Source organism: Bombella mellum, from assembly GCF_014048465.1.
In the GTDB taxonomy this organism is placed as follows: Bacteria; Pseudomonadota; Alphaproteobacteria; order Acetobacterales; family Acetobacteraceae; genus Bombella; species Bombella mellum.
The window spans coordinates 56,373-287,058 of record NZ_PDLY01000004.1 but is presented as its reverse complement, the minus strand read 5'-3'; the positions used below and the strand labels follow the sequence as shown (position 1 = coordinate 287,058).

199 protein-coding genes, 5 tRNA genes, 1 CRISPR repeat array and 1 riboswitch (2 of these 206 only partly in view) are annotated in these 230,686 nt (G+C 60.8%); of the genes, 104 read left to right on the top strand and 100 right to left on the bottom strand.

Translation table 11 applies throughout. The annotated features are described in order from the left end of the window. Positions 1-8 (top strand) — tRNA-Gln (locus CPA56_RS07850); it begins 67 nt to the left of the window's first position. Between the two features lie 126 nt (positions 9-134). On the opposite strand, the gene CPA56_RS07845 is transcribed toward CPA56_RS07850, so the two are convergent. The 6 genes from CPA56_RS07845 to mlaD form a co-directional block, all read right to left on the bottom strand. Continuing rightward, positions 135-1,001 (bottom strand): hypothetical protein, encoded by an 867-nt coding sequence (locus CPA56_RS07845; RefSeq protein WP_182041427.1) that lies wholly within the window; start codon positions 999-1,001, stop codon positions 135-137. A gap of 390 nt (positions 1,002-1,391) precedes the next feature. Continuing rightward, the gene (locus CPA56_RS07840; protein WP_182041426.1) at positions 1,392-3,422 is read right to left on the bottom strand and encodes an NAD(+) synthase; all 2,031 of its coding nucleotides are present in this window, start codon (positions 3,420-3,422) and stop codon (positions 1,392-1,394) included. Between the two features lie 59 nt (positions 3,423-3,481). Continuing rightward, on the bottom strand, positions 3,482-4,015 hold the full coding sequence (locus CPA56_RS07835; RefSeq protein ID WP_182041425.1) for a disulfide bond formation protein B: 534 nt from the start codon (positions 4,013-4,015) through the stop codon (positions 3,482-3,484). A 36-nt stretch (positions 4,016-4,051) separates the two neighbouring features. Next, complete coding sequence (locus CPA56_RS07830) at positions 4,052-4,684, bottom strand: DUF2155 domain-containing protein (RefSeq protein WP_182041424.1); 633 nt, start codon at positions 4,682-4,684, stop codon at positions 4,052-4,054. 11 nt (positions 4,685-4,695) lie between these two features. Next, positions 4,696-4,947 (bottom strand): hypothetical protein, encoded by a 252-nt coding sequence (locus CPA56_RS07825; RefSeq protein WP_326831316.1) that lies wholly within the window; start codon positions 4,945-4,947, stop codon positions 4,696-4,698. Then, complete coding sequence (gene mlaD, locus CPA56_RS07820; RefSeq protein ID WP_407645670.1) at positions 4,944-5,576, bottom strand: outer membrane lipid asymmetry maintenance protein MlaD; 633 nt, start codon at positions 5,574-5,576, stop codon at positions 4,944-4,946. Before mlaD ends, CPA56_RS07825 begins: the two co-directional genes overlap by 4 nt. A 259-nt stretch (positions 5,577-5,835) precedes the next feature. On the opposite strand from mlaD, the gene CPA56_RS07815 reads away from it, so the two are divergent. From CPA56_RS07815 to CPA56_RS07760, 12 genes are all read left to right on the top strand, one after another. Continuing rightward, positions 5,836-7,335, top strand: a complete 1,500-nt coding sequence (locus tag CPA56_RS07815) for a TSCPD domain-containing protein (protein WP_229707525.1) — start codon at positions 5,836-5,838, stop codon at positions 7,333-7,335. A gap of 87 nt (positions 7,336-7,422) precedes the next feature. Further along, on the top strand, positions 7,423-7,824 hold the full coding sequence (locus CPA56_RS07810) for an AtpZ/AtpI family protein (RefSeq protein WP_326831315.1): 402 nt from the start codon (positions 7,423-7,425) through the stop codon (positions 7,822-7,824). Continuing rightward, positions 7,802-8,554, top strand: a complete 753-nt coding sequence (locus tag CPA56_RS07805) for a F0F1 ATP synthase subunit A (RefSeq protein WP_182041422.1) — start codon at positions 7,802-7,804, stop codon at positions 8,552-8,554. The genes CPA56_RS07810 and CPA56_RS07805 overlap by 23 nt, the downstream gene beginning before the upstream one ends. A gap of 55 nt (positions 8,555-8,609) precedes the next feature. Continuing rightward, positions 8,610-8,837, top strand: a complete 228-nt coding sequence (locus CPA56_RS07800; protein WP_018979931.1) for an ATP synthase subunit C family protein — start codon at positions 8,610-8,612, stop codon at positions 8,835-8,837. A 10-nt stretch (positions 8,838-8,847) separates the two neighbouring features. Next, positions 8,848-9,432, top strand: a complete 585-nt coding sequence (locus CPA56_RS07795; RefSeq protein ID WP_182041421.1) for a F0F1 ATP synthase subunit B family protein — start codon at positions 8,848-8,850, stop codon at positions 9,430-9,432. Further along, positions 9,422-9,922 (top strand): F0F1 ATP synthase subunit B family protein, encoded by a 501-nt coding sequence (locus CPA56_RS07790; protein WP_182041420.1) that lies wholly within the window; start codon positions 9,422-9,424, stop codon positions 9,920-9,922. Before CPA56_RS07795 ends, CPA56_RS07790 begins: the two co-directional genes overlap by 11 nt. Before the next feature lie 6 nt (positions 9,923-9,928). After that, entirely contained in the window at positions 9,929-10,678 is a 750-nt protein-coding gene (locus CPA56_RS07785; protein ID WP_182041419.1) for a glycosyltransferase family 2 protein, read from the top strand. Positions 10,679-10,751: 73 nt separating this feature from the next. Continuing rightward, positions 10,752-12,425, top strand: coding sequence for an ArnT family glycosyltransferase (locus CPA56_RS07780; protein WP_182041418.1), 1,674 nt, complete (start codon positions 10,752-10,754; stop codon positions 12,423-12,425). 165 nt (positions 12,426-12,590) lie between these two features. Continuing rightward, on the top strand, positions 12,591-13,748 hold the full coding sequence (locus CPA56_RS07775) for an MlaE family ABC transporter permease (RefSeq protein ID WP_182041417.1): 1,158 nt from the start codon (positions 12,591-12,593) through the stop codon (positions 13,746-13,748). Next, positions 13,748-14,545 carry an ABC transporter ATP-binding protein gene (locus tag CPA56_RS07770; protein WP_182041416.1) on the top strand — a complete coding sequence of 266 codons (798 nt, stop codon included), beginning with the start codon at positions 13,748-13,750 and terminating at the stop codon, positions 14,543-14,545. The genes CPA56_RS07775 and CPA56_RS07770 overlap by 1 nt, the downstream gene beginning before the upstream one ends. Beyond that, positions 14,538-15,494, top strand: a complete 957-nt coding sequence (locus CPA56_RS07765; protein ID WP_182041415.1) for an MlaD family protein — start codon at positions 14,538-14,540, stop codon at positions 15,492-15,494. The genes CPA56_RS07770 and CPA56_RS07765 overlap by 8 nt, the downstream gene beginning before the upstream one ends. Further along, on the top strand, positions 15,491-16,087 hold the full coding sequence (locus CPA56_RS07760) for a PqiC family protein (protein ID WP_195805126.1): 597 nt from the start codon (positions 15,491-15,493) through the stop codon (positions 16,085-16,087). Before CPA56_RS07765 ends, CPA56_RS07760 begins: the two co-directional genes overlap by 4 nt. Positions 16,088-16,329: 242 nt before the next feature. Here the strand turns inward: CPA56_RS07760 and CPA56_RS09530 are convergent, their stop codons facing one another. Further along, positions 16,330-16,458, bottom strand: coding sequence for a hypothetical protein (locus CPA56_RS09530; protein WP_268235091.1), 129 nt, complete (start codon positions 16,456-16,458; stop codon positions 16,330-16,332). Positions 16,459-16,572: 114 nt separating this feature from the next. Between CPA56_RS09530 and CPA56_RS07755 the strand changes: the two genes are divergently transcribed. Continuing rightward, entirely contained in the window at positions 16,573-17,628 is a 1,056-nt protein-coding gene (locus tag CPA56_RS07755) for a hypothetical protein (protein WP_182041414.1), read from the top strand. Positions 17,629-17,658: 30 nt separating this feature from the next. On the opposite strand, the gene CPA56_RS07750 is transcribed toward CPA56_RS07755, so the two are convergent. After that, positions 17,659-17,734 (bottom strand) — tRNA-Ala (locus CPA56_RS07750). A gap of 146 nt (positions 17,735-17,880) precedes the next feature. On the opposite strand from CPA56_RS07750, the gene CPA56_RS07745 reads away from it, so the two are divergent. Then, a complete protein-coding gene (locus CPA56_RS07745) occupies positions 17,881-18,204 on the top strand; it encodes a YggT family protein (RefSeq protein ID WP_229707523.1) in 324 nt (107 codons plus the stop codon). A 62-nt stretch (positions 18,205-18,266) separates the two neighbouring features. Here CPA56_RS07745 and CPA56_RS07740 read toward each other — a convergent pair whose 3' ends face one another. Together CPA56_RS07740 and tldD are read right to left on the bottom strand one after the other, a co-directional pair. After that, the gene (locus CPA56_RS07740) at positions 18,267-19,388 is read right to left on the bottom strand and encodes a hypothetical protein (RefSeq protein WP_407645669.1); all 1,122 of its coding nucleotides are present in this window, start codon (positions 19,386-19,388) and stop codon (positions 18,267-18,269) included. A gap of 169 nt (positions 19,389-19,557) precedes the next feature. Continuing rightward, entirely contained in the window at positions 19,558-21,045 is a 1,488-nt protein-coding gene (tldD, locus tag CPA56_RS07735) for a metalloprotease TldD (protein ID WP_182041412.1), read from the bottom strand. Between the two features lie 161 nt (positions 21,046-21,206). On the opposite strand from tldD, the gene glnA reads away from it, so the two are divergent. Further along, the gene (gene glnA, locus CPA56_RS07730) at positions 21,207-22,667 is read left to right on the top strand and encodes a type I glutamate--ammonia ligase (RefSeq protein ID WP_182041411.1); all 1,461 of its coding nucleotides are present in this window, start codon (positions 21,207-21,209) and stop codon (positions 22,665-22,667) included. 170 nt (positions 22,668-22,837) lie between these two features. Here the strand turns inward: glnA and CPA56_RS07725 are convergent, their stop codons facing one another. The 9 genes from CPA56_RS07725 to miaA form a co-directional block, all read right to left on the bottom strand. Next, positions 22,838-23,800, bottom strand: a complete 963-nt coding sequence (locus tag CPA56_RS07725) for an ROK family protein (RefSeq protein WP_182041410.1) — start codon at positions 23,798-23,800, stop codon at positions 22,838-22,840. Between the two features lie 23 nt (positions 23,801-23,823). After that, positions 23,824-24,126 carry a putative quinol monooxygenase gene (locus CPA56_RS07720; RefSeq protein WP_182041409.1) on the bottom strand — a complete coding sequence of 101 codons (303 nt, stop codon included), beginning with the start codon at positions 24,124-24,126 and terminating at the stop codon, positions 23,824-23,826. 246 nt (positions 24,127-24,372) lie between these two features. After that, positions 24,373-25,515 carry a glycine cleavage T C-terminal barrel domain-containing protein gene (locus CPA56_RS07715; protein ID WP_182041408.1) on the bottom strand — a complete coding sequence of 381 codons (1,143 nt, stop codon included), beginning with the start codon at positions 25,513-25,515 and terminating at the stop codon, positions 24,373-24,375. 119 nt (positions 25,516-25,634) lie between these two features. Beyond that, positions 25,635-26,468 carry a 3-methyl-2-oxobutanoate hydroxymethyltransferase gene (gene panB, locus CPA56_RS07710; RefSeq protein WP_182041407.1) on the bottom strand — a complete coding sequence of 278 codons (834 nt, stop codon included), beginning with the start codon at positions 26,466-26,468 and terminating at the stop codon, positions 25,635-25,637. Between the two features lie 23 nt (positions 26,469-26,491). Further along, entirely contained in the window at positions 26,492-27,367 is an 876-nt protein-coding gene (speE, locus tag CPA56_RS07705; protein WP_182041406.1) for a polyamine aminopropyltransferase, read from the bottom strand. Between the two features lie 179 nt (positions 27,368-27,546). Then, complete coding sequence (gene speD, locus CPA56_RS07700) at positions 27,547-28,029, bottom strand: adenosylmethionine decarboxylase (RefSeq protein WP_182041405.1); 483 nt, start codon at positions 28,027-28,029, stop codon at positions 27,547-27,549. Between the two features lie 188 nt (positions 28,030-28,217). Next, positions 28,218-29,237, bottom strand: coding sequence for a ketol-acid reductoisomerase (gene ilvC / locus CPA56_RS07695; RefSeq protein ID WP_182041404.1), 1,020 nt, complete (start codon positions 29,235-29,237; stop codon positions 28,218-28,220). A 135-nt stretch (positions 29,238-29,372) separates the two neighbouring features. Then, entirely contained in the window at positions 29,373-31,151 is a 1,779-nt protein-coding gene (gene ilvB, locus CPA56_RS07690) for a biosynthetic-type acetolactate synthase large subunit (RefSeq protein ID WP_182041403.1), read from the bottom strand. 39 nt (positions 31,152-31,190) lie between these two features. Beyond that, positions 31,191-32,174, bottom strand: a complete 984-nt coding sequence (gene miaA, locus CPA56_RS07685; RefSeq protein WP_182041402.1) for a tRNA (adenosine(37)-N6)-dimethylallyltransferase MiaA — start codon at positions 32,172-32,174, stop codon at positions 31,191-31,193. A 44-nt stretch (positions 32,175-32,218) separates the two neighbouring features. On the opposite strand from miaA, the gene serB reads away from it, so the two are divergent. After that, on the top strand, positions 32,219-33,112 hold the full coding sequence (gene serB / locus CPA56_RS07680; RefSeq protein ID WP_182041401.1) for a phosphoserine phosphatase SerB: 894 nt from the start codon (positions 32,219-32,221) through the stop codon (positions 33,110-33,112). Between the two features lie 55 nt (positions 33,113-33,167). Here the strand turns inward: serB and CPA56_RS07675 are convergent, their stop codons facing one another. Then, positions 33,168-33,722 carry a DciA family protein gene (locus tag CPA56_RS07675; RefSeq protein ID WP_182041400.1) on the bottom strand — a complete coding sequence of 185 codons (555 nt, stop codon included), beginning with the start codon at positions 33,720-33,722 and terminating at the stop codon, positions 33,168-33,170. 124 nt (positions 33,723-33,846) lie between these two features. Here CPA56_RS07675 and CPA56_RS07670 point away from each other — a divergent pair, with 124 nt between their 5' ends. Then, positions 33,847-34,932 carry an A/G-specific adenine glycosylase gene (locus CPA56_RS07670; RefSeq protein WP_182041399.1) on the top strand — a complete coding sequence of 362 codons (1,086 nt, stop codon included), beginning with the start codon at positions 33,847-33,849 and terminating at the stop codon, positions 34,930-34,932. Positions 34,933-35,016: 84 nt separating this feature from the next. Here CPA56_RS07670 and wrbA read toward each other — a convergent pair whose 3' ends face one another. Together wrbA and CPA56_RS07660 are read right to left on the bottom strand one after the other, a co-directional pair. After that, positions 35,017-35,613, bottom strand: a complete 597-nt coding sequence (wrbA, locus tag CPA56_RS07665) for an NAD(P)H:quinone oxidoreductase (protein ID WP_182041398.1) — start codon at positions 35,611-35,613, stop codon at positions 35,017-35,019. Positions 35,614-35,741: 128 nt separating this feature from the next. Beyond that, on the bottom strand, positions 35,742-36,659 hold the full coding sequence (locus CPA56_RS07660) for a LysR family transcriptional regulator (protein WP_182041397.1): 918 nt from the start codon (positions 36,657-36,659) through the stop codon (positions 35,742-35,744). Between the two features lie 177 nt (positions 36,660-36,836). On the opposite strand from CPA56_RS07660, the gene CPA56_RS07655 reads away from it, so the two are divergent. Together CPA56_RS07655 and CPA56_RS07650 are read left to right on the top strand one after the other, a co-directional pair. Next, positions 36,837-37,541, top strand: coding sequence for a pirin family protein (locus tag CPA56_RS07655; RefSeq protein ID WP_182041396.1), 705 nt, complete (start codon positions 36,837-36,839; stop codon positions 37,539-37,541). A gap of 99 nt (positions 37,542-37,640) precedes the next feature. Beyond that, positions 37,641-38,282: a hypothetical protein gene (locus CPA56_RS07650; RefSeq protein ID WP_182041395.1), complete on the top strand. Its 642-nt coding sequence runs from the start codon at positions 37,641-37,643 to the stop codon at positions 38,280-38,282. Positions 38,283-38,398: 116 nt separating this feature from the next. On the opposite strand, the gene CPA56_RS07645 is transcribed toward CPA56_RS07650, so the two are convergent. Then, entirely contained in the window at positions 38,399-39,838 is a 1,440-nt protein-coding gene (locus CPA56_RS07645) for a catalase (RefSeq protein WP_182041394.1), read from the bottom strand. Between the two features lie 327 nt (positions 39,839-40,165). After that, entirely contained in the window at positions 40,166-41,251 is a 1,086-nt protein-coding gene (locus tag CPA56_RS07640) for a CorA family divalent cation transporter (protein WP_326831314.1), read from the bottom strand. A 291-nt stretch (positions 41,252-41,542) separates the two neighbouring features. Here CPA56_RS07640 and ahcY point away from each other — a divergent pair, with 291 nt between their 5' ends. Both ahcY and CPA56_RS07630 read left to right on the top strand, forming a co-directional pair. Next, the gene (ahcY, locus tag CPA56_RS07635; protein WP_182041393.1) at positions 41,543-42,841 is read left to right on the top strand and encodes an adenosylhomocysteinase; all 1,299 of its coding nucleotides are present in this window, start codon (positions 41,543-41,545) and stop codon (positions 42,839-42,841) included. A gap of 88 nt (positions 42,842-42,929) precedes the next feature. Further along, complete coding sequence (locus CPA56_RS07630) at positions 42,930-43,325, top strand: DUF3597 domain-containing protein (protein WP_182041392.1); 396 nt, start codon at positions 42,930-42,932, stop codon at positions 43,323-43,325. Positions 43,326-43,420: 95 nt separating this feature from the next. Here CPA56_RS07630 and sucB read toward each other — a convergent pair whose 3' ends face one another. Further along, complete coding sequence (sucB, locus tag CPA56_RS07625; RefSeq protein ID WP_182041391.1) at positions 43,421-44,536, bottom strand: dihydrolipoyllysine-residue succinyltransferase; 1,116 nt, start codon at positions 44,534-44,536, stop codon at positions 43,421-43,423. A 151-nt stretch (positions 44,537-44,687) separates the two neighbouring features. Between sucB and CPA56_RS07620 the strand changes: the two genes are divergently transcribed. The 3 genes from CPA56_RS07620 to rho all read left to right on the top strand — a co-directional run bounded on the left by CPA56_RS07620 (position 44,688) and on the right by rho (position 48,912). Then, positions 44,688-45,329 carry a gluconate 2-dehydrogenase subunit 3 family protein gene (locus CPA56_RS07620; RefSeq protein ID WP_182041390.1) on the top strand — a complete coding sequence of 214 codons (642 nt, stop codon included), beginning with the start codon at positions 44,688-44,690 and terminating at the stop codon, positions 45,327-45,329. Between the two features lie 432 nt (positions 45,330-45,761). Then, complete coding sequence (locus tag CPA56_RS07615) at positions 45,762-47,306, top strand: GMC family oxidoreductase (protein WP_229707521.1); 1,545 nt, start codon at positions 45,762-45,764, stop codon at positions 47,304-47,306. A 292-nt stretch (positions 47,307-47,598) separates the two neighbouring features. Continuing rightward, positions 47,599-48,912: a transcription termination factor Rho gene (rho, locus tag CPA56_RS07610; RefSeq protein ID WP_182041389.1), complete on the top strand. Its 1,314-nt coding sequence runs from the start codon at positions 47,599-47,601 to the stop codon at positions 48,910-48,912. 228 nt (positions 48,913-49,140) lie between these two features. Here rho and cydB read toward each other — a convergent pair whose 3' ends face one another. The 3 genes from cydB to CPA56_RS07595 all read right to left on the bottom strand — a co-directional run bounded on the left by cydB (position 49,141) and on the right by CPA56_RS07595 (position 52,278). Next, complete coding sequence (cydB, locus tag CPA56_RS07605) at positions 49,141-50,160, bottom strand: cytochrome d ubiquinol oxidase subunit II (protein ID WP_182041388.1); 1,020 nt, start codon at positions 50,158-50,160, stop codon at positions 49,141-49,143. A 1-nt stretch (position 50,161) separates the two neighbouring features. Further along, entirely contained in the window at positions 50,162-51,577 is a 1,416-nt protein-coding gene (locus CPA56_RS07600) for a cytochrome ubiquinol oxidase subunit I (protein WP_182041387.1), read from the bottom strand. A 239-nt stretch (positions 51,578-51,816) separates the two neighbouring features. Then, a complete protein-coding gene (locus tag CPA56_RS07595; protein ID WP_182041386.1) occupies positions 51,817-52,278 on the bottom strand; it encodes a methylated-DNA--[protein]-cysteine S-methyltransferase in 462 nt (153 codons plus the stop codon). An 88-nt stretch (positions 52,279-52,366) separates the two neighbouring features. On the opposite strand from CPA56_RS07595, the gene mnmE reads away from it, so the two are divergent. From mnmE to CPA56_RS09485, 9 genes are all read left to right on the top strand, one after another. Next, a complete protein-coding gene (mnmE, locus tag CPA56_RS07590) occupies positions 52,367-53,659 on the top strand; it encodes a tRNA uridine-5-carboxymethylaminomethyl(34) synthesis GTPase MnmE (protein WP_182041385.1) in 1,293 nt (430 codons plus the stop codon). Between the two features lie 10 nt (positions 53,660-53,669). Beyond that, positions 53,670-55,541: a tRNA uridine-5-carboxymethylaminomethyl(34) synthesis enzyme MnmG gene (mnmG, locus tag CPA56_RS07585; protein WP_182041384.1), complete on the top strand. Its 1,872-nt coding sequence runs from the start codon at positions 53,670-53,672 to the stop codon at positions 55,539-55,541. After that, positions 55,541-56,119 carry a 16S rRNA (guanine(527)-N(7))-methyltransferase RsmG gene (rsmG, locus tag CPA56_RS07580; protein WP_182041480.1) on the top strand — a complete coding sequence of 193 codons (579 nt, stop codon included), beginning with the start codon at positions 55,541-55,543 and terminating at the stop codon, positions 56,117-56,119. Before mnmG ends, rsmG begins: the two co-directional genes overlap by 1 nt. After that, positions 56,103-56,903 (top strand): ParA family protein, encoded by an 801-nt coding sequence (locus CPA56_RS07575; RefSeq protein WP_407645668.1) that lies wholly within the window; start codon positions 56,103-56,105, stop codon positions 56,901-56,903. Before rsmG ends, CPA56_RS07575 begins: the two co-directional genes overlap by 17 nt. 5 nt (positions 56,904-56,908) lie before the next feature. Continuing rightward, on the top strand, positions 56,909-57,808 hold the full coding sequence (locus CPA56_RS07570; protein WP_182041382.1) for a ParB/RepB/Spo0J family partition protein: 900 nt from the start codon (positions 56,909-56,911) through the stop codon (positions 57,806-57,808). 80 nt (positions 57,809-57,888) lie between these two features. Then, positions 57,889-57,964: transfer RNA gene (locus CPA56_RS07565), tRNA-Lys, on the top strand. A gap of 87 nt (positions 57,965-58,051) precedes the next feature. Beyond that, positions 58,052-58,402, top strand: a complete 351-nt coding sequence (locus tag CPA56_RS07560) for a DUF3147 family protein (protein WP_182041381.1) — start codon at positions 58,052-58,054, stop codon at positions 58,400-58,402. Positions 58,403-58,474: 72 nt separating this feature from the next. Next, positions 58,475-58,810, top strand: a complete 336-nt coding sequence (locus CPA56_RS07555) for a DUF805 domain-containing protein (RefSeq protein WP_182041380.1) — start codon at positions 58,475-58,477, stop codon at positions 58,808-58,810. A gap of 357 nt (positions 58,811-59,167) precedes the next feature. After that, a complete protein-coding gene (locus CPA56_RS09485; protein WP_229707519.1) occupies positions 59,168-60,622 on the top strand; it encodes a nucleoside/nucleotide kinase family protein in 1,455 nt (484 codons plus the stop codon). A 34-nt stretch (positions 60,623-60,656) separates the two neighbouring features. Here CPA56_RS09485 and CPA56_RS07545 read toward each other — a convergent pair whose 3' ends face one another. From CPA56_RS07545 to CPA56_RS07535, 3 genes are read right to left on the bottom strand one after another with little or no spacing between them, the layout of a single operon-like run. After that, positions 60,657-61,520 (bottom strand): hypothetical protein, encoded by an 864-nt coding sequence (locus tag CPA56_RS07545; RefSeq protein ID WP_182041379.1) that lies wholly within the window; start codon positions 61,518-61,520, stop codon positions 60,657-60,659. Positions 61,521-61,544: 24 nt separating this feature from the next. Continuing rightward, the gene (locus CPA56_RS07540) at positions 61,545-62,915 is read right to left on the bottom strand and encodes a lipopolysaccharide biosynthesis protein (RefSeq protein WP_182041378.1); all 1,371 of its coding nucleotides are present in this window, start codon (positions 62,913-62,915) and stop codon (positions 61,545-61,547) included. After that, complete coding sequence (locus CPA56_RS07535; RefSeq protein ID WP_182041377.1) at positions 62,912-63,589, bottom strand: histidine phosphatase family protein; 678 nt, start codon at positions 63,587-63,589, stop codon at positions 62,912-62,914. Before CPA56_RS07535 ends, CPA56_RS07540 begins: the two co-directional genes overlap by 4 nt. A gap of 218 nt (positions 63,590-63,807) precedes the next feature. Between CPA56_RS07535 and CPA56_RS07530 the strand changes: the two genes are divergently transcribed. Then, complete coding sequence (locus CPA56_RS07530) at positions 63,808-63,990, top strand: hypothetical protein (RefSeq protein WP_182041376.1); 183 nt, start codon at positions 63,808-63,810, stop codon at positions 63,988-63,990. A 14-nt stretch (positions 63,991-64,004) separates the two neighbouring features. On the opposite strand, the gene CPA56_RS07525 is transcribed toward CPA56_RS07530, so the two are convergent. The 3 genes from CPA56_RS07525 to CPA56_RS07515 are packed head-to-tail and all read right to left on the bottom strand — an operon-like array spanning position 64,005 to position 66,398. Further along, positions 64,005-64,820 (bottom strand): metal ABC transporter permease, encoded by an 816-nt coding sequence (locus CPA56_RS07525; protein ID WP_182041375.1) that lies wholly within the window; start codon positions 64,818-64,820, stop codon positions 64,005-64,007. Next, positions 64,813-65,472 (bottom strand): metal ABC transporter ATP-binding protein, encoded by a 660-nt coding sequence (locus tag CPA56_RS07520; RefSeq protein ID WP_182041374.1) that lies wholly within the window; start codon positions 65,470-65,472, stop codon positions 64,813-64,815. The genes CPA56_RS07525 and CPA56_RS07520 overlap by 8 nt, the downstream gene beginning before the upstream one ends. Next, positions 65,469-66,398: a metal ABC transporter solute-binding protein, Zn/Mn family gene (locus tag CPA56_RS07515; RefSeq protein WP_182041373.1), complete on the bottom strand. Its 930-nt coding sequence runs from the start codon at positions 66,396-66,398 to the stop codon at positions 65,469-65,471. Before CPA56_RS07515 ends, CPA56_RS07520 begins: the two co-directional genes overlap by 4 nt. 475 nt (positions 66,399-66,873) lie before the next feature. Between CPA56_RS07515 and CPA56_RS07510 the strand changes: the two genes are divergently transcribed. The 5 genes from CPA56_RS07510 to CPA56_RS07490 all read left to right on the top strand — a co-directional run bounded on the left by CPA56_RS07510 (position 66,874) and on the right by CPA56_RS07490 (position 73,486). Next, positions 66,874-67,506 (top strand): hypothetical protein, encoded by a 633-nt coding sequence (locus CPA56_RS07510; protein WP_182041372.1) that lies wholly within the window; start codon positions 66,874-66,876, stop codon positions 67,504-67,506. A 78-nt stretch (positions 67,507-67,584) separates the two neighbouring features. Further along, positions 67,585-69,282, top strand: coding sequence for a peptidoglycan-binding protein (locus CPA56_RS07505; RefSeq protein ID WP_182041371.1), 1,698 nt, complete (start codon positions 67,585-67,587; stop codon positions 69,280-69,282). Between the two features lie 509 nt (positions 69,283-69,791). After that, positions 69,792-70,421, top strand: coding sequence for a hypothetical protein (locus CPA56_RS07500; RefSeq protein WP_182041370.1), 630 nt, complete (start codon positions 69,792-69,794; stop codon positions 70,419-70,421). 58 nt (positions 70,422-70,479) lie between these two features. Further along, positions 70,480-72,180, top strand: a complete 1,701-nt coding sequence (locus tag CPA56_RS07495) for a peptidoglycan-binding protein (protein ID WP_229707541.1) — start codon at positions 70,480-70,482, stop codon at positions 72,178-72,180. Positions 72,181-72,385: 205 nt separating this feature from the next. Continuing rightward, the gene (locus CPA56_RS07490; RefSeq protein WP_182041368.1) at positions 72,386-73,486 is read left to right on the top strand and encodes an aromatic ring-hydroxylating oxygenase subunit alpha; all 1,101 of its coding nucleotides are present in this window, start codon (positions 72,386-72,388) and stop codon (positions 73,484-73,486) included. A gap of 45 nt (positions 73,487-73,531) precedes the next feature. On the opposite strand, the gene CPA56_RS07485 is transcribed toward CPA56_RS07490, so the two are convergent. The 5 genes from CPA56_RS07485 to CPA56_RS07465 form a co-directional block, all read right to left on the bottom strand. After that, the gene (locus tag CPA56_RS07485) at positions 73,532-74,482 is read right to left on the bottom strand and encodes an efflux RND transporter periplasmic adaptor subunit (protein ID WP_182041367.1); all 951 of its coding nucleotides are present in this window, start codon (positions 74,480-74,482) and stop codon (positions 73,532-73,534) included. Positions 74,483-74,516: 34 nt separating this feature from the next. Next, positions 74,517-74,720, bottom strand: a complete 204-nt coding sequence (locus CPA56_RS07480) for a DUF1656 domain-containing protein (protein WP_182041366.1) — start codon at positions 74,718-74,720, stop codon at positions 74,517-74,519. After that, entirely contained in the window at positions 74,714-76,765 is a 2,052-nt protein-coding gene (locus tag CPA56_RS07475) for an FUSC family protein (protein WP_182041365.1), read from the bottom strand. The genes CPA56_RS07480 and CPA56_RS07475 overlap by 7 nt, the downstream gene beginning before the upstream one ends. Before the next feature lie 70 nt (positions 76,766-76,835). Then, positions 76,836-76,911: transfer RNA gene (locus CPA56_RS07470), tRNA-Ala, on the bottom strand. 120 nt (positions 76,912-77,031) lie between these two features. Next, on the bottom strand, positions 77,032-77,622 hold the full coding sequence (locus CPA56_RS07465) for a Maf family protein (protein WP_182041364.1): 591 nt from the start codon (positions 77,620-77,622) through the stop codon (positions 77,032-77,034). Positions 77,623-77,849: 227 nt separating this feature from the next. Between CPA56_RS07465 and hemE the strand changes: the two genes are divergently transcribed. The 3 genes from hemE (at position 77,850) to hemJ (ending at position 80,100) form a co-directional block, all read left to right on the top strand. Further along, complete coding sequence (hemE, locus tag CPA56_RS07460; RefSeq protein ID WP_182041479.1) at positions 77,850-78,887, top strand: uroporphyrinogen decarboxylase; 1,038 nt, start codon at positions 77,850-77,852, stop codon at positions 78,885-78,887. Further along, entirely contained in the window at positions 78,884-79,573 is a 690-nt protein-coding gene (locus tag CPA56_RS07455) for an HAD family hydrolase (protein ID WP_182041363.1), read from the top strand. The genes hemE and CPA56_RS07455 overlap by 4 nt, the downstream gene beginning before the upstream one ends. An 80-nt stretch (positions 79,574-79,653) precedes the next feature. Then, the gene (gene hemJ / locus CPA56_RS07450; protein ID WP_182041362.1) at positions 79,654-80,100 is read left to right on the top strand and encodes a protoporphyrinogen oxidase HemJ; all 447 of its coding nucleotides are present in this window, start codon (positions 79,654-79,656) and stop codon (positions 80,098-80,100) included. A 35-nt stretch (positions 80,101-80,135) separates the two neighbouring features. Here hemJ and CPA56_RS07445 read toward each other — a convergent pair whose 3' ends face one another. Further along, on the bottom strand, positions 80,136-80,600 hold the full coding sequence (locus CPA56_RS07445) for a DUF805 domain-containing protein (RefSeq protein ID WP_182041361.1): 465 nt from the start codon (positions 80,598-80,600) through the stop codon (positions 80,136-80,138). A gap of 124 nt (positions 80,601-80,724) precedes the next feature. After that, on the bottom strand, positions 80,725-81,543 hold the full coding sequence (locus tag CPA56_RS07440) for a DedA family protein (protein ID WP_229707517.1): 819 nt from the start codon (positions 81,541-81,543) through the stop codon (positions 80,725-80,727). Here CPA56_RS07440 and CPA56_RS07435 point away from each other — a divergent pair. Then, entirely contained in the window at positions 81,542-83,488 is a 1,947-nt protein-coding gene (locus CPA56_RS07435; protein ID WP_182041360.1) for a S9 family peptidase, read from the top strand. The two genes, CPA56_RS07440 and CPA56_RS07435, sit on opposite strands and share 2 nt — an antisense overlap. Here the strand turns inward: CPA56_RS07435 and CPA56_RS07430 are convergent. Together CPA56_RS07430 and CPA56_RS07425 are read right to left on the bottom strand one after the other, a co-directional pair. After that, positions 83,485-84,798: an MATE family efflux transporter gene (locus CPA56_RS07430; RefSeq protein ID WP_182041477.1), complete on the bottom strand. Its 1,314-nt coding sequence runs from the start codon at positions 84,796-84,798 to the stop codon at positions 83,485-83,487. The two genes, CPA56_RS07435 and CPA56_RS07430, sit on opposite strands and share 4 nt — an antisense overlap. A gap of 208 nt (positions 84,799-85,006) precedes the next feature. Then, a complete protein-coding gene (locus CPA56_RS07425) occupies positions 85,007-86,383 on the bottom strand; it encodes a TolC family outer membrane protein (RefSeq protein ID WP_182041359.1) in 1,377 nt (458 codons plus the stop codon). A 175-nt stretch (positions 86,384-86,558) separates the two neighbouring features. Between CPA56_RS07425 and CPA56_RS07420 the strand changes: the two genes are divergently transcribed. Both CPA56_RS07420 and CPA56_RS07415 read left to right on the top strand, forming a co-directional pair. Further along, positions 86,559-87,950: an HlyD family efflux transporter periplasmic adaptor subunit gene (locus tag CPA56_RS07420; protein WP_182041358.1), complete on the top strand. Its 1,392-nt coding sequence runs from the start codon at positions 86,559-86,561 to the stop codon at positions 87,948-87,950. Continuing rightward, positions 87,947-90,133, top strand: coding sequence for a peptidase domain-containing ABC transporter (locus tag CPA56_RS07415; protein WP_182041357.1), 2,187 nt, complete (start codon positions 87,947-87,949; stop codon positions 90,131-90,133). Before CPA56_RS07420 ends, CPA56_RS07415 begins: the two co-directional genes overlap by 4 nt. A 184-nt stretch (positions 90,134-90,317) precedes the next feature. On the opposite strand, the gene CPA56_RS07410 is transcribed toward CPA56_RS07415, so the two are convergent. After that, positions 90,318-90,728: a hypothetical protein gene (locus tag CPA56_RS07410; RefSeq protein ID WP_182041356.1), complete on the bottom strand. Its 411-nt coding sequence runs from the start codon at positions 90,726-90,728 to the stop codon at positions 90,318-90,320. 225 nt (positions 90,729-90,953) lie between these two features. On the opposite strand from CPA56_RS07410, the gene CPA56_RS07405 reads away from it, so the two are divergent. Continuing rightward, positions 90,954-91,370: a hypothetical protein gene (locus CPA56_RS07405; RefSeq protein ID WP_182041355.1), complete on the top strand. Its 417-nt coding sequence runs from the start codon at positions 90,954-90,956 to the stop codon at positions 91,368-91,370. Positions 91,371-91,454: 84 nt separating this feature from the next. On the opposite strand, the gene CPA56_RS07400 is transcribed toward CPA56_RS07405, so the two are convergent. Next, complete coding sequence (locus CPA56_RS07400) at positions 91,455-91,664, bottom strand: heavy-metal-associated domain-containing protein (protein WP_182041354.1); 210 nt, start codon at positions 91,662-91,664, stop codon at positions 91,455-91,457. A 128-nt stretch (positions 91,665-91,792) separates the two neighbouring features. Between CPA56_RS07400 and CPA56_RS07395 the strand changes: the two genes are divergently transcribed. From CPA56_RS07395 to htpG, 6 genes are all read left to right on the top strand, one after another. After that, the gene (locus CPA56_RS07395; protein WP_182041353.1) at positions 91,793-92,179 is read left to right on the top strand and encodes a hypothetical protein; all 387 of its coding nucleotides are present in this window, start codon (positions 91,793-91,795) and stop codon (positions 92,177-92,179) included. Between the two features lie 63 nt (positions 92,180-92,242). Next, positions 92,243-93,955, top strand: a complete 1,713-nt coding sequence (locus tag CPA56_RS07390; RefSeq protein ID WP_182041352.1) for a copper resistance system multicopper oxidase — start codon at positions 92,243-92,245, stop codon at positions 93,953-93,955. Positions 93,956-94,140: 185 nt separating this feature from the next. Then, positions 94,141-94,905, top strand: coding sequence for a copper resistance protein B (locus CPA56_RS07385; protein ID WP_407645667.1), 765 nt, complete (start codon positions 94,141-94,143; stop codon positions 94,903-94,905). A 261-nt stretch (positions 94,906-95,166) separates the two neighbouring features. Next, positions 95,167-96,921, top strand: a complete 1,755-nt coding sequence (locus tag CPA56_RS07380; protein WP_182041351.1) for a Hint domain-containing protein — start codon at positions 95,167-95,169, stop codon at positions 96,919-96,921. A 109-nt stretch (positions 96,922-97,030) separates the two neighbouring features. After that, complete coding sequence (locus CPA56_RS07375) at positions 97,031-97,828, top strand: SDR family NAD(P)-dependent oxidoreductase (protein ID WP_182041350.1); 798 nt, start codon at positions 97,031-97,033, stop codon at positions 97,826-97,828. A gap of 173 nt (positions 97,829-98,001) precedes the next feature. Continuing rightward, on the top strand, positions 98,002-99,876 hold the full coding sequence (gene htpG / locus CPA56_RS07370; protein WP_182041349.1) for a molecular chaperone HtpG: 1,875 nt from the start codon (positions 98,002-98,004) through the stop codon (positions 99,874-99,876). A gap of 73 nt (positions 99,877-99,949) precedes the next feature. Here the strand turns inward: htpG and CPA56_RS07365 are convergent, their stop codons facing one another. Beyond that, positions 99,950-100,447: a DUF892 family protein gene (locus CPA56_RS07365; RefSeq protein ID WP_182041348.1), complete on the bottom strand. Its 498-nt coding sequence runs from the start codon at positions 100,445-100,447 to the stop codon at positions 99,950-99,952. 102 nt (positions 100,448-100,549) lie between these two features. After that, on the bottom strand, positions 100,550-101,542 hold the full coding sequence (locus tag CPA56_RS07360; protein ID WP_182041347.1) for a bile acid:sodium symporter family protein: 993 nt from the start codon (positions 101,540-101,542) through the stop codon (positions 100,550-100,552). A gap of 254 nt (positions 101,543-101,796) precedes the next feature. Here CPA56_RS07360 and CPA56_RS07355 point away from each other — a divergent pair, with 254 nt between their 5' ends. Then, positions 101,797-103,695, top strand: coding sequence for a glycoside hydrolase family 32 protein (locus CPA56_RS07355; protein ID WP_229707512.1), 1,899 nt, complete (start codon positions 101,797-101,799; stop codon positions 103,693-103,695). A gap of 33 nt (positions 103,696-103,728) precedes the next feature. Here CPA56_RS07355 and CPA56_RS07350 read toward each other — a convergent pair whose 3' ends face one another. The 7 genes from CPA56_RS07350 to CPA56_RS07320 form a co-directional block, all read right to left on the bottom strand. After that, positions 103,729-104,589 (bottom strand): aldo/keto reductase, encoded by an 861-nt coding sequence (locus CPA56_RS07350; RefSeq protein ID WP_229707510.1) that lies wholly within the window; start codon positions 104,587-104,589, stop codon positions 103,729-103,731. 166 nt (positions 104,590-104,755) lie between these two features. Beyond that, a tRNA-Phe gene (locus CPA56_RS07345) sits at positions 104,756-104,831 on the bottom strand. 131 nt (positions 104,832-104,962) lie between these two features. Beyond that, the gene (locus tag CPA56_RS07340) at positions 104,963-105,160 is read right to left on the bottom strand and encodes a DNA gyrase inhibitor YacG (RefSeq protein WP_182041346.1); all 198 of its coding nucleotides are present in this window, start codon (positions 105,158-105,160) and stop codon (positions 104,963-104,965) included. Next, positions 105,157-106,215, bottom strand: coding sequence for a ribonuclease E/G (locus CPA56_RS07335; protein WP_182041345.1), 1,059 nt, complete (start codon positions 106,213-106,215; stop codon positions 105,157-105,159). The genes CPA56_RS07340 and CPA56_RS07335 overlap by 4 nt, the downstream gene beginning before the upstream one ends. A gap of 6 nt (positions 106,216-106,221) precedes the next feature. After that, a complete protein-coding gene (locus tag CPA56_RS07330; RefSeq protein ID WP_182041344.1) occupies positions 106,222-106,842 on the bottom strand; it encodes a Maf family nucleotide pyrophosphatase in 621 nt (206 codons plus the stop codon). A gap of 31 nt (positions 106,843-106,873) precedes the next feature. Continuing rightward, positions 106,874-107,092: a translation initiation factor IF-1 gene (gene infA / locus CPA56_RS07325; protein ID WP_043559458.1), complete on the bottom strand. Its 219-nt coding sequence runs from the start codon at positions 107,090-107,092 to the stop codon at positions 106,874-106,876. Positions 107,093-107,208: 116 nt separating this feature from the next. Then, positions 107,209-107,889, bottom strand: a complete 681-nt coding sequence (locus tag CPA56_RS07320) for a DNA-3-methyladenine glycosylase family protein (RefSeq protein ID WP_229707508.1) — start codon at positions 107,887-107,889, stop codon at positions 107,209-107,211. Between the two features lie 149 nt (positions 107,890-108,038). Between CPA56_RS07320 and CPA56_RS07315 the strand changes: the two genes are divergently transcribed. The 5 genes from CPA56_RS07315 (at position 108,039) to CPA56_RS07295 (ending at position 113,706) form a co-directional block, all read left to right on the top strand. Further along, positions 108,039-109,037, top strand: coding sequence for an energy transducer TonB (locus CPA56_RS07315; protein WP_326831312.1), 999 nt, complete (start codon positions 108,039-108,041; stop codon positions 109,035-109,037). Between the two features lie 85 nt (positions 109,038-109,122). After that, entirely contained in the window at positions 109,123-110,145 is a 1,023-nt protein-coding gene (locus tag CPA56_RS07310; protein ID WP_182041343.1) for a hypothetical protein, read from the top strand. Positions 110,146-110,326: 181 nt separating this feature from the next. Next, on the top strand, positions 110,327-111,916 hold the full coding sequence (locus CPA56_RS07305; RefSeq protein ID WP_182041342.1) for a peptidoglycan-binding protein: 1,590 nt from the start codon (positions 110,327-110,329) through the stop codon (positions 111,914-111,916). Between the two features lie 160 nt (positions 111,917-112,076). Beyond that, a complete protein-coding gene (locus tag CPA56_RS07300) occupies positions 112,077-113,012 on the top strand; it encodes a ribose-phosphate pyrophosphokinase (RefSeq protein ID WP_182041341.1) in 936 nt (311 codons plus the stop codon). A 97-nt stretch (positions 113,013-113,109) separates the two neighbouring features. Further along, the gene (locus CPA56_RS07295) at positions 113,110-113,706 is read left to right on the top strand and encodes a histidine phosphatase family protein (RefSeq protein ID WP_182041340.1); all 597 of its coding nucleotides are present in this window, start codon (positions 113,110-113,112) and stop codon (positions 113,704-113,706) included. A gap of 84 nt (positions 113,707-113,790) precedes the next feature. Here CPA56_RS07295 and CPA56_RS07290 read toward each other — a convergent pair whose 3' ends face one another. The 4 genes from CPA56_RS07290 to CPA56_RS07275 all read right to left on the bottom strand — a co-directional run bounded on the left by CPA56_RS07290 (position 113,791) and on the right by CPA56_RS07275 (position 120,708). After that, positions 113,791-115,389 (bottom strand): efflux transporter outer membrane subunit, encoded by a 1,599-nt coding sequence (locus tag CPA56_RS07290; RefSeq protein ID WP_229707506.1) that lies wholly within the window; start codon positions 115,387-115,389, stop codon positions 113,791-113,793. A gap of 1 nt (position 115,390) precedes the next feature. Next, positions 115,391-118,483, bottom strand: a complete 3,093-nt coding sequence (locus CPA56_RS07285; protein WP_182041339.1) for an efflux RND transporter permease subunit — start codon at positions 118,481-118,483, stop codon at positions 115,391-115,393. A gap of 16 nt (positions 118,484-118,499) precedes the next feature. Continuing rightward, entirely contained in the window at positions 118,500-119,615 is a 1,116-nt protein-coding gene (locus CPA56_RS07280; protein WP_182041338.1) for an efflux RND transporter periplasmic adaptor subunit, read from the bottom strand. Between the two features lie 226 nt (positions 119,616-119,841). After that, positions 119,842-120,708, bottom strand: a complete 867-nt coding sequence (locus CPA56_RS07275) for an OmpW/AlkL family protein (RefSeq protein WP_229707504.1) — start codon at positions 120,706-120,708, stop codon at positions 119,842-119,844. A gap of 270 nt (positions 120,709-120,978) precedes the next feature. On the opposite strand from CPA56_RS07275, the gene CPA56_RS07270 reads away from it, so the two are divergent. The 8 genes from CPA56_RS07270 to CPA56_RS07235 all read left to right on the top strand — a co-directional run bounded on the left by CPA56_RS07270 (position 120,979) and on the right by CPA56_RS07235 (position 128,938). Continuing rightward, positions 120,979-121,725, top strand: a complete 747-nt coding sequence (locus CPA56_RS07270; protein ID WP_182041337.1) for a Crp/Fnr family transcriptional regulator — start codon at positions 120,979-120,981, stop codon at positions 121,723-121,725. 103 nt (positions 121,726-121,828) lie between these two features. Continuing rightward, on the top strand, positions 121,829-122,353 hold the full coding sequence (locus CPA56_RS07265; protein WP_182041336.1) for a hypothetical protein: 525 nt from the start codon (positions 121,829-121,831) through the stop codon (positions 122,351-122,353). 117 nt (positions 122,354-122,470) lie between these two features. Then, a riboswitch (FMN riboswitch) is annotated at positions 122,471-122,624 on the top strand. Between the two features lie 93 nt (positions 122,625-122,717). After that, entirely contained in the window at positions 122,718-123,779 is a 1,062-nt protein-coding gene (ribD, locus tag CPA56_RS07260) for a bifunctional diaminohydroxyphosphoribosylaminopyrimidine deaminase/5-amino-6-(5-phosphoribosylamino)uracil reductase RibD (protein ID WP_229707502.1), read from the top strand. A gap of 4 nt (positions 123,780-123,783) precedes the next feature. Continuing rightward, complete coding sequence (locus CPA56_RS07255; protein ID WP_182041335.1) at positions 123,784-124,434, top strand: riboflavin synthase; 651 nt, start codon at positions 123,784-123,786, stop codon at positions 124,432-124,434. Between the two features lie 5 nt (positions 124,435-124,439). Further along, entirely contained in the window at positions 124,440-125,681 is a 1,242-nt protein-coding gene (gene ribB, locus CPA56_RS07250) for a 3,4-dihydroxy-2-butanone-4-phosphate synthase (protein WP_182041468.1), read from the top strand. 3 nt (positions 125,682-125,684) lie between these two features. Further along, positions 125,685-126,155, top strand: coding sequence for a 6,7-dimethyl-8-ribityllumazine synthase (gene ribH, locus CPA56_RS07245; protein WP_182041334.1), 471 nt, complete (start codon positions 125,685-125,687; stop codon positions 126,153-126,155). 425 nt (positions 126,156-126,580) lie between these two features. After that, positions 126,581-127,507, top strand: coding sequence for a glycosyltransferase family 2 protein (locus tag CPA56_RS07240; RefSeq protein WP_182041467.1), 927 nt, complete (start codon positions 126,581-126,583; stop codon positions 127,505-127,507). A gap of 18 nt (positions 127,508-127,525) precedes the next feature. Further along, positions 127,526-128,938 (top strand): hypothetical protein, encoded by a 1,413-nt coding sequence (locus tag CPA56_RS07235; RefSeq protein ID WP_182041333.1) that lies wholly within the window; start codon positions 127,526-127,528, stop codon positions 128,936-128,938. Between the two features lie 90 nt (positions 128,939-129,028). Here the strand turns inward: CPA56_RS07235 and CPA56_RS07230 are convergent, their stop codons facing one another. Then, positions 129,029-130,444 (bottom strand): ArnT family glycosyltransferase, encoded by a 1,416-nt coding sequence (locus CPA56_RS07230; protein ID WP_182041332.1) that lies wholly within the window; start codon positions 130,442-130,444, stop codon positions 129,029-129,031. A gap of 365 nt (positions 130,445-130,809) precedes the next feature. Between CPA56_RS07230 and CPA56_RS07225 the strand changes: the two genes are divergently transcribed. Continuing rightward, on the top strand, positions 130,810-132,159 hold the full coding sequence (locus CPA56_RS07225; RefSeq protein WP_182041331.1) for a glycosyltransferase family 39 protein: 1,350 nt from the start codon (positions 130,810-130,812) through the stop codon (positions 132,157-132,159). On the opposite strand, the gene galE is transcribed toward CPA56_RS07225, so the two are convergent. Next, positions 132,147-133,157, bottom strand: a complete 1,011-nt coding sequence (gene galE / locus CPA56_RS07220) for a UDP-glucose 4-epimerase GalE (protein ID WP_182041330.1) — start codon at positions 133,155-133,157, stop codon at positions 132,147-132,149. The genes CPA56_RS07225 and galE overlap by 13 nt on opposite strands. A 239-nt stretch (positions 133,158-133,396) precedes the next feature. Here galE and CPA56_RS07215 point away from each other — a divergent pair, with 239 nt between their 5' ends. From CPA56_RS07215 to rfbD, 5 genes are all read left to right on the top strand, one after another. Continuing rightward, a complete protein-coding gene (locus CPA56_RS07215; protein WP_182041329.1) occupies positions 133,397-134,809 on the top strand; it encodes a mannose-1-phosphate guanylyltransferase/mannose-6-phosphate isomerase in 1,413 nt (470 codons plus the stop codon). 220 nt (positions 134,810-135,029) lie between these two features. Then, positions 135,030-136,085: a dTDP-glucose 4,6-dehydratase gene (rfbB, locus tag CPA56_RS07210; protein ID WP_182041466.1), complete on the top strand. Its 1,056-nt coding sequence runs from the start codon at positions 135,030-135,032 to the stop codon at positions 136,083-136,085. Between the two features lie 17 nt (positions 136,086-136,102). Continuing rightward, positions 136,103-137,005, top strand: coding sequence for a glucose-1-phosphate thymidylyltransferase RfbA (rfbA, locus tag CPA56_RS07205; protein WP_182041465.1), 903 nt, complete (start codon positions 136,103-136,105; stop codon positions 137,003-137,005). A 74-nt stretch (positions 137,006-137,079) separates the two neighbouring features. After that, positions 137,080-137,640 (top strand): dTDP-4-dehydrorhamnose 3,5-epimerase, encoded by a 561-nt coding sequence (gene rfbC / locus CPA56_RS07200; protein WP_182041328.1) that lies wholly within the window; start codon positions 137,080-137,082, stop codon positions 137,638-137,640. Between the two features lie 46 nt (positions 137,641-137,686). Further along, a complete protein-coding gene (gene rfbD, locus CPA56_RS07195) occupies positions 137,687-138,577 on the top strand; it encodes a dTDP-4-dehydrorhamnose reductase (protein WP_182041327.1) in 891 nt (296 codons plus the stop codon). 92 nt (positions 138,578-138,669) lie between these two features. Here the strand turns inward: rfbD and CPA56_RS07190 are convergent, their stop codons facing one another. The 6 genes from CPA56_RS07190 to pqqA all read right to left on the bottom strand — a co-directional run bounded on the left by CPA56_RS07190 (position 138,670) and on the right by pqqA (position 142,999). Continuing rightward, complete coding sequence (locus CPA56_RS07190) at positions 138,670-139,464, bottom strand: polyprenol monophosphomannose synthase (protein WP_182041326.1); 795 nt, start codon at positions 139,462-139,464, stop codon at positions 138,670-138,672. A gap of 164 nt (positions 139,465-139,628) precedes the next feature. Next, positions 139,629-140,735 (bottom strand): pyrroloquinoline quinone biosynthesis protein PqqE, encoded by a 1,107-nt coding sequence (gene pqqE / locus CPA56_RS07185; protein WP_182041464.1) that lies wholly within the window; start codon positions 140,733-140,735, stop codon positions 139,629-139,631. A 20-nt stretch (positions 140,736-140,755) separates the two neighbouring features. Further along, on the bottom strand, positions 140,756-141,058 hold the full coding sequence (pqqD, locus tag CPA56_RS07180) for a pyrroloquinoline quinone biosynthesis peptide chaperone PqqD (RefSeq protein ID WP_182041325.1): 303 nt from the start codon (positions 141,056-141,058) through the stop codon (positions 140,756-140,758). Between the two features lie 28 nt (positions 141,059-141,086). After that, positions 141,087-141,818 (bottom strand): pyrroloquinoline-quinone synthase PqqC, encoded by a 732-nt coding sequence (gene pqqC, locus CPA56_RS07175; RefSeq protein ID WP_195805124.1) that lies wholly within the window; start codon positions 141,816-141,818, stop codon positions 141,087-141,089. Continuing rightward, entirely contained in the window at positions 141,815-142,735 is a 921-nt protein-coding gene (gene pqqB / locus CPA56_RS07170; RefSeq protein ID WP_182041462.1) for a pyrroloquinoline quinone biosynthesis protein PqqB, read from the bottom strand. The genes pqqC and pqqB overlap by 4 nt, the downstream gene beginning before the upstream one ends. A gap of 183 nt (positions 142,736-142,918) precedes the next feature. After that, complete coding sequence (pqqA, locus tag CPA56_RS07165; RefSeq protein ID WP_043559425.1) at positions 142,919-142,999, bottom strand: pyrroloquinoline quinone precursor peptide PqqA; 81 nt, start codon at positions 142,997-142,999, stop codon at positions 142,919-142,921. Positions 143,000-143,254: 255 nt separating this feature from the next. Here pqqA and gmk point away from each other — a divergent pair, with 255 nt between their 5' ends. Genes gmk through hisD form a run of 3 tightly spaced genes read left to right on the top strand, consistent with a single transcriptional unit; the run spans position 143,255 to position 145,912 of the window. Then, positions 143,255-143,878 carry a guanylate kinase gene (gene gmk / locus CPA56_RS07160; RefSeq protein ID WP_182041324.1) on the top strand — a complete coding sequence of 208 codons (624 nt, stop codon included), beginning with the start codon at positions 143,255-143,257 and terminating at the stop codon, positions 143,876-143,878. 49 nt (positions 143,879-143,927) lie between these two features. Beyond that, complete coding sequence (gene hisG / locus CPA56_RS07155; protein WP_182041323.1) at positions 143,928-144,620, top strand: ATP phosphoribosyltransferase; 693 nt, start codon at positions 143,928-143,930, stop codon at positions 144,618-144,620. After that, positions 144,620-145,912, top strand: coding sequence for a histidinol dehydrogenase (gene hisD, locus CPA56_RS07150; RefSeq protein ID WP_182041322.1), 1,293 nt, complete (start codon positions 144,620-144,622; stop codon positions 145,910-145,912). Before hisG ends, hisD begins: the two co-directional genes overlap by 1 nt. 80 nt (positions 145,913-145,992) lie before the next feature. Here the strand turns inward: hisD and CPA56_RS07145 are convergent, their stop codons facing one another. Beyond that, positions 145,993-146,769, bottom strand: coding sequence for an alpha/beta fold hydrolase (locus CPA56_RS07145; protein ID WP_182041321.1), 777 nt, complete (start codon positions 146,767-146,769; stop codon positions 145,993-145,995). A 258-nt stretch (positions 146,770-147,027) separates the two neighbouring features. On the opposite strand from CPA56_RS07145, the gene CPA56_RS07140 reads away from it, so the two are divergent. From CPA56_RS07140 to CPA56_RS07125, 4 genes are all read left to right on the top strand, one after another. Next, on the top strand, positions 147,028-148,317 hold the full coding sequence (locus tag CPA56_RS07140) for an O-acetylhomoserine aminocarboxypropyltransferase/cysteine synthase family protein (RefSeq protein WP_182041320.1): 1,290 nt from the start codon (positions 147,028-147,030) through the stop codon (positions 148,315-148,317). A 99-nt stretch (positions 148,318-148,416) separates the two neighbouring features. Then, positions 148,417-148,887 carry a RidA family protein gene (locus CPA56_RS07135; protein ID WP_182041461.1) on the top strand — a complete coding sequence of 157 codons (471 nt, stop codon included), beginning with the start codon at positions 148,417-148,419 and terminating at the stop codon, positions 148,885-148,887. 178 nt (positions 148,888-149,065) lie between these two features. After that, entirely contained in the window at positions 149,066-149,314 is a 249-nt protein-coding gene (locus tag CPA56_RS07130) for a DUF3297 family protein (protein WP_182041319.1), read from the top strand. Between the two features lie 56 nt (positions 149,315-149,370). Continuing rightward, positions 149,371-150,660, top strand: a complete 1,290-nt coding sequence (locus tag CPA56_RS07125; protein WP_407645666.1) for an Nramp family divalent metal transporter — start codon at positions 149,371-149,373, stop codon at positions 150,658-150,660. Between the two features lie 7 nt (positions 150,661-150,667). Here CPA56_RS07125 and CPA56_RS07120 read toward each other — a convergent pair whose 3' ends face one another. From CPA56_RS07120 to CPA56_RS07110, 3 genes are all read right to left on the bottom strand, one after another. Continuing rightward, positions 150,668-151,162: a flavin reductase gene (locus CPA56_RS07120; protein WP_182041317.1), complete on the bottom strand. Its 495-nt coding sequence runs from the start codon at positions 151,160-151,162 to the stop codon at positions 150,668-150,670. A gap of 162 nt (positions 151,163-151,324) precedes the next feature. Beyond that, a complete protein-coding gene (locus CPA56_RS07115) occupies positions 151,325-153,058 on the bottom strand; it encodes an alginate export family protein (protein WP_182041316.1) in 1,734 nt (577 codons plus the stop codon). A 423-nt stretch (positions 153,059-153,481) separates the two neighbouring features. Further along, a complete protein-coding gene (locus tag CPA56_RS07110) occupies positions 153,482-156,076 on the bottom strand; it encodes an MMPL family transporter (protein WP_182041315.1) in 2,595 nt (864 codons plus the stop codon). A gap of 349 nt (positions 156,077-156,425) precedes the next feature. On the opposite strand from CPA56_RS07110, the gene CPA56_RS07105 reads away from it, so the two are divergent. Then, on the top strand, positions 156,426-157,034 hold the full coding sequence (locus CPA56_RS07105; protein ID WP_182041460.1) for an IMPACT family protein: 609 nt from the start codon (positions 156,426-156,428) through the stop codon (positions 157,032-157,034). Positions 157,035-157,059: 25 nt separating this feature from the next. Here CPA56_RS07105 and CPA56_RS07100 read toward each other — a convergent pair whose 3' ends face one another. The 6 genes from CPA56_RS07100 to CPA56_RS07075 all read right to left on the bottom strand — a co-directional run bounded on the left by CPA56_RS07100 (position 157,060) and on the right by CPA56_RS07075 (position 163,796). Then, positions 157,060-158,052 (bottom strand): MIP/aquaporin family protein, encoded by a 993-nt coding sequence (locus CPA56_RS07100; RefSeq protein ID WP_182041314.1) that lies wholly within the window; start codon positions 158,050-158,052, stop codon positions 157,060-157,062. Between the two features lie 82 nt (positions 158,053-158,134). Then, positions 158,135-159,541 (bottom strand): DNA repair protein RadA, encoded by a 1,407-nt coding sequence (gene radA / locus CPA56_RS07095; RefSeq protein ID WP_182041313.1) that lies wholly within the window; start codon positions 159,539-159,541, stop codon positions 158,135-158,137. Between the two features lies 1 nt (position 159,542). Continuing rightward, complete coding sequence (locus CPA56_RS07090; RefSeq protein ID WP_182041312.1) at positions 159,543-160,340, bottom strand: ABC transporter ATP-binding protein; 798 nt, start codon at positions 160,338-160,340, stop codon at positions 159,543-159,545. A gap of 32 nt (positions 160,341-160,372) precedes the next feature. Then, positions 160,373-161,158 (bottom strand): MlaE family ABC transporter permease, encoded by a 786-nt coding sequence (locus CPA56_RS07085; protein WP_182041311.1) that lies wholly within the window; start codon positions 161,156-161,158, stop codon positions 160,373-160,375. A 25-nt stretch (positions 161,159-161,183) separates the two neighbouring features. After that, a complete protein-coding gene (locus CPA56_RS07080; protein WP_182041310.1) occupies positions 161,184-162,305 on the bottom strand; it encodes a hypothetical protein in 1,122 nt (373 codons plus the stop codon). A 144-nt stretch (positions 162,306-162,449) separates the two neighbouring features. Beyond that, the gene (locus CPA56_RS07075; RefSeq protein WP_182041309.1) at positions 162,450-163,796 is read right to left on the bottom strand and encodes a UDP-glucose dehydrogenase family protein; all 1,347 of its coding nucleotides are present in this window, start codon (positions 163,794-163,796) and stop codon (positions 162,450-162,452) included. Positions 163,797-163,922: 126 nt separating this feature from the next. On the opposite strand from CPA56_RS07075, the gene CPA56_RS07070 reads away from it, so the two are divergent. Further along, positions 163,923-165,713 (top strand): DUF262 domain-containing protein, encoded by a 1,791-nt coding sequence (locus CPA56_RS07070; protein WP_182041308.1) that lies wholly within the window; start codon positions 163,923-163,925, stop codon positions 165,711-165,713. A gap of 11 nt (positions 165,714-165,724) precedes the next feature. On the opposite strand, the gene CPA56_RS07065 is transcribed toward CPA56_RS07070, so the two are convergent. After that, positions 165,725-167,455 carry a PspA/IM30 family protein gene (locus CPA56_RS07065; RefSeq protein ID WP_182041307.1) on the bottom strand — a complete coding sequence of 577 codons (1,731 nt, stop codon included), beginning with the start codon at positions 167,453-167,455 and terminating at the stop codon, positions 165,725-165,727. 260 nt (positions 167,456-167,715) lie between these two features. On the opposite strand from CPA56_RS07065, the gene pstS reads away from it, so the two are divergent. Continuing rightward, entirely contained in the window at positions 167,716-168,720 is a 1,005-nt protein-coding gene (gene pstS, locus CPA56_RS07060; RefSeq protein ID WP_229707500.1) for a phosphate ABC transporter substrate-binding protein PstS, read from the top strand. Here pstS and CPA56_RS07055 read toward each other — a convergent pair. Next, a complete protein-coding gene (locus CPA56_RS07055) occupies positions 168,671-169,219 on the bottom strand; it encodes a DUF2721 domain-containing protein (protein ID WP_182041305.1) in 549 nt (182 codons plus the stop codon). The two genes, pstS and CPA56_RS07055, sit on opposite strands and share 50 nt — an antisense overlap. A 197-nt stretch (positions 169,220-169,416) precedes the next feature. Here CPA56_RS07055 and CPA56_RS07050 point away from each other — a divergent pair, with 197 nt between their 5' ends. From CPA56_RS07050 to mdoH, 5 genes are all read left to right on the top strand, one after another. Beyond that, the gene (locus tag CPA56_RS07050) at positions 169,417-170,205 is read left to right on the top strand and encodes a creatininase family protein (protein ID WP_182041459.1); all 789 of its coding nucleotides are present in this window, start codon (positions 169,417-169,419) and stop codon (positions 170,203-170,205) included. Continuing rightward, positions 170,202-171,482, top strand: a complete 1,281-nt coding sequence (locus CPA56_RS07045) for a YncE family protein (protein WP_229707498.1) — start codon at positions 170,202-170,204, stop codon at positions 171,480-171,482. Before CPA56_RS07050 ends, CPA56_RS07045 begins: the two co-directional genes overlap by 4 nt. A gap of 214 nt (positions 171,483-171,696) precedes the next feature. Beyond that, positions 171,697-172,704 carry a hypothetical protein gene (locus CPA56_RS07040; RefSeq protein ID WP_182041304.1) on the top strand — a complete coding sequence of 336 codons (1,008 nt, stop codon included), beginning with the start codon at positions 171,697-171,699 and terminating at the stop codon, positions 172,702-172,704. 5 nt (positions 172,705-172,709) lie between these two features. Continuing rightward, positions 172,710-173,876, top strand: a complete 1,167-nt coding sequence (locus tag CPA56_RS07035) for a polysaccharide biosynthesis/export family protein (RefSeq protein WP_182041303.1) — start codon at positions 172,710-172,712, stop codon at positions 173,874-173,876. Next, a complete protein-coding gene (gene mdoH, locus CPA56_RS07030; RefSeq protein WP_182041302.1) occupies positions 173,873-176,158 on the top strand; it encodes a glucans biosynthesis glucosyltransferase MdoH in 2,286 nt (761 codons plus the stop codon). The genes CPA56_RS07035 and mdoH overlap by 4 nt, the downstream gene beginning before the upstream one ends. Here mdoH and CPA56_RS07025 read toward each other — a convergent pair. Beyond that, on the bottom strand, positions 176,153-176,812 hold the full coding sequence (locus CPA56_RS07025; protein ID WP_182041301.1) for an RDD family protein: 660 nt from the start codon (positions 176,810-176,812) through the stop codon (positions 176,153-176,155). The genes mdoH and CPA56_RS07025 overlap by 6 nt on opposite strands. A gap of 132 nt (positions 176,813-176,944) precedes the next feature. On the opposite strand from CPA56_RS07025, the gene CPA56_RS07020 reads away from it, so the two are divergent. From CPA56_RS07020 to trhO, 8 genes are all read left to right on the top strand, one after another. Next, a complete protein-coding gene (locus tag CPA56_RS07020; RefSeq protein WP_229707496.1) occupies positions 176,945-179,119 on the top strand; it encodes a protein-disulfide reductase DsbD family protein in 2,175 nt (724 codons plus the stop codon). Between the two features lie 192 nt (positions 179,120-179,311). Then, on the top strand, positions 179,312-180,205 hold the full coding sequence (locus CPA56_RS07015) for a glycosyltransferase (protein ID WP_182041300.1): 894 nt from the start codon (positions 179,312-179,314) through the stop codon (positions 180,203-180,205). A 158-nt stretch (positions 180,206-180,363) separates the two neighbouring features. Next, entirely contained in the window at positions 180,364-181,875 is a 1,512-nt protein-coding gene (locus CPA56_RS07010; RefSeq protein WP_182041299.1) for a class I adenylate-forming enzyme family protein, read from the top strand. Between the two features lie 69 nt (positions 181,876-181,944). After that, positions 181,945-188,487, top strand: a complete 6,543-nt coding sequence (locus tag CPA56_RS07005; protein WP_182041298.1) for a type I polyketide synthase — start codon at positions 181,945-181,947, stop codon at positions 188,485-188,487. Then, on the top strand, positions 188,484-190,310 hold the full coding sequence (locus tag CPA56_RS07000) for an AMP-binding protein (protein WP_182041297.1): 1,827 nt from the start codon (positions 188,484-188,486) through the stop codon (positions 190,308-190,310). Before CPA56_RS07005 ends, CPA56_RS07000 begins: the two co-directional genes overlap by 4 nt. 69 nt (positions 190,311-190,379) lie before the next feature. After that, entirely contained in the window at positions 190,380-191,549 is a 1,170-nt protein-coding gene (locus CPA56_RS06995; RefSeq protein ID WP_182041296.1) for an autotransporter strand-loop-strand O-heptosyltransferase, read from the top strand. Then, entirely contained in the window at positions 191,546-193,039 is a 1,494-nt protein-coding gene (locus CPA56_RS06990; RefSeq protein WP_182041295.1) for an autotransporter strand-loop-strand O-heptosyltransferase, read from the top strand. The genes CPA56_RS06995 and CPA56_RS06990 overlap by 4 nt, the downstream gene beginning before the upstream one ends. 112 nt (positions 193,040-193,151) lie before the next feature. After that, positions 193,152-194,096 carry an oxygen-dependent tRNA uridine(34) hydroxylase TrhO gene (gene trhO, locus CPA56_RS06985; protein ID WP_182041294.1) on the top strand — a complete coding sequence of 315 codons (945 nt, stop codon included), beginning with the start codon at positions 193,152-193,154 and terminating at the stop codon, positions 194,094-194,096. Between the two features lie 70 nt (positions 194,097-194,166). Here trhO and CPA56_RS06980 read toward each other — a convergent pair whose 3' ends face one another. The 4 genes from CPA56_RS06980 to uvrA all read right to left on the bottom strand — a co-directional run bounded on the left by CPA56_RS06980 (position 194,167) and on the right by uvrA (position 200,410). After that, a complete protein-coding gene (locus CPA56_RS06980) occupies positions 194,167-196,332 on the bottom strand; it encodes a TonB-dependent receptor (RefSeq protein ID WP_182041456.1) in 2,166 nt (721 codons plus the stop codon). A gap of 239 nt (positions 196,333-196,571) precedes the next feature. Then, positions 196,572-197,117: a DUF2946 family protein gene (locus tag CPA56_RS06975; protein ID WP_182041293.1), complete on the bottom strand. Its 546-nt coding sequence runs from the start codon at positions 197,115-197,117 to the stop codon at positions 196,572-196,574. Between the two features lie 3 nt (positions 197,118-197,120). After that, positions 197,121-197,459 (bottom strand): DMT family transporter, encoded by a 339-nt coding sequence (locus CPA56_RS06970; protein WP_043558985.1) that lies wholly within the window; start codon positions 197,457-197,459, stop codon positions 197,121-197,123. 14 nt (positions 197,460-197,473) lie between these two features. After that, the gene (uvrA, locus tag CPA56_RS06965) at positions 197,474-200,410 is read right to left on the bottom strand and encodes an excinuclease ABC subunit UvrA (RefSeq protein ID WP_182041292.1); all 2,937 of its coding nucleotides are present in this window, start codon (positions 200,408-200,410) and stop codon (positions 197,474-197,476) included. 138 nt (positions 200,411-200,548) lie between these two features. Here uvrA and ssb point away from each other — a divergent pair, with 138 nt between their 5' ends. Continuing rightward, positions 200,549-201,130, top strand: a complete 582-nt coding sequence (ssb, locus tag CPA56_RS06960; protein ID WP_182041291.1) for a single-stranded DNA-binding protein — start codon at positions 200,549-200,551, stop codon at positions 201,128-201,130. 86 nt (positions 201,131-201,216) lie between these two features. After that, positions 201,217-201,867: a transglycosylase SLT domain-containing protein gene (locus tag CPA56_RS06955; protein WP_229707494.1), complete on the top strand. Its 651-nt coding sequence runs from the start codon at positions 201,217-201,219 to the stop codon at positions 201,865-201,867. On the opposite strand, the gene CPA56_RS06950 is transcribed toward CPA56_RS06955, so the two are convergent. After that, the gene (locus CPA56_RS06950) at positions 201,868-202,650 is read right to left on the bottom strand and encodes a DUF421 domain-containing protein (protein ID WP_229707492.1); all 783 of its coding nucleotides are present in this window, start codon (positions 202,648-202,650) and stop codon (positions 201,868-201,870) included. A gap of 290 nt (positions 202,651-202,940) precedes the next feature. Here CPA56_RS06950 and CPA56_RS06945 point away from each other — a divergent pair, with 290 nt between their 5' ends. The 3 genes from CPA56_RS06945 to CPA56_RS06935 all read left to right on the top strand — a co-directional run bounded on the left by CPA56_RS06945 (position 202,941) and on the right by CPA56_RS06935 (position 208,385). After that, positions 202,941-203,612: an HAD family hydrolase gene (locus tag CPA56_RS06945; RefSeq protein WP_182041453.1), complete on the top strand. Its 672-nt coding sequence runs from the start codon at positions 202,941-202,943 to the stop codon at positions 203,610-203,612. 48 nt (positions 203,613-203,660) lie between these two features. Further along, positions 203,661-205,124 (top strand): mannitol dehydrogenase family protein, encoded by a 1,464-nt coding sequence (locus CPA56_RS06940; protein ID WP_182041290.1) that lies wholly within the window; start codon positions 203,661-203,663, stop codon positions 205,122-205,124. Between the two features lie 231 nt (positions 205,125-205,355). Continuing rightward, a CRISPR array of direct repeats spans positions 205,356-208,007; the repeat unit is 29 nt; unit sequence GTGTTCCCCGCCCCTGCGGGGATGAACCG. Positions 208,008-208,175: 168 nt separating this feature from the next. Then, the gene (locus tag CPA56_RS06935) at positions 208,176-208,385 is read left to right on the top strand and encodes a nuclease (RefSeq protein ID WP_182041289.1); all 210 of its coding nucleotides are present in this window, start codon (positions 208,176-208,178) and stop codon (positions 208,383-208,385) included. Positions 208,386-208,391: 6 nt separating this feature from the next. On the opposite strand, the gene CPA56_RS09610 is transcribed toward CPA56_RS06935, so the two are convergent. The 4 genes from CPA56_RS09610 to CPA56_RS06920 all read right to left on the bottom strand — a co-directional run bounded on the left by CPA56_RS09610 (position 208,392) and on the right by CPA56_RS06920 (position 211,591). Next, a complete protein-coding gene (locus CPA56_RS09610) occupies positions 208,392-208,532 on the bottom strand; it encodes a hypothetical protein (protein WP_407645659.1) in 141 nt (46 codons plus the stop codon). Then, positions 208,507-209,856, bottom strand: a complete 1,350-nt coding sequence (locus CPA56_RS06930) for an alpha/beta hydrolase (protein ID WP_229707490.1) — start codon at positions 209,854-209,856, stop codon at positions 208,507-208,509. Before CPA56_RS06930 ends, CPA56_RS09610 begins: the two co-directional genes overlap by 26 nt. Before the next feature lie 128 nt (positions 209,857-209,984). Continuing rightward, complete coding sequence (locus CPA56_RS06925; protein ID WP_182041288.1) at positions 209,985-210,887, bottom strand: dihydrodipicolinate synthase family protein; 903 nt, start codon at positions 210,885-210,887, stop codon at positions 209,985-209,987. 83 nt (positions 210,888-210,970) lie between these two features. Next, positions 210,971-211,591, bottom strand: coding sequence for a helix-turn-helix transcriptional regulator (locus CPA56_RS06920; protein WP_182041287.1), 621 nt, complete (start codon positions 211,589-211,591; stop codon positions 210,971-210,973). A gap of 232 nt (positions 211,592-211,823) precedes the next feature. On the opposite strand from CPA56_RS06920, the gene CPA56_RS06915 reads away from it, so the two are divergent. The 3 genes from CPA56_RS06915 to CPA56_RS06905 all read left to right on the top strand — a co-directional run bounded on the left by CPA56_RS06915 (position 211,824) and on the right by CPA56_RS06905 (position 215,223). Then, positions 211,824-212,417: a TetR/AcrR family transcriptional regulator gene (locus tag CPA56_RS06915; protein ID WP_182041286.1), complete on the top strand. Its 594-nt coding sequence runs from the start codon at positions 211,824-211,826 to the stop codon at positions 212,415-212,417. Positions 212,418-212,535: 118 nt separating this feature from the next. Next, entirely contained in the window at positions 212,536-213,696 is a 1,161-nt protein-coding gene (locus CPA56_RS06910; RefSeq protein ID WP_182041285.1) for an iron-containing alcohol dehydrogenase, read from the top strand. Positions 213,697-213,831: 135 nt separating this feature from the next. Continuing rightward, positions 213,832-215,223, top strand: a complete 1,392-nt coding sequence (locus tag CPA56_RS06905; RefSeq protein ID WP_182041284.1) for an NAD-dependent succinate-semialdehyde dehydrogenase — start codon at positions 213,832-213,834, stop codon at positions 215,221-215,223. Positions 215,224-215,303: 80 nt separating this feature from the next. Here the strand turns inward: CPA56_RS06905 and CPA56_RS06900 are convergent, their stop codons facing one another. The 12 genes from CPA56_RS06900 to argF all read right to left on the bottom strand — a co-directional run. Beyond that, on the bottom strand, positions 215,304-215,852 hold the full coding sequence (locus CPA56_RS06900; protein ID WP_182041283.1) for a cytochrome b: 549 nt from the start codon (positions 215,850-215,852) through the stop codon (positions 215,304-215,306). 3 nt (positions 215,853-215,855) lie between these two features. After that, positions 215,856-216,950, bottom strand: a complete 1,095-nt coding sequence (locus tag CPA56_RS06895; protein WP_182041282.1) for a catalase — start codon at positions 216,948-216,950, stop codon at positions 215,856-215,858. Positions 216,951-217,086: 136 nt separating this feature from the next. Continuing rightward, complete coding sequence (locus CPA56_RS06890; RefSeq protein ID WP_407645665.1) at positions 217,087-218,745, bottom strand: efflux transporter outer membrane subunit; 1,659 nt, start codon at positions 218,743-218,745, stop codon at positions 217,087-217,089. Positions 218,746-218,753: 8 nt separating this feature from the next. Then, on the bottom strand, positions 218,754-219,953 hold the full coding sequence (locus CPA56_RS06885; protein ID WP_182041281.1) for an efflux RND transporter periplasmic adaptor subunit: 1,200 nt from the start codon (positions 219,951-219,953) through the stop codon (positions 218,754-218,756). Further along, a complete protein-coding gene (locus CPA56_RS06880; RefSeq protein ID WP_182041280.1) occupies positions 219,953-223,219 on the bottom strand; it encodes an efflux RND transporter permease subunit in 3,267 nt (1,088 codons plus the stop codon). Before CPA56_RS06880 ends, CPA56_RS06885 begins: the two co-directional genes overlap by 1 nt. Before the next feature lie 273 nt (positions 223,220-223,492). Further along, positions 223,493-224,869 carry a c-type cytochrome gene (locus tag CPA56_RS06875; protein WP_182041279.1) on the bottom strand — a complete coding sequence of 459 codons (1,377 nt, stop codon included), beginning with the start codon at positions 224,867-224,869 and terminating at the stop codon, positions 223,493-223,495. After that, entirely contained in the window at positions 224,866-226,659 is a 1,794-nt protein-coding gene (locus tag CPA56_RS06870) for a GMC family oxidoreductase (protein WP_182041278.1), read from the bottom strand. Before CPA56_RS06870 ends, CPA56_RS06875 begins: the two co-directional genes overlap by 4 nt. Positions 226,660-226,665: 6 nt before the next feature. Next, a complete protein-coding gene (locus tag CPA56_RS06865; protein WP_182041277.1) occupies positions 226,666-227,442 on the bottom strand; it encodes a gluconate 2-dehydrogenase subunit 3 family protein in 777 nt (258 codons plus the stop codon). A 142-nt stretch (positions 227,443-227,584) separates the two neighbouring features. Next, positions 227,585-228,439 (bottom strand): hypothetical protein, encoded by an 855-nt coding sequence (locus CPA56_RS06860; protein ID WP_182041276.1) that lies wholly within the window; start codon positions 228,437-228,439, stop codon positions 227,585-227,587. Beyond that, positions 228,426-229,520 (bottom strand): hypothetical protein, encoded by a 1,095-nt coding sequence (locus CPA56_RS06855; RefSeq protein WP_182041275.1) that lies wholly within the window; start codon positions 229,518-229,520, stop codon positions 228,426-228,428. Before CPA56_RS06855 ends, CPA56_RS06860 begins: the two co-directional genes overlap by 14 nt. After that, positions 229,517-230,503 (bottom strand): Hsp33 family molecular chaperone HslO, encoded by a 987-nt coding sequence (gene hslO / locus CPA56_RS06850; RefSeq protein WP_182041274.1) that lies wholly within the window; start codon positions 230,501-230,503, stop codon positions 229,517-229,519. Before hslO ends, CPA56_RS06855 begins: the two co-directional genes overlap by 4 nt. Before the next feature lie 88 nt (positions 230,504-230,591). Beyond that, positions 230,592-230,686 carry the 3' end of an ornithine carbamoyltransferase gene (gene argF / locus CPA56_RS06845; protein WP_182041273.1) on the bottom strand. It continues 874 nt past the right edge of the window, so 95 of the gene's 969 nt are visible here — the last part of the coding sequence; the start codon falls outside the window, past its right edge; the stop codon is at positions 230,592-230,594.

Here is a 230,686-nt window from a genome sequence, read left to right as displayed (position 1 = left end):
CCCAGCCAGAATTTTCCCCTGAAAAATCTGCCCAACGGAAAAACGCCGCTCTGGTCGGGAAGCGGCGTTTTCGTGCGTGCTGTATAAGATGTTCATCTCTCCGCCCTCCCTTTTCAGGAAGGGCGGACAGGAAATCAGAACTTCTGGAAGTCCTTGGCCTGGAGATGCTGCTGGTCAAGGAAGGTGATCTGACCCTGACCGTTCGGCAGATCGATCGTGGTGTTGCCACCCTTGACCGTCTGGTGCTCAAGCATCTGGCCGATCTGCTCGTCAGTAGCCTTGAGGCCGACCTTGTTGCCGGCAGCCTTGCCGAAGTCGGTGATCGTGTAATGACCACCCTTGTTGTTGAGGAACTGGAACAGGTTGGCAGACCCGCTGCCACCGCTCAGCGTCGCACCAGCATCACTGCCACCATTGACGGTGTTGTGCACGGTGATGGTGTCGGAAGCCGTACCACCCTTGATGGTGTCACCGATTCCGGCAAAAGCCTGAAGAGACTGGTGGGACTTGGACGCATCGAACAGGATATGGTCCGGATTCTGCGCCGTGCTCTGGTGATCGGTCGTGAACACGCTCTTCCCGCCCACACCCGGACGGGTATAGTGGTAGACGCTGTTCGGCGTACCGTAGATGGTCGCATTGTTGCCGATGGAGCGGGTGTTGGACCCCACACCACCGAGGAAGCTCAGCGTACCACCGAGGGAAAGCTGCGTCGCATTGTTGCCGGCAGCGGAGATGGTGTCCTGACCGCCCAGCACCGTTGCCTGGGACCCGGTGACCGGCGTCTCGTCGGCCATGCGGAACTGGATCGGACTGCTGCTCGTCGTGTCGGATGAGGAAGACGTGGACGTGGTGGACGTGGTTCCGTCACCGGAACCGGAAGAGGCCACCAGAGAGGCGAAAGACGTCGTGAACAGCGAATTCAGATCCTCGGCTCCCTGGGTAGGGACACTGACGGGATACGAATGCTGCTGCCCTCCAGAAATAGTTACAATAGCCAAGAAACTTCACCTTACCACAGCGTTGACACACTCGACCGGCCCAGACAGGACAACCGCCTCCTTGCTTAAGCCAGCCTCCCCTACCCTTCCCTCGGGGCCATGAAAGATCGACATCCTTCATGGCCTCCTCAGGTCCAAATTGAGGAATATCTGTGACCGCCCATAGAGCCGTCCCAGAGACGAATCCAGAAAGAGTTAACGTAAGCTATACAAATTTCCTAACCAATGTAACCAGACCCATGCAGAATCACAACAACTTTATGCCTGTTCCACTAAAAGCAGACAATTCTGGACGACAGGACCTCCCAGTACCTCCTGTGATGAAAATCACACAGAAGATGCCAGAAGAGCACTCCTACAATGAAATGAAAATCTGCTGATCAGAAATACCTAGCGCAGATGTGCTTCCAGCTGCTCCAGTACGGAAAGCCAGAGCGTCGCCGTTCCGTCGGACGGTGCCCGCCAGTCCCCACGGGGCGACAGGCTGCCCCCGGCCACCACCTTCGGCCCGTTCGGCATGGCCGAACGCTTGAACTGGCTGGTGGCGAAAAACCGCTTCATGAAAAGACGCATCCAATGGATGATGGCTGGCAGGTCATAAGCCCGCCGGTCCTGTTCCGGATAATTCAGCGGCCAATGTCCCTGTCCAGCATCACGCCAGGCATGGAACTGGAGAAAAACGATCTTCTCTGGAGAGAATCCATGCCGCAGGACATGATAGAGCGTGAAATCCTGCAGGGGATACGGGCCGATCACCTGCTGGGTACTCTGGACACCCTGTCCCTGATCCGGCACCAGCTCCGGTGAGATTTCCGCCGAGACGATCTTTTCCAGCACGGTGCGGGCAGCATCGGAGACACTGTCATCCTGTGCAGCCGCCCAGCGTATGACATGCTGGATGAGCGTCTTAGGCAGACCGGCATTGACATTATAATGTGCCATCTGGTCCCCGACGCCATAGGTGCACCAGCCCAGGGCCAGCTCGGACATGTCCCCGGTCCCGATCACCAGTCCCTGATGATGGTTCGCCAGCCGGAACAGGAAGTCCGTCCGCAGCCCGGCCTGCACGTTCTCGAACGTCACGTCATAAACCGGCTCGCCCTGACCGTAGGGATGATCGATGGCTTCCAGCATGGCCTGGGCCGTGGGGCGTATGTCCAGCTCTCCCGCATTCACGCCAAGGCTGTCCATCAGTCCGTGCGCCAGAGCGAGGGAGGCACCGCCCGTGGCGAAGCCCGGCATGGTCCTGGCCAGGATGCGGCTCCGCTCCCATCCCAGACAGTCTGCCGCCTTCACGGCCACCAGCAGGGCGAGGGCACTGTCCAGCCCCCCCGACACACCGATGATCATGGTTCTGGCATGGGCCGCCTTCAGCCGCTGGCAGAGGGCCTGAACCTGAATGTTCCAGGCTTCCTGACAGTCCTGCTCACACCGTTCGGGACGGGCCGGGACGAAAGGAAAACGGGGGACATCACGTTTCAGCCCCCAGTCCCTCATCTCCGGTTTCAGGGCGAAGCCTATCCGGCGGAACGCTCCCTCATGGGCTGAACTGAAATGACCGCTCTGGAGTCGCTCCTGCCGCAGCCGGTCAAGATCGACATCCGCCACGACCATCTCACCCTCCCGGACAAACCGTTCCGAACTGGCAAGACAGTCCCCCGCCTCATAAACAAGAAGCTGCCCGTCCCATGACAGGTCCGTCGTGGATTCCCCCTCACTGGCCGCCGCATAGAGATAGGCACTGACCGTCCTCATGGACTGCGCTTGACAGAGCAGCACCCGCTGCTCCGACCGGCCGACCGTCACGGGGGAAGCCGAAAGATTTGCCAGCACCGTTGCCCCCGCCACGGCCAGTGCCCCGCTCGGTGGCTGGGGAACCCAGAGGTCCTCACAGATTTCCACCCCCAGAACCAGTCCGGGCACGTCCTCCGCCTCGAAGAGGAGGTCCGTCCCGAACGGGACCGCCTCCCCCCCCAGCATGATGGTTCCGGTGCAGCCCCGGCCACTGGTGAAATGGCGGGTCTCATAAAATTCCCGGTAACGGGGCAGCATCGTCTTGGGCACGATCCCCAGAATCCGTCCCCGATGGAAGATGGCGGCACAGTTGTAAAGGCTGTCCCCCCACCGCAGCGGCAGACCGACGATACCGACCGTCATCAGGTCGGCCGTCCGCTCCACGAGACGCAGCAGGGCATCCCTTGCTCCATCCAGCACCGCCTGCTGGAAAAAGAGGTCTTCCAGCGTGTAACCCGTCAGTCCCAGTTCCGGAAACACGGCAACAGCCACGCCCTGCGCATGGCAACATTCCAGCCTGTCCTGCACGACCTCCGCATTATGCTGCGGATCGCCCAGCATGATGGGCGTGGTACAAGCGGCGACACGGGCAAAGCCCTGGCGATACAGACACAGAAAATCAGACAAGGACACGACGGCTCTCCCTTTACCTTCCACGCCTCTTCACATCCGCCTCCGGGACCCGATTATGCCTCCAGCCGGTTCACCCGGACGAAACGGAACAGCCTGCGGGTCTCCATGACGGCCAGACCGAAAACCAGAACGGCATACAGGGCCGAAAGACTCGTCATGGAAACGGGCAGACCAAAAGGATAGTCTGGCAGATCACAGGGTTTTGCAGGACGGGACGGAAGATGGGCCATCCAGTCTGCGAAACCGTGCCCCTCCACAGGAGCGGCATGACATTCGGCAGCAGGACTGGGCCACAGCCCATGCTCCACCCCCACATGCATGACACCAAGACCGACACTGACCAGAAGACAGACAAGACCCGCCACAGCAGCCCAGCGGGCATAGCGGGGAGACAGCACCAAAGACAGCACGCCAATTCCCAGCAACACCCGCCACGGCTCACGCTCCCACAGACAAAGCTCACACGGAACCATGTGCAGGGCGGTCTCCGCCATAAAAACCGTCAGGAACACGAAAAGGGCGGACAGGATGAACAGCCCACCAATCCGCCAGACTGCCCGAATCTGCCGCTTGTCGGTAAACAGCATTCACCCTCTCCTTTTTCAGTCCTTGCCTGTCCCGCCTCAGTGCGGAGCAGCGGCTCCCTGCTGCGGCTGCTGAACAGGCTGCGCCGGTGGCAGCAGGGACGTCGGCCCTGAAGAGCTGCCCCCCTGGCCATTACCGTCCGGCCCTGACGGTGTCAGCACGACCGGTCCATGCTCCTCGTCGGCCTCCACATGAGGAGCCATGACGGCAGGCAGCTGCGGCGGAGCCGGTGCAGGAGGCGGCCCCACCATCGGCTCGACCTTGTTTCCATCACAGGAGACGAGCTGCACGTCATACAGGGCACCTGCATAGGCCCCCAGAGCCGGATCATCCGTGAACATCCAGCCTTCGAACGGCGGACTGCCCGAATCCTGATTCTCCTCGATCTTCAGCAGGGCCGTCATCTGGGCCGGAAGGCCGTCCGGCCTCTGGAGACAACGCTCCAGCCGGAGAGAGAGAGGGCCATAGGCCACGTCCTCACCGGAATGCAGCGGCACGAGCTCCACATGGGAATCCAGCCGCCGCATGATCCGCAGCACGGCTCCGCTACGCCCCTGCCACGTATTGGCCGGATAGGTCGCCGGAGGGGTCACGCCCCTGACCCCCTCAGCCTGGGCTGCTCCGGACACTCCTCCCGCCAGCCCTGCCAGACAGGGCAGAGCCAGAAACATCTTCCTGATCCTCATTCACCATCTCCCTTTCCGGCAGCATTCATCCCCCTGACACCCGCCATCACATTCTCCAGAAGCCACTCCATGCGCTGGCGCAGGGCCGCAGGCCCCACATCCATGAGCAGGGCATCCTCACAGGCATCCTTCATCACCTGCCGCAGCTCGGCTTCATTTTCCCTCAGGACACGGAGCTTGCCGGTGCAGCTTATGGGCTGACCGTTCCTGTCCAGCCACTCCAGCCCCTCCTCATGAGACGGGTTCACTGTGCCGTCGGCCCTGTCGCCGGTGCCTCGCCGGAGGCAGACTTTCCATCCGGCGCACCGGACACTCCACCCGGGGCAGGCTCCGCCACGGAAGAAGGCGGCGCAGGAGCCTCCACCTGCGGAGAGGGGGCAGCCTTCTTCTGAAGGGAGTCCGTCACGGAGAAGATGAACTTGCTCAGCAGCTGCTCGAGGCTGATGGCACCCTGCGTCTCGCTGATCGTACCGTCCGGCCTGAGCATGGCCGTATCACCACCGGGAGTCAGGGCCACATATTTCCCTCCCAGAAGGGAGTCCGACGTGATGACCGCCCCACTGTCCACGGGCAGCTGTATCTCTGGCGACACAGAAAAGATGATGTTGGCCTGGAAGGTATGCGGGTCCACCTGCATGTCCCGCACGTGTCCGACAGTCACGCCCGCCAGCCGGACATCAGACCCCACGCTCAGCCCGTCAATATGACCGAAGGCCGCATGAAGCTGATAGCCACGGTCCTGCGGGTGCTGCCGCCCGACAAGGGCCAGCACGATCAATACGGCCAGAACGGCAGCTGTCACCAGCCCGACCAGCAGTTCCATCCGGTCCCGCCCGGCCCGTCTCGCTGCGATATCCCCGGCATTGTCCGACGCCATGAACGCATCCTTCTTACGCTGTTGACCCATCATGCAGTCACGTCCCTACCGCTCTAGCGGACTCCGCACCTCACGTCCAACCTCCTGCATGACAACCGCCACTTTTTCTTGCCGTCCACATGGCGTGCAGTTATCCCCCATATCCCCATTTTCCTGCCTGCTTATGCCCGTTATCCCCCCCTGATCATGGTTCCATGACCACGGCTTCAGTACTAGACTCGACCTCATGAAAGCGCATCTTCACTGGAGTGGCGTTCACATGAGAACGCTTCAGACGAGCACAGACCCTGACAGCGCAGCCCTGCGCCCGGTCACCATTCCCTCTGTCTGGAGTGATGATGCCGCCCAGGCTCTCGCCCAGCTGTCCCCGACGGAAGGCGGTCCCGTCCGCCTTGCCAGCGAGGCCGCCCGCTGGGTGGAGGCGGTGGATTCAACCCCGCCGCTGCCCCATGCCCCGCAGGATGCTCCCCCGGTCGGGCGCAGCCTGTCCTGCCTTCTGCTCATGCAGCAGATGGCCCCCAATGCCGCCCTCTGGCGCAACGAGCCTGACGGCCAGCCGGGCTTCGTCGTCCGCCTCTCCGGTTTCGTACAGGACGGACTTTTCGCCACGGAACATTTTGCGGCGTGCCTGAAACTGGCCTGTGACAGCCTGCGCAGGCTGGAGGCTGCCCGCCGCCCCTACCGCAGCGGTGACCTGCCCCTCTTTGACGAGCCTGCCCCTTTCTGCACCAGTGACGGCCCTGCCGGCCTCATCCTGCTGACGGACCTGGATGCCTGCCTTGCCGCCCTGGGCATGGATTATGACAGTGACGAAGGGCGGCAGACCGCCGCCGCCATCGCCCGGCTCGTGCGGCTCGTGGCACGGGCGGGCACGGCCAGCCCGGAACCCGCCTTCAGCTGCCCGCAGGCACCTGACATCGAACAGGCGGCCGTTGCCATCAGTGCCGCCACCCGGTCCCTGACCGGCCTTGCCATGATCGAGACGGGCTTTTCCTCTCCGGGAGCCGTCGATGCCATTCTGGACGTGGAAGCCTGCGGTCTGGGGCCGATCTTCTCGCTGGTCAACGGGCATGGGGGACTGCGTGCCTCCACGCTGAACCGGCTGGCTCACAAGGGGCTGTCGCCAGAAGCCGCACTCGCCCTGGCTCTGGACGGCCAACCGCCGCTCCAGCCTGCCGGTGCCCGGGCACATGCCCTGATGCACGAGGCCGTCGCCCCCTTCTGCGATCATCTCCCGGCCCTGCCGGAACCCGAGACGGACGACCTGAAAGAAAAGCTGGGACGAGGCGTGCGCCGCCCTCTTCCCATGCGTCAGGAAGGCTTCAGCCAGCGGGCTTCCATCGGCGGGCACCGCCTCTTCATGCGGACCGGCGAGTTCGAGGACGGCACGCTGGCCTCCCTCTCGCTGGCTCCTCCCCGGGAAAGCCCGATGGCCCGTGGCCTGATGGACTGCTTCAGCCAGGCGGTCAGCATCGGCCTCCAGTTTGGCGTTCCTCTGGACGTGTTCGTCGAGCAGTTCGCCTATTCCCGTTTCGGAGCCTGCGGTACGGTGGAAGGTGACGACGTGGCCAGCTATGCGACCTCCATGCTGGACTACGCCTTCCGTGCCCTTTCGGATGCCTATCTGGGCCAGCGTCTGCCCGATGCTCCCGCCGAGGCTGGAGAGAAGCAGCAGGAAGCCCCTATGCTGCCTTTCGGCCCGGAGCGTGACGGGCCTTCCTCCCGTCCGAAAAACCGCAGGCTGCGCCTCGTCGGCTAGCCTCCGTTCACGGCATCCGGAGAAGTGTGCAGAAATCATTGACAGTACCCGGACGGCCTGTCTAGCTAGGTCCATCCAGCAAGGAGCGTGCCCCGTGGCCTGAAAACGGGGCCTGTGGGGTATTTCAGCGTGACCGATGACGACACGACCCGGCGTAGCCAGTTTGACCAGCGTCTCGCCCGGCTGGAGCAGAAGGTCGCCCCACGGACGCCCTCTCCCGGAAAGAAGAGACTGTCCGACCAGTCCTCCCTTGGCATGGCCTTCCGTATCGCCAGCGACATGATCGCCGGTATTGCCGTGGGACTGGGCATTGGCTATGAGCTTGACCGATGGACAGGACACAGGCCTCTGTTTATAATCGTGTTCGCCATGCTCGGCATGGGAGCCGGCCTGCGGAATGTCTGGCGTGTTGTGAATGTGATGGATGTCCCTGAGAACGGGGCACAGAAAGACGGGAGAAGCCAGCGTGGCCAGCGGATCGACGATTGACGCGCTCGGACAGTTCGAGCTGCATCCGATTTTTGGTTCCTTCGGCGAGGCCCTGAGATTATCCCAGGCCCCGCTGTTCATGGCGATCAGTTCAGCCGTCGTGCTGGCCTTCCTCTATTTCGGCATGAAACCGAAGGCCGTCGTTCCCGGCCGCCTGCAGGCGGCGGCAGAAGTGAGCTACGATTTCGTCCGCGGTCTCGCCGTGGACACGATCGGCGAGGAGAAAGGCACGGCTTTCTTCCCCTTCATCTTTGCCCTGTTCTTCTTCATCCTGGCAGGCAACTACATTGGTCTCCTGCCTTTCTCCTATACATTCACCAGCCACATCGCCGTGACCTTTGCCATGGCCATCACGGTGTTCATCATCTGCATCCTGACCTCCCTGCGTTTTCAGGGGCTGGGGTTCTTCAAGCACTTCATGCCGGAAGGTGCCCCCGTGGCCCTTTCCCCCATCCTGATTCCCATCGAGATCCTCTCCTACATCTCCCGTCCCATCAGCCTGTCCATCCGTCTGTTCGCCAACATGGTGGCCGGGCACGTGCTGCTGGAAGTTTTTGCAAGTTTCACGATCATGCTTGCCGGTCTCGGAGTTGTCGGCGATGTGCTGGCTGTCACTCCTCTTGTGCTCAACATCGCACTGACGGCACTTGAGCTGCTGGTAGGGCTGCTGCAGGCCTATGTCTTCGCCATCCTTACCTGCATTTACCTGCGTGAGGCTGTCGACCACTGAGTGGCCGCCGTCTCCACGTTTCTCTCCCTGCCCTTTTCTTAAAGGAACCTGAACCATGGATCTTCTTCATCCCGCTCGTGAGATTGGTGCCGGTCTTGCCGTGATTGCTCTCGCCGGTGTCGGTGCTGGTATCGGTAACATCTTTGCTGCCCTGGTGAACTCCATCGCCCGCAATCCCGCTTCCCGCCCGCATGTGTTCGGTCTGGGCATGCTCGGCTTCGCCCTGACGGAGGCCATTGCCCTTTTCGCCCTGCTGATCGCCTTCCTTATTCTCTTCGTCTGAGGGCAGGACCATGCGCCTTACGCCCCGTTTCCTCCTGTCTGCCGCCGCCCCTCTTGCGGCCTTGCCGGGCCGGGCCGTGGCGGAAGGCATGCCCCAGCTCCACTTCAAGGACCCGCTGCTACAGGGTCAGGTGGTCTGGGGTGCCCTCATCTTCATCATCTTCTACCTGCTTCTGAGCCGCTCCGCCCTGCCACGGGTGGCGGATGTCATCAAGGCACGTGAGACACGCATCCAGAGCGATCTGGACCTTGCCCGCCGTGCCCGCAAGGATGCCGACCAGGCACAGAAGGAACTCTGCGAGGCACGGGAGAAAGCTTCCGAGGACGCCAAGGCGACCATCCAGAGCATCCGTGAGACGACCAGGGAAGCCATCCGGGTTCAGGCAGAAGAAACGGCAGCCCGTCTGGAAGCTGAAATCAAGAGTGCCGAATCCCAGATCGCCCTCTCCCGCAACAATGCGCTGAGCAACATCAACGAGATCGCCTCCAGCACCGCCATGACACTGGCAGAACGTCTCATCGGCACGGCCGACGAGAAGGTCATTGCCGCTGCTGTCGAACAGGCCCATGCCGCAGGAGCCGAGCATGTTTCATGAACCCCGCGTCTGGACGGCAATCGCCTTCGTCCTGTTCTTCGTCATCTTCGGCCGCAAGATATGGGGCGTGATCGCCTCCAAGCTGGACGAACGGGCCAATGAGGTCCGCAAGAATCTGGATGAGGCCACACGGCTCCGTCGTGAGGCCGAGCAGATGCTTGAGGACTCCAAGCGTGACCACAAGCGTGCGCAGGAAGAGGCCCAGCAGCTCATCGCCAGGTCCAACGAGGCAGCCGAGCAGATGCGTGCCCAGGCCGAGCGTGATGCAGCCGACATCATCGCCCGCCATGAGAAGATGGCCCGTGAGCGCATCGAGGCCGCCGAAAAGATCGCCCTTCGTGACATCCGCCGTCAGGCAGCCGCACTGGCCTTGGCAGCCACGAAGGACGTGCTGGGCAAAAAACTGGAAGAAGACCCGGAACTTGCCAACCGGCTCATCAATGACGGGCTGAAGGCCCTTCCGCAGGCTTTTGGTGACAAAGCCGCTTGATACGCCATGACAGCCAGTAAGCAGCAGCATCCCTTACTGGCTGTTGTCGTGTCCGTCCTCAATGAGGGCGACAACATCCTGCCTGTCTGCACGGAAATCCGGGCGGCTCTGGCGACCCTCCCCCCGACCGAAGTCATCTTTGTGGATGATGGCAGTACGGACGGCACTCTCCAGAAATTGCAGGAAGCCCGCAGCTCCATTCTTCCCGAGCTGCGTATCCTCGTCCACCCGGAATGCCTGGGCAAGTCCACGGCCCTGCGTACGGCCATCCGGGCAGCCCGTGCCCCATGGATCGCCACGATGGATGGGGATGGTCAGGATGATCCGGCCTTCATCAGGACGATGTTAGACGCCGTCCAGCCATATGCAGGCTGTCCCGTCCAGCCGCTGGTCGTGGGCATCCGGCGCAAGCGCAGGGACAGGCTGTCCCGCAGGTTTGCCACACGTTTTGCCAACGGGCTGCGCCAGAAACTTCTGAAGGATGCCTGCCCGGATACGGGCGGCCCCCTCAAACTCTTCCAGCGGGACCTGTTCCTTTCCCTCCCGCAGTTCGAAGGGCTGCACCGTTTCATTCCTGCCCTGATGAAACATTATGGTGCCCCTCTGGTCTGCATCGAGACCCAACACCGCCCCCGGCTTCATGGGCAGTCCAAATACACCAACCTGCATCGGGCCCTCGTCGGTATCCGGGACATGCTGGGCGTCCTCTGGTTACAGAAGAGAACCCGTCAGCCTCCCTCACTGACCGAACTCTGAGACGGCCCGGCGTTTCCGCCCGAAACAGGGCCTCGCTGTCACATCCGCTCCTCCAGCCTGAAGCAGAGTATTCGTGACCCTTTCTCTCCGCCATTATGCCCTGCTCGCCATTCTGGCCTTCCTGCTGGCCCTGCCGGGACGCATCAGCCTGCCACCTCTTGACCGTGACGAACCCCGCTACATGCAGGCCACGGCCCAGATGCTGTCCTCGGGCAATTTCATCGACATCCGCTTTCAGGACCAGCCCCGCTATCTCCAGCCAGCGGGCATCTACTGGCTGGAAGCCGGAGCAGTGAAGGCCACGGAGGCCATCACCGGCAATCCCGGCCTCCGCCATGCAAGCTGGCCCTACCGTATTCCGAGCCTGATCGCCTCAACCCTCAGCATCCTTCTTACCGCCTGGATCGGTACCCGCCTCTTCAGCAGGAAAACGGGGCTGCTTTCAGCCTGCCTGCTGCTGGTCGCCCCGCTCTTTGCCGCAGAGAGCCGGATGGCAACCATTGACAGCGTCCTGCTGCTGGACGTTCTCTGCCTTCAGGCCCTGCTGCTTCTGCATTTTGAAGACATGCGGGCAGGCAGACCGACACCCTGCCGGTCAAGCCTCGCCTACTGGTGTGCCCTCGGGGCCGGGCTGATGCTGAAAGGCCCCATCATCCTCATACCTGCCCTGGGTACGCTTGCTGCCCTCTGCTGCTGCCAGCGGAGCATCGCCCTTCTGCGGCAGCTGCGGTCCGGCTGGGGGTGGCTGCTCAGCCTGGCCATCACGCTGCCCTGGTGCCTGGGCATTGCACTGGTCAGTCATGGCGACTTCTTCCGTCATGCCGTCGGGCATAATCTGCTGGGCAAGATTACCCACGCACAGGAAACACACGGTTTTCCCCCCGGCTATTACCTGATGCTCTTCCTGCCCGCCTTCTGGCCGGGTGCCCTTTCAGCCGTACGATCCCTGCCGACACTCTGGCAGAAGCGTATGGAGCCACAAATCCTCTTCCTGCTCTGCTGGATCGTTCCACACTGGTTTGTCTTTGAATGTCTCGCCACCAAGCTGCCCCACTATGTCCTACCAACCTACCCGGCCATCGCCATCCTGACGGCAGCCAGCCTGACCTGCTGGACCATCTCCCCGCTGAAATCTCTCTGGAGCCGACTGGCCATCAGCCTCTATGCCTTCCTCTGGGGACTGGCCGGTCTGACCTTCTGTCTGGCCGGTCCCATCCTGCTGTACCGGATGGAAGGACACGTCTCTGCTGATGCCCTCCTGCCAGCCTGCGGGAGTCTTCCACTGTTTCTGCTGGCAGGGTGGCTCGTCTGGAAGCGGAGATGGCGGGACAGCCTGTCCTGTTCCATCGGGGCAGCTCTCCTAACGGAGGCGGGGATTTTCCTCTGCGTCATTCCCCATCTGACCAGCATCCAGCTTTCACCCCGGATTGCCCACAGTTTCGAGCAGATGCGCCCCTGCCATGACAGCGTCCTGATCTCCCCCTCCTACAGGGAACCCAGCCTTGTCTTCCTCACGGGCGGAACGGCACGCCTGCTTCCCCCCCGACAGGCGGCCCACAGCCTGCACGACCATGCCAGATGCGATCTGGCCCTCGTGGACCAGAAAGATGACACCATCTTCCAGCAGGAACTGGCCCGGCTTGGCACCGGGAGCATCCTCTATGACCAGTTCGAAGGCCTGAATTATTCCAACGGCCATCGGCTGCATCTCCGGCTCTATGCCGTCAGTACGGAAAGCCTGCCATGACCTAATTTTTCATGCCCAAGCGTTATGGCTGCCCTGAAGAGAAGCGGCTCGCTTTCAGAAAAGAATTAACCTAGGATAACATGATAGACAGTCTGTAGGCGCGATGATGTTGCATGTTCCCTTCCGGCCCACGACAGGGGCCTACCGTACTCTGGCCTTCTGCCCATGACACAGGAACATGCCGCTCTCCAGCCCACCTCTTCTCCATCATGGTCCATCACGGACACGCCCGAGGGTCTCTGCCTGACACTCGGAGGCCGCTGGAAGGCACTTTCCGGCGAGGCCATGCGTCTGCCCGACAATGCTTTCTCCTCGGTCCGGACCGGAACGGGGCGGACGCTTTTCATAAAGACTGATGACCTTGGAGACTGGGATTCCAGCTTCATCACTTTCATCTGGAACGTCAAGCAGGCGGCGGGCAGGCTGTCCCTGCGGCTCGACTGTCAGGCCCTCCCGGCCTCGGCCCAGCGTCTGCTGGCCCTGCTGCCAGACAGGGCCACGCCACCCGCCCCCCATCAGGACAGTCGTGAAGGCCCCTTGGCCCGCCTGGGCGGAGCCACGCTGGACGTGTTCCATGAGATCGGCACCTGCACCACCCTGGTCGCAGAGGTAGGGCATGGAGTCATCCAGTGCCTCCGTGGCAGAAGCTCCATGCGGCTCAAGGATCTGCTGGTCGACATCTGGAACGCCGGTCCATCAGCCCTGCTCATCGTCAGCATCGTCAATTTCCTGATCGGGGCCATTCTCGCCTTCGTGGGACTGCTCGAGCTGCGGAAATTCGCCGCCGAAATCTATGTGACCAATCTGGTTGGCATCGCCTCCGCCCGTGAGATTTCCGCCATCATGACCGCCATCATCATGGCCGGGCGGACAGGGGGAGCCTATGCGGCCCGCATCTCCACCATGCAGGGCAATGAAGAGATCGACGCCCTCCAGGTGACCGGCATTTCCCTCGCCGGATACATCCTGCTGCCGTCCATCCTGTCCCTGGTCATCATGATGCCGCTGCTCTACCTGTATGGCACCATGGTTGCCATCTTTGGCGGTTTCGTCGTTTCCATGACCATGATGGACCTGTCCCCCATCGGGTACTGGCTGACCACCTTTGATGGCGTCGACCTGAACCAGTTCATCTTCGGTTTCGTGAAGGCCTTCTTCTTCGCCGGCTTCATTGCGCTGGCAGCCTGCCGGGTCGGACTGAAAGCCGGCCGCAGTGCCGCCGATGTCGGCATCGCCGCCACGCGGGCCGTCGTGATCGGCATTGTCGGTGTCATCGCACTGGACGCCATCTTTGCCGTACTCGCCAACGCCGTTGGAATCTGATGATGCCTGATAGAGACACCCTCATTGCCGTCCGTGACCTGCAGCTCTCTTTCGGCCCCAAGATCATCCAGAAGAATGTCTCGTTCGACCTGAAACGGGGATCCATTTTCGCCGTCATGGGCGGGTCCGGCTGTGGGAAGAGCACCCTGCTCAGGAGCATGATCGGCCTGCTGCGCCCCACGGCTGGCCGCATCATGATCGGAGGGGATGACTACTGGGGGCAGGATGAAGCCCGCCGTACCGCCATCAACCGTCGCTATGGCGTCCTGTTCCAGAGTGGTGCGCTGTGGAGTTCCATGACCGTCGGCGAGAACGTGGCCCTGCCTCTGGAAATGTTCACGGACCTGAAACCCGATGCCATCGAGCAGCTTGTCCGCCTGAAGCTTGGCCTCGTGGGCATGGAACATGCCATTGATCTCTTCCCCTTCGAGATATCAGGCGGCATGCGCAAGCGGGCCGGCCTTGCCCGGGCCATCGCCCTGGAGCCGGACATTCTCTTCTTTGACGAACCCTCCGCCGGACTGGACCCCATCACCTCCGCCCGGCTGGATGACCTGATCCTCACCCTCCGGGACGGGCTGGGAGCAACCATCGTCATCGTCAGCCATGAACTGCCCAGCCTGTTCACCATCGCCGATGACGGCATCTTTCTGGATGCCGTGACACACCAGCCCATCGCCCATGGCTCCCCCCGTGACCTGCATGACAGCTGTACTCTGCCAGAGGTGACAGCCTTCATGCACCGCTCTGCCTCCATCCCCTCCCAGACAGAACAGAAGGCCGAACAGCATGTCTGAAAACACCAGCAAAAAAACCCAGATAGGTGCCTTTGTCGTCATCGGGGGGGTACTGCTCCTGTTCATCGTCATGGCCTTCGGTCACCTGCGGCTCTTCTCGTCCTCCCGAGACGTCGTGGCCGTTTTCCAGAATTCCATTTCCGGGCTTTCCATCGGTGCTCCCGTCAATTTCCGTGGCGTGAAGGTGGGGTCTGTCAAAAGCATCACCCTGCATTTCGACCCCAAGGACCGGAAGGCCTACATTCCCGTCGTGATCACCCTGGAATCAGGCCAGATGCATGTCGTCCGTGACGCCACGGGGGGACCAAGGATCAGCCTTCAGGACATGATCAGCAACGGGCTGCGGGCGGGGCTGAACCTCCAGAGCCTCGTCACCGGCCAGTCGAACATCGAGCTGGACTTCGACAGGTCCGTTCCGGCCACGCTGCATCCCCGTGTCACCAGCCTTCCGGAAATTCCCGTCCGACTCTCCACCATGGAAAAGTTGAAGAACACGCTGGAACAGATCCCCCTCAAGGACATCAGCCAGCATGCAGACACGGCCCTGCTCTCCGTCACCTCCCTGAGCGACGAACTTCATCAGGAACTGCCAGCCCTGATCGCCAGCATGAAGCAGACCTCCGACCAGTCCCAGGCCGCAGTGACCGCCGCCACCGTCGCCATCCGGGACCTTCAGGCACGGCTGGACCAGACACTGGGCAAGATGAACAGGCTGCTGGACACGGGGACGGACCAGCTTGACCTCCGTGGCAGGGACATGCATGTGACGCTTGCTTCCGCCACGAAGACACTGGAATCCCTTCAGGACATCCTTTCATCCCGTTCCGTGGACCGTGCGAACCTTGATGCCGCCCTGCGTGACATTGCCGCAACGGCCTCCTCTCTCCGTGGTTTCGCCAGCGATGTGGAACGTAACCCGCAACTTCTGCTTATGGGACGCCGTCCATGATCTTTCCTTTCCGTCGTACCGTTCTGGCTCTTCTGGGGGGCTGTGGCCTGCTGGCAGGCTGTGCCTCACCCCCGCTGCACATCTACACGCTCGGCATTCCGGTCCATTCCGACACGAAATCCCTTCAGGTCTCCCCGCAGACCACCGTCGTGCAGGTCAGCAGGGTGGTCATGCCCGACTATCTGGACTGCCAGGACATCATCACCCGTCAGGGAGAAGAGATCCATCGCAGCCCCAATTCACGGTGGGCGTCCCGCCTCTCCCTTGGCATCACGGACCTGATCACCAACGAGGTGGCCGCCACGGCCTCGCATGACACCCTCTTCACGGATCAGCCGCTGGCCAAGGCGGCCGACATGCAGATCATGATTGCGATTTCCGAGTTTGACGTGGATGTCAATGGCCATGCCATCCTCAATGCCCATTGGGCCATCATCCCGCATGACCGCAACAAGCCGCTGCTGCGCAACATCGTCCATCTGGCGGCCAACGGGCCGGTCCATACGGATGCGGACACGGCGGCCCTGATGCGCAATCTTGTCGTGCAGCTGGCAACACAGATTGCCAAATCCATCCCGTCCAACATCCGGTAAGACCTGTCCAAGGCTTTCCCATGGTCCTTCTCCTCCGGCAGGACCATGGGAAACAGGGACACAGAATTTAATATAATATTAATCATTCATCAGGCCGTGTTAATTAAAAATTTGCGATGCAGTAATGCCTGAACTATCCTTGTAAAGAATGTCTTCACATTTCATCAGGCCTGTTCATGTATATTCTCGACTTCCGTTCGAAGGTTATCCATTGGAATGCGGAACGGGGTTTCTATGGCCGGTCACTGTTCAACATCAATCGGGCTGATGTCGTCAGTGTCTATGGCATACAGGACCATCTCACGAACGAAGAAGACATTTATTTTTTCCCGGAAACCCGGATCAAAAGTTTCCAGAAGACCATCAGGCATCTTGGTTCCGTCACCATAACTTACGAAAAAGACTGCTCAGGCTATTCCCTCAGAAATGAGCAGGGGCAGTACCTGTGCAGTGAAGCCCATACCTTCAGATTCTCCAGAGACGCCGTGTCTTCCTGGGAAACCTTCATCTTCATTGATGATGATTTCATCGAACGACTGGACCATCTCACAAGCAACCAGTGGATATCCAAACGGACAGGGGACATGCTGGACGTTGAACACATCCAGTATCTTGACGACTTCCTGATACGGATTGGCGGATTCATGATCGACATCCGCTCCCAGCAGGTGAACGATTTCGGGAAATACCGGACGATCCTATTTCATGAGAACTGGAAACCGGAAGTGTTCCTTCTCTATTCCCCCGTCATCTACATCACGGCCTTTTCCAGCGATGACGTCCTGAACCAGCTGAAACTCTGCGTCTCATCCATCCGCCGGTTCGGCAATTATACCGGCAAGATCATTGTCATGACGGACAGGAGCCTCGCCTACATCCAGGAGCTTTGCGGAGAATACGACACCGACTTCCTCGACACGGACACGCTGCATCCCTCTGATTTTGTCGGCTATGTCTGCTCAAAATATTACATTCTGGACAAGCCCATCTACAGAGGCCATCAGCCGCTTCTCTATCTTGACCCTGACATCATTTTCGACAACGACCTGAACGTGATACTGAAGGACGCCCTCCTTTCCGAGGAAATATGCGCTCCCTTTGAGAAACAGTCCCCCCTCAGGACACAGCCTTCCGTCGGGTCCAGCCTGATCCAGCTGGATGGCCTGTCCGTCGGCACCTATGCCGTAGGCCTGAATGGCGGCACCATCATATTTCCCAATACGGAAAATCCCGAAACGTACGATTTCATTAAGCTGGTCCGCAGGACCATACGGAATGTCGGCACGAAATATGGGCGAAACTTCTGCCACTGGGCCGATCAGGAAGTCTTCAACTACATGGCGGTCAAGCTTGGGCTGGTCAATTATACGATCCTGACCAGATATGCGAACTTCATCTCCAATGACCCGTTCGACCCTTATTCAAAGAAAGGCTTCGTCCATTTCTGGGGGAACAGCAACAAGGCTGAAGTCATGGAACGCTACATGAAGCAGCTTGAGGAGATAGAAAGAAGCAGGGCCCTCCACAGGGTGGCCGACTGACGCTTCTCCAGACAGGCTGACGAAAAATCATGGTGGAGCTAAGGGGAATCGAACCCCTGACCTCCTCATTGCGAACGAGGCGCTCTCCCAACTGAGCTATAGCCCCATGATCTATGCCACCCAGAACATCATGCCCGGCAGGGCCTGTCAAGATGACAGGCCGGGGATGCGATAAAACTCGCCAGCCGCATGGAAGATTGTTACATGTGTCGGTCTGCCTCTTCTCACGCCCTCAGGGAAGGATACCCGCCCATGCATGCAGCCCTTGTCTATCTCCAGATAACAAACCTTCTCATGGTCATTCTGGACATCTATACATGGATCATCCTCGCCTACTGTCTGATCACCATGGCCATCAGCTTTGGTGTCGTGAATCCCCAGTCCAACCGGTTCATACAGAGCCTTGCTGAAATCCTGGCCAGACTGGTGGAGCCTGTGCTCCAGCCAATCCGTAACATCCTGCCCCCCACGGGCATGATGGATTTTTCTCCCCTCATCCTTCTGCTGGCCATCCAGTATGGCATTCCCTTCATCCTGAAGAGCATTTTCAGGGCCTTTTTCCTCTCTCAGGGCTGAAACGAAAAAACCCCCGTCCGGCACACCAGACGGGGGTTTTTCCTGTACGGCAGGCAGCTCTGTCAGAACACGGCAAACACGGCGGCTTCCGGGGAAATGGACCGGGACGTGTTGTGACCGGCCACGGGCAGGATCACACCGACAATCCCGCCAACACTGGATGTCCAGTTATATTCGATGCCAGGCCCGACATTGAAGGCACCAGACCAGCCAGTGCGTGAATTGATGTATTTTCTGGAATAGACATTATAGCCATTGACCGAGCTGGACGTGGCCCAAGTATGGTACAGGTCCAGTGCGAACACCCACTTCTTGGTGATGCCCAGCTCGACCGAGCCACCCTCATTCCCGTAAGGGCCTGCATGACCACGCCCGGTGAAGCCTTTTTCCGTCCCGTAGCTGGTGATGTTGCGCAGCTTCGTGCTAGCAACCGGATGACGGACCTGTGCCCAGAGACGCACGCGCATCGCATGGCTGAAGAACGGCAGGGCAAACTGGCTGTGCACACCATAACGCAAGGCCCAGACACCCTGGCCGACACCTTCCGAAGCATTGGACAGGTTCTTGTAATCACCCGTCGGCGTGTTCACACCGAAATAAAGCGTGATGGACGGCGTATAATGCGGCGTCAGCCGGTACTGGAACTCCACCGGCAGGTCATTGAATTTCAGGCCGGAATGCTTGGTATGGTTGCCCCAGCTATAGCTGTATGTTGGCAGCAGGTAGATGGACAGATGGTCCGTGATGCCATACTTCGCCAGCGAGAACTGGGAGATGGAGTGCTGCCCGCCCGCCCCCTTGCGCGTGTTGAGATGACCGTTTGAGTCAAACGCCCCTGCTGGCAGTCCGGCAGCGACATACGGCTCCACGGCAATCATCCCGGGGGCAGGCAGGGCCGGTGATGGCGAATAAAGCGACCCCGTGTACCACTGCTCCGGCAGAGGCTTGGGAGCCGGCTTCTCCGCAATGGAGACGACCGGCTGCTGGACGGCAGCATCATGGGTGGCCGTACCGGCTACGGGGCGTGCCGTTCCTTCCACCGTCCCGGTGGACCCGGCACCTGTCTGTGACCCGGCGTTAGCAGCAACAGCGGCATCTGCGGCATAAAGTTTTGCAGAAGCACCATAATAAGTACCTGCAAAAAGGCTGGACAGAAGGGCTGCGTAACGCACGGACTTCTTCATCACGGTGAACCATCATCAATTGCTGCGATAAAAAATATTACGACAGCAAAAAGATATTTTGCAATAGCGAACCGCAAAATTATTTATATCTGAAACATATTCCATTTGTTTTATCTATCCGTGCCCGAAGACGGAAAAACAGAACAACCCTCTGTTTCTCAATGATTCTTCAGGAAGCCGTCCCACCGACCGTCAGGCCGCTGACCTTCAGCATAGGCTGGCCCACGCCCACCGGCACGCCCTGCCCGGCCTTGCCGCATGTCCCTATGCCGGGGTCCAGCTCCATGGTGGGACCAATCATGCTGATCTGCTCCATCACGGCCGCTCCGGTGCCGATCAAGGTGGCACCACGCACCGGTGCCGTGATCCTGCCATCCTCGATCAGATAGGCTTCCGAAGCGGCGAAGACGAACTTGCCGGACGTGATGTCGACCTGCCCGCCACCAAAATTGCGGGCATAGAGACCCTTCTTCGTGGAACGGATCATCTCCTCCTCCGACGAACTCCCCCCGGTCATGATGGTATTGGTCATGCGGGGCATCGGCGCATGGGCATAAGACTGACGGCGGCCATTCCCCGTCGGTGCCACCGCTGTCAGGCGGGCATTCAGCCGGTCCTGCATGTAGCCCTGCAATATCCCGTCCTCAATCAGCACGGTCCGACTGGTGGGTGTACCCTCATCATCCATGTTCAGGGACCCGCGACGCTCCGGCAGCGTCCCGTCATCCAGCACGGTCACACCCGGTGCAGCGATGCGCCTGCCAACACAGCCGGAAAAAACGGAAGTCCCCTTCCGGTTGAAGTCACCCTCCAGCCCATGACCGATGGCCTCATGCAGCAGAATGCCCGGCCAGCCAGCCCCCAGCACGACCGGCATGTCTCCCGCCGGGGCCGCCACGGCTTCCAGATTCACCAGAGCCTGCCGAAGAGCCTCCTGCGTCATGGCCTGCCAGCAGGCCGGGTCCAGAAGACGGGACAGGACATACCGTCCCCCCTGTCCGGCACGACCACTCTCCCTCCGCCCGTCATGTTCCACCACGACGGAGATGTCGAGCCGCACCAGCGGCCGCACGTCCACCAGCGGGCCGGCCTGTTCCTTCTGGAGGAAGGAGGGTCGCAGGATACGCACGACCTGCCATTCCGTATGGAGTGTCGCATTCACCTGCACGACCCGACGGTCCAGCCCCCGACCATAGGCATCAATTTCCCCCAGAAGGGCAGCCCGTCTGGCAAAGTCGCTGCCTTCCGACGGATGCATCGCACCATAAAGGGCGGCACGCCGGTCCGCCTCCCCGGCCTCGACCGGACGAGTTCGAGGTTTCTGATCGGGATCGAGAGCCGTACGCTCCACGCTGCCCAGCCCTTCGGCCGCCCGCCTCAGGGCATCCATGCCCAGAATGTCCGAATGGGCGAAAATGGTCTGGCTGCCCGTCACGCCCCGCAGGCCAAACCCTGAAGAACGGTTGAACCCGACATTCCGCAGCAGGCCATTCTCCAGCCCCAGCGTTTCCTCTTCCCGATATTCCAGGAACAGCTCGCCATCATCCAGGCCGGACAGGCTGAGAGAGAGCTGCCGGTTCACCTCATCGTGACTCCACGGCAGGGCCTCGTGAAAAAACAGGGAATCAGCGATTTTTGTCAGGGAGGACTCAGACATGACCACCAGAAGAGCTTTCCGTACGGTACAGATACCGGGAATTATAAGAAACCGGGGTGGCACTGTCTCATAAAATGAAGTTTATGAGCAAGCACTCGACAGACGGTCAATTGTCCCTTAATCGTTTTGGTATCAGTCCAAAAATTGCGAGGCACGCAGCCATGGCAAAAAAAGCAGTTTCCTCTCCTTCCGCACAACGCCCTTCTCCTCAGAAAGCCGCCATCCAGCGCGTTTTTGAGCTGATCGAAGAGCATGGCATCGAGTTCGTCGATCTCCGCTTCACCGACACGAAGGGCAAATGGCAGCACACCACGCAGACTGTCCGCACCATCGAGGAAGACACCTTCACCGAAGGTTTCATGTTTGACGGCTCCTCCATCCAGGGCTGGAAGGCCATCAACGAGTCCGACATGGTCCTCCTGCCGGACCCGGAAACGGCCGTGGTTGACCCCTTCTCCGCCCGCCCGCAGCTCATCCTGATCTGTGACATCATCGACCCCAGAACGGGTGGCTATTACAATCGTGACCCCCGTGCGACAGCCAAACAGGCCGAAGCCTACCTGAAGAAGAGCGGCCTGGGTGACACGGCCTTCTTCGGACCGGAAGCCGAATTCTTCATCTTCGACAGTGTCCGCTTCGGCACGGGTGAGAATTACGGCACCTACCACCTCGACAGCGTCGAAGGGCCGGAAGCGGCCATGAAGGACTACCCGGAAGGCAACATGGGCCACCGCCCTGCCCGCAAGGGAGGCTACTTCCCCGTGCCGCCAGTGGACAGCGAGCATGACCTCCGTGCCGAGATGCTGGCCACCATGGGCGAGATGGGCCTGCCGATCGAGAAGCATCACCACGAGGTGGCCCGCAGCCAGCATGAGCTGGGCACGGCCTTCGCCACGCTGGTGAAGTCAGCCGACTTCATGCAGATCTACAAATACTGCGTGCACAACGTCGCCCACTCCTACGGCAAGACGGCCACCTTCATGCCGAAGCCCATCTATGGGGACAACGGCACCGGCATGCATGTGCATCAGTCCGTCTGGAAGAATGGCAAGCCGCTCTTCGCCGGCAAACGCTATGCCGATCTCTCCGATGAGGCCCTGTACTACATCGGCGGCATCATCAAGCACGCCAAGGCCCTGAACGCCTTCACCAACCCTTCCACCAACTCCTACAAGCGGCTGATTCCGGGCTTTGAAGCCCCCGTGCTGCTGGCCTACTCCTCTGCCAACCGCTCGGCCTCCTGCCGCATTCCATACGCCACAAGCCCAAAAGCAAAGCGTGTCGAGGTCCGCTTCCCCGACCCGACGGCCAACCCCTACCTCGCCTTCAGTGCCATGCTGATGGCCGGTCTGGACGGCATCCGCAACAAGATCCATCCGGGCGAAGCCATGGACAAGGACCTGTACGAGCTGCCGCCGGAAGAGCTGAACATGATCCCGACCGTCTGCGGCTCCCTGCGTGAGGCTCTGGAATCCCTGAAGACCGACCATGCCTTCCTGCTGGAAGGGGATGTCTTCACCAAGGACCAGATCGAAAGCTACATCACGCTCAAGATGCAGGAAGTGCACCGCTTCGAACACACGCCGCATCCGGTCGAGTTCGAGATGTACTACTCCGTCTGATACCGTTCCGGGTCCTGCCTGCTCCCCGGAGCAGGCGGCCCCTGCCGGACAGGAAACCGCCCGTCTTGCATGAAAGACGGGTGGTTTTTTTCTGTCTGATGCAGCCATGAAAAAGGGCCTTTCCCTCAAACAGGAAAGGCCCTTTCATCACCGCAGGAAGAACGGTCTGCTCAGGCCTTCGAGGCCTTGGGAGCACCACTCTCCGCCACATCCCACAGCCATGCGGCACCACGCACGCCGGAGCTGTCGCCATGACGGTTCTGTACGATCGGTGTCGTGCAGGGGGAGGTGATCACATAGCGGGGCAGCAGCTTGGGCACACGCTCATAGATGCTGGGAAGATTGGACACACCGCCCCCAAGCACGATCACGTCAGGGTCAAGGAAGTTGACAGCCTGGGCACAGGCACGGGCAAAGCGGTCCATGTAGAGGTCCAGTGCACGGATGGCCGCCTCGTCCCCGTTGCGGGCAGCTTCCTCAATCCCGTTCGGAGAGCGGTTGCCTTCACCCTTCCACTCGGCAGCCAGAGCCGGACCACAGAGATACCGTTCCTGACAGCCTTCATTGCCGCAGAAACATTTCCGCATGGGCATGTCTTCCTGCTTTGCCCACGGCAGCGGAATATGCCCCCACTCACCGGCAATGTGATGATGACCGGAGAGCACCCGGGCATTGGCCACGATGCCACCGCCCATGCCTGTCCCGATGATCACACCGAGAACGGTCGAATAGCCCGCACCAGCCCCATCGGCCGCCTCGGACAGGGCGAAGCAGTTGGCGTCATTTTCGACACGCACGGGCCGCCCTAGGCTCTCCTCCACATCCCGCTTGAAGGGATTGTTGTTCAGCCATGTGGCGTTGGAGTTGCGGACAAGCCCCGTCTCGGGAGAGAGGGACCCCGGAATGCCGATGCCCAGCGTGGATGTCAGCTGTGTCCCCGTGATGCGATGGGCCGGCACGCAGCCGATCTGGTCCTCCGCCTTCAGGACGAGGTCCCGGATGGCCTCGATGGCCTTGTCATACACTCCCGGGTTGGGGATGCGCTCACGCAGCACCTCCCTGCCACCACGGTCCAGCGCAAGAATCTCTATCTTCGTGCCGCCAAAATCAATTCCCAGACGATAGTCAGCCATTGGTGATTCTCCCTAATTCCAGCTTACGAGGCAGGGTGCAGAGGCTGCTGGCGGATGACCTCCAGCACGGCATCATGTTCCTTGGCGTAGCTGGCCAGAGCGGCGAAATGGTCGCTGGCCAGATGCTCCTCGAAACCGGCCTGACTGGCCCATATCTCACTGACCGTGAAACGGCCCTTCTTCTCGGCATCACGGGAAATCTCGTAACGCTGACAGGCCTTCTCTTTCAGCGAATGTCCGGCACAGACCTGCACCATCTTCTCAAGCTCGGCTGCCCTGCTCTCTGAAATGGTAATCAGTGCCAGGATATGGATGGTCTCACTCATCTCGACTCTCCTCGAGTTCCCACGCTCAGCAGGTGTGAACACGCTGAGCAAAAAAACGGCTTTTGACAAGACACGTTCCCGTCACGCCTCCCGGCAGGGGAAGGTCACCGGACATGCCATGTCCAAGCTTCAATATGAGCATGAGCCTCGACAAAAAACAGGGCCATGTAAAGCCCTGTCTGGAAAACTGGCACCTGACCTGCACCCCCGTGGCAGATCAGGCTCCATTCATCATGAAACGCCGTCTCAGTGGCCCGTCTGGGGAACGAATGGCAGGGGCGTGACGACCACGGTACGGGGCTGTCCCTCGCCATCAACGGCAAAAAGCCGTGTACCTTCTGCCGCATGAGATGGCATGACATAGCCCATGCCGATCATGGCCCGCAGCGTCGGGCTGAAACAGCCGGACGTGATACGCCCCACCTGATCCGTCCTGGCCTCATCAGAGAACAGCTCCACCCCACTGGACAACAGGACAGCTTCCTCGGGGCGCAGACCGACACGCTGGCGGTAGACCCCGTGCTCCATCTGCCCCTCGATCGTCTCGGCACCGGGGTAACCACCGGCCCGTTCTCCTCCGGCACGACGGCAGGCAGCGATGCTGCCCACGAGAGCAGCCTCCACGGGAGACGTGGTCCTGTCGATGTCGACCCCATACAGGCACAGCCCGGCTTCCATCCTCAGGCTGTTCCGTGTCTCCAGCCCGGCCGGTTCAACCTCGGCCTCAGCGAGGAGACGGCGGGCGAAGACTTCCGCCTGTTCAGCCGCTATGGAGATGTCGAACCCTTCCATCCCCGTATAACCAAAGCGGGACACGATGATGACGCCGCCTTCCCATGACAGTTCGAGACTGTCCCGATACTTCATGCCCGTGATGGCGGCGGGGTCCAGAACACGGGCCAGCACCCCGGCCGAGGACGGCCCCTGAAGGGACAGCATGGCCCGGTCGAATTCCCGGATCAGCCTGCATTCCCCGCCAAGGGCATTCTCAAGATAATCCGCATTGTCTTCCCGGTTCTCACCATTCAGCATCAGCAGGAAATCGTCCCCCAGCCGGGAAATGGCGAGATCATCACGGATGCCCCCATGATCGGTCGTCAGGAGGCCATACCGGACCCTGTTCTGGGCGAGGCCCCGGATGTCCAGTGGCATGAGAGCCTCGAGGGCTTCGGCGGCAACGGCAGGATCACCCTCCTTGGCACGGACACGCACCTGCCCGAGGAAGGAAATGTCGAACAGCCCGGCCTGCCTGCGGGTGTGGAGATGCTCGACCTCCATGCCGGAAGGGTAACTCTCTGGCAGGGCATAGCCTGCATACCCCCCCATCCGGGCATTCAGTTCCTCATGAAGAGCCTGAAGGGGGCTGGGCTTCAATGTCTCATCCGTCATTCTGTATTCATCCTGTAGGGACAGGGGGAGCCGTCACTCTGCCAGCTTCGCTTCCCTCTGACAATCCGGGTCAGATCAGTGTCACGACCGCCCTACCTCACCGATGAGGCAGAAACGGGTCAGTCCTTCGACTCCAGAGCCGCCAGGACCTCAGGCTTCATGCTCACGCTCTGCGCCTGTGTCGGGAAAGACCCTTCCTCAACCTGACGGACATAATGGGACAAGGCCCCGACCATCTGCTGGCCGATCTCTGCAAAGCGATGGGCGTGACGAGGAGATTTGCCTTCAAAAAGACCCAGCACGTCATGCCAGACCTGCACCTGCCCGTCACAGCCCGGGCCAGCCCCGATCCCGATGGTCGGGATGGTCAGTGCCCTGGACACCAGAGCAGCCAGTTCGGCCGGGATGACCTCCAGCACGATGCCGAAGGCCCCGGCCTCTTCCAGCGCACGGGCATCATCCAGAAGTTTACGGGCGGCCTCGACCTGCTTCGCCTGCGCCCGCAGGCCGATCTGATGCTGGGACTGCGGTGTCAGACCCAGATGCCCCATGACGGGCACGCCCATTTCCGTCAGCCGACGCACGACCGGTGCGATCTCCCGGCCCCCTTCCAGCTTCAGGGCCTGTCCGCCGCCCTCCTGCATCACACGGCGGGCCGCATCCACGGCGTCCTGCTCGGTGGCATAGGACAGGAAAGGCAGGTCGACCACGATGAGAGCCTTGTGGCTGCCCCGGCGGACCATCCGGGCGTGATAGATCATGTCCTCAACACACACGGGCAGGGTCGTGTCCCGCCCCTGCATGACCATGCCCAGGGAATCTCCCACCAGAATGGCCGGCACACCCGCCTGCTCGGCGATCAGGGCCGAAGCGTAGTCATAGACCGTGAGCATGGCGATCCGCCGACCCTCATCCTTCATGGTCTGGAAGTCTGCGATTGTAGTCCGGCGCATGGTGGGGATCCTTCTCTAGGCCCTCATGAACGAGGGAGGTTCTGGGCGATATAGGGAGGCAGGCTGAAAGAGGCAACATGCACCTCCGGCGTCCAGTACTGGCAGCCTTCCGCAATGCCCTGTGCACGACGGGCCAGCTCGGCCACGTCCGGACGGTGCGGCGGTGCTCCCTTCTTGGCCATGCCCAGCGTCATGAACCCGCCGACATAGGTCGGCACGGCAGCCAGATAGGCCGTGACATGCGGGAAGAACTTCGCACGGCGGGCGGTTGTCTCCCTCAGCTCGTCCGCCTGCTGGAACGGCACGCCACACTGATTGACGATGATCCCTTCATCCGAAAGGATGCGGGCGCAGTTCTCGTAAAAATCATCCGTGAAAAGCACATCACCCACACCGATCGGGTCCGTGCTGTCCACGATGATGACATCAAAGGCTGCATCACCAGATTTCTTGACGTAATCGATCCCGTCCCCAACGATGACCTCAGCCCTCAGGTCATTCCACGCATCCTTGCCAAACATCGGCAGGTGCTGCTTGGAGAGTTCGATCACGTCACCATCAATTTCCACCATGACGGCTTTCTCGACCGTCCTGTGCTGGAGAACACGACGCAGCACACCACCATCACCGGCCCCGATGATGAGAACACGTTTTGGGTTCGGATGCATGAAGAGCGGCACATGAGCCAGCATCTCCTGATAGATGAACTCATCCCGCTCCGTGATCTGCACGATACCGTCCAGCACCAGCACACGGCCATGGCTGCTGCTCTCGAAAATGCGGATGTCCTGAAACGGGGACTTCCTGTGGGCCAGCTCTTTCACGATACTGAAACGCTGACCCCAGTCGGGATAGAGGGCCTCGTTGAACCAGGCCCCGGAAGACGTGCCAGACGTCATGGTGGCATCCTTTCTTCATCATGAAACTGCGGCTGCCGTGCCCCACCACGGAAGGGCACGGATGATGCACAGCTTCTTACCCCCGCTCCCTCATCCAGCATGGACGCTGACCAGCGAACAGGAACATTCTTGGAATCTTTTGGAAATTGAGGGGAAAACCCGACCTTTCCTGATCCGGCTTACCGGCCCGTATGCCGTGTCTCGCTGACACGCCCACGTCTGAAAGCATCAATCTCCACACGTCCCGCCTGGAACAGCTCCTGCATGACAGGGACGGACATGTTGGGATCGCACACACCGCACATGAAAATGTCAACGGCGGCAAAATGACGCTCAGGCCATGTATGGATGGAGATGTGGCTCTCGGCCAGTACCAGCACACCAGACACACCGCCATTGGGCGTGAAATGATGGAAATGACCATGGAGAATGGTCGCCCCGGCTGCCTCGGCAGCACGCCTCAGAGTGGCGTCGATCTGATCGGGGTCATCCAGATTTCTGGCATTCCAGAAATCGATGAGAAGATGGTTCCCTGCGTAGGTGATCCCATCACGCTTGATGAAAAAGTCCTTACAGTCCTCAAAGACCGTATCGATTGCTTCTGTGTTCTGGATATCTCTCGGAAGGTCCGATTCCATCCCCAGTCGAGCAAGTGCGTCCATAACGTACCCCTGAACCAGCAGATTGCCGCATCCTCACCCAATGAAGGAGCGGAAGGCTTGACGTCTAGGGGAATATAACCCTCAAGGCAACTCTATTCTGCCTTTATGAACCGAAAATGCCCAAATGAAGCCACAATAAAAAATGGGGAGGAAAACCCTCCCCATTCATGAAAGCCAGTCATCAGCCCTCAGTTGCGGGTCTTGTCAACCAGCTTGTTCTTGGCGATCCACGGCATCATTTCACGCAGCTTTGCGCCAACCTTTTCAATCTGGTGCTGTTCATCACGGGCACGGGAGGCCTTGAAGCCCACATTACCGGACTGGTTCTCCAGAATGAAGTTGCGCACGAAGGTTCCATTCTGGATGTCCTTCAGCACCTCACGCATGGCCTCCTTGGCGGCCGGGGTCACGACGCGCGGCCCGCTGACATACTCGCCATACTCGGCTGTGTTGGAGATGGAATAGTTGACGTTGGAAATGCCGCCCTCATACAGCAGGTCCACGATCAGCTTCATCTCGTGCAGACACTCGAAATAGGCCATCTCCGGGGCGTAACCGGCTTCCACCAGCGTCTCGAACCCGGCCTTGATCAGCTCGATCGTGCCACCGCACAGCACGGCCTGCTCACCAAACAGATCGGTCTCCACTTCCTCACGGAAGCTCGTCTCGATCACGCCAGCACGGCCACCACCAACGGCGGAGGCATAGGCCAGAGCCACATCCTTGGCCTGACCGGAAGCATCCTGATGCACGGCCACCAGGCAGGGCACGCCGCCGCCACGCTGGTATTCGGAACGCACGGTATGACCGGGGCCCTTCGGAGCGATCAGGAACACGTCCATCTCGGGAGTCGGCTCGATCAGACGGAAATGGATGGCCAGACCATGAGCGAACACCAGAGCCGTGCCGGGCTTCAGGTTCGGGGCCAGCTGTTCCCTGTACAGGGCGGCCTGGCCTTCATCCGGCGTCAGGATCATCACGACATCGGCCCAGGCTGCGGCCTCTGCCGGAGTGACGACACGGAAGCCCGCTGCTTCCGCCTTGGCCTTGGCCTTGGATTCCGGACGCAGTGCCACGACGATGTCCTTCACGCCGCTGTCACGCAGGTTGTTGGCATGGGCATGGCCCTGGCTGCCATACCCGATGATGGCGACCTTCTTTTCACAGATCAGATTGATGTCCGCATCACGATCATAATAAACACGCATGACTTTCTTCCTTCCTCACGACAGGTACAGGCCCTTCAGTCATCCTGCACCAGAATGGGGAGACACTCCCCGGACATGAAACACTCATCCGGCCTTCCCGCCCCGGACAGGACGGGCTGGCCGGTAAAACTTCATTCAGACGAGGCGTTTGCCTTCTTCCGTCAGCTCGGCCCCACCGAAGACACGCCCCGGCCCCAGAAGCATCTGGTCGTGGCTGGCCCCGGACGGGATCATCGGGAAGCAGCATTCTTCCTGCTCCACATGCACATCCACCAGCACCGGTCCCTCATGGGTCAGCATGGTCTTGATGGCCTCATCCAGCCCGCCCAGCGTCTCGACCCGCAGACCACGGATGCCGAACGATTCCGCCAGCTTCACGAAGTCCGGCAGGGCTGCGCTGTAGGACTGGGAATAGCGGGAATCATGCACCAGCTCCTGCCACTGCCGCACCATGCCCATGTACTGGTTGTTCAGGATGAAGATTTTCACCGGCAGGCGGTACTGGGCGATGGTTCCCAACTCCTGAATGTTCATCAGGGTGGACGCCTCACCGGCGATATCAATCACCAGCCCGTCAGGATGGGCGATCTGTGCCCCCACGGCAGCAGGCAGACCATAGCCCATCGTGCCCAGACCACCGGATGTCAGCCAGTGATTGGGCTCATCAAACCCGAAATGCTGGGCGGCCCACATCTGATGCTGCCCCACCTCGGTGGAGACGAAACAGTTCCGCCCGCTGGCCTTCACCTGCTCGTACAGGCGGCTGATGGCATATTGCGGCTTGATGGTGGCCGTGGCGGCCCTGTCCTGCTCGAATCCGAAACCATCGACGGCCCGCCACTGGTCGATCTCCTGCCACCAGCCGGACAGGTCCGGGGCCGCACTATCCCCCCAGCCTTCCAGAAGGGCATGCAGCGTGGCTTTCAGATCACCCTTCAGGGCCACGTCAACCTTGATGATCTTGCCGAATTCCCGGGGGTCAATGTCCGCCTGTATCTTGAAGGAATGAGGCGAGAACCCGTCAACACGGCCCGTCACCCGGTCATCAAACCGGGCACCCAGGGCAACCAGCACGTCGCAGTCATGGGCCGCCATGTTGGCTTCCACGGCACCATGCATGCCCAGCATCCCCAGAAAATGATCACTGGAGGAGGGATAGGCTCCCAGCCCCATCAGGGTGGATGTCACGGGGAAACCGGTCTTCTCCGCCAGCTGGCGCAGCAGCTTCGCCGCCTCCGGCCCGGCGTTGATGACACCACCACCGACATAGAGCAGGGGCCTGCGGGCCTTCTTCATGGCCTCGACGGCCTGACTGACCGCCTGAGCATCCAGAGCCGGAGCCGCCTTTTCCTCTGCCACTTCCGCTGGACGAGGCGGCAGGGGAGCCTCGGACACCGTGATGTTCTTGGGCAGGTCCACCAGAACCGGGCCGGGACGGCCGGAGCGGGCCAGAGCGAAAGATTCCCGCATTGTCGGGGCCAGAGCCTCGGCCTCCCGCACCTGAACACTCTTCTTGGTAGCGGGTCGGGTGATGCTCACCATGTCCGCTTCCTGAAACGCATCCTTGCCGATCAGCGGCACGGGCACCTGCCCGGCCAGACAGACCAGCGGGATGGAATCCATCTTCGCATCCATCAAGCCGGTCACGGCATTGGTCGCACCGGGGCCGGACGTCACCAGCACCACACCAACCTTGCCGGTGGAACGGGCATAGGCCTCGGCCGCATGGGTTGCCGCCTGCTCGTGCCGGACCAGAATGTGCCGTATCTTCTTCTGCCTGAAGAGGGCATCGTAAATGGGAAGGACCGCACCGCCCGGGTAGCCGAAAATGACATCCACGCCTTCTTCCTCAAGAACACGTAGAATGACTTCAGCACCTGTTGCCATCATGGGAACCGTCTTGCTGGCAGGCATGGCGTCTGTCCTTTCGCCGTTTAACGCAACGCTTCTGCTCTATCGTCCCGAAGCAGGCCCGTCAATTCTGGATGATATAAAATATTCAATTTCACGTATTTTTTCACTCGAAAAGAACTCTTTTGTGCCGGTTCTTTGAAATATTATTTCGCCATCTCCGTCCCGGCTCAGGGCATGATGGCGGAACCATGTTGCCTGCCTGCGGGTATACCGGCCAATGGCACGGGTGGCAGCCAGCCGGGCCTCCTCCAGGCTGCACTGCCCTTCCAGCACCTGTCCCAGCTCCGGCACGCCATGGGCACGCATGGCAGGAAGGCTGGAGGGCAGGTTCTGCTCCCGCAGGGCTGCCACCTCCTCCAGTGCTCCAGCTGCCACCATGTCATCGAAACGCCGGACAATGGAAGACCTCAGCTCATCACGGGGCGGGTCAAGCCGCAGGGATATGAAACGGTATGGAGCTGCCGGAAGCGCCCTGTCCTGCTGCCATGAGGACAGCCCACGGCCAGTACCTGCCAGAACCTCCCAGGCCCGGCTGATGCGCTGGGAATCCTGCGGGTGCAGGCGGGAGGCCGTCTGCGGGTCGGCCTGCATCAATTTTTCGTGCAGTGCCTCCGGGCCGATCGCCTCCAGCAGGGTCCGAGCCTCCTGCCGGGCCTCATCCCCAGGGTCAGGCACTTCCACGAGGCCATCCGTCAGGGCACGCAGATACATGCCCGTACCACCGCAGAGAATGGGCAGACGCCCGGCCCGGCGGCAGGCCGCCATCTCCTCCAGGGCCTTCTCCCGCCACCATGCCACGCTACCGGGCAGGGCCGCAGGCAGGACACCGTAAAGACGATGAGGAAGGGCGGCCTCCTCCTCCTCGCCGGGGCGGGCCGTCAGGATGCGCAGGTCCCTGTAAACCTGCATGGAATCCGCATTGATGACCGTACCACAATACAGGTCTGCCAAATGAAAAGCCAAAGCCGACTTGCCCGAACAGGTCGGCCCCGCCACAATGAGGGCGTTTTCAGAAGAGTTCATATCCTTATTCTGCCATATCTTCTGATCTTTTAGCGAGAGATGTCATGTCCCTTCCCTGTGTTCTGACTCTTGTTGCCAATCGCCGCCACGGGACCCTTCCCAAAGAGGCGATCGACATTGCCCGCAATCTTGTCAAAGGTGAATCACCGGTCGTCCTGTCCGAGGGTGAAGCCGTCGACATTTTCTGCCCGCCTCCCGGCCCCGGTGATGCCACGCCTGCAACAATCCGTGCCGCCCTTGCTCCCTACAAGGTCGATGCCATTCTCACCAAGACCCGTGGCCGTCGCAAAGCCGTTCTCGTGTCCGACATGGACAGCACCATCTTCGATGGCGAAACACTGGATGATCTGGCCAAGGCAACCGGCACGGGCGACTATGTGGCCGAAATCACCAAGCGTGCCATGAATGGCGAGATGGAATTCGATGAATCCCTCCGCAAGCGGACCATCGGCCTGAAGGGACATCCGGAATCCCTGCTGAAAGACGTTCTTGAGCATCTACCCTTCACGGACGGCATCAAGGAACTGGTGCAGACCATGAAGGCCAACGGGGCCCGCACGGCCCTGATCTCCGGCGGATTCGACTGGTTCACCGAGCGGGCCGCCAGAAAGCTCGGCTTTGACGAACATTACGGCAACCAGCTTGAGATCAAGGACGGCATCATCACCGGCCAGCTGATCGGTGACATCCTCGGCCCCGATGCCAAGAAGGAGCATCTGGAAGCCATCTGCGCCGAACGTGGCGTCAAGCTCTCCGCCAGCCTGACAACGGGTGACGGTGCCAATGACATCCCCATGCTCAAGGCGGCCGGTCTTGGCATCGCCTATCACGCCAAGCCGAATGTCCGGCAGGTGATCGAACAGCAGGTCAATTTTGCCGGGATGCGCGTCCACCTTTTCGCACAGGGCTACAAGGCTTCCGACATCGTGGGCGGCTGATCGGTCACACTCCGTTTTCGTGTCCGGCTGACGGCACGATCATGGCCCGTCGTTCTCAGAAACGGCGGGCCTTTTTTGTCCCCTGCCTTCTGGCACGGATATGTCCCCCCAGACGGGCCAGCGTCTCTTTCAGTCCGTCATCCTCGATGCCACTCACGGGAACAGGAGCAGCCTCTTTCCACACGTTCCGGGGAGGAGGTGACGGTCTACGCTGGACAGGACGGTCCTGCACCAGCTTGATGTGATGCAGGGCCTCATCCCCATGAAGACCGCAGGCCGTGTTGATGTTGGCCAGAATGCGGGGGGCCGCATACTGCATCTCCACCGCAGCCGGGCCGCAGCAGCGTATGGTCAGCACACCGGGCCGCAGACGGCAGGGTTCGCTCACCTCCGCCAGAGCCGGACCGACCAGCGTGTCCCACTCCATGAGCAGACGCACATAGAGCGGCGATTTCTTGCGGAAAATGGGTTTTGTCAGCGCAGGCAGGAATGCTCCGATCATGCGGGCCGTACCCCGGCGGCGTCCCGTCCAGCCTTTTTCTTCCGGTTTCCCTTTCCCCTCTGAAACCGGGGAACGGGTCGGCCCCTTCATGCTGTCATCTTCTGCCATCTCTGACCTGTCCCGTCATGCTTCCTGCTCGAACTCCTGCCCCATCATCACATAACCATATGGAGATGATCCAGAACCTTATGTCCTCTTGCCCCGATGCCGTTTCTTCGTCATAGACACCGACGTGACACCTGATTCCTCCCTTCTCCTTCACTGGTATGACCGTCATCGCCGCACGCTGCCCTGGCGGGCCGCACCCGGGCAGCAGGCGGACCCGTATCATGTCTGGCTGAGCGAGATCATGCTCCAGCAGACAGTCGTGCAGACGGTCATTCCCTATTACCAGCGGTTTCTGGCCCGTTTTCCGACAGTTGATGCCCTGGCGGAAGCTCCGCAGGAAGAGGTGCTCCAGCTCTGGGCCGGGCTGGGCTATTACGCACGGGCACGGAATCTTCATGCCTGTGCTCAGGCCGTTCATAAGCTGGGGGCCTTTCCCGATACGGTCGGAGGGCTGCAGACACTCCCCGGCATCGGGGCCTATACATCCCGGGCTATTGCCGCCATTGCCTTCAATGTTCCGACTGTTCCGGTCGATGGCAATGTGGAGCGCATCACGGCCCGTCTCAATGCCGTGGAGGACCCGCTGCCCGCTGCCCGTCCCCTTCTGACCCGCCTTGCCAGCCATCTGAACGATGATCCGGCAGCACAAGCCCGTCCCTCCGATTTTGCACAGGCCCTGTTCGATCTGGGGGCCAGCCTCTGCTCACCCCGCTCGCCCTCCTGCCTGACATGCCCGTGGCGGGACTGCTGCATTGCCAATGCCCGCAACATGGCGGAAATTCTCCCCGCACGACAGAAGAAAAAGGCACGCCCCACCCGCCATGCCATCCTCTTCCGTGTCATTGACCCGGAAGGGCATGTCCTCCTCCGGTCACGCCCGCCAGAAGGCCTTCTTGGCGGGACGGACGAACTCCCCGGCACGCCATGGTCGGAGGAAAAAAACACGCCATCCCCGGCCGAGCTGATGGAAACGGCCATCTCCCGCCACGCTCCCATGCAGGCACAGTGGGATGACTGCGGAGAAGTGAAACACATATTCAGCCATTTCACGCTGCTTGTCCGTGTCTACGGCTGCACACTCCCCCGAAAGAGCAACTATCCCATCGGGCCGGAACACGGACGGTTCCGCCCCCTGAAGGACGCCATCCTGTCCAGCGTGATGAAGAAGTGCCTTCTGGTCGGGAAGCATCACAGACCTGCAATCGACTGACATGTTCCACATGAAACATGAAAAAGGAGGCCGGAACCGGCCTCCTTCTGTTCCTTCCACGCAGGCAGGCGGAAAGTGAAAACCTCAGGCCAGCTTCCTGACCAGATCGGCCACATGCTCACCAAGGAAACGGGCACCCTCCAGCTCCGTCTCACTCGGCTGGCGGGAGCCGTCACCACCGGCAACCGTCGTGGCCCCGTATGGGGCACCGCCGACAATCTCATCATTCCGCATCTGCCCCTGGAAGCTGTAAGGCAGACCGCTGATGACCATGCCATGATGCAGCAGGTTGGACATCAGGGAATAGAGCGTCGTTTCCTGACCACCATGCTGGGTCGCCGTGGAGGTGAAAACGGCTCCCACCTTGCCGATCAGTGCTCCCTTGGCCCAGAGGCCACCGGTCTGGTCCCAGAAATTGGCCATCTGTGAAGGCAGACGCCCGAACCGGGTCGGTGCCCCGACGATGATGCCATCATACTCGACCAGTTCATCCGGAGAGGCAACGGGAGCCTCCTGTTCCAGCTTGAAGTGATTGGCCTTTGCGGCCTCTTCCGGCACCAGCTCCGGCACGCGCTTCACGACGGCCTCAACACCGGCAGCCCGCACGCCTTCCGCAATGTTGTGGGCCATGGTCTCCACGTGACCGTAAGAGGAATAGTAGAGTACGAGAATTCTGGACATGTCAGCGATCCTTTCCTGACTCTCCCCATGAGGGAAGACTGAAACCTGGACCAAGGGTAGGCCGCTTTTCCTCCTTCTGAACAGGCCAGATACAGAAAGGAAGCCTTTCAGATTTTGCAGCATCCGGTTCAGTCAGGCAGACGCCACGGCGGAGCCCCGAACTGCCGGATGAGATGCTCCATCAGCAGGCTGACCCGCTGAGGCCGCAGTTTTGTCGCCGGTGTGACGAGATAGAGGGCAATGTCTTCCACCTGCCAGCCCGGCAGCATCTCCCGCAGCCGCCCCTCCCGGATGGCCCCGCTCACCATGAAATCCGGCATCAGTCCAAATCCCAGCCCGGCCTCCAGGGCAGGCAGGAAACCCTCAGCATTGTCGGACTGGAGCCGTGCCGTCTGCGTCAGTGTATGGACCGCCCCCGTCGCCTTTTCCGTCAGCCTGATGATGCCGCAGGATGAACCGTTGGAATAGACGAAGCTCTTCTGCTTCTCCAGCTCCCTCGGATGGACAGGATTCCCCTGACGGGCCAGATAATCTGGCGAGGCCACAAGAAGACGCCGCACCGTACACAGCCTGCGGGCCTTGAGGGACGAATCCCCCAGCGTGGCAATCCTGACGGCCAGATCGTACCCTTCCGACACCAGATCAACGAAACTGTCCGTGAAGCTGATGGCGATATCAATGTCCGGACAGGCCGCCAGAAAAGACGGCAGGGCTGCGGAGACATATCTGAGGCCAAAAGTGGTGGGAGCCGTCATCCTGATGAGGCCGGACGGCCGCACCCGTCCTCCCCTCACCTCATTCTCCGCCGCTTCCGCCTCCAGAAACATGCGGTTGGCCCTCTCCAGCACGAGCTGCCCCGTCTGGGTCATGGACATGTGGCGGGAGTTGCGGCTGAACAGGGCCACGCCCAGAGATTCTTCCAGACGGCTCACTGCCTTTGAGACTGTCGGAGGGGACAGCTGAAGCTCCTTCGCTGCCCGGGAAAATGAACCATGCTCCGCCACCTTGGCGAAAATGGCCCACGCCTCAAAATCAGGCATTTTCATATCTTCATCATTCCATCACGCATCATGCCGGTGCCCTGCCTGTAACGGTCTTCCCAGAATCTCACAAAGGAGGGTGACATGAAAATATGGCAACAATGCTTTTCTTCCGTTTCTGTATGAAGCATCCCTCTACCTTCCTACATTGTTCCCATCTTCATCAAACGGGAGCATCACATCATGATTGACATCCGTCCATTCGAAAAACTCGGCCACGCCAACCACGGCTGGCTGGATGCCCGCCATCACTTCTCTTTCGCCCATTACATGGACCATGACCGCATGGGGTGGGGCCGCCTGCGTGTCTGGAACGATGACACCATCGCCCCCGGCACCGGGTTCGACACCCATCCCCACCGGAACATGGAAATCATCACCTATGTCCGGCAGGGTGCCATCACCCACCGGGACAGTCTGGGCAACATGGGCCGGACCGAGACAGGCGACGTTCAGGTCATGTCCGCAGGAACAGGCATCTTTCATAGCGAACACAACCACGAAGACATCCCGACACGGATATTCCAGATATGGATCACTCCAACACGGGGTGGCCACGCTCCTTCCTGGGGGACACGTCACTTTCCCAAAACCGGGCAGACGGGAGACTTCACCGTTCTGGCCTCCGGCTACGCAGAGGATACGGAAGCCCTGCCCATCCATACCGAGGCTCGTGTTCTGGGACTGACCCTGCAACGGGGAGAAAAAGCCCAATACAGTCTTGGCAAAGATCGGCTGGGATACCTCGTCCCTGCAACGGGAAGCCTGCTTCTGAACGGGCAGACCGTCTCCACACGCAGCGGTGCCGCCATCGCCCATGAAGACACCATCACGCTGGAAGCCTTGGACGACGACACGGAAATTGTTCTGGTCGACACCGCCCCATGACCTGAACGGCTCCCTGCCCTGAAAAGATCACCTCCCGTCTGGCATGTTTCCCGTGAAACATATAAGCCTGTAGGCGATCTTGGCAGGGAGCATCATATCATGAAGACCCATCACACCCCGACGGCAGCCACAACGCAGACCATCTGGCTGCTGGATGCCACGGGACAGGTACTGGGCCATGACACCCTACAGGACAGGATCATCCGGCAGCCATTCAGCACGCACACCCTGCCGGGGCTGAGTCTTCAGCTGCATGCCCCCCTGCCAGAGAAAAGCTACAAGGCCCTGCCCATCCGGGCCCATTTCCAGAAACAGACCTCTCTCCCCTTCCCCCTGCCGGACATTGACATCTACCCCACCATGCAGGACCTCGTGGCCCTGCGCTGTCTGGAAGACGGACCAAACTGGGTGGGGCTTGGGCAGGAGGCGCACGAGATCATTTTCAATTCTTCGAAAATGACGGAAAGGGACTATTTCATCCCCCTGACCAGAGAAAGCTTTCTCGGCCTCGTGATGCTTTTTGACCGTAGCCAGGCCGAGATTCGCACTGACGATGGCGCGAAGGTTGAGCCAGCCGTTTTCCTGCCGGACATGCCCTATGGGGTCTGTCTGGAGAGCATGGCCATCCCCCTCGCCGGCAACATGAGCATCATCAGACAGCTGGGCCAGCTCCCGGCCGGTGAGACCATGACCCTGATGTTTCAGGAGGACTGTTCCTTCACGGTGAAACGGCTCGGCTGAACAGTCGGCCTCTTTTCCTCGCCCGACATGAAAAAAGGCCCTCAGGGAGAAGCTTTCCCTGAGGGCCTTCTTCATCCTCCCCCCAGTTTCAGGAAGGGAGGATCAATGAAGGGTCTTCAGCCCTTCAGTGCCTTGCGGACACCTTCGGCATAGGCGGGGTCGATCTTCTCGAAGAGACCCAGCTGACGCTCGACGATGTTCTGCGGCACGCCAGCCATGGCACCGGCAATGTTGTTGTACAGACGCTGCTTCTGGGCATCATCAAAGAGATGATACAGGGCCCGCGGCTGTGCGAAGTCGTCACCATCGCTACGGTGATCGTAGTAGGTGGCATCCCCGCTCACGCGCAGCGGCGGCTCCATCGCAGCCTTGTCCTCGACCGGACCACCGAAGGAGTTCGGCTCGTAGAAGTCACCATCGCCACGCTTCGGCTCATCAAAGCGCATGGCACCATCAAGATGATAGTTCTTCACCTTGAACTTCGGACGGTTGATCGGCAGGGACTCGTAATGCGTGCCGACACGGTAGCGGTGAGCATCCGCATAGGCGAAGATACGGCCCTGAAGCATCTTGTCCGGAGAGAAACCGATGCCCGGCACGATGTTGGACGGGGAGAAGGAAGCCTGCTCAACCTCGGAGAAGTAATCATCCGGGTTGCGGTTCAGTTCCAGCTCACCGACTTCGATCAGCGGGTAGTCCTTGTGTGACCAGACCTTGGTCACGTCAAACGGGTTGAAGTTGACGCGCTCGGCCTCTTCCTCTTCCATCACCTGGATGTAGAACGTCCATTTGGGGAAGTTCCCCTTCTCGATGTTCTCGTACAGGTCTTCCTGGGTGGATTCACGGGTCTTGGCCACGACCTCAGCGGCTTCCTCGTTCGTGTAGAACTCGTGGCCCTGCTGGGTCTTGAAGTGGAACTTCACCCAGAAACGCTCACCCTTGGCATTCCACAGCGAATAGGTGTGGCTGCCATACCCGTTCATGTTGCGGATGCCCTTGGGAATGCCACGGTCGGACATCAGGATCGTCACCTGATGCAGGCTCTCCGGGCTGAGGGACCAGAAGTCCCAGGCTGCCGTGGCAGAACGCAGGTTGGTGCGGGGATGACGCTTCTGCGTATGGATGAAGTCCGGGAACTTGATGGGATCACGGATGAAGAAGACCGGGGTGTTGTTGCCCACCAGGTCCCAGTTGCCGTCATCCGTGTAGAACTTCAGGGCCCAGCCACGCACGTCACGCTCGGCATCGGCAGCGCCACGCTCACCGGCCACGGTGGAAGCACGCAGGAACATGTCCGTCTTCTTGCCGACCTCGGAGAAGATGGACGCACAGCTGTACTTCGTGATGTCCTTGGTGATGGTCAGCGTTCCATGAGCACCAACGCCCTTGGCGTGCACGGTACGTTCCGGAATACGCTCACGGTTCTGGTGAGCCAGCTTCTCGATCAGCTGGTAGTTCTCCAGCAGGAGTGGGCCACGGGGACCGGCAGACTTGCTGTCCTGGTTGCTGACCCACGGTGCACCTGCGGTCGTACGGATGATGTTCTTATCAGACATCTAAAGGACTCCTTCCTTCTATCTGATTTTGGAAGATAGGTATCAACTGCAGGAAAAGGAAGATGATTGATCCTGTTTCTCTAATAAACAGTCCTGATCCAGTCCGGTATCAACCTTTGATTAAAGAGGGTAGGCATGTTTTCGGAAGCTGTCCATCCCTCTCCACTTCAAAAACGGCATGAAGCAGTTCCTGATTAAACGCTTCCAGCAGGACTTCATCCATCTTGTTGAGAATGACACGCAGTAACTTCTTTTCGGTTATTTCAGTTATCAGCTGAACTTTTCAGACCATGTGACCAGAACAGGCCATTTACTGTCCTGTCACCTTCAGAACAGCCGGGCCATTTTCATGAAAATGAACGTCACGGCCATGGCCGCCACACACAGCCCACCAGCAAAGATGGTCCCCAGCCCACCAGAGGCCAGAAACATCCCCCCCGTATTCATGCCAAAGAATCCCGTGACCAGCGTGGCCGGCAGCATGAGGGTCGTCACGATGGACACGATGCACAGGCGGCGGTTGGTTTCTTCCGCCTGACTGGACGCCAGCTCATCCTGCAGGGACCGTGCCCGGTCCTGCAGGGCGATGAGATCATCAAGGGCCGCATGTATCTGCCGCTCCGCCCGGTCCCTGAGATCATCCTCGGCCCATTCCGGCAGTTCGAGGTCCTCATCCCGCAGGACACGGTCGATCGGCATGACCACACGCCGCAGCTCCGTCGACCGGCGACGCACCTTACCTACGATGCCACCAAGATGCCCGAGATCGGACCCGTGAACGATGGCCAGAAGGACATCCTCCGCCCTGTCCAGCTCATCATCCAGCTGCGCCAGCTGACGGCGGACCGTCCCGGTAAAGTCCCTCAGGACACGGTCAATCACTCCGGCCGGATTGCGGGGCACGCCCTGTGTCTGGAGGGAGCGGTAGGCCGACCCCAGCACGGGAATGGGCGTGCGCCGTGTCGTAATCAGGATGTTCTGCCGCATGGCAAACCGCCATGCACAGATTTCCCGGTCCTCTTCCGCCAGGGCGTCATCAAAGGCAGGCAGGGCACCCCATACCGTGTCATCCGCAGCTTCCAGGGCGATGCCATAATCCGTCTCGGCCAGCATGGTGCCGACATCTTCCGGCATCCCGGGCAGACGCCCCACGGAACTGCGGGCGGAACTGTGGACCGTGTCAAAATGCAGCCAGCACCATCCCCCTTCCCCCGACACGGCCTCATAACCTTCATTCCCGGGAGACTGAAGGATGCGCTGCACGTCCTCGACTTCCAGCGGCCTGATCCCCTTCCCCGGCACGGCCTCGACGGCCCAGACAAGCCCCTTGATCCGGGCCATGGGGTGGCTGCTGCCCTTCAGGGAAGGGTCGATGACCGTGAAAGAAAAGTTCGGAACAGTATTGTCGGGCACAGCCACCCCCCATCACGGCTTTCCTGCCCGGATATGGAAGCGGCAGGCCATACCTTCCGCCGGGAGGAGCCGATCGTCCAGACATGTGGATACCGCCCGTTCTCTGGCACGTTGCCCGGAGTGACGCAATATGGAGGCTGCCATTTTCTGGCAGAAAACTGTTGCCCCGTGCTTCTTTCCACCCTTCCGGCAAGGCTCTATAGTTTTCCCGATGCCTGAACCGTGAACAGGCCCCGCCTTTCCCGCGGTTCCATCCACATTCATCAACTGCAGAAAGCTGAGGAAACACATATGGCTACGCAGGACTACAAGGTTCGTGACATGTCCCTGGCCGACTGGGGCCGCAAGGAAATCTCCATTGCCGAGGGCGAAATGCCGGGCCTGATGGCCCTCCGTGAGGAATATGGCAAGAGCCAGCCCCTCAAGGGTGCCCGGATTGCCGGCTGCCTGCACATGACCATCCAGACCGCCGTGCTGATCGAGACGCTGATCGCCCTTGGGGCCACCGTCCGCTGGTCTTCCTGCAACGTGTTCTCCACACAGGACCAGGCTGCCGCCGCCATCGCTGCCGCCAACATTCCCGTTTTCGCCTGGAAGGGCATGAACGAGGAGGAATTCATCTGGTGCATCGAGCAGACCATCAAGGGGCCGGATGGCTGGACCCCCAACATGATCCTTGATGACGGTGGTGACCTGACGACCCTCATGCATGAGAAATACCCCGAGCTCCTCAAGGAGGTCCGTGGCATTTCCGAGGAAACCACGACGGGCGTGCATCGCCTCTGGGACATGGAGCGCAAGGGGCTGCTCAAGGTTCCGGCCATCAACGTCAATGACAGCGTGACCAAGTCCAAGTTCGACAACCTCTATGGCTGCCGTGAGAGCCTCGTGGATGCCATCCGCCGTGGCACCGATGTCATGATGGCCGGCAAGGTGGCTGTTGTGGCCGGTTATGGTGACGTGGGCAAAGGCTCTGCCGCTTCCCTCCGCAGCGCAGGCTGCCGCGTGCTGGTGACGGAAGTTGACCCGATCTGCGCCCTTCAGGCTGCCATGGAAGGTTATGAGGTCGTCACGATGGAAAATGCCGCTCCCCGTGGCGACATCTTCGTGACCTGTACCGGCAACGAGGACATCATCACCATCGAACATATGCGTGAGATGAAGGACCGGGCCATTGTCTGCAATATCGGGCATTTTGACAGCGAGATTCAGGTCTCCGCCCTGCGCAATCACAAATGGACCAACATCAAGCCGCAGGTTGATGAGATCGAGCTGGCCCCGAACCGCCGCCTCATCCTTCTCTCCGAAGGCCGTCTGGTCAATCTGGGCAACGCCACAGGCCATCCGTCCTTCGTGATGTCCGCCTCCTTCACCAACCAGACGCTGGCCCAGATCGAACTCTGGAATGCAAAACCGGGCCAGTATGAGGCAGGAAAAGTTTATACTCTGCCAAAAATCCTTGATGAAAAGGTTGCTGCTCTCCATCTTGCAAAAGTGGGAGCCACGCTCTCCAAAATGACACAGGCCCAGGCGGACTATATCGGGGTTTCCCCGACCGGGCCGTTCAAACACGATCTGTACCGTTACTGATCACATTTCCATCACGGTCCCTGCCCGCCTCCCCGGCGGCAGGGGCCAGACTGACCATTCATTCCTGATTTCAGGAAAGGAGCATATCATGGGTCTTTTCAACGACATCGTCACCAAGGTTTCCGGCTTCGCCAAGAGCCTGTTCGGGTCTTCCTCTGCCGAAGCCGCCGACACCCCGCAGCCTGATGCCGCTCCGGCAGGCGACGCCGCTGCTCCGTCCATCGCCCAGGTGGATGTGGATGCCGTCCTGAAGGAACTGGCCGCCAAGGCCGGCCAGCCTCTGAACTACAAGGAATCCATCGTCGACCTGCTCAAGCTTCTGGGCCTCGACAGCTCCCTGAAGGCCCGCCAGATCCTGGCTGACGAGCTGCATTACAGCGGGGACAAGAACGACACGGCCACGATGAATGTCTGGCTGATCAAGCAGGTCTACACCGAGCTGGCCAACAATGGCGGCAAGATTCCTGCTGGCTGGGGTCACTGATCCCGCTCCTGTCAGTCTTCCTGCGCTGACCGGATGAAGAGAAACCCTCCGTCCATATTCCGGGCGGAGGGTTTTTCTTTGGGAGCTGGAATCTGTCAGATATCCAGCAGCAGACGACGGGGATCCTCGATCAGCTCCTTGAGCCGCACGAGGAAGCTCACAGCCTCCCGCCCGTCAACGAGACGGTGATCATAGGACAGGGCCACATACATCATGGGCCGGATGACCACCTGCCCGTCCCGGGCCACGGGCCGGTCCTGAATGGCATGCATTCCCAGCACGCCAGACTGGGGTGCATTAAGGATGGGTGTGGACAGCAGGGACCCGAAGATGCCGCCATTGGTGATGGTAAAGCTGCCGCCTTCCAGTTCCTTCAGGGCAAGTCCCCCTTTGCGGGCCCGCCTGCCATAATCGGCAATGCGACGTTCCAGCTCGGCAAAACCCAGTGTCTCGGCCTTCCGCAGCACGGGCACGACCAGCCCCCGCTCCGTACCCACGGCAATCCCCAGATTGACGTGATCCTGATAGACGATCTCGTTCCCTTCAATCCTGGCATTCAGCACCGGAAAATCTTTCAGGGCACCCACGACCGCCCGGGCAAAAAAGGACATGAAGCCCAGACGGGCTCCCTCATGTTTCTTTTCAAACAGGTCCCGATACTGGCTGCGCAGGGCCTTGACTGCGCTCATGTCGATCTCGTTGAAAGTCGTCAGGATGGCCGCACTGTTCTGGGCCGCCTTGAGATTCCGGGCAATGGTCTGACGCAGACGGCTCATCGGGACACGCCGTTCCCCGGCCGTACCCTCATGACCGTCATCCGGCAGTTCTGGAGCCGACTGACTGAAAGCGGTTCCACCATTTACGACAGGAGCATCCTCATGATCAGATGAAGCTGATGATCCATGATCCGTCACATTCTGCTCAGCAGACGGTTTTTCCTGTTGTTCTTCCACGGCCTCGGAGACTGGCGGAGCGGCCTGCTCATCAATCAGGGCAATGACCTGTCCCACTTCGACATCGGTACCTTCCGCCAGCTCATGGGTCAGCGTTCCGGCTGCCGGGGCTGGCACGTCCAGCGTGACCTTGTCCGTTTCAAGTTCCAGGACGGCATCTCCAGCCTGGACGTACTGACCGGACTGTTTCAGCCAGCGCATCACGGTTGCCTGTTTCAGGCTTTCACCAAGCACAGGGACCTTAATTTCAACCGTCATCGTGACTCCTGCCATGTCAGAACTTGAAAAACAGGTCTGACCTCTTACCTGCCGGAAGGGATCCAACCTCACATGCTTCTTATATCCCCTGATGAGGGGATAGGGTAAAGCCTTCTCTTCGTCTTTTCACCTTTCCAGCAGGGAAACATTCATGTCTTACCCGCCACCGCCTTTTCTCCAGTCTGACCACGTTTCATCCCGTACGCGCTCCGTTCTTCTCAAAAGGATGGAGCAGGAACAGGGCCAGAGACAGAACCTGTCCCCGGAGGCTTTCCATCTGCTTGACATCATCTGTGATGACATTCTTCCCCAGCAGTCTCTTCTTGGTGACATACGGCTCAACCTGGCTGTCATGATCGACCAGTTTCTCGGGGGACCTGGAGATGGATGGCGTTTTGCGGAGCTGCCCATCGATCTTGAGGCCTGGGAAAAGGGACTGCTGTCAATGGATGTTTATGCCCGGGCACTTTTTTCGCAGAATTACGCCGATCTTGCTTCAGAACAGCGTGGTGCGGTTCTGGACAGAGCTTTTGATGGTTCTCTGTCAGAGCAGACTGCGGCTCCTCTGTCTCCTGCACAGATGGTCTTGTGGAGTGGTGACCTCCGCAATGGCATCGTTGCTGCTTTTCTGGCGCATCCGGTTTCTCAGGACAGGATGGGAATTTCATCTAGTATGACTGGTGGAGACAGCAGGATTCAGGGATTTTCTTCCCATTCCTTGACAGAAAAGGAAGATTTTGAGCCAGCAAATGAACGCCGTTTTCTGGATCAGTTTCAGCAGAACAATGAATGACATTTCTGCCTGTTGGAACAGTGAAAATTCTTCATCCGTAGGCATGATTTCGGACAGTCTGGAAGTGACTTTCAGACATGTTCGTCCGGTTTGGAACAGGGAAAAATGGTTTGAGCCACTCAGAAGTACAACAGATTAAATTATAGATTTATGTTTGATGATGTTGAAAGACCTTGTGAAAACTGGGGTACCCAGCTTTCTGAAAATGTACCCCAGCTTATTCACAATGTGTACAACTTCGAGAAACAGGCAAAACCGGGCCTCATGGAGGGTTGTCCTTATTTTTCCACAGAACTCCTGTGTACAATCCCCTTTTCATAAGGGGGTACCGTACCGTCCCCGGTACTCGGTACCCTTCCTGTTCCAGACAGTACTGTCCCCATGTACCCCAGTACGAACCTCCTTCATCCCAAAGCAGATGGAAACAGTTGCATGATGCAGAAACAGACAAATGATTTTTCTCAGGAAACGGCCGATGTTGTCGTGATTGGCACGGGAGCGGGTGGTGCACCCCTGACGGCCAGACTGGCTATGGCAGGCTGTAAGGTCGTGGCTCTGGAAGCCGGTCCGGTGTTTGATGCCCGGCGGCATACGCCTGATGAACCGACAGCCCAGGAACTGTACTGGCTCCATGAGCGTCTGTCCGCTGGCGGTACACCACAGGCCTTCGGAGGTAATAACAGTGGAACGGGCATTGGTGGCTCCCTGCTGCATTACGGTGCCTTTCTTCCCCGCATGGATGCACGGGATTACCGGCTGTACAGCGAGAGTGGCAAAGGCGTGGACTGGCCATTCGGTGCCGAGGAGCTGCAGCCTTATGTGGAGGAAGTGGAGCGTTTCATTGGCGTGAGTGGTCCGGCCCATTATCCGTGGGATGCGGAGCGTCGCTATGCCTATCCAGCCCTTGCGCCCAATATGGCGGCCCTGAAGATGCGTCAGGCCTGTGACAATGTCGGGCTGCGTCATGCGGCTGGACCTGTGGCCGTGATCACCCGGGACCATGAACAGCCGCATTTTGGCCTGCGTGAAAGCTGCGTGAACTGCGGTGCCTGCCATCAGGGATGCCGTAACGGAGCCAAGTCCGGCGTGGACAACACCTATCTGCCGTTGGCCTGTGCTCATGGGGCCGAACTGCGGCCCGGCTGCATGGCAACGGGGTTCGAACGGGACGGTCAGGGGCGGATCACGGCGGTCATCTATGTCCGTGACGGACGGGAGGAGCGGCAAAAATGTCGGGCCGTCGTCCTGTCCGCCGGAGCTGTGGAAACGGCCCGTCTGCTGCTGAACAATGGTCTGGCGAACAGTTCCGGGCAGGTGGGGCGCAATTACATGACGCATGTGTCCACGCAGGTCTGGGGAGTGTTTGATGAGGAAACCCGGCCCAACAAGGGCTATCCTTCCCTGACCATTTCCGAGGACATGCTGCGGCCGAAGGATGCCGATTTTGCGGGGGGATATCTTCTCCAGTCGCTGGGCATGATGCCGCTCACATGGGCGGCCAATCTCGTGCGGGCTGATGGACGGCGGGGTGAGGCACTCAGCCGCACGTTGGCAGCCTATAATTACAGTGCGGGTATCGGGATGCACGGGGAAAGCCTGCCACGGGATGAAAACCGTGTGACCCTGTCTGATGAGAAAGACGCTTTCGGCCTGCCCAAACCACGGATCGACCATACTTACGGGCCGAATGAGGAAGCCATGCATCGTCATGCCTCTCGCCTGATGGTGAAGATGTGGGAGTCCATCGGGGCGAAGGACATCCGTGTCATCAGCCGGGCGGCGCACATGATCGGTACCTGCCGGATGGGGACCGATGCCGGGGCGGCTGTGGTCAATCCGTACGGGCGCAGTTTCGACATCGACAATCTGTGGATCAGCGACCACTCCACCTTCCCCAGTTCCGGAGCTGCCAATCCCGCCCTGACCATCATGGCCCTGTCCCTGCGGACGGCTGATGCGATGCTGAAAGTGGTCTGAAATACTGCTGCCGACCGGGGAGAACCGTGGGGGCTGCTTGACAGTGCAGCCCTCTTTCACCTAGGAAGAAAGCCGACCTGATGGCGGCGGCGTCCTGTCCAGCCTGCCGGGTCACTTCCTCCGCACCGGAAGGCAGTTTTGCCGGTTCTGAAAGGGTGGCCGTCCGGTCATCCGGCTGGCTGGTCTGCCTGTGGCGTGGCCTGCATGGCTGTGCAGGTGTCGGGCCTGTAGTCTGGTTCTACGTCTATCCCGCTTTTCCTCCCCACCGGGACACATCAAGGCGCATAATTTCATGCATCTCGCCGAACTGAAGAAGAAATCTCCTGCTGACCTGCTGGCCTTTGCTGAAGAGCTGGAGGTCGAAAACGCATCATCGCTGCGCAAGCAGGACATGATGTTTGCCATCCTCAAGACGCTTGCCGAACGTGATCAGGCGATACATGGGGAAGGCACGCTCGAGATTCTGCCGGACGGTTTCGGCTTTCTTCGCAGTCCGGAGGCCAATTACCTGCCCGGTCCGGATGACATTTACGTGTCACCGGCTCAGGTCCGGCGTTTTGCCCTGCGGCCTGGTGACACGGTGGAAGGCGAGATCCGGGCACCCCGGGATGGTGAGCGTTATTTTGCCCTTCAGAAGGTCAACACCATCAATTTCGAGGCTCCGGAACAGGTCCGGGCCCGCATCAATTTTGACAACCTGACACCCCTCTTCCCGGAACGTCGTCTTCGCATGGAGACCGAGCCGAAAGGTGAGGCCACGACGGTCGCTCCGGCCCCGGCAAAAGGTAAAGGGCGGGACCGCAAGGATCAGAAGGATTATACCTCCCGTGTGATCGATCTGGTTTCGCCCATCGGCATGGGCCAGCGTGCCCTGATCGTTGCACCACCAAGGACAGGCAAGACGGTGATGCTCCAGAGCATTGCGTCTTCCATTTCCGCCAATCATCCGGATGTGTTCCTCATTGTTCTGCTGATTGATGAACGGCCTGAGGAAGTGACGGACATGGCCCGGTCCGTCCGTGGTGAGGTCGTTTCTTCCACCTTTGACGAACCGGCCCACCGTCATGTGCAGGTGACGGAAATGGTGCTGGAGAAGGCCAAGCGTCTCGTTGAGCACAAGCGTGACGTGGTCATCCTGCTGGACTCCATCACCCGTCTGGCTCGGGCCTATAACACGGTCGTTCCCTCATCCGGTAAGGTGCTGACCGGTGGTGTGGATGCCAATGCCCTTCAGAGGCCGAAGCGTTTCTTCGGTGCGGCTCGTAACATCGAGGAAGGTGGCTCCCTGACCATCATTGCCACAGCCCTGATCGATACGGGTTCCCGCATGGATGAGGTCATCTTCGAAGAGTTCAAGGGTACGGGCAACTCCGAGCTGATGCTGGACCGCAAGCTGGCAGATAAGCGGACCTTCCCGGCCATCGACATCACCAAGTCCGGTACCCGCAAGGAAGAGCTGCTGGTGGACCGGGCCTCTCTTTCCAAGATGTGGGTCCTGCGCCGCATCCTTGCTCCGATGGGTACGATGGATGCCATGGACTTCCTGCTGGACAAGCTGCGTTACAGCAAGACCAATCAGGACTTCTTCGATGCGATGAATAACTGATTAACAGCTTGGTCTGTTGTCCATGAAAGAAAAGGCAGGGCCATGCATATGGCCCTGCCTTTTCTGTAGGTGAAGTCCATGTCAGACCATCAGCCATGGGGGATCAGCAGGTGAAGGAAGCTTGCCATCAAGATGATGGCAAGAGTGCCCATTCCCCAGAGGGCCAAGAACCACGCTAGACGTTTGGAGAAGGAGGCTGGCACCTTTTTCTCATCGTATGTGGTGAACTTAGTGATATCCATCGGCTTTTGTGACCTTTCCACGGAAAAGATAGTAGGAATAGATCGAATATCCCGTGATGATGGGGAGTAGGATGACGGTCCCGACGAGCTGGAAAAGCTGGCTGGGAATTGGAGATGCTACATCCCACAGGGTCAGGGTTGGTGGTACAGCGTAGGGCCAGATGGTAATGGCCAGGCCAACCAGGCTGAGCAGGAACCATCCAATGGCGCACAGGAAAGGCGTGATGGCGTGTTCCTTGTCTAGGGTCCGCCACATCAGGAAACCGGCCAGTGCCACCAGTAGAGGAACAGGCAGGCCGAACAGAATGTTCGGAAAGGCAATCCAGTGATGGAGATAGGGCGCATGGAGAAACGGCGTCCAGCAGCTAACGGCAATGATGCAGAGAATCATCAGAATGGATAATCTCTTGGACCAGCGGCGGCATCGTGCTTCCAGTTCATCGGATGTGCGCCAAACGAGCCAGGTCGTACCAAGAAGAGCATAACCTGTGACAACGGACAGGCCACAAAGAACGCTGAACGGTGTCAGCCAGTCCATGGCTCCTCCGGCAAAGGCACCGTGGCTTGTATGCACCCCCTGAACGTACCCGCCAAGAATGCAGCCCTGACAGAAAGCGGCAAGTGTGGACCCTGTCATGAAGCCCGTATTCCAGAAGGCCCGATGGTTGGGTGAGTGCGCCATGATGCGGAACTCGAATGCAACACCACGGAAGATCAAAGCCCCCAGCATGATGATGATGGGGATATAGAAGGCAGGCAGCAGCGTGCTGTAAGCACCGGGGAAAACACCGAACAGGGTTGCTCCACCCAGAACCATCCATGTTTCATTACCATCCCAGACGGGGGCAATCGTGTTGATCATGATGTCACGATGCTCCGGCTTTTTCTCGAAAGCAAAGAGCATGCCAATTCCCAGGTCAAAGCCATCAAGGATGACGTAGACCGAAATGGCCAGAATGACGATGAACGCCCAGATGAAGGGAAGATAGAATGCAAGGCCGGACATGTTATGACGCATCCTTGTTCTGAGAGATCGTATGATGATGGCTACCTAGGATCATAATGTCATCGCTGGTGTTGTCAGCAGCCTCTGGGGTGGCCCGTAGCAGGCGGATGAGCATCAGGAGGCCTGAGCCGAAAACAAAGAGATAGACCGCAACAAAAAACAGCATGGAGAAAGACAGGCTGGAGAGTGCCAGCGGTGAGGTGCTGTCTTTCGTGCGAAGCAGGCCATAGACCGTCCATGGTTGCCGCCCGACTTCTGTCGTAACCCAGCCACAGAGCAGAGCCAGAAACCCAGCTGGTGCCATGGTGAGTATCACCCGCAGGAAAAGAGGATGGTCGAACAAACGCTGTCGGCGCCGCAGCCAGAGTGACCAGAGGCCGCAGAGCAGCATAAGCCCCCCTAGGGCAATCATGATGCGGAAAGAAAAGAACACGATTGGTGCCGGGGCCCGCTGGTCTGCCGGATAATCTTTCAGGCCGGGCACCTTGCCGTTGATATCATGGGTCAGGATGAAGGAGCCCAGTAGCGGAATCCCTATGGCGTAATCCGTACGTTCTGTCTTCATGTTCGGGATGCCGAACAACAGTTCAGGGGCTCGTGTTTCGCTTGTCCAGTCGCCTTCCATGGCGGCAATCTTGGCGGGCTGATATTTCAGGGTGTTCAGCCCATGCATGTCGCCCGCTATGATCTGGAGAGGGGCTGTGATGACAATCATCCAGAGGGACAGGGAGAACATGAGGCGGATCGTACTGTCTGCCTGTGTACCTCCCTTTTTGGCCTTGAGCAGATGCCATGCACCTGCGGCAGCTACCGTGAAGGCCACTGAAAGCATGGCAGCCAGCCCCATATGGGTGATCCGGTAGGGAAAGGATGGATTGAAGATGATGGCCAGCCAGTCATGGGGCAGGAAATGGCCTGTCTTTTGGTCAATGACATAGCCTTGTGGGGTTTGCATCCATGAGTTGGATGCAAGGATCCATGTCATGGAGATCAGCGTTCCTGTAGTGACAGCACAGGTTGCAAAGAAATGCATTCTGCGGCCGACACGGTTCAGCCCGAACAGCATGACACCAAGGAAACCAGCCTCCATAAAGAAGGCCGTCATGACTTCGTAAGAGAGAAGCACGCCTGTGATGGGCCCTGCCTTGGCAGAGAAGCCTGCCCAGTTGGTACCGAACTCGTAGGCCATCACGATGCCAGAGACGACCCCCATGCCGAAAACGATGGAGAAGATTTTCAACCAGTATTTAAAGAGATTCAAATAACGGTTATCATTCGTTTTTAACCACATGCCTTCAAGAAAGGTGAGGAATACAGATAGACCGATCGAAAATGCTGGGAATATTATATGTACGCCAACGGTAAAGGCGAATTGTATGCGTGCGATTGTAAGAGGTAACTCATGGTCATTAACCATATATAATCATTCCTTTTCGTTGGAATGGGAGGAAATTGACATTTTTTCATTATTGATTTTGGCGAGTTTTCGATAATTGATTTTGTTTTTCTTCTTATAAATATTTTTAAAATAAAAAATCCCCGTCATTTTTTGCGGGGTCAGGCCGATGGCAGGTGATGAAAATTTGCCATCACATTTTTGTAAGATCATGTGATGATCAGCTTTGGCAATAAGGTAAGGCTGGATGATCCCGTGTTTCAGGAACTGGATGCTTCTTGTTCCAACCCCAGCAGGAAGGTCTTGCTCTCTGCGCCTTCAAACCCGCTATAGTCACCATGGCCCCTGCCGTGGGAGGGCAGGACACGGTGGCAGGGGATGAGAATGAGCAGCGGGTTGCGGGCCACGGCCTGACCGATGGATTGCGGGCTTCCGCCGACAGTTTTGGCCAGGTTGCCATAGGTCCGGGTCTGCCCGTGCGGAATGGCACGCAGGGCCGCCCAGACACGTTTCTGATAGGCCGTGCCATCAAGCATCAGTGGGATGGACTGGAAATCCACCGGCTCCCCATCAAAATAATCCTGCATCATGTCCCGCACTTTCAGCAGGAGGGGCGTCTCACTCTGGTCCCGGCCCCAGCCTTCATCAAGGGAGACGATCTGCCCCTCTTCTTCGCTGAGGGTCAGGGCACCGAGGGGAGAATGGAAAGAAAGCTGTGGCATGGCTGTCAGGCTGCCCCTTTTGCGGGATAGCGTCAATTCTTTCTTTGGCCCGCTGCTTTTCAGGCATGAGTGCTGTATGAAAGGCGGCATGACATCATCCAGCATTTCCACCCAGACGGTTTTTGCGTTGGCGACAGGCCCGGTGCAGGGGGCGATTGCGGTCATGCGGGTCAGCGGGCCGGAGAGTGCGGCCCTGCTGGCGGCTCTCTGTGGTGCCCTGCCGGCTCCCCGTCAGGCCAGCCTGCGGGCCTTGCGGCATGAAGGTGATGTGCTGGATCATGCTCTCGTCCTCTGGCTTCCGGGACCCCGGTCCTATACGGGAGAAGACAGCTTTGAGCTGCATCTTCATGCCGGTACGGCCATCGTGGAGGCAGTGGCGCAGGCCCTTGTTTCCCTTGGTGCCCGCCCCGCCGAACCGGGAGAGTTCACCCGTCGGGCCGTGCAGGCAGGACGGATGGACCTGTTGCAGGCCGAGGCCATAGCCGATCTGATTGAAGCCGATACGCAGGCCCAGCGGCATCAGGCCCTGAAACAGGCTGATGGTGCCCTGAGCCAGCTTTACACCGGATGGGCGTCCCGCCTGCGGCAGGTTCTGGCCCAGCAGGAAGCTCTGATCGATTTCCCGGATGAGGAACTCCCCCCGGAGGTGGAAGACGCCCTGCTGGGTGACTGCCGGACCCTGGCGGAAGAGATGCAGGCCCATCTGGCCGATGAACGGGGCGAGATCGTCCGTGATGGTCTGAAGATCGTTCTGGCGGGGGCTCCGAATGTGGGAAAATCCAGCCTGCTGAATGCGCTGAGTGGTCAGGATGCTGCCATCGTCACGCAGAAGGCGGGCACGACACGGGATGCCATCGCCGTGGACTGGATGATAGAGGGCATCCGTGTCCGGCTGATTGATACGGCAGGCGTGCGGGAGACAGAGGATGAGATCGAGGCGGAAGGCATCCGCCGGACCATGCGGCACGTGAAAGAGGCCGATCTGCTCTTTCATCTTGTCGGGCCGGGGGATGAGACGCCCCTGCTGGCGGATCACGCCATAAGGCTGCGGACGAAGACGGACCTCGCCCCGGCACGGGAGGGTGAGCTTGGCATCCACACGAAGGATGAAGCCGGTCTGGCCCCTCTGAAGGCATGGCTGAAAGCCCATCTGGCCCGTCTCATGGCCCGGCGTGGCACTCCGCCCCTGACCCGTGCCCGCCATCGGGCAGGGCTGAAGGAGGCACAGGAACATCTGGCCCGTGCGCTGGAAGCCTCATGGCCGGAGGTGCGAGGAGAGGAGCTGCGTCTGGCCATGCAGGCCCTTGGCCGACTGACGGGCCATGTGGACGTGGAAGCCCTGCTCGATACGATTTTTGGCCAGTTCTGTATAGGAAAGTGACGTTACCTCAATGAGCACATCATCTGCACAAACCTATGATGTCATCGTGGTGGGTGGCGGCCATGCAGGGACGGAAGCCGCCGCTGCCGCTGCCCGCTTCGGGGCCCGGACATTGCTGTTGACGCACAGGCTGGACACCGTAGGCAGCATGTCCTGCAATCCGGCCATCGGGGGCATCGGCAAGGGCCATCTCGTGCGGGAGATTGATGCCTTTGATGGCCTCATGGGCAAGGCGGCAGACCGGGCGGGAATTCATTTCAAGCTGCTGAACCGTTCCAAAGGGCCAGCGGTACATGGGCCACGGGCGCAGGCGGACCGTTCGCTTTACCGGGCCGCCATACAGGACCTTCTGGCGGCCACGCCCAACCTGACCATGCTGGCCGGGGCCGTGGGCGACCTGATCGTCGAGAAGGGCCATGTCCGGGGTGTGATCTGCGAGGATGGCCGCCGTTTTTCCGCCGGGGCGGTCGTGCTGACAAGTGGCACCTTCCTGCGGGGCGTGATCCATACGGGGCGGGTCAGCCAGCCAGCCGGACGCATTGGCGATGCGCCCGCCACGCAGCTTGGGGAACGGCTGGAAGCCCTGGGGCTGAAAATGGGCCGTCTGAAAACAGGCACCCCGCCCCGTCTGGCCCGTGACAGCATCGACTGGGAGGCCCTGCCTGCCGATGAGGGCGATGCCGAGCCGGAGGCCTTCAGTACGCTGACAGCCTCCCTGCCCAATAGACAGGTCGTCTGCCGCATCACGCAGACAACCCCACAGACACACAGGATCATTGAGGACAACCTGCATCTTTCGGCTATGTATGGCGGTGAGATTACCGGGCGGGGTCCCCGCTACTGCCCGTCCATCGAGGACAAGATCGTCCGTTTCGCAGGACGGGACAGTCATCAGGTGTTTCTGGAGCCGGAGGCCCTGCCGGGCAATCCGGGTGGGGAGCTGGTCTACCCCAACGGCATCAGCACCTCCCTGCCTGCCGAGGTGCAGGTGCAGATGATCGCTTCCATGCCGGGGCTGGAGACGGCCCGCATCGTCACCCCCGGCTACGCCGTGGAATATGATTATGTTGACCCACGGGAGCTGCGTCCGTCTCTGGAGCTGCGGGCCTTGCCCGGCCTGTATCTCGCCGGGCAGATCAATGGAACGACAGGGTATGAGGAAGCGGGCGCACAGGGGCTTCTGGCCGGTCTGAACGCTGCCCGGGCCGTGGCAGGCAGGGAGCCTCTGACGCTGGGACGGGAGGAATCCTACCTTGGTGTGCTGATTGATGACCTGACCCTGCATGGTATCAGTGAACCCTATCGCATGTTCACCTCACGGGCGGAATATCGCCTTCTTCTGCGGGCGGACAATGCGGACCTGCGCCTGACACCAAAGGCCATAGAGGCCGGATGTGTTGGTGCAGAACGTGAGGTGGCCTTCCGTGAGACGGTGCGCCAGATTGATGCGGCGATGGAAGAAGCCCGGAAACCGGCCTTCCTGCCCCAGCACCTGCGGGAGCATGGCATCGAGGTTTCGCAGGACGGGCGGCGGCGCAGCCTGCTGGATGTACTGGCGACACAGGCCGATGAGGCCCGGATTGCCAGTCTCGCCCCGTGGTTTGCCGCTCTGCCGGTCCGTATCGGGCGGCATGTGCAGACAGAGGCCCGCTATGGTGGTTATCTGCGCAGGCAGGAGCGGGAAATCCAGCAGCTGAAGAGTGAGGCGGCCCTGCGCCTGCCGGACGATCTGGATTACGGGGCGATCGGGGGGCTGAGTCAGGAAATGCAGGAGCGGCTGGGGGCCGCCCGTCCGGCCGATTTCGCCGCTGCGGGGCGTGTCCGGGGTGTGACGCCCGCTGCCCTCATTGCCCTGCTTGCCCATGTCAGGAGCCGTACATGATGACGCATGTTTCACATGAAACAGAAAAGAAGCTCGCTCATTTTGCCAGCCTGCTGACCCGCTGGAATGAGAAGATCAATCTTGTCAGCCCGAAGGATATCGCCCATCTCCGCCAGCGTCATATTGAGGACAGTCTCCAGCTTGTCCCGCATGTTGCGGCTGGTGTGCGGATAACGGACCTTGGTTCTGGCGGTGGTTTCCCCGGGCTGATCGTGGCGATCGCAACAGGGAACCCGGTCACGCTGATTGAGTCCGACCAGCGGAAATGCGCCTTCCTGCGGGAAGCGGCACGGGAATGTGGTGCCCGTGTCACCGTGCTGACAAAACGGATCGAGCAGGCAGAGGTGGAGCCGGCGGACATCGTGACGGCCCGTGCGCTGGCACCCCTGCCCCAGCTGCTCGACTGGGCACGGCCCCTGCTGAAGGAGGAGGGTTACTGTCTTTTTCTCAAGGGAAGAAAAGCGTCAGATGAGTTGACCAGTGCCCGTTCTGACTGGCACATGACATATGAAAGCCTTCCAAGTCGAACAGACCCTGACGGGGTCCTTCTCAGGATCAGTGATTTCAGACGTGTCTAAAGCAGCTTCACATACACCGCACATCATCGCCATCGCCAACCAGAAGGGCGGTGTCGGCAAGACGACGACCAGCCTGAATCTGGCGGCGGCTCTGGCGCAGCGCAAGCGTGTCCTGCTGGTGGACCTTGACCCGCAGGGCAATGCGTCAACGGGCCTCGGGCTGGATTATGATGAGCGTGGCCGTGGCACCTATGGTGCCCTGCTGGAGGATGCCCCGGCGGAGACGCTTCTCCGTTCCAGCGTGGTGCCGAAGCTGGATGTCATGCCTGCCAATGGCGACCTGGCCGGAGCCGAGCTGGAGATGATCGACCAGGACCGGCGGGAATACCGGCTGCGGGATGCCCTGAAACCGTTACTGAGCCGTTATGACATCATCCTGATCGACTGCCCGCCCAGCTTGGGGCTGCTGACCCTCAATGCGCTTGTCGTGGCCCAGAGTGTTCTGGTGCCGTTGCAGTGCGAGTTCTTCGCTCTGGAGGGGATCAGCCAGCTGGTCCGTTCCATCGAGCGGGTGCGTCTGGCCTTCAATGCGGACCTGCATCTGGAAGGGATCGTGCTGACCATGTTCGATACCCGCAACAATCTGTCCGCCCTTGTGGCGGAGGATGCCCGGGGTTTCTTTGGGGATCAGGTTTTCAGGACGATGATCCCCCGCAACATCCGCATTTCCGAGGCACAGAGCCACGGGCGGCCTGTCATGGATTATGCCCGCAGTTCCACCGGGGCACTGGCCTATGAGGCTCTGGGGGCTGAGCTGCTGAAACGGCTGAAGAAGAAAGGCTGAGAGACATGGCGAAAAAGGCACCCCCCTCCTCCCGCAGACTTGGCCGGGGACTGGCGGCCCTTCTGGGAGATCAGGCCCCCAATCTGGCCCGTGTCGGAGCCTCGCAGGGTGAGGCACAGGCTCCGTCCCAGCCGGGAAGCCTTGGAGTGGACCTTCTTGCCCCCAGCCCGTTCCAGCCCCGGCAGGACATGAATGAAGACCGGCTGGCCGAGCTTGCGGATTCCATCCGGTCCCGTGGGGTCATCCAGCCTATTCTGGTCAGGCCGGACCCCGAGCGGAAAGGGCGGTATCAGATCATTGCTGGTGAACGCCGCTGGCGGGCCTCCCAGAAGGCGGGTCTGCATGAGGTGCCCGTCTATATCCGTCAGCTTGATGATACGGATGCCATGGCGGCGGCCATGGTCGAGAACCTTCAGCGGTCGGATCTCAACCCCGTGGAAGAGGCGATGGGACTGCAGCGGCTGTTGCAGGAATACAGCCTGACGCAGGAGGAGCTGGCCGGGGCGATCGGCAAGTCCCGTTCCCACATCACCAATACCATGCGCCTGCTGAACCTGCCGGAGGCCGTTCTGGTCCAGCTGCGGGATGGTGGGCTGAGTGCCGGTCATGCCCGTGCCCTGCTCGGTCATCCCGACCCTGTGGCAGGCATGGCGGAGGTGCTGGCAAAGGGGCTGAATGTCCGCCAGACGGAAGACCTCGTGGCCCGGCTGAACAAGGCGGCCAGCGAGGAGAAGGCTGTGGCGGCCCCAGCCCCGGAGATCACCCGGCTGGAGGAAGACCTTTCCGCCCGTTTCGGGCTGAAGACGCAGATACGCTTCAATGGGAAAAGCGGCTCGCTGAAGATCAACTATTCCTCTCTGGAGCAGTTTGAGGCCCTCATGGCCCGTCTGACTGGACAGAGCTGATTTTTTTGGAAAAATGTTTAAAATACCCTTGTCAGCCTTTGTGAAGGCTGATAGATAAGCACTCATCGGTTACCGATTGTGGGCACATAGCTCAGTTGGTAGAGCAGCTGACTCTTAATCAGCGGGTCCTAGGTTCGAGCCCTAGTGTGCCCACCACAATCGACCGGTTCCCCTGAAAAGATGTCGAAAGCTTTCCGATGCCAGCGGCAGGACACCCGCTCTGCGTTTTCTGCCGGAAAGAAGATGATCCCCTTTCTCCTAAAAACCGTTCTGTCCGCCGTGCTTGTGGCCTCCATTGCCACGGTGGCCCGTCGCCTTCCCGCCCTGGGTGCGCTCATTGCGTCCCTGCCGCTTGTGTCCGTTCTGGGAATGATCTTTCTCTGGGCCGAGAAACCGGACCGTGAGCTGATGGCCACTCATAGCGAGGCGACTTTCTGGTACGTTCTGCCATCCCTGCCCATGTTTCTGCTGATCCCCGCCCTCCTGCGGCGAGGCTGGCCTTTCTGGGGCAGTCTGGTTGCTGGCTGTGTGCTGACGGTTCTGCTTTATCTTGCCGTGGTCTGGTGTGCCCGCCGTTATGGCATGGCTCTGTAAGGGATGTCAGATATCTGTTGACTCTGGAACAAGATCAGAAAATTATCGTTAATTTTTAGGAAAGGTCATGCCATGGAAAGTGGAAATCCCTTCAACTATTATGTGAAGGCCATAAAAAATTATGTGACATTCAGCGGGCGGGCAACCCGTCCTGAATACTGGTATTTTTTTCTCTTCAATATCATCGTTGGTATCATAGTCGGGGGCGTTGGGACTTTTCTGGGAACGGATCTCCTCAAGGACCTGTATACCCTCTTTATTTTCCTTCCCTGTCTGGCTGTTGGCGTGAGACGGCTGCATGATTCCGACCGTTCCGGTTGGTGGATTCTGTTGCCTGTCGTGAACATCATTTTTCTGTGCCTGGAAGGCACGGCTGGAGAGAACCGGTTTGGCCCTGCGTCGAACTGAGGTGGAAACAGCATCCGTTTCATGAAATCAAGGCCGATAGATCAGGCATCTGTCGGCTTTTTTTATGGTGCTCATGAAGTATCTGGAGGGTCTTCAGCTTGGCATCATTTCGTAATGATGAAAAACTGTTACACGTTAAAGCATGTAGGACTTATTCCTGCCGGATCTGACAGGCGTGTAGTATGGTTGCACTCCATGCGCCGCTTATCCTTCCGTATGGAAGGCTTCGGTCCTGAAGAACCTGATGGCCGTCGGGGATAATGGCCGGGAGCACTTTATACAGGCAGGCCTGCCATAAGTCTGTTATGGACAGGCAAGACAGGATAGGATGGCGGCATCATAAAAGATGAGAGTGCTATGCGTGTAAGCGAGTTCAAGCCTCGGCCGGTCGCAGGGCGGCACCAGCCGGTGATAGCCTTGGTCGGGTGCGATGGAAGCGGGAAGTCCACCGTGGGGGCGGCCCTGCTCGAGCTGTTGCAGGCTGAACGGCCCACGGCGTTCTGTCATCTGGGCAAGCAGGCGGGCAATCTGGAGCGAACACTGGCTCCCCTGCCCTTCATCGGTCCGTATGTGACGGGCAAGGCCAGAAAAGAAAATGGCCGGATACAGTCCGGCAAAAAGGCAGGCGTTCTGGCGGCAGTGTCGGGCTTCGTCCTGTCCATGCGGCGGGTGTTCCGTTTTGTCCTCATGCGATACAGGCATGAACGGGGTCTGACAATTCTGACAGATCGCTACCCTCAGAATGTTGTGCCCGGTCCCATGGATGGCCCTACCCTGGCCAACCTGAATCGTGATGGTGTCCTGCTGCGGCTGTTCAGCCGGGTGGAGCGTGGCCTTTATGGCCGCATGGCCTGCTTCCGGCCGGATGTCGTCATCAGGCTGAATGTTGATCTTGAAACGGCGTTGCAGCGCAAGCCGGACCATGTGCCTTTCAAACTGGCCCGCAAGATCGACGACCTAGCCAGACTGGAGTTCGCCGGGGCACCGATTGTCGATATTGACGGTACGGAGCCGCTGGAGCAGGTGCTGGAACAGGCAGAGGAGACGGTCCGCAAGGTGCTGGCCCTGTATCCCTGTTCTGGCCAGTCGTCAGGTGCTGATGATCCGCCTCATGTAGGGCTGAAAGGGTACAGGGCCGGTCGGCTGGTGTCTCTCGTCGGGTGTGATGGCTCGGGAAAGTCCAGCATCAGCCAGTATCTGGTGCAGCATTTTTCTGAAACCCGTCCTGCCGTTTATGGCTATCTAGGTCTCGGGTCTGGTGATCTGGGGCGGCGGATCGGTGCCCTGCCTTTCATTGGTCCGGCACTGGAAAAGAAACTGAACCGGAAAGCGAAGAAAGCCCGCACGAAGGGCGAGAAGATGCCTGGCATGATGACGGGACTTGTCCTGTTCGTCTTTTCCCTGGTTCGGATGAGGCGTTTCCTGCGGGTCCGGCGGGCTGTTGAGAAAGGTTTTCTGGTCGTGACGGACCGTTACCCTCAGGTGGAAATTCCCGGCCAGTGTGATGGCCCCGGGCTGTCCGCTGCCTACAGCCATAACCCCTTGATCCGTCTTCTGGCCCATCTGGAGAAAGGCATCTACCAGCGCATAGCGGAGTTCAGGCCTGATCTGGTCATCCGGCTGAACGTGGATGCGGACACGGCCTACGGGCGCAAGCCGGACCATGATCTGGAGGCCCTGCGGGTCAAGACGGAGCTGATGCCGAAGCTGAACTTCAACCATGCGCCGCTGGTGGAGGTGGATGCCCGCCAGTCTTATGAGGCCGTGCAGCAGGAAGTGCTGGACCTGCTGAAAAAACACGGGATCGCCTGAGATTCAGTCAGCCCCGCATGGCCGGGGCATGTCCTCAGTGGGGGCTGCGTTCCAGAAAGGCCCGGATGCGCTGGGGAATGCCCTCCGGGGACTGGAAGCGGTCCCGGCGGTAATTCTGTGTCCCGTCCAGTTTCTTCTCGATCAGACCATCGTGAAAATCGCCCATCATGCCGTTGATCGTGGCCAGATATTCGGATAGCTGATCCAGTTCACGAGAGGGCCGGATGGTACGCAGCGTATCGTTGAAGGCCACGCGGCGGCTGATGATCTTCCGCATGACATGGAACTCATGGCCGGTCGTGGCGTCCAGTCTGCGTATCAGTTTTGCCAGCCTGGCGTTTTCTTTTTTCTGGTAGGCGATGATTCCGGTGGCATCATCTTCTTTCCAGAGGGCAATGGGGGTGGAGATCAGCCAGTAATAGGCCGGTGACAGGGCCACCCACAGGATGAGGCCATTGGTCAGCGTGGCCCGCCGCTGATGGTTCTTGAAGGCATCCTGCATGTTGCCCATGATGATGGTGACGACATGCAGAAGCAGCGGGTAACGGTGATGCCGGGTGAAGTTGGCACAGGCAAAGCGCATGTGCTTGAATTTTGCCCGGGCATATTTGAAGGCCAGCTGCTCTTCATCATTGGCCACGCCGGATAGGGCAATCTTCAGGATGAGGCGGCGGAAGGCCCTGCGGTCCACGCCATGTTCCAGAAGCTGCCAGCAGAGATTGTACCCTTCCCCGACTTCTTCCGCCGTGCAGGCGGGCAGGACATCCTGCGGAAGGGGCGTGTCGGGATGAGGAACGTCATCAAGAAGAACATGCTCGAAAACGGTATCCAGCATCGCCTGTGGAAAGGCCGGCGTGCTGCGGCGGCTGGCAGACGGGCGGAAGGGGAAGATGGGCATGGTCTGTTCTTCTCCTGACGGTACTCAGCTGCCGGACGTGGCAGGCAGGTCGCCGCTGTGGCGTGTTTCTCTCTCATGTGGGAGGACGATCCTGTTCCGGCGCAGATAGGTCACGCCCATCATGGCGAACATGAGGAGGGTAGCAAAGAATATGCCTAGGGCATAGGCAAGCCCGGCTCCATTCAGGCCGTAATGATGCCCCATGTAGACGAGCAGCGGAACATAGATGCAGACGGAGAAGAGCTGCGCCAGCATGATGTAATGGGACCGTCCCGCCGTATAGAGGACGCCTTCCATGGGAAGTCCGGCGGTGAAGAAGACCAGGGAGGGAGACATCCACATCATCAGCGTGGCGGCATCACCGAACCGGTGACCAAACATGCTGATGACGGGTTTCCCTCCGACATAGACGACCAGCATGGCCAGCAGCCCGAGTGCGCCGGAGAAGACGCTCGTCCGCAGGGCCAGCTTCCAGGGGGCGGAGGTCCGTGGATTCATGAGGACCACTTCGGGATAGTAGCTCTTTTCCAGAAGTTTGGCGGGCCGTTGGACGGCATCCAGAAATTCCATGGCCAGGGAATAGAGACCGGCGGCCGACGTGCTGACGATCTTGCCCACGAGCAGCTTGCTGATCGGTTCCCAGACGGTTTCCAGAACTGTGGTGATGCTGGCCGTCCAGACGAACCCCCACATGCCTTCAGGCATCTGGCGGGAGGCCCGGATGATGCTGGGGCGTAACCCTTTCAGCAGGTCGTGGCGTTTCAGTTCGAGCAGGGCTGTGCCCCAGAGATAGATCTGCCCGGCCAGAAGGGCCAGATACCAGGCGATGACGAAGCCTGTCAGTTTGGTTCCGCTGACCCAGGCCAGCAGGCAGCCTACGGCACGGACGGTCGGGGTGATGAGCTGCTGGCGGGAGACGAGGTCTATGCGGTCGAACAGGCGGAGGATGCCATAGGCTGCCGTGCTGCCCATGCCGGGGATCAGCGTGCAGTAGATCAGGACCAGAATCGTGTGCTGGTCATGTATGCCCAGCAGCCTGCCGAAGAACAGGAAGGCCAGGATGCCGAACAGCATGGACAGCAGCCCCGCACAGATGTCCAGCCCGATGGCCAGGCTGATGCTGTTCTGCACCGTGCCGCGCTCGCCTTTCTGCCAGGGCACGGCGGCATAGTGCAGGACGATCTGCCAGCTCTGGAACTGCCCGATGGCGGCGATGGTCTCGATGTAGGAGGCGATCAGGGTCAGGACGCCGAAATCATGCGGGCGGAGCGTCCGTCCCGTGCTGACGAGGGCAACCAGCCCGACGGCGGCCCCGATCAGCTTGGTGGACCCCAGCCGGCCAGCATTCTTCAGGACAACACGGAAGAGATCATCACCAAACCAGCCTTTCATCATGCAGGCTCTTGAAAGTCAGGAAGTTCGTTGATCGTGACGACCCGCCAGTGCCCGGCAATGTGCTCGATGATGCTGAGGGAGAGATTCTGTATGCAGAAGCGCAGGGCCGTGTCCACGGGGATGTCCAGACAGTGGGACAGGGCCATGCGGATGGCCCCGCCATGGCTGAGGACGACCATGTCCTGCCCTTCCCTGTCCCGGGCGTGGCGTTCCAGGGCTTGGCCGATGCGCTGGCGGACATCCAACATGCTTTCCCCCTGGGGTGGGCGTTCGTCAGCGGCGATGGACCAGAAGGGTGGAGCCGGTTTCCGGAGGAGTGCGGGAAAGGTCTCGTGGGGGGTGCCGTTCCAGTCCCCTATGGACTGTTCGACGAAAGCCGGGTCGATTTCCAGAGGGACGGAGAAGTCGCCAGCCTCCTGTATGGCCAGGCCTGTTTTCCGTGCCCGCTGGAGGGGTGAGGAAAGCCATGCCGCCCTGCGGGGCAGGCGGCGTGCCAGTGCCCGGTAGGCTGGCTGCTGCATGGTCAGATGGTGGGGGCAGAGAGGAACGTCGAGGGTTCCATACATGGTCTGCCGGGCCGTTTCCTTCACGATGGCGTGACGAACCAGCCAGAAGCGTGTTACCCCGGCAGGGAGTTCTGGTCCGTCCAGAAAATGCTCCTGAGGGTCAGGCATGGCAGGGTGCGTCACGAAAAAAACCTCTCGAACAGGTCAGCAGGCTGTTGCCAGCCTGTTAAGATGAGGCTGGCAGAATGTTCAAAACTCTATGATAAGGGCGCATAGCGAGGAAGGAAACCGCTCTCAAGAAGAAGTTTCATAAATTATGAAAACATCATGATTCTGGAGAGCCGCCGCAAGAGAATGTACATGGCGAATGGTGGAGAGAAACAGCAATGAAGCTTTCAGACGTGCAGGGCAGACTGGCCCCGCTGATCAGATGGTTCCGGGTCGTCTGGCCGAAGAGTGATTATGAGGTGTTCGTACTGGACGGGAAATGGGTGATCCTTTTTCACGTCATCATTGTGGCCATCCTCATCATTGTCCATTTCACCCTCGTGAACATGCAGGATTTCTGACCTGCTGAGGCCGGTCATCGGGCCTGCCGCTGGATGAGGCTGGCAAGCAGGTAGAGGCTGACACCGCCGAGGCTGATCCAGAACGGCAGCGGAATGTCGCTGTACCATGAGAGGAGCAGCCCGCCCCATGAGAGCAGCAGGGCACCCAGAACGGAACAGGCGATCCCTCTGGCCGGAGGCAGCCCCAGTTTCAGGGCGGCGGCGGCGGGGCCGATCATCAGGCTGAAACAGAGCAGGGCACCGGCGATCTCGGCACAGGCGGCGGACGCCAGGGCCGCCAGCAGGAGGAACAGCTGGCCAAGACGGGCCGGTGACAGTCCCTGCGATTCAGCCAGACTGGGGGTGAGACTGACGAAGAGCAGCGGACGCCAGAGGATGGCCAGTCCTGCAAGGCAGACGGCGACCAGTCCCGCCAGAAGACTCAGTGTCGTACCGTCCAGCCCAAGCACGTCACCGAACAGGAGGGTCGTGGCTTGGGAGGAGGCTTCGTTGGCTTCGTGGAGGCACCAGACCCCGATGCCCAGACTGGCGGCAAGGATCAGGCCGGTCATCGTGTCCCGCTGGGCGGAATGTTCCCTGCCCTGCCCCGTCTGTCCCATGAAGAGGCCGCCCATCATGCTGGCGGCCATCATGCCCGTCAGTGGAGGGAGGTGCAGCCAGACGGCCGCCGCCGCTCCGCTGAAGCCGATATGAGGCAGGGCATGGGCTGCAAAGGCCTGCCGCCGCAGCAGCATGAACCATCCGAGGCTGCCTGCCAGAAGGGATACCAGAAAACAGCCCAGAAAGGCGTGCTGCATGAACGGGAAGGCAAAGGGGCCGGGATCAGACATGGAGTGCCCCTTCTCTCAGCGTGATCTCCCGTACGGGCAGGGAGAGGTTAGACGTTGCCAGTGGACCGTGGGCCGTCATGAGCAGGTCCATTCCCTTCTGCTGATGAAGCCGGGTGAAGAGCTGGAGCAGGGCCTCATGGCTTCCATGATCCAGAGCGGCGAAGGGTTCATCAAGAATGAGAAGGTTCGGGGAGCTGGCAAGGGCCTGCGCCAGAGCCACGCGCTGCCTTTCCCCGCCGGACAGGACGCCAAGTGGGCGGTCGGCCAGAGACAGGGCATCCGTCTCGGACAGGAGGGCCTCAGCTTTCCGGCGTGTTCTGCCGGGATGTGGAAGGCCCCAGCATGATCCCTCCACGCAGGCCATGACATGGCTGATGACAGGAAGCATGGGAGCCGTGTCATCCGTGCGCTGGGGCATGTATCCGCAATGATGCCGGGCCTCGGCCGGTGGATGGCCGTTGACGAGGATATTCCCGCCCTGCAGGGGCAGGATGCCGGTCAGTGCCCGGAGGAAACAGGTCTTCCCTGCTCCGTTCCGCCCCCGCAGGATGGTCAGCCCGTTCAGGGGAAGCTCAAGCGAGGCGTGGCTCAGGACAGGATGCTGCCCGACCCGGAGGCTGACATCACGGCAGGAAAGATGGGCCTTTTTCACGGTGCCGTCTGGAGCGGTGCTTCGTGAGGGGCTGTCTGTTTCAGGGCCTCTTCAAGTGTCGTGAGCAGCTGGTTCAGCCAGTCCTGCCAGTGCAGGCCGACAGGAAGGCTTTCTCCGATGGAAATGACGGGAATGCCCGCCTGTCGGGCCAGTTCCTCGACCGTCCGGGCCTGCGGAGCACTGATGGCCGGGTTGCGGACCAGAAAGCGGATGGTTTTCTGCCTGATGGCCGTTTCCAGCATGGCTGTGTCGTAGGGGGACAGGCCGGTTTCGTTCATCAGTGCCCTGGCCCAGCTCTGGTCCGTCATTTCCAGCCCGGCAGCCAGAAGCAGGCGTTCTCCGGCTGGCTCTGTCATGGCGAAGGGAGCACCATGGTCTGTCTGGCTTATGGCATCCAGACGGGCTGATATCTGGTCCATCCGCTCTTCAAACAGGGCGAGACGCTGGTTTATGTCCTGCCGGGCCTGGGGTCTCACGTCGGAAAGCCACGAGGCGATCTGCCGGGCCGTTTTTCTCACCGTGGGAAGATCGAAAAAGAGATGAGGGTCCGTTCCCGACAGCCAGCCTGCATAGTCTGCGGCAAGGAAGAGCTTCATCCCGCCGGGCAGCAGCTTCATGGCCCAGTCATCATAGGTTGCGCCATTGAGCAGCACGGCATCGCTCGTTGCCAGCTGCCGGGCCATGAGCGGTGACGGCTGGAGATGATGCGGGTCCATCCCCTCGCTGGTGATGAGGGAGCGTGTCCGCAGTTCGGTTCCGCCGATCTGCTGGGCGATGTCACACCATACGGGTTCCACGCAGCTGAGCACGGGTGTGGCCGGTTCCTGATGGTTCTCCTCCGCTCCGGCTCGGGCCGGTTGTGAGAGGAGGCCGGTCATCAGTGTCAGAAGGAGTGACAGGCAGGATAAGGGACGCAGCGGAAACATGGAAGCCTTTCTGACCGGGACAGGATGTAATGTTATATAATAACGTTTCGTTTTCCTGAAAAGTGATGGCTCAGGGTCTTCAGCACATGTGAGGAGAAGAGAATGGAGGGGGGAGTTTTCCCTTTCCTGTAAGGAAGAGCAGGTTGTTCAGTTTCATTTGTGCTGTAACAGTCAATGAAGACACAATAATGTCTTATTCCAAAAATAACGTAGCCTTGGGCCTACTGAGGCCAGCATAGGCAGGGGCATGTTTGGCGAGGATCGTGGCTTGGTTCTTGGGGGCTGTTCCGGTTGATTCTTCTTTGGAAGATGGTGTGTGGAATCTGCTTGCTGGATCGGCAAGACCATCTGTTTTCTGTCTTGTTTCGGTGTGCCAGTGGTTCTGTCTTGGCGGGAGAAGTGGACGATTTTTTTAATAATGCGGCTCAATAAAGTCAGGCGTGTTAGTTTTTTCCAGTGGTCGGGAGAGTGGATAATGAAAAAAAACTTTAAAGCAAATATGTTGCGTTTTCTTGTGCTGTTTCCGATGGCGGCTATTTATCTGTCTGGGCAGTCCGGTGCTGACACTGGAAGTAGTACTGGCAAGTATGAAGGGCAGACTCTTTGTGATGCAGGCGATGATGTAGAGCTTTCTTGTACGACACAGGCAGGGAGAAATTTGTCTATTTGTGGAGCCAAGAAACAGAATCCCTATGTTATGTATATAGCTTATGGAACTCCCGGAAATGTTAGTATCACTTCTCCGAGAAGTGGAGTATTTCCTTTGAGATATGTGTCGACAGGAGAATTTCCGAAAGAGATGGGGCTTATTCGTTTTTTTAATAAAGATAAAGATCAGTATCTTGCTTATTCTGTTTCTGACTATTCAGATCCCGATAATGTATTGCATGGATATGGGTTAATTATACGGAATGTTGGTGACCATGAGATTGTCAGTCATGATTTTTGTTTAAAGGATGTAGGGCAAAAGGATAGTAAAGGTTCAGAAGAAAGAATTTCTAATTATTCTGTAAAGGAAAGTAAATATCGTCATCGTATTGATGAGCGAGGTTTTCTGGATGAACATCTCAACCACATAATGTATGAGCATTTGTATCCAGAGGAATGAATTTTATGACAGAATGACCTTTGTCTCTTTAATCGCAAAGACGGGGAGGGGGGCATCATAGGATAAATTGAGGCTGATATGTCGACAGGACGCACGCAACACCAAGGTTCACAATTGATGTTTCCTCAAGATTTGACAAAGGAGCAACGAGCTCGAGCAGATTTGGTCATGATCAAGTTTGTTGAAGAGTTAAAAAAAGAAGGGGCTGATCTGAGTGTCCTAAGTAAGGATACTCTGGAGGGTAGCCGTCTTCGGGGGATGTTGTCCAATTATATGGGCCAAGCAGATGTTGAAACGTGGCATTTTAAAAAAATGGAAGAAAATCTTAAATATAAGTATAACACTCTGGAATCTAAAGATGAATTTTTAAGAGAATGCATAAATCATGATAGGAAGCATCATAATTCTCGGACATTTATTGATCTTGATCATCACAGACGTCGGATAGAAAATTTGAGTGATGTCGATGACTTTAATAAAATCAGTCCTGATGCCAAGGGAGATTTTCGCTATGACCATAGGATGGGAAATAAAGAAGGAGAAGGTCATCTCTACAAGGGGCGAGGATATTGCCAGCTGACCGGGCATGACAATTATAAGACCATAGGCCAGAAACTTGGCATTGATCTGCTAAAGTATCCTGAACTTGCTTCCAATCCACGTATTGCTACTGAAATTGCCATAGAGTACCTTAAAGAGAATCAGCATGGGAAGCTGCTTACTGACGCTGCAATAGACTCTGAAAGGCTGACCAGAACCATTAATGGTGGGAGAAACGCCCTTGATCAGCGGGTAACAAGGGCTCAGGAATGGGACGTTGCCATTAAAAATGGTTATACCCCTCGGCCAGTGAGTGAAGAGGTCGTTCCACCAACGGTCTTCTCCCGCAGTTCAAAAGAAGACATTACCCGGTTGCAGGAAAAGCTGAATATTGCCGGTTATGATGTTGCTGTTGATGGCCTATATGATGCTAGGACCAAGGCGGCGGTAACGAAGCTTCAGGAGGTCAATGGTCTGACGCCTCACGGTGTCGCTGACAGTGATACGCTGAGCAGGCTGGATGTACTCTGCCGGGCCAGACAGACACAGACCGCCAGTACGACAGCAGAGGTGGCTCAAAGTGTCAGGGCGGCAGAGCATTCCGCCCATCCTGCCGAGAATGAGGTAAGGCGGGCAGAGGCGTCTCCAGCTTTTCAGACACAGGCCAGTCCTCATGTAAATGCCCCTTCCCATTCCGAAGCGTCTCCTCATCTGCGGGGGGAGCCTTTGCGGCATGAGGCGGCTCATGAAATGTCCCATGAAGTCGGGAGAGAGCCTTCCCGCATGACGGTACCGCTTCTGAGAGAAGGCTCTCATGGTGATCGGGTTTCTGACGTGCAGCATGAACTTAATGCACTGCACTATACGGGCCGGGATGGCAGGGAACTGTCCGTTGATGGAAAATTTGGTCCTTTGACAAAATATGGTGTTGAAGAGTTTCAGCGGGACAATGGCCTGAAGGTTGATGGCCTTGTCGGTTCCCAGACCCGTCAGGTGCTTGATGACGCCTACAGGGCCAGACAGGCACAGACCGTCGAATCCATCCTGCTTCCGGAAAAAACGGCCCGTACGTCTGAAATGTCCAGCGTGTCTGATGCGGGGATGTACTGGCAGAATCTTCTTCACAAGGTACAGGCCTCCCCCAGTGCTGATGTCCAGCAGAGGCAGACGAGCACTCAGGGTCAGACACAGGAGTTTGAACAGACCCAGAGCTGTGGGTGGTCCATGCGTATGTAATTTCCGGGAAGGTTGAGCCGCTCTCATATTTGCAGGCTGGATTGTTTTTATGAATTTGCTACAGGCTGGGCAGTGTGTGGTTTTGCACTGTGTTATATTTTATAAAAAGGTGAGATGACCTGAATAAGTGAAGAGAAGTGGCATTTGATTGTCATGAGATGGGTAATTATTTTGCCAAAGCAAGCTTTTAGAGCCTTATTTTTAAAATGGCGTGGCATTGAGGTTATTGGGGAAGGGGAGAAGCGTAGACAGAAGAATTTTTAGCAGAAATTGTGGCATGGTTTTTGGAACTATTCCATATAACTGAAGATGAATATTTCTATTGGAGCTGATTTTTCTTCGGAAGGTAATGGCGTTTCTGTAGGACTGAAGCATAGGAATGGTTGCTTTTGACTTATGTTGGGGGATATCAGAGGTTTGGTCTCGGTAGAAGTGGACGTTTTCTTTAAATAACCTGGTTCGATAAAGTCTGGCGTGTCAGTTTGTCCCAGTAGTCAGGAGAGTGGATAATGAAAAAAAACTTTAAAGCAAATATGTTGCGTTTTCTTGTGCTGCTTCCGATGGTGGTTTTTTATCTGTCTGGGCAGTCCGGTGCTGAAACTGGCAACAATGGCGGCAGGTATGAAGGGCAGACTCTTTGTGATGCTGGTGATGATGTGGAGAGTTCTTGCACGACCCATACAGGGAAGAATTTATCAGTTTGTGGTAGTAGAAAGAAACATCCTTATATCATGTATATGGTCTATGGGAGTCATGATGACGTAATCGTCTCATCTCCTAAAGAAGGGGAGTTTCCTTTGAAACATATTTTTACAGAGGATGATAACATTGTCTATTTTTTTAAGAAGGGTGGAATAAGTTATATTTCGTATGCGGTATTTGATGACTCAGACCCTGAAAATGAGTTGGAGGGTGTGGGGTTCATGGCAATAAATTCATATAATAAAATAGTAAGTCATGATTTTTGTGTGAGTGACGTGAAGTATAAAAGTGAGAATAGAAATGATAAGATGAATAGAATACGTGACTATGGGCACCGGGAGGAAAAATCTCCTTTTCATATATCTCATGAGCGGAGTGTTTTTTCCGAAGAAGCGGAGAGGATTATGTATGATCATCTATATCCTGGGGGGCGTTGACTGACTTTGGGGTCTTTTAAAGAAATTCTGTCATATATCCAGTAGATAGGTGAAAAAAATGTCATTGCGGAACGGGCGTCACCAAAGTTTAGAATCATCCTCCTCGTTACAGAATTTGACAGGAAAACAAAGAGCTTATGCTGATCTGGTGATGATTAGATTTTTTGAGGAGTTCAAAAGAGAAGGAGCGGATTTAAATGCTCTAAGTAAAGACACCTCAGAAGGTAGGTCTCTTCGGAATTTGTTATCTAATTATATGGCCCAAGCAGATGTCGAGACGCAGCATTTTACAAAAATGGAAGAGAATCTTGCCTATTTCTATAGAAATGATCGTGAGGAAGAACGCTTTCTAGACAAGTGTGAAAAGTACGACAGGGCCCACCATGTGCCGCGTACGTTTGTCGATCTTGATCATCATAGACGGCAAATAAGGACTGTGGAAGATGTCGATGATTTTAATAAAATAAGCCCCGACGCCAAGGGAGACTTTCTCTACGATCATAGAATGAAAAATAAAGAGGGAGAAGGCCATCTCTACAAGGGGAGAGGGCATTACCAGATTACCGGGCATGACAATTATGAGACAATAGGCAAAAAACTTGGCATCGATCTGCTAAAATACCCCGAACTTGCTGCCAATCCACGTATCGCAGCTGAGACTGCCGTTGAGTATCTTAAAGGAAGGCAGCACGGGAAACTGCTTGTTGACGCTGCAATGGACTCTGAAAATCTGACAAGAACCGTCAATGGTGGGAGAAACGCCATAGATCAGCGGGTAATCAGGGCTCGGGAATGGGATACTGCCATTAAAAATGGTTATACCCCTCGGCCAGTGAGTGAAGAGGTCGTTCCACCAACGGTCTTCTCCCGCAGTCCAAAAGAAGACATTACCCGGTTGCAGGAAAAGCTCAATATTGCCGGTTATGATGTTGCTGTTGATGGCCTATATGATGCCAGGACCAGGGCGGCGGTAACGAAGCTTCAGGAAGCCAATGGTCTGACGCCTCACGGTGTCGCTGACAGTGATACGCTGAGCAGGCTGGATGTACTCTGCCGGGCCAGACAGACACAGACCGCCAGTACGACGGCAGAGGCTGCCCAAAGTGTCAGGGCGGCAGAACATTCCGTCCATCCTGCCGAGAATGAGGTAAGGCGGGCAGAGGCGTCTCCAGCTCTCCAGACACAGGCCAGTCCTCATGTAACTGCTCCCTCCCATTCTGAAGCGTCTCCTCACCCGCAGGTGGAGCCTTTGCGGCATGAGGCGGTTCATGAAATGTCCCATGCAGTCGGAAGAGAGTCTTCCCGCATGACGGTACCGCTTCTGAAAGAAGGCTCTCATGGTGATCGGGTTTCTGACGTGCAGCATGAACTCAATGCACTGCACTATACGGGCCGGGATGGCAGGGAACTGTCCGTTGATGGAAAATTTGGTCCTTTGACAAAATATGGTGTTGAAGAGTTTCAGCGGGACAATGGCCTGAAGGTTGATGGCCTCGTCGGTTCCCAGACCCGTCAGGTGCTTGATGACGCCTACAGGGCCAGACAGGCACAGACCGTCGAATCCATCCTGCTTCCGGAAAAAACGGTCCGTACGTCTGAAATGTCCAGCGTGTCTGATACGGGAATGTACTGGCAGAATCTTCTTCATAAGGTACAGGCCTCCCCCGGTGCTGATGTCCAGCAGAGGCAGACGAGCATTCAGGGGCAGACACAGGAGTTTGAACAGACCCAGAGCCGTGGGTGGTCCATGCGTATGTAGGTCTGAAATGGAATGGAGTGAAAATGCATTATCGGGACAGGCGTCTTGGTATTGCCTGTCGATTCCTGATGAAGACCTTATCGCCTGTAGGGCGGCCAAAAAATAGGTAAAAAGGGGCAAGGTTTCCGGGTGGAAACAGCCAGTGTAAAACACTGTTCTGGTATGCTCCCGCACTCTAAGTAGTAAATGTATTTGAGGTATCATCATGACTGAAACATTGTTGGAAAAAGAGTACGACCTCCGTCGGGTCGATATTTCACCTGATTACTGGTATCCCGTCGCCTGGTCCGAAGACCTCAGGGCTGGAAAGGCGATTGGCCGCAACTTCAGCGGCCAGCCTGTCGTGCTTGTCCGCCCCAGACGGGGGCAGGTCTATGCGCTGGAAGACAGATGTGCCCATCGGCAGGTTCCTCTCAGTGAGGGGGTCGTGGAGGGCAACACGATCAAGTGCGGCTATCACGGCTGGGCCTACAGCCGGAAAGGGGACTGTGAGGACATTCCCTATCTGGGTCGGGACGAGAACCAGAACCGCATTCCCAACTGTGTCCGTCCCTATCCCTGCATCGAAACGGGCGGGATGATCTTCATTTTTCCGGGTGATGCGGAAAAGGCCTGGAAAACGCCACTGCCGGAACTGGCACAGGTGGGCAACAGGGCCTTCAAGACCCGGCGTTTCAATCCTTCCGTGAAGTGTCATTACACGTTCATGCATGAGAACCTGATGGACATGAACCATCAGTTCCTGCACCGGCGGCAGATGGGAAAGATCAAGGCCCGTTATCTGGGAGGTGACCAGGGGGACGGCTATGTGGAGGCCCGTTACAGCTTTGCCCGTATGGGCAGCGAAGGCCAGCCTCTGGCGGAACGTCTGATCTTCGGGAAGCATAAATACGATCCCAGCAAGCCTCAGCCGGTGGAGGAGGTCGTGACCATCCGTACGTCATACCCGTATCAGAGCCTTCACATTCACGACAAGGATGGTGACCTCATCATGCAGCTCTTTGCCGTCTATGTGCCGGACAGTGGAGATGGCCAGAGCTGCCAGACATTCGGTCTGCTCTCCGTCCTGCGGCCCAAGGTTCCGCTCGTGCTGGACCTCATCTGGCCGGTGTTGGGCGTGTTCACCAACCGCATCTTCCATGAGGACAAGGACATCGTGGAGATGGAGCAGAAAGCCTGGAATGAGCAGGGAGGAGACCGGAACATCGAGGTCTTTCCCATCGTCAGGAAGCTGAGGAATCTGCTGCGGTCCGGTGGTGTGCCCCGTGAGATGGCAGCCCGGGAGCAGGTCGCCCGGCAGGCCTGACAGCATCCGGGGCCTGCTCTCCCTGTCTGGCAGGCCCCTTCTCTCTTACTTGTAGCCGAAGAGGTGGCGGAGATCGTCACTGAGATGCTGGAAGGCATCCTCGTTGCTGCGCCGCCGCCTGTTGCCTTTCTCGGAAATGGCCGTGACGGTGACGGTCATGCCGGCAGCGAGGTTGAGGTCCGGCGGGATGGCATCCAGACTGATGCGGACGGGAATGCGCTGCGCCAGCCTCACCCATGTATAGACAGGGTCCACGGTGGGCAGGCCGAGGGCATTTGTCAGGGCGTTCCTGCTCGCAATGCCACGGGTGATGCTGTGGACATGCCCATAAAGCGGGGTGTGATAGCCCATCAGGTCCATGCGGACAGGGTCTCCCACGCTGAGGTCATGCACCTTCACTTCCTCGAAATACCCGTCCACCCAGAATGAGCTGGTGTCGATGACATGGATGTTCACCTGTCCGGCGGAGGCATAGTCTCCCGGTCTCATGGTCAGGTTGGTGATGACGCCATCTATGGAGCTGCGGACCGTCGTGCGGTCCAGATTGATCTGGGCCTGTCTGCGCTGGGCCAGTGCCGTGCTGTAGATGGCCCGGGCCTGCTGTGCCAGAGCCTCATATTGCGTCTTTTCTTCCTGCGAGACGGCCGCTCCCGGGATGGCATGCCGCCATCTGGCCTGGTTCAGGCGGAACTCGAGGTCCGCCTTGGCCTTGTTCACATCGGCATCGGCTTTTTCGAGGGCCACCTGATAGTCGAACGGGTCGATGATATACAGCACGTCCCCGGCATGGACCTGCTGGTTGTCATGCACCGGCACGGTGATGATCTGCCCGGAGACACGGGGGGCGATGTTGGCCACCTGCACGCGCACCTGCCCGTTACGGGTCCACGGAGCGGCGGTGTAATAGTCCCAGAGAACGACGGCCACGAACCCGGCCACGCAGAGGATGGAGGCCGTGACGGAAAAACGGATGAGGCGGTAGGCTCGTGTAAACACCGGGTCCCTCTGGCTTTCGGGTGACTGCCGTTTCTTACAGCAGGATGGTGAACAGGCCCAGCAGGCAGATCATGATGGCGAACTGGGCCAGTGGCGGGTTGGCAAAGAAACGCCACAGCCTCACACGCTGGAGGGTGAGGCGTAGCAGGAAGGTGCCCAGCAGGGCGAGGGCAAGGTCGATGATGAAGGACGAGACGAACAGCCCATCCAGATTGATGACAAGGTGATGGTTTACCATCGTCTGCGTCCTATCCCGTAATGGCGGAGGGCGGACCTGTTCTTCCTGAGAAGGAAATGGACCTCTGCCAGCCCCGCAGCACACAGGACCGCCGTGACATGGGCGTGATCGTCCGGAAGCTGGGCCTGTGAGAGCATCTTCTCTGCCATGAGGGGGAGATGTTCTTCCAGTGAAAAGAGCGTCATCCGGGTCAGGTCCGCCTGTATGGTCTCGGCCAGCGTGGTGAGGGATGGATACTGGCGGGCCGTTTTCAGGTCCAGCTCCAGCCGGGCCAGAGCCGTGGTGAGGTCCGCCAGACTGATGAAGCGTTCACAGACCCGCCATGCCGCCTTCCCTTTCCCCTCCTGGCTGATGGCCTGGCTGAGCGTGTGGAGCTGATGGAGCCGGTCATATTTGCGGCTGAGCAGGGCCGGCGTGAAGGGCGGGGACATGAAGGAGAACTGCCGTTCCAGCTCCCTGGCGATGGACAGGGTTATGCGGAAACGGGTCCGCCGTGGGCGTGGGGGCAGGAACAGGATGAGGAAGAAGGCCGTTATACCGGCCGCACAGAGATAGAAGGTGTTCCGGTCCACGAAGCTGAGGAGGTTATAGTCGTGGTGATTGTTCAGCCCCAGAAAGACGAAGAAAAACGCCCCGTAATGTGAGCCTGCGGCGGCTGTCGTGGGATTGATGATGAGCAGGCAGCTGAACATGACCTGAAAGAGCATGACGATGGCCATGCCTGCCATGGTGCCGATGTGAGGTAGGATGAAGAAGGAGGTTATGCCTGCTGTCAGGATTCCCAGTGGCGTGCCGATCAGGATGCCCCGCCCGAATGAGGCACTGTTGGGCTGCGTGATGCCCAGGCAGAGCAGCATGGCGCATTGTGAAAGGGCCGTGGAGGCATTGGGCAGGCCGCTGCCGATGAACAGGGCCGCCGCCGCACTGAAGCAGAGCAGCACCCTGATGGCGTTGATGAGGGCCGCCACCTTGTCCGGATGGAAGGCGAACTGGCTCATGGCCCTCACCTTGCCCAAGGGGGAGGCTTTCAGAAGCGTGTTGAGGCCCATGCGGCTGCCATGACGGCTGGCGATCAGGCTGGCCGTACGTTCCAGCCGCCAGGCATCGGCCCGGCTCAGCCGTGGGGATTCCGGGGGCAGACGCTGCAGGAGGTCGGCCAGAATGGCTTCCCGGTCCGTTCCTGATGGCGCATGTATGTCCGACCGGGTCAGGGCCAGCACTGCGGGGCTGACAGTGGCATGGCGCATGAGGGCCAGAAGGCTGCGGCAGCAGGACAGGGCCGTCACCATGCCGATCAGGCAGACCTGTGCCCCCTTTGCTCTCAGGCGGCCTTTGGGTAGTTCCGTCCGGGTGTCATGGACCTGATTGGCAAGGGAGAAGACCGTGCTGGAAAGGGCGACGGTTTCCAGCGATGTGAGAGAGGGAACGGCCTCGTCAAGGGCCATACGGGTCTCGTGGCGCACTTCGGCAGCGGTTTTCTGAAGGCTGCGCGTGAGCTTCTGCCAGACATGGGGCGTGCCGGAAAGCAGGGCCACCGTGGCGATGGAGGCCACGCCGATCATCACGGTGGACACGCGGGCCACCGTGACATCAAAGGCATTCTGCGGCGCATCAATGTGGGCAATGGCGATCAGGGCCACGACATAGCCCGAAAGCAGGGCACCATAGGCCCGGAATCCCCGCCGCAGCGTGCCGACATAGGCGCATATGGCCATCCAGACGGCGCAGCCTCCCAGAAGAAGCTGCCGTTCCTGCCCGAACATGGAGACAAGGCAGAGGGCGACCACGCCGCCGATCAGGGTTCCCACGACACGGTAGAAGGCCTTGCTGAGAGCCTGTCCCCGCAGGGGCTGTGCAAGCAGCATCACGGTCACGGCGGCACTGGCCGGGGAGTCGATCTGCGCCCAGAAAGCGACGCCCAGGGACAGCGTGAGGGCAGCCCATATGCGCAGGCTGAAACTCCACCAGCCGGGCTGGAAGAAGGCCCTCGCTCTCCGAAGGAGCTGATCCGTCCGGGTGGAATGTTTCCGTCGCGCACCTGTCATGGCACAGGTACGCTATCAGTCAGACCAGATGGCCGACAGAAGAAAATAAGGCATGTTTTAAGAGGAAATTTGGTGGAGCCAATCGGGATCGAACCGACGACCTCTTGAATGCCATTCAAGCGCTCTCCCAACTGAGCTATGGCCCCACTTTTGCGGCGCATCCGTGACGCACCGTGTGGGGAGCATATATCCTCACATGGGAGGAGAAGGCAAGGGGGTATCGGCAAATTTTTTCATAAAATGTTGCGGGACGTTCCTGTCGCCTGTCAGTCTGGCAGGACACCGTGCCGACGCAGGGCGGCAAGCAGCGGGATGAGCGGCAGCCCGGCGATGGCATCGCTGCTGCCGGTGACGGTGTCAAAAAGCTGGATGCCCAGCCCTTCGATCCGGTAGCATCCCACGCAGTGAAGAAGGGCTTTCCCTTCCTTCTGGAGATAGTCGTCCAGAAACGCCTCCGAAAAGGAGCGCATGGTCAGGGTCGGGCTGCTGACGTGGGACCAGAGAGGCTGACCGTCCTTCCAGAGGGTTACGGCGGCATGGAGGGCATGGGTCCGGCTCCGCAGGGCCAGAAGATGGGTGCGGGCCTCGGTCAGGTCAGCCGGTTTGGCGAAGGCCCTGCCTTCCAGTTCCAGAATCTGGTCCGCAGCGATGATGAACCGTCCGGGGTGCTGGCCGGAGGCTGCTTCTGCCTTGGCATGGGCCAGGGCAAGAGCCGTGTCCCGTAGGGAGAGGCCCTCCGTTTCGGCCTTCCGGCGCAGGGCGTCTTCATCCACATCAACCGGGCTGGCCGTGACGGGCACTCCGGCAGCGTGAAGAAGCTGAAGCCGGATGGCAGAGCCGCTGGCAAGAACAGGCATGGGGGGAACCTCCGTGCAGATGACCGGACAGCCGCTATCATATCATTCCGTCGCATGACAGTGCCTCATTCCACAGTTGACGCCCGCCGCCCCTGCGGGGCAAGGATAGCCATATATGGATGCCATCATGGATATGGCCGTGGCAGGGGCGTGACTCCCCCTCCCTTTTCCGGAATTTTGAACAGGGCGCAGGCATGACACAGCAGGACAGAGCAGTTCCCCCGGGGATGGACAGACAGGACAAGCCGCTTCTGCGGGCCTTGCGGGGTGAGGCCGTCTGGCCGCCGCCCGTCTGGCTGATGCGGCAGGCGGGGCGTTATCTGCCGGAGTTCCGGGCCATGCGGGAGCAGGCGGACTTCATCACACGCTGCATGACGCCCGACATCGCCGTGGAGCTGACCCTGCAACCCGTCCGCCGCTATGGCATGGACGGGGCGATCCTGTTCTCGGACATCCTCATTCTTCCCTGGGCGATGGGACAGGACCTGCGCTTTGAGGAAGGGCGTGGCCCGGTGATGACGCCCATCCGCAGCGAGCTTGATCTCGCCCGGCTGGATGAGGGCCGGATGATGGAAGCGGTCGCCCCCGTGCGGGAGGCCCTGCGCCGCCTGCGTGTGGAACTGCCGGAAGAGACGACCCTGCTCGGCTTTGCGGGCAGCCCCTTCACGGTGGCCTGCTACATGGTCGAGGGAGGCAGTTCCCGTGATTTCGCCCATATCCGGGCGATGATGCAGAAGGACCCGGCCCTGTTCGACAGGCTGATGGAGATTCTGACCCGCAATACGGCAGAGATGCTGTGTGGCCAGATCGAGGCCGGAGCGGAAGCGGTCATGCTGTTCGATTCCTGGGGAGGCATCCTGCCGCCGGAGGCTTTCCGCCGTCATGTGATCGAGCCGACACGGCAGATCGTCGCCCATATCCGTGCCCGTCATCCTGATGTGCCGCTGATCGGCTTCCCCCGTCTGGGCGGTGTCATGGTGGCGGAATATGCCGAGAAGACCGGCATCAACGCTCTGGCCCTCGATACGGTGGCGGACATGGCCAAGGTGGCTGAGATGGTGCCCGAGACGGTGACCCTCCAGGGCAATCTTGACCCGATGATCCTGCTGAATGGTGGCGAGGCCCTGAAGGTGGAAGCCCGCTGCATCCGGGACAGCCTCAGGGGGCGGCCGCATGTGTTCAATCTGGGGCATGGGGTCATCAAGACCACGCCGCCGGAGCATGTGGCCACGCTGGTTGAGACGATCAGGGACGTCCAGTCATGAAACAGGCACTGAGATCAGGGCTGAAGCTGGTCATTTTCGACTGTGATGGCGTGCTGATCGACAGTGAGGGGCCATCCTGCCGGGCGACGGCAGGTTTCGCCCGGTCGCTGGGCCTGAGCATGTCGGATGAGGAAGGGCTGGCCCGTTTTTCGGGCAAGGCCCTGCCGGATGTGGTGAAGGAGCTGGAGGCGGAGCTGGGCCATCCCCTGCCCCCGGACACCCACACGAAAATGCGGGACAATCTCGTCAGGCTCATGAAAGAGGGCACCGCACCCGTGGCGGGAGCCGTTCCCCTGCTGGAGGCTCTGGCGGCACGGCATGTTCCTGTCCGTGTCGGTTCCAACTCGTCCATGGCGGAGATGGAGGCAAAATTCGGTTTCACCGGGATGGACCGTCTCCTGCCGGAGGCCCGCATCCATTCGGCCGCCGATATGGGGCGTCCCAAACCGGACCCGGCCGTCTATCTGCATGGGGCCGAGGCGGAAGATGTCCGGCCTGAGGAAACGGTGGTGATCGAGGACAGCGACACGGGAGCGGAAGCGGCCCGTCGGGCTGGCATGTCCTGCATCCTGCTGCGTCCGGCATCCCATCCCCTGCCGGGCTTCTGGCCCGTGGAGGGATTCGTGCGGGTGGAGCATCTCGATGAGGTCATGCCTCTTCTCGAGGTGGCCCTGTCCCGGAAATGACATGACAGCCGGATAGGCTGCCTGATGTGCGGGAAGGCCGCCCCATGATGGAGGCGGGAAGAACGGAAGGTAACGGGATTATGGCACTGTTTCTGCTGAAGCATCTGAACTGGTTTGTCTCACTGCACATCATGGCTTTCGTGTCATGGATGGCAGGGCTGTTCTATCTGCCCCGGCTGTTCGTCTATCATACGCAGATAAGGCCCGGCTCCGAGGAAAATACCCGTTTCTGCCTGATGGAGCGTCGCCTTCAGAAGCAGATCATGGCCCCGGCCATGATCGTGACCTTTTTCACCGGTGCCCTGATGGCCTCTCTCCCGGGGGTGGTGAGCTGGTCCTCCGGCTGGTGGTGGGTCAAGGTTTTCTGTCTGCTGGGCCTGTTCATGTTTCACGGTGCCTGCTCTGTCTGGCGTCGTGACTTTGCCGCAGGCCGGAACCTGAGGAGCGAGCGTTTCTATCGTATTGCCAATGAGGTGCCGACCATCCTGATGGTCCTCATCGTCATCATGATCGTGGTGAGACCGTAAGGGAGGAGAAAAGTCTCCCCCCTTTTTCATGTTTTTCAGCAGTTGTAGGGAGGGTGGCCGTATCTGTTTTCATGAGGCTCGCTCCTGAGACAGAAGAAAATGAAGAGTGGCAGGAGGCCCACGATGGTCAGGGACAGGAGAAGCCACCAGCCTGACCTGCCTGCGTCATGCAGCCGCCTGACACAGGCGGACATGAAGGGAATCAGCGACACCCAGTAAACGATGTACATGAGGGAGATGAAGTAGAGGTAAAATGTCATGCTGGTGGCCAGCGGGATGTAGGCGGTGATTTCTGTATTATAGGGTGGGTGTGGCATGGCCATTATGGCCTGGATCAGGGCGGTTCCCACGATCAGGCTGAAAAAGATGCCCGTCAGGAAAAGCAGCAGAAAAAACAGCCAGAAATCGGCGCGTGACGTGCGCCCCATGAAGTTGCAGTAGTTGGCAAAGCAGTGATGCAGGCTCCGGGAGAAGCTGGACTGTCTTTTAAGATATGACATGGACTGACCTTTCAGGGGATGTCATGGTGTAATCAAGAGAAGATTAACCATATTTCCTGAACAAGGCCATACTGGTTCTGCAAGGGGTGTCATTTCTGGAACAGGAGCAGTCTCTGAATCCAGATTAGTGGCGGTGTGTCCGTTTCTTTCTGGCTTCAAACCGTTTCTCATCCGCAACGGCTTTCTTGATGAGGGCATGTTCATGGTGGCGGAGGAAGAAGAAGGACCCGACCAGCAGTGAGATGATGCAGACAGCCAGCCCTATGCCGACCGGGCCGGTGAAGCTGTCGATCTGGTTCCCGAGTTCATATGGAACGAAAACGTAACATACGCCCCAGAGCAGTCCACCAGCGGCATTGTAGAATGAGAAAGGCAGCCAGGGCATGCGTGAAGCCCCGGCAAGGATGGCAATGAGAATGCGCAGAAAGGCGATGAAACGCCCCAGCAGCACCCCTGCCCCGCCAAACCGGCGGAAAAGATAGCGGCCCAGGATGAGACGGTCCTGATGCAGGCCGACCCTGTGGCCATATTTCTCCAGCAGGGGATAGCCGAGGCGATGGCCGATTAGATAGCCGATATTGTCCCCGATGATGGCCCCGCTGACTGCAAAGATGACCAGCCCCTCTGGCGTAAGATGATGCGTGTGGGAGGCATACAGCGAGGCGAAGATCAGCAGGCTTTCAGCAGGCAGGGGGATGCCTGTGCTTTCCAGCATGATGATCAGCCCCAGCGTCAGATAGGCGTAGAGCGGGGGAAGATGCTCGAGAAAGGTGGAGAGATGCTGTATCAGGGGACGAGCTTCCTCTAGTAAAGGGGACGTTGCGCTGTACCAGTCCAGCCGGGGAAAACCGGCGTCCAGTGATGGCCTGCCGACATTCTTTCCGTGCAGGATACCGGGGCAGCCAGAAACAAGGCAAGAGCGTTTTTGCAGGAGAGACATCATGACCGCAGCCCCTTCCCTGCCCTGGGTCACGCCGGAGCTGATGACACGCCGGACACGCAGCCTCTCGGAGATCAGGGCCGTGGCGGGGTGGCTGCTCTGGCTGGAGCGGCGGCCGGATGAACAGGGCCGGAGTGTCGTGGTCGGGCGTGCGCCGGATGGCACCCTGCACGACCTCACCCCACCAGAGGCTCAGGTGGGTACGGACATGCATGTCTATGGTGGCGGGGCCTGGGCTGCGGAACGTCATGGGCCGGACATGGTCGTGCTGTTCAGCGACAGCAGGCAGGGTGGCCTCTGGCGGAGCCGCAACGGTCAGGCCGCCCAACCGCTCTGCCCGGCTGCCGGTGATGATGGCGTGACATATCGTTATGCGGACCTGTCCCTTCAGGACGGACGGCTCGTCTGCGTGCGGGAAGTGGAGACGTCCTCCGGGGAGGAAAAGGCCGACCTTGTGGAGGTTGATGCACAGGGGCGGATCCGCTCCCTCCAGAGCGGAGCGGATTTTTACATGTCGCCCCGGCTCTCGCCTGATGGGCGGTTTCTGGCCTTCATTGCATGGCAGAATCCGCACATGCCGTGGACGGAAACGGGCCTGTATGTGACGGACCTGTCCGGTGCGGGCGGGACGGTCTGCCTGACTGGTGGAACGGGGCAGGACTGTAGCGTCATGGGGCCGTTCTGGGACGGGCGGCGGCTTCATGCGCTGTCCGATGCCGCTCCGGCTGGTGCCGCGCATGAGTCTGACCGGCACTGGACGCCGGTTGCTTTCGAGCCTGAAGAAACCACCGGGGGCGGCACGGCATGGCGGGCCTGTCCTCTGTCCCCGGCTCCGGCCGAGGTGGGGCTGCCTGCCTGGGTGTTCGGGCAGTCCTGCTGTGCGGCCCTGCCGGGGGGGCGGCTGCTGGCCCGTGGCGTGCGGCAGGGCGTGCCGGTAACCCTGCTGCATGAACCGGCTTCAGGCTGGCGGGACGTGCTGGCAGGGGCCGTGCCAGATGATGTTCCCGTGCCGCTGGAGGGAGGATCACGTTTTGCATGGCTGAACAGCCCGCCGGATGGTCCCCCTGCCCTGATGCTCGGCACGCTGGATGGAGCTGCGGAAGACCGGGAGATCATTCGCAGGGCCTGGGAGCTGCCACCTCATGTTGTCCCTGCGGACATCGCCCTGCCGGAGACGCTGTCCTTCCCCGTGGAGAATGGGCCGGGGCCGCTTCATGCCCAGTTCTATCCTCCCGCCCGGGGGCCGCACTGTGAAAAGGTGACGGGAAAGCCCCCTCTCGTGGTGATCGTTCATGGAGGTCCGACCGGGCAGGCCCGGACGGACCTGTCCTTTAAGGTTCAGTGGTGGACATCCCGGGGCTTTGCGGTGCTGGATGTCAATTATCGTGGGTCCACCGGTTTTGGTCGGGCCTATCGGGCGGCACTGGATGGCCAATGGGGCGTGCTGGACGTGCAGGACTGCTGCCGGGCGGTTCAGGGGGTGATCGAGCGGGGGCTGGTGGACCCGCAACGTTGTGTCATCCGGGGCAGCAGTGCCGGAGGGCTGACGGTCCTTTCTGTTCTGGCCCGGTCCGACCTGTTCGTGGCCGGAACATCGCTCTATGGCGTGACGGACCTTCGGGCACTGGCCGAGGAGACGCACCGTTTCGAGGCCCGGTATCTGGATGGTCTCGTGGCTCCGTGGCCGGAGGAGGAGGCCGTGTATCTGGCCCGGTCTCCCCTGTCATGGCCGGAGAAGATCACGGCTCCTGTCCTGTTCCTGCATGGGGATGCGGACCGTGTCGTGCCGCTGTCTCAGGGGCAGGCTTTGCAGAAGCAGCTTCCGGCTTCATCCCTGCATGTCTATCCGGGAGAAGGGCACGGCTTTCGGGATGCCGGGGTGATTGCGGATTCCCTCGCCCGGGAGCTGGCTTTCTACCGGGACGTGTTCGCAGGCAGGAGGGGCTAGCGCATTTTTCCTTTCCGCTGGGGCAGAGTCTGGCCGAGGCGGTGGATGACGGTGAGGGCGGCAACGAGGGCCAGTGAGCCTATGAGCGTGACGCCCAGTGCCTGACCGATCATCACCCCTCTCGGCCCGTAATGGATGCCGACGGCGATGAAGGGAATGGTCCCCACCGTGGCCCTGCCCCAGTTGAAGGCCGTGGAATAGAGCGGGTGTCCCAGATTGTTGAAGGCCGTGTTGGAGACGAAGAGCAGCCCGACAAACATGTAGCTGGCCACGGCCCAGTGGCAGAAGAGCCGTACAAGCTCCACCCCGGCACCCTGAACGTGGAATATCTGGAGGATCAGCGGTTCACCCAGGGCAAAGACCAGCCAGTCCAGCCCGACGCAGAGGGCCGTGAGCTTGAGGGTGCAGAGGAAGGTCTCCTTCACCCGGTCCGGCTGCCGTGCCCCCAGATTCTGGGCCATGATGGGGCCGACGGAGCCTGTCAGGGCAAAGACGAAGGCAAAGGCGACCGGCACCATGCGGTCCACCACGGCCTGCCCGGAGACGGCCTCCAGCCCGAAACGGGACATGGAGTGCGTGACGATGAGATTGCCTATGGGGGTGGCCATGTTGGTGCCGATGGCAGGCAGGGCGATGGCCCCTATGGCCCGGCTGGCATTGGGGATCGTCCTCAGGCGGGGGCGTTCCAGCATGTCATGTCCCCGGAGATTGAGGAAGCCGCTGAGGGAGATGACACAGCGGGACAGGACCGTGCTGATGGCCGCCCCTTCCAGCCCCAGATGCAGGCCAAAGATCAGGACGGGGTCCACGATGACCGTGCAGGCTGCTCCCGTCAGGGTGACCCGCATGGCACTTCTGGCATCCCCCACGGCCCGCAGCAGGGAGGAGAGGGCCATGCCGAGGCAGACCAGCGGCAGGGCGGGCGAGGTGATGTAGAGAAAATGCGTGGCATGGTCCAGTGCGGCACCGTGGGCACCGAGCAGGGCCAGCAGGGGGCGGGCCAGAAAGGCCGTGACGAGCCCCAGCGTGCTGGTCACGGCGAGCATGAGCACCAGAAAGGCGGATGCCTGCCGTCTGGCCCGGAAATGACGGCAGGCCCCGATCAGCCGGCCGGTACTGGCTCCTAGCCCGATGGACATGCCCAGAGAGACGGCCACCTGCACGAATCCCAGGGACGTGGCGAAGGCGATGGCTGCCGTCAGCGTCGGGTCATGCAGGTGTGAGATGTAGAAGAAATTGAGCAGGTCCACGAAAAAGACGGCCATCAGCCCGATGGCCCCCGTCCCGGCCATGGTGACGACATGGCGCATGATGCTGCCATGTACGAACCGGGCACGCCGGGCCTTCTGCCGGGCGCAGGGGGAGTCCTTGGCACTGGCAGGAGCAGTGGGGGAAGAAACCGGGGCGAGGGTAGGGTCAGGTTTCGGCTGCATGGCTCTTCATTCTGCCCTGTTTACCGGAGCAGGGCCAGTGCAGAATGAAGGGAAGATGGCGTGTCTGCCATGCCCGGAGAGGGTCTCATTCCATCCCGATCAGTTTCCATTTCACCTGATGGTAATGGGCACGGGGGTCATAGAGGGCGACGTGCAGGTTGAGTTCCCTTGCCGTCAGATGGCCAGTCGCTGCAGCCAGATGGTAGGAGTCCTCGACAAGGTTGGCGGCGTTCTGGACGAGCGTCTTCTGCTGGTCGAACAGAAGCTCCTGCTGCTGGAGGACCTCGAAGGTGGTCCGTACCCCCAGAAGCTCCTGCTGCTGGATGGCATGGAGGGCTTCCACGCCCGTGGCGACGGCCTTCTGGTTGCGGGCCAGCTGGTCACTGTCGGCGGTCAGTTTCTGCCAGGCACTCAGGGCGCTTTCCCTTGCCTCGCGTCTCTGTTCGGCCAGATTGTGGAAGGCGGCATCCACGGCCTGCTTGGCGGCACGGATGCGGGCATATTCACCACCCCCCTGATACAGGGGCAGGGAGGCCTGGAGCATCACGGAGGTGGCATTCTCGGAGAACTTGCCGTTGCCCTGGTTCACCTGCCGCTGGTAGGAGGCCTGTGCGGAAATCTGTGGCAAAAGTTCGGCGATGGCCAGTTTGACATCATGCTTGGCCGATTCCAGCTGATACTGTGCCTGCATGACCTGTGGCAGATTGTTGATGGCCAGCTGGTTGATCTGTTCTTCCGTCTTGAAAGGAGACGGAAGCTGTTCGGGAGGCGACAGTTCCTGGGGCGGAACGATCCCGATGACACGCTGGAAGGTGGCTTCCGCCACCCGGACCTGCCCTTCGGCCTGACGTGTCGTGGCCTGGGCGGCCTCATACTGTGATTCCGCCTGGAGGGCGTCGGTACGGGTGGCCTGGTTCAGGGCCAGCTGCCGGGTGGTCAGTTCGACCTGCCCCTTCAGCGTATGCTCGTTTTCCAGCGTCAGGGCCAGCAGGGCACGGGTCTGTGTCACGGCCACATAGGCCGAGACGACGTTGACGAAAAGCTGCTGCTCGATGTCCACGAGATGTGCCCGCTCCCCGAGGATGGAGCTGCGGGCCTTGCGCGTGGAGGCCCATGTCTTGCCGCCACGGAAAATGGGCTCGCTGATGGTTACGCCTGCGGCATAACCCGGTGCCCGGAACTTCTGATTGTACCGGAAGCTGCCACCATATGGAAAGGTGACATAATTGGACTCGTTGTAGTTGGCAGTGGCACTGCCGCTCACGGTGGGCCGCCAGCCCGCCAGGGCTTCCGGCATGGATTCATCAGTCTGTCGCAGGATGGCCTGTTCACGGAGAATCTGTGGATTGGAGCGATAGGCAATGGCCATTGCTTCTGGCAGGGACAGATGGGTGACTGGAGGAGAAGGTTTGTCTTCTGCGGAACAGGGCAAAGCGGAAAAAAGGCTAACGAGGGCAGTCACAAGAACAGCATGTCTTTTCTCTACGGAAGAAAAGAAAAGAAGCATAAACGGTTAACCTTGAGTAAAGAAAACATTATCTATTTAGTGCCTTGCTTGTTTCGTGCATGGCTATAGTATTATCCATGAAAAATCTTAATATTTCTTTATCGTTTCACTTGAATGTTCTGTGTGGTGTATGGCTGAAGACTCAGCAAGCCCGCTCTTCCGGGGGGAAGCCCTGAAGTGGCGGCAGGAGGCGTGGATCGGCTCCGTCCAGTTAATCGAACCTCTTTCGGGCAAGATTGCGGCACTCTGTACCGTGGCTCTCGTGGCCTGCGTGGGGGTTTATGTCATTTTCGGGTCCTATACGCGGCGCATCCATGCCAATGGTGTCATGCTTCCGCCAGAAGGGCTGGTCGTGGCGGAAGCGGATCAGGGGGGTGTCATTGCAGGCATCCATACTCACGAGGGAGAACACGTAACGGTTGGGCAACGTCTTTTCAGCGTGGACGTGTCCAACTGGTCGGAGGCAGGGGCCACAGGGCGGCAGCTTGTCGATGGATTGCGGCGGGAACAGGACCTGCTGGAGAGCCGTCAGAAACTGCTGGCCTCCGATGCTCCCGTGGAGCTTTCATCACTCAAGGATGAGCTGTCCTCCTTGAGGCAGCAGTATGGCATGTTGCAGGAGCAGTCGGGGCGGGACAAGAAATCCCTGCCTCTGATCGAAAGAGCCATGAATGAGATGCGGACGGCCATGGACCGTCACCTTGTGACGGAAAGCCAGTTCCAGAGCCAGCTCTTCAGCTATGTCCAGTTCATGGATACACAGTCCCAGACCCTGCGGACGCTGGTCGAAATGAACGGCCACATGGCGGACCTCCAGTACAGGATCAACCGGCACCATTACAAGGTGGCGGAAGACATGAATGACCTTGCCGTCCGTCTTTCGGATGTGCAGAGACAGATCATCCAGGCGCATGGCCAGAGCATGGGGGTCGTCAATGCCCGCGTGAGCGGTACGGTGGATGGCATCCGCACCGTCGTGGGGCAGCGTGTCAATCCCGGCCAGTCCCTGCTGAGCATCCTGCCGGACAAGGCCGTCCTTCAGGCGGAACTGTATGTGAACAGTCAGGCGGTCGGTTTCGTGCGGCCCGGCCAGCGGGTGTTGCTGAAATATGCCGCCTATCCCTATCAGCGTTTTGGCCTTTATGAAGGCGAGGTCGTGGAGGTGACCAAGGCTCCCCTGCCGGAAAGGAGCGGTTATGCCGCCAATTCTGCCAAACAGGGCGGAAGTGCGTCCGCCCCTCAGCCCGGTGCCGACGTGTACCGTATCCGTGTCCGGCCCGACCGGGATTTCATCATTGCCTATGGCCGTCATGAGAAACTGACGCCCGGCATGGCCGTGGAGGCGGAAATCGCCATCGACCAGCGCAAGCTGTACCAGTGGCTGCTCGATCCGGTCGTTTCGATGGTGGATACGGTGCGCTCCATCTCCGGTGGTGGTGCGCCGGCCCACTCTCTGGCGGACGGTGTCGATGCGCCGTCTCCCGCTCCATCCAGCCATAAAGAAACAGGGGGGACGCCGTGAATCTCCATACCATTCAGACAGGGTTCCGGCGCAAGGTTCCCGTCATCCTTCAGACAGAAGTTGCCGAATGTGGTCTGGCCTGTCTTGCCATGGTGCTGTGTCACTACGGGCGGCTGGTTGACCTCGTGTCCATCCGTCGTGAAACGGCGGTTTCCGGTACGGGGCTGAATCTGCGTTCCCTGATGAAGATTGCCGGACGGTACGGGCTGCACTGCCGCCCCGTCCGGCTGGAACTGGATGACCTCAGCAAGCTGGCCCGTCCGTGCATCCTGCACTGGGATTTCAACCATTTCGTCGTGCTGACGAAGGTCACGGATTCCGGCATCATCGTGAATGACCCTGCCCGTGGGGAACGGAAGATCACCTTTGAGGAGGTGTCACGGCATTTCACGGGTGTGGCACTGGAACTCAGCCCGGAGACGAAGTTCGAGAAGAAGGATGACCGCCGCCTGCTGAAGGTGCGGGACATGTTCCGTCACATCATGGGGCTGAAGACGGTCCTGTGGACGCTGGGCGGGCTGTCACTGGGGCTGGAGGTCCTTGCCCTGATCAATCCGATGCTGGGGCAGGTCGTCATCGACGAGGTGCTGACGACGGGTGACAAGTCCCTGCTCTGGACGATCGCTGCCGGGATGCTTATTCTCGTCATCGTGCAGGGGGTGATTTCCACGTTCCGCACGTGGCTGGTAATGATCTTTTCCACCCGCATCTCCCTGCAATGGAATGTCAGCCTGTTCACCCATCTGCTGAATCTTCCGCAGGACTTCTTTGCCAAGCGTGGGGCCGGTGACATCATTTCCCGCTTCGGCAGTCTCGGGGCCATCCAGCATACCTTCACGACGGACCTGGTGCAGAGCATTCTGGATGGCATCATGGCCATCGGGATGCTGGTCATGATCATCATGTACGGCAAGTGGATGGCGGCTCTCGTTGCTGTCACCGTTCTGGTGGACCTGATCGTGCGCTTCATCCAGTATGGTCCGTACAAGGAGATGTCCGAGGAATCACTGGTCCATGCCGCAGCGCAGCAGGGGCATTTCATCGAGACGTTGCGGGGCATCCGCAGCATCAAGCTGATGGGTCTCCAGCGGCGGCGGGCCGTCGTCTGGACAAACCGGATGATTGACAACATCAATGCCGGGCTTCGCATCCAGCGTTATGACCTCATCTTCGCCCGGGCGCAGGAATTCCTGATTGCTCTGGACAAGGTGGTGACCCTCGTGCTGGGTGCCCGCATGGTCATGTCCGGTGGCATGTCCATCGGTATGCTGATGGCTTTCATGAGCTATCGTGACCAGTTCTGTGGCCGTGTGGGCAGCCTGATCAGCGTCGCTTTCAAGATCAAGAATCTCAAGGTCCAGTGTGACCGCCTGTCCGACATCGCCCTGGCCGAGGCTGAAGGCAGTGAGGCAGATGGTCCGCCTGTCGATGCCGCAGCGTTGGCTGATGATGATGGGCTGGAGAATCCGGACGTTCCGATGCTGGAATGTCGCAATCTCGGTTACCGTTACGGCAAGGAAGATGCCTGGGTGTTCCGTCATCTGGACATGAAGGTCTATCCCGGCCAGAGTCTGGCGATTGTCGGGCCGTCAGGCTGTGGAAAGTCCACCCTGCTGGGCCTGCTGATGGGCCTCATCCAGCCCGAGGAAGGCCAGATTTTCTGGAAGGGCGTGGAGCTGAAGGCGGCTAACCGGGAAGCCTATCGTGCCCGCATTGCCGGTGTCCTTCAGGATGACATTCTTTTCTCTGGCAGTATTGCCGAGAACATCTCAGGCTTCGATGATGAGATGGACATGGAATGGGTGGCCGAATGTGCCAGAAATGCGCAGATGCATGAGGACATCCAGCGTATGCCGATGGGTTTTGAGACCATTGTCGGTGAGATGGGCAGCACGCTTTCCGGTGGACAGCGGCAGCGGCTCATTCTGGCCCGTGCCCTGTATCAGGCTCCCCGCATCCTGTTCCTTGACGAGGCGACCAGCAATCTGGATCCGGCTTCCGAGCAGGCCGTGGAAGCGGTGCTGAACGAGCTGCCCATCACGAGGGTGATCGTGACCCACCGTCCCGGTACGGCGGAGCGGGCTGACAGGATATTCGCGATGGGGATTCCGGCAGAGGTGATGGCCAATCTGGCCAAGGAAGACGTACCGACGGCGATGGGAGCGGCTCCCGCCTCGGCCTGACCGGGGTCTTTGGTTTCCGTCCGTGACATGAAAAACTCCCGCTGATATCTGTCAGCGGGAGCTTTTTTATGGCCTCAGCAATGATCCTGCCGGAAGAAGCAGGTCGCGATTGGCACAAAAAAAATGCCCACCTGTCCGGAGACAGGCGGGCACTTCATGCAAAAGCTCGGTTCAGGAACCGGTCTTAGACACGAACGGCAGCAGCATTGGGACCCTGGCCGATCGTCCCGTTGGCCGTGCCCTGGATCAGCTGGTTGATCCACGGCTGACCGTTGCTGAAGCCGTAGATGGCGCCGAGGATGCCACCGTTGATGGCGCCCATGATGGTCGGGACGATCAGGCCGACGGCCTGACCGATGCTGCCGATGCCGAGGACACCACCACCATCACCGCCGTGCATGCCGCCGATGATCATGCCGCTGTTTGCGCCGATGGCGGCACCAGCGATTCCGCCGAGAACGGAGTCCAGAAAGCCGGAGGACGTCTGGCCAACGCCAGGGGTCTGGGCCCGGCTCGTGGTTGAGCCACCAAACAGGTTGCTCAGGAAACCACCACCGGCAACAACGTCCAGTTCTGCAACACTAAGTTCGCGCATTGTTCATACCTTGATTTAGAAAGAATTGGCCAGTCGTGATGACTGTGACCGGGGCGGAATCATAGAGGCTTTGCATTAAAAAATCAGAAAGATAGAGGAAAGATTGGATAAAAAATCCGATAAAAAAGTAAGAATAACAGCGACATAATGAAAACATATTTCAACTTTTTAATGATACGCACTCGCATTCGCAATTGGATGCGAGGTTATCGAAAGGTTCTAGAAATGCGTGAACTTTCTTTTAACGAGCTTGCTGCGGTATCTGGTGGTGGTCTCCTCGGCTACCGTGACGGGACGGCTTCTTCAGGAAGCAGCAACAGCAGCACTGGCCTTTTCCCCGTGCGTGCTTCGCTCGGTTTTGTGGACAGCCTCGTTGGCGGCGTCGTGGATGGTATCGTCGGGGCAGCTGTTGGTGGTCTCACGGGTGGTGCCAACGGTGGTGCCAACGGTACGGGCGGTGTCATCGGTGTCGGCGTGATCGCCGAGGCTGTCGGCGTGATTCTGGGACTGACGGTTGGTGGCCTGACGGGCGCAATGCTGGGTCTGTCCGGTGGTTATGTCGGGACGCAGGGCTACCGTGACGGTGCGGTGCAGGCCTTCCTGACAGGCAGTCTGCTGCCCAAGGGCGGCGGACTTTTCTGATCCGCCATGCATGACCGCCCGTCCGGGGCGGTGACATGGACGCTGAAGAACCACCGGGGGCCATGGACCCCGGTGGTTTTTTCTTCAGGCCGTCCCGAAACCGGCTTTCTGGATGAGGAGCGCACAGTCTTCCCTGGAGAGGGCGGGACTGGTGAAAATGATGTGTGCCTGTGGCGGGTCGAGCGTGACGGTGGCCGTCTCGATGGCCGGAGAGGCTTCAAGGGCACGGGTCAGGGAGCGGACACAGCCATCACATTTCAGGCCGGTGAGAGGGAGGACGAGGGTTTCGCTCATAAAAAATCCCGTTTCATGATATAGAAGATGGCAGGGGACTGTCTTCCCACAGGGGAGGAACCTTCCTAATCTGGTGTCCGTTCCGGAGGGAGAAAAGGCGTTTCATGTCCGTTGGGCGGTTTTTTCGCATGATGATGGGAGTGGTGCTGTGCCTGATGATGCAGCTGCCGCTTCTTGTCATGCCCGTGGCCATGGCGGACGGCATGATGATGTCCGCATCTGCCCGCCAGCTTCTGCCCTCCCGTGACAATGATTCCCCTGATGCCGTGATGGTTCCGCCGGGGGCGGGCATGGTGATGGAGACGGCCGTTTCTTCCCGACCGGGTACGGAAGAAGACATCGCTCCCTGCTGCCAGAGCCATCATGCCGTCTGTGAGGCCGGCCTGCTGCCGGAGGGGCAGAGTCTGGAACCGGTCGGCCTCTGGCAGAGGGCGTTCCTGTTCCATGATGTCAGGCTGCTGCTGCGTTCTTCCGTCGTGAAACCCTGGCGGCCACCGGCGATCCTGTCTGCCTGACCTGTTTTCTGCCGCCCGGATCGGGGCGGTCATCCATGTCACGTCTTTCAGGTACATTCTGTCATGTCACGTCATTTCATGCTGCGCCGCCGGTTTCTGGCGGGATTTGGAGCAGCAGGTTCTCTCATGGCCCTGCCGGGAACAGGCCGGGCCACTTCTCCCACGCCATCGGCCCTGCCGCCGCTGGAGATGGAGCTGCACGTCACCCGCAGGAAGGTCCATGTCGCAGGACGCCGTGGTGAGGGGTACTGCGTCAATGGTCAGATGCCCGGCCCGGTCCTGCGCTGGCAGGAGGGGCGGGAGGTCTGCATCCATGTCCATAATCACATGGATGAACCCACATCCCTGCACTGGCATGGCATCCGCCTGCCAAGCGATCAGGACGGCGTGCCGGGGCTGAGTTTTGCCGGGATTCCGGCAGGCGGGAAGTTCACCTACTCGTTTCCGGTCCTTCAGAGTGGCACATATTGGTATCACAGCCACATGGGGCATCAGGAATCAGCGGGTCTTTACGGTGCCCTGATCATTGATCCCGCCGGAGAATCGCCGCTGCCGACGGCAGACAGGGACCATACGATTCTCCTGTCGGACTGGTCTGACGTGTCGGCAGAGCAGATCGTCGCCAATCTCAAGATGCAGGACGATTACTATAATTTCCGGCAGCGCAGTATGGCGTCCTTGCCGGAGGAAAGCCGCCGGGCCGGAGGGCTGCTTCCTGCCCTGAAGAGCCGCCTGCAATGGTCCCGCATGAGGATGAGTGCCACGGACATCTCTGATGTCAGCGGTGTCATCTACACCTATCTCATGAACGGCGAATCCCCGGCACAGGGATGGAGCGGCCTGTTCCGGCCGGGAGAGCGGGTCTGCCTGCGGGTCATCAATGCGGCGGCCATGACGCTGTTTGATGTCCGCATCCCGGGGCTGGAGATGCAGGTGGTGGAGGCGGACGGGAATCCCGTTGTTCCCGTGCCGGTTGATGAGTTCCGCATCGCACCGGGTGAAACCTATGTGGTGATGGTGACGCCCCAGGAAGCACGGCCCTACACCATCTTTGCCCAGAGCGAAGACCGTACCGGTCATGCCCGTGGCACGCTGACACCTCGCCTTGGTCTGCTGGGAGATGTGCCGCCGATGGACCCCAGGCCCGTGCGGGGCATGGTGGACATGGGCATGGCCATGCCCATGATGGCAGGCATGAAAAACATGGCGGGGATGGCGATGCCGCCAGTCCTCCAGCGGACCCCTGCCGATGAAATTGATGACCCCGGCCCGCCTCCCCTGAATGTGGAGAACCAGAACATCGCCGCCCATCCGGTGGAACGTGTCGGCAGCCCGGGCGACGGGCTGGAGGGAACGGGCCGCAGGGTCCTGGCCTACAGTGATCTGGTGGCGTTGCGTCCTCCGCCGGACCAGCGGCCCCCCTCACGGGAAATCATCCTGCATCTCACGGGCAACATGGAACGCTACATATGGGGTTTCAATGGCCGGAAATATTCCGAGTCCGGGCCGATTCATCTGGCCCGTGGTGAGCGGGTCCGGTTCACGGTCATCAATGATACGATGATGGAACATCCCCTCCATCTTCATGGGCTGTGGAGCGAACTGGAGAATGGAGCGGATGACCAGCACCGCCCGCTGAAGCATACGGTCATTTCACAACCGGGGTCCCGCATGAGCGTTCTGGTCACGGCGGATGCGCCGGGCGTGTGGGCCTATCACTGCCATCTCATGTATCACATGCAGACAGGCATGTTCCGGGAGGTGGTGATCTCATGAAAACTGGAAACATGATGTCTCTGGTCATGCTGGCCTGTTTTCTGGCTCCGTCCGTTCGGGCGATGGATGGCATGGCGGGACAGTCCCAAATGGGCCAGATGGAAACTCATGACATGTCCGGAATGGATATGTCCGGCATGGACATGTCGGACATGTCGGACATGGATGACATGGACATGCCGGAGATGAGCCATCCTGCCGCCCGGAACGTACGGCCTGCCCCGCAGCAGGTCCGGCAGAAGACGCCCCGAATCGTTCACAAAGCTGTGGATGCACCAGCCCCCAGGGTGGATATCGGGCATCACATGCACGGCATGGACATGGGCCGATGGTTTCATGGTGTGCTGGACGAGTTTGAGGGGCGTTACCAGACGGGTGGCAGGTCTTCGCTCCGCTGGGATGGTGAGGCCTGGTATGGTGGAGACTACAACCGCCTCTGGCTCAAGAGTGAAGGGACCATGACGAAAGGCAGGGTTCGTGACGGAGATCAGGAGCTGCTCTACAGCCGGGCCATATCCACCTATTTCAACCTTCAGGGAGGTGTCCGGCTGGACCTGGACAGTGGCCCGGCCCGTGCCTGGGGAGCGGTCGGTGTGGAGGGGCTGGCCCTGTATCAGTTCGAGGTGCAGGCGACCGGCTATTTCAGTGACCGTGGTGTGGCGGGCCGGTTTGAGGGGTCTTATGACATCCTTCTGACCAACAGGCTGATTCTCCAGCCGCAGGTGGAGCTGAACCTGTACAGCCGTGCCGATCCACGGCGTCAGGTCGGTTCGGGGCTGGCGGACATCGATACCGGCCTGCGTCTGCGTTACGAGGTCTGGCGCAAGATGGCTCCCTATGTGGCCGTGACGTATGATTCACCTCTGACACAGGGGCGGCACATGGCAAGGAAGCGGGGAGAGCGGGCCAGTGAGGCCCGGTTCACCTTTGGCATCCGCAGCTGGTTCTGAAGCCTGTCATGCGACGTGTCTTCTCCTTCCGGGAAAGTACCTTTCCCGGAAGGAGGAAGCATGCTGGCAAAGCACAATATGTTTTAAATGTGAAGTATTGTGTCAAATTATTGGTATTGGTGTCATAAATGAGAGCATATATTTCATGAGGTTTCCATTTATACCATTAAATCCTCCTTATTCATGCTCTTTGTAATTTTATGTTAACGAAAATGACTTAAGTCATGCCCCGGTTATCAATGGCTAACGGGACGTACATACATGGCCATGGCTTTGATCAGGGTGAAGGCAGGCGCAGCCACTGTCTACGGCAGTGGGGAGCTGTCCAGCTTTGTGGAGATTGGCGGGCTTTCGTCCATCACGGTGACCCGTACGCACCTCACGCCCCCGGGTGATCCTGTGCAGGTGGACCTTTCTTCCGTACTCGGGCAGCTGCGGGGTGACTGTTCCATCATCGTAAAGGGTGGGGCGACCGCCTATGTGGGGGGCGGGTTCGTCAATCTTGGGCTGGGCAATGCCCTGACACTGGATGGAGGGCGGCTTGTCATCCGCTCCAGCCTGCTGAATGCCTCTGCCGGGTCGACCATCGTGGTCGGCCCCAATGCGGGGGAGCTGCGGATAGAGAAGCAGGGCTTCGGGGTCCGTTTCGACCTGCCGGTCAATTTTGTGGATGCCCAAGGCCATCCCACCACGAAGATTCCCACCAATTTCGTCATGGATTTTCCGGGTACGCAGTCGGTCGGTGCCGTCTATGATCCCGTGGCGGACTGCACGACGATCGGCGACGGGGTGAATGCCCTGGGCATCGTGACCATCGGGCGGACCACGACCCTGAGGGGGGACCCGTTCGAACTGAAGGTCAATGGCACGCCGCAGCAGGATTTCTGGGGGAACATCACGGGCTATACCTATGCGTTCACCAGCAGCAATGGTCATGATGACGGAAGGGGTGGTGTCATAACCTGCTATCTTTCCGGCAGCATGGTCCGTACCGATGCAGGCCCGGTGACGGTGGAGACATTGGCCGTGGGGGATTCCGTGGCCGTTTTTTCGGCCGATGGCGAGCCGCAGGGGATGCGGCTGGTCACATGGGTCGGGCAGGGGCACGTCACCGTGCGGCCCGATCTGCCGGATGACGAGGCTGGCTGGCCCGTGCGGATCCGCCGTAACGCTCTGGCGGACAATGTGCCGCACAAGGACATGCTCGTGACCTCGGAGCACTGCCTGCTGCTGGATGGTCATTTCATTCCGGTACGGATGCTGGTCAACGGGTCTTCCATTGCCTATGACCGCAGCATCGACGAGTATGATTACTGGCATTTCGAGGTCGAGCCTCATGGCATTGTCGAGGTGGATGGTGCCCTGACGGAAAGTTATCTGGATACGGGCAACCGTCAGGGATTCATTTTTCAGGCGGGCCGGTGGGCAGAAAGTGACAGCCGGTGCTGGGAGACGGATGCGGCAGCTCCGCTGGGTGTCCAGCGGGCTTTTGTCGAACCTGTCCATCGTGCCCTTCATGAACGTTCCGGAAATGAAACATGTGAGGCGGAGGGTCTTCTGACTGACCCGGACCTGACCGTGCTGACGCTTTCGGGGCAGTCCCTTCCGCTCGTCAGAAAGACGGGGCAGCGTTATCTGTTCCGTCTGACCGAAGGGTGTGACGAGGTCATGCTGGTTTCTCGTGTCAGCCGGCCCTGTGACGTGATCGGTCCTTTCGTGGATGACCGGCGTCGTCTTGGGGTGCTGGTCAGTCAGGTGCGCCTCTTCTGGGAGAATGGCGAAAGGGAGGATGTGACGGGGTTCCTGTCCGCATCCCGTCAGGACGGATGGGACGTGCAGGAGGCCTCACCCTGCCGGTGGACCAATGGTGCGGCCCGTCTTGTCCTGTCTGGCCGGTCAGGAATGATGACCCGTCCGCTTTTCCTCTCCATAGAGCTGCTGGCGGGCGGTCCCTATCGGGATGAGGTCCGCCTGCCCGAAGGGGAGGGCGTGCGGCTGGAGAACCGTGCCTTCTGATGAAGAGCTTGGGGCAGGCATGGTGGACAAGCCATACCTGTCTGTCCATATCTGGAGGCAATGGCCATTCAGGGCCATGCATGACGACAGGCAAGGAAGGAGCTGGATCATGGCACAGGGCAGAACCGTACTGGTGACCGGGGGGACGTCCGGTATCGGGCTGGCAATTGCGGAGACGTTCGCCCGGGCGGGGGACAGCCTCATCCTGTTGGGCAGTAGCCCGGAGCGTGACTACACCGGAGCCGTGCAGGCGGTACAGGCCGCCGGGCGTGAGGCCGGGCATGACGTGCAGGTCTGTGCTCATGGGGTGAACATCACGGATTTTGATGCCGTGAAGGCCCTGCTGAAGACCATCAGCGACAAAGTGGGCCTGCTGGATGTACTGGTCCATTCCGCAGGTGTTTTCTTCAACACGCCCATCACGGATGAAACGCCTGATGCGTTCGACAGGGTGATGCGCATCAACGTCAATGGCATGTGGCACATCGTGCAGGCCGCCCTGCCTTTCATCCGGCGGAAAGAGGGTGACGTGCCGGGCGGGAAGGTCGTGGCCATTTCGTCCATCTGCGGATTTTACAGTTTTGCCGGCTATGCGGGCTATGCCGCCAGCAAGGCGGCGGCCACGGCTCTGGTCCGCAGTCTGGCCCTCGAACTCGGCCCGCTGGGCATCAACATCAATGCCGTGGAGCCGGGCCGCGTGAAGACCTCCATGCATGATGCGCTGATCAACGATCCCTCACAGGCGGACGCCCTCAGGGCCGTGGCGGAGGCCAATCCCAGCAAGCGGACCTTCTCCTCGCCGGAGGACATCGCTGCCGTGGTGCAGTTCCTTGCCAGCCCGGGGGCGGTGGCCCTGCACGGTTCGGCCATCGTGGTGGATGAAGGAACATCGCTCGGCCTCGTCTAGGCCATACATCCCGTCATCATGATGCTGGAGCTTGAGGTCTCCCCCGGTGCGGGGATGCTTGAAAGCCGGGGAGGCCTCTCCCATATCTGCTCCATCTTTCAGCGGCGGGGCAGGCTGGCCGCCGAAGATGGAGCACATACGGAGCCTGCCATTTTGGAGGAGAGCAACGCATCATGAGTGATGGCAAGAACGCAGCGGAGATGCAGCAGCACAGTTTCAGTGCCGAGGTCGGGCAGCTGCTCGATCTGGTTGTCCATTCCCTTTATTCCGATCGGGAAATCTTCCTGCGTGAGCTGGTCGCCAATGCGGCCGATGCCATGGACAAGCGGCGTTTCGAGGCCCTGACCAGCCCGGCCCTGTCCCTGCCGGAAGCCCCGTCCATCCACATCTCCACCGACAAGGACGCAAAGACCATCACGCTGTCCGATGACGGGCTGGGGATGAGCCCGGAAGAGCTGACCCAGAATCTTGGCACCATCGCCCGTTCCGGTACCAAGGCGTTTGGTGAGAAGCTGAGCAATGCCAAGCCGGAGGAGCGTCCGAACCTGATCGGTCAGTTCGGCGTGGGTTTCTATTCCGCCTTCATGGTGGCGGACAAGGTGGATGTCGTCTCCCGTCGTGCCGGTGAGGATGTGGCCGCCCGCTGGGTGTCTGAAGGCAAGGGGTCCTACAGCCTTGGCCCTGCCGAGCGTGACCGTCCGGGCACGGACATCGTCCTGCACATGAAGGATGATGCTGAGGAATTCATTGATCCGTGGCGTCTGCGGGGCATCATCCGCAAATGGGCCGATCACATCGCCTGGCCGGTCGTGCTGCACGAGCCGGACGAGGATGGCAAGGAGAAGGAAGAGACCATCAACGAGGGCAAGGCTCTCTGGCTGCGTCCGAAATCCGAGATCACGTCCGAGGAATATACCGAGTTCTACCGCCATGTGGCCCGTGCGTTTGATGAGCCGTACGCCACGCTGCACTGGAAGGCCGAAGGCACGGTCGAGTTTGCCTCCCTGCTGTTCCTCCCCGGTGCCCGTCCGTTTGACTTCATGGAGCAGAGCAGCCGTGAAAGCCGCCTGCATCTGCATGTGAAGCGCATGTTCATCACCGACGAGGCCAGTCTGGTGCCGAACTGGCTGCGTTTCGTGCAGGGTGTGGTCGATACGGATGACCTGCCACTGAACGTCTCCCGCGAAATGCTCCAGTCCACGCCGGTTCTGGCCCGCATCCGCAAGGCCGTGACCAAGCGTGTCATCAGCGAGATCAAGAAACGGGCGCAGGAAGGTGGTGAGTCCTTCACCGGTTTCTGGAATAATTTCGGCCTCGTCATCAAGGAAGGGCTGTGGGAAGATTCCGAGCACCGGCAGGAAATCGCCGAGTTCTCCCGTTTCCACTCCACACATGATGATGAGCTGACGACGCTGGACGACTATATCAGCCGCATGAAGCCGGAGCAGGAGACCATCTATTATCTGGTCGGGGACAATCTGAAGGCCCTCAGGGCCTCTGCCCAGCTGGAAGGGTTCCGTGCCCGTGGGCTGGAAGTCCTGCTGCTGTCTGATGCCGTGGACAGCTTCTGGCCGGACCGTCTCCATTCCTACAAGGACAAGACCTTCCGTTCCGTGGCCCAGGCTCATGGTGATCTCGAGAAGTTCGCTCCTGAGAACGAGGAAGAAGGTGAAGCCGCTGATGTGGCAAAGCTGTCTCCTGCCCTGAAGGAAGCTCTTGGCGAAGCTGTGAAGGATGTCCGCAGCACCGTGCGTCTGACAGGCAGTGCCGTGGTGATGACAAGCGAGGGTGGGCCGGACCTGGCCATGCAGCGTCTCATGCGCCGTTCCGGTCAGGAGATGCCTGCCCTGCCGCCGGTGCTGGAGATCAACCCCCGCCATCCGCTCATCCGTGCGCTGGCCGAACGTGTGGAGAAGGGCGAGAGCGTCGCAGAACATGCCCGTATCCTTCTGGACCTCGCCCGTGTTCAGGAAGGTGAGGCCCTGCCTGACCCCAGCGGCTTTGCCCGCACGCTTGCAGGCCTGCTTGCCGGGACTGTCGAGAAGTAAGCCCGGGCGGACTGTCTGGCTGAAACATGGAGGGGCTGCACGTCGGGTCGTGCAGCCCCTTTTCTGTTGAGCCTCAGTTTTCGTCTGTCAGCAGGGCAGGAAGTACCTCCTTGAGGCTGCGGGATGCATTCCGGCTGTTCTGGCGCAGTTCCGTGAGGATGGCGGCATCTTCTGTCAGGGAGAGTTTTTCCGCCAGCAGCAGGAGCAGGGCAAGGGAGGTACGCAGGCGGGCGATGCAGCCCGCAATGTCCAGCATCACGCCCAGAAGATGGACAGGCACATCCCCCGAGGGAAAGCAGGTCACCACCGTGTCCAGCAGGCCGGAGAGCGTGTCGGAGTCGCTGCGGGGTCTTTCCCCATGCAGGCGGAGGAGGTGGGCGACCTGCCGTTCCTGCTCCCGGTTCTGGTCTAGGATGGTGGTTATCCAGTGCTGGAGAGGGGGCGGAGCGGCTGGGCGGCTGAGCAGTTCCAGCAGGCTTTCCCGCAACGTGCCCGTCAGGACCAGATGGGCATGAAGGCGTTCACGATAGGTGCGGCGTATGGTCGAGGCTTCAGCAGGATGACGGGGCACGTCTTGCTCCATGGCGGGAAGGGGAGTGTGGGATGGAGGCAAGCCTAGCCTGTCCGGGACCTCTGTGGAACAGGAGGGAGCCGGTTCTGCTGCATGGCAGCACTACCGCCGGGGCTCGGCTTCATCGGCAGGCTGGGGACGTTGTGCATAATGGCGGGCGATGACGGTGCAGACGAACAGCTGGAGCTGATGGTAGATCATCAGTGGCAGGACGATGATCCCGGCAGAGCTGGGAAAGATGACGCTGGCCATGGTCACGCCGGATGTCAGGGCCTTCTTGGAGCCGCAGAACTGTAACGTGATGTCATCCTCGATGGTCTGTTTCATCATCCGGCCCAGCAGATAGGTGAGGCCTAGGGCCAGGGCGAGAAGCAGGGCATCCGCCACCCCGACACCGGCCAGCAGGATGAGTGGAATGCGATGCCAAAGCCCCTGAAGCACCGCTGCACTGAAGGCGGAATAGACCAGCACGATGATTGAGCCACGGTCACTGCATGAGATGAGAAACTTGTGACGGTGGACGACCGGTCCCAGCCAGCGTTGCACGCACTGGCCCAGAATGAAGGGCAGGAGCAGTTCCTCTGCCACGTTCAGGATGGTCTGAAGACCGGACCCGCCACTGCCGCCGTGATCAAAGAAAAGCCCACAGAGCAGGGGAGTGATGAGGATGCCCAGAATGTTCGAGACCGTGGCCGCACAGATGGCGGCCGGGACGTTGCCCCGGGCCATGGAGGTCAGGGCGATGGAGGACTGTATGGTGGAGGGCAGGCAGCAGAGGAACAGCATCCCGGCCCAGAGGTCCGGTCCCAGAAAACCGGTGGAGGACAGCCGGTGGGCAAGCCAGGACATGCCTGCCCCGAGCAGGGGGAACACGGCAAAGGTGATGAGCAGCGTGCAGCCCTGCAACCGCCAGTTTTTCACGCTGTCGATCAGTGCATGGCGTTTCAGCTTTGCTCCCTGGAAGAAGAACATCAGCATGATGAGCAGCGATGTCAGGCGGGAGAGCCAGGGCTGCCATACGACAGGGCAGGGCAGGAAGGAGGCCAGAAGGACTGCGCCTATCAGGAACATCAGGAAAGGGTCGAGGTGTCTCATGGGCAGTCTCGGCTGGCTGGAGTGAGATGGAGGGGCCATCCTGCAACAGGGGGAGGCCGTCGGGCAAAGAGACGGTAAAATAGAAGACGGCTACTGCCAATGTGTGAGACGGTGGAGATGCAGGGTGTGCCGCCTGTAAAACATTTTTTAATATTAATGGTAAACGGCTTGCAAAACAGGACCGGATAGGGGCATTTTCCGGGCGGACCTGTGGACAGGTCATCTCCATCAGATCGTAGGGAGGGGGTCAGGTCATGACCGTCAATCGGCGTATGGTTCTTGGATCATTTCTGGCAGCAGGTGCCCTGCTGGGCAACAGGGCCCGTGCGGCGGCTGGGGGTGGCAGTGGGGCGGCAGCCCCGGCACAGCCCAACAATGCCCACGCCGAGCCGGGCAATGCGGCGGAGGCGTCCCCCCAGCCCGTGCATGAGACGCTGGCGGACAAGCAGTACCGTCCCAAGATTCATTTCTCCCCGTCCACCGGGTTCATGAATGATCCGAACGGGCTGATCTTTGATGGACGCTATTACCATCTCTATTATCAGTACAACCCGTTCGGGCCGTATGCGGGGCATGTGCACTGGGGCCATGCCGTCAGCACGGACCTCTATACATGGCAGGATCTCCCCATTGCGATTCGGGAGACGGAAGCTGGGGAGGCCTATAGCGGCTGCGCGGTGCTGGACAGGGACAACCGTTCCGGCCTGTTTCCGCCCCGTACGCAGGACAAGCCCCAGCCGGGGGCCGTCGAGACGGCGGCCCAGAAAGCCGCCCAGCTTTTTTCGCCACTGCCGGGGGATGAGCAGGAACGGCGGTCGGTGGACAGGCAGGCGCAGGACCTGCTGCATGGCGGCCGCACGGACACGGACCTGCTGAAGGAGCTGGGCAATGACCCGGTGTCCCGTGAGCAGTCCCCCGTGCCCATGTCCCCGGCCCTGCCGCCGATGGCTGGTGGCCTCGTGGCCATCTACACGCGGGCAACCCCGCAGCGGCAGACACAGTATATTGCCTGGAGTCCCGATGGCGGGCAGACACTGAAGGATTATGAAGGCAACCCGGTGCTGGACATCGGGCACAATTCCTTCCGTGACCCCAAGGTGCTCTGGCACGCCCCGACTGAGAAATGGGTCATGGTCGTGGTGCGGTCCCGTGAGCACAAGGTGTCCTTCTATGGTTCATTCGACCTGAAACACTGGATGCACCTGAGCGATTTCGGCCCTTCCGGCATCACCGGCGTGGATTATGAGTGCCCGGCCCTAGCCGAGGTGGAGGTGGAAGGCGAAACGCCCGGTGAAAAACGCTGGGTCCTGTTCGTGTCCATCAATCCCGGCGGGCCGCAGGGAGGCAGTATCACGCAGTATTTTGTTGGGCAGTTCGATGGCGAGCGTTTCACGCCGGATGACACGATCGTGGACCTGACGGATTTCGGCAAGGACAGCTACGCCCTTCAGACCTATGAGAACATGCCGGGCAACCAGACGGTTTATGTCGCCTGGCTGGACAACTGGCAGTATTGCGAGGAGCTGCCGAACAAGAGCTGGCGTGGCATCATGACCATTCCCCGCAAGGTCGTGCTGCGGCGTGACACGTCAGGCTGGCTGCGGATCGCCCAGAATCCATATCAGCTGGAGGCTCTCAGGCGTCCTGCCATCCCGTTTGCCCTGTCCCGTCTGGAGCCTCAGAGCAGCCGTCAGGTGGCCCTGCCTACCGGGGAGGCCGTGGAGCTGCTGCTGGACGTGTCGCTGGAGGACCGGGGCAGCACCCTGCCTGATGGCGATCACGGACGGGCCGGACGTTTTGCCGTGGTGTTCTCCAACCGTCAGGGCGAGAGCCTGAGTATCGGGTTCGATGGCTTTTCCTGCCAGCTCTGGCTGGACAGGAGCAACCTGCACGGTTTCAGCCATCCTTTCTTCACGGGGACATTCTCGTCCGCCCTGATTCCCGGCAGCCGCCGTTTCAGCCTGCGGATCGTGCTGGATGCCTGCACGCTGGAGGTCTTCGCCAATGAGGGCATGTCTGTCGGAACGGCTCTGGTTTACCCCGCCAACCCTCTGGAGACGCTGAGTCTCCAGGTCACCAACGCTGCGGCGGTGATTCACAAGGTAGCCCTCTATCCCCTGCGGCAGACGATGGACCGCATGGAGCAGGGCTGAGGCCCTGCTCGTCGTCTCTGGCCTTTCAGCCTGTCAGATGACGGCCAGAGGCTCCTTGCGGCGAGGGGGCGGGAAGGCCTCGTCAAGGGCGGCAAGGTCTTTCCGTGAAAGCCGGATTTCCTGTGCGGCGATGTTCAGGGCCTGATGATGGGGCGTGGCGGCCTTGGGAATGGCGATCATGTTCCTGCGGTGCAGGACCCAGGCCAGAGCGATCTGTGCCGTCGTGGCCGGGCCGAGGCTGGTTTCATGCCGTGGGGCAATGGCCCGCAGGGTGGGGTGGTGGAGGAGGTCGCCTCCCTGCCCGATCGGGCAGTAGGCCATGCTGGTGATGCGGGCCTTCTCATCCCGGGGCAGCAGGTCATGTTCCGTGCCACGATACTCCAGACTGTAGAGGATCTGGTTGACGAGCGGATAGGCCCCCAGTTCCGCCAGATCGTCCATGTCGGCCGTATCGAAGTTGGACACCCCCCAGTCCCGGATCAGCCCCCGCTCTTTCAGTGTCTCGAAGGCATAGAGTGTCTCCGTGAAGGGGATGGCCCCGGGCCAGTGCAGAAGGTAGAGGTCCAGATGGTCCGTGCCGAGATGTTTCAGTGAGCGTTCGCAGGCTTCCACCGTCCCTTTCGAGGAGGCATTCTGTGGCAGGACCTTGCTGATGAGGAACGCCCTGTCACGACGTCCCCGCAGGGCTTCTCCGACCACGCCTTCCGAGCGGCCATGACCGTACATTTCTGCCGTGTCGATGATCCTGAGGCCAGCATCCAGCCCGCTTTGCAGGCTGCGGATTTCATCGGCTCTTCGGGAGGCCTCATCGCCCATGCGCCACGTCCCCATGCCGAGGGCTGGGAGCGTGATGCCGTTTCTGAGCGTGACAGCAGGATGGGGAGTCGTTGTCATGATGATATCCTTCCCTCTGGTGCGGGCGAGCAGACTCGTCTCCGTCCAGACAGGGTAAGCCCTGTACCCGACAGAGGGGAAGATGTTTTGCATGGGTGATCTGTCACGGGGCGGGAGACCCGTCCAGCCGCTGGCAGATGTCAGCCGTTTTTCAGGAGAATGAAAATGGTGCCCAAGGGCGGGATCGAACCACCGACACTGCGATTTTCAGTCGCATGCTCTACCAACTGAGCTACTTGGGCACCGGGCCACGGCGGCAGGGCCACCCGGCTATGGAGAGGGGTTTACCCTATGCGGGGAAGGCGATCAACCCTCTTTGAGGAAGAAAATGCACCGGTCCGTTCCGTGGTCCGGCAGGGCAGGCCGGGGCTTTTCACAGCGTGTGGTGTGTCGTCTTTTTTGCCAGCCGTTCGGCTTCCGCTTCCAGTTCTTCCGGGTCGTTGTCCTGCCGCAGGGACGGGACACGGTAATCCCCCTTGAACCAGCGGCCAAGGTCCACATCAGCGCAGTGCTGGGAGCAGAACGGGCGGAAGGCGGGCATGGTGGGTTTCTGGCAGATCGGGCAGCTCATGAGAGACTCCAGCAGGGGGATGGAGACACGGGATGACTGTGGAGGGTAAGGCGTTGGCCCGTGAGATGGAAGAGGTCTTCCAACGCCACGGAATCAGCCTCCAGTGACCGGATGATGGCGGGAGGTGCGTGGAGCCGGTCGCCCTTCAGCCCTTCACTGGCGATGCGCTGGAGGATGGCCAGCCCCTGCCCGTGAGGGGAGGCGTACAGTTCATGCAGCGGGGCACGATGGCGGGGACGGGTCATTTCCAGCAGGCCGCCGGGCGTGATGCCGGTGATGCGGGGCTGGAGCGGGTCCTGTTCCCCGTCCGCCGCCTTGCGGAGGAACGGGACGAGGGCGGGCCGCTTGCTGCTGCGGACGCCTGCCGGGTCGATCAGGATGGTGCCGGAGAGATTGCGCAGCCGGATTTCCCGCAGGAGGGGGCCGAAGCAGGCCAGATTGGCGGCAAAGTCCGGTGTCTGATGGGCGTCCAGATCGATGGCGGTGAGGGCATGGGTCGGCGTGATGTGGGCCGTCAGCGGTCCGACCTGGGCATCCGGGCTGGTCAGGGCGGCCCAGTCGGCTTCCAGAACCTCATCAAAGCTGTGGCTCACCCGGTGCAGGCGGGCATGAAGACGGGGCGGCAGCCGGGCGGCCAGAGCGGCACTGTCGGTCAGGATGGGGCAGTCTGACGGGGCCAGAGCCAGAATGTCATCCAGTGGTGTGGGGCCGGGCGTGAGACGGCGGGGAGCGGTTCCGGTCTCCAGACCATCCGGCCATGGGAGGGCACGCAGGCGCAGGCCCTTGCCGTTCTGTGCCGCACGGGTCACCTGGGCACGGACGAGGCTGCCTTCGGGCGGAAGTCTGCGCCCTTTCATGAAGCCCGTGCAGGCCGGACCGGCCAGTTCCACGAAAGCCCCGCCCAGAGCGGGTGCATGGGCCGTGATGCGGACGATATGGACATCCCCCCAGCCATCCGGCGCACCGGGCCGCCAGAGGGCGGCATCCAGCAGCGCATCATCCTTCAGCAGGGCGACGCGGATTTCTCCGGGCGCACTGGCAAGACGGATTTCCATGCCGTGTCAGCGCAGCCAGTGCTGTCCGGCGGGCAGGGGCTGCCCCCGGAGCAGCTGGGCGGTCTCGAACAGGGGCAGGCCGATCACGCCGGAGGGGCTTCCCCCGACCTGTCGGATGAAGGCGGCCGCCTGCCCCTGAAGGCCATAGCCACCAGCCTTGCCGTGCCAGTCTCCCCCCTCGATGAGGGCGTCAATCTGCCGGGGTGTCAGGCGACTGAAGATGACGTGGCTTTCCACCACGCGCTCGCAGTAGCGGCCTTCGGCCCAGTCTGCTGTCGGCTGGCAGACCACGGCGGTGAAGACCTTGTGGCGGCGACCGGAGAGCAGGGTGAGGCAGCGGCGGGCTGTCTCGGCATCTTCCGCCTTGGGCAGGATGCGCCGCCCGGCTGCCACGACCGTGTCCGCCCCTATGATGAGGGCGGGGCCATCATGGCGGGCGGCGACATGGGCCGCCTTGGCCCGGGCCAGCCGCAGTGCATGGGGGCGGGGGAGTTCGTCCTTCTTCGGCGTTTCGTCCAGGTCCGCCGGGCAGATGGCATCCGGCTCCACCCCGATCTGGCGGAACAGGGCGATGCGGCGGGGCGAGGCGGAGGCCAAGATGAGGGCGGGCCGGGAGGAATCAGCCATGAGGGAGGAGATGGTCCTGTTTTCCGCTGTCTTACTTGAAGCGGAAGGTGATGCGACCCTTGCTGAGGTCGTAAGGGGTCATCTCGACATTGACCCGGTCACCGGCCAGCACGCGGATGCGGTTCTTGCGCATCTTGCCGCTCGTATGGGCGAGAATGGTGTGCTCATTGTCCAGCGTGACGCGGAACATGGCATTGGGCAGAAGCTCAGTCACCGTGCCGGTAAACTCGATCAGGTCTTCTTTAGGCATGAATATCCCTTGCAGGAAGTGGGTAGAAACTGTGTGGGCCACGGGCCAGCCCTGGAGAGGTCCGTCCCGCAGCCCAGTCATGACGGCGCATTATGTGCGGGCAGGGGGGTAGGACGTCAAGGTTTTTTGCTGGGTGGAGCGGGATCGGGCAGGCGGGCTTTTGCCTGCCAGCAGTACCATGCCAGCATGGAGCGATGGGGGCTGAAGCCCGCCGTGGCGTCCCGCAGCTGGCGGGGCGTGGGGCGGACGGGCAGTTTTTTCAGCCTGCGCCAGCCCTCCTGCACGCCGAGGTCTCCCGAGGGAAGAACATCCGGCCTGCCAAGATGGAAGATGAGGAACATCTCGACCGTCCACTGCCCCACGCCACGCAGGGAGGTCAGCCGTGCCATCAGGGTGGCGTCATCCAGCCTGTGGGCTTCGGCGAGATCGGGCACCAGACCGTCCAGCCGCCCCCGGGCGATGGCCCTCAGGCTGGCCGTCTTGGCGGCGGAAAGACCACAGCGGCGCAGGGTGGCATCGTCAAGGGCCAGCAGCTCCTGCGGTGCAGGGGGCGGCCCGTTTTCGTCATGGTAGGCTCCAAGGGCACAGAGACGCCTGAAGATGGTGCGGGCTGCGGCATTGTGGAGCTGCTGGCCCGTTACGGCCTTGATGAGCGAGGCATAGGGATCGGCTGTCTGCGGGTCTGGCGTGGTCTGCTCATGCAGGCGGCAGGGGCCGACGGTGGCGATGAAGGCGGCCAGATCGGCGTCCCGGGTGAAGCAGGCTGGCAGGGCGGGCATGGGGCGGACCTCATTCATGGTGTTGATGATGTCAGGCGACGGGTTACACAAAAGTAGCGGCGGGAAACTTTTCCGGTGATGACAATATGGCCTCTTTTGGGGCACAAGGGAGGGGTCATGTTCCTTACCGTCCTGCGCCCCTCTTTCAGCCAGCGGGTTTCCTGCCCGTGACAACGTCGGACGCCCCTACGCCGATGCGCCGGGAGCGGCTGGGAGACTACGCCGCACCTGTGGCCGGGTTGCGGACGGAGGCCCGCACGCCCATGCGGCGCACGCAGGTTCTGGTCGATCCGCCACTGATCGGCCCCCTCTTTCTGGCGGCCAGTGTCCACGGCCTTGCCCTCTGGTTGATGATGCAGACCAGTGCTGCCGTGCATGGCACGCCAAATGGCACCCAGCAGCCGCAGGTGGAGATGGTGTTTGACGCCCCGCCGGTGAAGCACAGCATGCAGGGGCCGCCGACGCATGAGGTCGGCGGTGCGGCCAGTGCCCCGCCCCCGACTGCACCGGAGGAGGAGGCGACTCCCGCCCCGATGGAGCCGACGCCCCACACGCCGTCCTCGCCGCAGATGGAGCCATCGCCGACCGGGGAGCTGACCAATGCGGAACCGTCTGAAAAGCCCCTCTCCAGGGCGGCTCCCCGCCGCCCCCGCCGGAGCCGGGCGACGCCGACGCACCAGCGTGTGACCCGGCAGAGCGAGACCAATCCTTTCGCTCACCCTATGGACCTGTCCTTTGACGGAGAGCCGACGCCTCATCCCCGCAGGCGGGGCAGGCATGGCGGCACGAGGGGGCCGATCGACTTTTCCCTTGGGCCGCTCAGTCTGAACGGGCAGATCAACGCTCCCTACAAGACGAGCAGCAGCGTCCGGGGTGTCAGTTCCGATTATGGCAGCGAGATTGACCGTTGGGTGCGGAACCATATGTTCTATCCGGATGAGGCGGTCCAGAATGGCGAGGAGGGACCGGCTTCCGTTCATGTGGTGATTGACCGGAGCGGAAAGGTCATCCGGGTACGGCTGACGGATTCATCCAATTCCTACGCACTGGATGCCGCAACGGCGGGCATGTTCCAGGGGGCGCAGCTTCCGCCTGTTCCGCCGGACATGCAGGGCGACCATTTTGATCTGGATGTGACGATCCATTACATGCTCATCCGCCATTAGAGGTCGCTCCCCCTGTGGTCATGAGCGGGAAAGGGCGTTAAGCTGTCCAGCATTGTCCAAACATTGCAGGGAAAGTGGGCTGTTCATGCGCTTCTGTCGTGCGCTGCTGGTATCGGGGCTGTGCGTGCCTCTCCTCGGACTGGGAGGCTGCCTTCAGGTCTACAGGCCGTTTGCCCATAATCCGGGCAATCAGGCCCAGCACCTCGTGCGGGACAACATTCCCCCCGTGCGGCTCGCCGTGCCCGTTCCCGTACCGGCGAAGGCCCCGTGGCGGGCCGCCACGGCCATGTGGGCACGGGATGTCGTGATCGCCCTGGTCGGGCAGTCCATTCCTGCGGTGGCGAAGGTGCCGGAGCCGGGAGACTGGTGGGTCCGTCTGGGGGCTGTCCGGGCGGAGAATGGCGGCATCCGTCCCCGTTATGCGATCGTGGGGCCGGATGGTCGGGTGCGGGCCCGTGGCTTTGGGGCCGTGATTGATGAGGAAGGGTGGCGCAGTGCTGATCCCGAGGCCCTGAACACGGTCGCCTTGCAGATGGCTCCTGAAATCGCCCGTGAACTGACGGAGATTCAGACACGGATGATGATGGATGACCCGAAAAGCCTCATGCACCGCTCCGCCCGCATCTGTTTCGATGGCGTCACGGGTGCGCCGGGCGATGGCAACAAATCACTGGCCGAGGCATTCTACATGATGCTGCCGGACGGTCATAACAGCGTGCAGACCACGCATGACGGGGCCGACTACATCGTGAAGACGGAGGTCAGCATCAGGCCATCTCCGGATGCGCCCGGACCGGATGAAGGACCGAAGCAGCAGGTCACGATCATCTGGCGTGTCCTGACCCCGCAGGGTGTGGAGGCGGGGGCCGCCACGCAGGTGCATGACGTGCCGGCCCATTCGCTGGATGGTCCCTGGGCCGACGTGGCCGGGGCCGCTGCCCAGGAGGCCGCCGAGGCCGTGCGGACCATCATCACCAACTATTCAGGCAGGTCACGGAAAGCGTCCCTGGCCCAGCCCGATGTTGGCGGTGAGGCGTCCCGGGAAAAGGATGGCATGAAGAAGTTCGTGTCGGCCCCCGATCAGGCCGTTCCGGGGTCTTCAAAATGATGGAAGACGGGGCGTGCGGCCTTGGTCTGTCCATGCCTGTGGGGCGTTCCGGTATCCGGAACGCCTCTTTTTATGCCTTGTCTGCTGACAGTGCAGGGCTTTTCTGGACGGGAGCGGCAGGAATAGACAGGGTGAGACAATCAAATTATAGAAATGAATACCATGTAATAAATGGACTGCCATGCGTCTCCTTTTCCTGAAAACGGCCCTGATTTCATGCGTATTCATCGGCTGTTCGACAGCTTCTGCCAGAATCTATCATCCTGATTTTGACTGTGCCCATGTAAACAGGGACGTACCGGTTCAGGTTCTTCTATGTGCTGATTCCGATTCAGCCAGAAGTCTTCTGGTTCTGGATCAGGCCTATTATGCCCTGCGTCATCAGAGTCCGGTCTATCTCCTGCCCCAGCTCAGGACCGGTCTGGCCCATGATCTTGAGGCGGTGCAGGACTGTTTCCCGGCAGATGGCATTTATGGCGAGAGTCCTGCGGCCTGTTATCAGCGGATCGTGGGACAGGTCACGGACCGGTACCGGGCACGCCTGACAGGCAGGGCCCATGAGGAGGCTGTCCGGCCGATAGACGACCATCTGGCCCTTCAGGAGCGGCTGAGGAATCTGGGGTATCTGTTCGGCGGTTCGACAGTTGATGGGGTTTATGGGGACACAACCCGGGAGGCTATTCTCCGGTGGCAGGAACAGACAGGGCAGCCCCATCAGGATGGTTTTCTGGGGGATGAGGATGCCCGCATGCTCCTGCCGGAGCTTCTGGCTGCCGGAAATGACGGAAAAATGTCCGTCCCGCACGGCAGGGTTTCCACGGTTGTGCAGGACATGTCCCGTCCGGCTGGTGACGGGTCGGGGCAGACTGTGCCATCGGGTCATGATGCAGGTCCCGGGCCAGTACATGATGGTCACGGAGGCGGCCCTGCTGTCCTGAAGATTATGGTGCATCTGTATGGTCTGGTCATGCAGACGGCCGGGGGCCTCCTGACGGAGCTGTGGAAGCTGGTGCTGCCTGTTCTGCTGGTGCCAATGAAACTGGTCGGCGTGATCTGGCAGGTCGTCGAAGTCCTGTTCAGTCTGAAGATTCTGCTGGTTCTGGTCGGGGGGCTCGTTTTTTACCAGAGGTGGCGTTTCGGCAAAAAGGCGAAGGTCGGGTTCTCGTCGGACAGGGAGCGGGACTGTTATCAGAAGGCTGGCATGCTGTGGGCTGGCTGGATCAGGGAGCTGGACATTGCCCGGGGGGAGCAGCTTCTGGAGCATCTCGTGGAACGCCGTCTGGGGAGCTGCTTCCGGTTTCTGGTGGGCCTCGTCCGGCCGATCAGGGGCGGGACGGCCCGGAGCATTCTGGAAGAGCTGGGAAAGGGGCGGACATGGCAGGATTTTTATCGCTGCTCCGTTCATGTGCATGGCCTGCTGCAACAGGTGGCAAAGGCGGGCGAGGCCAGAACGAGACGCCAGCAGGAGCAGCAGAAACGGGCGGAGGAAGCCGAGAGGGAAAGGCGGCGGCAGGGGGAGCGGGCCCGTCGCCAGCAGCGGCAGCGTTCCGGTTCTTCTTCAGGGAGCGGCGGCAGGGCCTGGCATGTCGTGCTGGAAGTCTCGGAGCGGGCAACCCGGGAGGAAATCATCGGTGCCTACAGGCGGCTGATCAAGCAGCATCATCCCGACCGTTTTGCCCACATAGGGGGAGCCGCCTATGAAAAGGCCGTCCGCCGGACGGCAGAGATCACACAGGCATATCAGTATGCAAAGCAGTATAGGCAGTTCTAGACCCCTGTTCAGGGGGCGGCAGGATAGGCCCTTTTCAGGTAAATGGGAGGTAAACTTACCGTGCTGTGGCCTGACTGCTGGAAAATCATGACATTAATCGGGCGGACTGATAGAAGGGGCTGAACCGCCTCTTACTGTCCTTCTATGAAAAGTATCCATCATGAAGATCGTTGCTTGTAACAGTAACCTGCCTCTGGCTCAGGCTGTGGCCGATGAGCTCGGAATTCCCTTGTGCAAGACATCCATCCGCCGTTTTGCTGATGGTGAGGTATTTGTTGAAATTCAGGAGAATGTGCGTGGAGAGGACATGTTCGTCCTCCAGAGCACCTGCACGCCGACCAACGATCATCTGATGGAGCTTCTCGTCGTTCTGGATGCCCTGCGGCGTGGGTCTGCACGGCGTGTCACGGCGGTGATGCCCTATTTCGGCTATGCCCGCCAGGACCGCAAATCAGGTCCCCGCACGCCCATCAGTGCCAAGCTGGTGGCCAACCTGCTGACAGAGGCCGGTGCCAACCGCATCCTGACGATGGACCTGCACGCCATGCAGATTCAGGGCTTCTTTGACATCCCCACGGACAATCTCTATGCGGCTCCACTTTTCGTGAAGGACCTGACACGCCGCCATCCCGACCCTGAGAAGCTGATGATCGTGTCCCCGGATGTGGGGGGTGTGGTGCGTGCCCGCCAGCTGGCCCGTAGGCTGAATGTCGATCTGGCCATCATCGACAAGCGTCGTGAACGGGCGGGCGTCTCCGAGGTGATGAACGTGATCGGCGACGTGTCGGGCCGTTTCTGTGTTCTGGTGGATGACATCATCGACAGTGGCGGGTCACTCTGCAATGCGGCCGAGGCTCTGGTGAAGCATGGAGCTGCCGGGGTGGAGGCTTACGTCACTCACGGCGTGCTGACAGGCAACGCCTGCGAGCGTGTGCAGAACAGTCCGCTGGCCATGCTGACCCTGACGGACAGCATTCCGGCCACGGAAGAGCTGAAGGCGGCCACCAACATCCGGCAGATTTCCACGGCTGACCTGATGGCCCGTGCCATCCGGGCTGTTGCGGACGAAAGTTCCGTGTCCACACTGTTTGACTGAGGGACCGCTCTGCTGGCAGGGGGGCTTCCGGCCTGCCTGTCATGGGGCAGGCTGCTGGTGTCTCCCCGGTGATTGGGATTTTGGGAGAGGTTAGAGAATGACACAGCTTCGTGCGGAACCGTTCTGGTTTCTTCGTCATGGTGAAACGGACTGGAATGCCCGGCATCTCTCGCAGGGCCGGACGGACATTCCGCTGAACGAGACAGGTCTGACGCAGGCCCGTCTTGCTGGCAGACAGCTGGCCGAGCTGTTCGAGACGGGGGCACGGCCTTTCACGCACATCGTTTCATCACCGCTGAAGCGGGCCTTCGTCACGGCCGAGCATGTGCGGGATGCCATTCATGAACGGACGGGCATCAGGCTGCCGCTGACGGGGGATGAGGACCTTCAGGAGGTCAGCTTCGGAGTGCAGGAAGGCAAGCCGATGGGCGACTGGTACAATACATGGATTGACGGAACTTTCGTCCCGGAAAAGGGGGAGGATTTCATCACCCTGAAGACCCGTGGCATCCAGGCCCTGAACCGGGCGCATGACGCCGGTGAGGGTGCCCCGCTGATCGTGGCGCATGGTGCCCTGTTCCGTGGCCTGCGGGCAGCCATGGGGCTGGAAATCAATGTCCGCCTGCCGAATGCCATGCCCCTGAAGGCCTCTCCAGAAGAAGAAGGCTGGGAGCTGAAGCTGCTTTCTGCCTGAGTGGCCAGAACCTCCTGAAAGAAAGGCCGCTTCCGGGGCATGGAGGCGGCCTTTTTTCATGTCTGGAGAGCTGGTCCGGTCAGATTACCACGGAACCAGCGTTGTGGAGAGACGCTTGGCGTCCCTGGGGCTGACGCCAAGGTCGTTGCGGTTCCACCAGCCTCCGCCAAGAGCCTGAAAGAGACCGACCGTATCGGAAAGGCGGGTGACCTTGTCCTGCGCCACGGAAATCTGGTCCTGCGCCACAGCCATGCGGGCCTGCTCAACATCAAGCCGACTGTTGTCGCCCAGCCTGTGCTGGGCCTCGGCAATGCGGAGAGCCTGCGTGGCGGCCTCAAGGCCGTTCTGGTCTGCAATGAGCGTGTTCCCGTCAAGTTCCACGGCGTGGAGACTGTCGGCCACGTCACTGACGGCCGAGAGGATGGCGGCCCTGTAATAGTCCTTGGCCTGCTCGTAATTGGCCTTGGCCTCACGCTGGGCATGGAGCAGGGACCCGCCCTGAAAGATGGGCTGCGTGACGGTGGCAGCCAGCATCCAGTTGCCCATGCCGGGCTTGAACATCTTGCTCATGCTGTCAACGGCTTCACCCGGCAGGGCACTCAGCTGCACGTTGGGCAGACGGTTGGCAATGGCGATGCCCAGCTGGGCACCGGCGGCACGGATCTGCGCCTGGGCGGAGGCGATGTCGGGCCGCTGTGCCAGAAGCCGTGCAGGCAGTGAAAGCGGAAGCTGCTGCGGAAGGGTGAAATCCTTCAGCTCAAAGACGGGCATGTCCGCATTGGGGCTGAGACCGGCAAGCGTGGCCAGCTGGTCCCGTGTCTGGGCCAGCTGGGTCCGCAGCGGGGGCAGGTCCGCCTGTAGCTGGGCCAGAGAGTCCCGCAGGGCGAGCTGGCTCATCCGGGACTGGTCTCCAAGCCCGACCTGTTTCTGGTTGATGCTGACCATGGCCATCTGCTGGGCGATCAGGGCTTCCTTTGCCCTGATCTGTTCACGCAGTCCGGCTTCCGTGATGGCCGTGTTGACGATGTTTGAGATCATCGTCAGGGTCGTGGCCTCCAGCTGGAAACGCTGGATGTCCGCCTGTGCCTGGGCATTGCGGATGGCCAGACGCATCCCGCCCCAGAGGTCGGGGACATAACCGACGTTCAGCTGGGCCGTATGCAGGTTGTAGAGCCACTCATTGTTGTTGGGAACAGGCGAGAGGGCCTTGGATGTCTTGTTGCGTGTCGGGATGAACTGGGCCGAGATGCTGGGATAGAGCGAGGCTCCCTCCACCCTGCGCTGTTCCCAGGCGGCCCGCAGCCCGGCCTGCATGGCCTTCAGGGTCATGTTGTTGGCCAGGGCCTGCTCGACCAGCAGGTTGAGGCGGGGGTTCTGGAACGCTTCCCACCACCGGCCCGCCACGTCGGCACCGGACACGAAATGCTGCCGCCGCAGAAGGCTGTCCCGTGACCTGTCCCGGCCGCCCTCGGACTGCGTGATGGCCTTCTGGCTGTAGCCCGTCTGTGCAGGCAGGGGGGGAATGTCCTTGGGCGAAGGCCCGACGATGCAGCCTCCCAGTCCGAAGGCCATGCCACCGATCAGTGTTACGGCGAGCAGAAGGGACGACCGGGACCGCCCCGTGCGGGAGGTCATGTCACGATCCGTCACGGTCCGCCGGAAGAGGGTGAAACGCTGTGTCATGTCAGGCCTCCTGCTGTTTCTGGCTGCCCCGGCGGTGGACCCATTCTTCCATCCGGCAGAAGCAGACAGGCAGGATGAGGAGGGTCAGCAGGGTGGCGATGCCAAGCCCCCCGACGACTACGGTGGCCAGTCCCCGCTGCACGTCGGTTCCCACGCCGGTGGCCATGGCGGCTGGCAGCATCCCCACGCTGGCCACGGTGGCCGTCATCAGCACGGGGCGGAAACGTTCCGTTGCGCCCAGCCTCGTTGCCTCCCGGATGTCCCCACCCGCCCTGATGTAGCGGTTGATGTTGGAGACCATGATGATGCCATTCTGGATGGCGACCCCGAACAGGGCGATGAACCCGACGGCCGTGGCGATGTTCAGGGTCTCGGCCCGCATGTGCAGGGCGACCAGCCCGCCCAGGGCGGCAAGGGGGACGATGCCGATGATGAGCAGCGCATGGCGGAACTTCTGGAATTCCGCATAGAGCAGCCCCAGCATGACGGCGAACATGACGCCAAGGGCGGCCACCAGACGGACCTGGGCGTGCTGGGCTTCCTGGAATGTCCCGGCCCATTCGATGCGGAACTTCTGGTGATCGTAATGGACATTCTGGTCGATGAGCTTCTGGGCATCCTCAAGATAGAGGGACATGGGCCGGTTGCCATTGTCCACCTGAAGCGTGATCTGCCGTTCGCCCATCTCATGGGCGATGCTGCTCTCGCCCATCTGGAGGCGGATGCGGGCGACGTCGGCGAGCGTGACGGCACTGCCGTCACTCGTGATCATCGGTATCTGCCCCAGAAGCTGGAGGTTGGAACGCTGCGTGTTGTCGATGCGCAGGGTGGCGTTGTAGAAGCGGTCCCCTTCGATCACGCTGGTCAGGGGTTCGTCCCCGATGGCACTGTTGATGACATCGGTGATGTCATTGATGCTGATGCCATAGCGGGCGGCTTTCAGGCGGTCCGGCGTGATCTCGATCTGTGGAATCTTGGGTTCCTGGAAGATGTCGGCCTGCACGGTACCCTTGACCCGCCAGAGCTGTTCGACCACCTGTCGGCCCAGAACACGCAGGCCGGAAAGATCGTCACCATAGATGCGCATCACGAGCGGGCTGTGTGCCCCGCCCAGCTGGTCGCTGAGGTTGTCCTCGATCGGCTGGCTGATGGAGAAGGAAATGCCTGCGATCCTGTTCAGGCGGGCACGCAGCCTGGTGATGAACTCGGCCTTGGTCTCGCCATGTGCCCACTGGCTGTAGGGGGTCAGGCCGACGGGCATCTCGATGTGGGATGGCGTCCAAGGGTCCGTTCCGTCATCGGAGCGGCCAAGCTGCGTGATGGCATAGGACGTTTCCGGGAACTCCCGCACGGCACGGCGGATTTCCGTGGCCTTCTCCTGTCCTTTCTCAAGGGAGATGCCGGTCGGCATCTGCACCTGGAGCCAGAGTGCACCCTCGTCGAGGTCGGGCAGGAACTCCCGCCCTGTCGTGACGCCTAGGGCGATCACGGCCACGAGGGCCAGACCGGCACTGATGAACGGTATGACCGGGTGATCCAGCAGGTGGCGGAGCAGCCCGTCATACCGCCTGTGCAGCCAGTCCAGCGGTTTGTTGTGCCAGATGGGCCGTGGCTTGCGCAGGGCCAGGAATGACATGGTGGGGGTCAGGGCCAGGGCGCAGAGCAGGGCACCCAGCAGGGCGAAGCTGACGGTCCAGGCCATGGGCCGGAATATCTTGGCCTCGCTGCCTTCGAAGGCGAAGAGCGGACTGTAGGCCACCACGATGATGATGGTGGAGGCGAAGATGGCCCGTCCCGCACGGCGGGTGATGGCCAGAATGTCCGGCTGGTTCAGCGGGAGGTTGGGGTGTTCCTCCCTGTGGCGGAGGATGACCTCGGTGATGACGATGGCCCCGTCGACGATCACGCCAAAATCCACGGCTCCGAGGGAGAAGAGGTTGGCCGCCATGCCGCAGGCCCGCATGAGGATGAAGGCGAAGGAGAGGGCGAAGGGGATGGTCACCGCCGTGATGGCGGCACTGCGGGGCGAGCCGAGGAAGAAGGTGAGGATGACCAGCACGAGGCCGATCCCCTCCAGAATGGTCTCGCTGACCTTGTCGGTGGTGGATTTTACGAGGTTGTCACGGTCAAGATACGGAACGATGCGGATGTGCCGGGACTTGAGCTGTTCCTGAAGTTTGTTGACGGCGGCGTGGAGGTCATCCAGCACCTGCGAGGGATTGGCCCCACGCAGCATCGTCACGACACCTTCGATCGTGTCAGGGTTGCCGTTCTTGCCGAGCATCCCTTCCCGGACCTGATGGCCGAACTCGATCCGTCCCAGTTCGGAGAGGAAAATGGGCACGCCGTCGTGATGGCCGATGACGGTGTTGCGCATGTCCTCCAGAGAGTGGATCTGCCCCACGCCACGGATGATGTAGGACTGCTCCCCACGGGTGACACGGCCGCCGCCAGCATTGGCGTTGCTGTTGCGGATGGCGTTCATCACGTCACTGACGCTGATGCCGTACCGGATGAGGGCGTTGGGGTCGAGGATCAGCTGGTATTCCCGTGTGAACCCGCCGAAATTGTCGATGTTCACCACGCCGGGCACCCGCTGGAGGGCAGGGATGATTTCCCATCTCTGCACGTCGGAGATGGTCATGAGGTCCCGGTCGTCCGATTCCACCGTGTAGCGGTAGATTTCTCCGCTGGCTCCGGAGATGGGGCCAAGGGAGGGCTGGGCACCGCCTGTCAGCTGGAGGCCGTCAAGCTGGCTCTGCACCAGCTGGCGGGCACGGTAGATGTCCGTGCCGTCATCAAAGATGAGCGTGATCAGGGAGAGGCCGAAGGTCGTGCTGGAGCGGCTCTCCACGACACCGGGAACGGCAGCAAGCTCACGTTCGACAGGCGTGGTGACCTGATGCTCCATCTCCTCGGCGGCAAGGCCGTTGACCTGGGTCGTCACCAGGACGCTGGCTGGCCCGAGGTCCGGGTAGGCCTCCACGGGCAGCTGTTTCCACGCCACCATGCCGGTGATGAACAGGGCGATGGTGAGAAAGGCGACAGCCTTGCGATGGCCGAAGCACCATGTGATGAATTTTTCGATAAACATAGCTGCTCAGCGGCCCTCAGTAATCATTGAGCAGAATGGCACCGTGCGTGATGATACGCTCGCCAGCCTTCAGGCCGGAGAGGACACGCACGGACTCTCCCTCTTCATAGCTGATGGTGATGAAACGGCGGCGGTAGGCGTTGGGAGCCGTCTCCACGAAGACGGAGACCTGATCATTGTCCATCAGCAGGGCCGTCTTGGGCAGGAGCGGCTGGCTCTGCTGGGTGATGTTCAGTGTTGCCGTCGTGAACTGCCCGGGGCGGAGTGTCCCCTGGAGGTTGTTGCAGCGCAGGTAGAGGTTCAGGCGGCGCGTGTCCATGTGGATGGTGCCGTCCTGCGATGTCACCGGGCCGTTGCAGTGCTGGCTGGGGAAGGCCGCATCCAGCGTCATGGTGGTGCCGAGCATGGGCAGGAGGGATTCCGGCAGGCTGGCCTGGACCCAGACCGTATCAAGGTTGGACACGTTCATCAGGGCGGCGGTCATGTCGGTCACGTTCTGGCCGACACCGGTCGAGACTGATGTCACGATGCCGGAGACCGGGGCGACGAGCGGCTGGTAGCCTGCATTGCCGTCGGTGCCGAGGGCCTGAAGGCGGAGATGGGCACGGGTGGCCTCCGCCTGGGCCTGTTCCAGATCATTCTTGGCGGACTGCATGTCCTTCACGGCGTTGCCACCGACATTCAGCACGCCGACGGCACGCCGGTAGGCCTGCCGGGCCAGGGTCAGGGCGGCCTGTGCCTTGCGGTCATCCGACCAGGCCTGGGCCAGGTCACCGGAATAGAGGATGGCGAGCACGTCCCCTTTCTGTACATGCTGGCCTGTCTGCACGTACAGGTTCGCCACACGCCCGACGACGGGGGAGTGAATGTCCACGCTCTGGCCGGGGCTGGTGATGACCTGGGCCGGGAGGGCCACCTGATGGGGGGAGAGGGTCTCCGTCACCGGTTCGACCATGAGCTGGCCATCCAGTGGGCCACCGGCCCGGATGCGCAGCAGGTCGCCATCATGAGTAACGGCAGGAGGAGGAGCAGTCTCTATGATCCGCTGTGGCATGAGGGACCATGCCCCCCAGGCCAGCAGAAGAATGATCAGGGCGGTACCAGTAATAACAACATTACGCGAGACATGCATTATTGGAAGGATCTCCGCTCTTCTGACTGCTCCGGCAAAATGCATCCCCTTCTGGCACAGATGTCATGGTTTGTCACGGAATTGTGGCTGTACCGAAACGATCGAACTTTACGAATGGAAGGGAAAGTCTTGTCCAGTAGTGGCCAGTCTGTACCAGTACGAGAAGAAAGGGCCGCAGAGTAACTGCGGCCCTTTTCATGAATGATCTTCCGTCTGGAGGGAGAGATCAGAAGCGGTATTCGATACCGGCACCGACGACGGTCGGGTTCACGTCGTCATGAACACGGACACGGCCACCGGTGACGGCATTGTCACGACGGCTCAGATGGACGCTCTGGTTGAGAAGCAGGATCTGCTTGACGTCGAAGTTGAAGAACCAGTTGCCGACCATCTGATAGTCGAAGCCGAGGTTGAAGCTCGGACCGACATTGGTCTTCATGTGCATGGCATCAAACACGGCCCCGTTGAAGGCACCGCCCAGGTTGGTGGCCTGATGCATGTTGTGGAAGATGGCCACCGTGATGCCGAGGCCCGCATAGGGGTTGAAGCGTTTGTGTGGGCGGAAATGGTAGGCGGCCGTCAGCGTGGGCGGCAGGATCCAGAAGCTGCCGGCATCCAGCTTGCCCAGCTGGCCGACATGGGCCGCAGCCTCGTGGCGTGTGGAGGAGGCGATGAGGTCCAGGGAGAGGTGGTCCGTCAGGAAATATTCGAGCGTCAGCTCAGGCATGACCTGATTGGTCACGCTGACATTGTTGCGGAAGTGGTTTCCGCCAGCCAGGGCTGCCGCAGGGGAGGACGGGTTCAGCTTGACGCGGGAGCCCGTGTTGTTCGTGATCACGCCGAGGGCGGACAGGCGGATGATGAAATCCCCTTTGCCAAGGCCGATCCGGGTGTTGGCACAGGTCTGGAAGAGGCCGCAGCGGTGGTCATCCGGGGCGTGGAGATGCACGGAAGCATCCGGGGCTGCCTGCATGGTGCCGGACGCAGACACGGAGGTTCCGTTGCCTGGAGCGGTCGTCTGTGCGGTGGCGAAGGAGACAGACCCAAGAGCAAACAGCGCAGCTGTGGCCATCCGGGTGAAGATGCGGCTCATTTTTCCTAGAATCCCTGATAGTTCATGATGGTGCGGCGGATGAAGATGGACAAAATGTAATTGTTCCTTTCCGGAAAATAGGTCTGATTTTTGCCAAAAACAAGAGAAAATCGATGACTGTAATCGGTCATTAAGGACAAATAGTGAAATCTCTTGATCTAAATCAAAATATAGCCTTCTCTTGTCACTGTCATAAGGAGCGTTGCTTTTCCAAGGCGTCGCCCGCCCGCTAATGCAGGAATGGATTTTAGAAAAAACAGGGAAGATACGATGGAAACAGGTCGCAGCCTTGTGGATGCCGTCCGTGAACGGTGCGGCCGCTGTTCTGGCCGGTCGGTCAGCATCTGCAATGTCATTGATGACGAGGACCTGCCCGCACTGGTGGCGGAGTCCTCACGTGTCACTGTTCCTGCGGGCCGCTGTTTCATCAGGGAGGGGGCACCGGCGCACGATTTCTACGTGCTGGCGGGAGGACGGGCCAAGCTGTTCAGCCTCATGCCGGACGGGCGCAGGCAGGTCATGGGCTTTGCCGAGCTGGGCGACTTTCTGGGGCTGGCGTCGTCCGACACCTATGCCTTCACGGCGGAAGCCCTGGGTGACGTGACCCTGTGCCGTTTTCCCCATTCCTCCATCGACCGTCTCGTGGAGCGTTTCCCCAGACTGCGGGGGCGGCTCCAGCAGGAGGCCTCCAGCGAGCTGGTCAAGATGCAGGCCAGGCTCATGCTTCTGGGGCGCAAGACGGCCCGTGAGCGGCTGGCCAGTTTTCTGGTCGAGCAGGCCAGTCCCTGCCGTCTGCATGGCCAGGAACTGCGGGACGGACACGGCCCGCTGACCCTGCCCCTGCCCATGTCCCGGACGGACATCGCCGACTATCTCGGGCTGACGATCGAGACGGTGAGCCGCACCTTCGGCCTCTTCAGGAAGGAGGGGCTGATCACCGTGCAGGGGGCCAGTTCCGTGACGCTTCTTGCCCCGGGCACGCTGAGTGACATGGCGAACGGAATCAGGAAGGACTGAGAAGTCAAGCCTTCCGCAGGTGGCCTTTTTTTAACTTTTTTGCTGTCTGATGCTGGTGTAACAACAGGATACGTTTCCGCACACATTTCTAGGAGCTCCTTTCATGAAGATCCGTACCCTGCTCACGGCCACGCTGCTGGCTTCGTCCTTCTCCCTGCTGCCGCAGGCTCATGCCTATGATCCGAACGACCCGCTGGCCATCCAGAGCAGCATGGACAACGTGACGAAGTCCATCCAGAACGAGAACGCCAAGATTCAGGCTCTTCAGCAGAAGTACGCCTCCGCTCCGGAGCAGGCCCGTGCCCGCATCCAGAAGCGCATGGACGCCCTCCAGTCAGACGTGAAGCAGCGTCAGGAGCGTCTGCAGAACCTTCAGGACAAGTACAAGAACCTTGCCGCCGACAAGAAGGCCGAGATCCAGAAGAACATCGATGATCGCAAGCAGCAGATCAAGGATGTCCGTGACAAGTACAAGAACGCTCCGGCTGAAGAGAAGCAGCGCATCAAGGATCAGCTGAATGCCCAGAAGGACCAGCTGGAGGCCCAGAAGAAGAGCTGGAAGGACATGCGTGACAGCACCATCCAGTCCAACAAGGACTTCGTCCATTCCCTGAAGAGCGGGTTCTGATCCCATCAGGGGCTGATCCGTACAGGATGGCATTGAAGTCGAGAGGCCGCTCCCGTTGGAGCGGCCTCTTGCTCTTTGGGGGCTGGCTCTCCATATAGGGCATGACAAGAGTGAGACAGACGTTCTCGGGGCAGGGTGAAATTCCCTACCGGCGGTGTTGGCAGCTTCAGGTTGCCTAAGCCCGCGAGCGTCCTGCCCTTCGGGCAGGAGACAAGCAGACCCGGTGGGATTCCGGGGCCGACGGTCAGAGTCCGGATGAGAGAGAACGTTCTTCCTGTCCATTGCGGGAGGGGGCGATGCCGCCTTTCCGTGAAGGGGGAAGGCGTGACGTCGCCGCGAACGTCCCTGAGATGATTGGGGACTGATGATGACAGATGTGTCGAGCGAGACACGAAGGACGGACAGCCCGCCCTTGCCACTGGAGGGCGTGCGGGCTGGTTTCCGGGAGGCCGTGAAGGCGGCCGTGCAGAAGATGGGGGCGACGGCTCCCAATCCGGCGGTGGGCTGTGCCCTGCTGGATGGTGAGGGCCGCCTGCTCGCCGTGGGTGCGCATCCCGCTGCGGGCCAGCCTCATGCCGAGGTCATGGCTCTGGAGCAGGCCCGGGAGAAAGGCGTGCTGGAGCAGGTCCGCACAGCCCTGGTGACGCTGGAACCCTGTAATCATCATGGCCGGACCCCTCCCTGTAGTGACAGGCTGAAAAACAGTCCCGTGCAGACCGTGTGGATCGGTGCCCGGGATCTCAACCCGCAGGCCACAGGGGGAGCGGACCATCTGGCCGGGGGCCTTTCTCCGAAACGGGTGCATTTTCTGGCCGATGAACCCGGACTGCGCTCTCTGGCGCAGGACTGTGCCGCACTTCTTGCACCGTTTGCCTGCCGAGTGACGCAGGGCCGCCCATGGCTGAGCGTGAAGCAGGCTCTGGACGGGCAGGGCAGCATGATTCCTCCGGAAGGACGGAAGACCTTCACCTCGCCCGCATCCCTCCGGCTGGCCCATCAGCTCCGGCGGGCCTGTGATGCCGTGGTGACGGGGATCGGGACCGTTCTGGCCGATGATCCGTCCTTTACCGTGCGGCATGTGCCCGATCACGCCGGGCGGGCACCCCGGCCCCTGATCGTGCTGGACCGGCAGGGCCGTCTTCCGGCTGCCTGGCGTCAGGCACGGGAGGCGGACGGGTTCCACGTGGAACAGTGCCGTGACCTCTCATCCCTGCCAGCCCTTCTGGGGCAGATGGATGTCAACTGGGCCCTGATCGAGGCCGGGCCTGCCCTGCTGGCCAGCGTGCGGGAGGCGGGCCTGTGGGATGACTGGCTGACCATCCGTCATGAGGGGGCGGACAGGGACGACCAGCTTTCCATTACCCTGCGTGAAGAGACTGCGGACAAGCGGAGCCCGATCCAGCTTCTGCGCCAATATGGGGACTAAGACCATGTTTTCAGGAATCATCGAACGTGTTGGTGACGTGCAGTCCGTGTCCCTGCGGGACAGGGCCATGGATGTACGGATCGCCACCCATTTTACCGATCTGACGGAAGGTGAAAGCATCGCCACCAATGGTGTGTGCCTGACCGTGACCCGCTTCACGCCCGAGGGCGTGGCGGATTTCCACCTGAGTGGTGAGACGCTGGCCCGGACGGCCCTGGGTGATCTCGTGGAGGGTGCCCGGGTGAATCTGGAACGGGCCGTCAGCCTCAATACACGACTTTCTGGCCATATCGTGCAGGGGCATGTCGATGCGGTGGGCAGGCTGACCCATGCTGCCGAAGCGGGTGAGTCGCATCATCTGCGGATTTTCATGCCTGCTTCCCTGCGCCGCTATGTCATCGAGAAAGGGTCCATCACCATCAATGGCATCAGCCTGACGGTGAATGAGGTGCATGATGATGTGCGCCATGACGGGCAGGAAGGCTTCGAGATCAGCCTGATGATCATTCCCCATACATGGACCCATACGGATCTTTCCACGCTGGCCATCGGGGCGAAGGTGAATCTGGAAGTGGACATGATGGCCAAATATGTGGAGACGCTCCTGCGCTACACGCCGGAAGAGGAACTGCGCTACAGGGGAGATGCCCGGTGAGCGTCCTGTCTTCAAACCTGAAGGCCGCCATCGCCGCCGTGCGGGCTGGCCGCATGGTCGTGATGGTGGATGATGAGGACCGGGAGAATGAAGGTGATCTCATTCTGCCAGCGCAGTTTGCCACGCAGGAGACCATCAATTTCATGGCCCGTCAGGCCTGCGGGCTGATCTGCCTGTCTCTTGAAGCTGACCAGATAGACCGGCTTGGCCTGTCTCCCATGGTGGCGAAGAATCAGGACCCGCGGGGCACGGCCTTCACCGTGTCCATTGAGGCCGCCCACGGCGTGACGACGGGCATTTCCGCTGCCGAGCGTGCCCATACGATTCAGGTGGCGTCTGCGCCGGATGCGACACCGGCGGACATCATCTCCCCCGGTCACATGTTCCCCCTGCGGGCCAATCCTGATGGCGTGATGGCCCGGGAGGGGCATACGGAAGGAGCTGTTGATCTCATGCGGCTGGCAGGTCTGCGTCCGGCGGGCGTGATCTGCGAGATCATGGCCGAGGATGGTACGATGATGCGCCTGCCGGAACTGCGGCATTATGCCCGTCGGCACGGTCTGCCGCTCATCAGCATTGCCGAAATGCGCCGCTGGATTGCCGAGCATGGACGGGATGATGTCGGAGTCGTGGAGATGACCGCTCCGCTGTCGGAAGCCGCCCGAGTGGCCGTGGCGGCCTTGCCGACCGTGTGTGGTGGAGAGGACCTGCGTGTCCATGCGTTCCGTGGTCAGGATGGTGTGGAGCATCTGGCCCTCGTGAAAGGAAAGCCTGATCAGACCGTCCCGCTGGTCCGCCTTCATTCGGAATGTGTGACGGGGGATGCGCTGGGGTCGCTGCGCTGCGACTGTGGCCCGCAGCTGCGGGAGGCCCTCAGGCGGATTGCCGCGGCGGAATCAGGCGTGCTGCTCTATCTGCGGGGGCATGAGGGCCGGGGGATCGGTCTGGCCAACAAGATAAGGGCCTATGAGCTGCAGGATCAGGGCATGGACACGGTGGATGCCAATGAGGCTCTCGGCCTGCCCGCCGATGCCCGCCGCTGGGACATGGCCGCCCACATGCTGGAGGAGCTTGGCGTGACCCGCCTGCGCCTGCTGACGAACAACCCGGAAAAAGAGCGTGGCCTGACGGAGGCCGGACTGGTGGTGGAGGCCGTGGAACGGCTGGTCGTGCCGTCCAATCCGTTCAACCGCCATTATCTGGAAACGAAACGCACCCGTATGGGGCATGTGCTACAGGAGAGCTGAACCATGAGCAAACATATCGCCACGGCACCGGAAGGGCTGAAACTGGCCCACGCACCCAGACTGGCCCTGCTGGTCAGCCGCTTCAATCCTGACGTGACAGGTGGCCTGCGTGATGGTGCGCTGGAGTGGCTGAAGGAACACGGCATTGATGAGACGGTGGATGTCTATGAGGCTCCCGGGGCGTTTGAGCTGCCCATCATGGCCCAGCATCTGGCCCGCAAGGGGGTCTATGAGGGGGTGATCTGCCTCGGCTGTGTCATCAAGGGGGATACGGCCCATTTCGAGTTCATCTCCATGGGGGCCACCGTTGGCATCATGCAGGCCCAGCTGGCGAATGACGTGCCGATCTCTTTCGGCATCCTGACGACCTATACGGAGGAACAGGCCATCGTGCGGTCCCGGGCGGATGAGCACAACAAGGGTCGTGAGGCCGCTGCCGCCTGTGTGGAGACGGTCGCCTTCCTGCGGCAGTAATGACCTGAGGTGGAACCATATGGAAACGTCACGCCCTTCCGATATCATGGATGGGCGTGACGTTTTTCTCGTGCCGGGTGGGAAAAGGCGTGACATGGGGCCGACATCACCCGCTTTTCTTCGTGACGGTACTGTGGGGGAAAGGCTGGGGTCTTCTTTTGTCTGTCCTGGCCCCTTCATTATGGCAGGCTGTTCATGAGGACTATTTCGCTTTTCCTGAATTCATCAGAAAAGTTTGCGGTTTTATTTCCATGAGCCATCCATGATCAGGTATTTAACAATCAAACAATAGAGTCCGGCATATAATCAGGGTGACAGGGCCGTTGATTTTCTGTTTTCGGCATCATAGAAGAGGCCATTAGTGCCCTGCTGAATTTTACTGGCCCGCAGTTTGAAAAAAAGAGGTTTGCGTGGATTTTGAGAACATGAAAGTGGCGGTCCTGATCCCCTGTTACAATGAAGAAATGACGGTGGGGCATGTCGTTGAGAAATTTGCCCGATACATGCCGGGGGCTGCCATCTATGTCTATGACAACAACTCCACCGACCGGACGGTGGAGGTGGCCCGTGCTGCGGGAGCGGTCGTCCGTACGGAGCGGATGCAGGGCAAGGGCTATGTCGTCCGGCGCATGTTCTCTGACATTGATGCGGATTTCTATGTCCTGATTGACGGGGACGAGACATATGAGGCTGAAGCCGCCCCGAAACTGCTGGCCCATGCATATGAGAACGGGCTGGACATGGTCAATGGTGCCCGTGTCACGGACCGCAAGGCGGCCTACCGGCTGGGGCATGTGCTGGGCAACCGGATGCTGACGGGACTGGTGACCATGATCTTTGGCCGCCGCCTGTCGGACATGCTGTCCGGTTACAGGGTGTTCTCGAAACGGTTCGTGAAGTCATTTCCGGCCCTGTCGCAGGGGTTCGAGACGGAGACCGAGTTCACCATCCATGCGCTGGAGCTGGGCCTGCCGATCGGTGAGATGAAGACGGCCTATGTCGAGAGGCCACCGGGCAGCGTCTCGAAACTGAGCACCTACAAGGACGGCATCCGGATACTGCTCACGATCATCCAGATCGTCAAGCTGGAGAAGCCGTTCATGCTGTTCTCCTCCATTGCCTGCGTGCTGTTCGTGCTGGGGATCGCACTGGGGATTCCGGTCGTGTCCTTCTACCTGCATAACGGTGTCGTGCCACGTCTGCCCACGGCCCTGCTGGCGACGGCCCTGGTCCTGCTGTCTTTCCTGAGTTTCGTCTGTGGCCTGATCCTCGACACGATCGCCATTGCCCGGAAAGAACAGAAACGGCTGGCCTATCTGTCCTATCCTGCCGTCTTCTCTGACAGGCCCTGAGTTCCGGAAACAGTCGTGATGATCTTCAAGAAAAACCTGACCCTCATCATATGGTGCGCCGCCATCGTCTGGAGCATCATGGGCATCCTGTCCTGGTCCCACCTGCCGGTGGAGGTCCGGCCCGGTGGTCTGAGGCTGACCTTCAACAGCATGATTGACCACATGCTGCATGGCCATTTCGACGTGGACCCGAAGACCGTCGAGGAGGAAGGCTTCCTCCGGGATGGAAAGGTCTATGCCTACTGGGGCATTTTCCCTTCCCTGCTGAGGCTGCCGGTCCTGCTTTTCCCCAACGGGTTGCACTGGGACGTGACACGTCTCTCATCCATCCTGGCCGTGCTGATGATCCTGTTCTTCAATTACAGGACATGGCGTTTCGTGTCGGACCGCTATCTTGGCGGGAATTCATGGGTCTCGCTCTGCCTGGCCATTGCTCTGGCCTTTTCTGGCGAACAGGTCTGCTTCTTTGAGCACAGCCTCTATCAGGAGGTCTGTTTCTGGGCCCTGGCCTTTGCCTCATGGTTCGTGTACTGCGCCATCCGTGTTCTCTGCGAGAAAGAATACTGGCGGTATGGCGGGCTGTACATGTCCATTGCGGCGTCCTGCGCCCTGCTGACCCGTGTTTCCATGGGCATCGGGCTTTATGCTGCGCTGCTCTGCTTTCTCATCATCTATTTCTACCGGTGGTGCCGCAGCTTCAGGACGAAGGAGGATGGTGTCACGCTCCCGTCCATCGTGGTGCCGGCCGTCATTTCCGTCCTCGCCATCATCGTGACGGGCTATGTGAATTACAGGCGGTGGGGGAACCCGCTCACCTTCGCCAATTATGACCTGTATCTCTACAATGTGGAGTTCCCCAGCCGTGTCCTGAGGACCAAGACTTACGGGCTGTTCAATCTTCAGAGATTTTATCTGGGCATCGTCTATTTCTTCGTGCCGATCTGGATATTCCAGAAGGCTGACGGGCATTATGTCCTTCAGGACAGTTTCACCAGACTGATTGATGCCAACGAGCTTCCGCCAAGCAGCTTTTTCCTGACGGACGGCTTCATGCTGCTCTGTGGAGGGCTGCTCATCGCCGGGCTTTTCCGGAAGAACCGGGTGTTCCCCGTCAGCAGGGCGGCCTTTGCGTCCATTGCGGTGTCCCTGGCCATTCCGGCCTTCCTGATGATGATTGCCATCAGCATGAATTACCGGTACCGGGCCGAATTCTATCCGGACATCGTCTTTCTCGGGACGCTGGGTTGCGTCTATCTGTACAGAAACCTGAGGGACGTGACGTTTCTCAAGAAGACGCTGATCACTCTTCTGGTCATCAGCGTGGTGTTCTCCAATCTCAACATTGCCCTCTACGGGGAAAGTGAGCTGGGACCCGCCTATATGTACATCAAGAACGGAGTGTTCTCCTATTACACCCACCGGATGTTCTGAGAGCGGAGACGTTTCTGCCTGAAAGAAAAATGGCCCTCCCGGTGCATGGGAGGGCCATTTTTTATGGAAAACCGTGCCGGACAGGTCGGATCAGCGGACCCGTTTATAGATGATGACACCATTGAAGGCATAACGCTGCACCACGCCATAGATGGCTTCGTAATGCTGTCTGATCTCCTTTATGAGGACATTGAAGGTGTCATGGTTGATGTAGGGGTTTCGGTCCGAATCATCGGCGGAGATGAGAATATAGAGAGGCTTCCGGGCCAGGATGGCCTTTATTTCCTGAACGGGATCAATGCCCAGGGCATGTTTCTCCGTATCCGTGCCGAGATGACCGGAGAAGGGGAAGCGGGTCAGGTGGCAGTAGGGAAGACTGTCCGTGAACGTGTCCGGTGTGTCGTAATTGTAGATGCAGCCGGGCTGGGCGGAGAAAACGGGCAGGACCTTTTTCAGGGTCGTCAGGTTGCTGGCCTTGTGCAGCCGCTTTTCTGCATCATAGGCCCGTATCCCACCCCAGACCAGCAGCAGGACAAGCCAGAGGCGGCTGAGCCGGGATGTCCAGAGCGGGGCGGCGAAGATGAAGAAGGCCGGGTAGAGGGGCAGGGAATAGTGTTTGGTGAAGGTGTTGAAAATGGCGAAGCCTGCAAAGGCGGTCCAGGCCCATCCCCCCAGAAACCGGGACAGTGTCTGGCAGTCCGCCGTCTGCTTCCTGAAGATGAGGCGCAGGATGGTGGTGATGAGCAGGATGCCCAGCATGACCAGTCCCCAGTACACCGTGTGCAGCCACTGGTGCAGGGAGGCGACCGGGGAGGGTTTTTTCAGGAAGATGGAAATGGCATTGGCAAACCACCATTCCTGAAAATGCCCGGCAAGGACATAGAACAGCATGGCCGCAACTGTCGGCACGAGGGCGATGCCGCACCAGGCCAGTGCGTACGGCACGACCTTCATGAGGTCCCTGTCCTGGCGGTAGGTGAGCCACATCAGGTACAGCCCGACATAGACGCCCTCAAAGACGACGGAGGTCTTGATCTGGAGGGCAAGGCCAAACAGGGCCATGACCCCGGCTCCTGTCTGGAAAAGGGAGAGGCGGGTCTGCCGTGCCAGAAAGCGTGTGATGAGCAGGATGGCCCAGACGGTGAGGAGATTGTAGAAAATGGGTGTCTGGCCACCGCAGCCTTGTGAGTTGGCGGTCCAGACGAGATAGAGGAAGCCCGCCAGAAGGGCACCCCCCGCCGGTGCGATGAAACGGGCCACTTTCAGGCACAGGATGGACGTGGCCCAGGCACTCAGCAGGGCGAATGTCTGATAGGCCCAGACACGCCAGGGGCCGAAAAGGTGGAAGACTTCATAAAGCAGGAAGATGCCGATGGGTTTCCGGTCCCACACATCCACAAAAGGAAGTTCGCCATGCAGCATCCTGCCGCCGACGAACATGTAGAATTCTTCATCCGCAAATATAAAAGGATTTCCAAAAACCATGGCACGGGTCAGGATTGCCATGACAAGCAGTAAAAAATAGGCTATATGTGTTTCTCTTGAAGACCATGTGTGGCGGTTTAGGAGTGATGTATGGGACATTCTGACAGCCGGTGAAGTATAGAAACGTGTTTTCATAGAGGAAAACAGCGGCGCATTCTATACAGAAGTGTAAATTGATCAAATGAATCCGATGGCTTTCTGTAGGAAATTATTATGATTTTCGTGCTACTGGAATTGTCTGTAAAGGAAGCATTAGGGATGGTCGCTGATGCATTTGTCTGGAATGGGGTATGTTTGTGCCTAGCAAAAAGGACCGGGTGATCTGGTGCTGGTGTGCCGTATGGGCTGCCCTCTTTCTTCTGACATGCACGAGGACCGTGCTGGTCATGTTCCACCATGTGCCTCTGGACGTCAATGAGGGCTGGAATGCCCAGCTGGCGAGCTGGACGGCCGGTGGTGATCATCAGCTCTATTCATCCGACAGGGGCTTCGTGTTCAACAATTATCCTCCCCTGTCTTTCGTCCTGATGGGGGGGCTGGTCCGGCTGGGGTTTGACGCCATCATCACGGGCCGCATCCTGTCCTGTCTTTCCGTTCTGGTTTCGGCCGCCCTGATCGCCCGGATCATCCAGGTCGTGACGGGCAGGCTGGCGGCAGCCCTGGCAACGGCGGTCCTCTTCCTCGTGACGGCTAATACGGCATTTCACGGCTATTTCGGGATGAACGACCCGCAGTGGCTGGCCCAGGCTCTCATGCTGGGAGGGCTGTATGTGATGGTCAGCCGGAAACCGGCCGAGCTGACATGGCAGCGTCTGTTCTGCTGTGCCCTGCTGATCGTGCTGGGCGGATTCACGAAGCATAATCTGGTGGCCTTGCCGCTGGCCATGTTCGTCTGGCTGCTCTGTGTCGACATGAGGAAGGCCGCCCTCTGGAGTGCCATGCTTGGTGCCCTGCTGGCCGTCGGTTTCTTGAGCTGTTACGAGGTGTACGGGATCAGTTTCTTCAGGGATGTCTTTCTGCACCAGCGTGTCATTCGGCTGGGGCGGGTGATCCACAGCGTGCGCCAGCTGCCTTTCATGGGGGGTATGCTGCTGGTCGGGGTGGGTGTGTTCTGCCAGAGGTGGCGTTCCGTCAGCCTGAAAGACCCTTCCGTGCTGGTGATGCTGTTTCTGGTGTTCGGCTGTCTGTTCGGGTTTCTGGAATCACTGGGTGAGGGTGTCGATTACAACTGCATGTTCGACGCTTTCGTGGCGGCTGCCATACTGTGCGGCATCGGTCTGGCCCGTCTGTCCGGGCCGGACGGGAAGCGGAAGCAGCTGGCCCGTGCCTGCTGGGTGATGGTGCTGCCTCTTCTGTGCCTTCTGCCTTTCTGGGGCATGTCCTCCTATCAGGAGGTGCAGACCGTCCGGCTGAAGGACAGCGAATGGCAGACCTACATACAGGCCCTGAGGATGCGGAACACGTCCCTGCTCTGCACGGATATGGCCCTGTGCTACTGGGCGGACAGTCGTGACGCCATTGACCGTTTCAATCTTTCGCAGGCCCTCAAGAAGAACAAGGAGGTCGTGTTCCTGAAGGACATGATCATCCAGCACCGTTTCTCGGTCGTGCAGCTCTATGGGACGATGACCCATTACAGCAGTGGCAACATCATCTTTGACAGCTGGCTTGCGAAGGCAGGGTACCGGCCCGTCATGGATAATGGTGAGATGATCCTGCTGGGTTACATACGCTGAGAGCCGGTCCCCCGGGGCGTGCTGTATCCTTCAGGGTGGTAGAGCCGCCAGCGGAGGGCCGTCTCTATGATGGAGTCGATTTCCGTATGGCGGGGCTGCCATCCCAGCTCCGTGCGGATGCGGGTCGGGTCGGTCACCAGAATGGCCGGGTCTCCATCCCTTCTGGGAGCCCATGACCAGGGGAGTGACTGCCCGCTGAGGCGTTCGACGGTTTTCATGACCTCCAGATTGCTGACACCCCGTCCCGTGCCCAGATTGTAGGTGACGGAGCCTTCATCCAGCCGGGACAGTGTCAGGAGATGTGCCTTTGCCAGATCGCTGACATGGACGTAATCCCGGATGCAGGTGCCGTCAGGCGTGTCATAATCATTGCCGGCGAGCCTGAGGAGCGGGCGTCTGCCAAGGGCCGTATCGATGGCCAGAGGAATGAGATGGGTCTCCGGGCGATGGTCCTCGCCCAGCCGTCCCTGTTCGTCCGCTCCGGCCGCATTGAAATAGCGCAGGCAGCCGTAGTGCAGGCCATGCTGCCGGTCTGCCCAGTGCAGGGCCCGTTCAATGAGAAACTTGCTTTCCCCATAGGGGGAACCGGGACTGATGGGGGCCGTTTCCGAGAGGGGTGCCGTGCTCCCGCTGTCGAACAGGGCTGCGGTGGAGGAAAACAGGAAACGCCCGATCCTGTGGCGGACACAGCCTTCTATCAGGTTCAGCGATGTCAGCATGTTCTGGCGGATGTAGTGGATGGGTGATTTCATGGAATCCCCCACGACCGACAGGGCCGCCAGATGCAGGACTCCATCCCAGCGTGTTTCCCCCAGTATGGTCTCAAGGGCGGTGGCATTGGCAAGGTCCGCATGGCGGAACCTGGCCCCCGCAGGAATGGCGGCCCGGTGGCCGGTGCTCAGATTGTCCAGAACGGTTACCTCATGCCCGTCTTCCAGCAGAGCCAGGGCAACATGACTGCCGACATAGCCAGCACCGCCGGTAACAAGATAGTGCATGGGTCTGGACGTTCCTCTTTCAGCTGTTGGAGAATGAAGAGCAGAAGAGTTTACACCATGACCGGTAACCAGATGGTTGTATGTCTGTCCGTTTTTTGAAAAAGCCCTGTCCTCAGCCCGTAAGGCGCAGGGCAGGCCCGGAGAGGCTATCCCCGGAGATTACGTCCATGATAACATGCCGTCTCATACGGCAGTCATTATCAAGATGCTGACATCAGTCGATACTGGAAAGGCGAGCAATGATCGTTCCTGTTATTCTTTCTGGCGGGTCTGGGACACGGCTCTGGCCAGTATCCCGCAAGAGCTACCCCAAGCAGTTCTGCGCCCTGCTGGGGCAGGATACGCCTTTCCAGGAAACCGTGCAGCGGACGAGACTGCTGGGGCTGGAGGCCGAGCCGGTCGTCGTGGGCAACCGTGAGCATCGCTTCATCATGGCCGAGCAGCTGCGGCAGGTGGGGGTTGAGAAGGTCGACATCATTCTGGAACCTGTGGCCCGCAATTCGGCGGCGGCCATGGCAGCGGCGGCGTTCTGGCAGATGCAGCGTGACGAGGAGGCCCTGCTCTGGTTCATGCCTGCCGATGCGGTGATCGAGGATCATGAGGCCTTGGGGCTGGCCCTGGAACAGGCCTGCGAGGCGGCCAGACACGATTACATCGTCACGTTCGGGATCAGGCCGACCCGTGCCGAGACGGGATATGGCTACATCCGTCAGGGAGACCTGCTGGACGGGCAGGAGAATGTCTACCACATAGCCCGGTTTCTGGAGAAACCGGAGGCCAGCAGGGCCGAGACGATGGCGGCTGACGGGCAGCATCTCTGGAATTCCGGGATGTTCGTGGCCCGTGCCCGTGTGTTCCTCGAGGAGCTGAAGCGGTACGAACCGGCCATATATGAGGCTGTGGCAGGGGCCGTGCAGAACGCCAGCGGAGACCTCGGTTTCGTCCAGCTGGATGAGGCCTCTTTTTCACGGTCTCCTTCCATCTCGGTGGATTATGCCGTGGCTGAGCGCACGGACAGGGCCGCCGTCGTGCCATCCAGTTTTTGCTGGATGGATGTCGGCAGCTGGGATGCCGTGTGGGAGCTGACGCCCAAGGACGGGAACGGCAATGCCGTGCGGGGCAACGTGTTTCTCGATCATGCCCGGAACTGTTACGTCAATTCCGATGGTGTCGTGGCGACCGTGACAGGGGTGGATGATCTTATCATCATCGTCACCCGGGATGCCGTCATGGTGTCACACAGGGAGCGGGCACAGGACATCAAGCACATGGTGTCCCGCCTGAAGGATGAGGGGCACCCGGAAGCCGAGCAGCATGTCCGCATGTACCGCCCCTGGGGGTTCTACGAAAGCCTCATCCAGGGGGACCGGTTTCAGGTGAAGCGTATTCATGTCAGCCCTGGTGAGAAACTGTCCCTCCAGAAACATTTTCATCGGGCGGAACACTGGGTCGTCGTGGCAGGTACGGCCCTCGTGACACGGGATGATGAGCAGATCATGGTGAGGGAGAATGAAAGCGTCTACCTGCCGCTGGGCTGCGTACACAGGCTGGAAAATCCCGGCCGTATTCCGATGACACTGATCGAGGTCCAGTCCGGGCCTTATCTGGGAGAAGACGATATTGTCCGCCTGGATGACCTGTATCGGCGTTGATCCATGTTTATCGGATGCGGGACTTCAAATCACCTGAACGTTACTATATTGCTGACAGGATGTCCCGTGACGGTGGGTGTCGGGCAGGGCCGCTGAAAAAGCCGGGGGCCGTTTTTTCGCCTGATATGGTCATTATGTGCGCTGGGTGTCTGTCGGGATGCCCGGAGCCGGGAAAGCCCGGGAGGCTTCGTCCGGCTGTCTGATACATGAGGGAGGTATGATGAGGGTTGCAGTAACAGGTGGATGTGGTTTCATAGGGTCTGCCGTAGTACGACACCTCATGCAGAGGACGTCCCATCAGGTCCTCAACATCGACTGCATGACCTATGCTGCCTCCGAGGAAACACTGGCAGCCGTGGCGTCCGATCCACGGTATTTCCACGCCCGCATCTCCATCAATGACCGACCTGCGCTGGAAAAGGCCCTGGCTGATTTTCAGCCGGATGCCATCATGCATCTGGCCGCCGAGAGTCATGTGGACCGGTCCATTGATGGTCCGGACGTTTTCATCCAGACCAACATTGTGGGAACATACTGCCTGCTGGATGTGGCACGTCGTTACTGGATGGGGCTGGAGACGGAAAAGAAGGCAGGGTTCCGCTTCCTCCACATTTCGACGGATGAAGTGTTCGGCCATCTGGCTCCGGAAGACCCTCCGTTCACCGAGACGACGGCGTATGATCCCCGCAGCCCGTACTCTGCCAGCAAGGCGGCGTCCGACCATCTCGTGCGGGCGTGGCATCATACTTACGGTTTCCCGGCTTTCGTGACCAATACGACGAACAATTATGGGCCGTGGCATTTCCCGGAGAAGCTGATCCCGCTGATGATCATAAATGCCCTGGAGGGGAAGCCCCTGCCCGTTTACGGAAAGGGTGAGAATCTCCGGGACTGGCTGTTCGTGGAGGATCATGCCGCTGCCCTGGTCCGGGCCGTGGAACATGGAAAGCCGGGCGAGACCTACGCCATCGGGGCCCGGCAGCCCCGGAGCAATCTGGATGTCGTGCGCCGGATATGCGCCCTGCTGGATGAGCTGGAGCCTGATCCTGCTGGCCCGAGGGAACGCCTGATCTCGTTTGTCAGTGACAGGCCGGGGCATGATTTCCGGTACGAGATTGACCCCAGTCATGCCGAACGGTGCCTCGACTGGAAGGCCGAGCATGATTTCGAGACGGGCCTGCGCAAGACGGTCCGGTGGTATGTTGACAACAGGTCATGGTGGCAGAACCTGCGGAAGCAGCGATATGATGGCCGCAGGCTGGGAGCCGAGAAATGACGAAAATTCCGACGGGCATGTCCGGTCAGCCTCTGACGAAAGGCATCCTGCTCTCCGGCGGATCGGGAACACGCCTGTACCCGATGACGCTGGCCTCCTCCAAGCAGCTTCTGCCTGTCTATGACAAGCCGATGATCTATTACCCCCTGACGACCCTGATCCTTGCCGGGATACGGGACATCATGATCATCACCACGCCGGATGATCAGGCCCAGTTCAGGCGGCTTCTGGGGACGGGCGAGCAGTTTGGCGTGACGTTCACATACCGTGTCCAGCCCAGTCCGGATGGCATCGCCCAGGCTTTCCAGATCGCCGAGGACTGGATCGCTGGTGCGCACTGTGCCCTGATCCTCGGGGACAACCTCATTTTTGCCGACGGGCTGGAGCACATGCTGCGGGATGCGACGAGGCGGCCACAGGGGGCCACGGTCTTCTCCTATCAGGTCCGTGACCCGGAACGGTATGGCGTCGTGTCGTTTGACGAGAATGGCCGGGCACTGGACATCATCGAGAAGCCGGTCAATCCTCCGTCCAACTGGGCGGTGACGGGGCTTTATTTCTATGATGGCCGGGTCTGCGATTTTGCCCATAAGGTACGGCCCAGTGCCCGTGGGGAGCTGGAGATCACGGACCTGAACCGGATGTATCTCGAGGAAGGCACGCTGGAGGTGGACCGTCTGGCCCGTGGCTGTGCCTGGCTGGATGCCGGTACGCCGGACAGTCTGATGCAGGCGGGCACGTTCGTGCAGGCCATCCAGTCCCGCCAGGGGCTGCTGGTCGGCTCTCCGACGGAGGCGGCCTACCGCATGGGGTTCATTTCTCATGCACAGCTTCTGGAAACGGGCAACCGGATGAAGAAAACCCCGTTGGGGCAGACCCTGCTCTGCGTGGCGGCAGAAGGCCGCCCGACAGTGTCATAGGTCATGTGATCTCCGGTTCTCCCAGATGGAGGTGACCGGAAGGTGGCGAGCATGAAAATGGAGGAGATGACAGGATGAAGGTTGAGGCACTGTCCCTGCCCGGTATCGTGAAAGTGACGCCGGCCCGCTTCGGAGACAATCGGGGATTCTTCTCTGAAACCTACAATCAGAAGAGCATGGCCGAGGCAGGAATTCCTGACTTGTTCGTACAGGACAATCAGAGCCTGTCCCGGCAGAAAGGCGTCGTTCGTGGCCTGCACTGCCAGCTGGCTCCGCATGGGCAGGGCAAGCTGGTCCGTGTGACCCGTGGGGCCATCTGGGATGTGGCCGTGGATGCCCGGACGGGGTCTCCGACCTATGGCCAGTGGGTTGGCGTGGAGCTTTCCGCCGAGAACTGGTCCCAGCTCTGGCTGCCGGTCGGCTTCCTGCACGGTTTTGTCACGCTGGAGGAAAATACCGAGGTGCAGTACAAATGTACCGGCCTGTATGACAAGGCCTCCGAGCGATCCGTGCGCTGGGACTGTGAGCAGCTGGGCATTGAATGGCCGGTGACACGGGATGAGGCCGTCCTGTCGGAGAAAGACCTTCAGGCCCCGTCTTTCGATGCAGCCCAGGGGTGGTTTGAATACAGGTGATGTCTCTCGGGGCATGTTTCCTTCTGGAACGAAAAGGGCGTGGATTATGACGAAGCCTTCCATTCTGGTGATTGGCCGGTCAGGCCAGCTGGCAACCTCCCTGAAGGAGCTGGGCGGTGACCGTGTCGTGACAGTCGGGCGGCCGGAAGCTGATTTCCAGACTCCCGAGACGCTGGCTGGTGTCATTGATGCCCATAAGCCCGAATTTATCGTCAATGCGGCGGCTTGGACGGCCGTTGATCTTGCGGAGACGGAGCAGGAAGCGGCCAGACAGGGGAATCATACGGGGCCGGCCCGTCTGGCTGAAGAGGCTGCCCGTCGGGGGATTCCTTTCATTCACGTTTCGACGGATTACGTGTTTGATGGGAAGAAAGGGTCTCCCTATCTGGAGAGTGATCCGATCAGCCCGGTGACGGCCTATGGCCGGACAAAGGCCGAGGGAGAGGCCGCCGTTCTGGCGGCCCAGTCACGGAGCATCATTCTGCGGACGGCTTGGGTCTATTCGGCGCATGGCAGGAACTTTGTCAGGACGATGCTGAATGCCGGTGCGAAGAATCCACGCCTGCGTGTCGTGGGGGACCAGCGGGGAAATCCGACCTCTTCGGACGATCTGGCGGCGGTGATTCTGGGCATTGTCGACAGGATCAGGGAAACGGGCTGGCAGGAGAGCTATGCGGGCATCTATCACGCCACGGGCAGAGGAGAAGCCACATGGCATGAGCTTGCCTGCCATGCGCTGGAACAGGCCACCCTATATGGCCGTACCATGCCGGAGGTGGAGGCCATCACGACGGCTGACTGGCCGACCCCGGCTGCCCGTCCGGCAGATTCCCGGCTTGATAATGGCAGGCTGGAACGTGTGTTCGGCCAGACCATGCCGGACTGGCGGGAGAGCGTGGCCCGTGTGGTCAGGCGGCTGATGGAGGCTGAGGCCTGACAGGCGCAGCTCTGCTCATGTGAAAAAGGCCGTTCCAGAAAAGGAACGGCCTTTTTTTCATGTCTGACAGGAAGATGTCCGGTTTGCTGGGTTCAGTTCTTTTTGCAGGGGAACAGCTCCCTTGTGACCCACATCAGGGTCAGGCCGATGAAGGCCGTGATGCCAAAAGCCGGGGCAGGGTGGTGGTGGAAGCCATGCTTCACCATCCGCCTGATGAAGGAGAATATGACACCGGAATTGAGTTTGCTTTCCCCGTGGGCACGATCACGGAATGTCATCGGGACTTCACGGACACGCAGGCGGTCAGGGAGGGCGATCAGGATGTCGAGCAGGATCTTGAAGCCTGTCCCATCCAGGAAAGGAACACGCCCGATGAAGGTGGAGCGTCTGATGACAAAAAAGCCGCTCATCGGGTCCGTCAACGAGACTCCAAGCAGGGTCTGGGCTGCCCAGATGCCGCTGTTGGAGAGGAAACGCCGCCAGCCGTTGGAAAGCCCTTCATTGCTTCCGCCAGCGACATGCCGACTTGCAACGACGACATCAGCCTGATTGGACTGAAGAATGGCGATCATGTCCGGCAGGCAACGCTCATCATGCTGGAGGTCCCCGTCCATGACGGCAATCAGGGGAGCGGACACGCTGAGGGCCCCCTCTATGACGGCAGAGGACAGGCCCCGCCGCCCGATGCGCAGCAGCCCCCGCACGTACGGCTTTGTCTCGGCCAGCCGCTGGACCGCATCCATCGTGCCGTCCGGGGAGTTGTCGTCCACGAACAGGACTTCCCACCTGAAACCGCTCAAGGTCTTTTCCAGAGCCTCCACGACGGGGCCAACATTTTCGACCTCATTGTAACATGGGATGATGATGCTGATGTCAGGGGCGGTCATATCAGGTTCCACTGGAGGAGGGTGTTACAGTAATAGGTTGGATGGCCCGTCAGTGCAAGATAACGGCTTCACGCCGATGAAGGCTCTGCTGGCTGGGGAATAACTGTCCTGTCAGGCAGGACAGTGCCTGCCGGTTCTGTTCTCTTCATGGCAGACAGATGCCTTCAGGAGGCCTGATGGCCCATGCGACGGTAGATGAAGACCTGCGTGTCGGTCGTTTCAGCCTCGGCTATGGCCTCGTTGATCAGATGCCGGTGGGGCGACAGGGAGCAGACAGGATCGGTCAGGGTCGCATCGCCTGCCAAGGCCAGAGCCTGACAGCGGCATCCCCCCCAGTCGATCTCCTTGCGGGAACAGGAGGCGCAGGGTTCCGGCATCCAGTCCGTTCCCCGGAAGAGGGTGAAGGCTCGTGAGTGGTACCAGATGTGACTGAGCGTGTGGTCCCGGACATTGTCGAATGTCAGGGACGGGATGGTTTCGGCCGCATGGCAGGGCAGAACATGGCCGGAAGGTGAGATGTTGAGGAAGCGTTGCCCCCATCCGCCCATGCAGGGCTTGGGACGGTCGGCGTAATAGTCCGGGGTGACGTAATCTATGGCCAGCCCGCCTTTTGCCTCCTCGGCGGCAACATGCCGGGCGGCTTCCTCAAGCTGCCTGCGGGAGGGAAGAAGGGCGGCACGGTTCTTCAGGGCCCAGCCATAATACTGGGTGTGGGCCATTTCGACCCGCTGGGCGTCAAGCTGGCGGGCCAGGGCGAACATGTCCGTGATGCGGGAAATGTTGGCCTTCTGGAGGACGAAGTTCAGCGTCAGGGGGATGCCGGCCTGCGTGATGAGGCGGGCGGCTTCCAGCTTGCGGGGTTGGACCTTCGGAAAATCGCTCAGCCGGTCGGCTTCCGGCCCGTCGGTGTCCTGAAAGGAGAGCTGCACATGGTCCAGTCCGCTTTCATCCAGCCGCTTCATGGTCTGGGGGGTGATGAGGACACCGGACGTGATCAGGTTGGTATAGAGATTCAGTTTATGGGCGTGAGCGATGAGGGTGTAGAGGTCCGGGCGGGCCATGGGCTCCCCGCCGGAGAAATGGACCTGAAGGACACCCATCTCGGCCGCTTCCTCCAGCACGCGGAGCCAGTCTTCCGTGCCGAGTTCCTGGGCCTTGCGTTCCAGTTCCACGGGGTTGGAGCAGTAGGGGCAGGAGAGCGGGCAGCGGTGCGTCAGCTCGGCCAGAAGGCTCATGGGAGCCGGGGGACGTGTGGAGGTGCCGTTTTCCATGTGGCTGTCCGGTGCCCCGCTCACGGCCGGAGAATCCTTTTTTCCGTCAGGTCGGAGAGCAGGGCGAGCACATCCGTGGCGATCTGGCCCCTGGGAGCCTCGTAGCGTTCGGCCAGCCGGTCGATGACCGTACTGAGACGGGTCTGCCCGTCCAGTTCCTGGAGGATGGCCACGGCAATGGGGTCTGCCAGCAGGGCACGTTCCGGGGCCTGGATCACCCACTGTTCCCTCACCCTGTCATGCTGGAGGCGGTAGCCCCGGCTGAAACCGGGGCGGTCATCTTCAGTCAGCGTGACATGTGGCGTACGGGATGAGGATGGCATGGGAACCTTGCTGGCAGGAGGGAGGGTTTCAGGGTGTTTCCGGCACGAAGGCACCGGGGGGGATGTGGCCCTTCACATAAGCGTGGTCCAGGGCATCAAGAAGCTGCCAGAGGATGGCGCACTTGAATTCCAGCGCACCAAGCACTTCCTGCTGCTGTTCCGGCGTGCGGGCATGTTCCTTGACATAGTTCAGCGCAAAGGTGGAGTCCTGCGGGGCCTGTGTCAGGCGGGGCTTGAAATAGGCCAGCGTGTCCTCGGAGATGTACGGGTAGTTGCGGAGCATCCCTTCCATGCGTTCCCCGATGATGGTCGGGGAGAAAAGTTCCGTCAGGGAGGAGGCGATGGCGGCCAGAATGGACCGGTCCCGCACGAAGGCCACATAGGCATCCACGGCGAACAGCGTGGCAGGCAGCAGACCCTTCAGGCCTGTCACATACTCATCATCAAGCCCCAGTCCACCGGTCAGTTTCAGCCAGCGGGCGATGCCGCCGGGGCTTTCGGCCGTGCCGTCATGGTCCTCGATCCGGCGTCGCCATTCACGGCGCAGCTCGGTCGTGGGCAGGCGGGCGAGCAGGGTGGCATCTTTCCGGGGAATCTGGGCCTGATAGTAATAGCGGTTCAGTGCCCAGGCCTGGAGCTGCCCCTTGGTCAGCCTGCCCTCATACATGGCTTTGTGGAGCGGATGCTGGCGGTGATAGCGTTCCGCCCCGATGGCACGGAGGCGGGCTTCCAGCTCGGCAGGGGAGAGAAGGGTACTCATGATGACACCTCATCAGGTTGGATTCTCATGCCATCCTCACCGATGACCCAGCCCGCCTGCTCGGCTGCCTGCCGCTCGGGGCTGTCTTCCAGAAGGATGGGGTTGGAATTGTTGATGTGGACGAAGAATTTCTTCGGCCTCGTACAGGCAGCAAACTGTTTGAGGGGGCCATCATCCTCACTGACGGACACATGCCCCATGCGGTGCCCGCTCTTGGGGCTGAGGCCCGTGCGGATCATCTCGTCATCCTGCCAGAGCGTCCCGTCGAAGAAGAGCAGGTCGGCCCGGCTGGCACGGTCCTTCAGGGCCTGCGTGATCTCGGCACAGCCGGGGACGAAGAGCATGGTCTTCGTTCCGTCGGAGATGGAGAGGCCGAGCGTGTCATCGGGCCTGGTCCCTTCGGATTCGGCATAGAGGGGGGCCTTGCCGGGAACGGTGAAGGCTTCCAGCGTCAGGCCGGATGGCCTGCCATCCTTGAGAGGCAGCGGGATGGCCGTTCCTTCCGTGATGGCGACACGGGGAATGATGGTGCGGTCCAGAGCCTCGAAAATGGGGTTGCGGTCCAGCTGCGCCAGGGTGGAGGGGCTGCCCATGAGGGTGAACGGTTCCCGTTCCCGCAGGGTCAGAAGCCCGGTGATGGCGTCAATTTCCGCTCCGGCAAGGATGACGGCCTGGATGGGGGTTCCACGGGGGGCACCTGTCTGGTGCAGGGCCGGGGTGGCGAGTATCTGCTGGCGGAGGTCCGGCGAGGCGTTGAGGAGGAACCAGTGTTCGCCATCGCCACTGACGGCGAGGGAGGCCTGCGTGCGGGGTCTGGCCTTCATGCCCTCCCGGGCCAGAAGGCAGCCTGGTGCGGCGGAATTCCATTGGGGGAAGCCGCCACCGGCTCCGGCTCCCAGAATGATGACGTCAAGCACGACAGAGACCACCTTTCTCCAGCCTCACGGGAGCGGATGATTCCCCGTGGCTGGCTGTGTCCGTGTTACGCACCTGCAAAGCCGTAAAGAGCGGGCCCGTCCCGCAGATCAGTCAGGCGCGGAGGCAGGGAGGCGGAGCAGAAATGCCGGTGCCTCCCTGCCATGCGTATGTCCGTGCGGAGATTACTTCTTCTCGCCGCAGACATAGGAGTTGATTTCGCCGCCCAGAGGGATCTCGGTTACTTTCGGTGTGTTCCATGCCATGATGGTACTCCTTTTCTGGTCAATGCAGGGCGTCCCGCAGAGGAGAAAAACCCTGCCAAGGCAGGATAGAGCAGAAGCCGCAGGAAATGCCAGAAGAAACGTGCGTGGCAGTCCGGGTGAGACTGCATCCCGGCCATGCGGTGTCTGAACGACATGGTGATTGCTGGTAAAGGGAGCGTTTTTCTGGCAGGAGCGGGGCAGAAAGATGCAGATTGCCGCCCGGCCGGCAGAACAGAGAAACAGATGAGGAATGACATGGGCAAGCAGTCACGGCGGGGAGTTTGTCTGGTGATCTCGGCCCCGTCGGGGGCGGGAAAATCCACCATAGCGCAGGCTCTCCGCAGGGCGGACCCGACCATCTTCACGTCCGTGTCCGTCACGACCCGCTCCCCCCGCCCCGGTGAGGAGGAGGGCGTCCATTACTACTTCCGTGATCTGGAAACATTCCGTCACATGGCGGCCAATGGTGAGCTGCTGGAGTGGGCGGAGGTGTTCGGCCGTGGGTACGGCACGCCCCGTGCGCCGCTGGAGGAAGCCCTTGCCGCTGGACGTGACGTGATTCTGGACATTGACTGGCAGGGCTGCCGCCTGATGCGCCGGGCCATGCCGGATGACGTGGTGGGGCTGTTCGTTCTGCCTCCCTCGCTGGAAGAGCTGGAGTCCCGCCTGCGTGGACGGAACTCCGACAGCGAGGAGGAAATCGCCTCCCGCATGAAGGCCGCCATGAGCGAGATTTCGCACTGGCCGGAATTCGATTACGTTCTGGTGAATGATGATCTGGACCGGGCCGTGGAAGAGGCCCGGGCCGTGCTGGCGGCCAGCCGTCTGGCCCGTGCCCGTCGCCGGGACGTTGCCGCCCTCTGGCCAGTAGCGGGCTGAAAGCGGCTCTGATAAGCTGGACCCGTATGTTGCAAGCAGGAGCTTAACCATGACTGATATGCAGGCAAAGACGCCGCTTATTCTGGCCCTCCCCAAGGGGCGGATCCTCAAGGCCCTACGTCCTGTCCTGCATCATACGGGTTTCGAACCGGCGCAGGACTGTCTTGATGAGAGCAGCCGCCGCCTCCGCTTCCCCACGTCCGAGCCGGGGCTGGATGTCGTGCGGGTCCGGTCCTTCGATGTGGCAACCTTCGTGGCCTATGGTGGGGCTGACATTGGCGTCTGCGGGGCGGACGTGCTGCTGGAGTTCGACTATCCCGACCTCTATGCACCGCTGGACCTTGGCATTGGCGGATGCCGCATCGCCGTGGCCCGCCCGAAGGGAAGTGGCGATGAGGAGCCGCCGGAAGGGCGGTCCCGGCTGCGGGTGGCCACCAAATATCCGGCCATTGCCCGCCGTCATTTCGCCTCCCGGGCCATCAATGCCGAGATCGTGCATCTGCATGGGGCGATGGAGCTGGCCCCGGCCCTGGACATGGCCGACGTGATCGTGGACCTCGTGGATACAGGCTCCACCCTGCGGGCCAACGGGCTGGAAGAGGTGGAAACCATCGCCCATGTGACCAGCCGCCTGATCGTGAACCGCATCGCCCTGAAAACCCGCCCCGAGGAAGTCGGCAGCCTGATCGAGCGGTTCCGGTCTGCCGTCGCCCAGTCTGCCCGGAAGGGGGAGTCCATCTGATGAAACGTCTGAACACGACATCACCGCAGTTCGCAACCGAGCTGAAGGCCGTTCTGGCCCGCCGTGGCGAGCAGAGTGGCTCCGTGGCGGAGCCGGTACGGGCCATTCTGGCCGACGTGCGGGAACGGGGCGATGAGGCCCTCTGTGACTATACCGAGCGGTTCGACCGGCTGACCCTGACCCCCGACCAGCTGCGCATCAGCGAGGCGGAGATCAGGGAGACGGCAGACCGTGTCGCTCCGGAGACGAAGGAGGCCCTTGCCCTGGCGGCAAAGCGCATCCGGGCGTTTCATGAGGCCCAGCTGCCCAGGGACCTCGACTATACGGATGAGGCCGGACTGCGGCTGGGAATGCGCTGGACGGCACTGGATGCCGCCGGTCTCTACGTGCCCGGTGGCAAGGCGGCCTATCCGTCCTCCGTGCTGATGAATGCCCTTCCGGCCCATGTGGCCGGTGTCAGACGGCTGGCCATGTGCGTGCCGACACCGGATGGCGTGCTGAATCCGCTGGTCATGGAGGCGGCCCGGCTCTGTGGCGTGACGGAGATTTACCGCATTGGTGGGGCACAGGCCGTGGGTGCCCTGGCCTATGGCACGCAGGGCATTGCTCCGGTGGACCGCATCGTGGGGCCGGGCAACGCCTTCGTGGCGGAGGCCAAGCGGCAGGTGTTCGGCCATGTGGGAATCGACAGCATTGCCGGTCCTTCCGAGGTCGTGGTGGTGGCGGATGGCAGCAATGATCCCCGTCTGGTGGCGATTGATCTTCTGGCACAGGCAGAACATGACGAGCAGGCGCAGTCTGTCCTGATCACGCAGGATGAGGCCTTTGCGGACAGGGTCATTGCGGCGGTGGAGGAAGAACTGAAAACACTCCCCCGGGCGCAGATTGCCCGCAGGAGCTGGGAGGATTGTGGGGCAGTCGTGATTGTCCGGTCGGAGGATGAGGCGGCCGCAGTGGTGAACGAGTTTGCCCCGGAACATCTGGAGGTCCTGCTGGATGATCCGAGAGCCTTCAGTCTGAAGGTCCGTCACGCCGGGGCGATCTTCATGGGGCGGTTCTGCCCGGAGGCGGTCGGGGATTATGTCGGTGGTCCCAACCATGTCCTGCCGACCAGCCGCACGGCCCGTTTTGCTTCTGGTCTTTCCGTTTATGATTTCCTGAAGCGGACGACATCCATCGAGACGGACATGGAAGGACTGAAGAAGGTCGGCCCCGCCGGTGTGATCCTTGCCCGGGAGGAAGGGCTGGACGCCCATGCCATGAGCCTGTCGGAACGCCTGAAACAGGGCTGAGGCAGGGGCCTGTCATGAAGAAAGGGCCGCCCCGGCATGGGAGCGGCCCTTCTTCGTTCCGGACTGGAGGGAGGCCGTGTTCAGCTCCGCAGGAACTCCAGCATCAGGCTGTTGAAGCTGGTCGGGTCTTCCACATGCAGCCAGTGCCCGGTGTTGGGAATGGTCTTGATGTCCGCCTGGGGGAAGTAACCCCGGATGACGTCGTGATGCTGCGGCTTGATGTAGGGAGAGTTTCCGCCCCGGATGAACAGGGCCGGACCGTCCCATGTCTTGCCCTTGAAAACATCCGGCCAGGACTGGATGACGGGGAAGCTGGCGACGATGTCCGTCACGCCGATGTTCCACCGGGCAGGGTCGCCGGGCGTGATGTGCTGGGCGATCAGTTCGCCAACGGAAGGGTCTTCCGTCAGGTCATGCAGGAACTTGCGGATCTCGGCATGGCTGTTCAGGGCCGGGAGCGGCGTGTGGTACAGCTGCTGCGCCAGATCGTGCTGGCCGTGGATCATGATGTCCGGGGCAATGTCCGCCACCAGAAGTTTCCTGAAACGTTCTGGGGCTGTCAGTGCCGTGGCCATGGCCGTCTTGCCGCCCATGGAATGTCCCACGATGTAGGCTTCCCTGATTCCCAGCGCATCCATGCTCTCCAGCACGTCCTTTGCCATTTCCGGGTAGGAGATGGGGGCGTGGGGGCTGTCCCCGTGGCAGCGGAGGTCGAACGCCACCGTGTTGAAATGGGGGCTGAGTGCCCTCTGGAGAATGCCCAGGTTGCGTGCCCGTCCGAAGACGCCATGAAGCATGACAACTGTCGGTGCGTCATCCACACCGGTCTCATTGCGAACAAGGGAAGCAAGCTGCATGACTGTAACCCTTCTAGCGGACTGGAATGATAGGAAGAGCCGCCGCTTATAGAGTTATTCTGGATAAAATCAATCCTATATTCCCTATGAGAGCGATTACAACAGATTCATTTCTATGAAGTAACAGCCTGTTCCGGGAAAAATGGCGGGGAACAGGGTGGCCGTGCGGGCAGGGCATGGTATGCCTTGGATGGTGGATGGATCGGTCCTGTCCTGCTGGCGAGGCGGAGGCAGCGGAGATTGTGAGGAAGCACCCTTATGGCACATGAAACACGGCACCCTGAGACCCTGGCCCTCCATGCAGGCTGGCGGGCAGACCCGGTGACGGGATCGGTCGTACCACCCATCCATCAGACGACATCCTACCAGTTCGAGAGCAGCCAGCAGGCGGCGGACCGCTTTGCGCTGAAGGATGTGGGCATGATCTATTCCCGTCTCACCAATCCGACCGTTGACGTGTTCGAGAAGCGCATGGCCGCACTGGAGGGTGGTGCGGCTGCCGTGGCCGTGGCGTCCGGTCAGGCTGCCGCCATCGTGGCGATACAGACACTGGCCGAGGCGGGCGACAATATCGTCAGCGGAACGGACCTGTACGGGGGAACATGGAATCTCTTCGCCCATACGCTGAAGAACATGGGTGTGGAGGTCCGTTTCGTGGACCCGTCCGATCCGGCTGCCTTTGAGGCGGCCAGTGACGGGCGGACACGGGCCTGGTATCTGGAAACCCTGCCCAACCCCAAGCTGGTCGTGGCCCCGATGGCCGCCATTGCCGAGGCAGGGCGGGCACGGGGTATTCCGCTGGTCGTTGACAATACCGCAGCCCCCCTGCTGGCCCGCCCGCTGGAGCAGGGTGCGGCCATCACGATCTACTCGGCCACCAAATATATCGGAGGGCATGGGACATCCATTGGCGGGCTGATCGTTGATGGTGGCCGGTTTGACTGGGGGCAGCGTCATCCGCTGCTGACACGGACCGACCCCAGCTATCATGGTGCCATCTGGACGGAGGCTGCCCGCCCGCTGGGGCCGGTGGCCTATGCGCTGCGGGCCAGGGCCGTGCTGCTGCGGGATGGCGGGGCAGCCCTGTCGCCTTTCAATGCCTTCCAGCTCATTCAGGGTGTGGAGACGCTCCCCCTGCGGATGCCCCGCCATTGCGAGAATGCGCTGAAGGTGGTGCGGTTCCTGCAAGGTCGCCGTGATGTGGAGCGTGTGATCCATCCTGCCGTGCAGGAGGGAGAGGCCCGCCAGCGGGCCGAGGCCGTCCTGAAAGGAGGGCTGGGTGGGCTTGTCGGGTTCGAGCTGCCCGGTGGCCGGGAAGCGGGCCAGCGTTTCATTGATGCGCTGGAGCTTTTCTACCATGTGGCGAACATCGGGGATGCCCGGAGTCTGGCCATCCATCCGGCGTCCACCACACATGCACAGCTGAGTGAGACGGAGCAGAAGGCGGCCGGTGTGTCGCCAGGCTATGTCCGGCTGTCCATCGGGCTGGAACACCCCGAGGATATTCTGGCCGATCTGGCCCAGGCACTGGACCGTGCTGCCGGGTGAGAGGGGCCGTCATGCCCTTCACCTCTTGGCAGGGCCTGTCTGAAGGCGCAGTGTGGCAGGCCTCCATTATTCCAGAAGCGATGAGATGAAAGGAAGATCATCATGTCCACACCAGAAAGCCGCCTTGCCGAGCTGAACATTGAACTGCCCGTGGCCGCCGCCCCGGTTGCCAACTATCTGCCGGTCGTGCGGACGGGGAACCTGCTGGTCGTGTCCGGACAGCTGCCGCTGGTGGATGGCAGGCTGCTGATTACCGGCAAGCTGGGGGCCGAGGTCTCCAATCAGGCGGGGACGGCCTGTGCCCGGGCCTGTTTCATCAATATTCTGGCCCAGCTGAACACGGCCCTGAATGGTGATCTGTCCCGGGTGCGCCGTGTCGTGCGTCTTGGCGGCTTCATGGCCTGCACGCCGGACTTCATCGACCATGCCGCCGTGATGAACGGGGCGTCTGATCTTGCCGCAGCGGTTTTTGCCGGTGAGGTTGGACAGCATGCCCGCTCCACCGTCGGGGTGCCCAGCCTGCCGCTGGATGCGCCGGTCGAGGTCGAAGCGATGTTTGAGGTTGTCTGACAGTCCGGCTGCTGATGAAGGCGGGCCGCTGCTCCACAGGGAGGGCGGCCCGTTTTTCATGAGTGAGCGTCCCATATTGGGGGGTTCCTTTTGGCGGGTTGCCTGTTATGGAGGGAGGACACCGCCATGACCGTTCAGGGGTGGTGTGGTAATGATCTGCAGAAGGATGAATTGACGGATGAGTGATACGGTTCCTGATCGTCTCTCGGTCTACCCGGACAGCCCGTATTTCAATGAGGAAATACTGAGCCGTGGCATTGGCGTGCGCTTCAAGGGTGAAGAGAAGACCAATGTCGAGGAATACTGCATCAGCGAAGGCTGGATACGCGTGTCCGTCGGGCGGACGCTGGACCGTCGTGGCCGTCCCATGACGCTGAAGCTCAGCGGTCCGGTCGAGGTGTGGTTCAAGGACAAGGCCGACGCCTGATCCAGGCAGGCATGGATGACGGGAGGGGCGGAACCGTGAAAGAGGCTGATGCTGCCATGCCTGTGGGGGATGCCGGGCACGGTGCCGTCACGGTGCCGGAACGGGCGAGCTTCTGGTTCCGCCGGTTTCTGGCGTTCGTGGGGCCGGGCTACATGGTGGCCGTGGGGTACATGGACCCCGGCAACTGGGCGACCGACCTTCAGGGTGGGGCCCAGTTCGGCTACCGGCTTCTGTTCGTCATTCTGCTGGCCAACATCATGGCCGTCCTGCTTCAGGCTCTCGCCGCCCGGCTGGGGATCGTCACGGGCAGGGACCTTGCCCAGGCCTGCCGGGACTGGCTGCCCCGGGGGCTGAGCCTGCCGCTCTGGCTGACCTGTGAACTCGCCATCATCGCCTGTGATCTGGCGGAGGTCATTGGCACGGCCGTGGCCCTGAATCTGCTGTTCGGCATTTCCATCATGGCCGGAACGCTGATCTCCGTGCTGGACGTGTTCATCGTGCTGCTGCTCATGCGGCGGGGAATGCGGGCACTGGAAGCCTTCGTCATAACCCTGCTGGGCATCATTGCCGTCTGCTTTGGCGTGCAGCTCGTGGCGGCAGCCCCGCCAGTCGGAGCGGTACTGAAGGGGTTCCTGCCCTCGCCGGTGGTCTTCACCAATCCGGGGATGCTCTATGTGGCCATAGGCATCATCGGGGCGACGGTCATGCCCCACAATCTCTATCTGCATTCCTCACTGGTCAAGAGCCGTACCTATTCCCGTACGGATGAAGGCCGGAAGGATGCGCTGCGCTGGGCCACATGGGACAGCACGCTTGCCCTGACGCTGGCCCTGTTCATCAATGCGGCCATCCTGATCGTGGCGGCGGCGGCGTTTCATGGCACGGGGCATCAGGACGTGGCGGAGATCAGTGATGCGTGGAAGCTCCTGTCCCCCGTGCTGGGGTTCGGGCTGGCTTCCACGCTGTTTGCCGTGGCCCTGCTCGCTGCGGGCACCAACTCCACCGTGACGGGGACGCTGGCTGGGCAGATCGTCATGGAAGGATTCCTGCACCTTCGTCTGCCCTACTGGGCACGGCGTCTGCTGACCCGGGGGCTGGCCGTCCTGCCCGTCATCGTCGTGATCGCCATTTTCGGGCAGGGCAAGGTGGGTGACCTGCTGGTGTTCAGTCAGGTCGTGCTGTCCATGCAGCTGCCTTTCGCCATGATCCCGCTGGTCTGGTTCGTGTCCAGCCGGAAGCACATGGGACGTTTTTGCCTGTCTCCCGTGCTGGCCGTTCTGTCTTGGCTGGTCGTGCTGGTGATCGTCGGGCTGAACGTCAAGCTGCTGGGGGATGCCCTGTTCTGAGCCGCCCTCAGCAGGGCGTGCATTTTGGGGGCAGATAATGGAAGCTGCGGTCGAACCATGTCAGGCCATGACCGGCCGCATCGTTGACCGTGATGCTGTGGACACGGCAGATCAGCACGTCATGTGTCCCGATGCCGTGCGTGTTCTCTATCGTGCAGTCAAGCGTGGCGAGGGCGTCATCCAGCAGGGGTGAGCCAAGGGGGCCTGCCTGCCATGAGCCGTGAGAGAAGCGGTCTGCCGGACCAAGAGCACTGTTGGCAAAGGCGAAGGCAAGGCTTTCATGGCCTTTGCCAAGAATGCTGATTCCCAGCTGGCCATTCTTCAGAAAAGCCTCATGGGACTGGTTGCTGCGGTTCAGGCAGACCAGCACGGTGGGTGGCGTGTCCGTCACGCTGGTGATGGCGGAGACGGTCAGTCCCTGACGCCCCGCCGGTCCGTCCGTCGTGACAAGAACGACAGGGGAGCCAAGGCGGCTCATGGCGTTGCGGAAGACAGACTGCATGACAGGGACCTTCTGGCAATGATCAAACAGGACTAATGGGGGACGGATAATGGACTCATTGTGGCATGGATGCAAATGCCATTCCCGAGAGGCCGGAACGCAGACCGCTCCTGCGTGACATCACGCAGGAGCGACCCAGAAAGCGGAGTGTGGTTCCGGTCCTCAGTAGGTCAGTGTCAGGGAGGACTGATAGTAGGTTGCGTCACGGGCACCCACCTGATGCATGGCATGGGAGGTGAGGAAGCGGACGACGTGGTGATCCCATGTCAGATGCGGGCCGAGACGCAGGCTGGCAGCCATCTGCGGGGCAATGCCGACAAAGGAATCATGATTGTAGGAGTTGAACATGCCGGAGGTGAACTGCCGCTGGAAGATGTTGCGGCCATAGATGGAGTAGGTGTCGTCCCCTGCGCTGTAACGCCAGTAGATGGGCAGCTTCAGCTGGAAGGTCAGGTAGCTGGTGGGTGAGAAGCTGGCCTTGGGGGCGAAGTCGATCAGGTTCTGGCCGGTCAGGTAGTTGGTCGGGTCCAGGTAGTTGGTGTTCACACCGAATGGCTCGATGTAGGTGTTCACGCTGCCGGTCGTTCCACGGGCACCACCGCCGGAATAGGCGTCCCCCTGCACGCCAATGGTCGGGTGCCACATGACATGGCGGAAGTGATAATCCACCGTGCCGTTCATGGACCAGGCATTCACGTTGCGGTTCATGCGGTCATAATGGTTGGCCTTGTTGTAGGACTGGTAGAACGTGCCCTGCTGGTAGGCCCCGCCGAAAGAGAAGCTGATGGGACCAGCCTCCCCGTGCCAGCGCAGGCCGAAATTGTTGCGTTTCGTGTGGCCGAGGGCGGAGGCGTTGTACATCACGGTCTGCTGGGCAGGACCGCCATTTATTTCATAACCGTAATAGAACAGGTTGATGAAGGAATATCCCTTCTCGCCGAGAAAGTGGAAATCAGGCGGAGCGATGGTGACATTGGCCCCGTACAGCCGTGTCTTGTAATCCAGCGTGTCGTGGAAGAGGGAATTGCCACCACGGAAGCTGTCTGTGTGGTTGTTCTTGGTGTTGATGAAGTAGAAGCCGTCGAAACGGACCCGGTTCCAGTGTTCATAGATGCGGAAACCATCCCAGCTGAGCGGAACGTTCAGCACGTCACGGTTGCCGATCATGTAATCCGGGGCATCCAGGAACTGCTGGCGACCGAAAATGAAGCCACCATGTCCTCCTGCAGCATTGCCGCTGAGTTCCACGAAAGCCTGCTGGAGGTCCAGATTCTTGCGGAACGTACCGTCATAGCTGTAGCCACGCCACCCGCCAGCATCGGCATTGATGAGTTGGCCGAAGAAGCGCACGTGCTGGCCGAGATGCAGGTCGGCACTCCAGAGGTTGCGGACGGCGAAGCGGCCTGAATTGAAGGGCCGGGCCTTCATGGAGGTGGTGGGGTCTATGGCCGCACCGAAAACGGGGCGTCTGTCATACCAGTTGTTGAGGCGTGTCTCTCCGGCAAGGCTGAGCCAGATGGACCCGCTGTCATTCAGCTTCATGTGTTTGTAGGAATCGAAAGGATCGCCCCTGTCGCAGACACCTTTCCCGGGGGTACTGATGCTGTCCATTCCGGCGGGTGTGCCATACTGGGAGACCGGACCGAAGCCTGTCTCGCTGCCATCGCTCCGTGCCCAGACACCGTAAGGGTTGGAAGTGTCTTTTCCGTCATCCTTGGGGCAGCCACCGGGAGCCGTGTGCATGATGCGGTCCAGAATGCTGCGCTGCTGTGTCGTGTCGAGCGTGGACACTGTCCCGGCAGAGGGTGCCGCATGGGCGGAGGAGAGGGAAAGGCCAAACCCTGTCGTGAGAAGGGTGGTACACAGGGTGGCACGGGAGAAGAGGGAGTGTTTCATGGTCGTCTGTCACAGCCCGTTTGTGAAATGGTGAGCTGAGAAGACGGGAAAAAATGGCCCTCAACATTGATTTAAGGCAAGAATGTGCAAAAGATGCTTATAAAATAAACTTTTTATCATGACATGAAAAACCTATCACAGGGTAAAATCCGGCACGGGGAAGAAACGGTCTTTCAGAGAAGAAATCATTATAAATCAGAAAGTTGAATATGTTCCTGGAGTGAGGTGGCAGGAGAAAAAATCAGGGTCAGGGGAAATTTTCGCTACAGGGAAGTTTATAGGTATTCCTTTTCTCTGTGATTTTGATATCGAAGGTACTTGACTTCCATCACGGAAGGGTGAGCCGGGAGGAACCGACCCGCCTCTCTGCCCTTAAGACGGAGAGGCGGACGTGATTCGGCGTCAGGGAACCACCTCTGCAGGTCAGAGTTCCTCCCCCTTCCTGCGGGGCAGGAGGGCCGGGATGAACAGCAGGGAACAGATCAGCGTGCAGCCCAGGGAGAGCAGGAGAAGCCGTCCCATGCTGGCTGTTCCCGGGTGGGCAGAGGCCGCCAGTGAGCCGAAGGCTGAGCCGGTTGTCAGGGCGGAGAACAGGACGGCCCGGGCCGTGGGGGATGAGAGCTGCTCCCGGCTGCCCGCCCGCCAGTTCATGACGAAATAGATGTTGAAGGACACGCCAACTCCCAGCAGCAGAGGCAGGGCAATGATGTTGGCGTAATTGAGCTGTTCCGGCACCGTGATGATCAGGATGACCGTCAGCAGCGAGGAGAGCAGCAGCGGCAGCAGGACGAGCAGCGTGTCCAGCAGGCGGCGCAGCGTGATGAGCAGGATCAGCGCAATGGCCACGATGGCGCAGAGGGCCGCCGTGATGAAGGCATGTGTGATGGTCTGGGCACTGGCGATGATTTCCAGCGCAGGGCCGCAGATGTCCGGTGTCACGCTTTTCAGTTCGCCAACGAAATGGTGCAGGGTCCTGTTTTCGGACATCCGCCCCTTGGGGTGGATGATGAGACGGTAGGCTCCATTGGAGGGAGAAATGTAGTCGCTCCGGATGTCGGCCGGGATGTTGTCCAGCGTGATGGGTGAGGAGGGTGAGAGAAGGCTTTTCAGCTGGGAGAGTTCGCTGGGCAGGAAGCGTGTCAGGGCTTCGTTCGTGGCCAGCAGGGTGGCATCCGGTGCGGAGGAGAGACGTGTCAGGGCCTCATGCAGCGACCGGAGGGCCGGGGAGAGCCTGTTATCCAGCCCGTCAAATTCGTGGGAGGCCCTGAGGGCGGCAGCCCGAAGGTCCGCCGCCGAGGGAGCCGGGGCCGGATGGGCGACGGACAGGGTCGGCAGCAGGATGTCGGCCGCCTCCTGAATCATCTGGATTTTCGTGGGCTGGTCGTCCGGTACGAGGGCACCGAGCCAGAGGACGTCATGCACGCTGTCCAGCCTGCTGAAGGCTGCGGCCAGTCGGGTCGCCGTGGCGGTGTCGGGGACGAGGACCTGTGCGTTGTAGGGGGTGGTGAGGGGGTTCTCCTCAAGAAGGCTCAGGGCCTTCATGCCTTCCGTGTTCGGGTTCTTGGTGTGCAGGGGGTCGGCATCAAAGAGGAGTGACGGGGTCAGGCAGGCACCGATGATGCCAAGGACGGTGAAGATGGCTAGTACGGGCAGACGGAAACGGCGCAGGGCATGATCGACCGGCCGGAGCATGGCAAAGCCCTGGATGCTGTCACCCGGCGTGGCCCGGAAGAGGCGTAGCAGGGCGGGCAGGAGGGTCAGCGTGCAGACGAAGGCGATCAGCATTCCACCACCGGCAATCAGCCCCAGCTGGGCCACGCCAACGAAGTTGGTGGGGGTGAAGGCGAGGAAGCCCGCCGCCGTGGCGAGGGAGGCGACGAATATCTGCCCTCCGCTTTCCCGGCCTGTGAGGTCCAGTGCTTCCAGGGGGGAAAGGGGCACGCCAGCCTCATCCTTCTGGCAGCGGAAACGCACGCCGAACTGGATGGCAAAATCCACGGCAATGCCGACGAACAGGATGGCAAAGGCCACGGAGATCATGTTGAGGGTGCCCACGGCCAGGGTGGCGAAGCCTGTCGTCAGCAGAAGCCCGATGATGAGCGTGAGCAGGATGGGGATGACCACACGCAGCGAGCGGGCGGCCAGAAGCAGCCAGAGCGTGACGAGGGCGAAGGAGATGAACAGCCCGATGATCATGCCTTGGGCGACGGTGGAGAACTCCTCGTCGCTCAGCTTGGCTTCCCCGGTGATGAGGGCGTGGGCACGGCCCGCCTTCACGGTGGGCAGGCTGTCCAGAGCGGAGCGCATGGCCTGCGTGGCGGCTTCCGAGGGTTCGAACGAGGTGAAGTCAGGCCTGGGGTGCGTGACGACGAACCGGTAATGCCCGCCGAGGTCGCTCAGCCCACCGGACAGCAGTCTCTCCCATGAAAGGGGGGTGGCGTGACCTGCAAGACCGTCGTTCAGGGTCTGGGTCAGGCCATCAAGGGCGGTGTTGAAACTGGCGGGGATGGGCTGGCTGCTGCGTATGGCCTTTGCCATGAGGCCGAACGTGCCGAACAGCCCACGGGCCGAGGGGTCTGCGGCCAGCGTGCCGAGGAAAGGCTGGGCGGAGATCGTGGAATCAAGCAGGGGTTCAAGCTGCTTCGTGTCGATGAAGAGGAAGGCGTTTCGGGTGTAGAAGGGATTGGCGTCCGGCTGGTCCACCCGGTCAAAATGGGCCGTGTCCTTCGAGAGGATGGTGGTGAGGGCGTTGGCCGTCTCCCGGCCCTCCTCCGGCGTGGCGGCACTGATGATGGCAACGAGCGTGTTTTTCTCACCGGGGAAGAGATGCTCTATCTGACGGTTTTTCTGTTTCCACGGCAGCGTGTCGGCGAAGAGCCTGTCCGTCTCCGTCGTGATGCCCAGCCGGGTGAGGCTCAGCCAGGCCGAGCCTGCACAGAGCAGGATGAAGAGGGACAGGACAAGGGCAACGTGACGGCTACAGAAAGCGTTGAGACGGCTTGTCAGGGTGGAAAGCATGGAAAAATCTGTCCCCTTTGTGACCTTGGCAGGCTCTGCACACAGTAGAGAGGCCGGGGCCAGACGGCCCCTCAGCCGGACCGGAGCACTCCCGGCACATCCTGTCAGGAGAGGATGGACATGTCGGGGGCGATGTGACGTTGCTGGCTGTCCGGGCCGGGGACACGATCCCGGGGACCGCCACACGATCAGGAATTACTAGCCTGACGGATGGCTTTTTTCTATCCCCTGCATGGTTTCCGGAAGGGAAAATGTGACCCTTGTGGCAGAAAGGTCGCCAGATCATGGTGTCGGGTCATGGGGCGGTGGAGGGGCTTTCTGGCTGACAGCCGGAGCTTTCTGCGGCAGAATGGCTTTCATGACCTGGACATTGGACGGCATTGCCGAGCATGAAAGTATCATCCGCCACAGTGTGTTCCGTACCCTGGCGGCTCCGGTGGACGACGAGGCCGGAGCGATGGCCTTTCTGGCAGAGGTGGCCGTGCCGGATGCCACCCACAACTGCTGGGCCTTCCGTGTCGGGGGGCGGTATCGTGTCAGTGATGATGGAGAGCCATCCGGTACGGCGGGCCGCCCGATCCTGTCGGCCATAGAAGGGCAGGATTTTGACGGGGTGATGGTGGTCGTGATCCGCTGGTTCGGGGGGATCAAGCTGGGGGCGGGTGGTCTGGTGCGGGCCTATGGCGGAGCGGCGGCGGCCTGCCTGCGGGAGGCCGCCCGGATCGAGCTGGTGGAACGGGTGCGCCTCGGTTTCCACTGTCCCTTTCCCGTTTATGCGGAGGTGGAGGCCAAGCTGCCCGGCTGGAACGTGGAGGTGCGACGCTGTGATTTCGGGGCCGAGGGGGCCATGATGGAACTGGCCGTGCCCGTGCGGGAACGCACGGCCGTGGAGAACTGGCTGCGGGACCTGACCCGGGGCCAGGAACCCATCCGTGTTCTTGACGGGCAGCAGGGGTGAGAGGGGCACAGCTCCCTCTGTCTGCTCAGTGTTTCCCTGTTTCCTGCTGTTTCAGTTCCTCTGGTGAAGGACCGGCAGCCTCCGGGGCGGTGTAGCGGGGCACCCGGCCATGATGGCCGAAATTGACGATGCGTGCCTCTTTCAGTCCGTGCATGGAGAACAGGAGGCGGGCCAGCTGGAGGGCGAGGGCCGAGCCGAGGAACGGACCGACCAGATAGATCCACACGCCATGCAGGTTGTGCGCCAGCGTGTCGGGAGCCAGGGTCCGCATGAAGTTCGTGCTGTTCCCGGAGAATCCCGAGATCAGCGGGTTCGTGATGGCGAAATAGAAGGCACAGACCCATGTGGTCAGGTGCTGGAGTTTCGGGCGTGAGGCCGTGAAATAGATGATGAGGATCATGCCGGCTGTGGCGACGGCTTCCATCAGGGCATCAAGGGCAAGGCTGTAGCTGTGTGACGGGAATGTCCCGGCATAGTCGATCTCGCTGACCATCGGGTGCCAGAAGGGGAGCAGGAGGCTCAGCCCCACGCTGGCGATGAGGGTGCCGGAAAATGCTCCGACCAGCTGGGCCAGCACATAGCCCAGAGCATCCAGCCAGCGGATCTTTTTCGTGAGGAAGAAGGCGAGCGTCACGGACGGGTTGAGGTGTGCCCCGCTGACCTTGCCGAAAGGAGACAGGGTGGCGATGGTTCCGGCCAGCCCGAAGAAAAGCCCTACCAGTATGGAGCGGATGACGGGATGGGGGGCCAGGATGGCGGCAATGGGGGAGCCGTTGGCCACCAGAATGGTGGTCACGCTGATGCCGATGGTCAGCATGATGGCGGTGGCGATGGCCTCGGTGCCGTACAGCTTCCAGTGGAACGGGCGGTCGGGATGGGGGTGTCCGGCCAGAGGACGGTCCACCAGCTCCTTGTGGGAAAAACGGATGTGGGGCAGGCGGATGTGGGGGAACCGTACATGCCGGGCCGTATAGTGTTTCTTATGACCTGGCTGCGGCTGGGAGGGTGAGTCAGTCATAGGGGGCGTGCTTTTTCGGAAAAAAGTGGATGCTCCCATGTTTCAGAAACGATAATGGGCCGGTCAAGAGGGCGTGACGAATTTAATCCTTTCCGGCCGGGGAGAACCGCCGGACAAGATCGCTGAGATGGCCGGTTTCGGCAACGGTGAGGGACTGCGGGGCCTTGGGGCGGGCGTTGGCCGTGCCGACATGGCGGGGAATGACCGCCTGCCGGAAGCCCAGCTTGGCGATCTCCTTCAGCCTGATGCCCGTCTGGCTGACCTGCCGGATCTCCCCGGAAAGACCGATTTCTCCAAAATAGGCTTCATCGGGGGCCGTGGGCTGGCCCGTGGCGGCCGAGATCAGGGCTGCCGCCACGGCAAGGTCGGCTGCCGGTTCGGTGACCTTCAGCCCCCCCGTGACGTTGAGGTGGACGTCCATGCTGCCCAGTTTCAGGCCGCAGCGGGCCTCCAGCACGGCCAGCACCATGCTCAGCCGGGAGCTGTCCCAGCCTAGGACGGCACGGCGGGCTGCGCCGTCACCACTTTTGGCGGAGAGCAGGACCTGCACTTCCAGCAGGATGGGGCGCGTCCCCTCCAGCCCGGCAAAGACGGCGGAACCCGCAATGTTGCCGTGCCGCTCGGCGAGAAACAGGGCGGACGGATTGGGCACTTCCCGCAGGCCGGTATCGGTCATGGCGAAGACGCCGATCTCATCCGTGGCCCCGAAACGGTTCTTGGCCGCCCGGAGGATGCGGAACTGATGGCCTCGGTCGCCCTCGAAATACAGCACGGCATCGACCATGTGTTCCAGCACCCGGGGGCCAGCCAGTGCCCCTTCCTTGGTGACATGGCCGATGAGGATGAGGACGAAACCCAGCGTCTTGGCTAGGCGGATCAGCTCGAAGGCGCAGCTGCGTACCTGGGAGACCGAACCCGGTGCGCTGGCCACGCCCTCCAGCCACATGGTCTGGATGGAGTCGATGACCACGACCTGCAGGGTCCGCCGCTCTTCCAGCGTCGTGGTGATGTCGTTGACATTGATGGAGGCGGCCAGTTCCAGCTGGTCCAGTGCCTTGGGGTCCCTGTCCAGTTCCAGCCGCTGGGCACGCAGGCGGATCTGGTCGATGGCCTCTTCCCCGGAGACGTAGAGGACATTGTGCCCGGCCCTGGCGAGGGCGCAGGTCATCTGGAGCATGAGGGTGGACTTGCCGATGCCGGGGTCTCCTCCCACCAGCACGACCGAGCCGGGGACAAGCCCGCTGCCCAGCACCCGGTTCAGCTCCGCCATGTTCGTGTCCAGCCGGGCGGGAGGCGTGGCCCTGCCGTCCAGCCGTGTGGTCTTCAGCCCGGCTCCCTTCCTGCCGGAGACTGCCTTGCTGGGGGTGGCGGTTCTGGTTTCTTCTTCCAGACTGTTCCATTCACCGCACTGCTCGCAGCGGCCCGTCCATTTGGGATACTGGGCCTGACAGTTCTGACAGACGAACAGGCTGGCAGGTTTTTTTGCCATGTCAGTTCCCCGTCGAGGAGCTGGCCGTCATGCTGCTGGTGGGGATGGGGCCTTCCCGCCGCCCGTGGGTGAACTGGTCCACGATCGGGTTGCCGCTGTCCATCAGCGTACTGGCAGGCCCCTGCCAGATGATCTTTCCCCCATAGAGCATGGCGGCATGGTCACCGATGCGGGTGGCGGAGGTCATGTCATGGGTGATGGTCAGGGCCGTGGACCCAAGCCGGGTGACACAGCTGCTGATGAGACCGTCAATCACGGCGGACATGATGGGGTCCAGCCCGGTGGTGGGTTCATCGAAGAAGAGGATGTCCGGGCGTCCGGCCAGGGCACGGGCCAGACCGACACGCTTCTGCATTCCGCCGGAGAGTTCTGCCGGGTTGAGGGGGGCCACATGCGCTCCCAGCCCGACACGGGAGAGAAGGTTCAGGGCTTCCTGTTCCTGCTCCTTCCTGCTGCCGCCGCTGCCCTTGGCCTGGAGGCCGAACAGGATGTTGTCCAGCACGCTCATGCTGTCGAACAGGGCGGCGTTCTGGAACAGCATCCCGATCCGCCCCAGCAGGGCTTCACGCCGTCTGCGGGAGGCCCGCAGGATATTTTCGCCATCAATCTCGATGATACCCTCGTCCGGTTCGATCAGCCCGAGGATGCAGCGCAGGAGCAGCGATTTCCCGTTGCCTGATCCTCCGATGATGACGGTGGATTTTCCGGCGGGCACGTCCAGATCGATGCCGTTCAGGACCGTCCGGTCCCCGAAGGATTTTTTCAGTCCACGGATGCGGAGGCGGGGCTGGTCAGTCATCGTATCCTGCCGGGCAATGGGTGAAGATGTCGTCATGCGGTGAAGAAAAGGTCGGTCAGCAGGTAGTCGAAGGCAAGGATCAGGATGGAGGAGGCCACGACGGTGGCCGTGGCGGCCCGGCCCACGCCTTCCGCCCCGCCCCGGCTGTGATAGCCTTCGTAGCAGCCCAGAAGGGTGATGAGGAAGCCGAAGACAGCCGCCTTGAGCAGCCCGACTAGCACGTCGTGACTGTGCAGGGAGGCGAAGGTCGTGTGCATGTAGAGGGCTGGGCTGAATCCCAGCTTGCCCACCGCCACGATGAAGCCCCCGGCCACACCCAGTATGTCGGCGACCAGCACGAGGAAGGGCAGGGCAAGGATGCCGGCGATGAGGCGGGGGGTGACAAGATACTTGACGGGATCGGTCGCCAGCGTGCTGAGGGCGTCAATCTGGTCCGTCACTCTCATGGCTCCGATCTGTGCGGCGATGGCCGCCCCGATGCGTCCTGCCACCATCAGGCCAGCCAGCACGGGGCCCAGCTCTTTCGTGATGGACATGACCACGATGCCGCCGATGGCGTTCTGTGCATGGTAATGGCTGAAGCCGGTGTAGGATTGCAGGGCAATGACGGCACCGGAGAAGATGGCCGTCAGGGCCACGACCGGCAGGGAGAGGAAACCGATCTCCAGCAGGCAGGAGAGGATGATCTGACCGTGGAAGGGCAGACGCAGAACCCCGGCCAGTCCCCGCAGGGCAAACAGGCTGAGGGCACCTGCATGACGGAGGCCCCCCAGTACGCCACGGCCCAGAAGAATGAAGGGAAGGGTTAAAGCTCTCACACGATCTGCCTTTGTTCTCTGACGGTCATTGCGACGCTGCGCCCTGTGGTGAGGCCGGTGTGGTCACCTGCGGCGGGACCGTCCGGGCCGGTGGTGTCACGGAAGGCTGTGCCGGGCTGGTGGCCGACGGCTGGGCCTGCTGGGGGACTTGGGGCACGGGGTTGGATGCTGCCGGGGCTGCGGGTTGTGCCGTCCTGTGGGCGGTGGTCTGGGCCTGTCCCGTGGAAACCGGCCTGTCTGCCGTCGGGGCGGGGGTGGAAGCCTGTTTGGGGACGTGTGGCACGACAGGGTTGCTCAGTCCCTGGGCCTGACCATCCGGCTGGGGAGTCTGGGCGGGTGCCTGTGTGACCGGTTTCGCAGGGCTGGCTTCCGGCGGAGCGGCATGGGTGATGTGCCTGGTCCCGCCATCCTGCATGGTTCCCGTCACCTTGCTGAGTGTGACGCCTGCTCCGTCATTGGTGGTGATGTTGGCATTGTTGATGGTGGCCATGACGGAGGCCTCGGCCTGATGGGACACGTTCAGCGTCAGGCTGTCGATCTGCCCCTCGGAGATGGAAAGCTGGCTGTTGTCGGACATCTGGGCGGAGAAGGCGGAAAGGAGGGCCGTATCCACGTCCAGCCGGGCCGCTCCCGTGGCATTGAGCTGCGCCGCCCGGTTCAGCTGGCGGATGTGGGCCTGTGTCGTGCCGGAGATGGACATGTCCAGAGATTCCACACGGTCCACCTGAAGGGAGGCATCGTCCAGATTGCTCTCCAGCGTGGTGAGTGTGCCGCTGATGGTGATGTGGGCCTGCGGGCTGTCATGCAGGGTCAGGGCCGTGTCGCTGGAGAGGCGGATGGTCAGCCGTCCCCCCTTGGGGCAGTTGTGGAGGGCGAGGCGGATGTGGCTCTCCGTACCGTCACGGGTGGTCTGGATGTCGGGGGTGAGGCCGTAAGTCTCCTCCACGACCAGACTGTCCTTCAGGCTCGCATCCGCCTTTATCTGGACCTGCGCACAGGGGACGCTGAGGTCCAGTTCATCCGCACGGAGGAGGGCATGGGATTCGGCGGCCAGAGCGCTGCCCGCCATCAGGGTGCTTCCAAGCATGGCCCCAAGGCGGAGTTCGGGCCTCAGGAACAGGGAAAGACAGGTCCGGACGATACGCATGCTCACACAGGGACTCCCGAATACAAGAGATGGCAGGGATATGCCGCCTACAGGATGGACATAGGACAGGGGCCGTCTGCCTGTCACTCTCTTCATGTTCTTGCTACTATTATAGGCAGCCTGACGGCATGAAGATAGCCCGCTTTATGGGCAGGGATGTGGCCGTGTCCGGCCCATGCCCAGGCAGTGATAGTCGAAGCCTGCGTCCTGCCAGTCTTCTTTCTGCCATATCTGGCGGCAGTCCAGAATGAGCCTTCCCCGCATGTGGGAGGCCAGATGTGCCGGGGTCAGGGCGGCGAAGGAGGGCCATTCCGTCAGGACCAGCAGCATGTCCGCTCCCTCCGCCGCCTGGAGGGGGGTTTCCGCATAGATGATGCCGTCCGGCAGCAGGGTACGGGCCGTGTCCATGCCCTGAGGGTCGTGGACGCGCAGGGTGGCTCCGGCCTCATGCAGCAGGGGCAGGATGGTCAGGGAGGGAGCCTGCCGCATGTCGTCCGTATGGGCCTTGAAGGTCAGGCCCAGCACGGCGATGGTGCAGCTCGTGATGTCATCCCCGGCAAGGGCGAGGATGCGCTCGGCAAGGCGGCGTTTGCGGGCTTCGTTGGCGGCGATGGTGGTCTCGACGAGCTGGGTGGGCGTGCCGGCCTGACGGGCGGAGGTCGCCAGGGCCTGCGTGTCCTTGGGGAAACAGGAACCGCCATAGCCCGGCCCCGGTGTGAGAAAGTGAGGACCGATGCGGGGGTCCAGACCCATGCCCCGGGTCACGTCAGTGATCTGCCCGCCCGTGGCCTCGCAGAGATCGGCCATCTCGTTGGCAAAGGTGACCTTCATGGCCAGAAAGGCATTGGCGGCATATTTGGTCAGTTCCGCACTTTCCAGCCCCATGAAGAGCAGGCGGCTCTCCGGGCGGTTCAGGGGAGCGTAGAGGTCTTCCAGCAGGGTGCGGGCGGTGGAGGGGGCATCCGGCCAGTCCTCCAGCCCGATGACGACACGGTCCGGCTTCATGAAGTCCATGATGGCATGGCCTTCTCGCAGGAATTCGGGATTGGAGGCGATGTGGAGGGTCAGTTCTGGTCTTGCCTCACGTACTATGCTGGCGACCTGCCTGCCCGTCCCGACTGGTACGGTGGATTTCGTGACGATCAGCAGGCCGTCCGGAGCATGGGTGGCGATGGCCCGTGCGGCGGCATGCACGTAACTCAGGTCTGCATGACCGCTGCCCCGGCGGGTAGGTGTTCCCACGGCGATGAAGACGGCCTTGCTCTTCCGGAGGGCGGCGGTCAGATCGTCAGAAAAGGCCAGTCGTCCCGCCTGCCGCTGTTTGGTGACCAGCTCCTCAAGTCCGGGTTCATAGATGGGCATGGTTCCGGCTTTCAGGCGGTCCAGTCGTGCAGGGTCATGCTCGATGATGGTTACGTCCGTGCCGAAAGCGGCCAGACAGGCCCCGGAGACCAGCCCGACATAACCGCCGCCAATCATGGTGATGTGCATGGGGTCTCCTGATGGTGAGGGGGGCAGGTACATCAACGGAACTCGATCAGAAAATTCAGGTTTGATAAATCCAACCAGCTGTGTTCTTAATTTTTCATTATGAATTATGTTGTGTGAGTGGGTTTTATGGCAGCGATTGAATCAAGAGACGTAAGTGTAAAAGAATTGTTCCGGGATTTCTATATTGTTCCCAGCTATCAGCGTGAATATGTCTGGGAAAAAATTCAGGTGAGGCAGCTCCTTGAGGACATACGTGCTGAACAGCAGGAGGGAAGCAGTTCTGAATATTTTATTGGATCGGTGGTTGTTTGCCCCAGTCAGACCAGGCAAGGAGCTGATGATCTGATCGATGGTCAACAGAGGGTTACGACACTTTTTATTATTCTCTGTGCCATCAGAGATAAACTGTCCAGCCTTGGTGAAGATAGTCTGGAGGGAATTAAAAAGAGTATCGTTGATGTTGATACGGACCAGGATGGGAATGACTGTCTTCGAGCGCACCTTGAGCCACAGTATAAAGATGCAGGAAATGTTTTTAATGATCTGATAGAGGGGCAGCCAATAAAAAAGGCTGAAACGAGATCCATAAAAAACATTTCTGTTGCTTACAGCACGGTAAGGCAGTTTTTATCGGATGATCTGGAAGATTCTCGGGAGGAGATTAAAAAGTTTTTTGGATATCTGATAAAGAATGTCAAATTGATCAAGATATATACGGATAGTTTTGGGCGGGCTTTAAAGATATTTGAAACGATTAATGACCGTGGCATTGGTTTGAATGCCATGGATCTTTTGAAAAATCTTCTGTTCATGAGTGCAGACGAGAGAGATTTTGAAGATCTGAAGGAGTGTTGGAAATCTATTGTAGATGATTTGTATAAAATCAATGAGAAGCCATTACGTTTTCTGAGATATTTTATTTTTTCAATATGGGGTGTGCCTAGGCTTGCAAAGGATGAATTATACGAATGGCTTATAAAGAATGATGAAAAAATTGGTTTAAAGAATAACCCGGTTGCTTTCGCAGAACGTCTGAAGGAAGCCCTGAAAGCTTATGCAGGTTTCCTGAACAAGAAAGATCATTATGGGAATGAAAGCCATATTCTAGAAAACATATCTTTTTTGTATAGAAAACATACGTCTGCGAGGCAGTATCTTGTCCTTCTTCTTGCAGGGCGGCATCTCTCGTCTGAGATTTTTTCAGCTTTGTGTCGTGACATTGAGTCATTCCTGTTCGTATGTATTCTTGTAAAAGAGGAAATTCGGACGTTTGAAGCCTTGTTTGCTCGGTGGTCTCTTCGTCTTGCTAAGGTAAGAACTGCGGAAGATTATAGGATTTTTTCGAAGGAAACATTCCAGAGTCAAAAGCGGAAACATGCAAACAAGTTTCACATCACATTCAAGGAAATGGATGACAGGTCACTTCCTAAATATCAGTTTGATTATGTCCTTGGAAAACTGACGCAGTATGTTGATAGGAATGCTTATGGGGGAAATAGTCCTCTTTCTTATTATTGTAACTCGAGAGAGGTTCATCTGGAGCATATTTTACCTCGAAATTCGGATGGAGAGGTATTTAAGGAGTTTGGTTCCGGGGCCGATGATCCCAGGCTGATTTCATCAATCGGGAATCTGGCTCTGGTTGAGAAATCAATCAACATGTCATTGGGAAATAAACCATTTTCCAAGAAGAGGTGTATTTATCCTGAATCCCGTTATCTTCTGACAAGAATCATTGCTGAAAGGCCAAATATAGGTAACACGGCGATTGATCGGGCTGTACTGCATATGCATCCATTTGACGAATGGAACAGGGATTCCATTCGTCAGCGTGCTGAGTGGTTGGCTGATCTCGCCTGTGTCGTGTGGGATGTTCCGATTGATGATTATGGAAAAGGGCTGGGGATTGGTGAATGAGAGGCACCTCCTCAGTTGAAGGGCTGGTAGCGGAAGGACATCAGGACCATGTCGGCATCGCTTTTGGGTTTGCCGCCAATGCCGGAGAAGGCCTGCACATGGGTGTGGGAATACTGTCCCCCTACCAGCAGGGTACCGTAATCGCCCTTGGCAGCGGTGTACCAGAAGCCACCGGTCGCCTGTGCCACCGTGCGGATGTTGCCGGAGGCTGCACAGTTCGTGGCGAGTTCGGTGGAGCAGCCCCGCATGTCGAAGTTCCGGTTGCCGTAGCCGTAATGGCCGCTTCCTTCATCGAAGGCACGACGGCTGAGAACGGTTTCTGCCCCGGCATAGGAGTAGAGCTTTAGGTTTTTCAGGGGGTTGCCATAGAGGCCGATCAGGAGGTTGGCTTCCGGCAGGGGTGTGACGGCATTGTTGCGGCCATAGGTGTAGTCCGGCATGTTCGTGGTGCCGTAGCGGCCCAGCCCCGTACCCACGAGGCCTGACGCCTGGAAGTAGAGCTTCCTGTCGATGAGGGGCAGGACCATGCCTCCCCCGCCCCCTCCGGCGATGCGGGTGTGGTTGGTCCCTTCACCCGGCGTGCTGGTCCGGTCCCGGAAAAAGCGCATGACGCCGGTGACCTCATAATGGCCCCAGCCGGGGTCGGCAGCGATCTTGGCGACGAGGTCCGGTGCCGGGTCGGTCGTGTAGTAGGTGGAGGGGTTGTTGACGTTCGTGCCGGTCAGGCGGTCCGTCGTGATGCAGTGGTTCGACGTGCTGGAACAGGGTGACACGCCGGCCGGAACGGCACTGGGATTCTCGATGGACAGGCCGGTGGCGTAGCGTTCTTCCCTGCCGAAGGTCTTGACGGCACGGAACTGCGCATTGCGGGTCCAGTTGAAGCCGGGGACATACTGGGCCTCGATGACCATGGGGGTCTGTTCGTCACGGGCCAGCATCCCCTTGTTGAAGAGCGTGATAAGCGACCAGCTCTGCCCGCCCAGCAGGTACCAGCCGTCATCCCGGTCTTTCAGCTCGCCGTAAACCACACGGGCCCGTGGGACGTAGGAGTTGGACTGTCGGGAGTTGGAGGATGATCCCGACCCCTGAAAGTCCGTCTCGACATAGGCATCAGCCTCAAGCTTCCTGGTCAGCATTCCCTCTGCCAGCAGGGCCAGGCGGCTCTGTCGCTCGGTCTGGTGGAATTCGCTCATGTGGGAGGCTGGCTGATTGTGCCAAGGGATGCCGTTATAGGCACTGGCAATGTCCGCCGCACTGTTGCGGGACCGCCAGACGCCTGCGGCCTCCAGGTATCCCCCCAGTGTCAGGCGGACTCCGCCGATCTGGAGCTGTCCCCGCCGCATGGGGCTGTAGAGGTCCGGATGGGCGGGAGGAATGGCCGTCAGCTCACCATAGGGTGTGCTGGCCGTGCGGGAGGGGGACAGGATGGCATTGTCGCCAAGGCCGAAGACATCATCATGGCTGTTCCGTGCCTGCGGGACGGTTCCGTAAGGGCCTGTGGCAGGCTGGCCGAGCAGTCTGGCTCTGGAGGCATACGGGTCGGCCTCGATGAGTTCACGCTGGCGGGCAAGCTCGGCCCGGACACGTCGATTCTCGGCGGCCTGTTTCTTTTTCATCACGTCAAGCTGGGCCTGCATGGCGTGTATCTGTTTTTCCATCATGGCGATGGCATCGCTGGAACCCGCAGCATGGGCGGACGAGGTAAGGACAGGTGAAATATATGACAGGAGTGTTACTGTCATAAAATTGTAATAAAAATGCGGTCTATTGAGTTTTATTCCAGATTTCACGAGTATTTCCTCTGTCTTATGGCCTTGCATGTGCCTATTTACCCATTTTTTCCCATTTAAAAAGTCTTTTCTTGGATGTGATTCATATTTTTATTGTCTGGGGGGCGTGTGCAGCTATAACGGCAGACAGGTGAATCATTGCGTGTGCCGAGGGATTTATGCGTCCGACAGACAAGCCTCATTCCTGCTGGGAAAAATGCAGGAAAGTTCTCATGGCGGCACTGTGCGTGTCGTCTGCCCTTGCGGGGGTGGCCCGGGCGGAGGATGTGGAGATAACGGGTGCTGGCTCAAGCTTTGCCGCTCCTGTCTATCAGAGCTGGAGCGTCCCTGCGGGGGAGCAGGCCGGTCTTCAGGTGAACTATCAGACGGTCGGGTCCAGCGCAGGGCAGGATCAGGTGGTGGAACGCACGGTGGACTTCGGGGCGTCCGACAAGCCCATGAGTGCCGCCCGTCTGGCCGAGACGCATCTTTACCAGTTTCCGACCGTCATGAGTGGCGTGGTACTCGTGGTCAACCTGCCCGGTCTGGAAGCGGGCCAGCTGAAGCTGGACGGGCCGACCCTGGCGGCCCTGTATGACGGGCGCATCACGGACTGGGACGACCCCCGCATACAGGCTCTCAATCCCGGCCTGAAACTGCCGGACATGGGGGTCGTGGCCGTGCACCGGGCCGATGGTGCCGGGACGACCTACGTGTTCACCTCCTACCTGTCCCGGACCTCACCGGAATGGGAGAGCCGGATCGGGGCCGGTACGCTGGTGCAGTGGGCAGGGGGAGCAGGGGCACGGGGCAATGATGGCATTGCGGCTCTCGTCCGTCAGACGGAAGGGAGCATTGGCTATGTGGAATATGCCTATGCGGCCCAGAACCATCTGGGCATCGTGCAGATGAAGAATCATGACGGACGGTATGTCCTGCCCTCCCTGAAGGGGTTCGTCGCAGCGGCCTCGGCGGCGGAATGGAAGGCGGAGGACCATTTTGCCGTCAGCCTGCTGGACCAGCCCGGTGAGGAGAGCTGGCCCATCGTGTCGGCCACCTATGTTCTGGTACCAGAAGACGCAGTGAACCGGCCCGAGGGACAGGGCGTGAAACGCTTCTTCAGCTGGGGGTTCGCCCACGGGGCGGAGATCAACGCCCGCCTGGGGTATGTCGGCCTGCCTGCGTCCGTCAGTGATGCTGTTTTGCGTGGCTGGCCTTCGAGCGCAGCAGGGCGGTAAGGAGGGACACCTGTCCCTCGTGCCGCAGACCGTGCCAGCTGAGGAGGGTGTCGGCCAGAAAGGCGAGCAGGGCTGCCACGGTGCAGCCCAGTGCGGTGCCGAAGAGGGCGAGCAGCCAGAGTGACGTGGTGGCATCCCCCAGGGACCCGACGAAGAGGGCGATGGCGGCACCGCAGGTCATGGCCCCGCCCAGCCCGTTCAGGATGATGGCGAGGTCCAGCACGACGATGCGGCGGGTGAGCCGTTTCTGCCGGGTTTTCAGACGCTGCGGCGTGTCGTAACTGTAATGGTGGTCCTGCTCGGTGGGGGGAGCGGCCAGCAGGCGGTTCACGTTGTCCAGGTGGTCCGAGACACGGGCCAGCCTCGTGTTGAAAATGTTGATCAGCGTGCCAATGCCGGAAAGCATGAAGACAGGCGTGAGGGCCATCTGGATGATGTGGGCAGCATCGTCGATATTGTTCATCTGGGTCAGAAAGGGCAGGCTGTTCAGAAAGGGCATGATGATGGGTCAGGTATGGTTGTGTGCTGCGGCATTGCGCCGGGGATGACCTGTTCTGGCCCCCGGAGGGGATGATAATGCACAAGGGAGGCCGGATGGGCAACAGGACTGTTGGGGGCGTGACAGGGCGTCCGGGTAGAGGCTGGCTCCGCAGGCTGGCTGTATTGGTCTGTCTGGCCGGTCCGGTGGCTCCGGTCATGGCAGACGGGACGGGAGGCGGCATTCCGGCCTGTTCGCCCGCCGCACGGCAGGTGGAGCTGGCCTGCCAGAGCTGGACGGAAATAGAGGCGGCCCTGAAGGCGGGAACGGGGACGGTCATCCTGCCGGTCGGAGGGACGGAACAGAGCGGCCCCTACATGGCCGTGGGTAAGCACAATGTTCGTGCCCATGTGCTTGCGGATGAGATCGCCCGCAGGCTGGGGCACACGCTGGTGGCTCCTGTACTGGCCTATGTGCCGGAGGGAGCGACACGCCCACGGACGGGGCACATGCGTTTTGCCGGGACATTGTCCATTCCGCCTGCCGTGTTTGCAGGACTGGTGCAGGGAGCGGCGGAGAGCCTGAGGGCCCAGGGGTTCAGCACCATCGTGCTGCTGGGGGATCATGGCGGATATCAGACGCAGCTGGCGGGACTGGCGGCAGGGCTGAACAGGCGGTGGGCCAGGGAGGGGACGGCGAGGGTCCTGTTCGTGGGGACCTATTATGATGTGGTGGCCGGAAAATATGCGGATCATCTGCGTCAGCAGGGGTACGGTGTGGCTTTGGGGAAACATGCCGACATAAGCGATACGTCCCTCATGCTGGCTGTCGATCCGTCCCTTGTGCGGGAGGGGCTTCTGAGGCAGGCTGGGAAACCAGGTTCTGCCGATGGTGTCTATGGTGGTGACCCGCGGCAGGCAACGGCTGAACTTGGCCGGGCCGGCACAGCCATGCAGGTGCAGGCTGCCGTTGAGGCCATTTCGTCTTTCAACAGGAGACGCCCATGAGGCTCAAAGTTTCTTTTCTGGCAATGGGGGCCCTGCTGGCTGCGGGAGCAGCACAGGCCCAGCAGGCAGTCAACCATCCGGACCCGCAGGATGAACCCATCGCTGCGGAGTCCCCCAAGCCTTTCCCGGACGGTGATCCGTCCGCAGCGGCCAAGGGTGTTTCCGTTCCTGCTCCTGTCGTGACGGAGCAGTCTCCGGTCGTGCAGACCATTCCCGGAATGCCTCCCGTGACGGACCTTCACAACATCTACAGCGAGGCGAGCGGGCCGGACAAGCTGTCTCCTGTCGTGGCGCATGACCTGGAGCGGGTCTATGTGCCGAACCTGCGTGGCAACAGCGTGTCCGTCATCGACCCGAAGACCTACAAGGTCGTGGACACGTTCCCGGTGGGGCGGTCTCCCCAGCATGTCGTGCCTTCATGGGACCTGCGGACCCTGTGGGTGACGAACAACAGCGAGGGCCATACGGACGGGTCCCTGACGCCGATCGACCCGGTGACCGGCAAGCCCGGCAAGGCCATTCCGGTTGATGACCCCTACAACATGTATTTCACGCCGGACGGGCAGAATGCCATCGTCGTTGCGGAGGCGCACCGCCGTCTGGATTTTCGTGACCCGCACACGATGGCCCTGAAGGGGTCTGTCGAGGCTCCGCTCTGCGAGGGCATCAATCATGCGGCTTTCTCGGTGGATGGCCGTTATGCGATCTTCACCTGCGAGTTCGGGCGGTACCTGGCCAAGGTGGACACGGTCAACCGTCAGCTGCTGGGTATGCTGAAGCTCTCCAAGGGGGGAATGCCTCAGGACGTTCTGGCCGCTCCGGACGGACACAAGTTCTATGTGGCTGACATGCATGCCGATGGCGTCTTCATCATTGATGGTGACAGCTTCAAGGAGACGGGATTCATTCCCACGGGTCTGGGGACGCACGGCCTGTATCCGAGCCGTGATGCCAGGCTGCTTTATGTGGCCAACCGTGGGTCTCACATGGTGCATGGCCCCCGTCACAGCAAGGGCAGCGTTTCCGTTGTGGACGTGGCCACGGACAGGGTGCTGAAGACCTGGCCGATCCCTGGTGGTGGCAGCCCGGACATGGGGAATGTCAGTGCGGATGGCAGGACGCTCTGGCTCTCTGGCCGGTTTGACGATGTCGTCTACGCCATTGATACGGAAAGCGGTGCCATGAAGCAGATTCCTGTCGGGGCGGAGCCTCATGGTCTGACGGTCTGGCCCCAGCCGGGCCGGTACAGCATCGGTCATACGGGCATCATGCGCTGAGCGGTTACTGAGCCGTCTCATGATGTTTCTGGAGAAAGGGGGCCTGATGGCCCCCTTTTTTCATGTCCTGACGGATGTGAGAAAAAGAAAGCTGTTTCTATTTTATTAATGAAATGTTAAATAACACCCATCTTCTTCGGGGTCCAGTCTGGCCTTGTCCATCTACAATAGTCTGCATGAGTCGGGGTCTATGACAGTCCTGAAAGGACGTGCCTTGCGTTTTTTTCTGCTGGTGCCTCTACTGGTGACGCTGGTCTATTATGCTCTCCTCTCACCCGTCCTGTATGAATCACAGACCTTTCTGATTGTCGAAAAACCTGACGGCCGGGGTGATGACGCCTCGCCGATGATGGGGAGTGGCGGCCGGAACGCCGGGAACTATCTGTTCCAGACATTCGTGTCCTCCTATGAGGAGTTCCAGTCCCTCGACAGGAAACTCGACCTTGCCCGGCATTACAGTTTCTTTCCGGACCCAATCCAGAGTTTTGGCGGGGCGATGTCGTTCTTTTCACGCAGCCGTCGTGCCCTGTACGGCTATTACGGACGTTACGTCGTCGATGTGGATGTCGGCAGGAAAGATGGTATCGTCAGGCTGACCGTCAGGGCACCTGATCCGTCTCTCGTGGGGGCGATGACCGGCCAGATTCTTTCCGATGCCAGGGCCAGGATGGCGTCACTGAATGAAGAGTCGGATGCGCTGCTTCTTCAGGAGCATGAGGCCTCCATGAGAAGGCTGGGTGATGTCATCGCCCGGGATGAGCGGAGCCTGGCAGACAACGTGCTTGCGTCAGGCATCTACGATGGCAGCGGCTTCTACGACACCGTACTGAAAACGCAGTTCCAGATACTGGCCAGCCAGGCGTTCCTGAAAGGAAAATATGCGGTCTTTCAGGGCAGCGTGGACCATGATGCCCAGGCCGTCCGTCGGGAGATGACCACCTATGAGGCTGAACAGACGGGGCTGCAGCAGCAGGCCGTGGAAAAACGGGCCATCATCCTTGAGAATGACCGTCTGATCCATGAGATCAGGTCACTTTCAGGCATTCTGGACACGGAAATGGCGGCCTATGAGACCGTCCGGGCGAAGGTGATCACGGCGCATTATTTCCTGAAGACGGTCAGCGGGCCTGTGGTTGAGGAAACACCTGTCAGGCCGGCATTCTGGTGGAGCGTTCTGGCGTCCCTGGCTGTCGGAGCGGTCCTGTATATGGCACTGGTCTGATACATATGATGGTGACGTCCATGAGCCGCTGCGGTCTGGTGATCATGGCCTTGTCCACGCCGGTTCTCACGGGGTGTGACCTGCCAAAGGCCGGGCCGGGCGTAGGGTCGCTCATGGCACGGCGGCAGTACCAGAATGGTCGGCAGTCATTTGACGGGCTGGTGACCCGGGAAGTGACCATAAAGGACGCTCTAGAGACCGCCAGACAGATACGGGCGGAGGATGCGGCCCGCATCAGGCAGTCGGCCGCCGCCATCAATGTCGGGAGCAGTACCCGGAATTCCACGCTCCATCGTGGTGATGACATCACCGTGTCCATCCTTTCCTTTTCGGGGGGCAGTGAGGGGCTGGGGGCCGCACCGTCCGTCATGCGGCTGGGGCGGTTTTCCATCATGCAGGACGGCACGGTGGACCTGCCCTATCTTGGCCCGGTTCAGGCCATGTCCCTGACATGCAGCCAGATGCAGCGGAAACTGTCCCGCCTTTATGCGGAGAGACGGATATTCAGCAATCCGTCCGTCATCGTCCGGGCTGACGGAACGGAGGATGGTCAGGCTGCCGATTCCGTCCTTGTCGTGGGGCAGGTGAACCATCCCAGGGAAGTCAGGTGGCGGGCCGGTGGCATGACACTGGCGCATGTGCTGGCCGAGGCCATGGGGGATGAAACGGTCATGATGGCCGAGACATCCGATGGGGGGGTGGCCGCCCCGGCCCGTTATGCGACCGTCGTGTCGGTCGTCCGGGAAGGGCAGGTTGTCGGTGAGCTGCCCATCAGTGAGGCCCTGTCAGGTGATGTTTTTCTGGCCCCGCATGACAGGGTGATCGTGAAGAAGACGGCGTCCATCATGGTGCCCGTGCTTGGTGGCGGGGCTGCCCGGCCGGGAGCCTATGCGTTCGGGGTCAGTCCGACACTGGCGGAGGTTCTTGCCATGTCCGGTGGCCTGCGACAGGAGGCCGCTTCCAGCCGGGCCGTTTTCGTCCTGCGGTATGACCATGAAAGACCATGCCTCCTCAGGATTCCGTTTGATCGTGTCTATGGTCTGTTCGTGGCGCAGAATTTCCTTCTGAAGAGTGGTGACGTGGTCTATGTCGCCGAATCGGCATGGATGCCCTACCTCAAGGTCTTCTCGCTGATCGTCCAGGCTGGTGTTCTGGTGTCCATCGCCCGATGAGTGTGGAAGGGCGGTGTTTTGATTTTTCCCCCTATCGGGAGCTTCTGGGTTGTGGAGCGGAGCGGATCACATCCTTCGAAGCTCTCAACATGTTTCTGGACCGTCACGGAGCGGCCGATCCGGTTCCCTGCTTCAGGAGGCTGCCCATTTCCGTCTTGAAGCTTGGTACTGAGTGGAAGGGCGGGCTATGGTCATGCCTTCGGGCCTGGTTCAGGCGGCGGACTCGCCGCCCTGAACCGGCATGGCGGGAGCTGATGGACCGGCGGAGCAGGAAGATGCTGCTGCTGTCCCTGGCCATCACGGCCATCATGTTCAGCCTTGCCCTGCAGAGCCTGTTTTCTGATCTGGATGGACATGACGTGGTGCAGTGCGTCTATGCCTTCCTGTATCTGTTCCTCACGTTCTTTGCTGCCTATTCGTTCGTGAAGCTGATCTTCGGGTGCTGGCTGGCCCTGAAAGGTCCGGCGGGGAATCCCCACCATCCGGTGCATGGGGCCAGGGAGCCGGACAGCACGGAACGGTGCGCCATACTGTATCCGGTCCATCATGAGGACATGCACAGGGTCGGGGCGGGCATGGCGTCCTTGATCGAGAGTCTCCGGAACGACGTGCCGGATCATGTCCATCATTATGATCTGTTCCTGCTCTCGGACAGTACGGATGAACGGTATGTCCTGACGGAACAGGCGGCCTTCTATCACCTGAAACAGCGTTATCCCGACATGGCCATTCATTACCGGCACAGGGCGTATAACGCCAATGCGAAGCTGGGGAACATCGTCGATTTTCTCCGGCGATGGGGCCGGGACTATGCCTACATGTACATGATGGATGCGGATTCCATCGTGTCAGGGGCCTGCATCCACCAGTGCCTGCGGATGATCGTGGGGAATGGCCGGATCGGCATCATCCAGACCAATCCGCTGCCCGTGCTGCGGCAGTCATTTTTCGGGCGGCTCTTCCAGTTCAGTAGCCACCTCTACGGCTCGGTCTTTGCCTCCAGCATGGAGGCCCTGTCCATGGGGCATGCCAGCTATATCGGACACAACGCTATCATAAGGACGGAGGCGTTCATCCGGCACTGCATCCTGCCGGAACTGTCCGGCATGAAGCCGTGGGGCGGAAAGCCCCTGTCGCATGACATTGCCGAGGCGTCCATGATGGGAAGGGCCGGATATGAGGTTTGGTTCCTGTCGGACATCGGGGGAAGCTACGAGGAAATACCGGCCAATGCATCGGGCTTTCTGGCCCGTGAGAACAGATGGATGCAGGGGAACATCCAGAATGTCCGGTTCCTGTTCACGGACAGGCTCCAGGGCCTGCACCGGGAAACCCTGCTGACGGGGGCCCTGGGGTATTTGATGGCACCTGTCAGTGCCCTGTTCATGGTCTCGTCCGTCTATGCGTCGGCTCATGTTGAAAGCAGCCTCATGGAAGGAACCGTGCCCGAGACGCTGAGGATGATGTCCCTCGTGCTTTTTGTCCTGGCCATGATCTTCGTGTTCTCACCCCGGCTGATCGCCCTCTCCGTGGCCATGCGGCGTGGGACGGCCTGCCATTATGGCGGCCGGGGAAAGCTGCTCTTCAGCTTTCTGCTGGAGACCCTGTTCGTGCTTTTCTACAATCCGGTCATCATGTGTTTCATCGTGAAGTTCCTGCTGGCCTATGTCCGGCGGATTTCCGTCACGTGGACGAACCAGCAGCGGAATGATGATCCCCTGACCTTCCGGGGCTGCCTGCGGGAATACTGGTGGTGTTCCGCCATCGGCCTGTCAGGGACATGGCTGCTGAAACGGGTGATGGATGGCCAGTCGGATCATGAGACCGAGCTGCTGGTGCAGTGGTCAGGTGGCCTGCTGTCTGGCGAGGCCATGTTCGTTTGGTTCATTCCGGTGATCGGCGGTCTGGTTCTGGCTCCCTTCATGGCGTTTCTGACAAGCCATACGTGCGGGCTGGCCAACAGGTGCCGCTGGTTTCTCATACCGGAGGAGGCCGTGGAGCCGGATGTCATCAGCTGCCTGAAGAGGAATCTGCCCATCATGAGGGCGGCCTTCCCGGCTGCTGGCGGTCACATTCTCAGACATGCGCTGACAGACCCGTCATTCTACATCCAGCATTACCGGCGTGTCCGGTCCCGCCGGGCCATAGCCGACCGGCTTCTGCCGAGGATCAGGGCGGGGCAGAGGCTGGACAGGCGCAGCCTGATGATGGCCCTGAAGGAGAGGGCCTGTTTCGTGGAACTCGTGAAGAAATACTGTCTGGCGCAGGGTCATTCCCTATAGCAGGTGGTCGACGGTTTTATGCAGCAGGAAGCGGTCTTCAGTCATGGAGGTGAAGGCGGACATGCACAGCCACAGGATGGTCATGAGAATGGTCCGTCTGCGGCTGTTCCTGAGGGACAGGACGACGGTGCCTTCTTCCTGATCCCAGAAGGTCGTCCCGGTTTTTCTGTAGCGTATGTAGTGGAATATCTCGGCCAGAGGGGGCAGGAGATAGATGCCACCCATGAAGCAGCCGACATAGATGAGGTAGGTGCGGCTGAGGCAGGTGCGGAGGGTGAGCGTCCGGCCGTCATCATGGAATGGCCTGATGCCGAGAAGATGCTTGCCCAGGGTGTTGCCGAAATGGGCACAGATGAGGGCGTCCAGCAGCATGGAGAGCGGAAAGACGAAAAAAAGGTCGATGCCCGTATTGATGAGAAGTCCGGGTGTCAGGGCGTAGGTGGGGCCATGCAGGGCCAGCAGGCCGGGAAACAGACGTTCCAGAACGTGGAAAAGACTGTAGATGGGCAGGGAAAGGATGAAGCTGTACAGCGTCAGGTCAATGTTGCGGGCCATCAGACGTGCCCAGAGACCGGCCTTCTGAGGGAGAGAGGGGAGAGGATGGTCCATCGTCAGGAGTGCCTTGGGTCTGGTGTGGAACGTTGATGAATTCATTCTGGCTGGGTGCCAATTATGTCGTCAGGACGTGCCTGTGACCAGCCCACCTTATGGGGACGTGTCCGCTGGGGTATGGTGTGCCCGCCGGAATATGATGAGACGTGGATGAGAAGGGGAGCGAAAGGTCGGATGAGACAGCGTACAGGCATGATGATGGCCGTTCTGTCCGTGGTGGGAGGACTGGTCATGACCTGTCCCTCTGTCCGGGCGGCGGAGAGCACGCCCGTGGTGACCAGCCATACACGGGCCACCCTTGTCAGCATGACGGATGCCGTCGGAGACGGGCAGAAGACCCTGCGGGTCGGGCTGCGGCTTCAGCTGAAGCCGGGATGGCACACATACTGGCAGAATCCCGGTGATGCGGGCGAGGCTCCCCATGTTCATGTCACGGCCGATGGGGTCCGTACAGGCAGTACCGAGCGGGTGGACTGGCCTGTCCCGGAACGTGTCTCCGAAGGTGGGCTGATGGCCTATGCCTATCAGGGCGATGTCCTGCTGCCCGTGCGCCTGCCCGTGCAGGGACAGGGGGCCGGTGAGGTGCGGATCGTGGCCGAAGCGGACTGGCTGGTCTGTGCGGATGTCTGCGTTCCCGAGAAGGGGAGCTTTTCCCTGACCCTGTCCGCTGGCGATCATGGTTCCGGACAGGAGGCGGCAGAGGCCGCCCTGTTCCGCCGGGCTGATGCTGCCATGCCCCGCCCCTCCCCTTTTCAGGCGGAGATCACGGCTGGAGGGCAGCTGCGGCTGACAGGGAGCGGGATTTCACCTGATACGGTCCGGCAGGCCTGGTTCATGCCGCAGGATGGTGGCGTCATGGCGCAGAACGTGCCGCAGGAGCTGTCCGTGCAGGATGGATGGATGACCCTTGGCCTGAAGCCTGATCCCTATGGCCATCCCCCTTTCTGGCAGAAGCCGCTGGCGGGTGTGGTCGTGCTGGTGGATGGGGCTGGCAACCGTTCCGGCCTTCAGGTCATGGTGGAACCTGTCATGGGAGCGGAGGCGGGCGGCCATCCCGCGGCGGGAATGCAGGGAAAGGCGGATCGGGGCCTGTGGGGCAATCTGCTGTCGGCCTTTCTGGGGGGTGTCATTCTCAATCTCATGCCCTGCGTGTTTCCCGTTCTGGCCATGAAGCTTCTGTCCTTCGCCCATATGGGCGGAGCCGGATGGCGCAGGCGGTGGAGGAGTGCCGCTTTCTACAGCGTGGGCATCATGGGCTGTTTTGCCATCCTTGGTGCCCTGATGATGGCCCTGCGTTATGGCGGGGCTGCCGTTGGCTGGGGGTTCCAGTTCCAGTCCACGGCTTTCGTGGTGGGGGTGGGGTGGCTGCTTTTTGTCATGGCACTCAATCTTCTTGGCGTGTTCCAGATCACGGGGGGACGGCTGACCGGCCGGGCCGGGCAGGTGGCCGCCGGTCATGGCCCGGCCAGTGACCTGCTGGCCGGCCTGCTGGCGGTGATCGTGGCGACACCCTGTACGGCTCCGTTCATGGGGGTGGCCATTGCGGCCGCACTGGGCGGTCCGGTCTGGTCCGGGCTGCTGGTCTTTCTGGTCATGGGGCTGGGGCTGGCCGCTCCCTACTGTGTCTGTGCGGTCGTGCCGGGTCTGGCCAGACGTCTGCCCCGGCCCGGTGCGTGGATGGAGCGTCTGAAACAGCTGCTGGCCTTTCCCCTGCTGGCGAGCTGCGTGTGGCTCCTCTGGGTCGCCGTCCTTCAGTCCGGTGGCGGGGCGGTCCTGCTCATGGCAGGTGGTGCCGTTCTTCTGGGGCTGGGAAGCTGGCTGTACGGGCTGGCGCAGCAGCGGGCCATGCTGGGTGAGGCTCCCCGGCTGGTGCTGGTCTGCCGGAGCCTGGCCGTGCTGTGTCTTCTGGTCTGTCTGGTCGGGCTGGGGAAGACCGTGGCGGCCGGTGAGGGGGATGGCGTTCCTGCTCCCGGCAGGGGTGAGCAGGCCAATTCTCTGACTGAACCGTTTTCTGAGGAGAGGCTGGCGGCACTGAGGGCGGCGGGGCGTCCCGTTTTCGTGGACATGACGGCGTCATGGTGCGTGACCTGTCTGGTCAATGAGCGTGTGGCACTGGATGTGCCGTCCGTCCGGCAGGCTTTCCGGGAGCATGGCGTGGTCATGCTGCGTGGTGACTGGACCCGTCGGGACGAACGGATCACGGCGTTCCTGAGAACACATGGTCGTGATGGCGTTCCGCTGTATCTGTATTATCCGCCGCATGGCAGGGAACGGGTATTGCCGCAGATTCTTGCCCCGTCCCTCGTTCTGGAGGTGCTTTCCGGCGCAGGGAGGACCGGGACCCCGTAACTTTCCATGATGCAGCATTTTACTTTCGGTTAATATCAGGTAAGTGGTTCGTAAATCGGGCAGGGCGTGATGCGCCCTGTGGCGTTCTCTGACCAAAGTGCATGATGTGACAGAAAGCGGGAGTTGCTGGTGGGACGTATCATTTTCTTGAACTGTTTCCCCCGGGATTATGTTTCCGGCGGAATCAAGACGATGTACCAGCATGCCCTCCTGCTCCGTCGTGCCGGTTTCCAGGTTCAGGTGCTGCAGGCGGACGGGGTTCCTCCGTGGCTGTCTCCTGAGGTGGCCCCCATGGTCTGTGGTTCCATCTCGAACCTCACCCCTCAGGACATGCTGGTTTTCCCGGAGGTGCTGGATGGCTGGTACGGGGAAATGATGCAGGCACCCCTGAAGGCCAGGAAGGTCATTTTCTGCCAGAATCCGTATTATTTCTTCACATACAAGCCGTCCCTCCAGAAGCTCAGGCAGTGGGGGGTCAGCCGTGTCCTGGCCCCGGGGAAGGAGACCGCCCTCATGCTGCAGAGGGTGCTCGGGCTGGATGAGGTGCCCATCACGTCACCGGTGGTGGACAGCAGGCTGTTCACCCCACGGAGAAAGAAGCTCCAGATCGTTTTCAGCCACTGGAAGTGGGCAAGGCAGGGACCCCTTCCGGACTATGCCGGCATGATTCAGGAAATGCTGCGAACCAAATACCCGCAGTGCGCCGACGTGCCCTGGGTTCTCCTGAAGGACAGGAGCGAGAAGGAGGTGGCGACCCTGATGGGCGAGTCAGCCATATGCCTGTCGCTGGGGAGGCTGGAATCCCTGGGCATGACGGCTCTGGAAGGCATGTCCGCCGGGTGTGTCGTGGTCGGCTTCCACGGTGGCGGTGGCCGTGACTATGCGACAACGCAGAACGGCTTCTGGCATTCCCCGGAGGATCTGGAACAGGTCGTGGATTCCCTGGCCCTGGTGCTGTCGGCTTTCTCCCACGGCAACGCCATGCTGACGAAGATGCTGGAGCATGGTCTGGAGACGGCCAGGCAGTATGGGCCGGACCAGGCCAGCGAACAGCTGAAACGGGTCTACGGCCAGCTCCAGATGTAAGGTTCTGTCCCGTTCAGGGGAAAAAAATATGATGCAGGGATGTTTTCATCGCTCATCAACGATATAACAGCCATTCATTAACATGTGGATGCGTGCTGTCCTGAAGTCGGGCATGGGGTCGGTCGGGCTTCTGGTCATGGTGCATGGGAGGATGCGGAATGCTGGATCGTTTTGTGGCATATAATGCACGCAGTGCTGGTGACGTGATCGCTTTTGGCAGCCTGTCCCATCAACGGTCCTATGCGCTGCTCGAGGCCACGGTCAGCCGTCTGGCCCGTGCCCTGGAGGGGCTGAGAAGCCTCGATCTCCAGCGTGTGGCGGTGCAGTGTCCTGACCCCTGGCGGCATTGGGCACTGACCCTGGCACTGGGGAGACTGGGGCTTGCCTCCGCTTCTCTCGTCAATGGAGAAGTGCCGGAAATTGAGCTGTCCATCCTCAGGCCGGACCTCATCATCCTTCATGGAAAGGTGGGACTGCTGTCGGGGGACGGGCGGCTGTCCCTGCATGAGGACTGGTTCGAGAAGGTCCTGTCCGGTGTGGAAAATGATGACCCGTCCAGCTACTATCCACCCGTTCCGGTGCAGAGGTCGGCACCGTGTCGGCTGGCCCTGGCGAGCGGCACGAACCAGACCCCCCATCTGATAGAGCTGAGCTTCGGTGAGGTGGAAGAACAGATCCACCGGCTCATGTATCATGACATGATCGAGTTCTTCGCCAGCAGTGCCGGACGCCGTGGGCGGGTGACGGGCAAGCCGCAGCTGCTCTGCTCGATCGGTCTTCAGGCTCTGAGCGGCTTCCTTCTGGCCGGTGCGGCCCTGGCGGGTGGCACGACGCTGCGCAGCTCCGATGCCCAGAGCATTGGTGCGGAGGTCATGCAGGCCTCCACGCTCATGGTCGTGATGACACCCGTCCACCTCAATCATCTTCTGCAGGTTCTGCCTCCGAACATGCGGCCCGTGGAGCACATCCATCTGACCGTGGTGGGGGGCAAGCTGTCCGTCGCCGTGCTGGAGAAGGTGAAGAAGCGTTTCACGCCGCATGTGCAGGTTGTCTATGGCACGGATGAATGTGGCATCGTGGCGGCCATTGCTGCAGAGAAGCGTCAGGGTGACGATGAGGTGGGGCCGCCGCTGCCGTGGGTTGATGTCCAGGTTGTGGATTCCAAAGGGCAGCGGCTGGAGGCTGGTCAGGCGGGTGACATCCGCATCCGGGGTGGCGGGGTGATCCGTGGTTACCGTGATGATGGTCCGGCTTCGGATATCCGTTTCCGGGATGGATGGTTTTATCCGGGAGACAGGGGATTCCTCTCCCCTGAGGGGTCGCTGCATCTCCAGGGGCGGAGCGATGCGCTCGTGAATGCCGGGGGAGCCAAGTTCGACCTGGAAGTCATGGAGAACATCCTGCTGACCGAGCCACGCATCAGGGATGTTGGCGTGTTCACGCTGGAGAACAAGGAGGGGACGGAGCGGTTCTATGCGGCTGTCGTGTCCAATGAGAAATTCGACGACAAGGCACTGTCGGCCCGTCTGCGTGAACGCTACGTGGCCCTGCCGCCCGTCATCCTGATCTGGGTACCGGAAATCCCCAGGACACGGGCCGGACACGTGAACAGGGACAAGCTGAAGACAACCCTGAAAGACTACATCCGTCATGAGCTGAACGTCAGATAACCGGGCCTTTCCCTCACACGGCCAGCCAGCCGCCGCCACGACGATCGAAACACAGGAAACAGAACCGCAATGAGCCAGACATATAATCCCGATGAAATTGCCATCATTGGCGTTGGCTGTGTGCTGCCCGCCGGGTTGGGGGACAGGGAGTCTCTCTGGCAGTTCCTGCTGGAGCGGCGGGATGGCTGTGTGGCCGTGCCTGCCGACCGCTGGGGGCGGAAGCGGTTCTATGACCCGGTTGACCAGACCCCGGGCAAGACGACCATGCAGTATGGTCATTTCATGAACCCGGACGATCACCAGTTCGAGCCGCTGTTTTTTGGCATTTCCCCCCGTGAAGGGATGGTGATGGACATCCAGCAGCGTCTCCTGCTGGGTGTGGCGTGGCGTGCGATGGAAAATGCGGGCATCATCGCCAGTTCGCTGGCCGGTACCCGTACCGGTGTCTTCATGGGGAGCTTCACGCAGGACCAGCTCGTCCAGTGTGGCAGCCCCTTCATGCAGTCGCAGATCAGGGACCAGTTTGCGGCGGTTTCCGCCTGCATGACCATGTATGCGGCCCGTATCGCTCATGTGTTCGGGTTCCAGGGGCCGGCCATCGCCATGGACACGGCCTGCTCGTCCTCTCTGGTGGCCCTGCATCAGGCCTGCAACAGCCTGCGTCTTGGCGAGTGTGACGTGGCCCTGGCCGGTGGCGTGAACTTCATGGCCTCTCCGCAGACGGCCATGCTCATGACGAAAGGGCACTTCCTCGCCAAGGATGGCCGGTCCAAGTCCTTCGCCGCGGATGCGGATGGCTATGGGCGTGGTGAAGGCTGCGTCATCCTGATGCTCAAGCGTCTGAAGGACGCCATGCGGGATGGTGATGACATCCGTGGCGTCATCTGCAGTTCCGGCGTGAATCAGGATGGCCGGACGCCGGTGCTCACCATGCCGGATGCCGAGGCGCAGGAAACGCTGATCCGTGACGTGCTGCACCGGGCTAATGTCGATGCCCGGGATGTGGCCTATGTGGAGGCGCACGGGACGGGTACCCCGGTCGGTGACCCGATCGAGGTCAAGGCCATTGCGCAGGCCATCGGCCAGTATCAGCCCGAAGGGCAGAAGGTGCTCATCGGCTCCGTGAAGGCCAATCTGGGGCACATGGAGGCTGCCGCCGGTGGTGTGGCCGTCCTGAAGGCCATGCTGTGTCTTGAACACGGCAAGGTGCCCGGCCAGGCCAACCTGAAGGAGCTGAATCCAGCCATCCCGTTTGAGGACTATCGGGTGCAGGTGGCACAGGGTGAGGCAACGCCCCTGCCGGAGCGTGACAGGCTTTATGCGGTCGTCAATTCCTTCGGTTATGGCGGGACCAATGCCGTGGCCCTGCTGCGCCGCCCGACCGAGGCGGAACGGAATTCCGCACGGCGCAAGGCCGTCCGCCAGCACCGGGTGAAGGGTATCCGCCCAGCCGGGTTCATGAAGCAGGTGCCGCTGCTGCTCAGTGCCTTCTCCGAGGCGTCCCTGGGGCATATGGCCGGGGCCTATGCAGGGCTGCTGGGTGATGGACAGGTGGAGCGCAGCGTGTGGGAAGCTCTCTGCTTCTCCGCAGCACAGTACAGGGCACGCTTCCGCCAGCGGGCTGTCATCCTCCCGGTTCAGGGTGAGGATGAGGTGACGCAGGCCCATGCCGCCCTGATGGCCTTGGCGGAAGGCAGGACGCATCCGGCCCTGTTCACGGGCAAGGCCGTCGTGGATGAGGTCGTGAAGCCGGTCTTCCTCTTCTCCGGCATGGGGCCGCAGTGGTGGGGAATGGGTCGTTATCTGCTGCGGAAGGGGCCTGCCGAGGTCCGTGCTCTGGCGAAGCGTTGTGACGAGCTGTTCAGCAGGCTGGCGGGCTGGTCCCTGCGGGAAGAGCTGCTGAAGCCGGAGGCGAAGTCCCACGTGCAGGAGACGGAGGTGGCCCAGCCAGCCATCTTCCTCGTTCAGATCTGTCTGGCCGCCTTCTTCACCCGTCATGGCGTGATGCCTGGGGCCATTGTCGGGCATAGTGTGGGCGAGGTGGCAGCCGCCTATGTCAGCGGTGCGCTGGAGCTGGAAGATGCCGTGACGGTCATTTATCACCGCAGCCGCCTCCAGGCCACACGGGCGGGCCGTGGTACCATGCTGGCCGTCGGCATGAGCCGCAACGTGCTGGAGGGCCGCCTTGAGGCCTTCGATGGCAGGCTGACCATTGCCGCCATCAACAGCAGCGAGTCCTGCACGGTTGTCGGCCCCCGTGAGGAGCTGGAGGTGCTGGAGGCGGACTGCACGAGGGAGGGCGTTTTTGCCCGCTTCCTGAAGGTGGACGTGCCGTATCACAGCCCGGAAATGGCGGCGATCGAGGAGGGGATGCTGGCATCCCTGGCCGACATCACGCCGAAGGCACCGACCGTTCCGCTTTACTCCACGGTCACGGGCAGGCTGTGGGAAGAAGGCGAGCGGCATGACGCCGCCTACTGGTATGCCAATGCCCGTGAGCCGGTCCTGTTCCATGATGCCATGCGGGCCCTGCTGAAGGACGGTCATGCCGTCTTCCTGGAGCTTGCGGCCCACCCCGTGCTCGGCACGTCCGTGACGGGCTGTGCGGATGAGGGACGCTATGAGGTTGCGGTCATTCCGACGCTGCGCCGCAAGCAGGATGATGCTGATGGTCTGCTGCGGGCCCTTGTCCGTCTGACACTCAGCGGTGCCGAGCCGGACTGGCGGTATGTCCTGCGTCCGGAACGGACGGAACTGCCCTTCTATCGTTGGGAGGTGGAAAACAAGGCCTGGCTGGAGACGGAGGCGTCCCGCCGTGACCGTCTGGACGAGCAGGTCCATCCGGTTCTCGGGACACCGAGCCTTCTGGAGAGCCGGGCCTGGCGTGCGGATATTGGCGTGTCGTCCATGGAATGGCTGATGGATCACAAGGTTCATGGCATGGCCCTGTTCCCGGCGGCTGCCTACATCGAGGCCGCCATCGCCGCCCATGCCCAGCTGGAGGCCAAGGACCCGGCCGTGATCGAGGAAATCACGATCAACACGCCGCTGGTCGTGCAGGAAGGGCAGGTGCCCGTGGTCATGTGGCGTTTCGACACGACCACACGCCGCCTCGTGTTCGACAGTGAGACGGTTGCCTGGAATGGTGACTGGCAGACCCATGGTCATGCCACGGTCCTTCAGGCCGCACCTTGGTGTGCTGCCTCGGAGGTGAACCGGCATTTCGATTTCGCTGCCCTGTGCGAGGGGACGACCCGCTTTGAGGGAGCCGAGGTCTATCAGGCCTTTGCGACGATGGGGCTGGATTATGGCCCGGCCTTCCAGACACTGCGCAGCCTGCATCGTGGGGAAGGCTATTCCGTCGCCGAGGTGGCCCTTGGGGAGGAACAGGCCGCCACGCTGGATGATTACCACCTGCACCCGGCCCTTCTGGACGGGGCGATGCATGCGCTCATCGGTGCCTTCCCGTTCGAGGAGCAGAAGGACGTCTATGTCCCGGCATCCATCGAGCGTATCAGCTACATGGGGCAGAAGGTGTCCCGGGCCTATGTGAAGGCGACCCCGACCCTGCGGACGCAGCGCAAGATCGTGGCCGACCTGCGGCTCTATACGCCGGAAGGTGAGCTGCTCTGTGAGGTGCTGGGGCTGTGCTGCCGCCGTGTGGCCCGCAGTGGCAAGGATGCCTCGTCCGCTGCCCGTCTGGTCTATGCTCCAAACTGGGTCAGTGCAGAACGGCAGGTGTTGATGAGCGAGCCTCTGGCCATCACCCTGCTGGGTGAGGGTGACGGTCTGGCCACCCGGGTGGCGGAGATGCTGAAGGATAATGGGGCCGAACTGACCGTCAGCTCCCAGCTGAGCGGGCAGGAGCTTGCCGACACGCTGGATCAGGAACCCTTCCTGAACAGGCAGCGTGCCCTGGTGCTGTTCCCGAGGGGTGGGGCGGACTATCAGACCTGTCTTGATGACATGGCCGCCTGTGTGGAGCTGCTCCAGCGTGTGCCCATGCGTGGCCGCAAGCGGCGTCTGCCCGTCATCATCGTCACCCGTGGGGCCTATGACACGGCCGGTCAGGCCCAGGCCCTCCAGCGGGCCTATCATGGGCTGTTCCGTGGGGCGGAAGCCGAGCGTATGGACCTTGCCGTCCGTTGCGTTGACGTTCCGGTGGACGGTGTCGAGGAGCTGCTCGAGGACCTCGCCGCTGAACTCGTGCTGGAGGATCCCTCAGAGGATACGGTCTGGCTGCGTTTGGCAGCCGGACAGGGGCCTGCCGAGAAGAAGGTGCCTGCCGGTAAGAGTGAAGAGGGCGAGGCTGCGGCGGCCGAGCCGGTGGAACGTCTGGTCCAGCGTCTGGTGTCCCCGCCGCTTGAGCCGGAACCCCAGCCCGTCCCGCTGGAAGAGATCATGGGCGGGAAGGACGATGGCACCATCGGTGTCCGCCTCGAATCCAGCCGCTCCGGTGCGCTGGAAGGAGTCACATGGCAGGCCTTCGCCGTGCCGGAACCGGGGCCGGGTGAGGTCAAGATCCGTACCCGCATGGCCAGCCTCAACTTCAAGGATGTTCTCAAGGCCATGTCTCTCCTGCCGGAGAGCGTGACGGAAGGCACCTTCAGTGGTGACGATCTCGGCCTGGAGTGCGTCGTGGAAGTCGAGGCCATCGGTGAGGGCGTTGACAACATGAAGCCGGGCGACCTGTTCGCCCTCGTCTATCCGGACAGCTTCTCCTATCGCCGTATCGTGGGCGTCAAGGAGCTGGCCTACTGTGCCCTTCCCCTCTCCGAGGAGATGCTCCAGTTCCCGCTGGAGCAGATCGCCGGTGTGCCGCTGGTGTTCGTCACGTCCTATTACACGCTGGTCCATCTGGCCCAGCTTCAGGAAGGGGAGAGCGTCCTCATCCATGCCGGTGCGGGTGGCGTGGGGCAGGCTGCCATCCAGATCGCCAAGCTGAGGAAGGCGGTGATCTACAGTACGGCCGGAAACCCGGAGAAGCGGGAGTATCTGCGGCAGCAGGGCTGTGCGGGGGTCTGGGATTCCCGGACGCTGGAATTCGTCGATGGCATCCGTGAGGCCACGAATGGCCGTGGCGTGGATGTCGTCCTGAATTCCCTGCCGGGTGAGGCGATGGTGCACAGCCTGAAGCTGGTGGCTCCGATGGGCCGCTTCGTGGAGATCGGCAAGCGTGACATCGTGGAACATCGGGCACTGGACCTGATGCCCTTCAACGAGAATCTGGCCTATTTCTCCTTCGACATGGACCGGATGATGCCGCACGAGAAGCTGTACGGCATCATGGACGAGATCATGCTTCTGGCCCGTCAGGGCAAGCTGTCCTTTCCTCAGACCCGCATCTTCAAGGCTGCCGAGGCATCCGAGGCGTTCCGTTACCTCATGTCCTCACGTCATATCGGCAAGATCATGATTTCCTATGAGGACATGAGCGGTCTCAAGGCCCGTCCGCTGCCACGGGTCCTGCCGGGCTTCAGTCGCAGGGGGGCCTATCTGGTCACGGGCGGCATGGGTGGCTTCGGTCTCAAGACGGCGGAATATCTGCTGTCCCAGGGGGCTGGGGTGCTGCATCTGGTCGGCCGTTCCCTGCCGAAGGATCCGGAGCGGCAGAAGGCCATCGCCACGCTGAAGAAGCTGGCCGAGAGTGCCGGGGGCCGGGTCGTGACCCATCGTCTGGACGTGACGGACCGGCAGGCCGTCAGCCAGCTGGTGCAGCAGCTGGCCCGTGAGGAGGTGCCGCTGCGGGGGGTCTTCCATGCCGCAGGTGTGGTGGATGACCAGCTCATCAGCAAGATGGATGCGGCAAACGTGGCTCATGTCATGGCTCCCAAGGTTCTGGGTGCCCAGGCACTGGATGAGGCTACTCGTGGGCTGGAGCTGGACCACTTCGTCCTCTACTCCTCCTTCACGGCGGAGATCGGCAATCTGGGGCAGAGCAGCTACATTGCGGCCAACAGTTACCTGAATGCGCTGGCAGAGAACCGGCGTCAGCAGGGGCTGCCAGCTCTTGCCGTGGGCTGGGGTGCCATCGGCGACGTCGGCATGCTGACGGAAAGCGATGCTGCCGGGCGCATGTTCGACGTGGCCGGGATCAAGACCATGACGGCGGCGGACTGTCTGAAGCACCTGCCGGTGCTGTACGGCGTGGACCGCAGTGACGTGTCCCTGGTGGACCTCAACTGGGTGCAGGTCTTCGGTGCGCTGGCCTGGCTGAAACCGTCCGCCCGGTTCACGCTGCTGCAGCAGGAAAGCCGCAAGGGAGGCATTTCGGACTCCGTCCAGCTGCTGATGAACATGCCGGAGAATGAGCGTCTGGATTATGTCCTGCTTCGTCTCAAGCAGCAGCTCGGGTCCGTCCTTCAGGTCGATCCCGAAACGATCGAGGACAGTGCCCGTCTTTCCGAGCTGGGGATCGACTCCCTTGCCGGTGTGGAGCTTCAGACGGCGATCCGGTCCGAGTTCGGGGTGGACGTGTCGCTGGTGCTGCTGGCCCGTAACGAAACCATCATCGAGATGGCCCGTAGTCTTCTGCGTCAGGCCGTGATGATGGTGCAGCAGGGTGGTTCCGTGACGCTCGAAGGGGCGCAGGCTGCCGTGGGGGGTGCATGACATCCTGGGCTTTTCAGACCGTCAGGAAATTCGGCTATACGGTCGAGCAGTACGAGAACGGTCTGGCCATTCTCGACCGGCAGGAAAGCCGGCTGGACGACATGCTGAGCTTCCGGGCGATAGAAAAGCCCGATCAGGTCCAGTTCGCCGTTCTGGATGAGAACTCGGACATTGCCGAGTCCCTGACATTCCGGCAGGCCCATGAGTGGGCCTGCCGTGTGGCTGGGCTGGTGGACCGTTTCGTGCCGGAGCGGGGCCGTGTCATGCTCTGTTTCGAGAACGACATGGCAGCCGTGGCCGGGTTCTTCGGCTGTGTCTATGCCAACACGGTGCCGGTCTCGGGTGTCTATCCCAGCATGGTCGGCAGTGTGGACCGTCTCTTCGACATTCTGGAGGATTCCGGGGCGGTGGCCGTCATCGGGCGGCGGGATACCCTCATGGGGTTCCGGAAGCAGGCGGCAGGCCGGGCCAGAAAGGTGAAGTGGATTCCCATCGAAGGGGCCGAAAGTGCGGAGCCGCTCCATCGCCGTCAGGCCGTGGAACTGGATGACGTGGCCTTCATACAGTACACGTCCGGCTCCATAGGGCGGCCCCGTGGGGTGCAGATCACCCATCGCAATCTTGGGTCCAATCTGTACCTCCTGATGATCCGCAGCGACTTCTGGGTCGGCAATCTGGGTCTGATCTGGCTGCCCCTGTCCCATGACATGGGGCTGGTGAGCCTCATGTTCGGTGTAGCGACGGGTGGCCCGACGTGGCTCATGAAGCCGGAACATTTCGTCACCAAACCGGAACGGTGGCTGACGGCGATCGACCGTTACCGTGTCAGCTTTTCTGCCGGTCCCAATTTCGCCTATGAGCTTCTGGCCCGTCACGTTCCCGATTCTGCCTTGGAAGGTCTGGACCTGTCCTGCTGGAAGTGGTCCGTCATCGGGGCGGAAATGATCGAGCAGGAAACGGTGGAACGGTTCTTTGAACGTTACTGCCCGCTCGGCATTGAAAGACCCATCCTGCGGCCTGGCTACGGCATGGCGGAAACGACCCTGATGATCACCAGCGGTGGCTGGGATGGCAAGGAGGTTGTGTCCTTCGAGACGTTTTCCCGGGAGGGGCTGGCGGAAGGGCGGGCCGAGCCGCCCCTTCATGAATATGACAGGCGTGTCTTGGCCAACTGCGGCCGGGCGATCGAGGAACATGCCGTTCTGGTCGTCGATCCGGAGAGTGGGGATGTCCTGCCGGACGGACAGGTGGGCGAGCTGTGGCTGAGTGGCCCTTCCGTGACACCGGGCTACCTGAACCGGGAGCAGGAAAATCAGGAGCGTTTCAGCCTCCGGCTGGAAGGCCGCCGCTGGTTCCGCAGCCGGGACATGGGGTTCCTTCTGGAAGGCCGCCTCTTCGTGACGGGACGGATGGAGAACAGTCTGCTCGTTGGTGAACAGCGTTACGACCCGGATGATCTGGCGCAGGCCATCCGTCTGGCCTGCCCCGTGTTCACAAGCCGGAGCGTGGCGGTGTTCCGGCATGAGGGGGTGCTGTGTGTCATGGGCGAGCTGTCCCTGACGCAGATCAGGGAGGACCCCGATCATGAAACCCTGCTGACGGGCATGGCCCGGGCCATCGGGCGGGTCTGCCCGGCCCGGAAGCTGCGCTGTGTTCTGGTGCGGCAGGGCGGGATATGCCGGACGCCAAGCGGCAAGATACGTCTTGCCACGACGTCGGAGGCCTTCACGGCTGGCCGGCTGCCGGTCGTCCAGGAGCGGAGCTTTGGTCCGGATGAACTGGAGAAGGTGGAGATTCTTGCCTGGGGAGACAGGCCACTATGAGGGATGGCCATGACGGGAGCCGTGGATGGCTGGCTCAGAGACAGGACATAAACGTGGGAGGACATGGCCATGAGTGAAAATGCGGAGAATGTGCTCACGCAGGAAGGCCCTGAGGGTATCCGTTACGATTTCAACGAGGGCTGCCGTGTCTGGGTACCGGACGGAGCGAAATGGACGGTACGGCTGCGGGATGTGGACACGGACACGATCCTGTTCCTGAACGAGGTGGTTGGTGCCGGCTTCGTGGGGAGCAACAAGAAATATTACGTCCGTTTCGAGATCACCGTCTGGAAGGACGGAAAAGAGGTCTTTACCCATGTCTGTAACCTGAAGGACCGGGAGGTCTTCATCGACATGCACATGGGCGGGCTGGGCGATCATATTGCCTGGGTGGGACAGGCCGCCGCCTTCGTGGAGGAGCATGGCTGCCGGGCCAGTTTTTACGTGAACAGGAATCTGATCCCGCTCTTTGAGGATGTCTATCCGCATATCCGTTTCATTTCGGAAGAGGACATGGGGGATAGGCAGTATTACGCCAGCTACAAGGTACTGGTCTTCTTCCAGGACAAGGAGTTCGCCTATCAGCCCAATGATTACCGCCAGAGTGGCCTGTCCCACATGGGGGCCTACATTCTGGGGCTTCAGCCACAGGACAGGAAACCGCTCGTGGCGGTGGAGCCGGGTGGAAGGCCCATGGAGGAGCCTTATGTCTGTATTGCGGCGCAGGCTTCCGGGCTGAGCAAATACTGGCAGAATCCTCGTGGCTGGTATGACCTCGTCCGCTTCCTGAAGGAGAAGGGCTACAAGGTTGTCTGCATCGACAGGGACCGGGTGACGGGGCCCCCCACCTGCACGAGGTCCATCCCTCATGGAACCCAGGATGAGACGGGGAACCGTCCGCTGCCGGAGCGTGTCCGCTGGCTGCAGCATGCCGAGTTCTTTGTGGGGACGTCATCCGGTCTTGCTTGGCTGGCCTGGGCGGCTGGCACCAGGGTGGTGATGATCAGTGGTTATACGGAGCCTTACAACGAGTTCTACACGCCGTACCGCATCATCAACCGGAATGCCTGCAATGGCTGCGCCAATGACGTGAACATCGACATAAACCCGGATGATCCGTTTTTCTGTCCACGGCACAAGGGCACGGACCGCATGTATGAGTGCTCCCGCGTGATTTCCTTCACGCAGGTGAGAACGACGATTGAGAAGATACCGGGCTTCGGGGAGGTGTCAGAATGACCGAGAAAAACAGAGAGCGTGTTCTGAAGGATATTGTTGATCTGACGCCTCCTTCCCCGGCCTCCGTTCTGCCGTTCACGGAGGACAGCCTCATTTCTGGTGCAGGCGGGGGGGATCAGTCCGTCGTGTCCCGATCCGCTTCTCCAATGGATGGTGATGCCAGCTCCGAGGACGAAAAGGGCGACGGTATCAAGAGGATACAGGGTCTTCCCTTCCCGGCTCCGGCAGATGAGCCGACGCAGGAAGGAGAGCATGGCCTGCGGTATGACTTCAATCTTGGCATCCGGGTAAAGATTCCGGAGGGCGAGGGGTGGCGTCTGCGTTTCTGGGACACGGAGACGGAAACCTGCCTGTATGACGGAAGCAAGGGAGGAGACTATGTCTGTTCCCGCAAGAAGTACTTCCTGCAGGGACATATCGAACTCTTCAAGGATGATGAGCTGGTCTGGACCCATGACTATGATGCCCGTGGCAAGAAGGTTGCCGTCATCATGCCGACGGGGACGCTGGGTGACCCGCTGGGCTGGGTGCCTTATGCCGACCGCTTCAGTCAGGTCCATGACTGTGAGGTGACCATTGTGGTCAGCGAGATGATCATCACGCTCATGGCACCGGCCTACCCGCACATCCGTTTCCTGAGTGACAAGGAATTCGGAAGCGTGAATGAGGAGCTTTACGCAACCTATTATGTGGGCCTTTTCTTTCATGATGAGGAACAGGCCTGGCAGCCACGGGATTTCCGTGCCGTGGGGCTGCACAGGACGGCTGCCTGGATCCTTGGTGTGGACCCGACGGAGGTTAGGCCCAAGGTCGAGATTGAAAAGAGCGACGAGCGGCCCATAAAGGAGCCTTATGTCGTGATCGCCGCCCAGGCATCCTGCGCCTGCAAGATGTGGCAGAATCCCGTGGGATGGCTGGATACGGTGGATTATCTCAAGAAGATGGGCTACCGGGTCATCTGCATCGACAAGGACCCGGTGGTCGGGCACAATATCCACTGGAACCATATCCCTCATGGTGTCGAGGATGAGACGGGTGCACGGCCACTGGGAGAGCGTGCCCGCTGGCTGAAACATGCGGAGTTTTTCGTGGGGCTGTCTTCCGGCCTGTCATGGCTGGCCTGGGCGGTCGGAACGCCGGTCGTGATGATCAGCGGCTTCACGGATCCGATCAATGAGTTCCATACGCCGTACCGTGTGTTCAGCAATCATGGCTGCAACAGCTGCTGGCATGACATCCGCAAGCCGTTCAGGCATGATGACTATCTGTTCTGTCCCTATCACAAGGGTACGGAGAGGGCCTTTGAATGCACGCGCAACATTGGCGTACCTTATGTGGTGTCGGTCATAAAAAGGCTGTGCCGGGACCAGGGTTATGTGCCCCCGGCCGTGGCGGCTGGCAAGCCGTGGCCTGATGACCGGACGAAGGTGAAGCCGCTGTCCGAGCGGAAAGGCTATGAAAACAGGCATGAAGCTTACTGGAAGCTTTGAAGGGGAGGCCTGATCCCGCAGGGGCACTCTCATGCCTGCCGGAGGGTGCCCCTGGCTGTTTCGGCCTGCTAGAAGGGCGGTCAGGTTCCTTCTTTGCGAGAATGGTTGACTGATGACAGATACATCCCTGCCGGTCTGCGTGGCCGCCCTCTATCATTTCACGGCGTTTGAGGATCACAGGGCCCTGCGCCAGCCCCTTCTGGAGCTGTGCCAGAAGGAGGGCGTGAAAGGCAGCCTGCTGCTGGCCCGTGAGGGCATCAATGGCACGATCGCCGGGCCTGATGCAGGCGTCGATGCCGTATTGGCCTACATTGACAGCCTGCCGGGCTGTGCCGGGTTTGATTACAAGAAGTCCCGGGCGAAGACGATGCCCTTCCTGCGCATGAAAGTGCGGCTGAAGAAAGAGATCGTCACGATGGGGCAGCCGGACATTGACCCTCATGTTTGCGTTGGCCGCTATGTCGAGCCGAAGGACTGGAATGCCCTGATCTCGGACCCTGATACGGTCGTGATGGACACACGCAACGATTATGAGGTGGCCATCGGCACCTTCCGGGGTGCCGTGGACCCGAACCTGAAGACATTCCGTGCCTTCCCGGAGTGGTTCCGTAACTGGCGGAAAGAGGTGGAGGCACAGGGCCGCACGCCGAAGATCGCCATGTTCTGCACGGGGGGCATACGGTGCGAAAAATCCACCGCTTTTGCCCGGCAGGAAGGGGTGGAGGATGTGTACCATCTGAAAGGCGGCATCCTGAAATATCTGGAAGAGATTCCAGAGGAAGAAAGCCTGTGGGATGGCGAATGTTTCGTGTTCGACCAGCGTGTGTCGGTCGGGCATGGGCTGAAACTGGGCAGGTATGACCTCTGCCATGCCTGCCGTGCGCCCATCAGTGCGGAAGACAAGGAGTCGCCCCAGTATGAGGAAGGTGTGAGCTGCCCGCATTGTTACGGGCAGAGAACGGATGCCCAGCGGCAGCGTTACCGTGAACGCCAGCGTCAGGCGCAGCTGGCGGCAGAACGGGGACAGGCCCATCTGGGGGATGAGGCGCAGGGCTGACCGGTTTTTTTCAGTCCCGGTCTGCCGTGGAAAAGGCGTCTCCCGAAACGGGGTGACGCCTTCATCTTGTTCAGAAATGCTCCCGTAGGGTCAGGTTGACGGACCGGCCCATGCCCAGAACAGCCCCGGGAGGGCTGCCCGCCGTGCTGACGGCCCGGCCCCCCAGCGGCAGGGCGTAACGCTGGTTCAGCAGGTTGTCGAGGCTCACATCCAGCTGAAGATGGCGGGACCAGTGATACCCGGCTCCGAGATTGAACAGCGCATAGCCGGGTGTCCGGGGCTCGTTGCGGACCCAGTCCACCGTGTGTTTGGCTTTGACAAGCACGACTTCCGCCATGCCGTGCCACGGGCCGAAATGCTCATGCAGGCGGATGGTCCCGTTGAGCGGCATCTGCTGGTACAGTCCCGAATGGGTCTTGAAGTCCTGCCCCCGCACCCAGTTCAGAGTGGCGGAGAGTTCCCCCGTGCCCCAGTGTGTATTGTCCCATAGGGTCGTCCGGCCAGAGGCGTTGATGCCGTAGTTCTGGGCATTGTGGTTGGCGAACTGGAGCAGGTTGAAACCCCGTGACAGGGCACCGATGCGCACGACGTTCATGTAATTGTGCGTGTAGGTGTAGAAAGGCTGGATCATGGCCTCCCACTGGTGGTCATCCGTATCGTGGAAGCGGAATGTCACGCTGGTGGTGTTGGCGACTTCAGGTTTCAGGTTCAGGTTGCCGACATAGCCGTTGCCATCACCAAACCAGTTGATCATCCGGGCCGTCATGCTGTCCCGGCTCCAGCCATAGCGTTCATACAGGTTGGGGGAGCGTGTCTTGCGGGCATAGCCGCCCTCAATGTTCAGATAGGCACTGGCCCTGTAGCGCAGAAGGGCCGTGACATCGAAATTGTCATCCGTGCGACCCCGGCGGGCACTGTTGAAGGCACGGGCGGCCGCCTGATTGGTGCTGCCCATGTTCATGCCGGACATGCCCATATCCGACATGTGGCCCATGCTCATCATGGACATGCCAGACATTCCTCCCATGCCCATGCTGCCCATTCCCATGTCATTCATGGAGGAGAGGCCCTGATAGGGAGAGACCGGGCCGGTATTCATCATGATGATGTCACTGCGCATGCCGAGTTCGGTGGAGAGGCGGGGCGTCCATTGGGCATTCCACTGGATGAAATGGCCAAGATGGTCCCGATGGGCACCGTTCAGGCTGTGGAACGCGCCCGGCCCCATCATCATGCTGCCCATGACGGGCGGCCACCAGTCATTGAGGCCATCATGACTGAAGGCACTGCCGACCTTGAGCTGATGGCGTCGCCCAAGCGGCATGGTGGCGACCAGACTGTAGCCTGCCGTCCGGCCATCGCTGTTCATGGGCATGCCGGTCGTGGCACTGTGGCCGCCCTTGTCGGCCAGCATGTTCATGGCATGGGTCACACGCTGCCAGTAGCCCCGGGCCTCCAGCGTCCCCCAGCTGAAGGTGCCGACATATTTGCCATTCACGAAGGTGGAGCGGTTGTTGGTCTCGTCCATGTACTGGTTGGGGAAACCCTCGTAGGGCGTGTCCTGCTGGCCGAATGTCAGGCTGAAGAGATGGTTCTTCAGTTTCAGGCCCGCCGTCACATCATGATTGAAGCTGAGATAGCTGCTGGAGAGAACCCGTCCGCCACGCCCTCCGGCGGTGTAATCGCTGGCATGGGTGTAGGAGCCGCTGTAGCGCAGGCTGAGCATGTCATTGGCAACCGTGATGGAACCACCGGCACCGGAGCCGCCGCCATTGCTGCGCCAGTCTTCTCTTCCATCGCCTGTCACGAGGATGTTGCCTTCCCGGGCGAACTGCGGGTCTTTCCGTTCCACGGAGATGGTGCCCCCCGTGCTGTCTCCGCCGAGGCTGACAGGCGTGATCCCGGCAATGGCCACGCTGTGGGACACTTCATCCAGGCTGATCTGCGAGAGGGCAGGATTCATGTGGTTGGGACAGTCCGCCATCAGGGGCATTCCGTCCACGAATGTGGCGACCCGGTCATCCGCCATGCCGTTGAGAACGGGCAGGCTGGCGATGCCGCCCGTTCTGTAGCTGCTGTAACCCGGCACGTCCCGGAACAGGGCCGCCGTGTCGGCTGCCTGCGTGAAAGGGCGTCGGATGGCTGTGATGCTGATCTCCTCAGTCGGTCGGTTGCTGGAGGAGGCTGGGGCCTGGCCAGGCTTCAGGGAGGTGGGGACCTGCCGGATGGGCGACATCTGCGGCCTGTCCGGGGCGCTGGTCGTGGTCCCAGGGCCGGGGAGGGAGGAGCCGGAGGCTGGCAGGGTCTGGGCGGTGGCCTGTCCGGCTGGCAGGATCACACCTCCCAGAAACAGGGTGGTCAGGGCCGGACGCACGATACGTCCACCCGTGCAACGGGGAAAAATAGACAAGAGTCATCCATTCTGAAGAAAACATGCGGAAAGGCCGACACGCAGCCTTCTTCAGGCCGGGCCGGTCAGGCGGATGCGTGGCTCAGGATGGTGACGGGTGGCCCACGGCCCGGTGGCCACTGGCGGGTCGGTTCTGGCGGTGCCTGTGCGGGAGGAACCGCCTGCCATATCTGGCGGGCCAGCCGGGTGCAGCTCAGCAGGACGGCAAGGACGGTCAGTGCGAGCAGGACATGGTCCAGCAGGGGGCAGAGGGGGCAGTCCAGCCCGTGATGGTGATGCCCGTCAGAATGATGATGGTCCATCAGCAGGGGAGCTGATGGTGCTGTCGGGCTGTGGGGATGGCAGTGCACCTGTGGCTTCGCACCCTGCCTCATGGTGGCATGGTCCATGCCCGGCATGGTGGCGGCAGGGAGGGCCTCTGGCCGGGGGGCGATGTCGATGCCTGTTAGCCGCAGGATGGCGGCCCGGGGGCTTTCATCGGGCAGGCTGGTGGCCGTGAGAAGGGTCTGTGCCCCGAATCCCAGCAGCATGACCAGTACCATGAGGAGGCGCAGCGGCGTCCAGCGGAACAGGGCGGAGGTCATCAGGCCGTGGGTGGAGAGAGCCTTCATCGGTCAGTGCCGGACCCCACCGGAGAGACAGGCCAGCAGCGTGCCCAGCATGATCAGCCCTACGCCCAGATAGGCCGTCAGGGACAGGGGCTGACGGAAGATGGTCACGCCGATGAGGACGATGCAGACGATCCCCACCCCGCACCAGACGGCATAGGCAATGCCAAGAGGGACGCATTTGAGGGCCTGTGCCAGACAGAAGAAGGCCGCTCCATAGAGCAGGAGCGAGCCGATGGTGGGCAGGGGCCTGCGGAACCCGTTGGAGATGTTGAGCAGGCTGGTCGCCAGAACCTCCAGCAGGATGGCCCCGAACAGGAAGAGCCAGGCGAGAAAAGGCGTCATGGCGACATCCTATATCAGGATTTCTTTTTTCTGCCACCTTTCCTGCCGGTGCCCTGCTGCGGCGTGGCTGGTGCCGGATCTTTTTTCCCGGCGGCCAGCATGGGGGCGAGGAACTGCCCGGTATGGCTCTCCTTGCAGGCGGCAATGTCTTCCGGCGTGCCGGTGGCGACAACCTGCCCACCGCCTGCACCGCCTTCCGGCCCGATGTCGATCACCCAGTCCGCCGTCTTGATGAGATCAAGGTTGTGCTCAATGACCAGCACCGTATTGCCCTGCTCCACAAGGGCATGAAGGACATTCAGCAGCTTGTGGACGTCTTCGGTATGCAGGCCGGTGGTGGGTTCATCCAGCACGTAGAGGGTCCGGCCTGTGGCACGGCGGGCGAGTTCCTTGGCGAGCTTCACACGCTGGGCCTCACCACCGGAGAGGGTGGTGGCCTGCTGGCCGAGGGCCACATAGCCCAGCCCCACCTGCTGGAGGATGGAGAGACGGTCCGCAATGCGGGGCACGGCACTGAAGAACGGCACGGCCTCGTCCACCGTCATGGCCAGAACGTCGGCAATGGACTTGCCCTTGAACTTGATTTCCAGCGTTTCCCGGTTGTAGCGGGCCCCCTTGCAGGTATCGCAGGTGACGAACACATCCGGCAGGAAGTGCATCTCGATCTTCAGTACGCCGTCACCCTGGCAGGCCTCGCAGCGTCCCCCCTTGACGTTGAAGGAGAAACGTCCCGGCTTGTAGCCCCGTGCCTTGGCCTCCGGCAGTTCGGCAAACCAGTCCCGGATGGGGGCGAAGAGGTCCGTATAGGTGGCGGGGTTGGAGCGGGGTGTCCGCCCGATGGGGGACTGGTCGATCTCGATGATCTTGTCGAGCTGCTCGGTGCCTTCCAGCCGTCCATAAGGGAGGGGGACGGCAGCGGACTTCATGATCTGCCGGGCCAGCCCCTTGTAGAAGGTGTCGGTGATGAGCGTGGATTTTCCGCTGCCGGAAACTCCCGTCACGGCGATGAAGGTGCCGAGCGGGAACTTCACGCTGACATTCTTGAGGTTGTTTCCCTTTGCCCCGTGGATGCTCACCCAGCGTCTGCTCTTGCGGCGGGTGGCGGGGACGGGAATGCCCCGGCGGCCGGCCAGCCATGCGCCCGTCAGACTGTCGGGATTCTGGGCGACCTCTTCCGGCGTGCCGCAGGCGATGACGTGCCCGCCCTGTGTTCCGGCTCCCGGCCCCATGTCGATGAGGTAGTCCGCCTGTCGGATGGCATCCTCGTCATGTTCCACGACAAGGACGGTATTGCCGAGATTCCTCAGCCGCTCCAGCATGGTGAGCAGGCGGGCATTGTCCCGCTGGTGCAGCCCGATGGAGGGTTCATCCAGCACGTAGAGGACGCCCGTCAGGCCGGAGCCGATCTGCGAGGCCAGCCGGATGCGCTGGCTCTCCCCGCCGGAGAGCGTGCCGGAACTGCGGGAGAGGGTGAGATAGTCCAGCCCCACACGGTCGAGGAAATGTAGCCGCTCGGTGATTTCCTTGAGGATGCGCCGGGCGATCTCGGCCCGCTGGGGTGTCAGGCTGGCCTCCACGGTGCTGAACCAGGCGAGGGCCTCGCTGATGGTCAGGTCCGAGGCCTCGGCAATGTTGCTGTCATTGACCTTCACGCAGAGGGCTTCCGGCCGCAGGCGGGCACCATGACAGGCCGGGCAGGGCATGGCGGACTGGTACCGGCCCAGGGCCTCCCGGACATGGACGCTGCTGCTCTGTGCCAGACGGCGTTGCAGATGGCTGATGATGCCTTCGAAAGGCCGGTGGATGGTGTGCGTTTTCCCTTTGCCATCCTGATAGGGGATGCTGACGGCTTCCGGCCCGCCATGCAGGAGGAACTGGCGTGAACTGTCCTTCAGCCTGTTCCATGGGGTGTCCAGCGTTTCCTCGCAATGGCGGGCCAGGGCGGCGAGGGTCTGGTCAAAGAGTGGGTCCTGCTCATTCCGCCACGGGGCGATGGCACCTTCCCGCAGGGTCAGGCTGTCATCGGGGATGATGAGGTTGGGGTCGAAATGCGTTTCCGTGCCCAGCCCGTCACAGGTCGGGCAGGCTCCCATCGGGGCGTTGAAGGAGAAGAGGCGGGGTTCCACGCTTTCCAGCATGAAGCCGGATTCCGGGCAGGAATAGCGGGAGGAGAAGGAGGCCTTCAACGGCTCACGGTCTTCCCCGCTGCGGAGGACTTCTTCGACGGAGGCCAGACCGTCCGAGAGTTCCAGGGCGGTTTCAAAACTGTCGGCCAGCCGGGTTTCCACACCGTCCTTCAGCACCACACGGTCCACCACGACATCCACGTTGTGGCGTGTCTTGCGGTTCAGCTTCGGGGCGTCGCCGATCTCGTAGAGCGTGCCGTCAATGCGTACACGGGCGAAGCCACGGCGGGTCAGCTCGGCCAGTTCCTTCGCACAGTCGCCCTTGCGGTCCCGCACGACCGGGGCCAGCAGCATGAGCCGTGTGCCGGCGGGCATGGCCATCACACGGTCCACCATCTGGCTGATGCTCTGGGCCTCGATGGGCAGGCCGGTGGCCGGGGAGTAGGGAACACCCGCCCGTGCCCAGAGCAGGCGCATGTAGTCGTGAATCTCGGTGATCGTGCCGACCGTCGAGCGTGGGTTACGGGAGGTCGTCTTCTGCTCGATGGAAATGGCCGGAGAGAGGCCCTCGATAGAATCAACATCCGGCTTGCCCATCAGTTCCAGAAACTGGCGGGCATAGGCGGAGAGGCTCTCCACATAGCGACGCTGCCCTTCAGCATAGATGGTGTCGAAGGCGAGGGAGGACTTGCCGGAGCCGGAGAGGCCCGTCAGCACGGTCAGCCTGTCCCGGGGGATGGTGACGTTGACGTTCCGCAGGTTGTGCGTACGGGCACCACGGACGATGATGTGGCTTGTGCTGGCAGGGCGGGCTGTGTCTGTCACGCTATGTCCTCATTACGGCCTTTGTGGCAGGTATGGATGCACGGGCGGTCCATCTGTGCAATATAGGCAATATGGGTACACGGTGCCAGAATCGAACCGTGGCAGTGAAAAGTTCCTGAGAGAAGTGGAAGAAGGCATATGGCAGGTAGCGTAAACAAGGTCATTCTGGTGGGGAATCTCGGGCGTGACCCGGAGGTCCGGAACACCCAGTCCGGCAGCAAGATCGTCAATCTGGCTATCGCTACCAGCGATACGTGGAACGACCGCAACACGGGTGAACGGCGTGACCGTACGGAATGGCACCGTGTTGTCATTTTCAACGAGCGTGTCGGTGACGTGGCGGAACGTTATCTGCGCAAGGGGCGCAAGGTCTATGTCGAGGGTGAGCTGCGTACCCGCAAGTGGACGGACCAGCAGGGCGTGGAGAAATACACGACCGAGGTCGTGATCGACCGTTTCCGTGGTAATCTTGTTCTGCTGGACAGCCAGCGCAGCGGTGGCGATGGCGGCGGCTATGGTGATGATGGCTATGACGGTGGTTATGGTGATGGCGGTGGCAGCTGGGGTGGTGGCGGTTCCGCTCCGGCGGGCCGTGGCGGTGCCGGTGGCGGCGGCCGTGGCCAGCAGGGTGGAAGCTTCGGTGGCGGTTCCAGCTCCGGCTGGGACAGCAGCTCTTCCGGTCATGGTGACCAGGGACTGGATGACGAGATTCCTTTCTGAACCTGTCCTGACGTGATGGATGGCCCGGTGTCATGGTGCACCGGGCCACAGTGGCGGGTCGGGCAGGGAGACGGGACATCCGGAGGATGAACGGGGTGAAAAACAGGGAGCGCATGGGGAGCATGCGGGCCGGTGTGGCACTGGTTCTGCTCGGAGGGCTGCTGGCTGGCTGTACCACGACGCCCCCACGGCACCCGGACAATATCTGCGACATCTTTCAGGAAAAACGGGGCTGGTACCATGCCGCCATGCGGCAGGAAGCGAAGTGGCACATCCCCGTGTCCGTCCCCATGTCCATCATGAACCAGGAATCAAGTTTCCGGGCCAATGCACGGACCAGACGGACCTACATACTCTGGATCATCCCGTGGGGGCACATCAGTACGGCCTACGGCTATGCCCAGGCCAAGAATGAGATATGGCATGACTACCAGCGGCAGACCGGGGCCGGTGGCAGCCGGACCGACTATGCCGATGCCCTCAATTTCATGAACTGGTACATCACCAACACCCGGAAGGTGGATGGCATCCCTGTGACGGATGCCACGAGGCAGTATCTGGCCTATCATGAGGGATGGACGGGGTACCGTCGTCGGACCTATGCCAGCAAGGGCTGGCTGGTGACGGTGGCCCGCAAGGTGGGCCACCGTACCCAAGAGTACCAGCAGCAGTATGATGCCTGCCGGGACAGGCTCAAAGGCGGCTGGTGGGAAAATTTCTGGGACTGGCTGTTCTGATCAGCCGCCTTTCTGCGGGCTTGTCAGGCCGTTGGCCAGAGCTGCCGCTGCGCCAGGGCTGTGCGGGGCTTTCGTGGGGGCACCATCCCGGCCATCATGGCGAGTGTGCGGGATGACGTTCCCGTCCATGAGGACGTAACGGAACTGGCCGTCCTTGATCTCGGCTAGGAAGATGTCTTCCAGCTTCTCGATGTTCCGGCGTTTCATGTCCTCCATGAGGTCTTCCTCGGAGAGGCCGACATCCTCAAGATCATTGGCACGGATCACGCCGTCATAATAGATGATGAGTGCCGGAAGTTTCTTCTTGTCCGTGATGGCAGTAATGGCACCGCTCGGCTCGACCTGCGCAAAGTATACATCATCGAAGGAGTAAATGCCCTGGATGTTGAGCTGCGAGGCGATATTGAGCATGTCGATCTTGTTGTTCTTGTCACGGATGTTTTCCATGAGGAAGCGGCCATCCTTTATGATCGGAATCTGCCTCCCGATGGTCACGTTTCTGAAGATGTTGATTTTTCTGCAGAAACGTGTCAGGGTGAGCAGGATACCGACCCCGATGAGCAGGGCGATGACATATTCATGAAAGGATATGTTCGTCGTGTAGAGAACACCGCCAACGAGCCCGCCGAGGATGAAGTTGCCGACAAGGTCGATGGCATTCATCTGGGAGACCTGACTGCGCCCAGAGATGTTGAGATAGGCGATGATGATGGCGAAGCCGGTTACCAGCTTCAGGAACATCCAGATGTTGAGTGCCAGATTCGGGAAAAGTTGGTGAATCATTGGGTGAACCTTGTGATGAAAAACGTGCAGGGCGGCCCTGGTGAGAGATGGACCTTACTGTCGTGCATGCGGGAATGCCTCTGCCATGTCATGCTATAAGGGCCATTAACAGTATTTCAAGGTGTTGCGATCTTTTTCCTGCCTGTTACTCTGGATGTAAAGAGGACAGGCATAGAAGTTTCAGAGACCGAATCAGGTAAGGCAAATAAGGAGCGTTCATGAGCAAGCACACGAATTTTCCGATTCCCGATCAGGCCCCTGCCGCCGTGCTGCCCACGGGGCGTCTCAAGATGATCATTTTCGACTGTGACGGCGTCCTGGTGGGGGGAGAGCATCTTTCCACGGCTCTCATGTCCGAGGATGCCCGCAGTCACGGCTGGGACATCAGTGACGAGGAAGGCAACAAGCTCTTCGGTGGTGGCGAGCTGGCCAAGATCGGCGAGATGATTGCCGAGAAGACGGGTGACAGGCTCCCGGACAACTGGGACATGATCATGCAGGACCGCATCGTGGAGATGATGCGGAAAAAGGCGAAGGAAGTGCCCGGTGCCACGAAGATGCTGCGTGATGTCGTCAATGAGATCCGCCTGCCGATCCGTGTCGGGTCCAATTCCTCGGAAGCGGAAATGGAAGCCAAGTTCTCCAGCACGGGTCTGGACATGATCCTGAAGGAAGAACGCATCCATTCCGGCCGTGACCTGAACATGCCCAAGCCCCGCCCCGACATTTACCTCTATGGGGCCGAGCAGGAGGGCATCGACCCGGCCCACTGCCTGGTGCTGGAAGATTCCGATGCCGGGGTCGAGGCCGCCCGCCGTGCCGGCATGGCCTGCGTGCTTCTGCGTGATCTCGACAAGCCTGCCCCGTCCTGGCCGGGCCTGCTGCGCATCGCCCATCTCGACGAGTTCGTGCCGCTGCTGAAGAAGATCATTGCGGCGCAGGACAAGCACCACGGGGGCTGAGAAGGCCCTTCCGGTCCGTTTTGTTCATGATCCTTCTGGAGACATGTTATGCTGACATATGATGGTCTGAAATCCCTGCCGGAGATCGTGGCTGGTCCTTCGTACGACGTACGCAAGGTGACGTCCGGCATCGTGCATTTTGGTGTGGGTAATTTCTTCCGTGCCCATCTGGGCTATTATGTGGACCGTGTTCTGGCCCTGCCGGACCAGCAGCACTGGGGCATCACCGGGGTCGGTCTGCGTTCAGGTGGAAATTCCGACAGGAAGGCCGAAGAGTTCCGGGCGCAGGAGGGGCTGTATTCCCTGACGGAGATTGCCGCTGACGGCAAGGCCGAGATCCGTGTCCTGGGGTGCCTGAAGGACTATCTCCAGGCCCCGGATGAGCCGGAAAAGGTGCTGGCCCTTCTGGCGGACAAGGCCACCAGGATCATCTCCATGACCATCACGGAGGGTGGCTACAACATTGATGAGACGACGGGGGAATTCCGCACGTCCCTGCCTGCCGTGCAGGAAGACCTGGCCAATCCGCAGAAACCCGGCACCATTTTCGGCTTTGTCGTGGAAGGGCTGCGCCGCCGCCGTGAGGCCGGTCATGGTGGGCTGACCGTCATGTCCTGCGACAATCTGCGCCATAATGGGGACGTGTCCCGCAAGGCGTTTGTCGGGTATGCCCGGGCCGTGGATGCTGACCTCGCCGAGTGGATCGACCAGAACGTGACCTTCCCCAATGCGATGGTGGACCGCATCACGCCGTCCGTCTCCGACGAGGGCAAGGCCAGGCTGAATGAGCGTAGCGGACTGGATGATCTTCAGCCGCTTCTTTCCGAGGATTTCATCCAGTGGGTGATCGAGGACAAATTTGCGGCAGGCCGTCCCGCCTTCGAGAAGGTCGGGGTGCAGTTTACGGATCAGGTCAGTGCCTATGAACATGCCAAGATCCGCATGCTCAATTCCAGCCATCTCATTCTCAGTGCGGCAGGCATGTTGCAGGGGCTGGAGCTTGTGGATCAGGTTCTGGGTGAGCCACGTGTGCATAAGTTTGTGGATTCTGTTCTGGAAAAGGACGTGATCCCCACTCTCAAGGCACCGCCGGGTGTGGACCTGCACAAATACAAGGCGACGCTGCTGACACGTTTCTCCAATGCGGCCATGGCTGACCAGGTGGCCCGTATTGCGTCGGATGCCACCTCCAAGGCCCAGGTGTTCTGGACGGAAACCGTCCGTGCCGTTCTGGAAGGTGGAAGGGACCGTGTCCGCATCGTGTACTGCATGGCCCTCCTGCTGGAGCTTCTGCGGGGCCGGAACGAAAAAGGCGAGCCGATCAGGCTGAGCGAGCCGTTCCTGACGGAAGAACAGCTGAAGACGGCTGCTTCCGATGATTATACGGCGTCCATAAGTCTTCCTGCCTTTGACAGCTGGCGTGATCTTCTGACACCGGAGATCGAACAGGAAATTGCCCGTGATCGGGAGGTGATCCGCAAGAAGGGTGTGCTTGCCAGCCTGCCCGTGTGAAACGTCGTCCGGGACATCCTGTCCTGATGGTCTGGGAGGGGGAGGCTTCGGCCTCCCCCTCTTTTTGTATCTGTGGTCATTTTTGTGGATAACTTTGTCCGTCCGATGGGTCTCTGAAGCCAGGGAGGGATGATCTTTTGCTTGCCCTGAGTGGGACATTAAATTTATGTTTAAGTTGGTACGGTCTTTGACAGCAAAAAAAGAATTAGATTACATACGGTTACAGGAAGTGTGTTCCCCGCCCCTGCGGGGATGAACCGGCAGGGTGTTGAGGTCTGGTCTTATGGGCCAGGTGTTCCCCGCCCCTGCGGGGATGAACCGGAGCCTCCGTCAAGCGCATTCCTAGGGTAAAAGTGTTCCCCGCCCCTGCGGGGATGAACCGCTACACGCAGCGGGACCTGCTCAGCGTGGCAGGTGTTCCCCGCCCCTGCGGGGATGAACCGGCTGGTGGTCTATTTCCAGTTCTTCTAGATCGGTGTTCCCCGCCCCTGCGGGGATGAACCGTCCCGGATAAACACCTGCTCAAAATCGAGCAGGTGTTCCCCGCCCCTGCGGGGATGAACCCAGATGCAGAATGGTGGTGCGGGTCGGGGAGCCGTGTTCCCCGCCCCTGCGGGGATGAACCTGGTCTGGGCTGTTTCCCTCTCGACAATGGACCGTGTTCCCCGCCCCTGCGGGGATGAACCGATTCTGGAGGTGTTGCGGCGGATCGAGAGAGAGTGTTCCCCGCCCCTGCGGGGATGAACCGCAACGGTGGATGCAGTTTGCTAAGGGCTTGCAGTGTTCCCCGCCCCTGCGGGGATGAACCGCAATTCACGAAACTTACCCGCTTCTTTCAGAGGTGTTCCCCGCCCCTGCGGGGATGAACCGGAGCGCATCCCGGAGATAGAGCAGGCCGGTGCGTGTTCCCCGCCCCTGCGGGGATGAACCGGTCCACACACGACCGACGCGGGCAGCTATCAAGTGTTCCCCGCCCCTGCGGGGATGAACCGGAGAGATCGCCATGACCAGCCTGATCTTCCCGGTGTTCCCCGCCCCTGCGGGGATGAACCGAACGATAGCGAATGGCGAGGCAGCCGCTAAAGGTGTTCCCCGCCCCTGCGGGGATGAACCGAAATCCCTTTTGTGGTTATGCATGCTCCCCCAGTGTTCCCCGCCCCTGCGGGGATGAACCTTAGATCTAAACTCACCCTGATCTCCAGTATAGGTGTTCCCCGCCCCTGCGGGGATGAACCGGTGGCCAAAATCTTGGACGATAGGGGCGATATGTGTTCCCCGCCCCTGCGGGGATGAACCGGATAGAGAGCCTGAAAACAGGTGGTTTTTCAGGTGTTCCCCGCCCCTGCGGGGATGAACCTGTATCTGTCTTTCTGCCAAACGGGCAACCCCGGTGTTCCCCGCCCCTGCGGGGATGAACCGAACTAGCATCAGAAATTGGCTGTTCACCACAAGTGTTCCCCGCCCCTGCGGGGATGAACCGCCACCCTGATTCAGCAGAGCGGGGCACTTCCTGTGTTCCCCGCCCCTGCGGGGATGAACCGCCACCCTGATTCAGCAGAGCGGGGCACTTCCTGTGTTCCCCGCCCCTGCGGGGATGAACCGCCAACAAATAACACCCCCTACTGGGACCGAACGTGTTCCCCGCCCCTGCGGGGATGAACCTCATTCTGGGGAGTTTCTGATGGCCGAGGATACGTGTTCCCCGCCCCTGCGGGGATGAACCGCAGAAAAAAACAGCTTGAGACGATAGGAGGGAGTGTTCCCCGCCCCTGCGGGGATGAACCGTGGACAGGGTAAACCTGAACAATCTGCGACAGGTGTTCCCCGCCCCTGCGGGGATGAACCGCGCATTGACAAGAACGGTCATATCATCTCATCGTGTTCCCCGCCCCTGCGGGGATGAACCGCATTGCCCGAACGCCTTCTAACCCTCTCAATTGTGTTCCCCGCCCCTGCGGGGATGAACCGAGGTCGCCCCCGGTCAGCCCCTCCAACTCATGGTGTTCCCCGCCCCTGCGGGGATGAACCGCGGATGGCGAATCCCCGCACGGCCCGCTGGAAGTGTTCCCCGCCCCTGCGGGGATGAACCGAACAATACGTCGTGCGGGTTGAACCTGTATCGGTGTTCCCCGCCCCTGCGGGGATGAACCGGCGTCATCCTCGCTCTCGCCGGACGCCCTGTCGTGTTCCCCGCCCCTGCGGGGATGAACCGGGGGCTGTGGGTGACGCCGTTGGATCTGTGGTGTGTTCCCCGCCCCTGCGGGGATGAACCGGAAAAAACGCCCTGTTGAGCCAATTCTTCCGGGTGTTCCCCGCCCCTGCGGGGATGAACCGTCCGACAGTCAGATATTACGATCTTACAATTAGTGTTCCCCGCCCCTGCGGGGATGAACTGCACAGAATGAGATCGGGAAATATCCGGCCCTGGTGTTCCCCGCCCCTGCGGGGATGAACCGTGCAATATGATGCACAGCTTAGCTATCCGCTGGTGTTCCCCGCCCCTGCGGGGATGAACCAGACAGGGCTAGGCTGGCCCCGGCCAGGGACCCGTGTTCCCCGCCCCTGCGGGGATGAACCGTGGCACCAGCGATCGCAAACGAGTGAGCGTGCGTGTTCCCCGCCCCTGCGGGGATGAACCGATCACATTACGGAGGCCGCCCAGACCTCCATTGTGTTCCCCGCCCCTGCGGGGATGAACCGCACGGGTACAGGTGGTTCTGCCTGACCTGCTAGTGTTCCCCGCCCCTGCGGGGATGAACCGAAGGAGCTCGATGCCTGGAAACTCCGAGGTCTGTGTTCCCCGCCCCTGCGGGGATGAACCGAGCCACTTGTGGCTCCCGCAGGCACAGACGCAGTGTTCCCCGCCCCTGCGGGGATGAACCGAATTGAAGTAAGGGGAGAGAAGGGAAACCTTTTCTCTCATGGTAGGAGCGAAACGATGAGCCGTATTTTTGATACAGACGTCGGACTGGTCATCTTTTTTTCCGTGGCAGGGATCATCAGCCTGCTGGGTGGCCTGTATCTGGGCTACACATGGTGAGGAGAATTGACATGACACCGGAACGCTTTCGGGAATGCCTGACCCTGATGAACTGGCCGCAGCGTGGGTTTGCCAGCATGGTGGACCGTGCGGAGGGTACTGTCCGTCAGTGGGCCAGAGGGAAAGTGATAGTCCCCGCTGATGTTGCCTCATGGCTGGAGAAGGTTGCGGCCTTTATGGCTGCCAATCCAGTGCCAGTGCGCCAGAGGGTGGAAGCATAGGCGGGGTTATTGCGGCGTTCCCGTACTCCCACCGCCTGTCTGCACTCCGTCATGCACATGCCGGTCCAGACTGATGCTCCCGCCGTGTTCCCCGCCCCTGCGGGGATTGTGGAGGAAAAACCTACTGTCCGTCCTGTGGCCTCTCACGGGGTCGCCAGAGCCATTCCAGAGCTTCGGGCAGGGTCTGCTCTATGGTGGGGCCGTCCACGTGCCGGGCGTTGCGGGAAAAGACGAACTGGTAGTCATAACCTTTATTCGCCAGGACACGGGCCAGATTCTCGCCAGCCAGCACCCAGTCATGCATGCCGTCCGGCATGGGGCGGACAGGGTAGAACAGGTCCTGATCCCCCACTTCGTACCAGATATGTAGGGGTGCTTTCGGGGCAGCTGGCATGAGGGCGGCTCCGGGCTGGGGAGGCATGGCTTGGGGAGTGCCCGCCCATGGGGAATGGAGCTGCCATCCGCCACCGGGCAGGGATGGGTCATGCGGCCATTGCTGGTTGACCAGTGATGGCGAATAGGCCAGCACCCGGTGATAGAGGTTGGGCCGGAACCACGCCATGGCAAAGGCCGCCGCCCCGCTGGAGCTGAAGCCCATGGTGGCCCGTTCTTCCGGATCGTGTGACAAGGTGATGCCGGCTTTCTGTTCCACGAGAGGCAGGATATGGGTTTCCACCCAGTCCGCATAATCGCCGGACATGGTGTCATATTCCCGGCCACGCTCGCTGCCCTGGGCATCGCCACCACCGGCACCCACACCAATGATGATCATGGGGGGAATGCGGTGTTCCGCCGTCAGCCTGTCCACCAGAGCAAACAGGTCCCGTCCCGGATAGATGCCATCATTGCCGCCATCACCAAAGATCAGGAAAGGCAGGGGCTGGCCGGTGGGTGTGTCAGGCGGGACATACACGTCCACCGTGCGGGTCCATGGGGACGGATGGGCACCGGGAACGTTCAGGATGGAGGGATCGCCGGGCTGGCTCGTGGAAACGTTCCTCATGCCCGTGGCGCAGGGTTCCGGTTCATCCCGCATGATGCCCGGATGGTAGCCACTGTTCGGGGATGATGTCAGCGTGAAACTGATGAGCCGTCCCCGGGCGGGCTGTACGTCCTGCCACTGGGCGGGGAGGGCGTGGGTCGGGCCAAGGATGAAGTTGCCGACTGCTTCCACCGGGGGGAGGGTCGTGTCGGGCAGGTCCGTGGCCTGAGGGTAGAGCGGATTGTGAGGATCATGCACGGGCATGGCCCCGATTCCGCTCAGGCCAGAGGTGTCAATGTAGAACGGTTTCTGCGGGTCCGTCGTATTGGCCTGTGGAGGCTGGAGGGCTTCCAGTGTCATGCAGTCGGCTGGGGCAGCCTGCGCCCGGGCGGAGATGGTGCCGTCCGGTGCCAGCATCAGGGTGCTGGCGAGCAGGCAGGCCTTCCAGAAACGGGGCACCTGACGGTGAAAGGATGAAAATGCAGACATGGACGCCACCACGGAACGGGAATGAAAGGTCGGTGGCCCCGAGGCTATCACAGTTCGGCTCATGGAAAAGCCATGCCGTTCCGAAAGGGCCGGTCCCGGGGTGTTGACGGGACCGGTGTGGCGGATGGTCAGCCCGGCTGGTGGGTGCTGATCAGCGTGGCCAGTTTTTCCGCATCCTGCGGGGACACGCCCTGGAGCGGACGGGGGAGCGCACCGGGTCCGGCCAGCCCCATGATCGTCGCCGCAGAGGCGATCACACGCAGGGAGCCACCATAACGGGCACTCATCTCCCAGAAGGGGGCGAAGACGGCCTCGATGCGGGCCACATCCTCTTTCTGGCCAGCCAGGGCAGCATCCGTCAGCTGGCAGGCCAGACGGGGGAACAGGCCACCCCATTCGGAGAACCAGATGCGGGCACCCTGCATCAGGGCACCGGCGGCGGTCGGATCACCGCTGATGCCGGGGGAGGTGCTTTCAGGCAGGGCAGGCAGCAGGCGTTTCATCCGGGCGGCAGCCTCTTCCGCCGTGGGGGAGCCGCTGGGAAGCTTGATGGAACGGACCTGCGGCAGCTGGCAGATGCGCCGCATCAGGGCATCGGAGAAATGGAACTGTGTCGTGCCGGGGGTGTCATAGACGACCAGCGGCACGGATACATGGCGGCTGACCGTTTCATACAGGGTGAAGACCTCTTCGTCCCGTAGGGGGAAGTAGCTCATTGGGGGCAGCAGCAGGGCCTTAGCACCGGCTTTCTGGGCGTCCTCGGCCAGCAGCAGTGTGTCCCGCAGGTTGATGGCCCCGATGCTGACCAGAACCGGTGTCGTGCCAGCGTGGCTGACAGCCAGTCGGGCGATCTTCTCCCGTTCTCCCCGGGTCAGGAAGGCATAGCTGCCGGTGGAACCGAGGGCACCGATGGAATCGACTTTCGCCTCGACCAGCCGGGTGATCAGTGTGGCGAAGCGGGCCTCATCGGGAGCGTCCTGGTGCATGGGGGTGATGGGGAAGGCACTCAGCCCTGTGAAGGAAAATGTCATGGTCTGTCCTTTCCGTGTACGGTCCGGTCATGATGGCGAGAAAAAGGCTGCTCCGTATAGAAGGAATGTGACAGTCCGTGGTTTCAGCGGGGCAGGGGGCCTGTCCGGTACCGGCCCGGTGTCGTACCGAATGTCCGGCGGAAGAGGCGGCCCATGTGGCTCTGGTCGGCAAAGCCTGCCTCCATGGCGGCCTGAAGGCTGCCGACACCGGCCCGCAGCTGCGTTTTCACATGGTTGAGCTGCTGGAGCAGACGGAATGTCTGCGGGGACAGGCCGTGATGACGCTGGAAACGGCGGGAATAGGCCTCCCGGCTCATGTTGGCCTGTCGGGCAAGGCTCTGGATGGACATCGTGAGCGGCATGTCCTGCATGGGCAGGGGAAGACGTGGTGGGGCGGCCAGATGGACATGGGATGGACGGTCACCAAGGCAGTGCCGGATGAGGGCGGCGCAGTCCGCCCGGTCCAGAGGGAGACCGGGCGTGAGATAGAGATTCAGGCAGAGTGTCTGCCCGACACGGGCCGGGTCGGCATCCTGCGAGATGTGGGGTGTGCCCGCAGGAATGAGCAGGGCCTGTCCCGCCGTGAGGTGGACGGGCTGACCTGCGATGAGAAAATGGCGGCATCCGGAGAGGATGAAGGCCAGCTGGTCTTCCTGATGGAAATGCAGCGGCAGGGCGAGCGTCGTGCCCCGGGCCATGCTCATCTCCTTTATGTCCGGCAGGTCAGCCCGCCAGTAATGCCACGGTGGGCTGGAGGGACTCGGGGAAGAGAAGGAAAGCATGGGAGGATTTCGGGGGCGTTTTCTGGTCCTGGACAGGGAAGCAGACTAGCCTGTCTGCGGCGGAAACGTCCATCGGAAGAATGGGTATATAAAAATAGAATGACCGGTCTATTTTTATGTGGACAGGATGAAACCGTTCTGTTAGATGGAAAGCATGACAGTTGCAGAGAAGCATGTTCAGGCCCGTCGCCGCATTCTGGAATCTGCCCGTCCCCTGATCGGGGTGCGGGGGTTTTCAGCCGTGGGGCTGAGCCAGATTCTGGAGGCTGCCAGCATCCCGAAAGGATCCTTCTACCATTATTTCGAGTCGAAGGAGCATTTCGGGGCTGCTCTTCTGGAACTCTATAACGAGCAGTACATGGAGAAACTGGATGCCCTCATCGCCCGTACGGGCATGACGGGGTTCGAGAAGCTGTCCGTCTATTGCCAGTGCTGGGTGGATGCCCAGCAGAACGGGTGCCTCAGCGAGAAGTGCCTCGTCGTCAAGCTGGCGGCTGAAGTGTCGGACCTTTCCGAGAGGATGCGTCTGATCCTTGAGGAAGGAACGACCGGTATCGTGGACCGTCTGGCCCTCATCATCGAGGAGGGGCAGAAGGACGGGTCCATCACCGGAGAGCTGCCAGCCCGGCAGATGGCTTCCGTGGTCTATCAGACGTGGCTCGGGGCCACTTTGCTGGTGAAGGTGACGCATCAGCCTGCCCCCTTCGAGGAGGCTTTTGCGGCCACAAGGCAGCTTGTGGCGACCTGATCGGGCCGGTTTCCCGCCATTTTGAGAGGATGGTGTGTTTTTCCGGTTCTGGACCTTTCATTTAAGAGATGACCGGTCTATTATTATGGTGATCTTCAGGTGAGAAAGAGAGGACGTCATGGACAACTTTGAATTCTATAACCCGACGAAAATTCTCTTTGGCAAGGGAATGATCGCCAGGCTGGATGAGCAGATCGACCGGCAGGCACGGGTTCTCGTCCTCTATGGTGGGGCCAGTGCCGAGAAGAGCGGTACGCTGGGTGAGGTCCGCAAGGCACTGGGGCAGCGGACATTCTGCGAATTTGGCGGGATCGAGGCCAATCCGACCTATGAGACGCTCATGAAGGCTGTCGAGGTCGCCCGTAAGGAGAAGGTGGATTTCCTTCTGGCCGTTGGTGGCGGCTCCGTCATGGACGGCACGAAGTTCGTTGCCGCTGCCGTGCCCTATCAGGGCGAGCCGTGGGAAATCCTGCTGAAACAGGGTGAGACGGTCCAGAAGGCCCTGCCGCTGGGAACGGTCGTGACCCTGCCCGCCACCGGGTCGGAGATGAACAGCATTGCCGTGATCTCCCGCAAGGAGACGGGCGACAAGCTGGCCTTCTCGAACCCGCACGTCTTCCCGGTCTTTTCCATTCTGGACCCGACCCGCACCTTCAGCCTGCCGTCCCGTCAGGTGGCCAATGGCGTGGCGGATTCTTTCGTCCATGTGATGGAAGCGTACATGACCCTGCCGCAGGATGCGATGGTGCAGGACCGCTACGCTGAGGGCCTGCTGCTGAGCCTGCATGAGATTGCCGGACGCATCACCAGTGCCCCTGCCGACGACTATGACCTGCGTGCCAACCTGATGTGGGTGGCGACACAGGCCCTGAACGGTCTCATCGGGGCGGGCGTGAAGCAGGACTGGGCCACCCATGCCATCGGCCATGAGCTGACGGCGAAATATGGAATCGATCATGCCCGCACGCTGGCCATCGTCTTCCCGGCCATGCTGAAGGAACGCCGGGAACAGAAACGGGCCAAGCTGCTGCAATATGCCACCCGTGTTCTGGGCCTGACGGAGGGTACGGAGGATGAGCGCATTGATGCCGCCATCGCCCGTATCGAGGCCTTCTTTGAAGGGCTGGAGATTCCTGTCCGCCTGTCCGCCTACGACATCGACCGTGCTGGCATTGACCCCATCATTGCCCAGCTGGAAGAGCACGGCATGACGGCTCTTGGTGAAGATCAGGAGATCACGTCAGAAATCAGCCGCAAAGTTCTGGAAAGAAGTTTGTAAGGTCCCAATATCTGATCAGGAGGCCGGCACGGTTCCGTGTTGCCGGCTCCTGGTCAGCCCTACCGGACAGCGTTCCCGGCTGTCCGGGTCACACAAGGCTCCGCCACTGGCGTCCTGAGAGGAGCGAGGTGTATCATGGCATTCGCCACTATCAATCCCTATACGAACGAAGTCGTCAAAGAGTTTCCCGAGGCTACTGAACAGGATGTTCAGGCCGCCCTGGCCAGAGGGCATGAGGCCTACGAGGCATGGAGGGAGACCAGCTTCGAAGAGCGCGCCAAGCTCATGAAGAACATCGGTGCCCTGCTGCGCCGTGATGCCGACAAGCTGGCCCGTCTGGCCGCGCTGGAGATGGGCAAGGTGCTGGCCGAGGGCAAGGGTGAGGTGCTCCTGTCTGCGGAAATCTGCGAATATTACGCAGAGAATCTTGCGGAGCTTCTGAAGCCGGAAGAACTCAAGGTCTCCGACCCGAAGGTAGGCCGTGCGACCCTGGTGTACGAGCCGCAGGGCATCGTGCTGGCCATCGAACCCTGGAACTTCCCTTACTATCAGGTGCTGCGCATCGTTGCTCCGCAGCTTTCTGCCGGCAATGCGGTCATTCTCAAGCATGCGGCCAACCTGCCCCAGTGTGCGGCTGCCTGCCAGGAGCTGGTCGAGGAGGCCGGTGCACCGAAGGGCCTGTTCCAGAACCTGTACATGCCGCACAAATTCACGGAAATGGTGCTGGATGACCCCCGTACCTGCGGCGTTGCGCTGACAGGGTCCGAGGGTGCCGGGTCCATCGTGGCCGGTACGGCTGGCAAGGCCCTCAAAAAGGCGACGATGGAACTGGGAGGCAGCGATGCCTTCATCGTTCTGGATGATGCCGACCTTGAGAAGACCGTCAAATGGGCCGTGTTCGGCCGCCACTGGAACGCCGGTCAGGTCTGCGTGTCCGCCAAGCGCATCATCGTGGTGGACAGCCTCTATGACCGTTTCGTGGAGCTGTACAAGAAGGGCGTCGCTGAGCTGAAGGCCGGTGATCCGATGGACCCGAACACCACCTTTGCTCCGCTGTCCTCCCAGAAGGCTGCGGATGACCTGCGGGAGCTGGTCCAGAAGGCTGTCAAGCAGGGTGCTAAGGCCGAGACGGTCCCCGTGCCCGTGCCCAACCAGGGGGCTTTCTTCCAGCCCGTCATCCTGACCGGACTGGATGAGAACAACGAGGCCCGTCACTGGGAGTTCTTCGGCCCGGTCACGCAGCTTTACCGTGCGAAGGATGAGGATGATGCCGTCCGCATCGCCAACGATTCCCCCTACGGGCTGGGTGGTTCCATCTTCTCCAAGGATGAGGCCCATGCACTCCGTGTGGCGTCCAGGCTCCGTACCGGCATGGTGTTCATCAACCATCCGACGGGCACCAAGGCTGAACTGCCTTTCGGTGGCATCGCCCGTTCCGGCTTTGGCCGGGAGCTGATGGCCCTTGGCATCAAGGAGTTCGTGAACCACAAGCTCATCAACGTCGTGGATATTGACGCTCCGTTCTGAGGGACGGGCTGGTCCGTATCTTCGGGCATGAAAAAGGCGGCTCCATCACGGAGCCGCCTTTTTTCGTGTCTGGAGGGTTTTTACCGCCCCAGCATGGAGCCCATGACACCATCACGCCGGATGATGCCGTGCAGCAGGGCAGCACCGATATGGGCGAGGATGAGCAGGATCAGCCCATAGGCCAGAAGGCTGTGCAGGCAGCGCAGGGCACCCCACAGATGGGGATGGAAGCCCATGAGCGGCGGGATGTGGCAGCCACCCCACAGGGTGATCGGGTATCCGCCAGCCGAGAGCATGGCCCAGCCGACCAGCGGCAGGGCGATGATGAAGCCATAGAGCAGGATGTGGGAGAGATGGGCGGCCAGCTTCATGGGGCCGGGCATGTCCATCGGCAGGGCGGGGGTGCGGTTGGCAAACCGGTTGATGAGCCGGACGATCACCAGCAGCAGGAGCAGGAAACCCACCGTGCGGTGCAGCGTGAAGAGACTGGAATAGTGGACGGCGGAGTCATGCGCCATGATCAGCCCGACGAAGAGCATGATGATGATGAGGGCCGCCATCACCCAGTGCAGCAGGATGGAGAGGCGGGGGAAGGGAGCGGCATTGCCCGTATTCTGTGGAAACGACATGGTTTACTGGCCTTTTCCGTCCGGGGTGAGGGTGGGGTTGTTGATGTCGCCCGGCGTGACCATGCTGGGCGTCTTGTGCTCGGCAGACCGGGTCGCATAGGACTTCATGTAGACTGACGAGCGCAGGCCCAGCAGAGGGTCGTCAGAGACGCCGATTCCGTCCGGCAGGATGGTGGGGTCGAACACCATGGGGCCACAGGGGCTTTCATCCTCGCTGTAGGCCTTTGTGAACGTCACCGTGCCGACCGTCACCTTCTGGTCGGCATCATTCCAGGGCTGGCTGGGGTCATTGACCGGGTCACCATCACGGGCGATCGTGGCGACGATGTCCCAGCTGAGCGGCCGCTGGTCCAGCGTCTGGACCAGCCGCTTGAAGAGATAGTTGCCATCATTGACACTGCTGTCAGCAGCCGGACGGAAAGGCTCCCTGGCCACGGCAGACCAGCGGACGGTCGTCTTCTTTCCCGCTTCGTCCGTCAGGATGAAGCTGTCGAGGCTGTTGTAGGTGTCGTTGGTCAGGTCGGACGTCTGCTTGTGAGACTTTGCCTGCTCGAAGGCCGTTTTCAGCCAGGGACGCTGGGCTGCATAGGCTCGGATGGCGGCCGGGTCCGGCTTATGGGTTGCAGGGTCCAGCCGGGCCGCCTTGAAGAAAGCGTAGGCATCGTCAACGTCCCGCATGGCCTGGAGAGGCGCATCCACCAGGGCCATCCGCCAGTCTTCTCCGGCTGGAGTGCGTATCTGCATGGCCAGACTGCGGGCCACGGCCGGGTTGTCCGGCAGGTAGGGAAGCGGTGGAGCCAGCGAGAAACGACCCATGACGGGCAGGTGCTCACCCCTGAAGATGCCGGAGCGGGACAGGGCACGGCCCTCCGGTGTGGGGTCGAACCAGCCGGTGGCGCACATGCCCTTGGCATGGGCACGGCGGAAGCCTCTGTCCAGTGCTCCGGCCTTCTGGAATCGCTGCATGAAGTGGGAAGGAGATACGGCGGCCGGACTGAAAACGCCAGCCGCCCAGGCCATCAGGCCACCCAGACAGAGTGGCGGCAGTACGACCGCTGCCCAGCGGGCCGGGCTGCCCTTGCGGGGGGAATGCGCCATTGGATGATCTTTCTAACAGATGATGGAACTCTGTCCTCAGGCTGTATCAGATGTCATCAGTGACGGGAAGAAAAGCAGATGCTGTGCCCCAGAAGACTCCACCCGCCGGACGGGGCGGGTGGAGCTGTTCTCTGCCTCAGGGCATCGCCCCGATGGGGAGCGGCTTGAGGTGGGCATTGGTGCCACGGCCTACGGCATCCGGGGCATCATGGGTCAGGTCCTCATGAGCTTCAGGATGTTCGGAGGCATTGACGTCACCAACCTGCCTGGGATGGTGCAGCCCTTCATACTGGAAGGCGCCGACTGACAGTGTCTCGGCCATCGTGGGAAGGTTCTTGGAGTTCCACCCGCCGCCGAGGCTGCGGATCAGCGAGACGTCAGCCTGATACAGCCTTGTGGCCACCTCCACCTGCGTGATGCGGCTGTGAAGGGTGTTTTCCTGGCTGAAAATGGCATCCAGATAGGTTCCGACACCGCCCTGATAGAGCGTCATGGTCATGTTCTGGGTTTCCAGATTGGCGTTGACGGCCTTTTCCAGAGCCTGGTTTTCCAGATTCAGGCGGTTGGTGCGGGAGAGGCCATCCTCCACTTCCCGGAAGGCGGAGAGGACGGTCGTGCGGTACTGGTCCCGTGTCTCCCGATAGGCGGACCATGACCGCTGGAGTTCCGCCCGATGCACGCCGCCATCAAAGAGCGGAATGTTCATGCGGGCACCGTAGGTCCAGAGCGAGTTGGCCAGATTGGCCAGCTTGAAGCCGTTGGCCTCGAATCCGGCATCCGCATTGAGGGAGAAATGCGGATAGAAGGCGGCACGGGCGATGCCGATGGCCCGGTTGGCCTGGGCCATCTCACGCTCCGCACTGGCAATGTCGGGCCGCCGCTGGAGCAGGCCTGAGGGCACGCCCGCCGGAATGTTGGGCTGGTGGAAGTCCAGTGCCTTGACCGGGTCGATGTGGAAGCTGGAGGGCGCACTGTTGGTCAGCACGGCGATGGCATGTTCCGTCACCTCACGGGCTGCCTGGATGTCATACAGGGCGGCCTGCGTGGTGTAGAGCTGGGCTTCCGCCCGGGCGAGGTCCAGCCGGGGGGCCGCCTTGTATTGCAGCTGGGTGCGGGTGACATCCAGTGCCCGGTTATAATAGGCGATGGACTGCTGGTAGATGGCGATCTGCGCATCATAGCCACGCAGCTGGATGTAGTCGGTGGCCAGCTCGGCCTCCAGGCTCAGCCGTGCCATGGCGAAGCGGGCGGCCTCCTGCTGGGCGGCCTGCCGGTTCATGCGGACACGGTTGCGGATGGCGGACCAGATGTCCGGTTCCCACGAGGCCAGCCCGGCATATTCTTCCTGCGTCTGGGTCAGCGTGGCCCCGTTGCGGAAGAGCCTGTCTGCCGACTGCTTGTTGTCCGATCCGCCCGCATCAAGGCTGAGATGCGGGAGCAGGTCCGCCCGGGCCTTGGCCACAAGGGAGCGGGACTGAAGGAAACGCTCGGCGGCGGCCTGGAGGTCGCCATTCTCGGCAATGGCCCGGTCTTCCAGCGCATTCAGCAGCGGATCGTGAAAGAGCGTCCACCAGTCACTGGGGAGGGTGGCATCGGCGGGCTGCGCCACGGCGAAGGGAGCCTGTCCCTGCCAGCTGTCCGGCACGACAAAGTGTGGCGGTTCGTAGCGTGGGGCGAGGTCGCAGGCACCGAGGCCCGTCAGGGCCAGCAGGCTGCCACCAAGGGCAGCCCGGCGGGCAAGACGGCCCAGCCTGCGGCGGGTCTTCTTCATGGAGGAAAAACGGTCAGAGATCATGGTGGTCATCAGTCATCATCTCCGGATTCTTCCCAGCCGCTCTGATTGTAGCCACGGGCCGGTGTCACGATGTGGACGGGGTCGCCTTCCAGAAGGTCGGCAGGCGGGTTGTTGATGATGCGGTCATCCGCCGTGATGCCGGCCTGTACCTCGGTGGAGCTGTCCGCCATCTTGCCGACACGGATGTTCTTGAAGTGGACGGTGTTCTTCTGGTCCACGGTCGCCACCTGCATTCCTTTCTCCTGGAAGACGAGGGACCCCGTGGGAATCTTCAGCAGATGGGCGGCATTGTTGTTGGCCTTCAGCGAGACGGAGGCGAAGGTTCCCGGCCATAGGGCGTGGTCGGCATTGTCCAGCGTGAATTCGGAGACGGCCGTTCTCGTGTTGGGGTCATAGCCGAGGGATGCCGTCAGGAACTTGGCCGTGAAGATGCGGTCCGGATACTGCGGCACGTGGACTTCCGCCGTCAGCCCGTCCGTCAGCATGTAGGAGAAGATTTCCGGTACGGAGATGAAGAGACGCAGGCGGTGCGTGTCCGCCACGGTGAAGAGTTCGGAGGCCCCACCAGTGGCGTTGAGCTGTCCGCCCCCGCTGTTGACATAGTCACCCACATTGATGGAGCGGGCTGTCACGACACCATCGAACGGTGCCACGATCTGCTTGAACTTCTCCAGGGCGGCGAAGTGGTCCACGTTGCGCTGGGCTGCCTCCATCTTGGCGTAGGCGGCCTGCTCATCCGCCGTGGCGACGGAGACGGACTGCCCGGACACGGCCTGGGAGTGTCCCATGGCCCGCCAGCGGTTGGCCGTCACGGAGGCCAGATTGTACTTTGCCTTCTGGGCGTCAAGGTCCGCCAGGGCCTGGGCGTACTGGGCATCCAGTGCCGGGGCGTTGATTTCGGCCAGCACGTCCCCCTGATGGACGACGGCACCGTAATCCTTGTACCACATCTTCACGTAACCGGAGACCTGTGCATAGATCGGTGCCTGATACCAGGCGTCGATCGTGCCGGGGAGCGTGAGGCTCACCTTGCTGTCCGCCTTGTGGGGCAGGATGATGGCCACGTTGGGCACGGCACTCTGTTCCGCCACGTCATGCAGGTGGGCGTTGTGGGCCATGCGGCCGAGCAGCAGCACGATGATGTAGAGGCCCAGCACAAGGGCGATCAGGCCGAGCAGTAATTTGTGTTTGCGGGACATGCTGGCCATCAGACGGTCTCCTTATGACGCGCGGTACGGTTGTGGATGATTGCATAGACACAGGGAACGAAGAGCAGCGTGGACAGCGTGGCGACAATCAGCCCGCCAATCACGGCCCGGCCCAGTGGAGCATTGGTGGAGTTGGAGGTCGCCATGGGGATCATGCCCACGATCATGGCGAGGGCGGTCATCAGCACGGGGCGTATGCGCTCCCGTCCGGCTTCCGTCGCCGCCCGGAGGGCATCGCCATGCAGCTCGATCCGCTCCCTGGCGAAGGACACCACGAGGATGGAGTTGGCCGTGGCCGTTCCCATGCACATGATGGCTCCCGTCAGGGCCGGGACGGACAGGCGTGTCCCGGTCAGGAACAGGGCCCAGGCGATCCCGGCCAGTGCGCCGGGCAGGGCGGTGATGATGATGAACGGGTCCATCCAGGACTGGAAGTTGACGACGATCAGCAGGTAGATCAGCACGATGGAGACCATCAGACCGATGATGAGCTGGCCATAGGCCCCGTACATGGTCACGGCGGCCCCATGAATCTCCGTTGCGGCCGTCTTGGGCAGCAGGGAGGTCGTGTCGCTGATGACCTTCTTGACGTCCGTCAGCACGGCCCCGAGGTCCCGTCCTTCGGTGGAGACGTAGATGTCCACCTCCGGCATGGAGTTGAAGTGGGACACCTCACCCGGCGTGCCGGTCGGCACGACGGTGCTGATGCTGCCCAGAAGCTGGTCGCCCGTACCGGTCGGGTTGCCGTCCCCCTTGTCCACCGGAATGGTCAGCAGGTCGCTCAGATGCGTCAGCTGGTCCTGCGAGACGTAGGTGTTCAGCGGGAAGGTGACGTCGTTGCTGGGGTCGAGCCAGAACTGCGGGTCCACCGTGCTGGAACCGGAGAGTGTCATCAGCTGGTTGTTGGCGAGGTCGGCCTCGGTCAGGCCGGTGGCCTGGCTGAAGGTCCGGTTGCCACGGATCATCAGCGTCGGTGTCTTCATCGTCTGCTGGATGACGACATCGGCAGCCCCCGGGATGTGCCGCAGGCGGGTCATGATCTTGCGGGCATAGTCATAATTGTCGGCAATGTCCGGCCCGTTGATCTGGATGTCGATCGGTGCGGGAGAGCCGAAATTGAGGATCTTGGCCGTCAGGTCCGCCGGCTGGAAGGTGAAGACCGTCCCGGGGAAGCGGGCGGAGAGGTCCTTCCGCAGCAGGGCACGATAATCCCACACGGGGGAGGCCTCGTTCTTCAGGGCGATGGTCAGGTCGCAGTCCTGTGTCCCGATGGTCGGTGTCGGGATGAAGGCCTGGTTGTGCGCTCCTTCCGGCAGGCCGCAGTTGCTGACGATCTCTTCCACCTGGCCGGGCAGGTCCTGCTCGATGCGGTCGGAGACTAGGGCGGCAATACGGCCCGCAACCTCGATACGGGTACCCAGCGGGGCCCGCATGTGCATCTGGAGGGCGTTGGACTTCGTCTCCGGGAAGAAGTCCCGCCCGGCCGTGAAGTAAAGCCCCAGTGACAGGACGGAAATGCCAAGGAAGATGCCGACAAACAGTCCGCGCTGCTCCACGCAGCGGACCAGAATGGCGTAATAGCTGTCCCGGAAGCTGTTGAACCGTTCCTCAAAACCCCGCTGGAAGCGGATGAAGAAGCCCATGACACCGCTGCGTGGCGGCAGGGGAGCGGAATGGTTGTGGCTGTCCGTCCCGTCGCCACGGTTGGCCGGGTGACCGGCCGCCACGGCGGCGGCGTTGGCCTCGGCGGTATGCTGCTCCCTGTCCGGGATGTCATGGCCGCCATGACTGGCCAGCAGGTATTTTGCCATGGTCGGGACCAGCGTCCGGGAGAGGACGAAGGAGGCGATCATGGCGAAGATGATGGCTTCCGCCATCGGGCGGAAGAGGTAACCGGCCACGCCGTCCAGCTCGAACAGGGGCAGCCACACGATGCAGATGCAGGTGGTGGAGACGAAGGTCGCCGTCACGATCTGGTTGGCGGCATCGATGATGGCAGGTTCAAGCTCCTTGCCCATCTCGAGATGGGTGTCGATGTTCTCGATCATCACCGTGGCGTCGTCCACGAGGATGCCGACCGCCAAGGCCAGTCCGCCCAGTGTCATCACGTTGATGGATTCCCCGGCCCAGCTCAGTCCGATGACCGAGCAGAGGATGGCCAGCGGGATGGAGGTGGCGATGATGACGGTGGACCGCCACGAGCCGAGGAAGAGCAGCACCACGATGCCGGTCAGGAAGGCGGCTGTGACCATCTCCCGCACCACGTCCTTGATGGCGTCCTTCACGAAGATGGAGGCGTCGGTCAGGATGCTGACCTTCACGTCATCCGGCAGGACGGCCCGCAGGCGGGGGAGGGCTTTCTTCACGCCATCCACCACGTCCAGCGTGGAGGCCTCGCCGCTCTTCATGACGACGACCTCGACGCCCTGACGTCCCTTCACGAGCACGAGGTTCGTCTGCGGATGGCCGCCACGATAGACGTCCGCCACGTCGTGGACGTAGATCACCGCATTGCCCACCCGTTTGACCGGAATGTTGCCGATGGCCTTCATGCTCTTGGGGGTGGCGTTGGTCTGCACCATCCAGTCCACGGCGTCGATCTTCTGGTCACCGGCAGGCAGGACGATGTTCTGGTCATGCATGGCGTTCTGCACGTCCATGGCCGAGAGATGGTGCGCCCGCAGCTGGTCCTGGTTCAGCGTGACCATCACGAAGCTGTCCATCCCGCCATAGGGGTGCGGCACCACGGCCCCCTCGACGGTGACCAGAAGCGGACGGACACGGATCATCGCCAGCTTGTAGAGGTCGGACGGCGTCTGCTTGTCCGAGGTGATCTGCAGCGAGATGACCGGAACGGAAGACGCATCCAGCCGCATGATCATCGGGGCTGGGATGTTCACCGGCAGCTGCTTGATGACGGTCTGGGAAATGGCGGTCACTTCCGCCTCTGCCTCGCCAATCTCAGACCCGGGCTGGAAGAAGATCGTCACGATCCCACGCCCGTAATAGGAGTTGGACTCCATGTGCTCGATGCCCTCCACGGTGGAGGTCACCATCAGCTCGTAATTGTAGATGATGCGGCCTGCAAACTCTTCAGGCAGCATCCCGCCATAGGTCCAGACGGCAGAGACCACCGGGATCTTGATATTCGGAAAGACGTCAGTCGGTGTTTTGAAGACTGACATCACCCCGAACATCACGATCAGGATGGACAGTACCACAAAGGTCAGAGGCCGCTTCAGTGCGGTGACGACAATGGCATTCATGGGTAGAACTGTTCCAGTTTTATTCCAGAGGCAGAAGGAAGTTGTAACAACTTAGGCAAAAAAGGCGGGGAGGCGTATTAAATACTGTTTTAGTCTGCTTTATGACGGCCCTGTAAGAAAAGTCATTATTGTCCGCAGGTTAGGGGAGAGGGTCTTTTTTCTGACGAAACATTCCGTGAGGGGACCGTTCAGAGGGTGATTCGGGTTACGGGAATGTCATGAGTTCATGAAAGGGCGGCATCTCCATGCGGGCCGCCCTTTTTTCATGAGGGGTCAGTTCTTGGGCAGCTGGGCAGGCGTTTCCAGCTGGGGCAGGTTCTGACGTATGCGCCGGACGGTCCCTTCTTTCACCGCCCGGGCGTTGTTGCCCCAGCTCTGCCGGATGAAGCTGACGAGGTCGGCAATCTCTTTGTCGGAGAGCGTGTCGGCAAAACTGGGCATGGCGAAGGCCGATGGTGTCGTCGGCAGGGCATGGGTGCTGTCACCGGCCAGGATGATGTGGATGAGCGACGTGGCATCATCGGTCATGACGACGGGATTGCCCGCCAGAGGGGGAAAGACCGTGCCATAACCGGCTCCGTCCGTGCGGTGGCAGGCTGCGCAGCGGTCCACATAGGTCTGCGCTCCCGGCTGGGAGAGATCGGCCTGACGCAGCCTTTCCGTCGTCGTGGGGTCGTAGACCCAGGGCGTTTCCTTCCGTGCCGGGGCCAGCTGCTTCAGATAGCGGGCGATGGCGTGGAGGTCGTCATCCTTGAAGGCATGGGCACTGTGGACGATGACGGGCGTCATGCCGCCAAAGCTGGCTCCCGTCCGTGCCCGGCCCGTGCGGAGGAAGTCCACGATGTCCTGCTCGCTCCAGCGGCCCAGGCCCGTGCGGTTCTCCTGCCGGAGGGAGGGAACGACCCACTGTTCCACCACGCCACCGCCGGAGAGGAAGAGCGGCCCGTCCTTGGCGGTCTGGGCCTTCTCGTTGAGGGTGATGCTGCGGGGGCTGTGGCAGGCCCCGCAATGGCCGGGGCCTTCCACCAGATAGGCCCCACGGGCGAGGACGGGGTCGGAGAACTGGTTGTTGGTGCGGAGCTGGGCCGACTGGATGGAGGGAGAGAACAGCCACCGCCAGATGTGCAGCGGCCAGCGCATGGAGAGCGGCCAGATCAGTCCGTTCGGGGGAGGGGATACGGGCTGTGGAGCGACGCCCCTCTGGAAATAGACATAGAGGGCGTGGATGTCCGCCTTGCTCAGCCGGGCATAGGACGGATAGGGCATGGCCGGATAGAGGGCACTTCCATCCTTGCGGATGCCCAGCTGGACGGCCCGGGCAAACTCGGCCTCGGTATAGCGGCCGATGCCGTGGACGGGGTCTGGCGAGATGTTGGTGGAGTAGATGGTCCCTATGGGGAGCTTGAAGGGCATTCCTCCGCTGTAGGGCGCACGGCCGGGCTGGGTGTGGCAGGCGGCACAGTCTCCCAGTACCGCCTGATAGTGGCCTTCCTCGATCAGGCCGGCAGGCAGGGGAGAATCCGTAGCCAGTGCGGGGCGGGCTGGCAGGCCGGAGCTTCCTAGGCCGAGCAGGCCCAGCCCTGCCAGAAGGAGGGCACGGGCGGAGGACAGGCGTTTCCTGATGGTGGGACGGGGGGAAAGGACGGTCATGCGCTTACCATCGGGCCGGGATTGCGGAGATAGGTCCGGCGGATGTGGTGGGCGGACCAGTAGGCCAGTGCGGCGACCAGCCCCGTCGGGTTGTAGCCCATCCCCTGCGGGAAGGCACTGGAGCCGATGACGAACAGGTTCGGCACATCCCAGCTCTGGAGGTAGCGGTTCAGGGCACTGGTTTTGGGGTTCTCCCCCATGATGACGCCACCGTTGAGGTGCGTGGTCTGATAGACCCGGCTGTCGAAAGGCTGGCCCGGCTGGAGGCTGTTCAGGCTTGTCCGTGTGGCACCCATCGCATGGGCGATGTCCCCGATATGGCTGACGACATGCTGGTTCATGCGGATGTCGTTGTCCTTCCAGGTGAAGGTCATCCGGAGGAGGGGCTGGCCGTAGGCATTGGTCCATGTGGGGTCGAGGTCGAGATAGACATCCCGGTAGGCCATGTTGCTGCCGTGGGCATCAATGCCGAGCGAGTGCCGGTACTGGTCGATCATGGCCGACTTGTAGGCACTGCCCCAGCGTGGAGCCCCTTTCCCCCCGCTGCCTTGTGCGGCGGCGATGGGTTTGAGGCCGGCCTGGTTGACCCAGATGGGCGAGCCGCCGATGAAACCGAGCCGGCCCCGGTCGAAGCCGGGGTGGTTGAAATCGTCGATGGCCACACCGGCCCCCCCCGCTCCGACGAACTGGCTCGTGAAACGGTCTTCCGGCAGCCAGACACGGGAGGAGGTGATGGTCTGATAGGTGAAGTTGCGGCCTATCGTACCGGTCTGGGTGACGGGGTCATAGGGCTGCCCGATGCCGGAGACCAGCATGAGATGGACATTGTGGAGCTGGAAGGCACTGAGGATGACGAGGTCGGCTTCCAGCGTTTTTTCAGTGCGGCTGCTGAGATCGACATACCGCACGCCGGTGGCCTTCTTGTGGGTGTCATCGAGCATGATCTCCAGGACCTGCGCCTGCGTGATGAGCGTGAAACGCCTGTCCTGCCGCAGGGCGGGCAGGATGTTCACGTTGGGCGAGGCCTTGGAATAGAGGTAGCAGGCATAGCCGCTGCAATAGCCGCAGAAGTTGCACGGCCCCATCTGGCAGCCATAGGGGTTCGTGTAGGGCTGCGACGCATTGGCGGCGGGGATGCTGAAGGGATGGTAGCCCATGTCGGTGGCGGCGGCACGGAACACGCTGGCCGAGAAGGTGTCCGCCATGGGGGGGAGGGGAAAATGGTCAGAGCGGTCCGGGGCAAAGATGTTGCCCCGGCCCGTCTTCTGCCCTCTTACGGACGAGGCCTCCCCGGAGGTGCCGAAAACCTTCTCCGCCTTGTCGAAGAACGGTTCCAGCTCGCCATAGGTGACACCGTAATCCTGAAGGTGCATGTCCTTGGGGATGAAGTTTTCCCCGTAGCGTTCGATGGTGGCACTGCGCAGGCGAAGGTCATCTTCCGTGGCCCGGAAATGGCAGCCTGACCAGTGCAGCCCGGCTCCTCCGACCCCCTCTCCTGGCAGGAAGGCCGTCAGCTGGCGGTAGGGCAGGGCCGTCTGGTCCGGGCGGTTGCGGATGGTCAGGGACGTGCGGGCCAGTTTCTGGAAGAGGCGTTTGCGTATGGCCCCCCGCAGCTCGTCAATCGAGCCGGGATAGGTGCCTTCCACGGCCGTGCTGTGGTCGTGCCCGCGTTCCAGCATGGTGACGTTCAGCCCGGCTTCGGTCAGTTCCTTGGCCATGATGCTGCCGGCCCAGCCGCCGCCGATGATAAGGACGTCCGGTCTGGTGGGGGTGGATGTTTCGTCAGGCATGAAGGGTCAGCCCTCCTCGTCGGTCTGGAAAGCAGAGCTGTACGGATCAGGTCTGGCGGGCATGCCGACCGGCCCGAAAGGATAGGGGGCACCCTCCTGATTGATCCAGTCCATGAAGTCCGCCCGGGCACCGGGGAAGCCCATCATCTTCCAGCCCCCCATGTCGTGGTTGCCCCCGTAGGCGGGGTCGGCGAAGGCTCCTTCCAGCGTGTTGGTGCGGAGCTGCTCGAAGAAGGCGGCACCGGGAATGTCGTTGAAGCGGAGCCTGTTGTTTTCCATGTCATGCAGGACCTCGTCCTGCCGGTCCGGAGGAAGGGCGGCGAACAGGGCGTTGTAGGTCATGAGGCAGTGCGTGTTGATGGGGGTGATGGTGCCCCGGTAAAGGTCCCGGGGGTTGTATGGCAGCTGATAGCCCAGCTCGGGCGGCCCCTCGTGGAAAGGGGCCTTCATGTACCAGAGATCACCGAAGCCATAGGGCGTGGACATCTGCCTGTCGATGAAGCGGGGAGCACCAAGGGCCTGAGCCCCCGGGCCGTTCTCATCCTGCGGGAAGATGCGCTCGCAGGCATGGCAGAGAAAGAGATATTCTTCCTGGCTGAAAAAGGTGGGTTTGTAATGGGCCGGATCGTTCTCCGGCACTTTCGGAGCCTTCTTGTCCGGTTCGGCTTCTGCCGTACGGCTGAGCAGGGGCACGCTGGAGAGCGAGGCCGCTCCCCCCATGAAGCCACGCCGGGACAGCGGGGCTGAAGCACCGTAAGAGCGGGGAGGAGAAGATGATGTCATCGCACGGTACGGCCCGGTCCTGAACAAGAACAATTATCTGAAGGGATGCCAGAATGGGAAAAATGACAGCAGAATACAAGTTAATCTGCTGTCATTCCTGCTGTCCGGTTTCTTTATCCCCCGTGAGATGGTTTACGATTCATTACTGGGGGAGGGTCAGCATACCCGGGGGCGGAGAGTGGATACGGGTGGCAGGGGCTGTTTGGTCCATGCCTGTATCGGTCTGCCTTGGCCAGTTACTTGTGGCTGTACTTGCCGCCCCGGCGGCATTACTCACGGGCCGGGCTGCCGTTGCGGTCGCCCCGGTCAGGACAGTTCCGGCCATCGGCTGGGTACCGGCCGCACCCGGAGCGGGAAGGTCCGTGCCGCCCAGGTCCTGGCTCTGGATGGTCGTGGCGTTGAGCGGGGTGCCGGTGGCATCCGTCAGCCAGGAGGAAAGATGACTGCGGACCTGATATTCCAGCTCGACATTCATGTCGTCCATCAGCTGCGCATTGAGGGTATGGAGATTGTGCTCCAGCCCCAGCTTGCCGGGGGCATCAATCGTGCGCTGGACATGGGCCGTGATGAAGCCATGATGGTTGTGCGTCACGTCATCCACGTGCAGCTGGACCGTGTAGCTCCCGCTGAGGGCGTGGTGGGGAGCCTTGGTCATCTCGATTTTCGTGATGGCGAGGTTGGCCGTCCCGGAGGACCCCGTGGCATGGAGACGCTGGTGCCCCATCAGGGCCAGCGTGTCGGCCGGGTTGGTCGGGCTGCTGGATGACAGGTCATCACCATCCGGGCGGGCCTGGTTGCTCACGTCAACCTGGGCAACATTCAGGTTGAGCGGCGGAAGGTAGCTGTAGTCCGGTGCGGGAAATTTTTCCTCGCTGGAGCCTCCGGAGGCACAGCCGGCCAGCAGGGAAAGCCCGCAGAACAGCCCCAGGATGGAGACAGAGGGACGCAGCTTCATGCGGCTGACCAGATGGGGCCTTCTGGCACTATGATTCGTCATGGTTTTCATGTCCGGCATCTGTTGTCTTTTCGTGATTCTGCGGAGGGGATTTCTTCCAGCGTTCCCTGCCCGGCAGGCCAGCCGCCTGACCGGCCCTGAAGATGGAAGACCGCACCCAGAGTTCAGATGAAAATGGAAAAGATGTTCGGTTTTGTCCAGCCTCTTCCTGCTTTTCAGCAGCCGGTGCGGGGGTGGCCGGGATGAATTCTTCCCACAGGGCGGAGGCCCGGCCCACGCCGTAATCTTCCAGACGGAAGGGATGGGCGTGTCTCAGTTCCTCCACGCAGTGCGGATTGCTGATGAACCATGACAGCAGGAAGACCGGCACGAGCGGGAGGAAAGGGCTGTCTCCCAGCAGGAGCCGTGTCGCAGGGTGATAGAAGAGGGGTTTCCGGTCCTTTGGAGGGGCCTTCCGGCCCGTGGGGGTATACCAGAAGAGATAGAAGGTCTGCCCGTCTTCTTCATCGCTGAAACGGCAGGCCACACCTTTCTCTGTCGGCATGGTCAGTTCGGCCCGCAGCATACGCCCGCTGAAGGGAGAGGTGGTCATGGTGTGCGGGCCGACGGGCTGGGTGTCGAGCAGGTGCCTGAGGCGTCCCGGTGCGAACGGGGCGGTGGGGGTGTCCGGCCGTATCCCGTCGTCATCCGGCAGGGAGGCGGGGGACAGGAGGCGCAGCCTGGTGCCGACAGCCGCCTGGAACCAGAGGCCCAGAAGCTGGAACTGGGCGACGGACGGCAGGCTGGTCAGGGGGACCAGAGAGTCATGCAGCCCTGTGCCGTCATCCGGCAGGGGTGTCTCACCGCTCAGCAGGGCTGCGCAGAACTGCTGGAGGGCAGGGCCGATGGCCTCCATGATCTGCCCGTTCCAGTGGCTGTCCAGCGCAAGGGCGTGGCAGGCCAGAATCTCATCATCGGAGGACAGCCACCAGCAGGCTTCCTGCCCGGTTTCCGTATGGTGGAGGCTCAGGACGTCCAGCCCGTCCGCAGGGGCACGATAGCGTGCGCTGGCCTGCCAGCCGGGATAGAGCCGTGTCAGCGGCTGCCCGCCCCTGTGAAGGGAGGGGGGAAGTCCGACCGTCATGACGGTCCGGCGGTGCCTTCAGCCCGGCCCGCAGGTAGGCTGTCACGGTCGAACGTGAAGGCCGTGTTGCAGAAGTGGCATTCCATGGAGATCACGCCATCCTGGGCCATGTGGTCGAGGTCATCCCGGCTGAAGCGTTCCAGCACGCTCTGGAGGCGTGTCCGGCTGCACCGGCAGCCGAAGGAGAGCGGTCTGGCGGGGGCCAGCTCCACGCCCAGCGTCCCGAAAAGCCGGGTGATGAGCGTGGCGGGGGAAATGGACGGGTCGAACAGCTCGTCAGCCGCCAGGGTCTGACCGAAGGTGCGGGCCGTCTCCCACAGGTCCTGGATGGTGGCCTCGGCATGTTTCTGGTCGTCATTGTCGACCAGGGGCGTGCTGTCCGGCAGGCGTTCCAGCACGAGGGCACCGGCCTGCCATCCCGCTTCCGTATGGCGGGAAAAGAGATGGATGGCGCAGTCATGCTGTTCACTGGTCTGGAAGTAATGGACGGCCATTTCGGAGAGGTCCTTGCCCTCCAGCCCGACAATTCCCTGATACAGTTCCGTGTTCGGTCCCTGGTCCACGGTGAAGGCCATGTAGCCCTTGCCCAGAAGGCCGGGGGCATCGTCCGGCAGGGGGGTGGGGTGATCCTCGGCCATGCGGGCCGTGAAGCGCAGCTCGCCCGTATCGGTGCAGTCCGCCAGAAAGAGGGAGACCGGCCCATCCCCTTTTACTTGAAGGGAGAAGGACCCTTTGAACTTGAGGGCGGTCGCCATGGCGGCCACGAGGGCGAGGGCCTGCCCGCCAAGGAGGCGGACCGGCTCCGGCAGCCCGTCGTGACGGGAGAGGATGGCACCGGCCAGCGGGCCGAGCGTGATCAGCCGTCCCCGGACGGGAACATGGCCAAGATGGAAGGGCGTGATGGCATGGGCGACCGTGAGGTCAGGCACGTCATGCGGGCGTCTGGCTTCCGTGGAGGGCGTGGTTTCTGTCACCGGGGTCATAATCCTCTCTGTCCGGCCTGTCCTGTCTTCCATCCTGAACGTTTCCCCCCGTGCGGGAGGAGGATCAGGATGGAAGACAGGTCAGAATTCAGCTCTGATAGGCTGAAAGATCGTCTTTCTCCAGACACCAGAGCAGAAGTCCCTTCTGGGCATGCAGGCGGTTTTCTGCTTCATCGAACACGA

Excerpts from the sequence above, each read along its gene's own strand:
- CPA56_RS07835 (WP_182041425.1), bottom strand. The coding sequence starts at position 4,015 with ATGCTGTTTACCGACAAGCGGCAGATTCGGGCAGTCTGGCGGATTGGT.
- CPA56_RS07830 (WP_182041424.1), bottom strand. The coding sequence starts at position 4,684 with ATGTTTCTGGCTCTGCCCTGTCTGGCAGGGCTGGCGGGAGGAGTGTCC.
- mlaD (WP_407645670.1), bottom strand. The coding sequence starts at position 5,576 with ATGGCGTCGGACAATGCCGGGGATATCGCAGCGAGACGGGCCGGGCGG.
- CPA56_RS07815 (WP_229707525.1), top strand. The coding sequence starts at position 5,836 with ATGAGAACGCTTCAGACGAGCACAGACCCTGACAGCGCAGCCCTGCGC.
- CPA56_RS07800 (WP_018979931.1), top strand. The coding sequence starts at position 8,610 with ATGGATCTTCTTCATCCCGCTCGTGAGATTGGTGCCGGTCTTGCCGTG.
- CPA56_RS07795 (WP_182041421.1), top strand. The coding sequence starts at position 8,848 with ATGCGCCTTACGCCCCGTTTCCTCCTGTCTGCCGCCGCCCCTCTTGCG.
- CPA56_RS07790 (WP_182041420.1), top strand. The coding sequence starts at position 9,422 with ATGTTTCATGAACCCCGCGTCTGGACGGCAATCGCCTTCGTCCTGTTC.
- CPA56_RS07785 (WP_182041419.1), top strand. The coding sequence starts at position 9,929 with ATGACAGCCAGTAAGCAGCAGCATCCCTTACTGGCTGTTGTCGTGTCC.
- CPA56_RS07775 (WP_182041417.1), top strand. The coding sequence starts at position 12,591 with ATGACACAGGAACATGCCGCTCTCCAGCCCACCTCTTCTCCATCATGG.
- CPA56_RS07770 (WP_182041416.1), top strand. The coding sequence starts at position 13,748 with ATGATGCCTGATAGAGACACCCTCATTGCCGTCCGTGACCTGCAGCTC.
- CPA56_RS07765 (WP_182041415.1), top strand. The coding sequence starts at position 14,538 with ATGTCTGAAAACACCAGCAAAAAAACCCAGATAGGTGCCTTTGTCGTC.
- CPA56_RS07760 (WP_195805126.1), top strand. The coding sequence starts at position 15,491 with ATGATCTTTCCTTTCCGTCGTACCGTTCTGGCTCTTCTGGGGGGCTGT.
- CPA56_RS09530 (WP_268235091.1), bottom strand. The coding sequence starts at position 16,458 with ATGCCTGATGGTCTTCTGGAAACTTTTGATCCGGGTTTCCGGGAAAAA.
- CPA56_RS07745 (WP_229707523.1), top strand. The coding sequence starts at position 17,881 with ATGCATGCAGCCCTTGTCTATCTCCAGATAACAAACCTTCTCATGGTC.
- CPA56_RS07740 (WP_407645669.1), bottom strand. The coding sequence starts at position 19,388 with ATGAAGAAGTCCGTGCGTTACGCAGCCCTTCTGTCCAGCCTTTTTGCA.
- tldD (WP_182041412.1), bottom strand. The coding sequence starts at position 21,045 with ATGTCTGAGTCCTCCCTGACAAAAATCGCTGATTCCCTGTTTTTTCAC.
- glnA (WP_182041411.1), top strand. The coding sequence starts at position 21,207 with ATGGCAAAAAAAGCAGTTTCCTCTCCTTCCGCACAACGCCCTTCTCCT.
- CPA56_RS07725 (WP_182041410.1), bottom strand. The coding sequence starts at position 23,800 with ATGGCTGACTATCGTCTGGGAATTGATTTTGGCGGCACGAAGATAGAG.
- CPA56_RS07720 (WP_182041409.1), bottom strand. The coding sequence starts at position 24,126 with ATGAGTGAGACCATCCATATCCTGGCACTGATTACCATTTCAGAGAGC.
- CPA56_RS07715 (WP_182041408.1), bottom strand. The coding sequence starts at position 25,515 with ATGACGGATGAGACATTGAAGCCCAGCCCCCTTCAGGCTCTTCATGAG.
- panB (WP_182041407.1), bottom strand. The coding sequence starts at position 26,468 with ATGCGCCGGACTACAATCGCAGACTTCCAGACCATGAAGGATGAGGGT.
- speE (WP_182041406.1), bottom strand. The coding sequence starts at position 27,367 with ATGACGTCTGGCACGTCTTCCGGGGCCTGGTTCAACGAGGCCCTCTAT.
- speD (WP_182041405.1), bottom strand. The coding sequence starts at position 28,029 with ATGGACGCACTTGCTCGACTGGGGATGGAATCGGACCTTCCGAGAGAT.
- ilvC (WP_182041404.1), bottom strand. The coding sequence starts at position 29,237 with ATGCGTGTTTATTATGATCGTGATGCGGACATCAATCTGATCTGTGAA.
- ilvB (WP_182041403.1), bottom strand. The coding sequence starts at position 31,151 with ATGCCTGCCAGCAAGACGGTTCCCATGATGGCAACAGGTGCTGAAGTC.
- miaA (WP_182041402.1), bottom strand. The coding sequence starts at position 32,174 with ATGAACTCTTCTGAAAACGCCCTCATTGTGGCGGGGCCGACCTGTTCG.
- serB (WP_182041401.1), top strand. The coding sequence starts at position 32,219 with ATGTCCCTTCCCTGTGTTCTGACTCTTGTTGCCAATCGCCGCCACGGG.
- CPA56_RS07675 (WP_182041400.1), bottom strand. The coding sequence starts at position 33,722 with ATGGCAGAAGATGACAGCATGAAGGGGCCGACCCGTTCCCCGGTTTCA.
- wrbA (WP_182041398.1), bottom strand. The coding sequence starts at position 35,613 with ATGTCCAGAATTCTCGTACTCTACTATTCCTCTTACGGTCACGTGGAG.
- CPA56_RS07660 (WP_182041397.1), bottom strand. The coding sequence starts at position 36,659 with ATGAAAATGCCTGATTTTGAGGCGTGGGCCATTTTCGCCAAGGTGGCG.
- CPA56_RS07655 (WP_182041396.1), top strand. The coding sequence starts at position 36,837 with ATGATTGACATCCGTCCATTCGAAAAACTCGGCCACGCCAACCACGGC.
- CPA56_RS07650 (WP_182041395.1), top strand. The coding sequence starts at position 37,641 with ATGAAGACCCATCACACCCCGACGGCAGCCACAACGCAGACCATCTGG.
- CPA56_RS07645 (WP_182041394.1), bottom strand. The coding sequence starts at position 39,838 with ATGTCTGATAAGAACATCATCCGTACGACCGCAGGTGCACCGTGGGTC.
- ahcY (WP_182041393.1), top strand. The coding sequence starts at position 41,543 with ATGGCTACGCAGGACTACAAGGTTCGTGACATGTCCCTGGCCGACTGG.
- CPA56_RS07630 (WP_182041392.1), top strand. The coding sequence starts at position 42,930 with ATGGGTCTTTTCAACGACATCGTCACCAAGGTTTCCGGCTTCGCCAAG.
- sucB (WP_182041391.1), bottom strand. The coding sequence starts at position 44,536 with ATGACGGTTGAAATTAAGGTCCCTGTGCTTGGTGAAAGCCTGAAACAG.
- CPA56_RS07620 (WP_182041390.1), top strand. The coding sequence starts at position 44,688 with ATGTCTTACCCGCCACCGCCTTTTCTCCAGTCTGACCACGTTTCATCC.
- CPA56_RS07615 (WP_229707521.1), top strand. The coding sequence starts at position 45,762 with ATGATGCAGAAACAGACAAATGATTTTTCTCAGGAAACGGCCGATGTT.
- rho (WP_182041389.1), top strand. The coding sequence starts at position 47,599 with ATGCATCTCGCCGAACTGAAGAAGAAATCTCCTGCTGACCTGCTGGCC.
- cydB (WP_182041388.1), bottom strand. The coding sequence starts at position 50,160 with ATGTCCGGCCTTGCATTCTATCTTCCCTTCATCTGGGCGTTCATCGTC.
- CPA56_RS07600 (WP_182041387.1), bottom strand. The coding sequence starts at position 51,577 with ATGGTTAATGACCATGAGTTACCTCTTACAATCGCACGCATACAATTC.
- CPA56_RS07595 (WP_182041386.1), bottom strand. The coding sequence starts at position 52,278 with ATGCCACAGCTTTCTTTCCATTCTCCCCTCGGTGCCCTGACCCTCAGC.
- mnmE (WP_182041385.1), top strand. The coding sequence starts at position 52,367 with ATGACATCATCCAGCATTTCCACCCAGACGGTTTTTGCGTTGGCGACA.
- mnmG (WP_182041384.1), top strand. The coding sequence starts at position 53,670 with ATGAGCACATCATCTGCACAAACCTATGATGTCATCGTGGTGGGTGGC.
- rsmG (WP_182041480.1), top strand. The coding sequence starts at position 55,541 with ATGACGCATGTTTCACATGAAACAGAAAAGAAGCTCGCTCATTTTGCC.
- CPA56_RS07570 (WP_182041382.1), top strand. The coding sequence starts at position 56,909 with ATGGCGAAAAAGGCACCCCCCTCCTCCCGCAGACTTGGCCGGGGACTG.
- CPA56_RS07560 (WP_182041381.1), top strand. The coding sequence starts at position 58,052 with ATGATCCCCTTTCTCCTAAAAACCGTTCTGTCCGCCGTGCTTGTGGCC.
- CPA56_RS07555 (WP_182041380.1), top strand. The coding sequence starts at position 58,475 with ATGGAAAGTGGAAATCCCTTCAACTATTATGTGAAGGCCATAAAAAAT.
- CPA56_RS09485 (WP_229707519.1), top strand. The coding sequence starts at position 59,168 with ATGCGTGTAAGCGAGTTCAAGCCTCGGCCGGTCGCAGGGCGGCACCAG.
- CPA56_RS07545 (WP_182041379.1), bottom strand. The coding sequence starts at position 61,520 with ATGCCCATCTTCCCCTTCCGCCCGTCTGCCAGCCGCCGCAGCACGCCG.
- CPA56_RS07540 (WP_182041378.1), bottom strand. The coding sequence starts at position 62,915 with ATGATGAAAGGCTGGTTTGGTGATGATCTCTTCCGTGTTGTCCTGAAG.
- CPA56_RS07535 (WP_182041377.1), bottom strand. The coding sequence starts at position 63,589 with ATGCCTGACCCTCAGGAGCATTTTCTGGACGGACCAGAACTCCCTGCC.
- CPA56_RS07530 (WP_182041376.1), top strand. The coding sequence starts at position 63,808 with ATGAAGCTTTCAGACGTGCAGGGCAGACTGGCCCCGCTGATCAGATGG.
- CPA56_RS07525 (WP_182041375.1), bottom strand. The coding sequence starts at position 64,820 with ATGTCTGATCCCGGCCCCTTTGCCTTCCCGTTCATGCAGCACGCCTTT.
- CPA56_RS07515 (WP_182041373.1), bottom strand. The coding sequence starts at position 66,398 with ATGTTTCCGCTGCGTCCCTTATCCTGCCTGTCACTCCTTCTGACACTG.
- CPA56_RS07510 (WP_182041372.1), top strand. The coding sequence starts at position 66,874 with ATGAAAAAAAACTTTAAAGCAAATATGTTGCGTTTTCTTGTGCTGTTT.
- CPA56_RS07505 (WP_182041371.1), top strand. The coding sequence starts at position 67,585 with ATGTCGACAGGACGCACGCAACACCAAGGTTCACAATTGATGTTTCCT.
- CPA56_RS07500 (WP_182041370.1), top strand. The coding sequence starts at position 69,792 with ATGAAAAAAAACTTTAAAGCAAATATGTTGCGTTTTCTTGTGCTGCTT.
- CPA56_RS07495 (WP_229707541.1), top strand. The coding sequence starts at position 70,480 with ATGTCATTGCGGAACGGGCGTCACCAAAGTTTAGAATCATCCTCCTCG.
- CPA56_RS07490 (WP_182041368.1), top strand. The coding sequence starts at position 72,386 with ATGACTGAAACATTGTTGGAAAAAGAGTACGACCTCCGTCGGGTCGAT.
- CPA56_RS07480 (WP_182041366.1), bottom strand. The coding sequence starts at position 74,720 with ATGGTAAACCATCACCTTGTCATCAATCTGGATGGGCTGTTCGTCTCG.
- CPA56_RS07475 (WP_182041365.1), bottom strand. The coding sequence starts at position 76,765 with ATGACAGGTGCGCGACGGAAACATTCCACCCGGACGGATCAGCTCCTT.
- CPA56_RS07465 (WP_182041364.1), bottom strand. The coding sequence starts at position 77,622 with ATGCCTGTTCTTGCCAGCGGCTCTGCCATCCGGCTTCAGCTTCTTCAC.
- hemE (WP_182041479.1), top strand. The coding sequence starts at position 77,850 with ATGGACAGACAGGACAAGCCGCTTCTGCGGGCCTTGCGGGGTGAGGCC.
- CPA56_RS07455 (WP_182041363.1), top strand. The coding sequence starts at position 78,884 with ATGAAACAGGCACTGAGATCAGGGCTGAAGCTGGTCATTTTCGACTGT.
- hemJ (WP_182041362.1), top strand. The coding sequence starts at position 79,654 with ATGGCACTGTTTCTGCTGAAGCATCTGAACTGGTTTGTCTCACTGCAC.
- CPA56_RS07445 (WP_182041361.1), bottom strand. The coding sequence starts at position 80,600 with ATGTCATATCTTAAAAGACAGTCCAGCTTCTCCCGGAGCCTGCATCAC.
- CPA56_RS07435 (WP_182041360.1), top strand. The coding sequence starts at position 81,542 with ATGACCGCAGCCCCTTCCCTGCCCTGGGTCACGCCGGAGCTGATGACA.
- CPA56_RS07440 (WP_229707517.1), bottom strand. The coding sequence starts at position 81,543 with ATGATGTCTCTCCTGCAAAAACGCTCTTGCCTTGTTTCTGGCTGCCCC.
- CPA56_RS07430 (WP_182041477.1), bottom strand. The coding sequence starts at position 84,798 with ATGCGCCATGTCGTCACCATGGCCGGGACGGGGGCCATCGGGCTGATG.
- CPA56_RS07420 (WP_182041358.1), top strand. The coding sequence starts at position 86,559 with ATGGCTGAAGACTCAGCAAGCCCGCTCTTCCGGGGGGAAGCCCTGAAG.
- CPA56_RS07410 (WP_182041356.1), bottom strand. The coding sequence starts at position 90,728 with ATGCGCGAACTTAGTGTTGCAGAACTGGACGTTGTTGCCGGTGGTGGT.
- CPA56_RS07405 (WP_182041355.1), top strand. The coding sequence starts at position 90,954 with ATGCGTGAACTTTCTTTTAACGAGCTTGCTGCGGTATCTGGTGGTGGT.
- CPA56_RS07400 (WP_182041354.1), bottom strand. The coding sequence starts at position 91,664 with ATGAGCGAAACCCTCGTCCTCCCTCTCACCGGCCTGAAATGTGATGGC.
- CPA56_RS07395 (WP_182041353.1), top strand. The coding sequence starts at position 91,793 with ATGATGATGGGAGTGGTGCTGTGCCTGATGATGCAGCTGCCGCTTCTT.
- CPA56_RS07390 (WP_182041352.1), top strand. The coding sequence starts at position 92,243 with ATGTCACGTCATTTCATGCTGCGCCGCCGGTTTCTGGCGGGATTTGGA.
- CPA56_RS07385 (WP_407645667.1), top strand. The coding sequence starts at position 94,141 with ATGAGCCATCCTGCCGCCCGGAACGTACGGCCTGCCCCGCAGCAGGTC.
- CPA56_RS07380 (WP_182041351.1), top strand. The coding sequence starts at position 95,167 with ATGGCCATGGCTTTGATCAGGGTGAAGGCAGGCGCAGCCACTGTCTAC.
- CPA56_RS07375 (WP_182041350.1), top strand. The coding sequence starts at position 97,031 with ATGGCACAGGGCAGAACCGTACTGGTGACCGGGGGGACGTCCGGTATC.
- htpG (WP_182041349.1), top strand. The coding sequence starts at position 98,002 with ATGAGTGATGGCAAGAACGCAGCGGAGATGCAGCAGCACAGTTTCAGT.
- CPA56_RS07360 (WP_182041347.1), bottom strand. The coding sequence starts at position 101,542 with ATGAGACACCTCGACCCTTTCCTGATGTTCCTGATAGGCGCAGTCCTT.
- CPA56_RS07355 (WP_229707512.1), top strand. The coding sequence starts at position 101,797 with ATGACCGTCAATCGGCGTATGGTTCTTGGATCATTTCTGGCAGCAGGT.
- CPA56_RS07350 (WP_229707510.1), bottom strand. The coding sequence starts at position 104,589 with ATGACAACGACTCCCCATCCTGCTGTCACGCTCAGAAACGGCATCACG.
- CPA56_RS07340 (WP_182041346.1), bottom strand. The coding sequence starts at position 105,160 with ATGAGCTGCCCGATCTGCCAGAAACCCACCATGCCCGCCTTCCGCCCG.
- CPA56_RS07335 (WP_182041345.1), bottom strand. The coding sequence starts at position 106,215 with ATGGAAATCCGTCTTGCCAGTGCGCCCGGAGAAATCCGCGTCGCCCTG.
- CPA56_RS07330 (WP_182041344.1), bottom strand. The coding sequence starts at position 106,842 with ATGGCTGATTCCTCCCGGCCCGCCCTCATCTTGGCCTCCGCCTCGCCC.
- infA (WP_043559458.1), bottom strand. The coding sequence starts at position 107,092 with ATGCCTAAAGAAGACCTGATCGAGTTTACCGGCACGGTGACTGAGCTT.
- CPA56_RS07320 (WP_229707508.1), bottom strand. The coding sequence starts at position 107,889 with ATGAATGAGGTCCGCCCCATGCCCGCCCTGCCAGCCTGCTTCACCCGG.
- CPA56_RS07310 (WP_182041343.1), top strand. The coding sequence starts at position 109,123 with ATGCGCTTCTGTCGTGCGCTGCTGGTATCGGGGCTGTGCGTGCCTCTC.
- CPA56_RS07305 (WP_182041342.1), top strand. The coding sequence starts at position 110,327 with ATGCGTCTCCTTTTCCTGAAAACGGCCCTGATTTCATGCGTATTCATC.
- CPA56_RS07300 (WP_182041341.1), top strand. The coding sequence starts at position 112,077 with ATGAAGATCGTTGCTTGTAACAGTAACCTGCCTCTGGCTCAGGCTGTG.
- CPA56_RS07295 (WP_182041340.1), top strand. The coding sequence starts at position 113,110 with ATGACACAGCTTCGTGCGGAACCGTTCTGGTTTCTTCGTCATGGTGAA.
- CPA56_RS07290 (WP_229707506.1), bottom strand. The coding sequence starts at position 115,389 with ATGACACAGCGTTTCACCCTCTTCCGGCGGACCGTGACGGATCGTGAC.
- CPA56_RS07285 (WP_182041339.1), bottom strand. The coding sequence starts at position 118,483 with ATGTTTATCGAAAAATTCATCACATGGTGCTTCGGCCATCGCAAGGCT.
- CPA56_RS07280 (WP_182041338.1), bottom strand. The coding sequence starts at position 119,615 with ATGCATGTCTCGCGTAATGTTGTTATTACTGGTACCGCCCTGATCATT.
- CPA56_RS07275 (WP_229707504.1), bottom strand. The coding sequence starts at position 120,708 with ATGAGCCGCATCTTCACCCGGATGGCCACAGCTGCGCTGTTTGCTCTT.
- CPA56_RS07270 (WP_182041337.1), top strand. The coding sequence starts at position 120,979 with ATGGAAACAGGTCGCAGCCTTGTGGATGCCGTCCGTGAACGGTGCGGC.
- CPA56_RS07265 (WP_182041336.1), top strand. The coding sequence starts at position 121,829 with ATGAAGATCCGTACCCTGCTCACGGCCACGCTGCTGGCTTCGTCCTTC.
- ribD (WP_229707502.1), top strand. The coding sequence starts at position 122,718 with ATGATGACAGATGTGTCGAGCGAGACACGAAGGACGGACAGCCCGCCC.
- CPA56_RS07255 (WP_182041335.1), top strand. The coding sequence starts at position 123,784 with ATGTTTTCAGGAATCATCGAACGTGTTGGTGACGTGCAGTCCGTGTCC.
- ribH (WP_182041334.1), top strand. The coding sequence starts at position 125,685 with ATGAGCAAACATATCGCCACGGCACCGGAAGGGCTGAAACTGGCCCAC.
- CPA56_RS07240 (WP_182041467.1), top strand. The coding sequence starts at position 126,581 with ATGAAAGTGGCGGTCCTGATCCCCTGTTACAATGAAGAAATGACGGTG.
- CPA56_RS07235 (WP_182041333.1), top strand. The coding sequence starts at position 127,526 with ATGATCTTCAAGAAAAACCTGACCCTCATCATATGGTGCGCCGCCATC.
- CPA56_RS07230 (WP_182041332.1), bottom strand. The coding sequence starts at position 130,444 with ATGGCAATCCTGACCCGTGCCATGGTTTTTGGAAATCCTTTTATATTT.
- CPA56_RS07225 (WP_182041331.1), top strand. The coding sequence starts at position 130,810 with ATGTTCCACCATGTGCCTCTGGACGTCAATGAGGGCTGGAATGCCCAG.
- galE (WP_182041330.1), bottom strand. The coding sequence starts at position 133,157 with ATGCACTATCTTGTTACCGGCGGTGCTGGCTATGTCGGCAGTCATGTT.
- CPA56_RS07215 (WP_182041329.1), top strand. The coding sequence starts at position 133,397 with ATGATCGTTCCTGTTATTCTTTCTGGCGGGTCTGGGACACGGCTCTGG.
- rfbB (WP_182041466.1), top strand. The coding sequence starts at position 135,030 with ATGAGGGTTGCAGTAACAGGTGGATGTGGTTTCATAGGGTCTGCCGTA.
- rfbA (WP_182041465.1), top strand. The coding sequence starts at position 136,103 with ATGTCCGGTCAGCCTCTGACGAAAGGCATCCTGCTCTCCGGCGGATCG.
- rfbC (WP_182041328.1), top strand. The coding sequence starts at position 137,080 with ATGAAGGTTGAGGCACTGTCCCTGCCCGGTATCGTGAAAGTGACGCCG.
- rfbD (WP_182041327.1), top strand. The coding sequence starts at position 137,687 with ATGACGAAGCCTTCCATTCTGGTGATTGGCCGGTCAGGCCAGCTGGCA.
- CPA56_RS07190 (WP_182041326.1), bottom strand. The coding sequence starts at position 139,464 with ATGACCGCCCCTGACATCAGCATCATCATCCCATGTTACAATGAGGTC.
- pqqE (WP_182041464.1), bottom strand. The coding sequence starts at position 140,735 with ATGGAAAACGGCACCTCCACACGTCCCCCGGCTCCCATGAGCCTTCTG.
- pqqD (WP_182041325.1), bottom strand. The coding sequence starts at position 141,058 with ATGCCATCCTCATCCCGTACGCCACATGTCACGCTGACTGAAGATGAC.
- pqqC (WP_195805124.1), bottom strand. The coding sequence starts at position 141,818 with ATGAGTACCCTTCTCTCCCCTGCCGAGCTGGAAGCCCGCCTCCGTGCC.
- pqqA (WP_043559425.1), bottom strand. The coding sequence starts at position 142,999 with ATGGCATGGAACACACCGAAAGTAACCGAGATCCCTCTGGGCGGCGAA.
- gmk (WP_182041324.1), top strand. The coding sequence starts at position 143,255 with ATGGGCAAGCAGTCACGGCGGGGAGTTTGTCTGGTGATCTCGGCCCCG.
- hisG (WP_182041323.1), top strand. The coding sequence starts at position 143,928 with ATGACTGATATGCAGGCAAAGACGCCGCTTATTCTGGCCCTCCCCAAG.
- hisD (WP_182041322.1), top strand. The coding sequence starts at position 144,620 with ATGAAACGTCTGAACACGACATCACCGCAGTTCGCAACCGAGCTGAAG.
- CPA56_RS07145 (WP_182041321.1), bottom strand. The coding sequence starts at position 146,769 with ATGCAGCTTGCTTCCCTTGTTCGCAATGAGACCGGTGTGGATGACGCA.
- CPA56_RS07140 (WP_182041320.1), top strand. The coding sequence starts at position 147,028 with ATGGCACATGAAACACGGCACCCTGAGACCCTGGCCCTCCATGCAGGC.
- CPA56_RS07130 (WP_182041319.1), top strand. The coding sequence starts at position 149,066 with ATGAGTGATACGGTTCCTGATCGTCTCTCGGTCTACCCGGACAGCCCG.
- CPA56_RS07125 (WP_407645666.1), top strand. The coding sequence starts at position 149,371 with ATGCCTGTGGGGGATGCCGGGCACGGTGCCGTCACGGTGCCGGAACGG.
- CPA56_RS07120 (WP_182041317.1), bottom strand. The coding sequence starts at position 151,162 with ATGCAGTCTGTCTTCCGCAACGCCATGAGCCGCCTTGGCTCCCCTGTC.
- CPA56_RS07115 (WP_182041316.1), bottom strand. The coding sequence starts at position 153,058 with ATGAAACACTCCCTCTTCTCCCGTGCCACCCTGTGTACCACCCTTCTC.
- CPA56_RS07110 (WP_182041315.1), bottom strand. The coding sequence starts at position 156,076 with ATGCTTTCCACCCTGACAAGCCGTCTCAACGCTTTCTGTAGCCGTCAC.
- CPA56_RS07105 (WP_182041460.1), top strand. The coding sequence starts at position 156,426 with ATGGCTTTCATGACCTGGACATTGGACGGCATTGCCGAGCATGAAAGT.
- CPA56_RS07100 (WP_182041314.1), bottom strand. The coding sequence starts at position 158,052 with ATGACTGACTCACCCTCCCAGCCGCAGCCAGGTCATAAGAAACACTAT.
- radA (WP_182041313.1), bottom strand. The coding sequence starts at position 159,541 with ATGGCAAAAAAACCTGCCAGCCTGTTCGTCTGTCAGAACTGTCAGGCC.
- CPA56_RS07090 (WP_182041312.1), bottom strand. The coding sequence starts at position 160,340 with ATGACTGACCAGCCCCGCCTCCGCATCCGTGGACTGAAAAAATCCTTC.
- CPA56_RS07080 (WP_182041310.1), bottom strand. The coding sequence starts at position 162,305 with ATGCGTATCGTCCGGACCTGTCTTTCCCTGTTCCTGAGGCCCGAACTC.
- CPA56_RS07075 (WP_182041309.1), bottom strand. The coding sequence starts at position 163,796 with ATGCACATCACCATGATTGGCGGCGGTTATGTCGGGCTGGTCTCCGGG.
- CPA56_RS07070 (WP_182041308.1), top strand. The coding sequence starts at position 163,923 with ATGGCAGCGATTGAATCAAGAGACGTAAGTGTAAAAGAATTGTTCCGG.
- CPA56_RS07065 (WP_182041307.1), bottom strand. The coding sequence starts at position 167,455 with ATGACAGTAACACTCCTGTCATATATTTCACCTGTCCTTACCTCGTCC.
- pstS (WP_229707500.1), top strand. The coding sequence starts at position 167,716 with ATGGCGGCACTGTGCGTGTCGTCTGCCCTTGCGGGGGTGGCCCGGGCG.
- CPA56_RS07055 (WP_182041305.1), bottom strand. The coding sequence starts at position 169,219 with ATGCCCTTTCTGAACAGCCTGCCCTTTCTGACCCAGATGAACAATATC.
- CPA56_RS07050 (WP_182041459.1), top strand. The coding sequence starts at position 169,417 with ATGGCAGACGGGACGGGAGGCGGCATTCCGGCCTGTTCGCCCGCCGCA.
- CPA56_RS07045 (WP_229707498.1), top strand. The coding sequence starts at position 170,202 with ATGAGGCTCAAAGTTTCTTTTCTGGCAATGGGGGCCCTGCTGGCTGCG.
- CPA56_RS07035 (WP_182041303.1), top strand. The coding sequence starts at position 172,710 with ATGATGGTGACGTCCATGAGCCGCTGCGGTCTGGTGATCATGGCCTTG.
- mdoH (WP_182041302.1), top strand. The coding sequence starts at position 173,873 with ATGAGTGTGGAAGGGCGGTGTTTTGATTTTTCCCCCTATCGGGAGCTT.
- CPA56_RS07025 (WP_182041301.1), bottom strand. The coding sequence starts at position 176,812 with ATGAATTCATCAACGTTCCACACCAGACCCAAGGCACTCCTGACGATG.
- CPA56_RS07020 (WP_229707496.1), top strand. The coding sequence starts at position 176,945 with ATGAGACAGCGTACAGGCATGATGATGGCCGTTCTGTCCGTGGTGGGA.
- CPA56_RS07015 (WP_182041300.1), top strand. The coding sequence starts at position 179,312 with ATGTACCAGCATGCCCTCCTGCTCCGTCGTGCCGGTTTCCAGGTTCAG.
- CPA56_RS07010 (WP_182041299.1), top strand. The coding sequence starts at position 180,364 with ATGCTGGATCGTTTTGTGGCATATAATGCACGCAGTGCTGGTGACGTG.
- CPA56_RS07005 (WP_182041298.1), top strand. The coding sequence starts at position 181,945 with ATGAGCCAGACATATAATCCCGATGAAATTGCCATCATTGGCGTTGGC.
- CPA56_RS07000 (WP_182041297.1), top strand. The coding sequence starts at position 188,484 with ATGACATCCTGGGCTTTTCAGACCGTCAGGAAATTCGGCTATACGGTC.
- CPA56_RS06995 (WP_182041296.1), top strand. The coding sequence starts at position 190,380 with ATGAGTGAAAATGCGGAGAATGTGCTCACGCAGGAAGGCCCTGAGGGT.
- CPA56_RS06990 (WP_182041295.1), top strand. The coding sequence starts at position 191,546 with ATGACCGAGAAAAACAGAGAGCGTGTTCTGAAGGATATTGTTGATCTG.
- trhO (WP_182041294.1), top strand. The coding sequence starts at position 193,152 with ATGACAGATACATCCCTGCCGGTCTGCGTGGCCGCCCTCTATCATTTC.
- CPA56_RS06980 (WP_182041456.1), bottom strand. The coding sequence starts at position 196,332 with ATGTCGCCCATCCGGCAGGTCCCCACCTCCCTGAAGCCTGGCCAGGCC.
- CPA56_RS06975 (WP_182041293.1), bottom strand. The coding sequence starts at position 197,117 with ATGAAGGCTCTCTCCACCCACGGCCTGATGACCTCCGCCCTGTTCCGC.
- CPA56_RS06970 (WP_043558985.1), bottom strand. The coding sequence starts at position 197,459 with ATGACGCCTTTTCTCGCCTGGCTCTTCCTGTTCGGGGCCATCCTGCTG.
- ssb (WP_182041291.1), top strand. The coding sequence starts at position 200,549 with ATGGCAGGTAGCGTAAACAAGGTCATTCTGGTGGGGAATCTCGGGCGT.
- CPA56_RS06955 (WP_229707494.1), top strand. The coding sequence starts at position 201,217 with ATGAACGGGGTGAAAAACAGGGAGCGCATGGGGAGCATGCGGGCCGGT.
- CPA56_RS06950 (WP_229707492.1), bottom strand. The coding sequence starts at position 202,650 with ATGATTCACCAACTTTTCCCGAATCTGGCACTCAACATCTGGATGTTC.
- CPA56_RS06945 (WP_182041453.1), top strand. The coding sequence starts at position 202,941 with ATGATCATTTTCGACTGTGACGGCGTCCTGGTGGGGGGAGAGCATCTT.
- CPA56_RS06940 (WP_182041290.1), top strand. The coding sequence starts at position 203,661 with ATGCTGACATATGATGGTCTGAAATCCCTGCCGGAGATCGTGGCTGGT.
- CPA56_RS06935 (WP_182041289.1), top strand. The coding sequence starts at position 208,176 with ATGACACCGGAACGCTTTCGGGAATGCCTGACCCTGATGAACTGGCCG.
- CPA56_RS06930 (WP_229707490.1), bottom strand. The coding sequence starts at position 209,856 with ATGTCTGCATTTTCATCCTTTCACCGTCAGGTGCCCCGTTTCTGGAAG.
- CPA56_RS06925 (WP_182041288.1), bottom strand. The coding sequence starts at position 210,887 with ATGACATTTTCCTTCACAGGGCTGAGTGCCTTCCCCATCACCCCCATG.
- CPA56_RS06920 (WP_182041287.1), bottom strand. The coding sequence starts at position 211,591 with ATGAGCATGGCCCGGGGCACGACGCTCGCCCTGCCGCTGCATTTCCAT.
- CPA56_RS06915 (WP_182041286.1), top strand. The coding sequence starts at position 211,824 with ATGACAGTTGCAGAGAAGCATGTTCAGGCCCGTCGCCGCATTCTGGAA.
- CPA56_RS06910 (WP_182041285.1), top strand. The coding sequence starts at position 212,536 with ATGGACAACTTTGAATTCTATAACCCGACGAAAATTCTCTTTGGCAAG.
- CPA56_RS06905 (WP_182041284.1), top strand. The coding sequence starts at position 213,832 with ATGGCATTCGCCACTATCAATCCCTATACGAACGAAGTCGTCAAAGAG.
- CPA56_RS06900 (WP_182041283.1), bottom strand. The coding sequence starts at position 215,852 with ATGTCGTTTCCACAGAATACGGGCAATGCCGCTCCCTTCCCCCGCCTC.
- CPA56_RS06895 (WP_182041282.1), bottom strand. The coding sequence starts at position 216,950 with ATGGCGCATTCCCCCCGCAAGGGCAGCCCGGCCCGCTGGGCAGCGGTC.
- CPA56_RS06890 (WP_407645665.1), bottom strand. The coding sequence starts at position 218,745 with ATGATCTCTGACCGTTTTTCCTCCATGAAGAAGACCCGCCGCAGGCTG.
- CPA56_RS06885 (WP_182041281.1), bottom strand. The coding sequence starts at position 219,953 with ATGGCCAGCATGTCCCGCAAACACAAATTACTGCTCGGCCTGATCGCC.
- CPA56_RS06880 (WP_182041280.1), bottom strand. The coding sequence starts at position 223,219 with ATGAATGCCATTGTCGTCACCGCACTGAAGCGGCCTCTGACCTTTGTG.
- CPA56_RS06875 (WP_182041279.1), bottom strand. The coding sequence starts at position 224,869 with ATGACCGTCCTTTCCCCCCGTCCCACCATCAGGAAACGCCTGTCCTCC.
- CPA56_RS06870 (WP_182041278.1), bottom strand. The coding sequence starts at position 226,659 with ATGCCTGACGAAACATCCACCCCCACCAGACCGGACGTCCTTATCATC.
- CPA56_RS06865 (WP_182041277.1), bottom strand. The coding sequence starts at position 227,442 with ATGACATCATCTTCTCCTCCCCGCTCTTACGGTGCTTCAGCCCCGCTG.
- CPA56_RS06860 (WP_182041276.1), bottom strand. The coding sequence starts at position 228,439 with ATGACGAATCATAGTGCCAGAAGGCCCCATCTGGTCAGCCGCATGAAG.
- CPA56_RS06855 (WP_182041275.1), bottom strand. The coding sequence starts at position 229,520 with ATGACGGTCGGACTTCCCCCCTCCCTTCACAGGGGCGGGCAGCCGCTG.
- hslO (WP_182041274.1), bottom strand. The coding sequence starts at position 230,503 with ATGACCCCGGTGACAGAAACCACGCCCTCCACGGAAGCCAGACGCCCG.